Origin of the sequence: Streptomyces sp. NPDC001380 (assembly GCF_042895785.1) — a bacterium.
In the GTDB taxonomy this organism is placed as follows: Bacteria; Actinomycetota; Actinomycetes; order Streptomycetales; family Streptomycetaceae; genus Peterkaempfera.
The window spans coordinates 84427-293536 of record NZ_JBIAWP010000005.1; the positions used below are offsets into that span (position 1 = coordinate 84427).

The window sequence follows — 209110 nt, forward strand, 5'->3', positions numbered from 1 at the left end:
GCACCGTCGACTACCGCGCCGTCGACCACACCTACGCCGGCTCCGTCCCCGGCGCCGAGCTCACCCCCGAGGACCCGCTCGCCGGGATCGACGACCTCGCCCGCCAGGTCCGGCGGTCCGGCATCACCCGCGTGACCGGCGACGTGGTCGTCGACGACCGGCTCTTCACCGCGTACCCGGAGCTCGACCCCGCCCCGGCGCCGCTCATCGTCAACGACGACGTCATCGACCTGCTCACCACGCCGGGCAGCGCCCCCGGCCGCCCCGCCGTCCTCAGCTGGCGCCCGCAGGTGGCGCCGTACCGGGTCACCTCCACCGTGCGGACGGCCGCCGCCGGCACGCCCGCCGACGTCAGCGTCTCCGCCTCGCCCGACGGCACCCGCATCACCCTCTCCGGCACCGTCCCCGCCGGCGGCGCGCCCGTCCTGCGGGTCTCCCCGGTGAAGGACCCGGCCGCCTTCGGCCGCACCGCGTTCGTCGAGGCCCTGCGCCGCGCCGGGGTCTCCGTCGCCGCCCCCGCCACCGGTCCCAACCCGGTCCGCCGGCTGCCGGCCTCGTACGCGGGGGCGCCGCGCGTCGCGGCCCACGTCTCGCCCGTCTACGCCGAGTACGCGAAGCTGATCCTGAAGACCAGCCACAACCTCGGCGCCAATCTGGGCATCTGCCTCATGGCGGCCGCGGCCGGGAAGCACGGCTGCATCGACGGCTTCCCCGTGCTCACCCGGTTCCTGCGCACCGCCGGGGTCGACCCGGCGCAGGTGCAGCTGCTGGACGGCCGGGGCGGCAACCCCGTGGACCGGGCCACGCCCGCCGCCCAGACCCGCATCCTGCGGTACTGGCTGGGGACCCCCGACGCCGACCGGTTCCGCCGGGCACTGCCGCTGCTGGGCGTGGACGGCACCCTCGCCGGCTCGTGCACCGCCTGCCCGGCCCGCGGCAGGGTCTCCGCCAAGACCGGGACCGTCGCCGGCTTCGACGCGGTCAACCAGGGCCTGGCCGTCGGGGCCGAGACGGTCGCGGGCTACCTGGACGCCGGCCGCGGGCGGCGGCACACCTTCTACGTCGGCGTGAACGGGGCGGCCGTCCGGGACATCCAGGGGCTGCTGGCGGTCGCCGACGACCTCGCCCGGATCTCCGCCCTGCTCCAGGAGGACGCCGCCGGGCCCCCTGTCGGCCGCGCCCTGGGCCGGCGGGAGGCGGCCCGGCCCCCGTCCCGGTGGGACGCCGCCGCGCTCCCGTCCCGGCCGGCGACCGCGGTCCGGCTCCCGGCCGGGGCCCGGTCCCGGCTCCCGTCCCGGACGTCCGCCGCCGTCCGCCCCCCGGCCCGGTGAGCTGCGGTGCCGCCCCCGGCCCCACGGACGGCCCGCCGGACGGCCCCCGCGCCGTCCGCGCGGACCCCGCCGTCCGCCCGGGGAGGAGTCGCGCCCCCCGGACCGGGTACGGGAGGACTGTGAGAACCGGTCGGCCGGTCCCGGTCCAGGCGCTCCTGGCCGTGCTGCTCGCCGCCGTGGCGGCGCTGCTCGGCCCGGTCGGTGCTGCACGGGCCGCCACCGGCACCGGTGAGATCGCGGCCGCGCTGCGGCGCGACCCCGTCTACGTCGACCCCGCCGTGCGGGGCAGGCTCTCCGCTGCGGACGCGGCCGCCCTGTCCGCGCGGATCCGGGAGAGCGGCGTCCCCGTCTTCGTCGCCGTACTGCCCGACGACCCGGCGTACGGCGGGAACGCCGTCTTCGACCGGCTGCGCACCGCAGTGGGCCGGCCCGGCGTGTACGCGGTCGCGCTCGGCTCCCGGTTCGGCGCCGCCTCCGACTCCTCGGTGCTGCCCGGCCGCACCGCGCAGCAGCTCGCCGCCCGCAACGTGCGGGAGCACCGCGGGCAGCCCGCCGCCATCCTCGACGGCTTCGTCGCCGACGTCGAGGCGTCCCTGCAGGGCGGCGGCGCCCCGCGCAGCGGCGGGGGAGGCGGCGGAGGGGGCGGCGGGCTGCTGGTCGGCGTGCTGGCCGCGGCCGCCGTCGCGGGCGGCGGACTGCTGCTGGTCCGCAGGGCCTCGCGCCGACGGCGCCGCGAGGAGGAGCGGGCCGCGCTGGAGCAGGTCCGCGGCGCCGTCGACGAGGACATCACCTCCTACGGCGAGACCCTCGACCGGCTCGACTTCGACCCGGCCGCACCCGGCACCGGCCCGGAGATGCTGGACGACTACCGCACCGCCCTGGACGCGTACGAACGGGCCAAGCAGGCGCAGGCCGCGGCCGCCCGCCCGGAGGACGTCAGGGCCGTGACCGAGGCGCTGGAGGAGGGCCGGTTCGCGCTCGCCCGCCTCGACGCCCGCCGCACCGGCCGCCCGCTGCCCGAGCGCCGTCCCCCCTGCTTCTTCGACCCCCGGCACGGCCCCTCCGTGCGGGACGCCGACTGGGCGCCGCCCGGCGGCGCCGTCCGCCCGGTGCCGGTGTGCGCGGCGGACGCCGTCCGGATCGAGGACGGCCTGGAGCCGGTGTCCCGCACGGTGCCCACGGCCGGGGGCCGGGTGCCGTACTGGGAGGCGGGCCCGGCGTACGCGCCGTGGAGCGCGGGCTACTTCGGCGGCTACGGGTCGATGCTGCTGCCGGGCCTGCTGGTCGGCACCGCGCTGGGCGGGAGCCTGGGCCCGTGGGGGTACGGTGACGGCGGCTTCTCGGGCGGCCTCGGCGACGGCGGGGGAGACGGCGGCGACGGCGGCGACTTCGGGGGAGGCTTCGGCGACGGCGGGGGCGGCGGTGACTTCGGGGGCGGCTTCGGCGGCGGTGACGGAGGGGGCGGCGGCTTCTGACCGGACCGCCCGGCGGGGCGCGCCGGTCCGGCGGACCGCCCCCGCCGTCCGGTCCCCGGCCCTCCCGTGCGTGCCCGAACGGGCCGCGCCCGCACGGCGCGGCGAGAGGTGCGGCGCGTGGGGCGGGGCGGGCCCCGGGGCCCCGTCCGGCGGGCCGTACGGCCCCGTCGGCCCGACCGCGTGTGCTGCCGGACACGTGGGCGAGGTAGGGTCGTACTCGGTCGGGGACATCCCAAATCCACCCCGTCGGCTCAACGTCCGGCGTACCTAACGAGGAGATCGGTTCGTGACGATCCGGGTAGGCATCAACGGGTTCGGCCGCATCGGCCGCAACTTCTTCCGTGCGGCTCTGGCCCAGGGCGCGGACATCGAGATCGTCGGTGTCAACGACCTGACCGACAACGCGACCCTGGCGCACCTGCTCAAGTACGACACCATCCTGGGCCGCCTCGACGCCGAGGTCACCCACTCCGGTGACAGCATCACCGTCGGCGGGAAGACCTTCAAGGCGATCGCCGAGCGCGACCCGGCCGCCCTCCCGTGGGGCGAGCTCGGCGCGGACATCGTCATCGAGTCCACCGGCATCTTCACCAAGGCCGAGGCCGCGAAGAAGCACATCGCCGCCGGTGCCAAGAAGGTCATCATCTCGGCGCCCGCCTCCGACGAGGACATCACCATCGTGATGGGCGTCAACGAGGACAAGTACGACGCCGCGAAGCACCACGTCATCTCCAACGCCTCCTGCACCACCAACTGCGTGGCGCCGATGGCGAAGGTGCTGCTGGAGAACTTCGGCATCGTCAAGGGCCTGATGACCACGGTCCACGCGTACACCAACGACCAGGTCATCCTGGACTTCCCGCACAAGGACCTGCGCCGCGCCCGCGCCGCCGCGCAGAACATCATCCCGACCTCCACCGGCGCCGCCAAGGCGACCTCGCTGGTCATCCCGGAGCTCAAGGGCAAGCTGGACGGCATCGCCATGCGCGTCCCGGTCCCGACCGGCTCGGTCACCGACCTGGTGGTCACCCTGGAGCGCGAGGTCACCAAGGACGAGGTCAACGCCGCCTTCCAGAAGGCCGCCGAGGGCCAGCTCAAGGGCATCCTGTCCTACAGCACCGACCCGATCGTCTCCTCGGACATCGTCAACTGGCCGGCCTCCTGCACCTTCGACGCGCCGCTCACCATGGCCCAGGGCAACCAGGTCAAGGTCATCGGCTGGTACGACAACGAGTGGGGCTACTCCAACCGCCTCGTCGACCTGACCGCCTACGTCGGCGGCCGGCTCTGACACCCGCGGGCTGACGCGATGTGAGGGACGGGGCCCGGACGGCGCGCACGGCGCGCGTCCGGGCCCCGTCCCCTGTCCCGCCCGCGCACGCGGGCGCACCGCACCCTCAGCGCACCGCCCGGCGGCCCGCCGCAGCGCCGCCGTCCTCTCCGCACCTCGGCACCGCCATCAGGAGACCCCACCGTGAAGACCCTCGACGACCTGGACGTCGCCGGCAAGCGGGTGTTCGTCCGCGCCGACCTCAACGTCCCGCTCTCCGGTGAGACCATCACCGACGACGGCCGGATCCGCGCCGTCGCCCCCACGATCGCCAAGCTGGCGCAGTCCGGCGCGAAGGTGGTCGTCGCCTCCCACCTGGGCCGCCCCAAGGGCGCCCCGGACCCGCAGTTCTCCCTCGCGCCCGTCGCCCGCCGCCTCGGCGAGCTCCTCGGCCGCGACGTCGTCTTCGCCGCCGACACCGTCGGCGACAGCGCCCGGGCCGCCGTGGCCGCGCTGGCCGACGGCCAGGTGGTGCTGCTGGAGAACCTGCGCTTCAACCCCGGCGAGACCAGCAAGGACGACGCCGAGCGCGGCGCCTTCGCCGACGCCCTCGCCGCCCTGGCCGACCTGTACGTCGGCGACGGCTTCGGCGCCGTGCACCGCAGGCACGCCTCGGTGTACGACCTGCCGGCCCGGCTGCCGCACGCCGCCGGCCAGCTCGTCACCGCCGAGGTCGGCGTCCTCAAGCGCCTCACCGAGGACGTCGCCCGCCCCTACGCGGTGGTGCTCGGCGGCTCCAAGGTCTCCGACAAGATCGGCGTCATCGAGAACCTCCTCGACAAGGCCGACCGCATCCTCGTCGGCGGCGGCATGGTCTTCACCTTCCTCAAGGCCAAGGGGTACGAGGTCGGCTCCAGCCTGCTGCAGGAGGACCAGATCCCGGTCGTGCAGGAGTACCTGGAGCGGGCCGAGAAGGCCGGCGTGGAGTTCGTCCTCCCCGTCGACGTCGCCGTCTCCGCCTCCTTCCCCGACGTCAAGGGCGGCGCCCCGGTCGAGGACTTCGAGGTCGTGCCCGCCGACGCCATGCCCGAGGGCAGGCTGGGCCTGGACATCGGCCCGGAGAGCGGCCGGCTGTTCGCGTCCAAGCTGGCCGACGCCGCGACCGTCTTCTGGAACGGCCCGATGGGCGTCTTCGAGCACCCCGCCTTCGCCGAGGGCACCAAGGCCGTCGCGCAGGGCCTGCTCGACAGCCCGGCGTTCACCGTGGTCGGCGGCGGCGACTCCGCCGCTGCCGTCCGCACCCTGGGCTTCGACGAGAACGCCTTCGGCCACATCTCGACCGGCGGAGGGGCCAGCCTCGAGTACCTCGAGGGCAGGACGCTCCCCGGCCTCGCCGCACTGGAGGACTGAACCACCATGAGCGACACCACCCCCCGCACCCCGCTGATGGCGGGCAACTGGAAGATGAACCTCAACCACCTCGAGGCCATCGCCCACGTCCAGAAGCTCGCCTTCGCCCTCACCGACAAGGACTACGACGCGGTCGAGGTCGCGGTGCTGCCGCCCTTCACGGACCTGCGCTCGGTGCAGACCCTCGTCGACGGCGACAAGCTCCGCATCCGCTACGGCGCCCAGGACGTCTCGGCGCACGACGGCGGCGCCTACACCGGCGAGGTCTCCGGGCCGATGCTGGCGAAGCTGAAGTGCACCTACACGGCGATCGGCCACTCCGAGCGCCGCCAGTACCACGGCGAGGACGAGCCGCTCGTCAACGCCAAGGTCAAGGCCGCCTTCCGCCACGGCATCGTGCCGATCCTCTGCGTCGGCGAGGGCCTGGACGTCCGCAAGGCCGGCAACCAGGTCGCGCACACCCTCGCCCAGGTCGACGGCGCCCTGGAGGGCGTGCCGGCCTCCGACGCCGAGCGCGTCGTCGTCGCGTACGAGCCGGTGTGGGCCATCGGCACCGGCGAGGTCGCCACCCCCGAGGACGCCCAGGAGGTGTGCGGGGCGATCCGCGCCCGCCTGGCCGAGCTCTACGACGCCGACCTGGCGTCGAAGGTCCGCGTCCTGTACGGCGGCTCGGTGAAGGCCTCCAACGCGGCCGGCATCATGGCGCAGCCCGACGTGGACGGCGCCCTGATCGGCGGCGCGGCCCTGGACCCGGACGAGTTCGTCAAGATCGTGCGCTACCGCGAGCAGGCGGTAGGCTGACGGCCCCAGGCTGTCATACCCTGGCCGTGACACTGTGAGGGGCCGGACCGCCACGGCGGTCCGGCCCCTCGCTCCGGAACGAGAGAGTTGGTCCCGCCGTGATCCTCGGCTTCTCGATCGCCCTGATCCTCTTCAGCCTGCTGATGATCCTGCTCGTGCTCCTGCACAAGGGCAAGGGCGGCGGCCTCTCCGACATGTTCGGCGGCGGCATGTCCTCCTCCATCGGCGGCTCCTCCGTCGCCGAGCGGAACCTGGACCGCATCACCATCGTGGTCGGCCTCGGCTGGTTCGCCTCCATCGTCGTGCTCTCGCTGCTGCTGAAGTACAAGTAGCCGACGGCCCGGCTGCGGAGGAGAACTGACGCACCGTCGCCGCCCCGCCTATCCTGGGGGGAGGGCCGGCCCCGTCCGGGGACCGGCTTTCCCGGAGGCGGTGCGGACGTGCTGCCCGCACCTCCGTACACTGGGACGCCCTTGCCGCCGTCCCGCGGCCGCCCGCGCCTCGCGCCGGGCCCGTCGTGCGGGGGAGGGGCGGGAACGCATCGCACCAGCACGCAGGGAGTCAGACCGTGGCAAGTGGCAACGCCATCCGTGGCAGCAGGGTCGGGGCCGGGCCGATGGGTGAGGCGGAGCGCGGCGAGTCCGCCCCGCGGATCCGCATCTCCTTCTGGTGCGCCAACCGGCACGAGACCCGCCCCAGCTTCGCCTCCGACGCGGCGGTCCCCGAGACCTGGGACTGCCCCCGCTGCGGCTTCCCCGCCGGGCAGGACCAGGACAACCCGCCGGCCCCGCCGCGCACCGAGCCGTACAAGACCCACCTCGCCTACGTCCGCGAGCGGCGCAGCGACGCCGACGGCGAGGCGATCCTCGCCGAGGCCCTCGCCAAGCTCCGCGGCGAGATCTGACCCGCCCGCGAGCCGGCGGCGGCCGCCGCGTGCGGACCCGTGCGGCCCGCCCCGGCGGCGCCCGGTCCCTCGGTGTCCGGTCTTTCGGCGCCCGGTCCGGCTGCGCCCGCCCCGGCGGGGCCCGGTCCGCAGCCGCCGGCGCCGCGGGCCGCCACCGCGGACACCTCCCCCCGGGCGTGTCCGGTGCGCCCGCGGCGCCGTCCCTCCTCCTCCCCTCCCGGGGAGGCCCCCGGCCCCGCGGCGTCCCTCACCCCTGGGGCGCCGCCGCGTACGGGTACGGGCCGCCCTGCTGCGCCGGGTAGCCGTAGCCGTACCCCGGCGGCATCGCCTGCGGGTGCATCTGCTGCACCGCGATCTGCGGCACGGCCACCTGCGGGATCCCGGCCTGCGGCAGCGGGACCTGCTGCACCTGCGCCGGGTACGCCTGCCCCGCGGGCAGCCCGGGCACGGCGCCCGCAGGCGGCGCGGGCGGCCCCGCGGGCGCCGTCCCCTGGCCGGCCGGCAGCTGCGCCGCCGCACGGGACGGCGGAAGCGGCGTGCTCGGCCACCCCGGCGCCGCACCCGTCCCGTACAGCACCGCGAGCATCCCGGCCACCAGCCGCTGCTGGTCGTGGACCGGGCGCACCGCCAGCCGCAGGAACCGGGGCCCCATCCCCAGCCGGTCGCCGCACGCGCCGACGGACACGCCGTGCCCGTCGAGGAGCGCCTCGCGCATGCGGGAGCCGTCCACGCCCTCCGGCAGCCGTGTGAGCAGGAAGTTGGCCTGCGAGGGCAGCACCCCGAGCCCCGGCACCGCCTGCAGGTTCCGGAACATCGCCTGCCGGTCGCGGACCACGATCCGCAGGCTCTCGCGGTACTCGGCCATGCGCTCGCGGAGCAGCAGCACCATCGCCTCGGCGAAGGAGTTGAGGTTGCGCGGCGGCAGGGCGCCGCGGATCCGGTGCGCCAGGGCCGGGTTGGCCACCAGGTGGCCCAGCCGCACGCCGGGGAGCCCGGCGTTGCGGCCGAGGCTCCGCAGCACGACCACGTTGGGCCGCAGCACGGCCTGGTCGGCGACCGACGGCTCCTGCTCGGCGTCGGCGAAGTCCACGGCCGACTCGTCCACCACCACGAGGTCCAGGTCGGCGAGGCCGTCCAGCAGCCGCAGCACCTCGCTCCGGGGGAGGTGGGTGCCGTCCGGGTTGTTCGGGTTGCACAGGACGGCGGCCCGGGAGCCGCGCTGCCGCACGAACGCCAGGTAGGCGTCGACGTCCAGCCGGAAGCCGTCCTCCTCGCGGAGCAGGAACATGTCGACCCGCTTCCCGGTCCCCAGCGGCTGGTCGGTCCAGCGGCGCGAGGTGGGGACGGGGACGGCGACGCTCTCGCGCAGCAGCAGGTGGTCGATCCAGGTGACCAGCTCGGTGGAGCCGTTGCCGAGGACGACCGTCTGCGGGTGGAGGCCCAGCGCCGCGCACGCCTCGGCGGTGACGGCCCCCGCGTCGAGGGGGTGGTGGGTCAGGAGGGCGGCCATGCCCTGCCGCAGCCGGTCCATCAGCTCGGGGCCGGGGAAGTACGGGTTGCCGGGCGTGCGGAAGTCGGCCAGGCCGGCGTGCCCGCCGTGCGGGGACGGCGGCGACGGGGACCACGGGGGGCCGGGCGCGCCCTGCTGGGGCGGCGGGACGTCGAGGGCCTGGGACATGGTCCGGGGTACTCCTCCCAGGGGCGGGCGGCGGCGCCCCGCTCCCGTCGGCGGCTGCGGCGGGGCCCCGGGACGGGAACGGCACCGGGGCCCGGCGCTTCCTACGCGCGGGTACCGGGTGCGGTTCAGCCGTGCGTCCCGGCACGCCCCGGCACGCCGGTCCTGCGCCGGACCGGACCGGGGGTGCGGGCGGCGGGCACTGCGGGCGCGGTGCGGTGCGGCGCCCGGAGGGCGGCCCGGCCGGCCGGGCCGACGGCGGCCCGGCAGCGGCCGGGGGCGGCCTCCGGGCACCCGCCGGAGGCGTTAGGAAACGATTCGGGCAAGGGGCGCTACCGAATGGTCACTTCTTCCCCGCCAAAGGGTACGGTTCTGCGCACTGACGCCGCGGCCCGCCGCCGCGGCCGTGCGCGGCTGTCCGGGGGAAGCATGCATCTGCCTTTCAGGGGTCCGACCATCCGTGCCAGGATCCTCCGCCTGGTCCTCGTCCCCGTGGTCGCCCTGCTGGCGCTCTGGACCTTCGCCGTGGTGTCGACCGTCGGCGACCTGCGGGCGCTGATCAAGGTCGAGGGCGTCTACGGCTGGTTCGGAGCCTCCGTGGACCACGTCGTCGGCGAGGTCCAGGTCGAGCGGCGCTACGCCGCCGAGTACCTGGCCTCCGGCGGCAGTGCGGCGTCGCTCGCCCGCCTGACCACCGCCCAGCACAGCTCCGACGAGGCGGTGCGAGGCCTGCGCACGGCCGTCGCCGACCGGGGCCACTGGGGGGACCTCACCGCGGGTCAGAAGGCCTCCCTCACCGCCATGGTCGCCGCGACCGACCGCCTGACCGCCCTGCGCGCCGAGGTGCTCGGCCGGAAGACCACCTGGGACCGTGCGATCGACGGCTACAGTGCCGTCATCGAGCCCGCGGCCGCCGTGGAGTCCGCGCTGACCGCCCTCCAGGCGGGCCACCTCGCCCGCGAGGTGCAGAACCTCTTCGAGCTGGTCCGCGACCGCGAGTTCGTCTCCCGCGCCGACGCCATGGGCTCCGCCGCCGCGGCCGCCGGGCGCTTCACCTCCGCCCAGTACCGGGCCTTCGCCTCCACGGTGGAGGACCGCCGGATCTTCTACCGCACCTACGTCCCGACGCTCCCCGCCGACTCCCGCGCCGCCTTCGACGCCTTCTCCCGCAGCCCCGAGTACGCGGCCCTGGAGCGCGCGGAGGACGCGGTGCTCGCCGGCGGACCGCAGGGGGTCCGCCCCGCCGTGGCCCGCTCCGACTGGCGCCCCACCATGGAGCACGCCCTCGGCCGCTACGAGCACCTGGCGAAGGACGCCGGCCACAACTTCGCCGTCCGCGGCCGGTCCTACGCCGACGGCCAGCTGCTCCACGCCGGGATCGCCGGCGGCCTCGGCCTGCTCGCCGTCGTCCTCTCCGTGTGGTTCTCGGTCCGCACCGGCCGCGGCATCTCCCGCAGCCTGGCCGGCCTGCGCGACGCAGCCGACCTGCTGGCCTCCCGCCAGCTGCCCGACGTGGTGCGCCGGCTGAGCGCCGGCGAGCAGGTCGACGCCGCCGCGGAGGCGCCGCCGCTGCCCTTCGGCGACGACGAGGCGGGCCAGGTCGGACGGGCCCTCAACGAGGCCCGCCACGCGGCGGTGGAGGCCGCCGTCGAGCAGGCCCGGCTCCGCCGCGGCGTCTCCGCGGTCTTCCTCAACATCGCCCGGCGCAGCCAGGCGCTGGTGCACCGCCAGCTCAAGCTGGTCGACGCCCTGGAGCGCCGCACCACCGACCCGGACGAGCTGGAGGCCCTCTTCCGCATCGACCACCTCACCACCCGCATGCGCCGTCACGCCGAGAACCTGATCATCCTCTCCGGCGCGACGCCCGGCCGGATGTGGCGCCGGCCGGTCCCCCTGGTGGACGTGGTCGCCGCGGCCGCCGGCGAGGTGGAGGACTACGCCCGCGTCGTGGTGCCGTCGATGGCCCCCGCGGCCGTCGTCGGGGAGGCCGTCGCCGACGTCGTCCACCTGGTGGCCGAGCTGATGGAGAACGCGACCGCCTTCTCGCCCCCGGACACCCAGGTCACCCTGCGCACAGGATCGGTCGCCCACGGGTTCGTCCTGGAGATCGACGACCGCGGGCTCGGCATGGACGCCCGGGAGATGGCCGAGGCCAACCGCGCGCTCGCCCGGCCCGACGCCGACGTCGACCTCACCCGCACCGAGCGGCTGGGCCTCTTCGTGGTGGGCCGCCTCGCCGGCCGCCACGGCATCGAGGTCACGCTCTGCCGCTCGCCGTACGGGGGGACCACGGCCGTGGTCTTCCTGCCGAAGGCCGTCCTGGCGGACCCCGCCGACCCCGCCGACCCCGCCGACCCCGCCGGCCCGGACGACCCGGCCGCCGCGCCCGTCCCCGCGGACACCGCCGGCCCGGTCCCGGCCGGGGCGGCGGGCGTCGGCCTGGCCGCGGTGCCGTCCCGGCCCCGCACGGACGCGCTCCGCCCCCTGGCGGCCGCGGGGGTGCCCGCCGGGGCCGCACCCGCACCGGCCGCCCGGCCGGTCCGCGCCCTGGCGGCGGTCCCCGCCGTCCCCGCCCGCGCCCGCGGGGCGGCGGAGGAGCCCGCCGCCGCGGAGGCCCCGGCGACGGCACTGCCCCGGCGCGTCCGGGAGGGCGCCGACCCGGCCGGCCGCCCCGGTGCGGCCCCGCACCCCGACCCCGACCCCGGCCCCGGGCCGGAACCGGACCGGGTCCCGGCCGGCACCGCAGGCGCCCCCGCCCCCGCCGCGGGGCTGCCCCGCCGGGTGCGGCAGGCCAACCTCGCCCCCGGCCTGCGCGAGGAGCCCGCCCCGCCGTCCCCCCGCAGCTCCGCCGGGACCGCGACCCCGGAGCAGGTGCGCGCCGTCTTCGGCGCCTTCCAGCACGGACTGGCCCTCGCCCGCGCCGACGACGCCCCGCCGCGCCCCGGCGCGACCGGCGCCCCCGGCACGGCCGCAGCCGACGCCACCGCCGAGGAGGACCACAGATGAGCGCAGCACACCCCGACCGCGGCCTCGACTGGCTGCTGGAGGACCTGGTCACCCGGACCGGCGCCGTCCGGCAGGCCGTCCTGCTCTCCGCCGACGGCCTGGCCACGGCGGCGTCCACGGGCCTCGCCCAGGACGACGTGGAGCACCTCGCGGCCCTCTGCGCCGGCTTCCACAGCCTGGCCAAGGGCGTCGGCACCCAGTTCGAGGCGGGCGCCGTCCGGCAGACCATGGTGGTGCTCGACGACGCGTACCTCTTCGTCGTCCCGGCGGGGAACGGCAGCTGCCTCGCCGTCCTCGCCGACCCGGGCGCCGACGTGGGCCAGCTCGCCTACGAGACGGCGCTCCTGGTCAAGCGGACCGGCCAGCACCTGCAGACCCCGGCGCGGGCCGCCTCCGCCGGGGCGGCCGCCGAACGGACGCCGTGACCGCGGCCCGCGGCGCCGACGGGTCCGGCGCGCACTGGTTCGAGGAGGAGGCCGGGCCGCTGGTCCGCCCCTACACCTTCACCCGGGGCCGCACCCGGCCGGCCCGCGAGCACGAGCTGGAGCTGATGTCCGTGGTCACGCCGGTCCCCGGCGTCGCGGCGCCGGTGCTGGACCACGCCCGCAGCTCGCTGCTCCGCCTGCTCGGCGGCACGCCGCGCCCGGTCGCCGAGCTGGCGGCCGACGCGGACCTCCCGCTGGGGGTGGTCCGGGTGCTGCTCGGCGACCTGCTGGACGCGGGCCTCGTCCGGGTGGCCCCGCCGCCGCTGCGGACCGGCCGCCCGGACGCGGCGCTGCTGCGCGAGGTGGTCGAGGGCCTGCGCCGCCTCTGACCCGGCGGCGCCCGCTCCCTGCCGTCCTCCGGTCCCGTCCGCCTGCACACGGCCGCTCTCCCGCGCCCGCCCGCCCGCACCCGCACCCGGATGTCAGCCGCCGTTGGGGTTCCCGCACACCGCCCGGGGAGCCGGACGGTGTACGAAGGGGGGCCGCGCGTCGCCGGTTCGGCCGCGCGCCGCCGGGCAGGCGGTCCGGGAGGGATCGGGATCGATTAGTTTGTCTTCTGATGTCAGCAGGCCGACCGGGCTGACCAGGGACGACGGCGTCGCTGGCCCGCACACCACGGGCCTGCGCCCCCGCTCCGGCCCGCCCCTGCGCGGTAGAGCCGATGACGAGGAGAAGTGGACGGATGTCCGAGAAGAACACGTACGGCGGCACCCGGCTCGACCGGACGCCCGAGTGGGCCGCCCTGGCGAAGCACCGCGAGGAGCTGGGGGACGCACACCTGCGCCGCCTCTTCGCGGACGACCCCGGGCGCGCCGAGCGGTACACGGTGCAGGTCGGCGACCTGCACCTGGACTACTCCAAGCACCTGGTGACCGACGAGACCCTGGAGCTGCTGCGCGCGCTGGCCCGGGCCCGCGGGGTCGCGGAGCTGCGGGACGCGATGTTCCGCGGCGAGCGCATCAACACCACCGAGGACCGCGCCGTGCTCCACACCGCGCTGCGCGCCCCGCGCGACGCCGTGGTGGAGGTGGACGGCGAGAACGTCGTCCCCGCCGTCCACGAGGTACTGGACCGGATGTCCTCCTTCGCCGACGCCGTGCGCGGCGGCATGTGGGTCGGCCACACCGGACGGCGCATCAGGAACGTCGTCAACATCGGCATCGGGGGCTCCGACCTCGGCCCGGCCATGGCCTACGAGGTGCTGCGCCCCTTCACCGACCGCTCCCTGACGTTCCGCTTCGTCTCGAACGTGGACGGCGCCGACCTCCACGAGGCGGTCCGCGACCTCGACCCGGAGGAGACCCTCTTCATCGTCTCCTCCAAGACCTTCACCACCATCGAGACCATCACCAACGCCACCGCCGCCCGGCAGTGGCTGCTGGACGGCCTCGGCGGCGACGGCAGCGCGGTGGCCATGCACTTCGTGGCGGTCTCGACCAACGCCGACGAGGTGGCGAGGTTCGGCATCGACACCACCAACATGTTCGGGTTCTGGGACTGGGTGGGCGGCCGCTACTCCTACGACTCCGCCATCGGCCTCTCGCTGATGATCGCGATCGGCCCGGAGCGCTTCCGCGAGATGCTCGACGGCTTCCACCTGGTCGACGAGCACTTCCGCACGGCCCCGCCGGAGGCCAACGCCCCGCTGCTCATGGGCCTGCTCGGCGTCTGGTACGGGCAGTTCTTCGACGCGCAGTCGCACGCCGTGCTGCCGTACAGCCACTACCTCTCCCGCTTCACCGCCTACCTCCAGCAGCTGGACATGGAGTCCAACGGCAAGTCGGTGGACCGCGACGGCGAGCCGGTGGCGTGGCAGACCGGCCCGGTGGTCTGGGGCACGCCCGGCACCAACGGCCAGCACGCGTACTACCAGCTGCTCCACCAGGGCACCAGGACGATCCCGGTGGACTTCGTCGGCTTCGCCCGCCCCGTCGCCGAGCTCGGCTCCCTGGGCGGCCAGCACGACCTGCTGATGGCCAACCTCTTCGCCCAGGGCCAGGCCCTGGCGTTCGGGAGGACCGCCGAGGAGGTCGCCGCCGAGGGCGTGCCCGCCGAGCAGGTCCCGCACCGCACCTTCCGCGGCAACCACCCCTCGACCACGGTCCTGGCCGCCGAGCTCAGCCCGTCGGTGCTGGGCCAGCTGGTCGCGCTCTACGAGCACAAGGTGTTCGTCCAGGGCGCGGTCTGGGGCATCGACTCCTTCGACCAGTGGGGCGTGGAGCTGGGCAAGGTGCTCGCCAAGCGCGTCGAGCCCGCCCTGACCGAGGGCGCCGAGGTGCCCGGCCTGGACGCCTCCACCGCGGCCCTCGTCGCCCGCTACCGGTCCCTGCGCGGCCGCTGACGGGCCGCCACCGCCCCTCCCGGGGAGGGGCGGTGGCACACCGGCGGGAGAGCCCCCGGGAGAGAGCCGCCGGGAGGGAACCGCCGGGAGAGAGCCGTCGGGAGAGAGCCGTCGGGAGGGAACCGTCGGGAGGGAACCGCCGGGAGAGCCTCCGGGAGGACGGACGGCCCCGGACCCCGCCTCGCGGCGCGGTCCGGGGCCGTTCCCCGTGCGTCCCCGAGGGGGCGCCCCTCAGGCCGGCGGGTAGAGGTCCGCCGGGATGGCCGAGGCCGCGGCGCGGTCCAGCAGCCACAGGGTGCGGTTCGTCCCGTACGCGCCGGAGGCCGGTGCCTGCACCTCGCCCGGGCCGGACAGGGCCAGCGCCACCGCGTCGGCCTTGTCCTCGCCCGCGGCCAGCACCCACACCTCGTGCGCGGCGCGGATCGCGGGCAGGGTGAGCGAGACCCGGGTCGGCGGCGGCTTGGGCGAGCCGTGCACGCCCACCACCGTCCGGCCGGTCTCCCGCACCCCGGGGTGCTCGGGGAAGAGCGACGCCACGTGGGTGTCCGGCCCCATCCCCAGCAGCAGCACGTCGAACGACGGCACCCCGGCGTGGTCCTCCGGTCCGGCGGCCTTCGCGAGGTCCGCGGCGTACTGCTCCGCGGCGGCCTCGACGTCGTCCCCGGCCGGGCCGTCGGAGGCGGGCATGGCGTGCACCCGCTCCGGGTCCAGCGGCACCCGGTCCAGCAGCGCCTCCCGGGCCTGGACGACGTTGCGCTCCGGGTCGCCCTCGGGCAGGAACCGCTCGTCGCCCCACCACAGGTCCAGCCGCGACCAGTCCACCGCGTCGCGCGCCGGGGAGGCGGCGATCGCGGCGAGCAGGGCGTTGCCGTTGCGGCCGCCCGTCAGCACCACCGAGGCGGTGCCGCGGGCGGCCTGCACGTCCACGATCCGGGTGATCAGCCGGGCCGCGGCGGCCTCGGCCATCAGCTCCTTGTCGCGGTGCACCACGAGCTGCGGCGGGAGGGTCACGACCCGCCCTGCTTCCCGGAGCCGGAGCCGGAGTCGTCCGCCCTGCCCGAGCGCGTGGTGCGCTTCGCGGAGGCCGTCCTCCTGGCCGGGGTGGAGACCTTCGCCGTCACCCGGGAGCGGGACGCGGCCTTGGCGACGGTGGTGGCCGCCTTCGGCTTCGCCGCCTCCTCCTTGCCCTCGGAGGCGTCCCCGGAGGACCCGTCCTTCCCCCCGGCGGCCCGCTCGCTCTCGCCGGGCGCCAGCAGCGTCGCCACGCCGGTGCGGACCGCGGAGGCGTAGATGTCGTCCGGGTCGAGCCGGCGCAGCTCCTCGGCGATCAGCTCGGCGGTCTCCCGCCGCTTGAGCGCCACCTGGCGGTTCGGCTGGTCGGGCATGGAGAGCGTCGCCATCAGGCCGTCGCCGCGGTCGAGGACCACGTCGCCGCCGTCGGTGCGCAGCCGCACCGCGGTGAGGCCGGGGCCGTTGCTGACCACCCGCTCCACCGGGATCTTCAGCCGGCTGGCGAGCCACATCCCGAGCAGCTCGACGCTCGGGTTGTAGGACTCGCCCTCGACGACGGCCGAGGTGACCCAGGCCCGCCGCTGGTCCATGGCGGCCGCGAGCATGCTGCGCCAGGGCGTGATGCGGGTCCAGGCCAGGTCGGTGTCGCCGGGGGCGTAGTGGGCGGCCCGCACGTCGAGGGCCTCCACCGGGGACTCCGCGGTCAGGGCGTCGGTGATCCGCCGCTGGGCGAGCGCGCCCAGCGGGTCGGCCGCCGGGTTCTCCGGGGAGTTCTCCGGCCACCAGACCACCACGGGGGCGTCCGGCAGCAGCAGCGGCAGCACGACGGACTGGGCGTGGTTGGCCAGCTCGCCGTGGAGGCGCAGCAGAACGGTCTCGCCGGTGCCCGCGTCGGAGCCGACCCGGATCTCGGCGTCGAGCCGGGTCTCGGCGCGGGCCCGCGGCGAGCGGCCGGGGCGCTTGATGACCGCGAGGATCCGGGAGGGGTGCTCGCGGGAGGCGTCGCCGGCCGCCTTGAGGGCGTCGTAGGCGCTGCCCTCGTCGGTGACGACGACGAGGGTGAGGACCATGCCGATGGCGGCGGTGCCGATGGAGCGGCGGGCCTCCGTCAGGGCGCTGTTGATCTTGCTGGACGTGGTGTCCGTCAGGTCGGTCTTCATGGCCGGCGCCAGCTCCTGCCGTCTCGTGCGAGCATCTGGTCCGCCTCGGCCGGCCCCCAGGTGCCGGCCGCGTACTCGGCCGGCCTGCCGTGCTTCTCCCAGTACTCCTCGATCGGGTCGAGGATCTTCCAGGAGAGCTCGACCTCCTGGTGGCGGGGGAAGAGGTTGGCGTCGCCGAGCAGCACGTCCAGGATCAGCCGCTCGTACGCCTCGGGGCTGGACTCGGTGAAGGACTCGCCGTAGGCGAAGTCCATGGTGACGTCGCGGACCTCCATCGCGGTGCCCGGCACCTTGGAGCCGAACCGCACCGTGACGCCCTCGTCCGGCTGCACCCGGATGACCAGGGCGTTCTCGCCCAGCTCCTCCGTGGCGTAGGAGTCGAACGGCAGGTAGGGGGCGCGCTGGAAGACCACCGCGATCTCGGTGACGCGGCGGCCCAGCCGCTTGCCGGTCCGCAGGTAGAAGGGGACCCCGGCCCAGCGCCGGGTGTTGACCTCCAGCTTGACCGCGGCGTAGGTGTCGGTCTTGGACGAGGGGTCGATGCCGTCCTCCTCCAGGTACCCGATCACCTCCTCGCCGCCCTGCCAGCCGTGCGTGTACTGGCCGCGCACGGTGTGCTTGCCCAGGTCCTCCGGGAGCCTGACCGCGCCCAGGACCTTGATCTTCTCCGCCACCAGGGCGTCGGCCTCGAAGGAGGCCGGCTCCTCGATGGCGGTGAGGGCGAGCAGCTGCAGCAGGTGGTTCTGGATGACGTCGCGGGCGGAGCCGATGCCGTCGTAGTACCCGGCGCGGCCGCCGATGCCGATGTCCTCCGCCATGGTGATCTGCACGTGGTCGACGTACGACCGGTTCCAGATCGGCTCGAACATCGTGTTGGCGAAGCGCAGCGCCAGGATGTTCTGGACCGTCTCCTTGCCCAGGTAGTGGTCGATCCGGAAGACCTCCTGCGGCGGGAAGACCTCGTGGACGACCTTGTTCAGCTCCTGGGCGGAGGCGAGGTCGTGGCCGAACGGCTTCTCGATGACCGCGCGGCGCCAGGAGCCCTCCGGCGGGTCGGCCAGCCCGTGCTTCTTGAGCTGCTCGACGACCTTGGGGAAGAACTTCGGCGGCACGGACAGGTAGAAGGCGAAGTTGCCGCCCGTGCCCTGCGCCTTGTCCAGGTCCTCGATGGTGGAACGCAGCGTGTCGAACGCCTCGTCGTCGTCGAACTCGCCGGGCACGAACCGCATGCCCTTGGCCAGCTGCTGCCAGACCTCCTCGCGGAAGGGGGTGCGGGCGTGCTCCTTGACGGCGTCGTGGACGACCTGCGCGAAGTCCTCGTCCGCCCAGTCCCGGCGGGCGAAGCCGACCAGGGAGAAGCCCGGGGGCAGCAGCCCCCGGTTCGCCAGGTCGTAGACCGCGGGCATGAGCTTCTTGCGCGACAGGTCGCCGGTGACGCCGAAGATGACCAGACCGGACGGGCCCGCGATGCGGGGGAGTCGCCGGTCCGCGGGGTCCCGCAGCGGGTTGCGCTGCGGGAGCCCGGCTGAATCTGACTTGCTCACTTGGGGTTGCCCCGTTTCGTCAGACGGCTGTGGGGACCGGGGTCACTTGCCGGACTTCTTCGCGAAGTCCTCGAGCGCGGCGGTGATGGTGTCCAGGAGCTCGTTCCAGGACGCCTCGAACTTCTCGACGCCCTCGTCCTCGAGCACCTGCACGACGTCGTCGTAGTCCACGCCGGCCGCCGCGATGGCGTCCATGTCGGCCTTGGCCTGCGCGTAGGCGCCGGTGACGGTGTCACCGGTGACCGTCCCGTGGTCGCCGGTCGCGTCCAGGGTGGCCTGCGGCATGGTGTTGACGGTGCCGGGGGCGACCAGCTCGGTGACGTACAGGGTGTCCGGCAGCGCCGGGTCCTTCACACCGGTGGACGCCCACAGCGGGCGCTGCGGCTTGGCGCCGGCGGCCTCCAGCGCCTTCCAGCGCTCGGAGCCGAACACCTCCTCGTACGCCTGGTAGGCGAGGCGGGCGTTGGCGATCGCGGCCTTGGAGCGCAGCTGCTTCGCCTCGCCGCCGATCTTGTCCAGCCGCTTGTCGATCTCGGTGTCGACGCGGGAGACGAAGAACGACGCCACCGACTCGATGGTGGAGAGGTCGTGGCCGTTCGCCTTCGCCTTCTCCAGGCCGGCGAGGAAGGCGTCCATGACGGCCCGGTAGCGCTCCAGGGAGAAGATCAGCGTGACGTTGACGCTGATCCCCTGGCCCAGGGTCTCCGTGATGGCGGGCAGGCCGGCCCTGGTGGCGGGGATCTTGATGAAGACGTTGGGGCGGTCCACCAGCCACCACAGCTGGCGGGCCTCGGCCAGGGTGGCGTCGGCGCGGTGCGCCAGGCGCGGGTCCACCTCGATGGAGACGCGACCGTCGCGGCCGTTGCTGGCGTCGTACACCGGGCGCAGCACGTCGGCGGCCTCGCGGACGTCCGCCGTCGTGATCATCCGGACGGCCTCCTCCGTGGTGACGCCGCGCACCGCGAGGTCGCGGAGCTGCTCGTCGTAGGAGTCGTCCTTGCCGCCGATGGCCTTCTGGAAGATCGTCGGGTTGGTGGTGACGCCCACCACGTGCTTGTCGCGCACCAGCTCGGCCAGGTTGCCCGTCCTCAGCCGGGTGCGGCTGAGGTCGTCCAGCCAGATGGCCACGCCTTCGTCGCTGAGGCGCTTGAGTGCGTCCGTCATGGTCTGCTTCTTCTTCCTCTTCGTCTTCGTCGGTCTTCGTCGGCGGCGGCCCCGGCGGAGGGTGGTCCCGCCGGGGCCGGGGGCGGGGCCGCGCGTCCCGAGTGCGGTCGGTACGCGGCCCGCGCCCCCGCGGGTTCAGCGGGTCGCCGCGGTGATCGAGTCGTGCGCTGCGGCGACCACGGCCTCGGCCGTCATGCCGAACTGCTCGAACAGGATCTGGTAGTCGGCGGAGGCGCCGTAGTGCTCCAGCGAGACGATGCGGCCGCTGTCGCCCACGATCTCCCGCCAGCCCTGCGCGATGCCGGCCTCCACCGAGACCCGGGCCCTCACGTCGGGCAGCAGCACGGAGTCGCGGTACGACTCGTCCTGCTCGTTGAACCACTCGATCGACGGCATCGACACCACGCGGGTGGGGATGCCGTCGGCCTCCAGCAGGGCGCGGGCCCGGACGGCCGTCTGCAGCTCGGAGCCGGTGCCGATCAGGATCACCTGCGGGCGGCCGGCGGAGGCCTCCTGGAGGACGTACCCGCCCTTCGCGGCGCCCTCGGCGGAGGCGAACTCGCCGCTCTCCCGGTCGAAGGTCGGCACGTTCTGCCGGGTCAGGGCCAGGCCGGTCGGGCCGGGCTTCGAGGCGTGGCGCTCCAGGACGGTCCGCCACACCACCGCGGTCTCGTTGGCGTCGCCGGGGCGGACCACCGAGAGGCCGGGGATGGCGCGCAGCGCGGCCAGGTGCTCGATCGGCTGGTGGGTCGGGCCGTCCTCGCCCAGGCCGATGGAGTCGTGCGTCCACACGTAGGTGACCGGCAGCTTCATCAGCGCCGCGAGGCGCACGGCGGGCCGCATGTAGTCGGAGAACACCAGGAAGGTGCCGCCGAAGACGCGGGTGTTGCCGTGCAGCGCGATGCCGTTCATCGTCGAGCCCATGGCGTGCTCGCGGATGCCGAAGTGCACCGTGCGGCCGTACGGGTCGGCACCCGGCAGCGGGTTGCCCGCGGGCAGGAAGGACGAGCCCTCGTCGATGGTGGTGAGGTTGGACTCCGCCAGGTCGGCCGAGCCGCCCCACAGCTCCGGGACGACCGGGCCGAGCGCCTGCAGCACCTCGCCGGAGGCCTTGCGGGTGGCGACGCCCTTCTCGCTGGCGGGGAAGGACGGGACCGCCTTCTCCCAGCCCTCGGGCAGCCTGCCGGCCGTGATGCGGTCGAACTCCGCCGCCCGCTCCGGGTTGGCCTCGCGCCAGGCGGAGAAGCGCTTCTCCCACGCGGCGTGCGCCTCGCGGCCGCGGTCGGCGACCCTGCGGACGTGGGCCAGCACCTCGTCGGTGACCTCGAAGTCCTTGGACGGGTCGAAGCCCAGCACCCGCTTGGTGGCGGCGACCTCGTCGGCGCCCAGCGCCGAGCCGTGCGCCTTGCCGGTGTTCTGCGCGTTGGGCGCCGGCCAGGCGATGATCGTCCGCATCGCGATCATCGACGGGCGGCCGGTCTCGGCCTTCGCCGCCGCCAGCGCCGCGTGCAGCGCCTCGACGTCGATGTCGCCGTCCTCCTTGGGCGCCACCCGCTGCACGTGCCAGCCGTAGGCCTCGTACCGCTTGAGGACGTCCTCGGAGAAGGCGGTCTCGGTGTCGCCCTCGATCGAGATGTGGTTGTCGTCGTAGAGCGCGACCAGGTTGCCCAGCCTCTGGTGGCCGGCCAGCGAGGACGCCTCGGCGGAGACGCCCTCCTCCAGGTCGCCGTCGGAGACGATCGCCCAGACGGTGTGGTCGAAGGGGGACTCGCCGGCCGCGGCCTGCGGGTCGAACAGGCCGCGCTCGAAGCGGGCGGCCATCGCCATGCCCACCGCGTTGGCGATGCCCTGGCCCAGCGGACCGGTCGTGGTCTCCACGCCCGCGGTGTGGCCGTGCTCGGGGTGGCCGGGGGTCTTGCTGCCCCACGTGCGGAAGGACTTGAGGTCCTCCAGCGTCAGTCCGTAGCCCGACATGTACAGCTGCGTGTACAGCGTCAGGCTCGTGTGTCCGGGGGAGAGGACGAAGCGGTCGCGGCCGGTCCACGCCGGGTCGGTCGGGTCGTGGCGCAGGAAGCGCTGGAAGATCAGGTAGGCCGCCGGGGCCAGGCTCATCGCCGTGCCCGGGTGGCCGTTGCCGACCTTCTGCACCGCGTCCATGGCGAGGACACGGGCCGTGTCCACCGCGCGCCTGTCCAGATCGGTCCACTCGAAAGCGTTAGTCGGCTTGGTGCTCACCCTGGTTCAGGGCTCCTTCCGTCGTTCACTCGACCCCGTGATGCGGACCTCGCCGGCCGGCCGCGACGCTGCGGTCCTGACATCTCGGCGGTCTGTGTCACGGAGGGCTCATCCCGCTTCTACGTGCGAGCCTACCGTTCGGGCTCCTGCCCGCCCCCCGGGCTCCGGCAACCCCGGACGGGGCTCTCGCATTCCCACCCTCCCCCCGTTCTCCCACCCTCTCCCGGATACGACGCGCCCGCCCGGCGAACGGGGGACGGCGGCGCGGCGGCGGGGCGGTGCCGCGGCCGCCCGGGGACGGCTGACACGGGGACCCCCGGCGCGGGCGGCGACCGCACAGCGTCTAAAGTGGCGTGGTACGCGCACGGCGTCCGGGTTGGTCCCGCGCCGGCGAAGTTCCATAGACCAGGGGTGTCCGTGACCGCCGTCGAATCCCGCCCGGCCGGGGTCGTCGGGGCGACCCCCGGGCACCGGCCGTTCGGGGCCCGTGTCGGGGCCTTTGTCGCGCTGACCAAGCCACGCATCATCGAACTGCTGCTGATCTCCACGGTCCCGGTGATGTTCCTCGCCCAGCGCGGCGTGCCCGACCTGCTGCTGGTGGTGAACGTCGTCGTCGGAGGCTTCCTCTCCGCGGGCGGCGCCAACACGCTGAACATGTACATCGACCGGGACATCGACGCCCGGATGCGCCGCACCGAGCAGCGGCCGCTGGTGACCGGGATGGTCTCGCCGCGCGAGGCCCTGGTCTTCGGCGTCACCCTCGCGGCGGTGTCCACGCTCTGGCTGGGCCTCTTCGTCAACTGGCTCTCCTCGGCGCTGGCCCTCGGCGCCCTGCTCTTCTACGTCTTCGCCTACACGCTGGGCCTGAAGCGCCGCACCTCGCAGAACATCGTCTGGGGCGGCATCGCCGGCTGCATGCCGGTCTTCATCGGCTGGGCGGCGGTGACGGGCAGCCTCTCCTGGGCCGCCGTCGTGCTCTTCCTCGTCATCTTCTTCTGGACCCCGCCGCACTACTGGCCGCTCTCCATGAAGGTCCGCGAGGACTACGCCAACGTCGGCGTGCCGATGCTGCCGGTCGTGGCCTCCAACACCGTCGTGGCCCGGCAGATCGTCGTCTACTCCTGGGTGATGGTCGCCGTCTCGATGGCCCTGTGGCCGCTCGGGCACACCGGCTGGCTCTACCCGGCGGCCGCCCTGCTCCTCGGCGCCTTCTGGCTCAAGGAGGCGCACGGCCTGTACCGCAGGGCGAAGGCGGGCGCGGTGGGCGCGGCGCTGAAGGAGATGCGCCTCTTCCACTGGTCCATCACCTATCTGACGCTGCTCTTCGTCGCCGTCGCGGTGGACCCCTTCCTCCGCTGACGCCCGCGGCCCGCACAACGCGCCGGCCCCGCGCTCCGTTCAACGGCCCCGCAGCCCCTCCGACGGGCGGCGGGGCCGCGGCGCGTCCGGGGCGCGCCGCACCCGGGCCGGGCGTGCGTCCCGGGGCGCACCGCGCTCCGGTGCACGCGGCACACGGGGGCGTGCGGCCGCCGGTCGCGCGCCGTCCTGTGCGACGCCGCACACGGTCCACCCGTCGCCCCCGGGGCTACCGGTGGGTAGCATGCGGACATGAGCAGCGAAGAGACCACCGCGGCCCGCGCCGCCTCCCGCGACCAGCGCCGCGCCCGGCGCATCGCCAAGAACATCGCCTCCTTCGCCGGCCGCCACGGCGGGAGCGCCGACGGCGTCGTGGAGTACGTCGGCCGCAACGCCACCCGCATCGTGCTCGTGGGCGCCGACGGGGCCTGGGGCGACCAGGTCGCCCCCCGCTACGAGGTCGCCAAGCAGGCCGCCGAGCTGGCCGGGATCACCCTGCACGACGCCTTCGACGGCGAACTGGCCGCCCGGGTGCGGACCTCCTCCTACGAGTGGTCCCGGATGGCCGGCCTCCAGCTCGGCGGCGGCCGGGCCTGACGGCCCGCGGCCGCACCCCCCTCGGACGACGGGACGGCGACGGGGCGGGGACGGCGACGGGGCGGGGACGACGACGGGGCGGGGACGACGACGGGGCGGCCCCGGCAGGTGCCACACCTGCCGGGGCCGCCCCGTCGCGGTTGCCCCGTCCGGCTCAGCCGGCGGCCACCAGTCCCGAGGAGTCGTCCGCGCCGCCGCCCCGGACCGCGGGGGCCGCACCGCCGGGATGCCCGTCGTCCGCCGGGAGCTCCGGCCGCACCCGCAGCGCGAGCGGGATCCGCAGCGCCGCGATCCACACCAGCGTCGAGCCCAGCAGGTGCGCGCCGACCAGGACCTCCGGGGACCCGGTGAAGAACTGCACGAAGCCCACCGCGCCCTGCGCCAGCAGCACCACCAGCAGGTCCCGGGCGCGCGCCCGGGCCGGCGCCGGGGCCTTGACGGCCCGCAGCGCGAAGAGCATCGCCAGCGACAGGCCCACCGTGACGAACGCGAAGTCGGCGTGGAACTGCGTCACCCGGTCGTAGTCCAGCGGGATCCGCGGCACGTCGCTGGAGTCGCCGGAGTGCTTGCCCGCGCCGGTGACGACGGTGCCCGCCAGCACCAGGCAGGTGGTCGCCGCGACCAGCACGTACGACAGCTGCACCAGCGGGCGGGAGACGGCCGGCCCGGGCTCCCCGTCCCCCTCCCGCGACCGCTCCCACATGAGCAGCGCGACCCAGATCAGCGCCATCGACGCGACCAGGTGCACCGCCACCGAGTACGGGTTCAGGCCGGTGAGGACGGTCACCCCGCCGATCACGGCGTTGCTCAGCACGATCCCGAACTGCGCCCAGCCCAGCCGGGTCAGCCGGCGCCGCCACGGCTTCGCGCAGCGCGCCGCGACGATCGCGGCGCCCACGGCCGCGCACAGCACGTAGGTGAGCAGCCGGTTGGCGAACTCGATCACCCCGTGGACGCCCATCGCCTGCGTGGGCGCCAGGGTCTCCGCGGTGCAGCGGGGCCACGTGGGGCAGCCCAGGCCGGAGGAGGTGAGCCGCACGGCGGCGCCGGTCACGACGATGACCACGCTCATCACCAGCGCCGAGAGGCAGGCCGCTCGCACGACCCTCGCCGTGGGCGTCAGCCGCTCGGCGAGGTAGGACAAGGGGGTACGCACCGTCCCATCGTAGGTCGGCCCCAGGGCCGATCTTGGACGGGCCCCCGTCCCGGGCGCCTACTCCCAGCGGAAGAAGCGGGCCGCCGCCCCCAGCCCCAGCACCGCCCAGACCGCGAGCACCGCCAGGTCGCCGGCCGGCAGGGCCGCGCCGTGCTGGAGGACCGCCCGCAGGCCGTCGGAGAGCGCGCTGATCGGCAGCAGCTCCAGCACGCCGCGCACGGCGGACGGGAACTTCTCCAGCGGCACCACCACGCCGCCGGCCAGCAGCAGCAGGACGAAGACCAGGTTGGCCGCCGCCAGCGTCGCCTCGGCCCGCAGGGTGCCCGCCATCAGCAGGCCCAGGCCCGAGAAGGCCGCGGTGCCCAGCACCAGCAGGGCCGCCACCGCGAACGGGTTCCCGTGCGGCGACCAGCCCAGCGCCAGGGCGACCACCGACAGCAGCGCCACCTGCAGCACCTCGGTGACCAGCACGCAGCCGGTCTTGGCGGTCAGCAGCGCCCAGCGCGGCAGCGGGGAGGCGCCCAGCCGCTTGAGCACCCCGTACCGGCGCTCGAAGCCGGTGGCGATGGCCTGCCCGGTGAAGGCGGTGGACATCACGGCCAGCGCCAGCAGGCCCGGCGCGAGGAAGTCCACCCGCCGGCCCGGACCGGTGGTGTCCACCACGTCCACGGCGCTGAAGAGCACCAGCAGGACGGTGGGGATGACCGCGGTCAGCAGCAGCTGCTCGCCGTTGCGCAGCAGCATCCGCGTCTCCAGCGCGGTCTGGGCCAGCAGCATCCGGCCGACCGGGGCGGCTCCGGGGGCGGGCGTGTACGTGCCCGGGGCGGTGGTGGTCACGAGCGCAGGTCCCGTCCGGTCAGGTCGAGGAAGACGTCCTCGAGCGTCCGCCGCTCCACGGTGAGGCGGTCGGGCATCACGCCGACCTGGGCGCACCAGGCGGCGACGGTGGCCAGCAGCTGCGGGTCCAGCGGGCCCTGCACCCGGTAGCTGCCGGGGGTGAGCTCGGCGGCGGCGGTGCCGTCGGGCAGCGCCTTCAGCAGGGCGCCGAGGTCCAGGCCGGCGCGGCCGCGGAAGCGCAGCGCCTCCTGCTCGGGGCGCCCGTCGCCCGCCCGGCGCAGCTCCTCGGGGCTGCCCTGGGCGAGGACCTTCCCCCGGTCCACGATCGCCACGTCGTCGGCCAGCTCCTCGGCCTCGTCCATGGCGTGGGTGGTGAGGACGACGGTGACGCCGTCGGACCGCAGGTCGCGCACCAGGTCCCAGGTGGCGTGCCGGGCCTGCGGGTCCAGGCCGGCGGTCGGCTCGTCGAGGAAGACCAGCTCGGGGCGGCCCACCACGGCCATGGCGAGCGCGAGGCGCTGCTGCTGGCCGCCGGAGAGCCGCCGGTACGCGGTGCGGCCGCAGGAGCCGAGGCCGAGGCGCTCGACCAGGGCGTCCACGTCGAGGGGGTGCGCGTGCAGCCTCGCGGTGTGCCGCAGCATCTCCACGGCGCGCGCGCCGGGGTACACGCCGCCCGACTGGAGCATCACGCCGACGCGGGGCCGCAGCCGGGCGGCGTCGGCCACCGGGTCCATCCCGAGGACGCGGACCGTGCCCGCGTCCGGCCGGCGGTAGCCCTCGCAGGTCTCGACGGTGGTGGTCTTCCCGGCGCCGTTGGGGCCGAGGACGGCGGTGACGGTGTTCCGGCCGACGGACAGGTCCAGCCCGTCCACGGCGGTCTTCGACCCGTACCGCTTGACCAGACCGGACACCCGGACCGCGGGTTCTGCTTCCATGCCGTCGAGTCTATGGACCCCGCGGCCGCCGCCCGGCCGCCGCCCCCGCCGGGGCGCCGGCCTCCGGGGAACCTCCCGCCGGGCCGGACGGGGTCCCGGGCGGGAGGGCGGCCCGGGGCGTCGCCGCAGGCCAGGTGAGGCTTACCTGCGTGACGGAGTCCACCGGTGCGCGGGGGCGGGGCGGCTTGTCGCCGCGGAAGGAATTACGCAACAATGGTGTTGTGAAAAACATGCGCGAGCACCCGGAGCAGGAGGCGGCCCAGCCGGCCGCCCCCGCAGCGGTGCCCGCGCCCGGCGGCGAGGCCGCCGCCCCGGGCGGCCACCAGGCCACCCGCGACCGGGTCGCCCGCTCCATCCTCGACCACGGCCCCTCCACCGCCGCCGACCTGGCGGACCGCCTCGGCCTCACGGCCGCCGCCGTCCGCCGCCACCTCGACGCGCTCGCCGCCGCCGGCCTGGTCGAGTCCCGCGAGCAGCGGGTCCACGGCCACCGTGGACGCGGCCGCCCCGCGAAGGTCTTCGCGCTCACCGACTGCGGGCGCGACGTCTTCTACCAGGCCTACGACAAGCTCGCCGCGGACGCCCTGCGGTGGATCGCGGAGTCCGCGGGCGGCGGCGCGGCCGGCGCCGAGGCGGTCGCCGCCTTCGCCCGCGCCCGGCTCGGCCGCGACGCCGAGCGCTACGGCGCGGCCCTGGACGGGACCGGCCCCGAGGAGCGCACCGAGGCGCTCGCGCGTGCCCTCAGCGCCGACGGGTACGCTGCCACGGTGCGGCGCATGCCCGCCGCCCCGAAGGCCGCCGCCGGCGCGCAGCTGTGCCAGCACCACTGCCCGGTGGCGCACATCGCCGAGCAGTTCCCCCAGCTGTGCGACGCGGAGACCGAGGTCTTCTCCCGCCTGCTGGGCACCCACGTGCAGCGCCTGGCCACCATCGCCCACGGCGACGGGGTCTGCACCACCCATGTGCCGGCGGCCGGTGCCGCCACCGGAACCGAACGCCGAACCACGACGACAGAGACTGTCTCCGGGAGGAACCCCGTATGACCACGACCGCTCACCCGGAGCTCGAGGGTCTGGGCAACTACGAGTACGGCTGGGCCGACCCCGACGCCGCCGGCGCCGCCGCGAAGCGGGGCCTGAGCGAGGAGGTCGTCCGCGACATCTCCGCGAAGAAGTCCGAGCCGGAGTGGATGCTCAAGCTGCGGCTCAAGGGCCTGCGGCTGTTCGACAAGAAGCCGATGCCGACCTGGGGCTCGGACCTGTCGGGGATCGACTTCGACAACATCAAGTACTTCGTGCGGTCCACCGAGAAGCAGGCCGCGTCCTGGGACGAGCTGCCCGAGGACATCAAGAACACCTACGACAAGCTCGGCATCCCGGAGGCGGAGAAGCAGCGCCTGGTCGCCGGCGTCGCCGCCCAGTACGAGTCCGAGGTCGTCTACCACCAGATCCGCGAGGACCTGGAGCAGCAGGGCGTCATCTTCCTGGACACCGACACCGCGCTCAAGGAGCACCCGGAGCTCTTCCAGGAGTACTTCGGCACGGTGATCCCGGCCGGCGACAACAAGTTCGCCGCGCTGAACACCGCCGTGTGGTCCGGCGGCTCCTTCATCTACGTGCCGAAGGGCGTGCACGTGGAGATCCCGCTCCAGGCCTACTTCCGGATCAACACCGAGAACATGGGCCAGTTCGAGCGGACGCTGATCATCGTCGACGAGGACGCCTACGTCCACTACGTCGAGGGCTGCACCGCGCCGATCTACAAGTCGGACTCGCTGCACTCCGCGGTCGTCGAGATCATCGTCAAGAAGGGCGCCCGCTGCCGCTACACGACCATCCAGAACTGGTCGAACAACGTCTACAACCTGGTCACCAAGCGCGCCGTCGCCTACGAGGGCGCCACCATGGAGTGGGTCGACGGCAACATCGGCTCCAAGGTGACCATGAAGTACCCGGCCGTCTACCTCATGGGCGAGCACGCCAAGGGCGAGACCCTGTCCATCGCCTTCGCGGGCGAGGGCCAGCACCAGGACGCCGGCGCCAAGATGGTCCACATGGCCCCGCGCACCTCCTCGTCCATCGTCTCCAAGTCGGTGGCGCGCGGCGGCGGCCGCACCTCCTACCGCGGCCTGATCGAGATCGGCGAGGGCGCCGAGGGCTCGAAGTCCAACGTCCTCTGCGACGCCCTGCTGGTGGACACGATCTCCCGCTCGGACACCTACCCGTACGTGGACGTCCGCGAGGACGACGTGTCCATGGGCCACGAGGCGACCGTCTCCAAGGTCAGCGAGGACCAGCTCTTCTACCTGATGAGCCGCGGCATGTCGGAGAACGAGGCCATGGCGATGATCGTCCGCGGCTTCGTGGAGCCGATCGCCCGCGAGCTCCCGATGGAGTACGCGCTGGAGCTCAACCGGCTGATCGAGCTGCAGATGGAAGGCTCCGTCGGCTGACGCCGGCCGCAGCGAAGACCCACCCGGACCACCAGGAAGCGAGAGCAGCCTCAGCCATGGCTGATGTCCAGAACACCCCCGGCGCGACGACGGCCGGGTCCATCGAGGTCGGCACGGCCGGCGCCGGCGCGCAGCTCGCCGGCCCCGGCACCGGCCGCGCGACCGCGGCCGCCCAGCCGGTCGACGCCCGCGCGGAGGCCGTCGCCTCCTACGACGTGGCCGACTTCCCGGTGCCCACCGGACGCGAGGAGAACTGGCGGTTCACCCCGCTGCACCGCCTGCGCGGCCTGCACGACGGCACCGCCGAGGCGGGCGGCCGCGTCCGGGTCGAGGTCACCGCGCCCGCGGGCGTCTCCCAGGAGACCGTGGACCGCACCGACCCGCGCGTCGGCAGGACCGGCAAGCCGGTGGACCGGATCGCCGCCCAGGCGTTCTCCTCCTTCGAGAAGGCCTCCGTGCTCTCCGTCCCGAAGGACACCGTGCTCACCGAGCCGGTCCGGATCTCGGTCCACGGCGAGGGCGGCACCGCCTACGGCCACCAGGTCGTCGAGCTCGGCGCGTTCGCCGAGGCCGTCGTCGTCATCGAGCACACCGGCGACGCCGTCCTGGCCGCCAACGTCGAGTACCTGGTCGGCGACGGCGCCAAGCTGACCGTCGTCTCCGTGCAGGACTGGGACGACACCGCCGTGCACGCCGCCCAGCACACCGCGCTGATCGGCCGCGACGCCTCCTTCAAGTCCGTCGTCGTCACCTTCGGCGGCGACCTGGTGCGCCTCCACCCCCGCGTGGTCTACGGCGCCCCCGGCGGCGAGGCCGAGCTGTACGGCCTGTACTTCGCCGACGCCGGCCAGCACCTGGAGCACCGCCTCTTCATCGACCACGACACCCCGCACTGCCGCAGCAACGTCGCCTACAAGGGCGCGCTGCAGGGCGCGGAGTCGCACGCGGTGTGGATCGGCGACGTGCTGATCCGGGCCGCCGCCGAGGGCACCGACACCTACGAGCTCAACCGCAACCTGGTGCTCACCGACGGCGCCCGCGTCGACTCGGTCCCCAACCTGGAGATCGAGACCGGCGAGATCGTCGGCGCCGGCCACGCCTCGGCGACCGGCCGCTTCGACGACGAGCAGCTCTTCTACCTGCAGGCCCGCGGCATCCCCGCCGACGAGGCCCGCCGCCTGGTGGTCCGCGGCTTCTTCGCCGAGCTGGTCCAGCAGATCGGCCTGCCGGACGTCCAGGAGCGCCTGCTGGAGAGGATCGACGCCGAGCTGGAGGCCACGCTCTCATGACCGCCGCTCCCCAGGGCTTCGTCCGCGCCTGCTCCCTCGCCGACCTCGCCGAGGACAGCCCCCGCCGCGTCGAGATCGACGGCGTGCCGGTGGCGCTGGTCCGCACCGGGGGCGAGGTGTTCGCGATCAACGACATCTGCTCCCACGCCAACGTCTCCCTCTCCGAGGGCGAGGTCGAGGACTGCATGATCGAGTGCTGGCTGCACGGCTCCAGCTTCGACCTGCGCACCGGGAAGCCCTCCGGGCTGCCCGCCACCAGGCCCGTCCCGGTGTACCCCGTCACGATCGAAGGGGACGAGGTCCTCGTCTCCGTCACCCAGGAGTCCTGAGTCCCCATGGCCACGCTTGAAATCCGCGACCTGCACGTCTCCGTCGAGGCCGAGAACGGTCCCCGCGAGATCCTCCGCGGTGTCGACCTCACCGTGAAGCAGGGCGAGACGCACGCCATCATGGGCCCCAACGGCTCTGGCAAGTCCACCCTCGCCTACTCCCTCGCCGGGCACCCCAAGTACACCGTCACCAGCGGCAGCGTCACCCTCGACGGCGAGGACGTCCTCGCGATGTCGGTCGACGAGCGCGCCCGCGCCGGCGTCTTCCTCGCCATGCAGTACCCGGTCGAGGTCCCCGGCGTCTCCGTCTCCAACTTCCTGCGCACCGCCGCCACCGCGGTCCGCGGCGAGGCCCCCAAGCTGCGCACCTGGGTGAAGGAGGTCAAGGAGGCCATGGCGGCGCTCCACATGGACCCGGCCTTCGCCGAGCGCAACGTCAACGAGGGCTTCTCCGGCGGCGAGAAGAAGCGCCACGAGATCCTCCAGCTGGAGCTGCTCAAGCCGAGCATCGCGATCCTCGACGAGACCGACTCCGGCCTCGACGTCGACGCCCTGCGGATCGTCTCCGAGGGCATCAACCGGGTCCGCGAGTCCGGCGAGGTCGGCACCCTGCTGGTCACGCACTACACGCGCATCCTGCGCTACATCAAGCCCGACTACGTCCACGTCTTCGCGAACGGCCGCATCGTCGAGTCCGGCGGCGCCGAGCTCGCCGACAAGCTGGAGGACGAGGGCTACGAGGCGTACGTGAAGGGAGGCGCTTCCGAGTGACCCTCCCCGGTCTGCTCGACACCGACGCGATCCGCAAGGACTTCCCGATCCTGCAGCGGCTGCTGCACGACGGGCAGCCCCTGGTGTACCTCGACAACGCCGCGACCTCCCAGAAGCCGCAGCAGGTCCTGGACGCCCTCACCTCCTACTACGAGCGGCACAACGCCAACGTGCACCGCGGCGTGCACGTGCTGGCCGAGGAGGCCACGGCGCTGTACGAGGGCGCCCGCGACAAGGTCGCGGCCTTCGTCAACGCCCCCAGCCGCGACGAGGTGGTCTTCACCAAGAACGCCTCGGAGTCGCTGAACCTGGTCGCCAACATGCTCGGCTGGGCCGACGAGCCCTACCGGGTGGACCGGGACGCCGAGATCGTCATCACCGAGATGGAGCACCACTCCAACATCGTCCCGTGGCAGCTGCTCGCGCAGCGCACCGGCGCGACGCTGAAGTGGTTCGGCCTCACCGACGACGGCCGGCTCGACCTGTCGGACATCGAGCGGGTCATCACGGAGAAGACCAAGGTCGTCTCCTTCGTCCTGGTGTCCAACATCCTCGGCACCGTCAACCCGGTCGAGGCGATCGTCCGCCGCGCCCAGGACGTCGGCGCGATCGTGGTGGTCGACGCCTCGCAGGCCGCCCCGCACATGGTGCTGGACGTCCAGGCGCTCGGCGCCGACTTCGTGGCCTTCACCGGCCACAAGATGCTCGGCCCGACCGGCATCGGCGTGCTGTGGGGCCGCCACGAGCTGCTGGAGGACCTGCCGCCCTTCCTCGGCGGCGGCGAGATGATCGAGACCGTCTCGATGTCCTCCTCCACGTACGCGCCCGCGCCGCACAAGTTCGAGGCCGGCACCCCGCCGATCGCCCAGGCCGTCGGCCTCGGCGCCGCCGTGGACTACCTGAACGGCATCGGCATGGACGCGGTCGCGGCCCACGAGCACGCGATCACCGCGTACGCCGTGGAGCGGCTGCTGGAGGTCCCCGACCTGCGGATCATCGGCCCGGGCACGGCCCAGGACCGCGGCGCGGCCATCTCCTTCACGCTCGGCGACATCCACCCGCACGACGTGGGCCAGGTCCTCGACGAGCAGGGCATCGCCGTCCGGGTCGGCCACCACTGCGCCCGGCCGGTCTGCCTGCGGTACGGAATTCCCGCAACCACGCGGGCGTCGTTCTACCTGTACTCGACACCGGCCGAGGTCGACGCGCTCGTCGAGGGGCTGCACCACGTGCGGCGCTTCTTCGGGGCGGGCTGACAGGGGTAGGAGGACCCGCACACCGTGAAGCTCGATTCGATGTACCAGGAGATCATCCTGGACCACTACCGCAACCCCCACGGCAAGGGGCTGCGGGACGGCGACGCCGAGGTCCACCACGTCAACCCGACGTGCGGCGACGAGATCACCCTGCGGGTGAGGCTCGACGGCCCGGTGGTCGCCGACGTGTCGTACGAGTCGCAGGGCTGCTCCATCAGCCAGGCCAGCGCCTCGGTGCTGAACGACCTGCTGGTCGGGAAGTCCGTCGGCGACGCGCAGCAGGTCCAGGAGGCGTTCCTGGAGCTGATGCAGAGCAAGGGCCAGGGCGAGGGCGACGAGGAGGTGCTGGAGGACGCGGTGGCGTTCGCCGGCGTCTCCAAGTACCCCGCCCGCGTGAAGTGCGCCCTGCTGAGCTGGATGGCCTGGAAGGACGCCACCGCCCAGGCCCTGGCCCAGCGCCCCGAGTGAGTCCGAAGGAGGACGCAGCATGAGCGAGACCGAGAGCACCACCTCGGCACCCGCGGCCTCCCCGGCCGCCGGGACCGAGCCGCAGGGGTCCGAGGCCGCCGCCCCGGCGGCCCCGGCCGCGCCCGCCGAGCAGAACGGCATCGTCGGCACCACCGCCGGCACCGTCTCGGTGGAGGACCTGACCGAGGCCCTGATGGACGTCGTCGACCCCGAGCTGGGCATCGACGTCGTCAACCTGGGCCTGATCTACGGCGTCCACATCGACGAGGCCGACGTGGCCACGATCGACATGACCCTGACGTCGGCGGCCTGCCCGCTCACCGACGTCATCGAGGACCAGGCCAGGAGCGCCACCGACGGCCTGGTGAAGGACCTGCGCATCAACTGGGTCTGGATGCCGCCGTGGGGCCCCGACAAGATCACCGACGACGGCCGCGAGCAGCTCCGCGCCCTCGGCTTCAACGTCTGATCCCCTGGTCCCCGCCGTCCCCCGGCACCCCGCCGCCCCGCCGCCCGCCCCGGGCGGCGGGGCGGCGGCGTGCGGGGGCGGTGCCGGGCCCGTCGGCCGCCGGGGCGGGGTCACCCGTTCGTGACGGACGTGCAACGGGCGGGTCCCAGGTCGGGGCGGGCGTGCCGGGGCCCTGGACGGCGGGGGCCGGCGCCCCGACAGTACGGCTATGACCTCGGACCAGTCCGCGCAGACGCCCGCACCCGACGGCGACCCCTTCGTCAAGCCCGCGCCGCCCTCCGGCTCCGTCCCGCCGCAGCCCTCCGGCGCCCCGTCCGGCCCGCCGCCCCAGGGGCACCCGGCCGGCCCCTGGCAGCCGGGGTACCCGCCGGCCCAGCCCGTGCCCCCCGGCCCGCCGCTGCGCCCCGACGAGGAGCGGATGTGGGCGCTCCTCGGCCACCTCAGCTTCTTCGTGCTCAGCATCCTGGGGCCGGTGGTCATCATGCTGACGATGGGCAAGCGCTCGGAGTTCGTCCGCAGGCAGGCGGCCGAGGCGCTGAACTTCCACCTCATGGTGCTGATCGCCGTGGTGGTGAGCTTCCCGCTGATGCTGGTGCTCGTCGGGTTCCTCACCTTCTTCGCCGCGCTCGCCGCCGGCACGGTCCTCAGCGTGATCGCGGCGCTGCAGGCCCACAACGGGGTCGACTACCGCTACCCCTTCACGTACCGGTTCGTGAAGTGAGCCGGTGGGCCCGGTCGCACCGCCCGCCCGTCCGCGGCACGCCGCGGGCGGGCACGACCCCGCCGCCCGGGCGGGCGGCGGGGTCCATGGGCGGCGGGCGGCGGGCGGCGGGGTCCGCGGGCTGCGGTGCCGGAGGGCCGGACCGGCCTCAGGCCCGGCGGGCCGCCGCCGCCGACAGGGCCAGGCACGCGGCGCAGGCCACCGCGGCGAAGCCGCTGAACGCGGCCTGCAGCCCGACGTGCTGCGCGGCGGCGCCCACCGCCACGATCGGCAGCGAGCTGCCCAGGTAGACGATCACCCAGAAGGCGCTGAGCTGGCTGCCCCGCCGCTCCGGGTCCATCGCGGCGCAGGCCGCCGTGAACAGGGAGCGGAACGCCACACCCTGGCAGGCGCCGCCCACCAGGCTGCCCGCGACCAGCAGGGCGGGGGCGTGCAGCGGCCCGGCCGCCACCACCGTGCCCAGCCCCGCCGCGAGCCCCGCCATGCCCAGCACCGGCACCAGCCGGCCCGGCGCGGCCGGGACCGCCAGCTGGGCGGCGCCCGAGGCGGCCAGCAGCAGCGCGGCGACCACCGCGCCGGTCATCCGGGAGTCGGTGTGCAGCAGCGCCCGGCTGTACCCGGGTGCCAGGCTCAGGTAGACGCCGAAGACCGCGTAGCTGACGAAGCCGGTGCCCGCCGCCAGCAGGAACGTCCGACGTCCGGCCGACGGCAGGGCCAGCGCCCGCGGCCGCAGCGCGGCCCGGGCCGGCCGCCCCTCCGGGGCCGCGGCCCGCCGGTCGGGCGTCTGGTGCCCGGGGCTGCGGGGGTGCAGCAGCGCCAGCGGCACGCACAGGGCCAGCAGGAGCACGGCGTGCGCGAGGAACGGCACGTGGACCGGGTGCTCGCCGTGCGCCAGCGCCGCGCCGACCACCGGGCCGGCGGCCACGCCGCCCGCCGAGCAGGCCAGGGTCAGCCTGGCGGCCAGTCCCGGCCGGTCGGGCAGCAGGTCGGTCAGCGCCGCCCCGGCGGCGCCGGTGGCCATGCCGACGGCGACGCCCTGGACGGCGCGGCCCGCTGCGAGCTGGGTGAAGGTGCCGGCGGTCGCGAAGAGCGCGTCCCCGGCGGCGGAGAGCGCGACGGCGGGCAGCAGCAGCGCCCGGCGGCCCAGGTGGTCCGACCAGTGGCCGACCGCGGCGAGCACGGGCATCAGCGCGAAGACGTACACCGTGAAGAGGAGGGTGGTGTCCAGCGCCGTCAGGGAGAGCCGCTGCTGGAGCAGCGGGTAGACCGGCGTGGCCAGGTTGGCGCCGGTGAGCAGGGCGAGCAGCACGGCGGCCGACAGGCCGACACGGACGCCGCGGGCGGCGTTCCAGCGGCTCACCGCCGAGAGGCGCAGCAGCTCGCGGGGGGCGAGCTCGCGCGGCAGAAGGGAATCCGTCAGCCGGGTTCCGGCCGACCCGAGGTCCACCACGGTCGTGGGTCTCCTGTGGGCCTGGGCTCCGTGACCGGGCCGGCGGGGTGTGCCGACGCGCCCGTGGAGGGCGGCCCCGTGGGTGGGGGGCCGTCCGGCGGGCATCCGGGGGAGCCGGGTTGCGGGTGCGTGGGGCTCCGTCGCCCCGGATGCCTGACGTCGTGCGTGCAGGACCACTGCGAAGGATACGTCCCCGCGACCGGCTTCCGGACGGCCGGGCCCGGTGAGCGGACGGCCGGGCCCGGCCGCCGGATCCGGCGGCGGGGACCCGCCGCCGGACGGCCGGTTCCTGCGGCCGGTTCCTGCGGTCGGACAGTCGGTTCGGCATACCGGTCGCCCCCCGGGGCTCCCCCGGTCGGAGCAGCCGGGTTCCCCCGTACCCCTGAAACCGCCCGTGCGCCGCCCGGCGCCTGCCGCCCCCCGGGCCGTCCGCCGGTGAGAGTCGAGTGCGGCCCCGCCCGGCCGCGACCCCCTCGACCTGCCGGCGGCACGGCGGAAAGGCGCGGCACATGTCCGGGACGACCCGACGGAGACTGCTCGGCGCCGCGGCCGCGACGGCCGCGGGCGCGGCGGCGGCCGTGCTGCCGCCCAGCGTGCGCAAGGCGGTGGCCGCGGGGCCGCTGCCCGGCTCGCTGCGCGACGTCGAGCACGTCGTCCTGCTCATGCAGGAGAACCGCTCCTTCGACCACTACTTCGGCACGCTCGCCGGGGTCCGGGGCTTCGGGGACCCCGCCGCGCTGGTCCTCTCCTCGGGGCGCGACGTCTTCCACCAGCCCGACCCCGGGAGCCCCGACGGCTTCCTGCTCCCCTTCCACCTCGACACCCACCGCACCAGCGCCCAGGCCATCCCCTCCACCGGCCACGCCTGGGAGGTCCAGCACGAGTCCTGGAACTACGGCCGCATGGACCGCTGGGTGCGCGCCCACCGCCGGGCCGACGGCGACAACGGCCCGTTCACCATGGGGTACTACACCCGCGACGACATCCCCTTCCACTACGCGCTCGCGGAGTCCTTCACCGTCTGCGACCACTACTTCTCCTCGGTGATGGGCCCCACCTGGCCCAACCGCCTCTACTGGATGACGGGCACCGTCGACCCCGGCGGCACCCTCGGCGGACCGGTCATCGCCAACAAGGCGCCCGAGCCGTACCGCTGGACCACCTACGCGGAGCGGCTGCAGGCGGCGGGCGTCAGCTGGCGGGTCTACCAGGAGGAGGACAACTACGGCTGCAACCTGCTGACCCGCTTCGCCTCCTTCCGCCGCTCCCGGCCCGGAGACCCCCTGTACGAGCGGGGCCTGGCGGCCCTGCCGGCCGGCTCCTTCGAGGAGGACGCCCTCAACGACCGGCTGCCGGCCGTCTCCTGGATCATCCCGACCAGCTACCAGTGCGAGCACCCCGACTACCTGCCGGCCGCCGGCGCCGACTACATCGCCTCCAAGATCGAGGCGATCGCGGCCAACCCCGAGGTCTGGGCCAAGACCGCCTTCGTCCTCAGCTACGACGAGAACGACGGCCTCTTCGACCACGTCCCCCCGCCCGTGCCCCGCCCGGACACGCCGGACGAGGTCGTCGGCGGCCTGCCGATCGGCGCGGGCTTCCGGGTGCCCTGCGTGGTCGTCTCGCCGTGGACGGTCGGCGGCTGGGTGGCGTCCGAGCCCTTCGACCACACCTCGCAGCTGCGCTTCCTGGAGCGCGTCACGGGCGTGCGGGAGCCCAACATCTCGGACTGGCGCCGGTCCGCCTTCGGCGACCTCACCTCGGTCTTCCGCTTCGACGGCGGCCTGGCCCGGCCGCCCCGGCTGCCGGAGACCGCGGGGCACCTCCTGGCGGCCGAGACCGCCGTCGAGACCCTGCCGCCCCCGTCGTTCCCCCGTGGCGCCCAGCAGCCCCCGCGCCAGGAGCCGGGCCTGCGGCCGCGCCGTCAGGCGCCGCCCCGCTGAGCGCCGCCCCGCCGCCCGGGGCGCGTGCCCCGGGGCGGCTCCCGGAGCGGGGAACCGGGCGGTCCCGCACGCCGGGACCGCCCGTCGGCGCAGTCCCGCGGCACACTTCGGGTGCGGGCCGTGCGTGGCGGCCCGGGCGGTCGCCGGACGGCTAGGCTGGCCCCGGGCCAGGCGGCCGGGCCCCGCGCCCGCGCCGGGCCCGCCCCGACCACCTCACCCGTGCCAGTCCGAGGAGAACGTGCCACCATGGCCGGACGACGCCGCAACACCCCTGACAGCCCGTCGGCGACCGGCCCGGACGCGGAGCCGGTCGGCAGGCTCCCCGCCGACCTGGGCGTCGAGGAGCTGTACGGGGCCCGTCCCGCCGGCGGCTTCGACGACGACCCCGACCCGGACGACGCGCCCGTGTTCGTCCCCCCGGTGCGCCTGCTCCCCGAGGCCGAGCTGGCCGCCGCCGCGATGGCGGTGCCGCTGCTGGAGCGCGCCGTGCGCCTCGCCCGCTGGACCGCCCCCCACCGCCCGGTCGACGAGTTCGGCGAGCCCGGCCCCGGGCTGGAGGCCGAGGCCGCCGCCGCGCTCGGCCTCTCCGCGGGGGAGGGGGCCGCCGGGGACGGCGGGGGCGAGGACGCCGACAGCACGGCCGCCGCCGTCATGCGGGCCTGGTCGCTGGCGGTCGACCTGGACCTGATCGCGGTCGGCGACGCCGGCCCGGGGGAGGGCGAGGGCAGCGTCGCCCGGCCCGGCGAGGAGCTGGAGGCCGTCGAGTCCGGCGACCCGGAGGCCGTGCTGGAGGCGTGGCTGAGCGCCGCCGACGTGGTGCTCGACACCGCCGTCGAGGCCGACGCGCCGTTCCCCGACCCCACCGAGCTGGCCGGCGAGGACGCCGACGAGCTGGACGAGGAGACCGCGGCGGCCGCCCTGGAGGAGTTCGAGGAGGCCCGCGAGGAGGCCCGGGAGCTGCTGGACCAGGCCCTCCAGGTGCTGTACGAGTCGACCGCCTTCGCCGAGGAGGGCGCCGAGACCGTGCCGCTGGGCGTGCTGGCCGCGCTGCTGGTCGTCCCGGACGGCGAGGAGCCCACCGAGGAGATGCTCGGCGACATCACCACCGTGATGGTCGCCCTCGACCCCATGCTGGCCGACCTCGCCGAGATCGGCATGGTCGAGTACCGGCCCATCGACCCGGATCTCTTCGAGGAGCCCGAGGACGGCGAGGGCGAGGCGCAGACGCTGTCCGAGGCGCCCGTCGACGACGAGGAGGCGGCCCGGTTCGGCCTCGTGCGGCTCACCCCGCTCGGCCAGTACGGGGTGCGGCAGTGGCTGCTGGAGGACGGGTACGACGCCCCGCTCGTCGGGGAGCACGCGCAGGGCGACGCCGCCGCCCTGCTGCGCGGCGTCTCGGAGGCGGTCAACGTGCTGCCCGAGGAGGAGATCCGCGAGTGGCTGGCGGGCCGCGACCCGCTGCCCGCCGCCCGCGAGCTGCTGGCGGCCGCGCGAGGCTCCGACACCCTCGGCCCGCTCCGCCGGATGCTCTGCCAGCTGGCCCTCAACCAGCTCGCCGCCGACCCCGGGCCCGCGCTGCGCGAGGTGCTGGACGACCCCGAGCTGGGCGGCTTCGCCCGCGCGTGGCTGGTCGAGCGGGGCGCGACCGACGTCCCCGAGCCGGACCGCGCCATGGCCCTGTGGACCACCGTCGACACCCTCGCCGCCCAGCTGATGGACCCCGACGTCGACCCCGAGCTCCTCGCCGAGCTGGTCGGCGGCCTGCCGCTCGCCCCCGACCCGACCGCCTTCCTCGGCGAGCTGTGGCGGGTCGAGCACCCCTGCACGGCCGAGGTGCTGGACGCCATCGGCGAGCACCACGGGGACAGGCAGGTCGCCAAGGAGGCCCGCAAGGCCGCCTACAAGGCCCGCTCCCGCCGCCCGTAGCGCCCCCCGCAGCACCACACAGCTGCAGCCGCAGCCGCAGCCGCAGCCCGGCCGGAGCCGCACCCGCCCCGGCCGGGCTGCGGCGTGCCCGCCGGCTCCCGTGCGCGGCGGCGCTCCTGACGGCCTTTCCGGCGCCCCCCGCCGCCTCCCCGGCGCTGCCGTCACGCAGCGTCCGCACCGGCGCACGCAAATGGTGCACTCCCGAAGTCGTACCAACGTATCGTGAGGGCGAGGACGCAACGGCGGACCGGCGGAGGCAGGGGGCACGGCGACGTGCAGTACGGCAGGGACGGGTCGGGGGCGGCCGGCGGCCGCGGCGGGCGGCAGCCGGGCGCCGAGGAGGTGGCGGCGGCGCTCGCCTCCTGGCGGCGCGCGGGGCGGCTGCCCTACACGGCGGCCCCCGGGCTGCCGGGGATGCGGCTGCTCGGCGGCTGGCACAGCGTCAACGGCGAACTGCTCTCGTTCACCCTCTGCACGGGCGATCCCTACGCCCCGGGCGGCCCCTACGTCTCCGTGCGCACCGCCCTCACCGGCGACGACCTGCGCGGCGAGGTGCTCAGCGGCCTCGACGAGGTCATCGAGGACGAGCGCGACCGCCTCTTCGACCTGACCGGCCTCGACGAGGGCGACGGACCTCGCCGCGCCCGGCTGGCCGAGCGGACCCTGCTGGTCGACGGCGTGCCCGTCCCCGCCCGCCTGCGGGTGGAGGAGCCCGGTGAGGCCGGCGGCGCGGAGCTGTGGGCCGCCCAGCTGACGCTCCACCGCCCGCGCGGCGAGGTCGGACTGACCGTCACCGCGCGCGGACTGCCCGCCGGTTCCGCCGCCCTGGCCGCCACCGGGGACCTCGGCCCGTACCTGGCCGGACGCGCCCTCCTGCTGGAGGACCAGGAGGCCCGCCGGGCCGCGGCGCGCGACGGAGCCGGCGCCGGGGGAGCGGAGGCCGCCGCGCCGGTGGGCCTGGAGGCCCACCGCCGGCTGGCGTTCGGCTCCATGGAGCGCTCCCGGATCCTGGCCGACCAGCTCAGCTCGGGCCGCGTCCCGCGCACCCCGCGGCGGCTGCGGGCCGACGACGACCGGGACCTGTGGGAGGAGGCCGTCCGCCAGCAGATGCGGCTCGCCTCGGAGAGCCGGCAGGAGGCCGACGAGTCCGTCACCTCGATGGTCAACCACCTCGGGTGGCTCGCGGAGCGGGCCGACTGGGCGATCGGCACCGAGGACGGGCGGCAGGCAGTGGAGGAGACGGTCCGCCACACCGTCTTCGGCAGCGAGGTGCCGAGCCTGCGCGCCCAGCAGGCGTGGAACGCCGTCTGGAGCGACCTGCGGGCCCACGAGTCGGCGCTGGAGGACTGGCTGGCGGCCTGGGAGCGCTGGCGCCGCGCGCGGCGCCGCCGCCACTGACCGGCGCACCGGCCGCCGCCGGCACCGGTCGGAGGCGCCGGTCGGAGGCGTCACCCACCGGCGGCACCGCCGCCACGGACCTCCGCCGGCCGCCCCGGGCCGGGCCCTCCGCCCGGCCCGGGGGCCGCGGGACCCCGGCCCCGCGCCGCGGCCTGTCCTCCCGCCCCGGGGCAGGGGGGGAAAGCAAGCGGGTGCAAAGAGATGGTCAAGCGTCCATCTCGGCGCGCCCCCCGGTTCGCCCTCCGTTCAGCGGGCGGCAGGAGCCTGCTGCGCGTCGGCCGCAGGGGCCGGCCCCGCCCCAGCCAGGGAGTGACACCCATGCCGCTGTCCCGCAGGGACTTCGTCAACCGCTCGGCGCTCACCGGCGCCGGGGTCCTCATCGCCGGCAGCGCCGACGTGCTGGCCACCGCCCCCGGCGCGATCGCCGCCCCGCAGGGCGGCGCCGCCCCCGCCGGCGCCGCCACCGCGCTCGGCTACGGCCCGCTCGTCCCCGACCCGGCCGGCATCCTCGCCCTGCCCGAGGGCTTCAGCTACCGGATCATCACGTACAGCGGGAAGACCCGGCTGGAGACCGGCGAGACCACCCCGTCGAACCACGACGGCACCGCCGCCTTCCCCCGCCCCGGCGGCGGCACCCTGCTGGTCAACAACCACGAGATCAGCGGCACCCTCGCCGCCGCCAAGGCCCCCGTGCCCCACCTGGAGGGCCACGTCTACGACCCGGCGGCGGCCGGCGGCTGCACCGTCGTCGACGTCCACAAGCACGGCGCCCGCGTCTCCGAGCGGGTCGGCATCGCCGGCACCGCCACCAACTGCGCCGGCGGCCGCACCCCCTGGGGCACCTGGCTGACCTGCGAGGAGACCGAGCTCAAGGCCGGCGAGAAGGGCATGACCAAGGACCACGGCTACGTGTTCGAGGTCGACCCGTACGACCGTGACGCCAACCGCGACCCCAGGCCGGTCAAGGCCTTCGGCCGGTACGCCCACGAGGCCGTCGTCGTCGACGAGGGGCGCGGTCACGCCTACCTCACCGAGGACGCCGCCGGCCCCAACGGCCTGCTCTACCGCTGGACCCCGCCGGCCGGCTTCGAGCACGGCCGCGGGAGGCTGCGCACCCTCGCCGACGACGCCGGCGTCCTGGAGGCCTTCAAGGTCTTCGACAGCCGCGGCAAGCACGTCGACGACCTCTCCCGCGCCACCGAGGTCGGCACCGTCTACGGCGTCGACTGGGTGAGGGTGCCCGACCGCGACGCCCGTACCGTCCCCGTCCGCAAGCAGTTCGCGGACGGCGAGGTCACCCGCTCCCGCAAGCTGGAGGGCATGTGGTGGGGCGACGGCGGCTTCTACTTCGTCGCCAGCTTCGCCCGCACCGAGTCCCCGGTGCAGCACGACGGCCAGGTCTGGTTCTACAGCCCGGCCCGCCGCACCATCACCCTCAAGGTCCTGCTCGGCGTCAACGCCGACGTGTGGGCCGACGACGGCAACTACGACGGCCCGGACAACATCACCGTCTCGCCCCACGGCGGCCTGGTCATCGCCGAGGACGGCGAGGGCGTCTCGCACCTGTTCGGCACCCTGCCCGACGGCCGGACCTACCCGGTCGCCCGCAACGAGCTGAACATCGGCACCGCCGAGGCGCCCGAGTACAGCGAGTTCACCGGCGTCACCTTCTCCGCCGACGGCGACACCCTCTTCGCCAACATCCAGACCCCCGGCATCATGCTGGCGATCACCGGCAGGTGGAGCCGCATCAGGAAGCAGGCCGAGGGCCGCGCCTGACCCCTCCCGGCCCGGCGGGCGGCGCCCCCCTGCCGCCGCCCCCCGGGCCGTCCGGGTCCGGCCCCGGGGCGCTACGCGCCGTCCCCCGGGCCGGGCGCCGCGTCCAGCCGCAGCTGGAGCATGGCCAGCAGCCGCTGCTGCGGGCTCGCCAGGTCCAGGCCGGCCAGCTCCTCCGCCCGGCGGACCCGGTACCGCAGCGTGTTGGGGTGGACGTGCAGCCGCTCCGCCGCGGCCCGCACGTCGCCGAAGGCGTCCAGGTACGCCAGGACCGACTCGGCCAGCCGGGTCCCCTGGCGGGCGTCGCGCGCCGTCAGCGCCGACAGCCGCGGGTCGCGCATCGCCGGGCGCTCCGCGAGCAGGTCCAGCACCTCGCCCAGCACCACCTCGGCCCGCACCTCCTCCAGCGACGCCACGGCCGCGCCGACCGTGCCGCGCTCCATCGCCGCCAGCACCCGGTCCGCCTCCCGCCGCGAGCCGTGCGCCCCGCCGAGGTGCGGCGCCACCGGCCCCACCGCCGCCCGCAGCCGCACCCCCAGGTGGCGGCCGGCCGCCTCGGCGATCTCCACCACCCAGCCGCGCACCGTGGCGGGGGAGAGGCCCGCGGGCAGCTCCGGCAGCAGCACGTACACCCGCGACTCGGCGGGGGAGACCAGGGCGCTGTGGTGCCGCGCGGCGGCGTGCACCGAGATCAGGGCGGTCAGCTCGGCCCGGGTGAGCTCCACCGGCGAGGCGTCCGCCCCGGCGGCCTCCGCGCCGGCCCCGTCCGCGTGCAGGGCGAAGCCGACGACCAGCGCCGGGCGGCGGGCGTCCAGGCCCAGGTGGGTGGCGAGCGACTGCGGGCCGGTGGAGCCGTCGAGCAGCCCGGCCAGGAGCGACTGGGTGAGCCGCAGGTCCGCCGAGACCTCCCGGCGGCGGCGCACCAGGTGCAGCGCCGCGACCCGGGCGGCGCCCAGCAGCACCTGCTCGGAGCGCGGGTCCAGCGGCCGTGACCCCTCCTGCACCCAGATGGTGCCCAGCGGCTGCGTGCCCGCCCGGATGCCCACCGCGAGGCGCCGCCGGATGCCCAGCTCCGGGTGCTCCTCGATGGCGATCACCGCGCCGGAGGTCCGCAGGTGCTGGAAGACGCCCCACTCCCGCAGCTTCGACAGGTACGGCTCCGGGCCCTGCCAGCCCAGGATGGACAGCCGCCGCAGGTCGTCCACCTCGTCGGAGGAGCGCGAGTAGGCCAGCACCCGGCTGGAGGTGTCCTCGACGGAGACGATGCCGCCGGTCAGCACCGCCGTGGTCTGCGCCAGCGAGAACAGGTCGCCGCTGGCCTCCCCGCCGCCCGCCCCCGTCTCCTGGCGGCCGCTGCCGATGACCGCGCGGGCCAGCGCGTCCAGGTGCTCCCAGCGGGCCTCGCGGCGCACCGACAGCAGCGCCACCCCGGCCTCGGCGGCCGCCTCGCTGAGCGGTGCCGCCTGGCCGGGCGCGTCCAGCTTCACCGCGACCGCCGCCGCGCCCGCCGCGCCCGCCGCCCGCAGCGCGGGCAGCGCCGCCCGGCCGCGGGCGCCGATGGCGAGGACCAGCTCGCCGGGCAGCGCCTGGGGCGGGTCCTCCGGGTCGAGGATCGCCACGTCCCGCACCTCGACGTCCAGGCCCGCCGGGGCGGCCTGCAGCTCCACCAGGGGCTCGCCCAGCGACATCAGCAGCTGGCGCAGGCTGATGCCCTCCTCCGGCGCCGGGGGAGGGCCCGGCCGCGGCACGGCCGGAGGACCCTGCCGCGGCCCCTGCCCCGGCGCGCCCGGGGTCGGCGTCCGCTCGGCCACCGTGCCCACCCCGCTCCCGTTGCGGCCCGCTTGCGCACGGCCCGCTCGCTGCGGGCCGGCCTTCGTACGGACGGACAAGCCGTCGCCCCCGATGTTAGCCGCGGCGACAACGGTGGGACGCATACCAGCTCCTACCGTGGGCAGGGACGCGAGACCCGCGGCCAGAGGCGATTCGAAGGAGAGCGTGCGCATGGATGCTGTGACCCAGGTCCCCGCGCCGGTGAACGAGCCGGTCCACAGCTACGCCCCCGGCACCCCGGAGCGGGCCCGGCTGGAGGCCGAGCTCAAGCGGCTCGCGGCGGAGCCGGTCGAGCTGACCATGGCCGTCGGCGGCGAGCGCCGCATGGGCGGCGGCGAGCCGATCGACGTCGTGCAGCCGCACAACCACGCCGCACGGCTCGGCACCCTGCGCAACGCCACCCGCGAGGACGCGCAGGCCGCCGTGGACGCCGCCCTCGCCGCGGCCCCCGCCTGGCGCGCGCTCTCCTTCGACGACCGCGCCGCGGTCTTCCTGAGGGCCGCCGACCTGCTGGCCGGCCCGTGGCGCGAGACGATCGCCGCCGCGACCATGCTGGGCCAGTCCAAGACCGCCCAGCAGGCCGAGATCGACAGCCCCTGCGAGCTCGTCGACTTCTGGCGCTTCAACGTGCACTTCGCCCGGCAGATCCTCGCCGAGCAGCCGGTGTCCTCCCCCGGGGTGTGGAACCGCGCCGACCACCGCCCCCTCGAGGGCTTCGTCTACGCGATCACCCCGTTCAACTTCACCGCCATCGCCGGCAACCTGCCCACCGCCCCCGCCCTCATGGGCAACACGGTGGTCTGGAAGCCGTCCCCCACCCAGCAGTTCTCCGCCCACCTGCTCATGCAGCTGCTGGAGGAGGCCGGCCTGCCCGCCGGCGTCATCAACATGGTGACCGGCGACGGCCTGGCCGTCTCCGAGGTCGCCCTCGCCCACCCCGAGCTGGCCGGCATCCACTTCACCGGCTCCACCGCCACCTTCCAGCACCTGTGGCGCACGGTCGGCGAGAACATCGCCGGCTACCGCAGCTACCCGCGCCTGGTCGGCGAGACCGGCGGCAAGGACTTCATCGTCGCCCACCCCTCCGCCGACCCGGCCGTGCTGAGGACCGCGATGGTCCGCGGCGCCTTCGAGTTCCAGGGCCAGAAGTGCTCCGCGGCCTCCCGCGCCTACGTCCCCGCCTCGGTCTGGGAGCGGATCAGGGACGGCCTGCGCGACGAGGTCGAGGGCCTCACCATGGGCGACGTCACCGACCTGTCCCACTTCATGGGCGCCGTCATCGACGCCCGCTCCTTCGCGAAGAACAAGGCCGCCCTGGACCGCGCCCAGGCCGACCCGACGGTCGAGGTCCTCGCCGGCGGCACCTGCGACGACTCGGTCGGCTACTTCGTCCGCCCGACCGTCCTGGTCTGCTCCGACCCGGAGAGCGAGTACTTCCGCGAGGAGTACTTCGGCCCGATCCTCGCCGTCCACGTCTACGAGGACGACCGGTACGAGGAGGTGCTGGACCAGATGGAGTCCGTCGCCCCCTACGCGCTCACCGGCGCCGTCATCGCCCGGGACCGGGCCGCCGTCGCCCACGCCATGGAGAAGCTGCGGTTCGCCGCCGGCAACTTCTACGTCAACGACAAGCCCACGGGCGCCGTCGTCGGCCAGCAGCCCTTCGGCGGCGGCCGCGCCTCCGGCACCAACGACAAGGCCGGCGCCGCCCAGAACCTGCTGCGCTGGACCTCCACCCGCTCCATCAAGGAGACCTTCGTCCCGCCGACGGACTACCGCTACCCCCACATGGGCTGACGGTCCGTCGGGACCCCGGCCCCCGGGCCGGCGTCCCGCCGGGGCGGCCGCCCGTGCGCCCGCCGGACCCGTGTTTGGGTCCGGCGGCGCCGGGCAAGCGCCCCTCGGGTCACCCTGCCGGACCCCGCCCGGTCCGGCCACCGCACGTGCCGCGCACCCCCCCCGCGCGGCACCCGGCGCGCCAGGCGCAGCCGGCCACTCCCCCCCGGCCGGCCCGCGCGGGCGCGTCCGGCGGGCGCGCCGCCCACTCCCCCCGGTGGCGCGTCCGCCCTGTCCCACCCCACACCCCTCCTCGCAGCCGCCTCCCGGCCACCCCGGCGCGGCCCGTGACCCCAGGAGTAACCGTGCTCCGTTCCGCGATCCTCGCCGCCTCCCGCTCCCCGCAGGTGCGCACCGTGGTGGAGAAGCTGCCGCCGACCCGGGCCATCGTGGACCGCTTCGTCGCCGGCGAGCCGCTCGACGCCGCCCTCGCCGCCTGCGGCGAGCTGGCCGCCACCGGGCGCCGCACCACCCTCGACCACCTCGGCGAGGACACCCGCGACGCCGTCCAGGCCGCCGCCACCGCCGAGGCGTACGAGCTGCTGCTGGAGGCCCTGAAGGAGACCGGCCTGGCCGGGAGCGCCGAGGTCTCCGTCAAGCTCTCCGCCGTCGGGCAGTTCCTCCCGCAGGACGGCGAGAAGGTCGCCCTGGAGAACGCGCGCCGCATCTGCGAGGCCGCCGCCGCCGCGGGCACCACGGTCACCCTCGACATGGAGGACCACACCACCACCGACTCCACCCTGGGCATCGCCCGCGAGCTGCGCGCCGACTTCCCGTGGCTGGGCGTCGTCCTCCAGGCCTACCTGCACCGCACCGAGGCCGACTGCCGCGACCTGTCCGGCGCCGGCTCGCGCGTGCGGCTCTGCAAGGGCGCCTACCAGGAGCCCGCCTCGGTCGCCTTCCAGAAGAAGGAGGAGGTCGACCGCAACTACGTCCGCTGCCTCAAGGTCCTCATGGGCGGCGAGGGCTACCCGATGGTCGCCTCCCACGACCCCCGCATGGTGCGGATCGCCGGGCAGCTCGCCGAGTGGAACGGCCGCAAGGCCGACTCCTTCGAGTACCAGATGCTGTACGGCATCCGCCCCGAGGAGCAGCTGCGGCTCGCCCGCTCCGGCGCCACCATGCGCGTCTACCTGCCCTACGGCCAGGAGTGGTACGGCTACTTCATGCGCCGCCTCGCCGAGCGCCCCGCCAACCTGGCGTTCTTCCTGCGCGCCATGGCCACCCGCGGCTGAACCGGCCGTCCCCGCCTCCGGCCGTCCCCCTGCCTCCCCGCGGCGGCCCGTCCCCCGGCGGCCCGATGCCCCGCCGGGCACCGGGCCGCCGGGGGCGCCGGCTCAGGAGACGACGGTCAGCTTGCCCGCGACCCTGGTGCCGGCCCGGTGGTACTTCTGGAAGTACGAGGCCAGCGCCTTGACGTCGGCGGGCTTGAGCTTGATGCAGCCGTTGGACCGGTAGTCGCCGTTGCCGTCCCAGCGCTGGGACTCGACGCGGGAGTTCTGGCCCCCCGTGCGGGTCATCTCGCTGTGGACGAACAGCTCGGTGCGCCAGCGGCCGGTGCCGTTGTGGCAGCGCTTGTCGCTCAGCCGGAACGCCACCCCCTTGATCGCGCTGCCGTTGTAGGCCGTGTACAGCGTGACGTCGTAGGAGCCGTTGGGCAGCCAGCCCCGGTTGCTCGCGCAGTCGTCCTTCACGCCGATCCCCGAGCCGGCGCGCCAGGAGGCGTTGACGACCATCCGCTGCCGGCCCGAGTCCTCCACCCGGTAGACCCGCCAGTACAGCCTGCTGTTCGTCGGGTCGGAGGGGTTCTTGTCGAAGACCATCCGGGTCGTGTAGCCGTAGGGCGCGCGCGGCGACGCCTGGGCGCCCGAGGCGGGCGCGGCCGCCGCGGCGACGGCCAGGCCCGCCAGGGCCGTCGTCGCCGCGCCCAGCCGGAGGGCGGTCCGGCGGCGGTGCTCTGCGTGCATGGTGGTCTCCCCGTTGTCGTGGTGGTGCGGGCCGGCGTGGTGCCGGGCCACGGCTGTGGCGGGACCGAGCCTTCCCGACCGGGGGGGCCGTGTCCTTGACGTTCCGCGCACCGCCCTTGACCTCCCGCGCCCCCCTCCCGGCGGTGCGGACACGATCCGCCGCGGCCCCCCGCGCCCCCGCCTCCCCGTCCCGTCCGCACCGGGCAACCCCGGTGCGGCGGCCCGCGTCCTCCAAGGGGGGAGGGACACGACGACCGGACCGGGGGGAAGCATGACGACGGTGGTGGAGTTCCGGACCGACCGGCTGCCGCGGGCCGAGCGGTTCGACCGGTGGCACGACATGACCGCGGAGGCCCTGATCCCCAACCTCCTCCGCCCCGCCGACGACGGCGACTTCCTGGCCCGCGCCCGCCTGGTCGACCTCGGCGCGGTCCGGGTGACCTCGCTCGCCTACCCGCCGCTGGAGACCCGGCGGACGTCCCGGCTGATCGCCCGGGCGGGGGCGGAGTACTGCCAGGTGATGCTGACCCTGCGCGGCGGCCACCGGATCGTCCAGGCCGGCCGCGACGTCACGGCCGGTGCGGGCGACCTGCTCCTCTACGACTGCGCCCGCCCGTGGGAGGGCTGGGCCGGCGGGCGGCGGGACGCGGTCGAGGGCGTGCTGATGCAGTTCCCGCGCGCCCTGCTGGCCTTCCCCGGGGACCGGTCCGGGCGGCTCCCCTGCCTGCGCGTCCCCGGCGGCGACACCCTCGGCTCCCTGCTCTCCGGGCACCTGGTGCGGCTGGCGTCCGGCGCGGCCGACTGGACGGCGGCCGACGCCGTCCGCCTGGGCACCGTCTCGCTCGACCTGCTCGCCGCCGTCCTCGCCCGGCACCTGCGCACCGGACCCGCGCGGGACCCCGGCTGCCGCGAACGGGTCCTGCGCCTGCGCGTCCACGCCTTCATCGAGGAGCACCTGGGCGACCCCGGGCTCACCCCCGCGGCGGTCGCCGCCGCCCACAACGTCTCCCTCCGCCTCCTGCACCGCCTCTTCCAGCACGAGGAGCTCGGCGTGGCGGCGTGGATCCGCGCCCGCCGGCTCGAACGCTGCCGCCGCGACCTCGCGGACCCCCTGCTGCGCGACCTGCCCGTCCACGCCGTCGCCCGCCGCTGGGGCTTCACCGACGCCGCCCACTTCAGCCGCACCTTCCGCGCCGCCTGCGGCATGACGCCCACCGACTACCGGGAGCTGGCGCGGTCCGCGGGGGCCCCGGGGCCCGCGGGGGCCCCGGCGGCGGACCGGGACCGCCCGGGGAGCACCGGGCGTCCCGCCCCCGGCCGCTGACCCCCGGGGACCCGCCCGGCCCGGCGGGCCGCCGGCCGGCGCCTGCCCACCGGCTCGGGCAGGCACAGCACCGCGACCGCGACCGCCGCCGCCAGCAGCGCCGCCCAGCGCAGGTGCGCCTCCCGCCAGCCGGGGGCGCCCGCCGCCACGAGCAGCGCGGCCCGGTCCGGCAGCACCGCGGCCGCCGCCACCAGCACCAGCAGCCCCCCGGCCGCCGGTGCCCCCGGGACGGCGGCCCCGGCGAACCGCACGGCCGCGCAGGCCGACGCCACCGCGACGGCGGCCAGCGCCGCCGCCTCGACGGTCGCCGCCCCCACCGGTGTGCCGGCGGGGGCGGCCAGCACCGCCGCCGCCCACCACGCGGCCGTCACGGGCAGCACCAGGACCAGCCGCACCCCGTCGCGCAGCGGCCGGGGCACCGGCACCGCGGCGGTGGTGCGCCGAGCCGGGTCGTCCAGGGCGGACGCGGCGCCGAGCGCCCCGGACAGCGCCGCCGCCCGCAGCAGCCAGAGGCCGAGCTGCGGATCCGGGTGGGCCGTCAGCCGGGACGCGAGCACGAGGAGCAGCCCGAGCCCGCCGCCCGCCGCGAGCGGTGCCCGCGGGACCGCCCGCCCGACCGGGACGAACAGCGTCCGGACCACGGTCACCCCCACCGTCGGACGCCGGCGGTCCAGGTGGACCGGACGGTCCGGGCGGTCTGAACGGTCCGGACCGGCGCGGCCGCGTGCGGCCGGGCCGCCGCGCGCGCCGAGGTCTCCGCGGCGGCCGCCCGGGGTCCGGCGGCGGCCGTACGGGTCTGCTCCGCCCCCGGCATCGGCAGCCCCTGGAGCACGGCCCCCGCCACCGCCGCCGCCAGCGACACCCCCGCCACCGTCCGCACGGCCGCCGAGCGCCCGCCCGCGGCCAGCACGGCGGCGGCCCCGGCGAGCACCGCCAGCGAGACCAGGTAGAGCAGGTGCGCACCGGCGGGGCGGCCCGACAGCGGCTGCCGTCCGACGTCCGACACGACCGGCACCAGCCACCGGAGCCACGCCGGGCCGTCGGGGGGCGGCACCAGCACGAAGTCGAAGGTGATCACCGCCACCACCGCGAGCGGCGCCGCGAACGCCGACGCCGTCAGCCGCCCCAGCAGCACGCCCGCCGCCCCCAGCAGCAGCACCGCCGCCGGGCCGGCCGCCAGCTCCGCGGCGGAGGCGTGCCCGGACGCCCCCGGCCGCGACGCCGCCCAGCCGAGGCGCCAGACCGCCAGGAGGGCCGACACCGCCGCCGTCGGGAGCACCGACAGGACGTGGGCGAGGGTGCGCCCCCCGGGCCGCAGCAGCAGCGTCCCGAACCAGCCCTCCGCGCCGTGGCGGCGGGCCCGCAGGACCGCGCTGTTCGCCCCCAGCAGCGCCGCCAGGCCGGCCAGCAGGAGCGGCAGCTGCGTCGAGAGCGCCACGTCCCGCAGGGCGGGGCGGCGGTCCGACGGACCGCCCGGCCACAGCAGCCACGCCGCGTGGCCCAGCAGCGCCGCCGCGACCGCCGGGAACCGCAGCAGCCGCACGGCCTCGATCCGGGCCAGCGCCAGGACGGCTCCGCGCGTGCCGCCGTCCGGAGCGGCGACCGCCCTCCGCGGGGCCGTCACCGCGCTCACGCCGCCACCGCCCCGGCGCCGTCGAGGGCCAGCAGGTAGCCGTCCTCCAGGGTGGGCTCCAGCAGTGCGGCCCCGGCCGGCGGGTCCCCGATGTTGCGGAACTCGCCGCTGCCCGTGCGGAAGCCCGCCAGCGCCCCCGGCGACCTGGCCGCGCTGCTCCACACCCGCCCGCGCGCGGCGGCGGTCAGCTCCGCCGGGGTGCCGTCGAACCGCACCCGGCCCCGGTCCATGACCAGCACCCGCCCGCACAGCATCGCCACGTCCTCCGTCTGATGGGTCGACAGCAGGACCGTGCGGCCCTCGCCGGCCTCCGCGACCAGCTCCCGGAAGCGGATCCGCTGCTCCGGGTCGAGCCCCACCGTCGGCTCGTCCAGCACCAGGAACGCCGGGTCGCCGAGCAGGGCCGCGGCCAGGGCCACCCGCTGCCGCATGCCGCCCGACAGCCTCCGGATCCGGCGTCCCCGCACCTCCGCGAGGCCCACCGCGTCCAGCACCCGCCGCACCTCCGCGTGCCGGGTCCGGCGGTCGGTCAGCTCCTTGAGGACCGCCACGTAGTCGACGAACTCGAAGGCCGTGAAGCCCGCGTGGAAGCCCGGGTCCTGCGGCAGGTACCCCAGGGCCCGGCGGGCCTCCCGGCGCCCCCGGACCGTGCCGGGGTCGTGGCCCAGCACCGACAGCGCCCCGGAGCCGGGCGGGGTCGCGGTCGCCAGGATCCGCAGCAGGGTGGTCTTCCCGGCGCCGTTCGGGCCGAGCAGCCCGGTGACGCCCCGGCCCAGTTCCAGGGAGACGCCGTCCACGGCGCGCACCCCCCGGTGGTGCAGGGCCAGCCCGGAGGCCGTCACGGTCGGCGGTGCGGTCATGTCAGCCTCCCGGCTGTGAGGGGACGGACGGAGTCGTGCACGCGGCCGCTGTCGAAGCGGTCGCGGAGGGCGAACAGCAGGGCCCCGGCGGCCGCGGCCACCGCCGCCGCCGTGAGCTGCCCGGCCGCGGTCAGCGGCAGGGGACGGGCGTCCGACAGCAGCCGCCCCGCCACCAGGAGCGCCACCCAGCCGCCGCCGACCAGCGCCGGCGCGGCCACCGGTCCCAGCCGCGGTGTCAGCGCCAGCCCGGCCGCCGTCAGCGCCAGGGCGGGCAGCAGCCAGCCGAACGCGTCGGGCCCGAAGGAGGGCAGCGCCAGGGCCGCCAGGCCGCTGAGCGGGACGGTCACGGCCAGCACCGCCGCCGTCCGCACCATCAGCAGCCGGAAGGAGTGCAGCGGCGCCACCACCGCCGTCTCGTACATCGGGTCCAGCCGCGGGCCGAAGGAGAGAGCGACGCCGGCCAGCGGCAGCAGCGGCGCCACGCCGAGGAGGAGCAGCGGCTCGCCCGTGCCCCGCACCGCCCGGCCGGCCCCCACCGCGCAGAGCAGCACCACCGCCACCGCGCCCAGCCACGACCGGCGCAGCAGCGGGGTCGCGGCGAGCAGCCGCGCCGTGTGGTCGGCCGCCCCCGCCCGGACCAGCACCCGCTCCAGCGGTCCCGGCCGGGGGGCGTCCAGCTCCGCGTCGAGCCGCGCCCAGCCGAGGTCGGCGACCGCCGGGTCGACGAGGCCGTTCAGCCGGTCCCGGCAGGCCGGGCAGGCCGCCAGGTGCGCGTCCGCCGACCAGAGCCGGGGTGCCTCCAGGGCGCCGCGGGCGTACTCCTCCAGGTCGTCCGCCGGGAGGTGCCAGCGGTCCTGCCGGTCGGCGCTCATGCGATCTCCTCTCGCAGCTGCCTGCGGGCCCGCATGGCCCGGGTCTTGACCGTGCCGTGCGGGATGCCCAGCAGCGCCGCCGCCTCGCGGGTCGTCAGCCCGTCGACGACGGTGGCCTGCAGCACCGCCCGCAGCTCGGGGGAGAGCCGGGCCAGCGAGCCGCCCAGGTCGCCGTGCTCCACCCCGGTGAGCACGCGCTCCTCGGCCGACGGCTCGTCACGGTGGCGCAGCCGGGCCAGGGACTGGCGCAGCCGGCCCCGGGCGCCGTCGCCGCGCAGGGCGTCCACCAGCCGCCGCGAGCCGATCCGCCACAGCCAGCCCGCGGGGTCGCCCTCGCGCCGGTAGCGGGCCGCGCCGCGCCACACGTCGAGGAACGCCTCCTGCACCACGTCGTCGACGAGCGCGGGGTCGGCGCACCGGGCGCGCAGCCGCAGCACCAGCCACGGCGCGTACCGGCGGTAGAACTCCTCGAAGGCGCGGCGGTCGCCGTCCGCGGCCGCGAGCAGCAGCTCGGCGTCGCTCGGGTCCCTGCCGTTCGTCTCGGTCACGCCCCTTCATCGGACGGGACGGTCCGAACGGTTCACGTGCCGTCAGAAACCCTCGGTGTCCAGCGTGAAGGAGAACGGCGCCGGGAGCCCCAGCGGCTTCCCGGAGGGCGCGAGGTGCACCCCGGTGCACTCGTCGCCCTCGGGGAGGGCGACGAGGGTGGTCCGGGAGAGGTCGCGGTCGACCAGCAGGGAGAGGGGGATGCCGGCGCGGGCGTGCCAGTGGCGCTCGGCGGTGCGGTCGCGCTCCGGACGGGCGGAGGTGACCTCGACGACCGGGGCGGCCCCGTCGGGCGGCATCCGGGGCGGAGCGCCGCGGAAGACGTCCGTGTCCGCAGGCGCGAAGGCGGCGTCCGGGACGGCGTGGTCCCGTGGACGGCGCCCTCCGCCGGACAGCCGCAGCCCCTTGTCCCCCGCGGACCTCATCCTCACGGCCGAGTGGAGGACGACCTGTTCGACCACCCTTCCGATGCAGTCCCCGTGGTCCCCGTCCGGCGGCGGTGTCGCGACGATCTCCCCCTCGATCAGCTCGGCACAGGTGCCCTCGGGGGTCTGCAGACCCGGGAAGCGCTCCGGGAGGCTGTCCTCCGCCGCTTCCGGCCCGTGTGCCATCGCGCTCACGGCGCACCCCCTTCCTCTCGCCGCGATCAGGGCAGGAGACCGGTGGGGCCGCCGCGGCCGGGAGCCGGGGCGGCCCCACGCGATCGTGTCACGCCGGGGCGGGGAGTGCCGGGGTCAGAGGGCGGCGGCCGCCGGCTCGACCATCTTGCGGGCGGTCTTGGCGTCGGCGTACTCGCCCAGCGCGGTCATCACCCACTCGCCGGAGAACTGCCGGACCAGCTTGCACATCAGCACGCCGGTGCGGGGCTCGGCGCCGGTGAGGTCGAAGCGGACGAGCTCCTCCCCGGTGGCGGCGTCGGTCAGCCGGCAGTAGGCCTTGGCGACGTCGCTGAACTTCTGGCCGGAGAAGGAGTTCACCGTGAAGACCAGGCCGCAGACCTCGGGCGGCAGGCCGTCCAGGTGGACGGTGATCTGCTCGTCGTCGCCGTCGCCCCTGCCGGTGAGGTTGTCGCCGGAGTGCTGGACCGCCCCGTTGAACACGGACAGCTTCATGAACCAGGCCGTCTCCAGCTTTTTGCGCTGGGCGTCGAAGGCGATGCAGGAGGCGTCCAGGTCGATGCCGCGGCCGCGGTGGGCGGGCTCCCAGCCCAGGCCCATGCGGACGGCGGACAGGAAGGGGCGGCCGTTCTTCTCCAGGGAGACGGAGCCGCCCTTGACCAGGTTGACCCGGCCCTTGTCCAGCGTGACCTTGCCGGGCGCGGGCGGCGCGGGCGCAGCCGCGGGCGGGGTCGGCGGGGCGGGCGCGGCCGGGGGCGTGAGGGTCCAGTCCGCGTCGTGCTCCGACGGCGGGATTGGTGCCGGTGCCGGTGCCGGTGCCGGTGCCGGTGCCGGAGCTGGGTCCGGGACGGCGGGGGCCGCGGCCGGGGCGGCGGGGGCCTGCGCCGCCGGGGCGGCGGTCGGGCCCGGGTCGTCCACGGCGACCCCGAAGTCGGTGGCGATGCCCGCCAGCCCGTCGGCGTACCCCTGGCCCACCGCGCGGACCTTCCACGCGCCGTTCCGCCGGTACACCTCGACCACGACCAGGGCGGTCTCCACGGTCAGCCGCGGCGGGGTGAAGGTGACGAGCTCCTCGCCGGTGTCCGCGTTCCGCACGGTGGCGGTGGGCTCGGTGCCGGCGAAGGTGGCGCCGGCCTCGTCCAGGCTGGCGGTGACGAGCACCTTGTGGATGCCGTCCGGCACGGCCGCGGTGTCCACGGTGATGGCGTCGGGGACGCCCGCCGAGGCGGGCCGGTGGGTCACGCCGGGGCCCTGCGGGGCGTTGAAGAAGACGAAGTCGGCGTCCGAGCGGACCTTGCCGTTCTCGGCGAGCAGCAGCCCGGAGACGTCCAGCCGCTTGGGCGCCGTCACCTCCACCGTCACCCGGGGGGCGGGGAGCGGGGCGTTGCCGCCCTGCGTCAGGGCCGTGGTCAAGGTGGTCCTCCTCGGTGCGTCCGGCACGGGGCGTCCGGCCCGCCGGGCCCGCCTGCGGGGCTCCGGCGGCCGGCGGCCCCGCACACCCTAACGAAGCAGGGCGGGCCCGCGTTTCCGGTCCGCCGGGCGGCCGGGGCGCGCGTGCGGGGCCGGCCCCGGGACCGCCGTCAGCCGAAGCTGCCGCGCACCGCCACCGCGCGCGGCTGGTCCACGCCGAAGGCGGAGGCGAGCCAGGTGTCGCCGGACGGGTCGTGCCGGCCGCCCCGGTGGGCGTACTGCACGGTGAAGGAGTACCGGCCCGGCGGCACCGTCGCGCGGGGCTGCAGCGTGAACCGGTACACCAGCGCGTTCCCGGCCCGCTCGACGGTGGCGGAGACGCCCGGCATGGTCGTCCACGCCCCGCCGTCCTCGGTCCCGCCCGTGCGCTCGACCCGGACCTCGACCTCCAGCGCGGTCACGTTCTCGTCCACCGTCAGCACCAGGGAGTCGCGGGACGCGTAGGGGTCGGCGGTGTCCGCGGACGCGCTGCCGTGCAGCCCCTCGTCGTCGTCGCCGGCGGGGGCGAGCCCCGTCACCGCAGGGGTGCTGTCGGGAGCCTCCCCGCCGGCCGCCGGGGCGGGGGCCGTGCCGCCCGTGAGTCCTCCGGTGCCGGCCGGTGCGGGGGAGCCGGCGCCGGGCACGCCGTCCACCGTCGCCCCGCCGCCCGGGGCCGTCGTCGCGCCGTCCGCATCCGCCGTGCCGTCCGGCGCCGGGGAGCCGTCCGTCCCCGTGCCGCCGGTCCGTGCCGTTCCCGCCGTCGACCACGACGGACGGTTCGCCGAGGGCGCCGGACCGGTCGGGGCGAGGGGGGTGGCGCCCGCGGACGGCGCCCGGCGGACGGAGGCCGTCACCGAGGGGCCGGGCCGGGACGGGGACCGGTCGCGCGAGGCGGCCGACTGCTGCGGACTGCCGCGTCCGGCCAGGGCCGGGGGAGTGCCGGTGCCGTCGGTTGCCGGTGCGCCGGTGTGCGGGGAGCCGCCGTCCGGGGTGGACGACGCGCCGTCGACGTCCGAGACGCGGACGGAGGGCGGCAGGCCGCCCTCCAGGCTGACGATCCAGGTGGTGGCGACGCTGATGCCCACCACGGTCGACATCGCCATCGCCGCGCCGGACACCCGGAAGGCGGGCAGGCCCAGGGGCGTGGCGCGCCGGCGGCGCGACCCGTGGCGTCCGCGTGCTGCGGCCGGTCCGGGGCGCACGCCCCCCGGGTGCTCCGGAACCGGCCGCCCGCCGCGGTGCCGTCCCGCTCCGGCGCGCGGACGCGCCTGGACGGTGTCCTCGTGGGGAACCACCGATCTCCCTCCGTACCGGCCGACGTGGCTGCGCGCCGACTCCGCTCCCCCCGTGACGGGTCGGGACGGGCACACGCCTGCGTCGGCAGAGGCACGAGAGTACCAGCGGGGGCCGATTCTGTGACCGGCCGACTGCGGAACGGGTTCACCGGCTCCGCCGACCCCGCCCCGGGCCTCCGGAAACCCCTGGTGGGAGGGGCCGCCGGGCCCCGCCGGAGGCCCGGTCCGCGGCCGCTCCACGGGCTCGGACCGGGCCCCCGCGGGACCCGGGGCGCCCCGGATCACGCGCGGCCGACCGCGCCCCTCGGACCCCCGGCGCCCCCGCCGTCCGCCGGAGCGTGTGCGCCCCCGCCGTCCGCCGGAGGCGCCGGGGCCGCCAGGTCCGCCGCCCAGGGCGGGTTGGGGCCCGCGACCGAGCAGGTCAGGGCCGCGACCCGGGCGGCGTACCGGCAGGCGTCGGCGACGTCGTCGGCGGTCACCCGGTCCAGCCGGCCGCCGAGCAGGCCGCGCCCGTCCAGCAGGTGCAGCAGTCCGGCGGTGAAGGAGTCGCCCGCCGCGACGGTGTCCACCACGGTGGCGGGTGCGGCGGGCACGGACACCCGCCGGCCGTCCAGGGAGGCGAGCACGCCCCGGGCGCCGAGGGTGACCACGACCAGCCGCACCCCGGCGGCGTGCCAGTCGTCGCAGGCCTGCCCGGGGGCGGTGCCGGGCGCGAGGTGCGCCAGGTCGTCCTCGCTGAGCCGCAGCAGGTCGGCCAGGGCGCACCAGCGCGGCAGCCCGGCCCGGTAGTCGGCGGGCGGCACCAGCAGGGGCCGGACGTTGGGGTCGATCGAGACGGTGGCGCGGTCGCGCAGCCCCTCCAGCCACTCCTCGACCCGGGGGCCGCCGGGCCGCCGGACGAGGGCGAGCGAACCGGTGTGGACGCACGCGGTGCCGTCGAGCGGGGCGGCGGCCAGCTCCTCCGCCGTCCACTGCCAGTCGGCGGTGCCCTCGGCGTGGAAGGACCAGGACGCCTGCCCGGCGGCGTCGAGGTCGGCCACCGCCAGGGTGCTGGGCTCGGCCGCGGCGGGGCTGCCGGCCAGGTCCACGCCGGAGGCCTCCAGCCGGGCGCGGAAGAGCCGGCCGAAGACGTCGTCCGACAGGCGGCCCAGGAAGCGGACCGGCGTCCCGAGCCGGCCCAGGGCGACGGCGGTGTTGGCGGGGCCGCCGCCGGGCAGCACCCGCAGGGACAGGCCGCCCCCCGCGTCCCCGGGGCCGTCCCCGGGGGCGCTTCCCGACCCGCTCCCGGGGACGGGGAAGCCGTCCGCGACGTTCTCGCCGAGGACGGTGATCCGGCGCCGGGCGCCGGCCGGGACGGGGCTCTCGCTGCTGGTCACCGCCCCATGCTGCCAGGGGCGGCCGGGGCCGGGCGATCCCCGGGGCCGGGCCCCGGCCGGTGGACCGGCCGGCCGGCGGGGCGCGGTCGCGGGGGCCGGGACGGCCTGGGCGGTCTCGACGGTCTCCTGCAGGTCGTGCGTGGCCTCCAGGACCGTCCCGGCGGCCGTGCACAGGCAGGCGGCGAGCAGCAGGGCCGCCGCGGTCCGGCGGCGCGCGGGCGCGGGCTGCGGCCCGGGGGAGAGCAGGGCGGCGACCCGCCGCGGCACCGGTCCGGCGTGGGCGGCCGGGGCCAGGCCGGGCCGCCGCGGCCCGCCGGTCCGCGCGGGGGCCGCGGCCGCCAGGGCGGCCCGGCCGACCGCCCGGGCGGTGAGGGCGCGGCTGCCCACGCAGGCGGCCGCGGCCTCGTCGGCCCAGCGCTCCAGGTGGTACGCCAGCGGCTCCCGCAGCAGGCGCAGCGCGGGGTGGACCGCGGCCGCGTACTCGGCGGCGGCGAGGAAGAGGTGGTGGCGCGCCGCGAGGTGGGCCCGCTCGTGCGCGAGCAGTGCGGCGCGCTCGTCGGCGCCGAGCGCCCGCAGCATCCCGGCGGTCACCACGACGCGGCCGGGGCGGCCGGGCAGGGCGTAGGCGTCGGCCCGCTCCTCGGGGAGGACGGCCAGGCCGTCCCCGGCGCCCGCGGCGGCCAGGGCGGCGGTCCGCGCGGCGCGCAGGTCGCGCCGGTGGCGGGCGGCGGCGTGCAGCAGCCGCGCCGTGCCCGCCGCGAGGGCGGCGGCCGCGGGGACGGCGACGTACCCGGCGGCGGGGGAGATGCGCTCCAGCCACGGGAGGGAGAGGTGGCCGAGTGCGGCGACGGGGGGCAGCCGCAGCAGTCCGGCGGCGGCGAGCAGGCCCAGCGAGGCGCCTGCGGCGGCGGCGAGCAGGACGGCGGTGGCCGCCAGCGTCCAGGCCGCGGCGCGCGGCGGCAGCCAGCCGGACAGCCGGCGGGCGGCGGGCACGGCGAGCAGCGGCAGCAGCAGCGGGATCCAGACGGCGACGATCATGCGGGCTCCTCGCGCGCCGGTGTGCCGCCGGTCCCCCCGGAGCCGCCCTCCGGGAGGCCGCCCTCCGGGCTGTCGCCGAGCAGTTCCCGCAGCAGCCGCTCGTCGTCGGCGGAGAGGTCGGAGACGAAGCGGGCCAGGACGGTGGAGCGGTCGGGCTCGCGGTCGAGCTCGGAGCGCATCCGGCGGGCGGCGAGCCCGGCGGTGTCCTGCACGGCGGGGACGTAGGCGTAGGCACGTCCGGCGCGGGTGCGCAGCAGGGTGCCCTTCTCGTGGAGCCGGCCGAGGATCGTCGCGACGGTGGTGCGGGCCAGTCCGCCGCCGAGCGCCTGCTGGACGTCCTGCGGGGTGAGGGGGCGCCCCGCGGCCCAGAGCGCGGCCAGCACCTCGGCCTCCAGCTCGCCGTGGGGGCGGCGGGGGGCGGGCAGCTCGGACATGTCGGCGGTTCCTCCCGGGATCCTCTACCATCGAGAGAACGTCTACATGATTGTAGACGTTCGGGCGGTCCGCAGCACCGCCACGCACCAGTATGGGAGGCCCCGCCCGCAGTGTCCTCATCCCCCGTCTCCGCGCTCCCCGCCCACCTGGCGGTCAACGTGCTCGACGCCTCGTCGCTGCTCTCCGCCTTCGGCGCGCTCGGCATCGCGGTCGTCCTCTTCGCCGAGACCGGCCTGCTGGTCGGCTTCTTCCTCCCCGGCGACTCCCTGCTGTTCACCGCGGGCCTGCTCTGCGTCCCCGGCGGCCACGCCGGCCCCCACCTGCACCTGCCCCAGGTCCTCGCGGCCTCCGTCGCCGGCGCGCTCGCCGGCGCCCAGTGCGGCTACCTCATCGGCCGCCGCGGCGGCCGCGCCCTGCTCGAACGCTCCCGCAACCGGCGGCTGCACGACGGGGCCGTCCGCGCCGAGGAGCTGCTCGCCCGCTACGGACACGCCCGCGCCGTCGTCCTGGCCCGCTTCGTCCCCGTCGTGCGCACCGTCCTCAACCCGCTCGCCGGCGCCCTCGGCGTCCCCGCCCGCACCTTCACCCTCTGGCAGGTCGTGGGCGGCACCGTCTGGACGGTCGGCCTGGTGCTCGCCGGGTACGCCCTCGGCTCCACCGTGCCGAACGTCGACCGCTACCTGCTCCCGCTGGTCGCGCTCGTGGTCGCCGTCTCCCTGCTGCCGCTCGCCCTCGAACTGCTGCGCTCCCGCCGCGCCCGCCAGGCCCGCGAGGAGGCCCGATGACCCCCGCCCCCTCCCTGCTCGCCTTCGACGGCAGCGGCATCGACGGCGGCCTGTACACCGACGTCACCGACGCCGCCCACCGCACCCCGCACTGGCTCGACCACGCGGTCCTGCTCTGGTCCGACTACGGCCTCGCCGTCTTCGCCGTGCTGATGCTCGCCGGCTGGTGGGCCGCCCGCCGCCGGGGTGCCGCCGACACCGCCCGGGCGCTCGCCGTCCCCGTGGCCACGGTCCTCGCGTACGGCGTGAACTCTGTGGTCAAGGCGCTGGTCGCCGAGGACCGGCCCTGCATCTCCCTCCCGCACACCCCCACCCTGGAGGCGTGCCCGGGGGCCGGCGACTGGTCCTTCCCCAGCAACCACACCGTGGTCGCCTTCGCCGCGGCCGCCGCGCTGCTGGTCGTCGACCGCAGGATCGGCGCGGTCGCCGTGCTCGCCGCGGTCGCCATGGGCGCCTCCCGGGTCTGGATCGGCGTCCACTACCCGCACGACGTGCTGGCCGGCGCCCTGGTCGGCGTCACGGTGGCGCTGCCCCTCACCCTGGCCGCCCGCCGTGCCGCGCCCCTGGTCGAGCGGGCCCGCGGCACCGCCCTGGCACCGCTCCTCGGCACCCCCTGATCCCGCGGGCGCCGTCCCGACGCGAGGCGGACGGCGCCCGCGGCCCCGGCCCGCCGTGCTGCACGGACGGGGCCCGCCGTCCGTCAGGAGACCGCCCGCAGACCCGGTCCCTGTGGCAGGGTGGTGCGCCGTGACGCGGGACGAGTTGATGGCGGCCCTAGCCGGGATGCGGCGGGCGCCGGTGAAGGGACGGCGCGCGCCGCACAAGCCGCTGCTGGTGCTCTGGCTGCTGGGCCGGTACGTCGGGACGGGCAGCACGACCGTCACGTATGACGAGGCCGATGTGCCGGTCAGCCGTCTCATCGGCGACTTCGGGCCGCCGGCGCGGACCCGGCAGCGGGCGGCGATGCCTTTCGTCCACCTGGAACGCCGCCTGTGGGACCTCCGCGACGCCCGGGGAGAGCCCATCCCGCCGACTGCCCCGGAGAGCGGCGCCGCGCTGCGCCGCAGCGGCGCCGTCGGCCGGCTGCGACCCGAGGCCGAGCGGCTGCTCGCCGAACGGGGAACCCTGGCGGCAGCCGCCCGGCTCCTGCTGGACCAGCACTTCACCCATGCCTTGGAGGGGCCGGTCTGCGAAGCTGCCGGGCTTGACCTGTCCGCCCTGGAACTGGAGGCCGCCGCCCAGCTCCTGCCGGGGCAGCGCACCCGCCGGTCCCGCCGGTCGGGCTTCGCCGAAGAGGTCCTGCGTGCCTACGCGTACTCCTGCGCCATGTGCGGCTACGACGGGGCGCTCGGCCGTCACCCCGTCGGACTGGAGGCCGCCCACGTCCGCTGGCACAGCCAGGACGGGCCCGACACGCTGGACAACGCCCTGGCTCTCTGCGCCCTCCACCACGCCCTGTTCGACCTGGGCGTACTGGGCCTCACCGAGGACCTGCGCGTCCGCGTCTCCGGCCTCTACACGGCCCGCAGCGAGGCCGGGCGTGCCGTCGACGTCCTCCAGGACCGCCCCCTCGCCCTGCCCCGGCCCGGCCTGCCCCGTACGGCGGAGTCCTTCGTGCGCTGGCACACCGCCCAGGTCTTCAAGCACACGGCAGCCCCGGCGGCCTGATCCGCCCGCGTCCCGCCGCCGGCGGGGCCGGGACGCGGGCTGGCGAGTCCGGCCCGTCAGGTTCCGGACGCCGCCTGCCAGGCGGCCTGCGCGGCCGCCTCCGCCGCCCCGGCGTCGGCCTTCAGGCCGAGGCCGTCCAACGCCGCCGCGAGGGCGCGCAGCGAGGCCAGGACCGTCCCCCGCGAGGCCGCCCGGCCGTAGTGGTTGACCCGCAGCACCTCCCGCGCCAGGGCGCCGCCCGCGCCCTGCACCGGCACCGCCGGGTCGCAGCGCAGCGCCGCCGCGGCCACCTCGCGGGCGTCCACGCCGTCCGGGGTGCGCAGCGTGGTGGCGACGGGGGCCGCGTCCTCGTCGCGGACCACGTAGCAGGAGAGCGTGCCCAGCGCCCGCACACCGGCCCGGACGGCGGCGGCCGCGGCCCGGTGGCGTCCCGTCACCGCGTCCAGGCCCTCGGTGTCGATGCGGTCCAGGGACGCCTCCAGGGCGAGCATCTCCAGCTGCGCGGGGGCGTGCGGCAGGGCGGTGCGCCCGGCGTCCGTCCAGCGCTCCTTCCAGTCCAGCAGCGAGAGGTAGGAGCGGCGGGGCGCCTGCGGGTTGGCGGCGATGCGCTCCCACGCCCGGGGGCTCACCGCGGCGGCGGAGACGCCCGCCGGTCCGCCCATCGCCTTCTGGCCGCCGATCACGCACAGGTCGACGCCCCACGCGTCGGTGAGCAGCGGCTCGGCCGCCACCGACGCCACCGCGTCCAGCATGAGCAGCGCGCCGTGCCCGCGGACGACGGCGCCGATCTCCGCCACCGGATTGGTGTTGCCGGTCGCGGCCTCGGCGTGCACGAGGCTGACGAAGTCGGTCTCCGGCCGCTCCCGCAGCGCCTCGGCGACCTGCTCGGCGGAGACGGCGGTGCGGAACGGCACCGCCAGGTCCACCACCTCGGCGCCGCACGAGCGCAGCCAGCCGCCGAAGGTCTCGCCGTAGGGGCCGGTGACCACGTTGAGGGCGGTGCTCCCGGGCCGCACCGCGCCGCGGATGCACGCCTCCAGCGGCAGCAGCGCCTCGCCCTGGGTGACCACCACGTCGTTGCCGGTCCGCAGCAGGGCGGCGACGCGGTCCTCGATCTCCGCGAAGCGCCGTGCGGTGAGCGGCGGCAGGTCGAGCAGCGGGTGCCCGCCCGGCACGGGCTCCTCGCGGGGGCGGTCGGCGGCCGACGGGGCGGGACCGCCGGCGGACAGGGGGCCGTCGGCGGACAGGGGGCGGTTCGCGGTCACAGCGGGCCTTCCGGTGCGGGGGCGGTGCCGGCGGCGCGTGCGGCCGCGCCGCCGACGGCCAGTCTGCCGGACGCCGCCGCGGGCGGCCCACGGGCCCGCCGTCCGGGGGACCGCAGGGCGTACGGGGAGGGCCGCGTACGCACCGCCGTCCTTGATCCGTATCCTGTACTCGGCCGCCGCCGCCCGGGGCGCAGTCGCACCGCGCCCCCGGTCGCGCACCACGCCGCCCCGACGGGGCGGGCCGGCGGCCCTACCGGGCCAGTACCAGGGGGGAAGCATGTCCGCAGCCGTGTCCCGCCGCCGCCTGCTCAAGCTGGCCGGCGGCGCCGCCGCCGCGCTGGGCGTGGCGGCGGCGGCCGACCGGGACGCCCTCGGCGAGGCCACCGCCGCGCCCGCGCGGAGCGCCGTGCCCGTCCGGGCGGGCGCGTCCGCCGCCTCCCGGGCCGCCACCACCGTGCGGCGGTTCTCCGCCTGGTCCGCCGCGCCCTCGTTCCCGGACGCGTCCGGCCGCTCGGCCACCGGCTTCCACGACGCCCTGGTGCGCATGGTGGTGCGGCCCACGCTCGGGGGCACCCGGCCGCGCATCCGGCTCTCCAACCGGTACGGGGCCGCGCCGCTGCACGTCTCCCACGCCTGGATCTCGGTCCGGGCCGAGGGGCCCGAGGAGGAGCCCGGAACCCGGACCGCGCTCACCTTCGGCGGCCGGACCGGAGTGGTGGTCCCGGCCGGGTCGGACCTGGTCAGCGACGCGGTGGCCGTCCCGTTCGCGGTCGTCCCCGAGGCGGCGCTGCTGGTGACCCTGCAGGTCGCCGGCGCCACCGGCCCCACCACCTGGCACGCCCGCTCCCGGGACGCCGGCTACGTCATGGACGGCCCGGCGCGCCTCGCCCGCGGCGCCCGGCTGCCGCGGACCGCCACGCGCCGCTGGAGCCGGCTCGACGGCTGGTTCTGGCTCTCCGGCCTCGACCTCCTCTCCAGCTCGGCGGCGGGCACCGTCGTCTGCTTCGGCGACTCCATCACCGACGGCCCGCCCACCCCGCGCGCCGGCAGCAGCGTCCGCTGGCCCGACCTGCTCGCCGACCGGATCGCCCGCGCCCGGCCGCGCTCCCCGTACGGCGTCGTCGACCTCGGCATCGCCGGCAACCGGCTGCTCCGGAGCGCCAAGCCGGCGGGGGCGGCGGCCCTGGACCGCTTCGGGACGGACGTCCTGGCCCAGCAGGGCGCCACCGACGTGATCCTGCTGGAGGGCATCAACGACATCGGCGCCGGCACCGACAGCTACGGCCGGCCCGTCACCGCCTCCGAGCTGATCGACGCCCAGCGGCGGCTGATCGGGCAGGCGCGGAGCGCGGGCCTCGCCGTCCACGGCGCCACCCTGCTCCCCTTCGAGGGCGCCAAGTACTACACCCTCCAGGGCGAGCGCGTACGGCAGCAGCTCAACGAGTGGATCAGGACCGGCGGCGCGTACGACAGCGTCGTCGACTTCGACCGCGCCGTGCGGGACCTCGGGCAGCCCACCCGGTACGCCGTCCCGTACGACTCCGGCGACCACCTGCACCCGAGCGACGCCGGGCAGGCCGCCCTCGCCGCGGCCGTCGACCTGCGGGCCCTGCAGACCCCGCGGGTCTGACCGCGTCCGTGCCGGGCCGCCGCCGCACACGGCGGGGCCCGTCCGTATCCTGTGCCCGGCCGCCGCGCGGAACGCGCCGGGCCGGCCGTCCACGGTCCTGAACCCAGGGGGAACAGCCATGCCCGCACCGCTGCCACGGCGGCAGGCGCTGAAGCTGGTCGCGGGCGCCGTCGCGCTGGGGTCGGCCACCGCCCTCGGCCGCTACGCCGCGGCCGGGTCCGACGGTGTCGGGGGCGTCGCCGCCGTCGGGATGCGCAGTGCCTCCCAGGGCGCGGTCACCGGGCCGCTGCGGGTCGGCGCCTGGGCCGCCGCGCCCGTGGAGGGCCGCACCGGTCTGCCGGGGCACGGCTTCGCCCGGGCCACCCTGCGGATGGTGGTGCGCGCCTCCGTCGGCGGGGTCCGGCCCCGCATCCGGCTCTCCAACCGGTACGGCCGCGCGCCGCTGCTGGTCGGCTCCGCCACCCTCGGGGTGCAGCTGCAGGGCGCCGCGACGGTGCCCGGAAGCCTGGCCCGGGTGCTGTTCGGCGGCAGGCCGCAGGCGGTGGTCCCGCCCGGCGGCGAGCTGCTGAGCGACCCGGTGGCGCTGCGCCGGCCCGTCGCCGCCCGCGACGCGCTGCTCGTCAGCCTCCACCTGCCCGGCCCGACCGGGCCCGCCGCCTGGCACCCCCGCTCGCAGGACGCCACGTACCTGGCCGCCGGCGACCGCACGACCGACGGCCGCGGCCGCCACTTCGCCCACCGGGTCAACGGCTGGTACTACCTGACCGGCGTCGACGTGCTGTCGTCCACCGCCACCGGCACGGTCGTCTGCTTCGGCGACTCGATCACCGACGGCGCCGCGCCCGTCGTCGGGCGGGTCGGCGGCCGCTGGCCCGACGTGCTCGCGGCCCGGATCGCCGAGACCCGCCCCGACCGGCCGCTGGGCGTCGTCGACCTCGGCATCGCGGGCAACAAGGTGCTCACCGACGAGCGGAACGACGCCGGGCCCTCCGGGCTCGGCCGCTTCCGCGCGGACGCCCTGGTCCAGCCGGGGCTCACGGACGTCTTCCTGCTGGAGGGCATCAACGACATCGGCTCCCGCCGGGGCGCCGGCGGCGCCCCGCTCACCGCCGCCGAACTCGTCGCCGCCTACCGCACGCTGATCGGGCAGGCGCGCGCGGCCGGCGCGGCGGTGCACGGCTGCACGCTGATGCCCTTCCAGGGGGCCTCCTACTACAGCGACTTCGGGGACGCGGTGCGGCAGGAGGTCAACCGCTGGATCCGCACCGGCGGCGCGTTCGACAGCGTCGTCGACCTCGAACGGACCGTCCGCGACCCGCAGTACCCGGGCCGGTACAACGCCGCCTACGACCTCGGCGACCACCTCCACCCCAACGACGCGGGCTACACGGCGATGGGCGCCGCCGTGGACCTCTCCGCGCTGCGCGGCTGACCCGCCGGGACGCGCTGCGGGGGCGGGCCGCAGGAGCGTGCCGCAGGGGGGCGGCGCGCCGGGGGCCGCCGGCCGTAGGCTGCGGGCATGGGAGAGCGCGCGGTGCTGCACGTCACGGGGCGGGTGCTGGTCGGGCCGGAGGACGTCCGGGACGAGCTGTGGGTGGTGGACGGGCGGGTCACCTTCGACCGCCCCGCCCTCGCCCGCGACGTGCGGACGGTGGCCGGCTGGGCGCTGCCCGGCCTGGTCGACGCCCACTGCCACGTGGGCCTGGACGCCCACGGCGCCGTCGACGAGGCCACCAGCGAGAAGCAGGCGGTGGCAGACCGCGACGCCGGCACCCTGCTGATCCGCGACGCGGGCTCGCCCGCCGACACCCGCTGGATCGACGACCGCGAGGACCTGCCCCGGATCGTGCGCGCCGGCCGGCACATCGCCCGCACCCGCCGCTACATCCGCAACTACGCCCACGAGATCGAGCCGGAGCTGCTCGCCGAGTACACCGCCCGCGAGGCCCGGCGCGGCGACGGCTGGGTGAAGCTGGTCGGCGACTGGATCGACCGCGACCGCGGCGACCTCGCCCCGTGCTGGCCGCGCGAGGCCCTGGAGGCCGCGATCGCCGCCGCCCACGCGCAGGGGGCCCGCGTCACCGCGCACTGCTTCGCCGAGGACTCCCTGCCGGACCTGGTCGCGGCCGGCATCGACTGCGTCGAGCATGCCACCGGCCTCACCGAGGACCTGCTGCCGCTCTTCGCCGCGCGCGGCGTCGCGATCGTGCCCACCCTGGTCAACATCGCCACCTTCCCGCGGCTCGCGGCGGGCGGGGAGGGCAAGTTCCCGGCCTGGGCGGCGCACCTGCGGCGGCTGCACGAGCGCCGGTACGCGACGGTGGGCGCCGCGTACGAGGCGGGGGTGCCGGTGTACGTCGGCACCGACGCGGGCGGGTCGCTGCCGCACGGGCTGGTCGCCGAGGAGGTCGCCGAGCTGGTCCGGGCGGGCCTGCCGCCCGCCGCGGCGCTGTCGGCGGCCAGCTGGGGCGCGCGGGCATGGCTGGGCCGCCCCGGGCTGGAGGAGGGAGCCCCCGCCGACCTGGTGGTGTACGCGGAGGACCCGCGCGCCGACGTGCGGGTGCTGGCCGACCCGCAGGCGGTGGTGCTGCGCGGCCGGGTGGTGTGACCGCCGGCCCGGCCGCCCGCCGGCCCGGCCGCCCGCCGGGCGGGCGGCGTGCCGGGCGGGTGCGGGGCTGCCGGGCGGGTGCGGGACGTGGGGCGCGGGGCCGGACCGGGCCCGTCCTGCCCCGCTGTCGGAGGGGGCCGTTAGGGTGAGCCCATGGCTCCACGTCCGCTGAGTGAGATCGTCGAGGCCGGCTGGGCGAAGGCCCTGGAACCGGTGGCCGGGCGGGTCGCCGCCATGGGGGACTTCCTGCGGGCGGAGATCGCCGCCGGCCGCACCTACCTGCCGCCGGGCCCGGCCGTGCTGCGCGCCTTCCAGCAGCCCTTCGAACAGGTCAGGGTCCTGATTGTGGGTCAGGACCCGTACCCGACCCCCGGCCACGCCGTGGGCCTGTCGTTCTCGGTCGCGCCGGAGGTGCGGCCGCTGCCCGCGAGCCTGGTGAACATCTACCAGGAGTACGGCCGCGACCTGGGTTTCCCGCCGCCGGCCAACGGCGACCTCACCCCCTGGACCCGGCAGGGCGTGCTGCTGCTCAACCGGGCGCTGACCACCGCCCCCCGCAAGCCCGCGGCCCACCGCGGCAAGGGCTGGGAGGAGGTCACCGACCAGGCGATCCGGGCGCTCGCGGCCCGCGGCACGCCGCTGGTGTCGATCCTGTGGGGGCGCGACGCCCGCAACCTGCGCCCCCTGCTCGGGCAGCTGCCCGCGATCGAGTCCGCGCACCCGAGCCCGATGTCGGCGGACCGGGGGTTCTTCGGGTCGAGGCCGTTCAGCCGCGCCAACGAGCTGCTCGTGCAGCAGGGCGCCGAGCCGGTGGACTGGCGGCTGCCGTGACGGCCGCCGCTGCCGCTGCTGCTGCCGGGGCCGAGGGGGCTGAGGGGACCGGAGGGACGGGTGGGGCCGCCGCGGCGGGAGTGCACGTCCGGGGCTGAGTCACCCTTACGGGTGAACTGACCCTCCGCGTCAACACGGTGACGCCTCGTTCGGCAGGATGGGTGAACCCCGGCCGAGGAGCGGTGCCCACCTCCCGCCGGGGTTTCCATCAGCCCTGTGGGGGAGTTTCCTCTTGTCATCCGTGTTCTCCGTCCTGCCCCGGCTCCGGCCGGCCGCGGTCGCCGCGCTGACCGCCGGCCTCGCCGTCGCCGGACTGCCCGCCGACGCGCACGCCGCCGGTGCCGCCGCCGAGGGCCGGGCCACCGCCGCCGTCGCCGACGTCGCCCTGGACGTCAGCCTGCTCCACCGGACCGTCCACGTGCCGGTCGACGCCTCGCTCGGCGAGGTGCGGGCACCCGGGGAGAGCGGCGGCACCGTGCTCACCGCCCGCGTCGACGGCGTGGCCCAGGGCGCCCCGCTCACCCTCCTCAAGGCCGACATCGCCCACTCCCGCGCCGTGGTGGACGCCGACGGCTCCCGCGCCTCGGTCCAGCTGGTCGGCGCCGACGTGCACCTGCCGGGGCTGCCCCTCATCGCGCTGCTGCACGTGGACACCCTGGAGGCCCGCGTCTCCTGCCCGGCCCACGGCGAGCCCACCGCCCGGGTCAACCTGCTCGGCACGGTCCGGGTGCTCGGCCGCACCGTCGAGCTGTCCGCCGGCGGCCCCACCCGCGTCGCCGTGCCCGGCGTCGGCGAGGTGTCGGCCGAGCTGTCCCGCAGGGCGGTCACCTCCGCCGGTGCCGCCGCCACCGCGCTGGAGCTCGACGTGGCGGTCGACCCGGCGGCGCTGGGGGTCGCCAGGGTCGCGGGCCGGGTCACCCTGGGCGTGGCGGCCTGCGGTGCGCCCGCTGCGCCCGGCGGCACGGCGGGCGGCTCCGACGGCACGCCGCCGGCCCCCGCGGTGCCGGAGCCCGCGGACTCCGCGCAGCCGGCCCCGGCGCCGGCGCCGGCGGGGAGCACGCCGCCGGCCGCCGCGCCCCCGGCCGCCGTTCCCGCCGGGGCCGTGTCCGCGGCTCCGCAGGCGGGACCCGCCGACCTGGCCGAGACCGGCAGCAGCGGCTCCCCGCTGCTCCTCGGCGGGGCCGCCCTGTCCACCGCCGCCGGGGCCGCCGCCCTGGTGGCGGCCCGCCGCCGCAGCGCCCGCACCCGCCGGGGCTGACCGGGACCGGTCGGGGTCGGACGCGCCCCGGCCCGGACAGGTCCGGACAGGTCCGGAGGCCCGCCGCCGTGGAGGGGACGGCGGCGGGCCTCCCGCGTCCGGCTGCGGACATGTGTCCGATAACAGGCCCGGGGTGACGCGGCCGGCCGGTTCACCTCGCGTTCACACGAGGGGAACAACCGGGAAACGGCGTCCTGCGAGGCTGCGGGGCGTCCCCGCCACCCATCCCGCAAGGAAGCCCGCCGGTGAGCTACAAGGCCGAGTACATCTGGATCGACGGCACCCAGCCGACCGCCAAGCTGCGCTCCAAGACCAGGATCCTCGCCGACGGCGCCCCCCTGCCGGACTGGGGCTTCGACGGCTCCAGCACCAACCAGGCCGAGGGCCACGCCTCCGACCGCGTCCTCAAGCCGGTCTTCTCCTGCCCCGACCCGATCCGCGGCGGCGACCACAAGCTCGTGCTGTGCGAGGTGTACAACACCGACGGCACCCCGCACGAGAGCAACACCCGCGCCCTGCTGCGCCCGGTCGCCGAGCGGTTCGCCGCCCAGGAGTCCCTCTTCGGCATCGAGCAGGAGTACACCTTCTTCCAGGGCAGCCGCCCGCTCGGCTTCCCCGAGAACGGCTTCCCGGCCCCGCAGGGCGGCTACTACTGCGGCGTCGGCGCCGACGAGATCTTCGGCCGCGAGATCGTCGAGAAGCACCTCGACAACTGCCTCGCCGCCGGCCTCGGCATCTCCGGCATCAACGCCGAGGTCATGCCCGGCCAGTGGGAGTTCCAGGTCGGCCCGCTCTCCCCGCTGGACGTCGCCGACCAGCTGTGGGTGGCCCGCTGGCTGCTCTACCGCACCGCCGAGGAGTTCGGCGTCTCCGCCACCCTCGACGCCAAGCCCGCCCAGGGCGACTGGAACGGCGCCGGCGCCCACACCAACTTCTCCACCCGGGCCATGCGCGAGGGCTACGACGCCATCGTCACCGCCTGCGAGGCGCTCGGCGCCGAGGGCAAGCCGCTGGAGCACGTCAAGCAGTACGGCTTCGGCATCGAGAGCCGCCTGACGGGCCTGCACGAGACGGCCCCGTGGGACGAGTACAGCTACGGCGTCTCCGACCGCGGCGCCTCGGTGCGCATCCCGTGGCAGGTCGAGGTGGAGAAGAAGGGCTACATCGAGGACCGGCGCCCCAACGCCAACGTCGACCCCTACGTCGTCACCCGCCTGATCGTCGGCACCTGCTGCTCCGCCCTGGAGAAGGCCGAGCAGGTCTGACGCCCCCGCAGGACCGGCCGCCCGCGGGCGGCCGTCCGCGGACCCGGATCCGGTGCCCGTCCCGCCGCCGCGCGCGGGACGGGCACCGCCGTGTCCGGGCGCCGTGTCCGGGCGCCGTGTCCGGGCGCCGTGCCCGGGGGCCGTGTCCCCGGCCCGTCGCGCGCCCGGCGGCCCGCGCCCGGCGGCCCGCGCCTGCGCCGCCGCCCTCGGCGCCCTCCGCCGCGCCCCGCCCGCGCCCCCGTGGCCGGGCCCCGCGCCCTCAGCCCTCCCGGCAGCCGGCGAGGGCGGCCAGGAAGGCGTCGGTCGTGTCCGGGTCGCGGACGGCGACCCGCAGGAAGTCCGGGCCGAGACCGGGGAAGGTGTCGCCGCGGCGGACGGCGAAGCCCGCCGCGCGCAGCCGCTCCCGCACGGCGGCGGCGCCGGGCAGCTCCAGCAGGACGAAGGAGGCGGCGGGCTCGCCGTGCACCCGGACGCCCGGCACGGCGGCCAGGCCCGCCAGCAGCCGGGCGCGGTGGACGGCGGTGGTGCGGGCGGCCTCCTCGGCCTCGGCGAGGGCGCGCGGCGTGCAGCACGCCTCGGCGGCGGCCAGCGCGGGGGAGGAGACCGGCCACAGCGGCTGGCTGCGGGCGAGCGCGGCGGCCTGCGGGGCGGCGGCGAGCAGGTAGCCGACCCGCAGCCCGGCCAGGCCCCACGTCTTGGTGAGGCTGCGCAGCACCACCAGGCCGGGCAGGTCCCGGCGGGCGGCCAGGCTCTCCGGTTCGCCCGGGACCGTGTCCGCGAACGCCTCGTCGACCACCAGGACCCGCCCGGGCCGGGCCAGGGCGGCGAGCCCGGCGGCCGGGTGGAGGACGGAGGTCGGGTTGGTGGGGTTGCCCGCCACGACGAGGTCGGCGTCCTCCGGCACGGCGGCCGGGTCCAGCCGGAAGCCGTCCTCCGGCCGCAGCAGCACCCGCTCGACGGCGTGCCCGGCGTCGCGCAGCGCCGCCTCCGGCTCGGTGAACTGGGGGTGGACCACCACGGCCCGGCGCGGCCGCAGGGTGCGGGCGAGCAGCACGAACGCCTCGGCCGCGCCGGAGGTGAGCAGCACCTCCTCCTCCGGCCTGCCGTGCCGGGCGGCGACGGCGGCCCGGGCCGCCGCGCCGTCGGGGTAGGCGGCGAGGCCGCTGAGGGAGGCGGCGATCCGGTCGCGCAGCCAGGGGGGCGGCGTGCCGGCGCGGACGTTGACGGCGAGGTCGACCAGCCCGGCGCCGCGGACCTCGGCGTCGCCGTGGTGCCGCAGGTCCGGGCCGCTCCGCGGCGGGGCGTCAGTGCGCATGCCGGCCGTCCCCGTGCCCGCCGTGCCCGCCGTGCCCGTCGTGGTGGTGGGCGGGGTCGTCCGGGTGGTGGTGGGGCCGCTGGGCGGCGCCGACCTTCTCCTCGAAGCCGGGCATGGCGACCCGGTACACGCAGGTGTCGCAGTTCATCCGCAGGTCGCCGGCGAGGGCCTCGCGGTAGCGCTCCACGACGAGGCCGGCCAGCTCCTCGGCGGCGCCCATCACGGCGGCCCGCCGCACCTCGACGCCGGGGTGCGCCGCCGCCCACGCGGCGGCCTGCCGGTCCACCCGCTCCGGCAGCACCCCCGTGAACAGGAAGTACGGCAGCACCACGACCCGCCGGGCGCCCAGCCGCCGGCACCGCTCCAGCCCCGCGGCCACGTCCGGCGCGGCGAGGGAGACGAACGCGGTCTCCACCCCGGCCAGGCCGCGCCCCTCCCACAGCAGGCGGCCGACCTTGCAGACCTCGGCGTTGGCGTCGGGGTCGGTGGAGCCGCGACCCACCAGCAGCACGGTCGTCGAGGCGCGGTCGGCCGGGTCCAGCACCTCGTCCAGCCGCCGCTCCAGCACGGCCAGCAGCGCCGGGTGCGGGCCGAGCGGCCGGCCGTAGGCGTACGAGGTGCCGGGGTGGCGCTCCCGTTCCCGGGCCAGCGCCGCCGGGATGTCGCCCTTGGCGTGCCCGGCGGCGACGAGGACCAGCGGCACGGCGGCGAACCGCCGGACGCCGTCCGCCGCGAGGGCCGCGACGGCGTCGGCGAGCGGCGGCGGGGACAGCTCGATGAAGCCGCCCCCGACCGGGGTGCCGGGGAGTCGGCCGCGCAGGCCGTCGACGAAGCTGCGGAACGCCTCGGCGCCGGCCTCGTCGCGGGTGCCGTGCCCGACGACGAGCAGCGCGGGGGGCTGGGACGGGGTCACGTCGTGCCTCCAGGGGTGCGGGGGAGTGCGTGGGGGAGGGAGGGGGTCACTGCTGCCAGCGGTAGCCGCGCGGTGTGACCATGCGGCCCGCGACGCGGCGCGTGGCGGTGTTGCCGACGGTGACGACGGTGGTCATGTCGACGGTGGTGACGTCCACGTCGGCGAGGGTGGTGACGGTGTGCCACTCGCCGGGGCGGGAGACCGCGCGGGCGACGCCGACGGGGGTGCCGGGGGCGCGGTGGGCGGCCAGGATCCCCAGGGCGGCGGGCAGCTGCCGGTCGCGGCCGCGGCTGCGCGGGTTGTAGAAGGTGACGACCAGGTCGGACTCGGCGGCCGCCCGCACCCGCCGCTCGATGACCTCCCACGGGGTGTGCAGGTCGGACAGGGAGATCGCGACGTGGTCATGCCCCAGCGGCGCGCCCAGCAGCGCGGCCGCGGCGAGGGCGGCGGTGACGCCGGGCACGCCCACCACGTCGATGTCCTCGCCGGCCTCCGCGAGGGCGGGGGAGGCCATGGCGTACACGCCTGCGTCGCCGCTGCCGACCAGCGCCACGGCCAGGCCCTCCCGGGCGAGGCGGACTGCGGTGCGGGCCCGCTCCTCCTCGGCGCCCAGGCCCGACTCCTCGGTGCGGGTGCCGGGGCGCAGCAGGTCGCGGACCTGGTCGACGTACTGGTCGAGGCCGACGACGACGGAGGCGCGGCGCAGCTCGGCGCGGGCGCGGGGCGTGAGCAGGTCGCGGGCGCCGGGGCCGAGCCCGACCAGGGCGAGCCTGCCGCGCACGGCGCGGCGGGCGACGGCGGCGGTGCACCTGGCCGCCCGGCCGTCGGGGACGGCGCCGGGCACCGACGTCGACAGCCGCTTGGGGACGAGGAGTTCGCCGCCGGGGGCTGAGGCGAGCGCGGCGGCCTCGGCGACGCTGGGGGTGCCGACGGCGGCCAGCGGCGCGGCGGAGGGGTTGGGGACGGGGACGGCCGCCAGCACCCCGGCCGGGTGGGTGGTGAGCGGGACGCCGAGCGTGCGGGCGGCCTCCACGAGGCCGGGCTCGTCCGCCTTGGCGTCCACGGTGGAGAGCTCGGCGACGGAGGCGGCGGACAGTCCGGCGTCGGCCAGGGCCGCCCGGACCAGGGCCAGCACCTCGGCGGCGGGCGCGCCGCGGCTGGCGCCGACGCCGACGACGAGGGAGGCGGGGCGCAGGACGGCCACGGGGGCGGCGGCGCCGCCGTCCGGACCGCCGGCCGCCGGCCGGTCGGAGGCGCCGTCGGGGCCGCCGCCGGTGGCGCGGTCCGGTCCGCCGGTCCGGTCGCTGATCCGCAGGACGGGGGAGCCGGCGGGCGCGTCGGCGCGGACGCACGGCGGCAGGGCGGGCAGCGGCCGGGTGCGGTCGGCGTCCAGGCGGACCGGGGACCCGTCGAGGACGGCCCGGCTGACGGCCGCGACGTCGCCCTCCACGGGCAGGCCCAGGGCGTCGAGGCCGGGGATCCCGGCGGCGTCGGTGGCGGTGGTGACCACCGGCTGCGCGCCCAGGACGTCCGCCACCTCGGCGGCCAGCGCGTTGGCGCCGCCCGCGTGGCCGCCCAGCAGGGCCACCGCGAAGCGCCGGGCCTCGTCGACGCAGACCACGCCGGGGTCCTCGGCCTTGCCGGCGAGCAGCGGGGCGACGAGGCGGACGGTGGCACCGGTGGCCAGGAAGCACACCAGCTGCCCGCACTCGGCGAACGCCCGGCGCACCGCCTCGGCCACCGGCCCGTCGTACACGGCGGTACGGCCGGGCCAGGCGGCGGCCAGGTCGGCGGCGGCGCGGCGGCCGGCGGCGGTGGCGGCGACGATGCCGATCACGGCAGGGGTCCTCCTCGGGTGGGGCGGCGCCCCGGTGGCGGGTCGGTGCGCGGCGCGGTCGGTCGCGGCGCGGTCGCTCGCGGGCGGGTCGGGCACGGCGGGCCCGGGTGGCGCGGGCGGGGTCGGGCCGGTCGCGCCGGGCCCGGGTGGCACGGGCCGGGGTGCGGGCCGGGCGGGCGGGGGCGGCGCCCCCGGTGCGGCACGGGTCACGGCAGGACCCCGCCCTGCCGCCGCGGGGCGCCCGGCCGGTGCCCCCACAGGACGAAGACGGGGTTGGCCGCGGCGAGCCGCACCACGTCGCCGGGCAGCGGCGCGAGCCGGGAGGACTGCAGCAGGACGCCGCCGTCCTCCAGCCCGGCGGCGCGCAGCGCGGCCCGCACGGCGGGGACCCGGTCGACCGCGGCGAGGGTGACGACCACGGTGCGGCGGGCGCGGGCGGCGCAGGCGGCGACGACGGCGGGCAGGCCGGCGCCGCCCCCGCCCACGAAGACCGCGTCGGGGTCGGGGAGCGCGGCCAGCGCCCGCGGCGCCTCGCCGTGCACCACGGAGACGTCCACGCCGTGGGCGCGGGCGTTCGCGGCGATCCGGGCGGCGCCGTCCGCGGTCCGCTCCACCGCGACCGCCGCCGCGCCGAGGCGGGCGCACTCCACGGCCACCGAGCCGCTGCCCGCGCCGACGTCCCACACCAGCGCGCCCGGGTGCGGCCCCAGCCGGGCCAGGGCCAGGGCGCGGACCTCGGCCTTGGTGACCATCGAGTCGCGGTGCTCGAACGCGTCCTCCGGCAGCGCCCACCCGGCCGGCGCGGGCGGCGCCCCCGCGAGGGTCCGCATCCCGCCCGGACCGCCCTCCGGGCCGCTCCCCGGGCCCAGGCAGAGCACCAGGTTGACGCCGGGCCAGGTGCGGGCCGCCGCCTCGGCGGGCGGGACCTCCTCGACCCGCTCGTCCGGGCCGCCGAGGTCGGAGGCGACGACCAGCCGCCGCTCGACGCCCGGGGTGCGCAGCAGCGCCGCGCCGATCTCGGCGGGCCCGGCGCCGGGCGCGGTGAGCACGGCGGCCTTCCGGTGGGCGCGGCAGACGTTGTACGCGGTGTGCGGGGCCCGGCCGTGCGCGCTCACCACCACGGCGTCGTCCCAGGGCAGGCCGAGCCGGGCGAAGGCCGCGGCGACCGAGGGGACGTCGGGCCGCACCTCCAGCCGGCGCGGGCCGAACCGCTCCCCGAGGGCCCGGACGACGCCGAAGAACCCGGGGTCGCCGGAGGCCAGCACCACGACCCGGCCGCCGTCGCGGGCGGCCTCCGCGGCGACGGCGTCCAGGGCGGGGGCCAGCGGGCCGAGGACGACGCGGCGGGCCCCGGCCGGGACCGGCGCGGCCTCCAGGTGGCGGCGGGCGCCGGCCACCAGGGTGGCGGCGGCCAGCAGGGCGGCGTCGCCGGGCGGCAGCGGGTGCGGGCCCCGACCGAGCACCGTGATCGGCGCGGGCCCGTGCGGGGGGACCGGTGGACCCTCCGGGGGGGCCGGCGGGGTGTGCGGGGTCATGCGGGGGCGTCCCTCCTCTCCGAGGGTGCGGCGGGCGTCAGGGGGGAGGGGCGGTCAGCCGTCGGACGGCGGCGGGGCGCCCGTGCCCCCGGCGCGCAGCGCGCGCCGCGCCCGCCGGTCGGCCCGGCGGAAGGTGTGGAAGTGCCCGGGGTGGTAGAGGTGCGAGCGGGTGCCCTCGGCGGCGAGGGCCGGACCCACCAGGAACAGGGTGTGCTTCCACAGCCGGTGCGCCTTGACGGTGGCCTCCAGGGTGCCGACCGTGCAGTGCGCCACCAGCTCCTCGGGCCAGGTCACCTGGTGGGCGACCACCACGGGGGTGTCCTCGGCGTACCCGCCCTCCCGCAGCTCGGCCGCCAGCTGCCCGCTGCGGGCCGCCGACAGGAAGACGGCCATGGTGGTGCCGTGCCGGGCGAACTCCCGCACCTCCTCGCCGGGCGGCATCGGGGTCCTCCCGCCGCCGAGCCGGGTGAGGACGACCGACTGGGCGACCTCCGGGACCGTCAGCTCCCGCTGCACGGCCGCCGCCGCCGCCGAGAAGGACGACACGCCGGGCACGACCTCCGTCTCCAGGCCCAGCGCCCGGCACCGCTCCAGCTGCTCCTGGACGGCGCCCCACAGCGACGGGTCGCCGGAGTGGATCCGGGCCACCCGCAGGCCGTCGCGGGCGGCCTCCCCGTACACGGCGAGGACGTCCTCCATGGGCACCAGCGAGGAGTCCACGATCCGGGCGTCCCCGCGGGCGTGCTCCAGCACCTCCTCCTGCACCAGGCTCGCCGCCCACACCACCACGTCGGCCGCGGCGATCGCCCGGGCGGCCCGGAAGGTCAGCAGGTCCGCGGCGCCCGGCCCGGCGCCCACGAAGACCACCTTCCCGCCGGTCCGTCCGGCCGCCGCCCCCGCCGTCCCGTCCTGCGCGCTCACAGCTTCCCTCCCCGGGTGCCGCGGCGGGCGGGGCAGATCAGGGTGGAGAGGTACGGCTGCGGGCCGGAGCCGAGCTCGGCGGCCGGGCGGATCGACTCGCCCGGCAGTCCGAGCGAGGACCCCCACACGGCGCCGTCCGTGCGCCCGGTCTCCCGCAGCACCGCCGCCACCTCGTCCGCGACCCGGCCGAACTTGTAGGCCACCACCGTGCCGGTCCCCGCCAGGGCCTGCCGCAGCACGGCGGCGCCCGCGGTGACCGGCACCAGCGTCAGCGGCTCGGCGCCCTCGGCCAGGACGGTGCCGCTGCGCGCGGCGAGGTCCTGCATGGCGGTGATCCCGGGGACGGTCTCCACGACCGTGCCGGGCACGGCCTGCCGCACCGTCAGGGCCAGGTAGGTGAAGGTGGAGTAGACGCCGGGGTCGCCGAGGGTGGCGAAGGCGACGGTGCCGCCGTCCCCGGCGGCGCGCAGCAGGGCGGCGACGCGCTCCCCGGCGGCGTCCCAGGCCGCCTTGCGGCGGGCGCGGTCCTCGCGCTCGTTCAGGGCGAAGACCACCCGGACGACCTTCTCCGGGCCGGTGTGGTGGAGCACGGTGGCCTCGGCGCGGCCCGCGCCGCCGCCGTCCATGACCGGCACCACCACGTACCGGGCCTCGCGCAGCACGCGCACGCCCTTGACGGTGACCAGCTCCGGGTCGCCCGGCCCCATGCCCACCCCGACCAGGCGGGGGCTCACCGGCGCGGGCCGGCGGGGGAGGGGGCGGCGGGCCGCCGTGCCGCGGGGAGGGGCCCCGCGGGGAGGGGGGAGCCCGGGGTGCGTCCGGGCGCGGGGGGCCGCTGCGCGGCGGCATGCGGAACACGCATGGCGGAGTCCTCACTCGGGGTCCTCGCCCCGGTCGACGTGACGGCGGCCGGAGTCTCCTGGCTACCGGATCGACGCACCCCCGGGCCTTCCAGCCGCGCGTTCGCGGCCGTGGCCGGCTCCCGCGGACGGGCTGCGGGGTCGGGGGCACTCCCCGGTGACAGTGGCGGGACCGCGCCGGATTCGCACCGGACTTCCTCGTCATTGCCGCCGTGTGTGGCCCGGGAATCCCATCACGCCCCGCCCGCCCGGTCAACAGCGCCCCCGCCGCCCGCACCGCGGCCCGCCGCGCCGCCCGGCCGGGCGCGTGACGTGCGGCACACCGGGGTCCGCCGGGCGGGGGCGCCCGCGATCCGCACCGGGGCCGCCGGGCGGCGCGGAAGCCCAGCGTGCGCGGGGTCCCGGGGGTACGGGGGGTTGACGGGCGGCCGGGCCGCACGGGTGAATCCGGTGACCCGTCCGGGTGTCCCGTTCCTCCCGGTCGGAACCCGGATGCCCCCGCGGGCGTCCTCCCCTCAGGCGCGGCCCCGAACCGGTACGTCGAAGGACGGCGGGGGCCTCCGCCGGAAGGGCCTGTGGGGATGGAGCTGACGAGCGGGGCGTTCCTCGCGCTCATCACGGCGGTGCTGGTGCTGCTCACCGCGCTGGTCCTGGCCACGTGGAACCGGATGCCGGGACCGCGGGCCGTCCGCCACGGCGGCAGACTCGGCCTGCTCCTGCTCAACCAGGCCGCGGCCGTCCTCGTCGCCCTGGTGTGGCTGAACAACACCTACGCCTTCTACGAGAACTGGGACGACCTCCTCGGCAACAACGGCAACCAGGTCGCCCTCGGCCCGGACGGCGGCGGCCGGCCCCTGCCCGCCTCCCTCGCCGGACGGCCGGGCGGGCCGCGCCCGGTCCTGACCTTCGGCCCGTTCACCCGCGACGTGATGGCGGCGACGGCGGTCGGGCCGCGCTCCCGCCTGCGCGGCGAGCTGTACGTGTGGCTGCCGCCGCAGTACCGCGAGCCCGCCTACCGGAACACGGCCTTCCCGGTCGTCGAGCTGCTGCCCGGCCAGCCCGGATCGCCGCGCACCTGGTTCGGGGCCATGGCCGCCGACCGCACGCTCGCCGGCCTGATCGCCGCCCAGCGGGCCCACCCGTTCATCCTCGTCTCGGCCACCATGAACTACACCGGCACCAAGGACACCGGGTGCGTGGACGTCCCGCACGGGCCCAGGGTCGACACCTGGCTGTCGAAGGACGTCCCCTGGCTGGTCGAGCACAGCCTGCGCGCCGCCCACGGCCCCCGGCACTGGGCCGTGATGGGGTACTCCGCGGGCGCCTACTGCGCGGTCGACCTCACCGTCAAGCACCCCGGCGTCTTCCACGCCGCGGTCAGCCTCTCCGGCTACAACGCCCCCGAGTCGCCCTTCGTCGTCCGCGACCCGGCGCTGCGCGCCGCCAACAGCCCGCTGCTGCGCCTGCGGCGCATGGCCGTGCAGCCCGACATCGCCCTGCTGATGGCGGGCAGCCTCCAGGACGGCCGGACGGTCGCCGACGCCCGCGCGCTGCTGGCGCAGCTGTCCCTCCCCGCCCACGGGACCACGCTCACCGTCGCCCGCGGCGGCCACAACACCTCGGTGTGGCAGGCGATGCTGCCCACCGCCCTGGAGTGGCTGACCCGCAACACGGCCGGTCCCGTGCCCGTCACGGGCGGCCCCGCCGCGCCGCCGCCGCTGCACGCCCGGCCGCTGCGCAAGGAGGTCCACGCGGCCCCCGCCCCCGGCCAGGTCACCACGGCGCCGCCCCCCGCCGCCGCCCCCCGCCGCCACTGAGGCGGGCGCGGCGGCCCGCCCGGCGGCGCGGGCCGGCCCCTCGGCGGGGACGGACCGGTCCGCCGCCCTGCCGCGGGCCCTCAGCCGGGCCCGTGCGCCGGGCGGGCCGCCGCGTGCCGGGCCAGCCGCAGCGCCGCGCCGGGCACCCCCGCCCAGTGCAGGTGGAGGTAGGAGGCGTGCACCGAGGGCCCGGCGAACCCCTCGGTGGACGGCCCGGACCGGGTCCGCCACCCCCAGGCGGGGGAGGGCCCGGCCGCCGGCGTGCAGACCGTGCGGTGGAACTCGTGCCCCCGCACCCGCGCCCCCGCCTCCGCCAGCGGCCCGTCGCCCAGCGCCACCGCCTCCCGGTAGCCCAGCACCAGCCTCCCGCCCATCCGCGCCTCGGCGTCCAGCACGCCGCACATCGGCATCCCGTCCAGCGACCGGGCGAGGTACAGCAGCCCCGCGCACTCCGCCGCCACCGGCGCCCCCGACGCGGCCAGCGCCGCCACGGCCCGTCGCAGCGGCGCGTTGGCCGACAGCTCCGCCGCGTACACCTCGGGGAAGCCCCCGCCGACCACCAGGCCCGCGGTGCCCTCCGGCAGCGCCTCGTCGCGCAGCGGGTCCACGGGCACCACCTCCGCCCCGGCGGCGGCCAGCAGCTCCGCGTTCTCCGCGTACGAGAACGAGAACGCCGCGCCCCCGGCCAGCGCGATCCGGGGCCGCCCGGCGACCGGGCCGCCCGCCGCCGCGGTCTCCGCCGCCGGGTCCCAGGGCGCGTCGGGCAGCGGCGGGGCGGACCGGGCCAGCGCCAGCACCGCGTCCAGGTCCACCCCGGCGGCGACCAGGGCGCCCATGTCCCGCACCGCGCGCACCGCCTCCGCGTCCCGCTCGGCGGCCGGGACCAGCCCGAGGTGCCGCGAGGGCGTCGCCACCGCGCCGCTGCGCCGCACCGCGCCCAGCACCGGCACCCCCGAGCCCTCCTCCAGGGCCTCCCGCAGCAGCTCCTCGTGCCGGTCGGAGGCCACCCGGTTGAGGACCACGCCGCCGAGGCGCACCTCCGGGTCCCAGGAGGCGAAGCCGTGCACCAGCGCCGCCACCGACCGGCTCTGCGCGGAGGCGTCCACCACCAGCACCACCGGGGCCCGCAGCAGCTTGGCGACGTGCGCGGTGGAGGCCAGCTCGCCGTGGCCCGCCGCGCCGTCGAAGAGCCCCATCACCCCTTCGACCACGGCGATGTCGGCCCCGGCGGCGCCGTGCAGGAGCAGCGGGGCGATCCGCTCCGGCCCGCACAGGAAGGCGTCCAGGTTGCGGCCGGGCCGCCCGGTGGCCAGGGCGTGGTAGCCGGGGTCGATGTAGTCCGGGCCGGCCTTGTGCGGGGAGACGGCCAGGCCGCGCGCGGCGAGCGCGGCCATCAGGCCGGTGGCGACGGTGGTCTTGCCCGCCCCGGAGGACGGGGCGGCGACGACGATGCGGGGGACGTCCACGGCTCCGCGGTCACCACTCGATGCCGGGCTGGCCCTTGCGGCCCGCGTCCATGGGGTGCCTGACCTTCGCCATCTCGGTGACCAGGTCGGCGGCGTCCAGCAGCGCCTGCGGGGCGTGCCGGCCGGTGACGACGACGTGCTGTGAGCCCGGACGGCCGTGCAGCACGCGGACCACCTCCTCGGTGTCGATCCACCCCCAGTGCAGGGGGTAGGTGAACTCGTCCAGCACGTACAGCCGGTAGGTCTGCGCGGCCAGGTCCCGCCGGACCTGCGCCCAGCCCTCCCGGGCGGCCTCCTCGCTCGACCCCGGGTCGCGCTGCACCCAGGACCAGCCCTCGCCCATCTTGTGCCACGCGACCGGGCCGCCCTCGCCGGAGGCGCCGAGGACACGCAGGGCGCGCTCCTCGCCCACCCGCCACTTGGCGGACTTGACGAACTGGAACACCCCGATGGGCCATCCCTGGTTCCAGGCGCGCAGCGCCAGGCCGAACGCGGCGGTGGACTTGCCCTTGCCGGGTCCGGTGTGGACGGCGAGGACGGGGAGGGTGCGGCGCTGACGGGTCGTCATCCCGTCGTCGGGCACGGCGGACGGCTGTCCCTGCGGCATCGTCTCAGGCCGCCTTCCTGCTCGGAGGGGTGGGGAGCCCGGGCAGCCCGGGCCGGCCGGGGGCGGCGGGCCGGCCGGGGGCGGCGGGCAGTCCGGCGGAGGCGGCGCGGGCCGAGCGGACCAGGGCGGCCACGCCCTCGGCCCGCAGCTCCTCCAGGGCCACGACGGGCGCACCCAGGGCTGCGGCGACCACCGGTGCCAGCCCGAGCCGCACCGGCCCGGACTCGCAGTCCAGCACCACGGCCGCGGTGCCCTGCGCCGCCAGCAGCCCGGCGGCCCGGAGGGCGTCGCCCAGCGGGTCGGCGCCGCCGGTGGCACGGCCGTCGGTGACCACGACCAGCAGCGGGCGCCGCCGCGGGTCGCGCAGCCGCTCCAGCCGCAGCACCTCGCGGGCGCGCAGCAGCCCGGCCGCCAGCGGGGTGCGGCCGCCGGTCGGCAGCGACTCCAGCCGCGCCGCACCCGCCTCCACCGACGAGGTCGGCGGCAGCGCCAGCTCGGCCCCGGAGCCCCGGAAGACCACCAGGCCGACCTTGTCGCGGCGCTGGTAGGCGTCGGTCAGGAGGGAGAGCACGGCGCCCCTGACGGCGGCCGTCCGCTGCCGGGCCGCCATGGAGCCGGAGGCGTCCAGGACGAAGAGGACGAGGTTGGACTCCCGGCTTTCGCGCACCGGCTCCCGCAGGTCGCCGCGGCGCAGCACCAGGGCCGTGCCGGTGCGGCCCCGGGCGCGCTGGTGCGGGGCGGCGGCCCGCAGCGTCGCGTCCAGGTGCAGGCCGGCGAGCGGCCCGGCGGGCCGCCGGGCCCGCACCGTGCGGCCGCCGCCGGTCTCGGCGCGGGAGCGGCGGCCCTGCGCGCCCCGGCCCAGGCCGGGCACGCGCAGCACCCGGGTGCGGTAGGGCTCCCCGGCGGGGGCGGGGGACGCCTCCCGCGGGGCGGGGCCCGGGCTCCGCCCGCCCTCGGCGGGGGTGCCGGCCCCGGCGGAGGCGCCGCCGTCGGCGGAGGCCCCGGCCGGGGGCTCCGCGGGCGCGCCGTCCTGCGGGCCGCCGTCCCGCTCCCCGCCGTCAGGCCCGCCGTCCGACCCGCCTCCCGGCCCGTCCGGTCCGCCTCCCGGCCCGTCCGGTCCGCCGGGCCCGTCGGGGTCCGGGTCCGGCTCGTCGTCCCCGTCGGCGTGCTGCCGCAGGGTCTCGTCGAGCCTCTCCTCGTCCAGCCCCGGCGCGTCGAAGGGGTTGCGGCGGCGCCGGTGCGGGAGCGCCAGCCGGGCGGCGGTGCGGACGTCCTCGGCGGCCACCCGCGCGCGGCCCGCCCAGGCGGCCAGCGCGACCGCGGTGCGGGCCGTCACGATGTCGGCCCGCAGCCCGTCGACCTCGAAGGCCGCGCACACGGCCGTGACCTGGCGCAGCGCCGCGTCGGTCAGCACCACCCGCGGCAGCAGCTCCCGGGCGGCGGTGATCCGCCCGGCCAGGGCCCGCTCCTCCTGCTCCCAGCGGGCGGCGAACCCCTCCGGGTCGGCGTCGTACGCCAGCCGCCGCCGCACCACCTCGGCCCGCTCGGCCGGGTCGCGGGTGGCGGCCACCTCCACGGTGAGGCCGAAGCGGTCCAGCAGCTGCGGCCGCAGCTCGCCCTCCTCCGGGTTCATCGTGCCGACCGGCAGGAAGCGCGCCGCGTGCTGGACGGAGACGCCCTCCCGCTCCACGTGGGAGCGGCCCATGGCGGCCGCGTCCAGCAGCAGGTCCACGACGTGGTCCTGGAGCAGGTTGACCTCGTCGACGTAGAGGACGCCGCGGTGGGCCGCGGCCAGCAGGCCCGGCTCGTACGCCTTCACGCCGTCGGCCAGCGCCCGCTCCAGGTCGAGCGAGCCGACGATGCGGTCCTCGGAGACGCCGACCGGCAGCTCCACCAGGGGCGTCGGGCGCACCTCGGCGGCCGCCCCCGGGCCGTGCGGCCCGTCCGGGCACCGCGGGTCCGGCGCCGCCGGGTCGCAGGCGAACCGGCAGCCCGCCACGACGGCGACCGGCGGCAGCAGCGCGGCCAGCGCCCGCACCGCCGTCGACTTGGCCGTGCCCTTCTCGCCGCGCACCAGTACGCCGCCGACGGCCGGGGACACCGCGTTGAGCAGCAGCGCCAGCCGCAGGTCGTCCAGGCCGGCGATCGCGGTGAACGGGTACCTCGCGTGGCTCATCGGTCGTCCCCCTCCAGGTCGCCCTCGAGTTCGAGGTAGGTCGCGCGGAGCCGGTCCAGGGTCCCCGGGTCGGGCTCGGCCCACAGCCGCCGCTCGGCGGCCTCCAGCAGGCGCTCGGCGATGCCGCGCAGCGCCCACGGGTTGGACCGCTCCATGAAGTCCCGGTTGGCCGGGTCGAAGACGTATGCGGCGGCGAGCCGCTCGTACATCCAGTCGTCGACCACGCCCGCCGTGGCGTCGTAGCCGAAGAGGTAGTCGACGGTGGCGGCCATCTCGAAGGCGCCCTTGTAGCCGTGGCGGCGCATGGCGCCCATCCACCGCGGGTTGACCACCCGGGCGCGGAAGACCCGGCGGGTCTCCTCGCCCAGGGTGCGGGTGCGCACCTGGTCGGGCAGGGCGCTGTCGCCGACGTACGCCTCCGGGGAGGAGCCGGTCAGGTGGCGGACCACGGCCACCATGCCGCCGTGGTACTGGAAGTAGTCGTCGGCGTCCACGAGGTCGTGCTCGCGCGTGTCCACGTTCTTCGCCGCCACCGCGATCCGGCGGAACGCCCGCTCCATGTCGCCGCGCGCCGCCCGTCCGTCCAGGCCGCGCCCGTAGGCGTAGCCGCCCCACACCGCGTACACCTCCGCCAGATCGGCGTCGGACCGCCAGTTGCGGGCGTCGACGAGCGGCAGCAGGCCCGCGCCGTACGCGCCCGGCTTGGAGCCGAAGATGCGGGCGGTGGCGCGGCGCCGGTCGCCGTGGGCGGCGGTGTCCTCGTCGGCGTGGGCCCGGACGAAGTTGCGGTCGGCGGGCTCGTCCAGCTCGGCCACGGCCCGCACCGCGTCGTCGACCAGCGCCACCACGTGCGGGAAGGCGTCCCGGAAGAACCCGGAGATGCGGACGGTGACGTCGATGCGGGGCCGCCCCAGCTCCTCCGCGGGGACGACCTCGAAGCCGGTGACCCGCCGCGAGGCGTCGTCCCAGACCGGCCGGCAGCCCAGCAGGGCCAGGATCTCGGCGATGTCGTCGCCCTGGGTGCGCATGCAGGAGGTGCCCCACACGGTCAGGCCCACCGACCGCGGGACGTGGCCGGTGTCGCGGACGTGCCGCTCCACCAGCGAGTCCGCGAGCGCCTGCCCGACCTCCCAGGCCAGCCGGGAGGGGATGGCCTTCGGGTCCACGGAGTAGAAGTTGCGGCCGGTCGGCAGCACGTTGACCAGGCCGCGGGTCGGCGAGCCGGACGGCCCGGCGGGGACGTACCCGCCGCGCAGCGCCCGCAGCACGTGGGCGATCTCGTCGGTGGTGCGCTCCAGCCGGGGCACCACCTCGGCGGCGGCGAACTCCAGCACCCGCACCGCGTCCGGCACCGTGCGCCCCAGGACCTCCCCGACCAGTCCGGCGGCGGCCTCCGGCGCCCACCCGCGCTCCTCCATGCCCTCGGCGAGGCGGCGGCACAGGTGCTCCAGCAGGTCGACCGTGTCGGCGGCGGTCCGGGCCGGGCCGTCGGCCAGCCGGACCAGCCCCGCCGGGACCTCCACCGCCGCGCCCGGCGCGGCCAGCAGCGCCCGCTCGTCCAGGCCGAACTCCGCCGCCAGCGCCGCCCGCAGGCCCGGCAGCGCGTCGGCCCGGCCGCCCCACACCTGGGAGGCGCGCAGCACGGCCAGCACCAGGTTGACCCGGGCCGCGCCCACCGGGCCGCCGCCCAGCACGTGCAGGCCGTCGCGGATCTGCACGTCCTTGACCTCGCACAGGTAGCCGTCGACGTGCATGACGAACGCGTCGAAGGCGTCGTCGTCCGGCTGCTCGTCCACGTGCAGGTCGTGGTGGAGCTCGGCGGCCTTCACCAGGGCCCAGACCTGCGCCCGCACCGCGGGCGCCTTCGCCGGGTCCAGGTCGCTGACCAGCGCGTACTCGTCGAGCAGCTGCTCCAGCTTCGCCAGGTCGCCGTAGGTGTCGGCGCGGGCCATCGGCGGCACCAGGTGGTCGACGACGACGGCGTGGCCGCGCCGCTTGGCCTGGGTGCCCTCGCCGGGGTCGTTGACGATGAACGGGTAGACCAGCGGCAGGTCGCCGAGGGCCGCGTCCGGGGCGCAGCCGGCGGACAGGCCGAGGCCCTTGCCGGGGAGCCACTCCAGGGTGCCGTGCTTCCCCAGGTGGACGACGGCGTCGGCGCCGAAGGAGCGGTCCAGCCAGCGGTAGGCCGCCAGGTAGTGGTGGGAGGGCGGCAGGTCGGGGTCGTGGTAGATCGCGACCGGGTTCTCGCCGAAGCCGCGCGGCGGCTGGATCATGACGACGACGTTGCCGAACCGCAGGGAGGCGAGCACGATCTCGTCGCCGTCCACGTACAGGGAGCCCGGCGGCTCGCCCCAGTGCTCCCGCACGGCCTCCCGCAGCCCCGGCTCCAGCGCCCCGAACCACTCCCGGTAGTCGGCGAGCGGCACCCGGGCGGTCGCGGCCCGCAGCTGCTCCTCCGTCAGCCACTCCACGTCGTGCCCGCCCGCCGCGATCAGACGGTGGATCAGCCCGTCGCCGTCGTCCGGGTACCCGTCGACCGTGTACCCGGCCGCGCGCAGCGCGTCCAGCAGCCGCACCGCCGAGGCGGGGGTGTCCAGGCCGACGGCGTTGCCGACCCGGGAGTGCTTCGTGGGGTAGGCGGTGAACATCAGGCAGATCCGCTTGTCCGCGTTCGCCCGGTGCCGCAGCGCGGCCTGCCGCACGGCGATCCCGGCGAGCCGCGCGGACCGCTCCGGGTCGGCCGCGTACACCGGGACGCCGTCCTCGCCGGCTTCCTTGAAGGAGAACGGCACGCCCACGATCCGGCCGTCGAACTCCGGGATCGCCACCTGCATCGCCGCGTCCATCGGCGACAGCGCCGCGTCGGACGCCTCCCACGCGGCCCGGCTCCCGGTCAGGCACAGGCCCTGCACGACGGGCACGTCCAGCTCCGCGAGCGCCCCCACGTCCCACGCCTCGTCCGCGCCGCCCGCCGACGCGTCCGACGCCACGGTGCCGCCCGCCGCGAGCACGGTCGCCACCAGCGCGTCGCATCGGCCGAGCAGGCCGTACAGGCCGGGGTCGGCGCTCCGCAGCGACCCGCAGAAGACCGGCAGCGCCTCGCCGCCCGCCGCCTCCACCGCGTCGCAGAGCACGTCGACGAAGGCGGTGTTGCCGGACAGCTCGTGCGCCCGGTAGAAGAGCACGCCCACCGTGGGCCGCCCCTCCCGCGGCCGCTCCCCCCGCCCCTCCTGCCCTTCCCGCCCCTCCTGCCCTTCCCGCCCCTTCCGGTCCCCCTCCGCACCGGCGCGGACGTGCACGCCGTACTGCGGCATGGGCTGCGGCGGCGCGAAGCCCTCGCCCGTCAGCAGGACCGTGTCGGAGAGGAACCGGGCCAGCTCGGCGAGGTTGCCCGGCCCGCCCTCCACCAGGTACGCGAGCGCCTCGGCCACCACGCCCGCCGGGAGCGACGACAGGGCCATCAGCTCGGCGTCGGGCACCGACTCGCCGCCCAGCAGCACGGCGGGCACGCCGGAGGCGGCGACGGCGGCCAGCCCCTCCTCCCAGGCGCGGCGGCCGCCGAGCAGCCGGACGACCGCCACGTCGGCGCCGTCGAGCAGCGCCGGCAGGTCGGCCTCCGGGTCCGTCCGGACCGGGTTGCCGAGCCGGTACGGGGCGCCGGAGGCGCGGGCCGCCAGCAGGTCGGTGTCCGCGGTGGACAGCAGCAGCACGGTGGCGCCAGGCACGGCGGCCTCCCCAGGGTCTCGGGTCGCAGCGGGATCAGCGGTGCCGGCCGTGTCGGCGGTGCGGCCGGGCCGGGCGGTGCGGGCGGGTCCGGCGGTGCGGGCGGTGCGGGCGGTGCCGCCGTGGCCGGCGGCGGGGGCGGGGCGGTCGGGCCCGGTGCTCACGGGGCGCCCGGCGGCACGAAGGGCGGCGCCACGGCGGGCAGCCCCTCCTCGACGATCCGCCACAGCGCGTCCGTGTCGGCGTGCTCCTCGACCAGGTCGCCGAGCCGGTCCAGCCGCGCCTCGCGGGCGGCGGCGAAGCAGGTGTCCGGGGCGGGGGTGAAGGCGCGGCCCGCCATGCGCGCCACGTCCCGCAGGAAGGCGCGGCGGAAGCCGTCGTTCTCCAGTGCGCCGTGCCAGGTCGTCCCCCACACCGACCCGGCCCGGCAGCCGTCGAGGAACGGCTCGCCGCCCTCCACCGCGACCACGCCGTGGTGGATCTCGTACGCCTCCACCCGCTCCCCGTACGCCTCGCCGACCGGCCGGCCCAGCGTCTTCTCCCGGGCGAACGCCACCCGCGCCGGCAGCAGCCCCAGCCCCGGCACCTCCCCGGCCCGCGACTCCACCGTGTCCGTGATCAGCCGCCCCAGCATCTGGAAGCCGCCGCAGACGCCCAGCACGGGCAGCCCGGACCGCGCCCGCTCCGCGACGGCGCCGGCCAGGCCCCGCTCGCGCAGCCAGGCCAGGTCGGCCACCGTCGCCCGGGTGCCGGGCAGCACCACCAGGTCCGCGTCGGCCACCTCCTCCGGCCGTGACGCCCAGCGCACCAGCACGCCGGGCTCCTGCGCCAGCGCGTCCAGGTCGGTGAAGTTCGACAGCCGCGGCAGGCGCACCACGGCGACCCGCAGCACCTCCGCCCCGTACGGGCCGGGGGTGCCGACGGCGCCGCGGTCGGCGGCCCGCTCCAGGTCGAGGGAGTCCTCGGCGTCCAGGTGCAGGCCGGACAGCATCGGCAGCACGCCGAGGACCGGACGGGACGTCAGCCCTTCCAGCATCTCCAGCCCCGGCTGCAGCAGGCGGACGTCGCCGCGGAACCGGTTGACGATCCAGCCCGCCACGTGCCGCTGGTCCTCGGCGGAGAGCAGCGCCAGCGTCCCGTACAGGGAGGCGAAGACCCCGCCGCGGTCGATGTCGCCGACGACCACCACCGGCAGCCCGGCGGCGGTGGCCAGGCCCATGTTGGCGATGTCGCGGTCGCGCAGGTTGACCTCGGCAGGGGAGCCGGCCCCCTCGCAGACGACCACGTCGAAGCGGCGCCGCAGGTCGGCCAGGCACGCCAGGGCCTGCTCCAGCAGCAGCGGCTTGCGCTCCCGGTAGTCCAGCGCGCCCACCTCGGCGACCGGGCGGCCCAGCAGCACCACCTGGCTGCGGCCGTCGCCGCCGGGTTTGAGCAGCACCGGGTTCATCGCCGCCTCGGGCTCCACCCGGGCGGCGGCGGCCTGCATCGCCTGGGCGCGGCCGATCTCGGCGCCGTCGGCGGTCACGAAGGAGTTCAGCGACATGTTCTGCGCCTTGAACGGCGCCACCCGCACCCCCTGCCGGACCAGCCAGCGGCAGATCCCGGCCGTCACCACGCTCTTGCCCGCGTCGGAGGCCGTCCCCGCGACCAGCAGCGCCCCGCTCACGCCCGCCTCCCCGCGAGCGCCCCCGCCGTCCACCGGGCGGCGGCGACCGTGCCCAGGGCCAGCAGCCCCACCCGGCGCGACAGGCGGCAGGCCCGTTCGACGTCGGCGGGCGCCGGCGGCCGCAGCTCCGCGCCGAGCACCGGGCGGTGCTCCACCCGGCTCCCGTACGCGAGGGTGCCGCCGAGCCGCACCCCGAGCGCGCCCGCGAACGCGGCCTCGGCCTGGCCCGCGTTGGGGCTCGGGTGCGCCGAGCCGTCGCGCCGCCACACCCGCCACGCCCGGCGCGGCTGCGGCGCCGCGGCGACCGCCAGCAGCGCGGTCAGCCGCGCGCCGGGCCACCCGGCGGCGTCGTCGAGGCGGGCGGAGGCCCAGCCGAAGCGCAGGTGGCGCGGTGAGCGGTGGCCGACCATGGCGTCCAGGGTGTTGACCGCGCGGAAGGCCAGCAGGCCGGGGGTGCCCGCCAGCGCGCCCCAGACGAGCGCGTTGACGACGGCGTCCGCGGTGTTCTCGGCGACCGACTCCACCACGGCGCGGGCCAGCTGGTCGCGGTCCAGGTGCCGCGGGTCGCGACCGCACAGGTGCGGCAGCCGGGCCCGGGCGGCCGCGAGGTCGCCGGCCTCCAGGGCGGCGGCCACCGTGCGGGCCTCGCGGACCAGGGAGGCGCCTCCCAGCACGGTCCAGGTCGCGGCGGCGGCCAGCAGCGCCCGGCCCGCCGGGCGGGGGCCCAGGGCGCGGTCGGCGGCGGCGGCCCCGGCGGCGACCGCCCCGGTGCACAGGGCGGTGAAGACGGTGCCGGCGCCCCGGTGGTCGCGCCACAGGCGGCGCTCCAGGGCTGCGGCGGCCGAGCCGAAGGCGGCGACGGGATGGCCGCGGCGGGGGTCGGCGAGCAGCGCGTCCGCGGCGTACCCGGCGGCCGCGCCCACCGCCCAGGCGGTGTGCGGGCGCACCCCGGTCAGCCGAGGCGCGCGGAGGTCGGCTTCGGGGGGAGGGGCGGGGGAGCTGACTGCATGGCGTGCGTGTCCTCACTCGGGGTCCGCGCCCCGGGTCGACGAGACGGGGGCGAGAGTCTCCTGGCTCCCGGATCGACGCACCCCCGGGCCTTCCAGCGGCCGTTCCCGGCTGCCGTGGCCATCGGTCGAGGGCGCTCCCCGGTGACAGTGGCGGGACCGCGCCGGATTCGCACCGGCTTCCTCTCCATGCCTCCGTTGGTGGCGCAAGGATCCCACCACGGGCCCGGTCGCAGCGTCAACACGGCCCGGGGGAGGGGCGGGTCGCACGCTGCGGCCGGGCCCGTGGTGGGGCGCCGCGCCGTGCGGGGTCCGGGTGAGGGAGGGTCAGGCGGCCTGCCGGGCGGTCGCCGGGCCGGGCAGCGGCCCGGGGACGGCGCGGAGCACCGGCCGCCCGGCGGGCCGCGCCGAATCCGCCGAGGCCGCCGTGCGCACCGGCTCGGGCGCCCGGACGGAGGGGGCCTCGACGGAGGAGGTCCTGAGGGAGGGCGCCTCGACGGAGGACGGGCCGCCGGCGGGCGCCGCCTCGCGCGGCGCGCCGGCGGCGGGGGCGAACGTCCGGTCCTCGAGCCAGGACATGCCCAGCAGAAGGAGCATCAGCAGGGGAGGGACGAGCAGTCCGAGGATGATGATCATGGGTACCGCCTGGGCTCGGGGAGCGTACGGCCGCCGCGTACCTGCGCCGCCGTCGGCCGTCGGCCGCTCCGGGAGCCCCACGCCCCGCAGCGCGGCCTTCTCTGCGGCTTGCCGCCCGCCGCCCCCGCAAACCCCTCCGGACGGCGGGTCCCGCCGGGCGCCCCGCCCCGGGGTCCGGGGTTTCGCCGGGCGGGAGGCGGGGGCAGGCGAGCGGGGCGGGGGACGGAAGCGAGGAGTGGATGCGGTGAACAAGGCGAAGGTGGTCTACAAGCCGGTCGGCGTCGTGGTCGGCATGGCCGGCGGCGCCCTGGCGACGGCGGTGTTCAGCCGGATCTGGGGGCGGGTGGGGTCCGGCGACGAGGCCCCCCAGCCGCTGCAGCGCGACCGCGGCTGGGGCGAGGTGCTGCTCGCCGCGGCGCTCCAGGGGGCCGTCTTCGGCCTCGTGCGGGCCGTCGTCGAGCGCGGCGGCGCCGAGGGCTGGAGCCGGGTCACCGGCAGCTGGCCGGGGGACTGAGCGGCGGGCCCGTGAGGGCCCTGCACGCGGGCGTGCCCCGGTGGACGGGCCGGAGGGCGTACCCGGGGGACGACCCGACCGATCGAGCGGAGGAGTGAGGGCATGGCGGCGACCCCGGACGAGGGCGTGGGGGGCAGAGGGCGTGCAGGCGGACACCCGGTCGGTGCGGCCGGGACGGACGGCGCGGGCGGGACGGACGGGACGGACGGGACGGACGGGGCCGGCCTCGGCCCGTCGCGTACGGACAAGGCCCGGACGGACAAGGCCCGGACGGGGCGCTCCTCCGCGGACGAGGCCCGCGGCGCCCGGCCCGGCCCCACGGAGCGGCAGGAGGAGGACGTGCCCCGGGTCGGCCCGTCCCCGGCCGTGCAGGAGGCGGCACCCGACGAGCTGACCGCCCTGCGCGCCCGCTCCTGGTGGGCCGTGATGCGGCGCACCCTCAAGGAGTTCACCGAGGACGAGCTGGCCGACCGCGCCGCCGCCCTCACCTACTACGGCGTCCTCGCGGTCTTCCCCGGCCTGCTGGTGCTGGTGTCGCTGCTCGGGGTGGTCGGCGAGTCCGCGACCCGGAGCATCCTGGACAACGTCCAGCAGCTGGCCCCCGGCGCCGCCCGCGACATCCTGAGGAACGCCGTCACGCAGCTGGGCGGCACCGCCGGGACCGGCGGCGTGCTCGCGGTCGTCGGCCTGGCCGGAGCCTTCTGGTCGGCCTCCGGCTACGTCGCCGCCTTCATCCGCGCGTCCAACGCGGTCTACGACATCCCCGAGGGCCGACCGGTCTGGAAGATCCTCCCGATCCGCCTCGCGGTCACCTTCGTCCTCATGGTGATGCTCTGCGTGAGCGCGGTCATCGTCGTCTTCACCGGCTCGCTGGCGGACCGGGCGGGCCAGGCGCTCGGCATCGGCTCGGCCGGCGTCACCGCCTGGTCGATCGCCAAGTGGCCGGTGCTGGTGCTGCTGGTCGTGCTGATGGTGGCCCTGCTGTACTGGGCCGCCCCCAACGCCCGGCAGCCGGGCTTCCGCTGGATCTCGCCCGGCGGCTTCATCGCGGTGGCGCTGTGGCTGCTGGCCTCGGCGGGCTTCGCGCTGTACGTCGCCAACTTCGGCTCGTACAACAAGACCTACGGCACCCTGGCCGGTGTGATCGTCTTCCTGGTGTGGCTGTGGATCTCCAACCTGGCGATCCTGCTGGGCCTGGAGTTCGACGCCGAGACGGCGCGGCAGCGCGCCGTGCTGGGCGGCCTGCCGGTGGACGAGGAGCCGTACGTCGAGCCGCGCGACACCCGGAAGTTCCCCCGCGAGGCCGCGCGGCGCCCGACGGCGTGACGCCGCCGGTGCCGCCCGCGGCGTGACGCCGGGGCGGCACCGGGAGCGCACCGCGCGGGCCACCGACTCCCGCCGGGCGGGCCGGCACCGGCCCCCGCCCGGCGGGACCGCCGTGTCCGGACCCGTCCGGACCCGTCCGGACCCGGCGGAGGAGCCCCGGCCCCGTTCCGTCCCGCGCCGTCCCCCGGGGTGGCCGGGCGGACCGCCGCCCGGCATGCTGTGCGGCATGGACACGACCTGGATGCTGTACGGGGCCAACGGCTACACCGGCCGCCTCATCGCGCACCTCGCCGCCGCCCGCGGGCAGCGCCCGGTCCTCGCCGGGCGGTCCGCGGCCCCCGTCGCCGCCCTCGCCGCCGAACTCGGCCTGGAGCACCGGGCCTTCGACCTCGCCGACGCCGGGGCCGTGCGCGCCGCCCTCCACGGCGTCGGCGCGGTCGCCCACTGCGCCGGGCCGTTCTCCACGACCGCCGCGCCCATGGTCGACGCCTGCCTGGCGACCGGCACCCACTACCTGGACATCACCGGCGAGATCGACGTCTTCGAGCGGATCCACGCCCGCGACGCCGAGGCCCGCGCTGCAGGAACGGTTCTGCTGCCCGGCGCCGGCTTCGACGTGGTGCCCACCGACTGCCTCGCCGCCCTGGTCGCCGCCGAGGTCCCGGGCGCCGACCGCCTGGACCTCGCCATCATGCCCGGCCGCAACCTCAGCCCCGGCACCGCCAAGACCGCCCTGGAGGGCCTCGCCCTCGGCGGCCGCGCCCGCGTGGGCGGCCGCATCGTGCCCGTACCGGCCGGCTGGCGCACCCTGAGCGCCGGCTTCCCCTCCGGCCCGCGCACCGTCACCTCCATCCCCTGGGGCGACGTCTCCACCGCGTACCACTCCACCGGTGTCCCCGGCGTCACCACCTACACCGTCCTGCCCGGCGGCGCCGCCGTGCGCGGCCTCCAGGCCCTCGCCGGGCCGCTGCTGCGCCGCCCCGCCGTCCGCCGCGCCGCCGGACGGGTGATCGACCGGCTGGTCCCCGGCGCGGACGCCGCCCGCCGCGCCGGGGCCCGCGCCGAGGTGTGGGCGCGGGCCACCGCACCCTCCGGCGCGTCCGCCACCGCCGCACTGACCTGCCCGGACCCCTACGACCTCACCGCCGACAGCGTCGTGCGCGCCGTGGCCCGCCTCCTCGCCGACGAGGTGAAGCCGGGCGCCCACACCCCCTCCACCGCCTTCGGCCCCCGCTACGTCGCCGACCTCGACGGCGTCGTCCTCACCGGGCCCGCCCGGACGGCCTGACCCCGCCCGGACGGCCCGACCCGGCGCGGACGGTCCCGGCCCCCGGTGCCGCCCGCCTCAGTGCCGCCCGCCTCCGTGCCGCCCGCCCCCGGTGCCGCCCGCCCCCGGTGCCGCCCGCCTCAGTGCCGCCCGCCTCCGTGCCGCCCGCCTCAGCGCCGCCCGGCGACCAGGTCGGCGGCGCGGGCCAGCGGCGAGGTCGAGGGCCGGCCGTCGGCCTCCTGCCGGTCGGCGGCGTGGTACGCGGCGTACAGGCCGTGCACGCCCAGCCAGCGCAGCGGCTCGGGCTCCCAGCGGCGCACGGTGTGGCCGACCCAGGGCAGCCGGGTCAGCTCGGTGTCCTCGCCCAGGACCAGGTCGCGCAGGGTGCGCCCGGCCAGGTTGGCGGTGGCGACGCCGCTGCCGACGTACCCGCCGGCCCAGCCGAGGCCGGAGGCGCGGTCCAGCTCCACCGTCGAGCACCAGTCGCGCGGCACCCCCAGCACGCCCGCCCACGCCTGCTCGATCCGGGCGTCCGCCGCCGCGGGGAAGAACCGGGCCAGGATCCGGCGGAGCTGCCGCACGGTCCGCTCCTGCGTGCCGCCGTCGGCGTCCGTGCGGGAGCCGAACCGGTACGGCACGCCGCGCCCGCCGAGCGCGATCCGGTCGTCCGCCGTGCGCTGCGCGTACATGTAGGCGTGGGCGAGGTCGCCCAGGGTCTCGCGGCCCTCCCAGCCGACCTCCGCCCAGAACGAGGCGGGGAGCGGCTCGGTGGCGACCATGGCGGAGTTCATGGGCAGCCAGGTGCGCCGCTCGCCGTGCAGCCCGGCCGTGAAGCCCTCGGTGGCCCGCAGCACGAACCGCGCCGACACCGTCCCGTGCGGGGTGACCGCCCGGGCCGGGGCGCCGCCCGCCGCGGGCCGGATCCCCGTCACCGGCGTCCCCTCGTGGATCCGCACGCCCAGCGCCTCCACGGCCGCCGCCAGCCCCCGGACGAGCTTGGCGGGCTGGATCCGGGCGCCGTGCGGCGTCCAGGTGCCGCCGAGCGTGCCCGCCACGCGGATCCGGGCCGCCGTCGCCTCCGCGGTGAGGAGCAGCCGCTCCGTGTCCCCGAAGGCCCGCTCCTCCTCGACGAGGGCCGCCAGCCGGGCCAGCTGCGCCGGGGTGCGGGCCACCTCCAGGACGCCGCCCTCGGCCACGTCCGCGTCGATGCCCTCCGCGGCGGCGGCCCGGACGACCTCCCGCACGGTCCCGTCCATGGCCCGCTGCATGGCCTGCGCCCGCTCGTGCCCGTACCGGCGTGCGAAGGCGCCGCGGCCGGCGAAGCCGTTGTACAGCCAGCCGCCGTTGCGGCCGGAGGCGCCGTATCCGCAGAAGCGGCGCTCCAGCACGGTGATCCGCAGCCCGGGGTCGGCCTTCTTGAGGTAGTACGCCGTCCACAGCCCGGTGAAGCCGCCGCCGACCACGCAGACGTCGGCGTCGGCCGGGCCCGGCAGGGCGGGCCGCGGCTCGGGGAGCCCGGCCGCGGAGTACCAGAAGGAGACCCCGCCGTTGCGGAGCGGACCGGAGCCGGTGGGGACCACGGGTACCTGCCTTGCCTCGAGCTGCCTGCGTGCCCGCCGCGCGTCCGTGCGCGCCGGTGCCGGGAGGCTATCCCCGCCCCGGGGGCCGGACAACGGACACAGTGGCAGGCATGCGGGAGCGCGCCCTGCACACCGTCGGCCCGCCGCCCGCCGCCCGCCGCCCGCCGCCCGCCGCCCGCCGCCCGCCGCCCGCCGCCCGCCGCCCGCCGCCCGCCGCCCGCCGCCCGCCGCCCGCCCGCTTTCCGCCCGCCGCCCGCAGGCCTCCCGCCCCGGCCCGCCGTTCGTCCGGAAGAACCCGCACCGATGGCCGGGCCCCGCCGCGGGTAGTGGACTGACGACAAGAGGAGTCGGCGAGGCACGAGACCGGGGAGCGACATGCGATGGGGAACCCTGGCGGCCGTGGCGGCCGCCACCGCGGTGGGCGCCGGAGCGGCCGCGCTGGCCGCCGGGCGCGTGGTGTCCGACCTGGCGGTCCGCCCCCGCGGGCCGGGCGCCGGGACCGGGGGGCTGCGGGTGCACTCCACCGCGGCCGGCCGGGTGGCGCTGACCCGCGCGACCGAGACCGCCCGGCGGGGCACGTACGGCCTGGAGTGGCCGGGCGGCCACGCCGTGGTCGGGGAGGTGCTGGAGACCACCCCGCAGACGGTCGTGCGCCGCCTGGAGCGGGTCGACGGCACCCCGCCCGTCCCGGGCGAGCGCGTCGCCCTCACCCCGCGGGTCCTCACCGGAGACCCCCGCACCGCCCTCGGCCTGGACTTCACCGAGGCGTGGGTGCGCGGCGAGCTGGGCCCGATGCCCGCCTGGTACCTGCCCGGCGTGCGCGACCTGTGGGTGGTCGCCGTGCACGGCCCCGGCGCCGACCGGCAGCAGGTGCTGCCCGTCCTGCCGCTGCTGCACTCCTTCAAGCTCCCGGTGCTCGCGGTCACCTACCGCAACGACGAGGGCGCCCCGCGCTCGCCCGACGGCATCGGGCACTTCGGCGAGACCGAGTGGCGCGACGTGGAGGCGGCCATCCGGCTGGCCCTGCAGGCCGGTGCCGCCCACGTCCTGCTCTACGGCTGGTCGCTCGGCGCCACCATGTGCCTGCAGGCGGCGGACCGCTCCTCCTGGCGCGACGCGGTGCGCGGCCTGGTCCTCGACTCCCCGGTCCTGGACTGGCACGCCACCGTCCGCGGCCAGGCCGTCCGGCGCGGCGTGCCCTCGCCCCTCGCCGAGCTCGGCGTGCGCGCCGCCGCCGGGCGCTCGGGCGTGGACCTCGACGCGTTCGCCCGGCTGGGCCGCGGCGAGGGCCTGGAGGTGCCCGCCCTGGTCCTGCACGGCCCGGACGACACCGCGGCGCCGCTGCGGGCCGCCCAGCGGCTGGCCGACGCCCGCGATGACCTGGTCACCCTGCACACCGTGCCGGGCGCCGAGCACGCCGTCCTGTGGAACGCCGACCCGCGCGGGTACGAGGAGGCCCTGCGCCGGTTCCTCACCCCGCTCGTGTAGCGGCGGCCCGGCCCGTCCCGCGCGCCCGTACGGTTCCCCCGTCCGCCGGATCTGCCCGTCCGGCCCGCCCGTCCTGCCCGCACGGTCCGCCCGGCCGGGCCGTCCGCAGGCGCGACACCGCCCAGGAGTGGTTGATATGTCCCTGTACGTCATCCTTTGCCCATCGGGACACCGCCCCCCGGCGGCGGTGCGACGCGGGCGATGTGACAGAAGGCGTGTCCACGGGGAAGACTGCACGGCGTGACGTCTCGGAACCCGCGCGACCGTGATGCTTCGCTTCCCCCAGCACGCCGGCCCGAACGCCCCGCCGCGGAACCCGCGGGGGGACCGGCCGCCGGCGACCGGGCCGCCGTCCGCCCCGGTGCGGCCGGCGACGGACCGGCCCGGCCGGCCGCGTCCCCCGCCCCCGCCGGGCGCCCCGGCGCGTCCGCCCCCGGACGCCGCACCGGCGCCACCGTCACCCGCCTCCCCGGCGCCGCCGGGCCCCGCCGCCCCGTCGCCGGACCCCCGGACCGGCCCGGGCGCCAGGCCCCCGCCCGCCGCCCCGGGGGCCGCACCCGCGCCCCCGTCCCCGAGGGCTTCCCGGTGCCCGCCGAACTCGCCCCCCTGGCCCGCCGGATACTGGCCGACGCCGTCCGCGTCGCCCGCTGGGCCGGCGAGCCGGGCCGCGTCGGCAAGCGCGGCGAGCTGCTGCCCGAGGACGCCCGCGCCGCCGGCCGCGCCCTGGCGATGACCGTCGGCGCCGCCGCCAAGGCCTGGGGCCAGGCCCTGCTCACCGGCCTCGTCGAACTCCGCGACGGCGGCGCCGGCCCCGGCTGGCGCCTCCACGCCTGGGAGCACGACGACGAGGCCGTGGTCCGCGGCTGGGCCGCGCTCTTCGACGCCTGGACCCTGCTGGCCCCGGTGCCGCCCGCCGCCCTGCGCGGCGTCTTCGCGGTCCTCGCCGGGCAGGCCGTCGACCAGGCGCCGCAGCTGCTCTCCTTCCTCCACCTGGTGGACGGGCCGGTGCCCGACGGCGAGCTCATGGAGCTGCTGCGCCGGGGCCTGGACGAGCGCCGCCACGGCGCCGGCGCCGGCCTGGCCGCCCTCTCCCCGGTGCCGCACGCCGCCTCCGCCGTCTCCGCCGTGCGCGGCAGCGGGCCGCGCACCGCCGACGGTCCGGAGGCCGACAGCCCGCCCCCCGCGCCGTCCGACGTCGCCGCCGTCCTGGAGTGGATGCTCGACGGGCTGCTCGCGGTCGGCGCGGTCGTCCGCGAACCCGGCGCCGACGAGCCGTCCGTGCGGCTCTCCCCGCTCGGCCACTGGGCCGTGCGGGCGAAGCTGGAGGAGATCTGCACGGTCGCGCAGACCGCCGCCGGGCACATCGAGCAGAGCGCCCGGGAGCTCCTCACCGCCTGCTCCCGCTACTCGCCCGGCCCGGCCCGCGCCGAGTACCGGGCCTGGGTCGCGGCCCGTCCCGCCGACCGTGCCGTCTCCGAGCTGCTGGAGGCCGCCCGCGGCGACGACGCCCTGCTGCGCGGCCTCGCCTTCGAGGCGCTGCGGGTGGCGGGCGGCACCGCCGAGCAGGCCGTGCGGGCCGCCGCGGAGGAGCCGGTGCTGCGCCCGTACGCCCTGCTGTGGCTCGCCGAGCAGTCGGACGAGGGCGGCGTGGTCCCCGCCGACGTGCTCAGCCGCGAGGACGCCGCCTGGCTGTGGGTGGACACCGGCGCTGCCGTGCTGGACCACGCCGACACGGCGCTGCTCGCCGGGCACGTGGAGGCCGCCGCGGCCGGCGACCCGGTGCGGCTCTTCGCCCGGGCCCGCCAGTCCGGGCACCCGCGGGCCGCGTCGGTGCTGACCGCCGTCGCCGCCACCCACCCCGACCCGGCGGTCGCCCGCGCCGCCCGCCGCTCCGCCTTCAGCGTGCACGACGGCGGCGCCTGACCGCCCGGACCCCCCAGGCCGCCCGGGGCGCCCGGACCGCCCGGGACAACCGACCGCCGGGACCGCCCGGCGGCCGGGCCGGGCAGGTCCGCCCGGCCCGGCCGCCCCCGCGGTGCCCGCCGGGGCCGCCCGGCCGCGCGCCGGCCCCGCGCAGCCGCACCCCGCCGGTCCGCGGTCCCGTCCCTCGCTGGTCCCGTCCGCCGGGGCCCCGTCCGTCAGGGGCCGGCCTGCCGGGGCCCCGACGGCCGCACCCGCCGTTCCGCGTGATCACCCGCTGGGCGGGTTCCGGAACCCGGCCCGGCGGGAAACCATGGCAGGGACCCCCGAACCGGCGAAGGGACACCGGGTGCCATGGATGCCGTGGACGAGGAGCTCCGCCCGCGCGACCGGGCCGCCCGGGCCGAGGAGGCGCGGCAGACCGCCGCGCGGCTGCACGCCGAGGGTGCCGGCGGGGTGCTGCTGACCTGGGTCGACAACGCGGGTGTCACCCGGGTCAAGGGCGTCCCCACCCTCCGGCTGGAGCACGCGGCCGCCTGGGGCGTCGGCGCCTCCCCGGTCTTCGACGTCTTCCTCGTCGACGACTCCGCCACCTCGGGGCGCTTCCTCGGCGGCCCCGTCGGCGACCTGCGGCTCCTCCCCGACCTCGACCGCGCCGTGCCGCTCGCCGCCCAGCCCGGCTGGGCCTGGGCGCCCGTCGACCGGTACGACCAGGACGGCACCCCGCACCCCGGCTGCCAGCGCCTCTTCGCCCGCCGCATGGCGGAGCGGGCACGGGCCCGCGGCCTGGAGCTCCGCTGCGCCTTCGAGGTCGAGTGGGTCGCCGCCCTCGCCGGCGCGCCCGACGAGGACCCGGTGCCCCCCGTCCCCGGCGCCGCCTACGGCATGGACCGGGTCATCGGCCTCTCCGACTGCCTGCGGGACCTGCTGCGGGCCCTGGACGAGCAGGGCGTCGCCGTCCACCAGCTCCACCCCGAGTACGCCGCCGGCCAGTACGAGCTGTCGGTGGCCGCGGAGGACCCGGTGGCCGCCGCCGACACCTGCGTGCTGGTCCGGCAGACCGTGCGGGCCGTCTCCGCCCGGCACGGCCTGCGGGTCTCCTTCGCCCCCGCGGTGGAGGCCGGCCGGGTCGGCAACGGCGGCCACCTGCACCTCTCGCCCTGGCGCGGCGGCGTGAACCTCTGCCACGGCGGCCCCGGGCCGTACGGGCTCACCGCCGAGGGGGAGGCGTTCCTCGCCGGGGTCCTCGCCGAGCTGCCCGCCCTCACCGCGGTCGGCGCACCCGGCCCGGCGAGCCCGCTGCGGCTGGTCCCCGACCGCTGGGCGGGCGCCTACCGCTGCTGGGGCCGGGAGAACCGCGAGGCCGCGCTGCGCCTGGTCACCGGCTCGGCGGGCGAGGAGGCGGAGGCGGCCAACGCCGAGGTGAAGTGCTTCGACGGCTCGGCCAACCCCTACCTCGCGGTCGGCGCGGTGGTCGCCGCCGGCCTCGCCGGGGCCGATGCCGGGCTCACCCTGCCGCCGGAGGTCCGCGGCGACCCGGCCGCACCGCCGGAACCGGGGGCCGGACCGGCCCCCGAACGCCTGCCGCAGACCGCGGCCGAGGCGCTCGCCCGCTTCGAGGACTCCGCCGTGCTGCGGGAGGCCATGGGCGAGGTCCTGCACGACACCTTCCGCGCGGTCCGGCAGGCCGAGGCCCGCCTCTTCGCCGGCGCCGCCCCCGAGCAGGTCGCCGCCGCCACCCGCTGGCGGTACTGACCGGTGGCCGCCGCCGGGCACGCCCTCGTCGACCACCACTGCCACAGCGTGCTCGGCCGCGACCTCGACGCGGGCGCCTTCGCCGCGCTGATCACCGAGTCCGACCGCCCGGCCGCCCCCGGCACCTCCTTCCTCGACAGCCAGCTCGGCTTCGCCGTCCGCCGCCACTGCGCCCCCGTCCTCGGCCTGGAGCCGCACTGCCCGCCCGGGGAGTACCTGGCCCGCCGCCGCGACCTGGGCGCGCCCGAGGCCGTCCGCCGCCTGCTGCGCGCCGCCGGCCTGGAGGCCCTGCTGGTCGACACCGGGCTGGAGGCCATCCCCGGCGCCGGGCCGCTGCTGCCGCTGCCCGACCTCGCGGCGGCGGCCGGCGCCGCCGTCCGCGAGGTGGTGCGGCTGGAGTCCGTCGCGGAGCGCGTGGCCGCCGGGCGGGTCTCCGCCCGCTCCTACCCGGACGACTGCGTCCGTGCCCTCGCCGAGGCGGTCCGCGACCGCGACGCGGTGGCCGTGAAGTCCGTCCTCGCCTACCGCCACGGCCTCGACGTCGACCCCCGTCCGCCGTCCGCCGCCGAGACGGCCCGCGCCGCGGGGGAGTGGCTGGCCCGCCTGGACCGGCACGGCGGCCCGCCCCGGCTCACCCACCCCGTCCTGCTGCGCCACCTGCTGTGGGCGGCGGTCGAGCTGCGGCTGCCCCTCCAGCTGCACACCGGCTTCGGCGACCCCGACCTGACCCTGCACCGCGCCGACCCGTCGCTGCTCACCGGCTTCGTCCGGGCGGCCGAGCCGTACGGGGTGCCGCTGGTGCTGCTGCACGCCTACCCGTACCACCGCCAGGCGGCGCACCTGGCCGCGGTGTACCCGCACGTGTACGCGGACGTCGGCCTCGCCCTCGCCCACACCGGCGCGCGGGCCGGCGCCGTGCTGGCGGAGGTCCTGGAGACGGTGCCCTTCGGCAAGGTGCTCTTCTCCACCGACGCCTACGGCCTGCCCGAGCTGTACCTGGTCGGGGCCGCGCTCTTCCGCGGGGCGCTGGCGTCCCTGCTGGACGGTTGGACCGCGGACGGCTCCTGGTGCGCCGCCGACGCCGACCGGGTGGCCGCGATGGTCTCCGCGGGCAACGCCCGGCGCCTCTACGGCCTCCGCGCGCCCTGACCGGTGCGCCGCCCCTCCCGCCTTGTGGGGGTCCGCGCCCCGCGGGATGCTGGGGGCGGGGGACAGCCGGCAGGGGAGAGGGGCACCAGGGAGACGGGCACCAGGGGGACAGGGGGCCGGGCACCGACGCGGAGGTGCGGGATGACTGTCGACATGACCACGGTGGACCAGGCCCGGCTGGAGGAGCTGCTCGGCAGGGTGGTCGCGGACCTGGGCGCGGTCGGCGCCGGGACCCTGGTGGTGCTGGGGGAGCGGCTCGGCCTCTTCCGGGCCCTGGCCGACGGCGGCCCCGCCACCCCGGCGGAGCTGGCGCGGCGCACCGGCACGGTGGAGCGGAACGTCCGGGAGTGGCTCGCGGCGATGGCCGCGAGCGGCTACGTGGCGCACGACGGCGGCGTCTTCCGGCTCGACCCGGAGCAGGAGGCGGCCTTCGCCGACGAGCAGGGGCCGGCCTTCGTCGCCGGCGGCTTCCAGCTGCTGACGGCCGCCGCGCGCCCCGACACCCGCGGGCTGCTGGAGCGGGCCTTCCGGGACGGCCGCGGCCTCGACTGGGGGGAGCACCACCCCGACCTGTTCGCGGGCACCGCCCGGTTCTTCCGGCCCGGGTACGCCGCGCACCTCGTGCAGGACTGGCTGCCCGCCCTGGAGGGCGTGGTGGAGCGCCTGGAGGCGGGCGGCGCGGTCGCCGACGTCGGCTGCGGCCTGGGCCTGTCCACGCTCCTCATGGCGCAGGCGTTCCCCGCCGCCCGCCTCACCGGGTTCGACTCCCACGCCCCGTCGGTGGACGAGGCCCGCAGGCAGGCCGCCGCGGCCGGCCTGGGCGACCGGGTCGCCTTCCGGCCGGCGGCGGCCCTGGACTTCGACGGCGGCCCCTACGACCTGGTGGCGTACTTCGACTGCCTGCACGACATGGGCGACCCGGTGGGCGCGCTGCGCCACGCCCGGGGGCGGCTGGCCCCCGGCGGCACGGTGATGCTGGTCGAGCCGTACGCGGAGGACACGCTGGAGGAGAACCTGAACCCGCTCGGCCGCCTCATGTACACGGCCTCCACGCTGATCTGCACCCCGGTGTCGCAGGCCCAGGAGGTCGGCCTGGCGCTGGGTGCGCAGGCGGGCGAGACGGCCACCCGGGCGGTCGCGGAGGAGGCCGGGTTCCGCCGGTTCCGGCGCGCCGCCGGGACGCCGACCAACCTGGTGTACGAGGTCCGGGTCTGAGCCGGGGCGCCGGCCGGGAACGCCGGAGGGGCCCGGTCCGCGGCGGACCGGGCCCCTCCGGGGCGTCTGCCGTGCTCAGCCGAGGCGGGACTCCGCGCGGCGGGCCCGCACGTCGCACACCTTCTGGTTGACCTTGCGGCGGATGACCAGCAGCGGCGCCATGGCCGCCAGGCCGATCTGCGCGGTGGCGCCCACGTGCAGCAGCACGTCGCCGCCGGGGACCCCGGCCGCCCAGGCGCCCAGGCAGCCGATGGAGACCACGATCCAGCAGAGCGTCGCGGTGGCGAGCAGGCCCTGCGGCTTCGGGTACTCGATGCGGCTGACCATGAGGTACGCCACGCCGAAGATCGCGATCATCGCGGGGATGAACGGCGGGTCCAGCAGCACGATGGCGATCACCGTCATGGCGCCCATCGGGCACGGCATGCCCTGGAAGACGCCCGGCCGCATCTTGACCGCCGAGAAGCGGGCGAGGCGCAGCACCACGGCCAGCAGCACGGTCAGCGCGATGAACGCCGACACCCGCTGGTCGCCGTCGGGCGACACCATGCCCCACACCGCGACGAAGTACGCCGGCGCGATGCCGAAGCTGGTGAGGTCCGCGAGGTTGTCCAGCTCGGCGCCCAGCGCGGAGCTGCGCAGCTTCCGCGCGACCAGTCCGTCGAACAGGTCGCACATCGAGCCGAGCAGCAGCAGCGTGACCGCCATGGCGGCGCTGTGCCGGTTGGTGGGCGCGGAGCCGTCCCCGGTGATGTGCGGGATCAGCACGCCGGTGGTCATGGAGTAGATCGCCAGGAAGCCGCAGACGGCGTTGCCCAGCGTGAGGAAGTCCGCGGTGGAGAGCGTCTGCGGCGAGCGGGGCGCCCGCAGTTCGCGGTCGCGCGCCCAGCGGCGGCGGCGGATCGCCGTCTCGGCGTCCTCTTCCAGGCCCAGTGTCTCAGGATCAGTCACGGTCAAGGCGTGTCACCCCGGCAGTCGTCTTCTGGCCGACCTCGACGCCGACCTCGACGCCGGCCGGCAGGTACGTGTCGACGCGCGAGCCGAAGCGGATCAGGCCGACCCGCTCCCCCTGCTCGACCTTGGCGCCGGGCTCCAGGTAGGGGACGATGCGGCGGGCGACGGCGCCCGCGATCTGCACCATCTCGATGTCGCCGAGCTCGGTGTCGAAGTGCCACACCACGCGCTCGTTGCGGTCGCTGTCCTTGTTGAACGCCGGCACGTAGCCGCCGGGGACGTGGTCGACGGAGGTGACCGTGCCGGGCAGCGGGGCGCGGTTCACGTGGACGTTGAGCGGGCTCATGAAGATCGCCACGCGGGTGCGGCCGTCCGGCCAGGCGTCGATGGACTGCACCACGCCGTCGGCAGGGGAGATCACGCGTCCGGCGCCGATCTCGCGCTCGGGGTCGCGGAAGAACCACAGCATGCCCGCGCTCAGCGCGGACAGCGGCACCGCCGCCAGGGCCCAGCGGCCGCTGCGCCGGGTGAGGGCGGCGGTGGCGGCGGCGGAGGCCACGGTGGGGAGGAGCCAGGGCGAGGCGCCGCGCGCGAGGGTCACGCGGGGACGCCGGGCGTTCTCCGGGGAGCCGTGGGCATCGCGGTCCGCTGCGGAGGGCTGGGGGGACGGGCTGTAGGGCATCGAAGACCTTTGTCGCGGGGGGCACCGCGGGGACGAGTGGTACGGGGGACGGCAGCTGTCCCGGTGGATGCTATCGGCAGCAGGTGGTGGGTGGGCAAGCGCCGGAATACGGATCCCGCCTGCCCCTCGCTGCGCTACCCCTGCTCTGTGTACGACCGTAGCGGGTGCCCCGCCGGTTCCCCAAGTGGGAGGTGAAAGGGCGTGAGGCGCGTCTCAGGGGTGTTCCGGCGGGTGTGCGGGGGTGTGGCGGCGGCCGCAGGGCGCGGGCACCGCGCCGGGAGCCCCGGCGGTGCGACGTGCGCTCCTGCGGCCGCCGCGGCCCCCTCCCGCCGGTGCCGGGAGGGGGGCCGTCCGGCCGGGACCCGCACGTCCCGGCCGGCTCTTCCGGTGGCTGGAAATCTTCGCAATCAGGCTTAATTCGACCGGTCGGCGGTCAGCCGACCGCCGACCGCGGCACCCCGGTGGCGCGCCTGCGGCGCCCGGGGCCGCCCGGGTGTCAGTCGGCGATGCGGTACTCCTCCAGCAGCCGGCGGCCCACGATCATCTTCTGGATCTCCGCAGTGCCTTCACCGATCAGCAGCATCGGGGCCTCCCGGTACAGCCGCTCGATCTCGTACTCCTTGGAGAAGCCGTAGCCGCCGTGGATGCGGAAGGCGTCCTCCACGACCTCCTTGCAGTACTCGGAGGCCAGGTACTTCGCCATGCCGGCCTCCAGGTCGTTGCGCTCCCCGGAGTCCTTCTTGCGGGCTGCCATCACCATCATCTGGTGGGCCGCCTCGACCTTGGTCGCCATCTCGGCCAGCTTGAACTGGATCGCCTGGTGCTGGGCGATCTGCTTGCCGAAGGTGTGGCGCTGCTGCGCGTACCGGATGCCCAGCTCGAAGGCGCGGCGTGCCACGCCGCACCCGCGGGCGGCGACGTTGACCCGGCCCACCTCGACGCCGTCCATCATCTGGTAGAAGCCGCGGCCGGTGGTCCCGCCGAGCACCCGGTCGGCGGGGACGCGGACGTCCTCCAGCACCAGCTCGGTGGTGTCGACGCCCTTGTAGCCCATCTTCTCGATCTTGCCCGGCACGGTGAGGCCGGGGACCTTGGGGTTGGGGCCGAAGCCCGGCTCCTTCTCGATCAGGAAGGTGGTCATGTTGCGGTGCGGGGCGTCGTGGCCCTCGTCGCTGCGGCACAGCACCGCGACCAGGGTGGAGGTGCCGCCGTTGGTCAGCCACATCTTCTGGCCGTTGATGACGTAGTCGTCGCCGTCCCTGACCGCCTTCGTCCGGATCGCGGAGACGTCCGAGCCCAGGCCCGGCTCCGACATCGAGAAGGCGCCGCGGACCTCGCCGGCCGCCATCCGGGGCAGGAAGTGGTCCTTCTGCTCCTGGGTGCCGTGCGCGTTGATCATGTGCGCGACGATGAAGTGGGTGTTGACGATGCCGGACACCGACATCCAGCCGCGGGCGATCTCCTCCACCACCAGGGCGTAGGTCAGCAGCGACTCCCCGAGGCCCCCGTACTCCTCGGGGATGGTGAGGCCGAAGAGGCCGAGCTGCTTCATGCCCTCGACGATCTCGGCCGGGTACTCGTCCCGGTGCTCCAGCTCGGTGGCGACCGGGATGATCTCCTTGTCGACGAAGTCCCGCACCGTGGCGAGGATGTCCCGCTGGATCTCGGTGAGGCCGTCGGTCTGTGCGAGGCGTCCCATGGCGCGGCTCCGAATCACGTGAAGAGGGTGGTGAGGGGGCGGGGGCCCCGCGGGCGTGGTCTCCGCGGGGCCCCCGGGGTCCGGCGGCGGGCGGCCGATGACGGCGGCCGCCCCTGCCGGGGCTCGGGCGGCCCGGAGTGGCTCCGGGCGGCGTCGGACGGCCTAGGCGCGGGGCTCCGGCTCGCGGAGCTCCGGGCGGCCGGGCTGCTCGCCGCCGCGCGCCGCGGTGTACTTCTCCGTCGGCACCATCACCTTGCGGCGGAAGACGCAGACCAGCGTGCCGTCCTGCTTGTATCCCCTGGTCTCCACGTGCACGATGCCGCGGTCGTCCTTGGACTTCGACGGCCACTTGTCGAGCACGGTCGTCTCGCCGTAGACCGTGTCGCCGTGGAAGGTCGGCGCCACGTGCCGCAGCGACTCGATCTCCAGGTTGGCGATGGCCTTGCCCGAGACGTCGGGGACCGACATGCCGAGCAGCAGGGAGTAGACGTAGTTGCCCACCACCACGTTCCGGCCGAAGTCGGTGGTCCGCTCCGCGTAGTTCGCGTCCATGTGGAGCGGGTGGTGGTTCATGGTGAGGAGGCAGAAGAGGTGGTCGTCGTACTCGGTGACCGTCTTGCCGGGCCAGTGCCGGTAGACGGCCCCGACCTCGAACTCCTCGTAGGTGCGTCCGAACTGCATGGTGGTGTCCTCGGGGGTGGGAGGGCCGGGGTCAGGACTGCGGGGGCTCGAACTTGGACGTCCGCTGCATGCCCGCGGCACGGCCCTTGCCCGCGATGACCAGGGCCATCTTGCGGGACGCCTCGTCGATCATCTCGTCGCCGAGCATGGCCGAGCCCTTGGCGCCGCCGGCCTCCGAGGTGCACCAGTCGTAGGCGTCCAGGATCAGCTCGGCGTGGTCGTAGTCGTCCTGCGTCGGCGAGAAGACCTCGTTCGCCGCGGCGACCTGGTCCGGGTGGAGCACCCACTTGCCGTCGAAGCCGAGGGCGGCGGCGCGCTGCGCGACCGCCCGGTAGCCCTCCTGGTTGCGGATCTGCAGGTAGGGGCCGTCGATCGCCTGCAGGTCGTGGGTGCGGGCCGCCATGAGGATGCGCATCAGGATGTAGTGGTAGGCGTCGGCCGGGTAGCCGGGCGGCTGCTCGCCGACGACCAGCGACTTCATGTTGATGGAGGCCATGAAGTCGGCCGGGCCGAAGATGATCGTCTCCAGGCGGGGCGAGGAGGCGGCGATCTCGTCGACGTTCACCAGGCCCTTGGCGTTCTCGATCTGGGCCTCGATGCCGATCCGGCCGACCTCGAAGCCCATCGTCTTCTCGATCTGGGTGAGGAGCAGGTCCAGCGCCTTCACCTGGGTGGCGTCCTGCACCTTGGGGAGCATGATGCAGTCCAGGTTGGGGCCGGCGCCCTCGACGACGGTGACCACGTCGCGGTAGGTCCAGTGGGTCGTCCAGTCGTTGACCCGCACGACGCGGGTCTTGCCGCTCCAGTCGCCGTTGTTCAGGGCGTCGACGACGGTGTGGCGGGCGCTCTCCTTGACCAGCGGCGCGCAGGCGTCCTCGAGGTCCAGGAAGACCTGGTCGGCGGGCAGGCCCTGCGCCTTCTCCAGGAAGCGCGGGTTGCTGCCGGGCACGGCCAGGCAGGAGCGGCGGGGGCGCAGGCGGTTGACAGCGGTCATGGGGTTCGGTTCGTCCTTCCCGGAGGGTGGGGTCGTCAGCGGGCGGCGGGTGCGGGGTCCGCCGCCTCCCGCCAGGGCCGGAGCCGGTTGGCGAGGCGGATCTCGTCGACGATGCGGCCGATGATGGTGGTGATGGAGAAGTCCTTCGGGGTGAACACCGCGGCCACCCCGGCGGCCCTCAGCGCCTCGCCGTCCGCTGCCGGGATGATCCCACCGGCGATCACCGGCACGTCCTCCACCCCGGCCCGGCGCAGCCGCCGCAGCACGTCGGGGACGAGCTCGGCGTGCGCGCCCGACAGGATCGACAGTCCCACGCAGTGGACGTCCTCCGCGACCGCGGCGGCCACGATCTGCTCGGGGGTCAGCCGGATGCCCTGGTAGACCACCTCGAAGCCGGCGTCGCGGGCGCGGACCGCGATCTGCTCGGCGCCGTTGGAGTGGCCGTCCAGGCCCGGCTTGCCGACCAGCATCCGCAGCTTGCCCGCGCCCAGCTCCTCGGCGGTGGCCGCCACGGCCTCGCGCACGGCGGCCAGCTCGCCGCCCGGCTCGGCGGCGACCGCCACCGGGGCGCCGCCGACACCGGTGGGCGCCCGGTACTCGCCGAAGACGTCCCGCAGGGCGAAGGACCACTCGCCGGTGGTGACCCCGGCGCGGGCGCACTCCAGGGTCGCCGCCATGAGGTTGACGCCCTCGGCCGCCGCGTCGGCCTTCAGCCGCTCCAGGGACGCCTTGACGGCGGCCTCGTCGCGCTGCCCGCGCCAGGCCTCCAGCGAGGCCAGCACGGCCCGCTCGGCGGCCGGGTCGACCTGCTGGATCGCGGCGTCGAGGTCGGCGGTGAGCGGGTTGGGCTCGGTGGTCTCGAAGCAGTTGACGCCGACCACCCTGTCCTCGCCGGACTCGATGCGGGCCCGGCGGGCGGCGTGCGAGGCCACCAGCTGCGCCTTGAGGTAGCCGGACTCGACCGCCGGGATCACGCCGCCCATCCCCAGCACCTTGGCGATCTCCGCCTCGGCGCCGGCGAGCAGCTCGGCGGTCTTGGCCTCGACGACGTGCGAGCCGTCGAAGAGGTCGCCGTACTCCAGCAGGTCCGACTCGTAGGCGAGCACCTGCTGGATGCGCAGCGACCACTGCTGGTCCCAGGGCCGGGGCAGGCCGAGTGCCTCGTTCCAGGCCGGCAGCTGCACCGCCCTGGCCCTGGCGTCCTTGGAGAGGGTGACGGCCAGCATCTCCATGACGATCCGCTGGACGTTGTTCTCCGGCTGGGCCTCGGTCAGGCCCAGCGAGTTGACCTGCACGCCGTACCGGAAGCGGCGCTGCCTCGGGTCGGCGATGCCGTACCGCTCGCGGGTCACCGTGTCCCAGAGGCGGGCGAAGGCCCGCATCTTGCACATCTCCTCGACGAAGCGGACGCCCGCGTTGACGAAGAAGGAGATGCGGGCGACCACCTCGCCCATCCGCTCCTGCGGCACCTGGCCGGAGTCGCGGACGGCGTCCAGGACCGAGACCGCCGTGCACATCGCGTACGCGATCTCCTGCACCGGGGTCGCCCCGGCCTCCTGCAGGTGGTAGCTGCAGATGTTGATCGGGTTCCACTTGGGGATGTGCGCGACCGTGTAGGCGATCATGTCGGTGGTGAGCCGCACCGACGGGCCGGGCGGGAAGACGTGCGTCCCGCGCGACAGGTACTCCTTGACGATGTCGTTCTGGGTGGTGCCGGTGAGCAGGGCGATGTCCGCGCCCTGCTCCTCGGCGACCACCTGGTACAGCGCCAGCAGCCACATGGCCGTGGCGTTGATCGTCATGGAGGTGTTGGTCTTCTCCAGCGGGATGCCGTCGAAGAGGGCGCGCATGTCGCCCAGGTGCCCGACCGGGACGCCGACCCGGCCGACCTCGCCGCGGGCGAGGACGTGGTCGGCGTCGTACCCGGTCTGCGTGGGCAGGTCGAAGGCCACCGACAGGCCGGTCTGGCCCTTGGCGAGGTTGCGGCGGTAGAGCGCGTTGGACTCCTTCGCGGAGGAGTGCCCCGCGTAGGTCCGCATCAGCCACGGCCGGTCCCGCTGCGGCCGGGGCTGCTGCCCGTTCGACTCGGTCATGTCGGCGGCCCCCGCTCAGACGTTCCGGAAGCGGTTGATGGCGGGCAGGTGCTTCTCGCGCAGCTCCGCGTCGCGCACGCCCAGGCCCTCCTGCGGGGCCAGGCAGAGCACGCCGACCTTGCCCTGGTGGACGTTGCGGTGCACGTCCAGCGCCGCCTGGCCGGTCTCGTCCAGGGAGTACACCTTGGAGACGGTCGGGTGGATCTTCCCCTTGGCGATCAGGCGGTTGGCCTCCCACGCCTCGCGGTAGTTGGCGAAGTGCGAGCCGACGATGCGCTTGAGCGACATCCACAGGTAGCGGTTGTCGTACTGGTGCATGTAGCCGGAGGTGGAGGCGCAGGTGACGACGGTGCCGCCCTTGCGGGTGACGTAGACCGAGGCGCCGAAGGTCTCGCGGCCGGGGTGCTCGAAGACGATGTCGACGTCCTCGCCGCCCGTCAGCTCGCGGATGCGGGCGCCGAGGCGCTTCCACTCCTTGGGGTCCTGGGTGTGCTCGTCCTTCCAGAACCGGTAGGCCTCGGCGCTGCGGTCGATGATCGCCTCGGCGCCCATGGCGCGGCAGATGTCGGCCTTCTGGTCGTTGGAGACCACGCAGATCGGGGTGGCGCCGCCGGCCAGGGCGTACTGGGTGGCGTAGCTGCCGAGGCCGCCGCTGGCGCCCCAGATGAGGACGTTGTCGCCCTGCTTCATGCCGGCGCCGTTGCGCGAGACCAGCTGGCGGTAGGCGGTGGAGTTGACCAGGCCCGGGGAGGCGGCCTCCTCCCAGCTGAGGTGCTTCGGCTTGGGCATGAGCTGGTTGGTCTTCACCAGGGCGATCTCGGCGAGGCCGCCGAAGTTGGTCTCGAAGCCCCAGATGCGCTGCTCGGGGTCGAGCATGGTGTCGTTGTGGCCGTCGGCGCTCTCCAGCTCCACCGACAGGCAGTGGGCGACGACCTCGTCGCCGGGCTTCCAGGCGTTGACGCCGGGTCCGGTCCGCAGCACCACGCCGGCCAGGTCGGAGCCCAGGATGTGGTACGGCAGGTCGTGACGGGCCGTCAGGGGGGAGAGCTTCCCGTACCGGCGCAGGAAGGAGAAGGTGGAGACCGGCTCGTAGATCGAGCTCCACACCGTGTTGTAGTTGACCGCGCTGGCCATGACGGCGACCAGGGCCTCGCCCGGGCCGAGTTCGGGGACCGCGACCTCGTCCACGTGCAGGGACTTGCGCGGGTCCTTGTCCCGGCTGTCGAGGCCGTCGAACATCTCCTCCTCGTCCTTGTGGAGCGTCACCGCCCGGTAGGACTCCGGCAGCGGCAGTGCGGCGAAGTCCGCGGCCGTGGTGCCGGGGTTGAGGATCGCGTCGAGGATTTCCTTCAAGGCTGCCTCCGAAGGCGTACCTGCGTGAGGGCGCAGGGCGTCTGGGGGAGCCGGGAGCGGACACCGGCTTGTTCGTGGTCGGGGTGGAGCTGTCGTCCCCGGGTTGCGGGGACGGCGTCCGGGAACGGCGCGCCGAGGTGGGGAGCCGCGGCGCCGCGACCGGTGGACTCACCGTACTGGCACGCTGTGCCACTCGTAAAGACACCGCGTGCCATCAGTTTCGTCCAGCGTCACCCCGCGGACACGCCCCCGCAACACGGGCCCCGGACACCCCCGCCGCACGCACGCGCAGGGGCCCGTCCCGCGGTTGCGGAACGGGCCCCTGGTGCGGCTCCGACCTGGTCTTTCAGTGGGACTGTACGTCCTGGCGCCCCTCGGCCGGGCGGCCGAGCGCGGTCCGGACGGCGTCCAGCACCTGCTCCAGCGGGGCGTCCGTGCGCGCCACTGTGATGAGCACCTCACCCCCGGGCGTGGCACTGACCGTGCTCCCCACCGCGTGTTCCAGTGCCGCCTGGGACTCCTGCATGGCACTGGGTGCCAGCGGGGTCCCCCGGCGGCGGGCGGCCGCCGGGGCCTGCGCCCAGAAGGTCTCCCGGATCACGTCGAAGGCGTGGTCCAGCTGCGCCTCCACGTCGCCCCGGCCGCCGGCCCGCAGCCAGCGCCGCAGCACGTGGTTGTGGGCCGCGACCACCGCCGCCGCCGACACCTCGGCCAGCATCGGGTCGTCGTCCCCGCCGCGCTCCCACGTCGGCGACAGCTCGGCCGCCGCGTCGAAGCGGCCCAGCAGGTAGCGGGTGAAGAGCCGCTCGTAGCGGGCCACCACCGCGATCTCCCGCTCCCGCAGCGTCGGCACCTGGCGGATCAGCCGGTAGCGGGCCACCGACACCGCCGGCGTGGAGGCGTACATCCGCAGCACCTCCTTGATCCCGCGGCACACCACGTCCAGCGGGTGCTCCTCGGGGTCGGCGCTGGCCAGCAGGTCGGCCACCCGGACCAAGGTGTCGTCGTGGTCCGGGAAGATCGCCTCCTCCTTGGACCGGAAGTAGCGGAAGAAGGTCCGCCGCGCCACACCGGCTGCGGCGGCGATCTGGTCGACCGTCGTCTCCTCGTACCCCTGGTTCGCGAACAGCTCCATCGCCGCGCCCGCCAGGTCCTGCCGCATCTGCTGCCGCTGGGCGGTCGCCCGGCGCCCGCCCGTCGCGTGGCCGCCGGTCCCGTGGCCGCCCCCGGCGGCCCCGCCACCACCCGTCTCCTGCTGCCCCGCGGCACGCTCCCGATCCATGTGTGGAACGCTACACGCCCCGGCGCGCCCGGCGTCCGGCCCCGTGGGCCGCCCGGCGTCCCGTCCGGCGGCCGGAACCCGCTGGTCGGGCCGGACGGCCGGCCGCGGCCACCGGGACGCCACCGCCCCGGCGCCGACGGGCGGCCGGCCGCCCCCGGTGCCGGTCACCGGCGCGCGTGGTCGCGGAACCCGCGGCCGGTCTTGCGGCCCAGGCAGCCCGCCGCCACCAGGTGCTCCAGCAGCGGCGCCGGCGCCAGGCCCGGCTCGCGGAACTCCTGGTGCAGGACCTTCTCGATGGTCAGCGACACGTCGAGGCCCACCACGTCCAGCAGCTCGAACGGCCCCATCGGGTAGCCGCAGCCCAGCTTCATCGCGGTGTCGATGTCGTCGACCGTCGCGTAGTGCTCCTCCAGCATCCGCACCGCGTCGTTCAGGTACGGGAAGAGCAGGGCGTTGACGATGAACCCGGCCCGGTCGCCGCACTCCACCGCGTGCTTGCGGACCTTCCCGCACACCTCCAGCACGGTCGCGGTGACGTCGTCGGCGGTCAGCACCGTGGAGACCACCTCCACCAGCTTCATCGCCGGGGCCGGGTTGAAGAAGTGCATGCCGACCACGTCCTGCGGCCGGGAGGTGGCGGTGGCGCACTCCACCACCGGCAGGCTGGAGGTGGTGGTGGCCAGCACCGCGCCCGGCCGGCAGATCTTGTCCAGCGAGGCGAAGAGCTCCCGCTTGACCGCCAGGTCCTCCGCGACGGCCTCCAGCACCAGGTCCACCGCGTCCAGGTCGGTGAGCAGCCCGGTGGGGACCACCCGGCCGAGCGCCGCGTCGCGGGCCGCCTCGTCCAGGCGGCCCTTGGCCACCGAGCGGTCCAGCGACCGCGCCAGGGCGGCCTTCGCCCGGTCCGCCTTCTCCTGGCTGCGCGCCACCAGCACCACGTCGTACCCGGCCTTGGCGAACACCTCGGCGATGCCCGTCGCCATCGTCCCCGAGCCGCAGACGCCGACCGACCGCACCCCGCGGCCCGGCACGCGCGCCGCGGCGGCCGGCGAGGACCCCGCCGCCAGGTGGGAGGAGCCGGGCGCCTCGTAGATGTAGAAGCCGCGGCCGGTCTTGCGGCCCAGCAGCCCCGCCGCCGCCAGCTGGCCCAGGATCGGCGCGGGCGCGTGCAGCCGGTCGTGGGACTGCGCGTACATCGCCTCCAGCACCGTGCGGGCCGTGTCGATCCCGATCAGGTCCAGCAGCGCCAGCGGGCCCATCGGCAGGCCGCAGCCCAGCCGCATCGCCGCGTCGATGTCCTCGCGGGTGGCGTAGCGGGACTCGTACATCGCGGCGGCCTGGTTGAGGTACGCGAAGAGCAGCCCGTTGACGATGAACCCGGCCCGGTCGCCCGCCGCCACCGGCGTCTTCCCCAGGTCCCGGGCGAACTCCGCGACCTCCTCGGCGACCTGCGGCGAGGTCAGCACCGTGCGGACCACCTCCACCAGCTTCATGGAGTGCACCGGGTTGAAGAAGTGCAGGCCCAGCACCCGCTCCGGGCGGGCCGTCGCCGAGGCGATCCGGGTCACCGACAGCGCGGTCGTCCCGGTCGCCAGCACCGTCCCCGGCGGGCAGACCCGGTCCAGCTCGGCGAAGACCTCCCGCTTCAGCTCCAGGTCCTCCGGCACCTCCTCCACCACCAGGTCGGCGGCGGCGGCGTCCGCCAGCCGGTCGGTGTACGCGATGCGCCCCAGCAGCGCGGTGCGCTCCTCCGCGGTGATCCGCTCGCGGGCCACCGCGCGGGCCGTGGACTCCTCGATGCGGGTCCGGGCGGCCTCGGCGGCGGCGCCGTCCAGCTCGATGCCGACGACCCGGCGGCCGCTGCGGGCCGCCGCCACGGCGATGCCGGCACCCATGGTGCCCAGGCCGACGACGGCGACGGTGGGGAAGGGACGGTCCATGTCCTGGCTCCTCGGGGTGGCCCCGCGCGGCGCGCTCCCCGGCACGGGGAGGCGGGTCGCGGGCGACGGGGGAAGGGGAGGGTGACGGCTGCCGCACCCCACCGGGAGGCCGTTCCGCTCCGGCCGGAACCCGGTGGTGACGTGGTGCGGGGGCGGTGCTGTCGTCCCGCCGCAGGAAGCCCGCGAACAGGCGGGGCCGGGGGCGGGGCCCCCGGTGGACCGCGGAGGCGGTGACGGGAGCAGGCACGCCGACCCGCCCTGGGCCGCGCGGTGGCGCGGCGGACGGGACCCCGCCGGTGCGGCTCCCGAGGCCCGGCGGTGGTGCTCCCGCCACTGTAGCCCCGGTTACCGTCCGGTAGGAAGGGGTGCGCGGCGATCCGCGGCGGGCCGCAGCGCACCTCTCGGCCCCGTCCCCCGGCCCGGTTCCGAACCCGGGGGCGGGGCCGGGGACGGCCGTCCCCCTGCCCCGCCCCCGCCGGGCTGGGACCATGCGGGGACCGCCCGTACCGTCCGAGCAGGGAGGCCGTCCCCCGGTGACCGCAGCCCCGACCTCAGCCCCGACCGCAGCCCCGACCGTGACCGCCGTGAGCAGCGGTGCCGGGCACGCCTTCAGCAAGCCGTCCCGCGACCGCATCCGGCTGCTCGCCGGGCTCGGCGTGGAGGGCGACGCCCACCTCGGCACCACCGTGCAGCACCGCTCCCGGGTCGCCCGGGACCCCTCGCAGCCCAACCTCCGCCAGGTCCACCTCCTCCACGCCGAGCTCCACGCCGAGCTGCGGGAGGCCGGTTTCGACGTGCCGCCCGGCGGGATGGGCGAGAACGTCACCACCCGCGGCGTCGACCTGCTCGCCCTGCCCGCCGGCACCCGGCTGCGCCTCGGCGCGGACGCCGTCGTCGAGGTCACCGGCCTGCGCAACCCCTGCCCGCAGATCGACGGCTACCGGCCGGGGCTGCTCAGGGCCGTCCTCGGCCGCGACGAGCGGGGCCGCCCGGTCCGCCGGGCCGGTGTGATGGCCGTCGTCCTCGCCGGGGGCGAGGTCCGCCCCGGCGACCCCGTCGCCGTCGAGCTCCCGCCGGAGCCCCACCGGCCCCTCGCGCCGGTCTGAGCCGTCGCCGGTCCGAGCCGTCGCCGGTCCGCGGCGGCCCGGCCCCCGCGGCCCGCCGCGTCAGCCGCCGGCGGCCCCGGCGAACTCCTCACGGCCTGGCGCCGAGCTCCGCCGTCCCCTGCTCCGTCGTCCTCCTCTCCGTCGCCCCCTCCTCCGGGGGTGCGGCCCGCCGCCGCCCTCCGCCGAGGAGGGCGTGGAAGGCGAGTCCGGCCAGCAGCCCCCACAGGGCGGACCCGGCGCCGAGGGGGGCGACGCCGGAGGCGGTCACCACCAGCGCGGCCACCGAGGCGTCCCGCACCGCCGGGTCCGCGACGGCGGCCCGGAGCGCCGAGCCCAGGGTGCCCAGCAGGGCCAGGCCCGCGACGGTCTCGACGAGCAGCGGCGGCGAGGAGGCCGCCAGCGACACGGTCACCCCGGCGCCGAGGCCGAGCAGCAGGTGGACGGCGCCGCCGGTGACGGACGCGATCCAGCGCCGGTCCGGGTCCGGGTGGGCGTCGGGCCCGGCGGCGAGTGCGGCGGTGATGGCGGCCAGGTTGACGGCGTGCGCGCCGAAGGGCGCGCCGGCCATGGTGGCGAGCCCGGTCGTGGCGAGGACCGGCCGCAGCGGCGCCCGGTAGCCGAAGGAGGCGAGCATGCTCACCCCGGCGATGTTCTGCGAGGCCATGGTGACGACGAAGAGCGGGACCGCGATGCCGGCCACGGCGCCCGCGGAGAGGGCGGGCGCCGTCGCCGTGAGGGAGGGGAGCAGCGGTGTCCCGTGCGCCGGGTGGTGCCGGGTGAGCAGGAGGACCGCGGCGCAGGCGGCCAGGGCACCCGGTACGGCCCAGCGGCGGGCGAGGCGGTGCAGGACGGCCCAGACGGCGACCACCGGGCCCGCCGCGGCGGGCAGTTCCACGACGGCCCGGACCGGTGCCAGGCAGAGCGGCAGCAGCACCCCGGCGAGCATGGCGGAGGCCAGCGGGGCGGGGATCGCCTCCAGCAGCCGCGTGAAGCGCCGCGACAGCCCGGCCAGGAGCAGCAGCAGGCCGGTGACGAGGAAGGCGCCCAGGGCCTCGCGGTAGCCGTGCTGCCGGTGGCCCGACGCGGCCAGCAGGGCGGCGCCCGGCGTGGACCAGGCGATGCTGAGCGGCATCCGGTACCGCAGGCCGAGGACGATCGCGGTGGCGCCCATCGCCAGGCAGAGCGCCAGCAGGCCGGACGCCGCCTGCTCCTCGTCGGCGCCGACGGCCCGCAGCCCGGCGAGCACCACGGCGAACGAGCTCGCGAAGCCCACCACGGCGAGGACGGTGCCCGCGAGGACGGGCTGCAGGACGCGTTCCACTCCGCACCCCTCCTTCGTTCCGTAAACGGAACGGAAGTCTAGGCGCACCGTTCCGGAAACGGAACGCCATCCCGGATACTGGTCCCGTGGAGGAGAACCCTGAGCCCTTCGCCGCCCAGGTCGGCCGCCGCGTCCGGCGGCTGCGCGCCGAACGCGGCCTGTCCCTGTCGGAGCTGGCCCTGCGTGCGGGCGTCGGCAAGGCCACCCTCTCCGGACTGGAGGCGGGCACCCGCAACCCGACCATCGAGACCCTCTACGCGGTCACGGCCCAGCTGCACGTCCCGCTCGCCGCCGTCCTCACGGGGCCCGGCGGCCCCGGCGGCCCCGGCGACGCCCCGGAGCCCCCCGCCCCCGTCCACGGCGCGGCCGTCTCCGCCGTCCTGCTGGAGACCTTCGCCGACGGCCCGGTCACCACCGAGCTGTACCGGCTGCGCATCCGCCCCGGCCGCGTGCAGACCTCGCCCGCCCACCCGCTCGGCGCCACCGAGCACCTCACCGTCTTCTCCGGCACGGCCCGCGTCGGCCCGGCCGGCGCGCCCGTCACGGTCCCGCCCGGCGGACACGCGCACTGGGTCTCGGACGTGCCGCACGTCTACGAGGCCCTGGGCGGCGAGGAGGTCGCCGCCTCCCTGCTGATCCGCCACCACGCCCCGCCCGCGGACGGCCCGGCCGGCCCCGGCGGCCCGGACGGTCCGGCCGGCCCCGGCGGCCCGGACGGTCCGACCGGCTCCGGCGGTCCGGCCCGGCCCGGCGGCCCGGCGGGGGAGGAGCGGGGCCGGTGAGGCACGTGTTCTCCCTCGGGCTCCCCTTCCGGGCCCCCCTCCACCCCGGCAGCCTCTTCGGCCACCTGGCGGCCACCGCCGTCCCCGGCGTGGAGGAGTGGCGCGACGGCGCCTACCGGCGGACGCTGCGGCTGCCGGGCGGCCCGGCCGTCGCCGCGCTCCGCCCGGAGCCCGGCCGTGTCGGCTGCCGGCTCCTCCTGGCCGACCCCCGCGACCTGCCCGCCGCGGCCGCCCTGTGCCGCCGGCTCCTCGACCTGGAGGCCGACCCCGCGGCCGTGGACGGCCTCCTGCTCCGGGACGGCGTCCTGGCCCCGGTCGTGCGCGCGGCCCCGGGCCGCCGCGTGCCCGGCGCGGTGGACGGCGCCGAACTCGCCGTCCGCACGGTCCTCGGGCAGCAGGTCTCCACGGCGGCGGCGCGCACCCACGCGGGCCGCCTCGCGGACCGGTACGGAGAGCCGGTGGAGGACCCGGAGGGCGGGCTCACCCGCCTGTTCCCCGCGCCCGCGGCGCTGGCCGCCCTGGACCCGGAGCACCTCGCGCTGCCGCGTGCCCGGCGCGCCACGCTGGCCGCCCTGGCGGAGGCCCTGGCCGGGGGGCGGCTGGACCTGTCGCCGGGGGCCGACCGGCGGCAGGCCCGGCAGCAGCTCGCCGACCTGCCCGGCGTGGGACCGTGGACGGTGGAGACCGTCGCGATGCGGGCGCTCGGCGACCCGGACGCGTTCCTCCCCGGCGACCTCGGCGTCCGGCAGGCGGCCGTCCGGCTCGGCCTCCCCGCCACGCCCGCGGCCCTCGCGGAGCGGGCCGAGGCCTGGCGGCCGTGGCGGGCCTACGCCGTGCAGTATTTGTGGGCGACCGGCGGCCACGCGGCCACCCGCCTCCCCGGGCCCGCGCCGGACGGGGCGGCGCCCGCCGCCCGGCCCGCCCCGGAAGGGCGCCGCGACCGGCGCGGGCGCGGGGCGTCCGCGGAGTGACGCGCCGCCGGGACGGCGGTGCCCGCGCCGGTGCGTCCGGCGCGCGCCCCGGGCCTGCACCGGCGGGCGGGGGCCGGGGGCCGGGGCGCGGCCGGCGGTGCCGCACCGCCGGGGATCCGGCGGTGCGTCAGGACACCACGTCGCGCGGCGTGCGGCCCTCCAGCCAGGCGGCGGCGTTGCCGATCGCCGCCAGGGCGATGCGGACCAGCGTCTCGCGGGTCACGCCGGCGATGTGCGGGGTGAGGACGGTGTTCGGCGCCCGCAGCAGCCGGTGGCCGGCGGCGGGCGGCTCGGGGTCGAAGACGTCCAGCCCGGCCCCGGCGAGGCGGCCCGCCTCCAGGGCGTCGGCCAGTGCCTCCTGGTCCACCAGCGCCCCGCGGGAGGTGTTCACCAGGAACGCGGTGGGCCTGAGCATCGCCAGCCGCCCCGCGTCCAGCAGGTGCCGGGTCCCGGGGGTCAGCGGCAGGTGGAGGGAGACGTAGTCGGCGCTGCGCAGCAGCTCCTCCAGCCCCACCCGCCGGGCGCCGTACCGCTGCTCGGCCTCCGGCCGGGCGGTGCGGCCCGTGTACAGCACGGTCATGTCGAAGGCGGCGGCCCGGCGGGCGACCTGCTGCCCGATCTCCCCGAAGCCGACCAGGCCGAGGGTTCTGCCGGTCAGTTCGGTGAGGGCGGGCTGCAGCCGGCGGGCGGCCCACTCGCCGGCCGCCAGGGCGGTGTGCGCGGGGACGACCTGCTTGGCCAGGGCCAGCATCAGCGCGAAGGTGTGCTCGGCCACGTCGTGGTGCTCGGCGCCGCTGGAGCCGATGGTCGCCACCGTGACGCCGCGGCTGCGGGCGGCCGCCACGTCCACGTAGTCGAAGCCGTGGCTGGCGCACTGGACGAACTCCAGCCCCGGCGCGGCCGCGAGGTCCTCCGCCGTGACCGGCGCCAGCGCGGTGAGCAGCACGCGGGCGCGGGCCAGCGCCGCCGGGTCCTCGCCGGCGGACTCCACCACGGTGACCTCCGCCCGGTCGGCGAGGGCCGCGGCGAGCCCGGCGCCGACCTCCCGGCCGCCGAGGTGGGCGGGGACGACGGCCAGCAGGTCCGTGCGGTCGGTCATCGGATGCTCCTTCAGGCGCCGTGCCGGACCAGCACGTCGCGGGTCAGCTCCGCCGGCCGGGTGTGGCCGGAGAGCGCCATGGTCAGGTCGAACTCGGCGAGCAGGCTGCGCAGCACGTGGGTGACGCCCGCCTCGCCGTCCAGGCCCAGCCCGTAGGCGTACGGGCGGCCCAGCAGCACGCCCCGCGCGCCGAGCGCCAGGGCCTTGAGCACGTCGTCGCCGGTGCGCACGCCGCTGTCGAAGAGCACGGTCAGCCGGTCGCCGACCGCGTCCGCGACGCCCGGCAGCGCGTCGGCGGCGCCGACGGCGCCGTTGACCTGCCGCCCGCCGTGGTTGGAGACGACGACGCCGTCCATCCCGGCGTCGGCCGCGCGGCGGGCGTCGTCGGGGTGGAGGACGCCCTTGAGGACGATCGGGCCCTCCCAGTGCTCGCGCAGGAAGCCCAGGTCCTCCCAGGTCTTGCCGGGGTCGGCGAACATCTGCGCCCAGTGCAGCACGGCGGCCCGCGGGTCCTCCTCGACCGGCTTGGCCAGCCCGGCGCGGAAGGCGGGGTCGGAGAAGTAGTTGGCGGTGCCGACGCCGTGCAGGAACGGCAGGTACGCCCGGTCCAGGTCGCGCGGCCGCCACGCCAGCAGCCAGGTGTCCAGGGTGACGACCAGCGCCGTGTACCCGGCGGCCTTCGCCCGGGCGAGGAAGGAGCGGCACACGTCGCGGTCCTTCGGCCAGTACAGCTGGAACCAGCGCTCGGCGCCCTCGCCCATCGCCTCCGCGACCTGCTCCAGGGTGGTGCTCGCGGCGGAGGAGAGGGTGAACGGCAGGCCCAGGGCGGCCGCGGCCCGCGCCGCCGCCGACTCGGCGTCCGGGTGCATGATCGACAGGACGCCGACCGGGGCCAGCGCCACGGGGGCGGGCAGCCGCCGCCCGAACAGCTCCACGCCCATGTCGCGCTCGCGCACGTCGCGCAGCATCCGGGGCACGATCGCCCAGCGGTCCAGCGCCTCCCGGTTGGCCCGCTCGGTGCGGCCGCTGCCGGCGCTCCCGGCGACGTAGCCCACCGGGCCGGGGGCGAGGCGCGCCGCGGCCAGCTCCTCCAGCCGGGTCAGGTCGGTGGGCAGCCGGGGGACGGTGCCGTCCATCCCGTTCAGGTAGACCTCGAACTGGAACGCCGACCAGTCCCGTCCCTGCATGGCGCCCGCCCTCCGCTCGCTCCGGCCGCCGGACCGTCCCGGCCGCCGGACCATGATCCCCGCACCGGGATCCTCGTACGGGCCGCCCGCCCGGGTCCAGGGGGCGGCTCAGCGCCGACGGTCCCGCTTGTCACCGGGTGACAAACCGGTGCGGCGCCGTGGCGGCCCGCGGCGGCGCCGGGACGGCCCCTCCGGGTGTCAGCCGCGGACGTGCTGGAGCCAGGCCGGGCGCCCCGCCAGGGTGGCGGCGGTGCGGCGGGCCTCGGCGGCGCGCAGCTGCTCGGGGGTGGCGAAGCCGTCGGGCAGCCACAGCTCCGAGGCGGCGGCGCGGGCGGCCAGGTGGGCGACGTACGCCTCGCGCAGCTCCTCCGCCGAGCCGAAGCCGGGCTCGCCGGCCAGCCACTCCTCCGGCACCAGGGCCACGACCTCGCGCAGCAGCTCCTCGGTGACGAGCGGTGCCAGCGCCGCGTCGGCGGCCGCCACGTCCGGGCCGAAGACGCCGAGGGCGTGGTCGGCCAGGGAGTAGCGGCGGGTGACGGCGGCCGCGGCGTCGGCCCAGCGGTGCTGGAAGACCAGCGCCGCGCCGTGGTCGATCAGCCAGAGCGAGCCGTGCCAGACCATGAGGTTGGGGTTGCGCCAGGTGCGGTCGACGTTGGCGGTCAGGGCGTCCAGCCAGACGACGCGCCCCGCCTCGGCCGGGTCGACCCGCAGGGCCTCGGGGGCGAAGTCGCGGGCGCCGGGGAGGAAGTCCATGCCGAGGTTGAGGCCGGCGCTGGCGCGCAGGATGTCCTGCACCTCCTGGTCCGGCTCGTGGGCGGCCACCGCGGGGTCGAAGCGCACCCGCACCAGGTCGGGCACGCGCAGGCCGAGCCGCCGCGCCAGCTCCCCGACGACCACCTCGGCCACCAGCGCCTTGCGGCCCTGGGCGGCGCCCGCGTACTTGACCACGTAGGTGCCCAGGTCGTCGGTCTCGGTCACCCCGGGCACCGAGCCGCCCGCGCGCAGCGGCTCCAGGTAGCGCAGGGCGGTCACCTCGTTCAGCACCCGGCCAGCCTAACCGGGGTCCGCTACAGCAGGGTGAGCTGCACCGGTCCCGCGGCGGCGGCCGGCCCCGCGGCGGCCGGGGGGATCCGCCGCGGGCCGCCGGGCCCGGCCGGGCCGCAGCCGTACGCGGCGGCGATCTCGTGGACGGCCCGGGTGATCCGCCGCTGGTACCAGCGCGGCGCATAGGCGGAGTCGCCGTACAGGGCCTCGTACCGGGGGAGCAGCCCGGGGTGGTGGCGCCGCAGCCAGGCCGTGTACCACTCGCGGGCGCCCGGCCGCAGGTGCAGCACCAGCGGCGTGACGGAGACCGCGCCGGCCTCGGCCACCGCCCGCACGGTGGCCCGGAGCTGCTCGGGGGAGTCGCTGAGGTAGGGGAGCACCGGGGCCATCAGCACCCCGCAGGGGACGCCCGCGTCGGTGAGCGTGCGGCAGGCCTCCAGCCGCTTCTGCGGGGAGGGTGTGCCGGGCTCCGCGCCGCGCCACAGCTCCCGGTCGGTGAAGCCGACCGAGACGTTGACGGAGACGTCGGTGACGGCCGCGGCCTGCCGCAGCAGCTCCAGGTCGCGCAGGACCAGGGAGCCCTTGGTGAGGACGGAGAAGGGGTTGGCCCGGTCGCGCAGCGCCTCCAGGATGCCGGGCATCAGCCGGTAGCGGCCCTCGGCCCGCTGGTAGCAGTCGACGTCGGTGCCCAGGGCGACGTGCTCGCCGCGCCAGCGCGGGGAGGCCAGCTCGCGGCGGAGCAGTTCGGCGGCGTTGACCTTGACCACGACCTGGGTGTCGAAGTCGCGCCCCGCGTCCAGGCCGAGGTGCTCGTGGGTGCGGCGGGCGAAGCAGTACACGCAGGCGTGGGTGCAGCCCCGGTACGGGTTGACCGTCCACTCGAACGGCATCCGCGACGCGCCGGGCACCCGGTTGAGGATCGAGCGGGCCCGCACCTCGTGGAAGGTGACGCCGCGGAACTCGGGCGTGTCGAACCGCCGGACGACCGTGCCGGCGCCGAAGAGGGCGGCCGGTCCGGCGGGGGCGGGGCCGTCGGCCGGGGGGTCGCTCCGCAGGTCGTCCCAGCGCATCGTGCGGTCCTCCTCGCCGGTTGCGGTGCCCAGGGGACCAGATTAGAACAGATATTCGAAGATCGGTTGTGGTTGGCTGTCCACCGGGCGGCCGCCGCGGCCGCCCGGGACGCGTCCCGCGCGCAACGACGAGCCATGAGGAGCAGCCAGATGTCGCAGGTGTACGCCGTCACGGAGCGGGTGGTGGAGGCCTCGCCCGAGCGGGTCTACGAGGCCCTGGCCGACTACGGGCAGGTCCGGCCCCGGCTGCTGCCCGCCCAGTACAGCGAGTACGAGGTGCGCCGGGGCGGCACCGGCGCCGGCACGCAGGTGCACTGGAGGCTCCAGGCCACCGAGAAGCGGGTGCGCGACTGCCTCCTCACCGTCTCCGAGCCCTCCCCGGGGCGCCTGGTGGAGACCGACGCCAACTCCAGCATGGTGGTCACCTGGACGGTCACCCCGGCGGGTGAGGGCCGGGCCAAGGTCGTCGTGGAGACGACCTGGCAGGGCGCGGGCGGCATCGGCGGCTTCTTCGAGCGCACCTTCGCGCCCAAGGGCCTCAACCGCATCCACGGCGAGGTGCTGGACCGCCTCGCCGCCGAGGTCCGCTGACGGCCCGCGCGGCCGCGGACGCGGCGGCGCCCCCGTCCCGGTTCCGGCCGGGGACGGGGGCGCCGCCGCTGTGCGGGGCCGCCGGGGTCAGACCACGAGGCCCAGCAGCAGGATGAGGACGATCGCGACCACGGAGATCACGGTCTCCATCGCCGACCAGGACTTGAAGGTCTGGCCGACGCTCATCCCGAAGTACTCCTTCACCAGCCAGAAGCCGGCGTCGTTGACGTGGGAGAGGAAGAGGGAGCCCGCGCCGACGGCGAGCACCAGCAGCGCCGCGTGGGTGGAGCTCATCTCCGCCGCCAGCGGGGCGACGATGCCGGCCGCGGTGACGGTGGCGACGGTGGCCGAGCCGGTGGCCAGGCGGATGCCGACCGCGACGAGCCAGCCGAGCAGCAGCGCGGAGATGTGCCAGGAGTCCGACCAGTCGGCGATCACGTTGCCGATGCCCACGTCGACGAGGGTCTGCTTGAAGCCGCCGCCGGCGCCCACGATGAAGACGATGCCGGCGATCGGGGCCAGCGAGCGCTCGATGGTGGTCGAGATGCGGGCCTTGGTGAAGCCGGCCGCCCGGCCGAGGGTGACCATGCCGAGCAGCACGGCCGCGAGCAGCGCGACGAGCGGGGAGCCGGCGAAGTCGAAGATCCGCTGGGCCATGGCGTCGGGGTTGTCGACCACCACGTCGCACAGGGCCTTGGCGAGCATCAGCACCACGGGCAGCAGGATGGTGGCCAGCGTGGCGCCGAAGCTCGGCACCCGCACGCCGTCGCGCTCGCGGGCCGCCTGGTCCTCGTCGGAGGTGATGTTCCGCTCGGGGATCTCCAGCGGGCCGACCCAGCGCTCGGCCACCCGGGCGAAGAGCGGACCGGCGACGACCACGGTGGGGACGGCGACCAGCAGGCCGAGGGCCAGGGTGGTGCCGAGGTCGGCGTGCAGGGCGTCGATGGCCACCAGCGGGCCCGGGTGCGGCGGGACCAGGCCGTGCAGCACGGACAGGCCGGCCAGGGCGGGTATGCCGACGCGCATGAGCGGCAGGTTGCCGCGGCGGGCGACCAGCAGCACGATCGGGATCAGCAGGACGACGCCGACCTCGAAGAAGAGCGGCAGGCCGAGCACGGCGGCGACCAGCGCCATCGCCCAGGGCAGCGACCGCGGCCCGGAGCGGGACAGGATCGTGTCGGCGATCCGGTCGGCGCCCCCGGAGTCGGCCAGCAGCTTGCCCAGCATGGCCCCCAGGGCGATCAGCACGCCGACGCCGGCGACGGTGGTGCCCAGGCCGGTGGTGAAGCTGGCGGTCAGCTTGTCGAACGGCACGCCGGCGACCGCGGCGAGCACCCCGGAACCCAGGGTGAGGGCCAGGAAGGGGTGCATCTTCAGCCGGGTGATCAGCAGCACGATGACCGCGATGCCGACCAGCATGGCGGCGACGAGTCTGCCCGAGCTGCTGCTGTGGGGCAGGGTCTCCTGGGCCGCGGCCAGCAGGGAGGCCGCCCCGGGAGTGGCGAGGGAGAGGGTCACGCGAGGTCTCCATTGACGGGCCGGGGCACGGCGGCCACGGCCATCTCGACGAGGTGTTCCGTGCCCGGTCCGGCGTCGAGCGAGGCGCCGCGCTCGTCCGGTCCGAGGGGTTCCAGCGCCGCCAGCTGGGAGTCCAGCAGGGACGCGGGCATGAAGTGGCCGCTGCGGTGGCCGATGCGGTCCGCGACGAGCGCGCGGTCCGCGGTCAGGTGCAGGAAGAACACGCCGGGCGACGCCGCCCGCAGGGTGTCGCGGTAGCGCCGCTTCAGCGCCGAGCAGGTCACCACGCCGCCCGTGCCCGCGGTGTCGCGGTCGTGCAGCCAGCGGCCGATGGACTCCAGCCACGGCTGCCGGTCCGCGTCGTCCAGCGGCACGCCGGCCGACATCTTGGCGACGTTGGCGGCCGGGTGGAAGTCGTCCGCCTCGGCGAAGGGGACGTCCAGCCGCTCGGCGAGCAGGCGGGCGACGGTGGTCTTGCCGACCCCTGACACGCCCATCACGACGATGCAGGAAGGGTGGTTCTCGGCGTTGAGACCCATGGTGGTGCTCCTGACGGTGTCCGACCGGTGCGGGACTGTCCCGCGGGGCCGCTGCCCCGTGCCCGGCTGCACGGAACTATGACGCCAAAGATATGACTTATTCAAGGCGTCGAGACGTAATCGTCATATGAATGTGGTCTCAGCCGCCCTCTAGGCTGGTCGGGTGGACACCTTCAACGGCACGGGCGACGGCACGGGAGGCGGCGCCGGGCAGGGGCTGCACGGCCGCCTCCTCGCCGAGCTCGGCCCCGCCATCGCCTCCGGCACGATCCCCGGGGGCGCCGTGCTGCGCATGGAGGAGCTGGAGGTCCGGTACGGCGTCTCGCGCACCGTCGTGCGGGAGGCCGTCCGGGTCCTGGAGGCCATGGGCATGGTCGCCTCCCGCCGCCGGGTGGGGATCACGGTGCAGCCCCGCTCCGCCTGGGACGTCTTCGACCCCCTGGTGATCCGCTGGCGGCTGGCCGGCCCCGAGCGCCCCGCCCAGCTGCGCTCGCTGGGCGCCCTGCGCGCGGCCGTCGAGCCCGCCGCCGCCGCCCTCGCCGCCGACCGGGCCACCGACGACCAGCGCCGCCGGCTGAGCGCCCTGGCGGTGGAGCTCACCGTCACGGCCCGCGCCGGCGGCCTCGCGGTCTTCCTCGGGCACGACATCGCCTTCCACCGGCTGGTGCTGGAGGCGTCCGGCAACGAGATGTTCGCGCACCTGGGCGAGGTGGTGGCCGCCGTCCTCACCGGCCGCACCGAGCACCACCTGATGCCGCACCACCCGCAGCCGTACGCCGTCGCCCGGCACCGCGAGGTGGCGGAGGCGGTCTGCGCGGGCGACGCGGTGCGGGCCGAGCGGGCGATGCGGGACATCGTCACCGGGGCCATGGAGGAGCTGGAGTCCACCCTGGGCTGACCGTGGCCCGGAGCGGCGCCCCCGCGGGCCCCGCGCCGCGGGCCCCGCCCGGCCGCCCCGGCCCCCGCCCGGCCGTCCTCGGTCGTGGCCGGCCGTCCTCGGTCGTGGCCGGCCGGCCACGGCCGAGGACCGTGCGCCCCGTTCACCCGGTCGGGCGCCGGTCGGGGCGCGGACACGGGCGCGGGCCTCCCCGTGCGGGTGAAACCGCGGCGCCCCGGGGCGGCCGAAAGCGGCATCCGCGCCGGTCGCGGCGGTAAGCCCGACGATACGACCGGTTCGGGGAGCGTGCCGCCGGCTGCCATCATCCACGGCATGTCCGTGATGGAGGCCGCACCCCAGGCGCCGGCGGTCCGCCCGCCCGAGACCGCCGCCGAGACGATGACGCCCCGTCAGGTGCGCCTGGTCTTCGCCGGCCTGATGCTCGCCCTGCTGCTGGCCGCCCTCGACCAGACCATCGTCGCCACCGCCCTGCCGCGGATCGTCGGCGAACTCCACGGCCTGGACCGCATGTCGTGGGTGGTCACCGCCTACCTGCTGGCCTCCACCGTCGTCCTGCCCCTCTACGGCAAGCTCGGCGACCTCTTCGGCCGGGCGCGGGTCTTCCGGTTCGCCATCGCCGTCTTCGTCGCCGGCTCCGCCCTCGCCGGCTGGTGCGGCACCATCGACCAGCTCATCGCCTTCCGCGCCGTCCAGGGCGTCGGCGGCGGCGGCCTCATGATCGGCGTCCAGGCGATCATCGCCGACATCGTGCCCCCGCGGGACCGCGGCCGGTACATGGGCCTGATCGGTGCCGTCTTCGGCATCTCCTCCGTGGCCGGGCCGCTGCTGGGCGGCTGGTTCACCGACGGGCCCGGCTGGCGCTGGTGCTTCTGGGTCAACATCCCGATCGGGGCGGTGGCCCTGCTCGTCGCCCTGGTCGGACTGCGGGGCCTGGCCCGGCCCGCCCGCCGGCCCCGGCTCGACGTGGCCGGGGCGCTGCTGCTGGCCGCCGCCTCCACCTGCCTGGTCCTCGCCACGAGCTGGGGCGGCACCGAGTACGGCTGGACCGACCCGGTGATCCTCGGCCTCGGCGGCGCCACCCTCGGCTGCCTGGCGCTCTTCGTCCTCGCCGAGCGCGCCGCTGCCGAGCCCGTCATCCCCATGCGCCTCTTCCGCGACCCCGTCTTCACCGTCGCCGGGGGCATCGGGGTGGTGGTCGGCGTGGCGCTGTTCGGCGCCGCCAGCTACCTGCCCAGCTTCCTGCAGATGGTGGACGGCGCCAGCGCCACCCGCTCCGGGCTGCTGATGCTCCCGATGATGGGCGGCATCGTGCTCGCCTCCATCGGCTCCGGCCAGCTGATCAGCCGCACCGGCCGCTACAAGGCCTACCCGGTCCTCGGCGGCGCGCTCTCCACGGCCGGCATGGCCCTGCTGGGCCTGCTGCTGCGCGAGGACACCCCGTACGCGGTCACCGCCGGGGCCATGGCCGTCCTCGGCCTCGGGGTCGGCCTGTCGCTGCCCGTCCTGGTGCTGGCCGTGCAGAACTCCGTTCCCCCGCGCCAGATCGGCACCGCGACCTCCGCCAACAACTACCTGCGGCAGATCGGCGGCTCGGTCGGCGCGGCGGTCTTCGGCTCGCTCTTCCACGCCCGGCTCACCGACCGCCTCGCGCACGCCCTGCCCGCCGCCGGGTCCGGCGGCCCCGCGCTGCCCGACACCGACTCCATCACCCCGGAGCTGGTCCGGGCCCTGCCGGCGCCGCTGCACCACGCGTACGTCGCCGCGTACGCCGACGCCATGCCGCGGATCTTCCTGTACCTGGTGCCCGTCCTGGCGCTGGGCCTCGTCCTCGCCTTCCTGCTGAAGGAGAAACCCTTGGCCATGCAGCCGGCCCCCGGTTCCGCCGTGCCGTCCCAGGCCGCCGAGCCCGCCCCCGCCGCCCCGGCCGCCGACCACGGCACCGTCCGCGAAGCCGGTGGGCACACCGGCCGTGACACCGCCGGGGACACCGTGCGGGCGGCCGTCCGGGCCGCGACCGCCCTCTCCGGCGCCGACCGCGCCGCGCCCGACGCGGGGCACCCCTCGCCGGGCGTGCCGCTGCGCGGCACCGTCCGCGAGCCGGACCGGTCCGCCGTGCCCGGCGCCGTCCTCACCCTGATCGACCGGGACGGCCGCCAGGCCGCCCGCGCCGTCGGCCGCCCCGACGGCGGATGGGCCATGGCCGCCCCCCGCCCCGGCCACTACGTGCTGATCGCCGCCGCGTCCGGGCACCAGCCGCAGGCCGTCACGGTCGCCGTGGGCAGCCGTCCCGTCGACCTGGACGTGGTGCTCGGCGGCACCGGCCGCCTCGGCGGCGCGGTCCGCAGCACCGAGGGCGCCCCGGTGGCGGGCGCCGCCGTGGTCCTCACCGACCCGCGCGGCGAGGTCGTCGCCACCGGCCACACCGACGACGACGGCGCGTACCACTTCCGCGACCTGGCGGCCGGCGACTACACCCTGGCCGTCAGCGCCCGCGCCCACCGGCCCGCCGCGCTGGCCGTCGCGGTCGCCCCCAGCGGCGAGACCCGCCAGGACGTGGCCCTCGCCGGCAGCGGGACCCTGCGCGGCACCGTCCGCACCTCCGGCGGCCACCCCGTCGCCGACGCCCGGGTGACGCTGCTGGACCCCGCGGGCACGGTCGTCGCCGCGGTCACCACCGGGGCCGACGGCTCCTTCCGCTTCGGCGACCTCCAGCCGGGCGAGTACACCGTGATCGCCAGCGGCTACCCGCCGGTGGCCACCGCGCTGCGCCTGGAGGACGGCGACACCGAGCGCGACCTCCACCTCTCCCACCGCCCGGACTGACCCGCGCCGGCCGGCCGGGCCGCCCCGGCGCGCCGTGCCCCGCCGCCCGCCGCCGCGTCCGGCCCCCCGGCGCGCCCGCCGGTCCCCCGTGCGGGTGACGGCGCACCGCTCCGGAGGCGGGCGAACCTAGCCTGGCGGACGTGGACGTGACGATCCTTCATGTGTCCCAGCCCGTGGACGGCGGGGTCGCCCGGGTGACGGTGGACCTGGTGCGGAGCCAGGCCGCCGAGGGGCACCGCGTGGCCGTGGCCTGCCCGCCCGGCGGGCGGCTGGCCGAGCAGGCGGCGCGGGCCGGCGCCCGGGTGCTGCCCTGGCCCGCGCGGCGCGCCCCCGGGCCCTCGGTCCCGGCCGAGGCCCGGCGGCTGGGCCGGATCGTCGACCGGGCCCGCCCCGACCTCCTCCACCTGCACAGCGCCAAGGCCGGCCTCGCCGGGCGCCTGGCCGTGCGCGGCCGCGTCCCGACGGTCTTCCAGCCGCACGCCTGGTCCTTCGCCGCCGCCACCGGGCCGGTCGCCGCCGCGGCCGTGCGCTGGGAGCGCCTGGGCGCCCGCTGGGCCGACGCGGTGCTCTGCGTCAGCGAGCGGGAGCGCGGCGAGGGGCTGGCGGCCGGGATCCGGGCCCGCCGCTGGGAGGTGGTCCCCAACGGTGTGGACCTGGACCGCCACACCGCCGCCGGCGAGGCCGACCGCCGCCTGGCCCGGCGGGCCCTCGGCCTGGACCCGCTCGCCCCGCTCGCCGTCTGCGTCGGCCGCCTGTGCCGGCAGAAGGGCCAGGACCTGCTGCTGGCGGCCTGGCCGCGGGTGCTGGGCCGGGTGCCGGACGCGCGGCTCGCCCTGGTCGGCGACGGCCCCGACCGGCCGGCCCTGGAGGCGCGTGCGGCGCTGCTGCCCGCGGGCGCGCCGGTCCTGTTCGCCGGGGACGTGCCCGACCCGCGCCCCTGGTGCGCGGCGGCCGACCTGGTGGTGCTGCCCTCCCGCTGGGAGGGGATGGCGCTGGCGCCGCTGGAGGCCATGGCGGCGGCCCGCCCGGTGCTGCTGACCGACGTGCCCGGCGCCGCCGAGTGCCTGCCGGCGTGGGAGCTGCCGGGGGCCCTGGTGCCCCCGGAGGACCCGCCGGCGCTGGCGGACGCGCTGGCGTCGGCGCTCGGCGACCGCGCCGGGTGCGCCCGCCGCGGCGGGCCGGTCCGCGGCCACGTCGCGGCCCGGCACGACGTGGCGCGGACGGCGGCCGGGGTCGGCGCCCTCTACCGCGAGCTGCTGGCGGGCGGCGGCTCGTCCGCCCGGCCCGTCCCGCCTGCCCCGTCCGGGTGAACCTCCGTCAGGCCCCGGGCCCGTCCCGCACCTGATCGGACGGCGTTCCGGGCGGCCGCGGCCCGCCCGGCCGCCCGCCGCCCGCCGCCCGTGTCCCGGCGGCCCGTGTCCCGGCCGCCGTCCTGATCGTTTCTCCAGTGCCCGCCTCCGCGAGGGGTGCGCGCGCCCCTCCTGGAGGGCGCGCACGCCCTCCAGGGAGGCGGGCGACGTCCGGCCGGGGCGTGCAGCCGTCCGGCGGCGCCCCCGCGCGCCGCCAGGGGAGGGGCGCGGGTCGGCGGCCCTCCGGGCGGCGGCGCCGGAGGCCGCCGGGGCGCCGGACCCCGCCGCGCCCGGATCCCCGGGAGCGTGCACCGGATGAATGGCAGCCGGGTGAAAGGGCAAGTCAACTGACCGCCTGTCCAAAAATCGTCGGTAATGTCTGGAATGTCTGGCTCTGCCGGTACCCGTCCCGCGGCTGCGGCCCGGCGGACGGGGACCGACCGGGGCGGCGGGTCCCACCCGGGCCGCCCCGGCGGACCGGAGCGACCCGGACCAGGGCACACAGCAGGGGAGTACGTGCGCGGATGAGCATTGAGAACGAGAGCGCGCCCCGTTCCGGACGGCTCGCACCGTTCGGCGGCGCCGCCCCCCGGCTCGGCGCCCCGCCCCCCTCCGTGCCCGCCCCGGCCCCCGCGCCCGCCACCGCCCCGGCCCCCGTCCGCCGCCGCAGCCTCACCGACCGGGCCGAGGCCGCCCTCCCCGCCGTCCTGCTCGCCGCCGACGCCGCGGCGGCCTGCATCGCCGTGCTCGCCGCCCACGGCCGCCCCTGGACCCCCGCCGACCTGCTGCCCGAGACCGGCGCCCTGCTGTCCGCGCTGCTCCTGCTCAACGGCTCCGGCGGACTCCACCGCAGCCGCCTGTCGCCCTCCGTCCTCGACGAGCTGCCCGCCCTCGCCGGCCGGGCGGCCGTCGCCGCCGCCCTCGCGGCGACCCTCGCCGGCTGCCTCGGCCGCACGTGGCCGCCGCTCGACACCGCCACCGGACTGCTGCGGCTGCTGGCCGCGTACACCGTCCTCGTCGTCCTCGCCCGCGCCGCCGCCCACGCCGCCCTGCTGCGGATCCGCCGCCGCGATCCGCGGCCGGTCCTGGTCGTCGGCGCCGGACGGCTGGGGCGGCAGGTCGCCGCGACCCTCCTGGAGCACCCCCGGTACGGCATGCGGCCCGTCGGCCACCTGGACACCGCCCCCGTGCCGCTGCCCGACGGGCTCCCCGTGCCCGTGCTCGGCGGGTGCGAGGTGCTGGAGCGGGAGGTCCGGCGCCGCGGGGTGCGGCACCTGGTGGTCGCCGCCGAGGACGCCGACGCCGGAGCCGCCGCCGCGATCCGCGCCGCGGCCCGCCTCGGCTGCGACCTGTGGCTGGTGCCGGGACTGCGCGAGTACGGCGCCCTGCTGCACGGCCACCGCAGGCCCGCCCAGGGCGACCACCTGTGGGGCTTCCCCTGCCTGCGGCTCGGCCGGCCCGGCCGCCAGCCCGTGCGGCGGGCCGCCAAGCGCGCCCTGGACGTCGCCGCCGCCGCCGTCCTGCTCGTGCTGGCCGCGCCGCTGCTGGCCCTGTGCGCCCTCGCCGTCCGGCTCGACGACGGTCCCGGGGTCCTCTTCCGCCAGCAGCGGGTGGGGCTCGGCGGGCGGGCGTTCACCCTCCTGAAGTTCCGCACCCTGCGCCCGGCCGACGAGCACGAGTCCGCGACCCGCTGGAACATCGCCCAGGACCACCGCGTCGGCCGCGTCGGCCGCCTCCTGCGCCGCACCTCCCTCGACGAGCTGCCCCAGCTGTGGAACGTGCTGCGCGGCGAGATGAGCCTGGTCGGGCCGCGCCCCGAACGGCCGTACTTCGTCATGCGCTTCACCCAGGCCCACCCCGAGTACGCCGACCGGCACCGCGTCCCGTCCGGCCTCACCGGCCTCGCCCAGGTCCACGGGCTGCGCGGCGACACCTCCATCGAGGACCGCACCCGCTTCGACAACCACTACATCGAGAGCTGGAGCCTGTGGCAGGACGTCAAGATCCTGCTGCGCACGGCCGCCTCGCTGATCCGCCCGGACGGGAGCTGACCGCCGTGCAGGCCGCCGCCACCGCACCCGCGCCGCCCCGGGGCCTCCCGGAGCCGCCCCCCGCGTGCGCCCCCTCCGCGCACACCCCCTCGGCGCACGCCTCCTCCTCGCCCGCACCCACCGCGCCCGCACCCGCTCCCGGCCCCCTCCGGGACCTGGCCCTCGACCTGCTGCGCCGTCCCGCCCTGGCCGCCGCCGCGACCGTCCTGCTCGTCTGCCTCCCCGCCCCCGGCGGGGAGCAGGACGTCGCCGCCGCCGTCCACGTCACCGCCGCCGACGTCGCCTCCCTCGTCCTGGTCGCGCTCACCGCCGTCCCGCTGCTGTGCGGCCGGTCCCGCACCGCGCCGCCCCCGCTCGCCTGCCTGCTCCTCGGAGGCGTGGCGGCCGCCGCGGCCGCCGCCACCGCCGCGGCCCTCGACCCCGCCGCCGCGCTCACCGGCTTCGTCCGCCTGGTCCAGGTCTTCGTCCTCGTCCCCGCCGCCGTGCTGCTGGCGCTGCGCGACCGGCGCGACCTCCACCTCGTCCTCGGGGCCCTCGTCACCGCCGCGCTGGCCGAGGGCGCCGTCGGCGTCCACCAGTACCTGACGGGCACCGGCGCCTCCTACGCGGGGCGGCCCGTCCGTGCAGTGGGCACCTTCGGCGCCCTCGACGTCATGGCGATGTCCGGCGTGGTCTCCCTCGGCCTGCTGGCCGCCCTCGGCCTCGCCCTCGGCCTGCGCGGCACGCCCGGCCGCCGGTGGCCCCGCCGCGCCCTGTACGCGGCCGCGGCGCTGCTGACGCTGCCGCTGGCGTTCTCCTTCAGCCGCGGCAGCTGGATCGCCTGCGCCGCCGCCGTCGCCGTCGTGCTGCTCCGCACCGACGCCCGCCTCGCCCTGCGCGCCGCCGCGTCCGCGGCGGCCGCCGCCACCGTGCTGCTGGGCGTGTCCGGCGGCGTCGGCGGCGGGCAGGACGGCGTCGGGGCGCGGCTGGCCAGCATCGCCACCGTCTCCGCCGCCCCCGACCAGTCCGTGAGCGACCGCTACGACCTGTGGACCACCGCCGGGCGCATCTGGCTCGACCACCCCGTCACCGGGACCGGCCCCAAGGGATTCCCGCAGGAGCGCGACGGCCACGCCCCGCTGCGGCTCTCCTCCGGCAGCGACACCGAGGACGCCGCGTCCGGCTTCCGGCGCGAGCCGCTGCTCTCCCCCCACAACATGTACCTGCTGGTGCTGAGCGAGCAGGGCCTGCTCGGCCTCCTCGCCCACGCCGCGCTCTGCCTGGTGCTGCTCGTGCGCTGCCTGCGCCGGACCGGCGGCGGCGTGCGCGGCGCCGCCGGTCCGGCCGCCACCGGGCTGCTGGTCTGGCAGCTCGTGGACTTCCTGTACGCGGACATCGGCGGCACCACCACGGTCCTCACCTCGGTCGTGCTCGGCCTCGCCGCCCGGTGGGCGCTGCCCGCGGCGCCCGGACCGGCGGGGGAGGACGCCCTCCGGTGACCGCCCGTCCGAACCCGCCCGCGTCCTCCCTCCCCGTCCCGGCCGCCGCCGGGACGGCCCCGGAGGAAGCCCCGGTCCCGGCGCCGGCCCCGGCCCCCGTCCCCGGGCCGGCCCCCGTCCCGGCGGCCGCCCCCGCGCCGGAGGACGCCGCACCGCCCGCCGTCCCGGCCGCCCCCGCCGCCCCCGGCGCGCCGCCCGCCGCCGCGGGCCCGCCCGCACCTGCCGCCGACCCGGCCGCGTCCGCAGTCCCGGATCCGGCCGCGCCGACCGCCGGCGCGTCCTTCGTCGCCCGCGCCTTCGGTGTCACCGCGCTGCTGACCGCCGCCGGCTCGCTGCTGGGGATGCTGCGCGACCTGCTCCTCGCCCGCTACTTCGGCGCCGACGAGGGCACCGACGCGTTCCTCGTCTCCTGGACCGTGCCCGAGACCGCGTCCCCGCTGCTCATCGAGGACGCCATGGCCTTCCTCATGGTCCCCGCCTTCAGCCTCGCGCTGGCCGCCCGCGGCGACCGCGCCGCCCGCCCCGGCGCACCCGACCCGGTCCGCGCCCTGGTCGCCGCCACCCTGCCCCGCCTCTGCCTCGCCCTGACCGCCCTCTCCGGGGCGGTCGCCGTCGGCGCCCCCCAGCTCGTCCACCTGCTCGCCCCCGGCCTGCCCGACCCCGCGCTCGCCGTCCGCTGCACGCGGATCACCGCGCTCACCGTGCTGCCCTTCGGCGTCACCGGCTACCTCAGCGCCGCCCTGCGGGCCCACCACCGCTTCACCGCCCCCGCTGCGGTCACCGTCGTCTACAACCTCGGCATCCTCGGCCTCCTGGCCGCCTGCCACGGGCGGTTCGGCGTCACCGCGGCCGCCGCCGGCGTGGCCCTCGGCAGCGTGCTGATGACCGCCCTGCTGCTGCCGCCCTTCCTCCGCCGGCTGCGCGGCACAAGCACCGGCACCGGCACCGGCACCGGCCCGGCGCCCGGGATCCCGGCGGCCCGTGCCGCCGGCCGCCCGGCGGGGTCGCTCTCCCTCAGCCCGCTGGTGCTGCTGCCCGTCGTCGCCTTCTCCCTCGCGCGGCAGTCCCAGGTGTTCGTCGAGCGGTACCTCGGCTCCGAGCTGCCGCCCGGCACCATCTCGCACCTCAACTACGCGGCCAAGATCGCCCAGCTGGCCATGACCGCCTCCCTGCTGATCTGCACCGTCACCTTCCCGCTCGTCGCCCGCGCGGTCGCCGACGGCGACCTGCGGGCCGCCCGCGACCGGGTCGAGAAGGACCTCGGCCTCGTCGGCGCCGTCGTCCTGTGCGGCACGGCCTTCCTGCTGGCCTGCGCGCCCGACGTCGTGGCGGTCGTCTTCCAGCGCGGCGCCTTCGGCCCGCAGGACACCGCCGCCACCGCCGGCGTGATGCGCGTGTACAGCCTCGGCCTGCTCGCCCAGGCCATGACCGGCGCCCTGGTCCGGCCGTTCTTCTCCACCCGGCCCGCCGTCCGGATCGCCGGCACGCCCGAGCCGCCAGGCGCGGCCCGGCCGCGCCTGGACTGGTACCCGGTCGCCGCCATGCTGCTCGGACTGGTCGTCACGGCGGGCGTCGGCGCCGCCGCCGCGTCCCGGGCCGGGGCGCCCGGCGTGGCCGCCGCCGACGCGGCGGGCATCGCGGTCACCGCCGCCCTCCTCCTGCACGGGCTGCGGCTGCGGGGCATCCCGCTGCGCCTGCGCGCCGTGCTTGCCGGGCAGGCCCGGCTGGCCGCCGCCGCCGCGGCCGCCGCGGCCGCCGGCACCGCCGCCGCCTCCCTCGCCGGGCCCCGCCCGGTGCCCGCCGTCCTGCTGGGCGGCGCCGCCGTCGCCGCCGTCTTCACCGCCACCGCCGCCGCGCTCGGCGCGCCCGAGCTGCGCACCCCGCTGCGCGCCGCCGGGCGCGTCCTGCGAACCGCCGCCGAGAGGGGCCGCCGCCATGGCCGCTGAACCCGCCGCACCCGCCGCACCCGGCGTGCCGCCCGCTCCCGGGCCCGCCGTCCCACCGCCCGCGTCCGCGCCCGCCACCGCCGCGGGACCGCGCCCCCCGCTCGCCGCGCCGCCGGGGACGCCGTGGACGCTGATGTACCACTCCGTCGCCCCCTACGAGGAGGACCCCTACCTCCTCACCGTGGCCCCCGAGCGGTTCGCCGCCCAGATGCGCTGGCTGCACGCCCGCGGCCTGCGCGGCGTCGGCGTCGGCGAACTGCTGCGGGCGGCGGCGGACGGCCGCGCCCGCGGCCTGGTCGGCCTCACCTTCGACGACGGCTACGCCGACCTCCTCGACCACGTCGTGCCCGTCCTGCGCGCCCGCGGCTTCACCGCCACCGTCTACGTCGTCGCCGGCCGTCTCGGCGGCGACAACGCCTGGGACCCCGACGGCCCCCGCAAGCCCCTGCTCACGGCGGACCAGGTCCGTGAGGCCGCCGCGGCCGGGGTCGAGATCGGCTCCCACGGCCTGCTCCACACCGACCTGACCGGCCTCGGCGACGACGCGCTCGCCGACGAGACCGCCCGCAGCCGCGAGCTCCTGGAGGACGTCGCCGGCGTCCCCGTCACCGGCTTCTGCTACCCCTACGGCGCCGTGGACGCGCGGGCCGCCGCCGCCGTCCGCGCCGTCGGCTACGACCACGCCTGCGCCATCGCCCACGGACCGCTCACCGGCCGGCACGCCCTGCCGCGCACGTACGTCGGCGACCGCGACGGACCGCTGCGCCTGCACGCCAAACGGGCCCGGCACCTGCTGCGCGACCTGCGCGGCGCGGCCGGCCGCCTCCGCCCGGAGGGCGGCGCCCGGTGAGGGTCCTCCACGTCATCACGGGACTGCGGGCCGGCGGCGCCGAGCAGCAGCTGCGGCTGCTGCTGCGCCACCTGCCCGGGCACCACCGGTGCGAGGTCGCGGTGCTCACCGCCCCCGGCGCGGTCGCCGACGGCATCCGCGCCGACGGCACGCCCGTCCACCACCTCGGCATGCGCGGCAACCGGGACGCGGCCGTGCTGCCCCGCCTCACCGTGCTGGTCCGCCGCGGCCGCTTCGACGTCGTGCACACGCATCTCTACCGGGCCTGCCTGTACGGGCGCCTCGCCGCCCGCCTCGCCGGGGTGCGGGCCGTGGTCGCCACCGAGCACTCCCTGCTGGACGGGTGCATCGAGAGCCGCCCCGCCACCCGGGGCGTCCGGGCCCTGTACCTGGCCGCCGAACGGCTCGGCAGCACCACCGTCGCCGTCTCCGACGACGTCCGCGACCGGCTCGCCGCCTGGGGCGTGCCGCCGCACCGGCTGGAGGTGCTGCCCAACGGCGTCGACGCCGCCCGCCACGTCCGCCCGGACGCCGCCCGCGCCGCACTGCGGCGGACGCTCCGCGACCGGCTCGGCCTGCCGCAGGAGGCCCACGTGGTCGGCGCGGTCGGCCGGCTCGTCCCCGGCAAGCGCTTCGACGTGCTGGTCGACGCCCTGGCCCTGCTCGCCGCCCGCCGTCCGGCCGGCGCCGCCGCCCCGGGCCGCGAGCCGTGGCTGCTGCTCGTCGGCGACGGGCCGGGACGCGCCGCCCTGGAGGCCCGCGCCCACGCCGCCGGCGTGGCCCGGCGCACCGTGTTCGCCGGGGAGCGCGACGACGTGCCCGACCTGCTCACCGCCGTGGACGTGCTGGCCGCGCCCTCCGACGCCGAGACCTTCGGGCTGGCCGTCCTGGAGGGCCTCGCCGCCGGACTGCCCGTCCGGTACGGCAGCTGCCCCGCCCTGGACCGGCTGCCGCCCGGCGCCGCCCCCGGCGCGCGGCGGCTGCCCCCCGACCCGGCGGCGTACGCGGACGCCCTCGCCGCCCCCGCGGGCCACCGCCCGCCGCCGCTGCCCCAGCCGCCGGCGGTGCACCACTACGACATCGCCCGCACCGCCGCCGGGCTCGGCGCCCTGTACGACCGGGTCGGCGCCCCGCGCCGCCCGGCACCCGCGCCGGTCCGCCGCTGAACCGCCCCGCCGCTGAGCCGGCCCGCTCCCGAACCGGCCCGCCCACCCACCCCGACCCTGCCGACCCCCCACCCGACGAGGACCCCACATGACCGCCGAACCCCGCGACCCCGCCGGCCGCCCCGCCCGCCGCTGGTGGCCCGTCCTGCTCGCCGTGCCGCTCGGCGCCGCCGCCGGCGGCACCTACGCGATGGCCGCGCCCCCCTCCTACAGCGCCAGCGCCTACGTCCTGGTGGTGCCGCAGAACGCCACCGACTCCGCCGCGGCGGTGAACTACGCCCAGGCGTACGGCCGCCTCGTGACGCAGCCCCAGGTGCTCTACGGCGCCGCCGCCGAGATCGGCACCACGAGCGCCGCCCTCGCGGACCAGGTGGGCGGCACCACCTCCCCGGACGCCCCGGTGATCGAGGTCCGGGGCACCGCGCCGAGCCCGCAGGCCGCCGCCGGGTCCGCCAACGCCGTGGCCCGCTCCCTGGTCCGGTTCGGCAACGGCACCACGGGGGAGACCCGGGTGAAGCTCGTCGACTTCGCCCCGGCGGCCTCGCCCACGGAGCCCTCCTCGCCCGCGGCGCCGATCGACGTCGCGGTGGGCGCGGCGGCCGGACTGCTCCTCGGCGGGCTGGTGATGGCGGCCCGTCAGGGCGCGGGCTCCGTGGCCGCCACCGCGCCGGCCGGGGCCGCGCCCGCGGCCGTGCCCGTCCCGCGGCCGGAGGCTGCGGCACCGGAGTCCGCGGTGCCGGCGGCCGGGTCCGCCGCCGGGCCGGCCGGGGAGGCGGCGCCCCCGGCCGCCGTCCGGGCGGCGGGAGAGCCCGCCGCGCAGGTGTCCGCCGCGGTGGACGGGGCGAGGACCCCGGCCGCCGGGCCGACGACCGGGAGGACGACCGGGAGGACGGCGGGGAGGACGGCCGGGAGGGCGGTCGCCGCGAAGCCGGAGCCCGCGCCGTCCGAGCCCGCGAAGGGCCCGGCCCCGAAATCCCGCCCCGCGAAGACGTCCGCCGCGAAGCCCGCCGTGAAGTCCGCCGCCGAGACGCCGGCTGCCGCGAAGTCCGCCGCCGTGAAGCCCGCCGCCGAGAGGCCCGCGAAGCCCCGGGTCCCGAAGCGGCTCTCCACGGGCACCCCCGTCGCCCAGCCGGCCCTCTCCGGGACGCCCGCCGCCAAGCCGGTCCTCGGGAAGGACGCCGCGCCCGGGGCCGGCACCGCCCCCGCCCCCCTCCCCGTCCCCGACGGGCAGCAGGCGCCCCCGTCCCCGGCCGCCGACGGCCCCTCCGCGACCCGCACCCGCGCCGCCGGGGCGGCCGCCCGCACCCGGAGCCGCGCGTGACCGAGGACGCCACGGCCCTGCTCCCCGGCCGCACCCCCGCCCCGGCCGGCGCCGTCCGCCCGCGCCCCGCGGACGCCGCGCCGCCGGACGGCACGCCCGCCACCCGCTGGACCGCCGAGGTGCGCCGCGACGACGGCGCCCTCGACGAGCTGGCCGCCGAGTGGGACGCCCTGGCGGCCCGCTGCCGCACCGCGACCTCCTTCCAGTCCGCCGCCTGGCTGTCGTCCTGGTGGCGCGCCTACGGCCGCCCCGGCCGGCTGCGCCTGCTGCTGGTCCGCCGCGACGGGCGCCTGGCCGCCGCGGCCGCCCTGACGGTCCGCCGGACGCCGTACCGGGTGCTGGTCCCGGTGGGGGCCGGGGTGAGCGACTACAACGACGTGCTGCTGGACGACGCCTGCGCCGACCGCGCCGCCGCCGAGCTCGCCGCCGCCCTGCGCGCCCGCTTCCCCCGCACCGTCACCGACCTGCGCGAGCTGCGGCCCGACGGCGCCGCCCAGCGGCTGCTTGCTCACTGGCCGGGCCGGGTCCGCCGCCTGCCCGACTCGGTCTGCCAGCACCTGCCCGCCCTGCCCATGGAGGAGCTGCTGCGCCGCCTGCCGGGCCGCACCGCCCAGCGCAACCGGGTCAAGCAGCGCCGGATCGCGGAGGCGGGGGTGGAGGTCCGCGAGGTCCCCGCGGACGGGGCGCCCGCCGCCGTCGACGCCATGCTCCGCCTGCACGAGCTCCAGTGGCGCGGGCGCGGCGCCACCCCGGAGCACCTCGGCGAGCGCTTCGGCGGCCACCTGCGGGAGGCCGTCCGGGGCATGGTCGCGGCCGGGCGCGCCTCCGTCCAGGAGTACCGCCTGGACGGCGAGCTGGTCGCCGTCAACCTCCTGCTGCTGTCGCCCGCCGTCGCGGGCCTCTACATGTACGGGGCCCACCCGAGCCTGCGGCAGCGCCTGGACATCGCGGGCCTGCTCTTCGGCGAGTCCCTGGCCCGCACCCTGCGGGACGGCGTGCCGGTGCTCAGCCTGCTGCGCGGCACCGAACCGTACAAGCAGCGCTGGCGCCCGGACCTGGACCGCAACGAGCGCCTGGTCCTGGGCGGCCGCCTCGCGCCCGCCGCCGCGCTCCACGCGGGTGCGGTGCGGCTGCGCTGCGCCGCCGCCCGGGCGGCCCGCACCCGCCTGCCGTGGCTGGAGGCGCTCCGCACCCGGTTGCGGGAGCTGCGCGCCCCCCGCCGGGGGGACGGGGCGGCTCAGGGCCGCGGGCCGGGGGAGTCCTCCGGGGAAGCCGCCGACGACGCCCCCGGCCGCGCCGACAGCAGCTCGCGGTAGACCTCGCTGGAGCGGGGGTTCTCACCGCACTGCCAGAAGCCGTGCGGGCAGTAGTCGGTGGCGGTCTGGTAGAGGGTGTCGTGGGTGCGGATCCACCCCACCATGCGGCGGACGAACTCCGGGTCGTCCCCGTGGCGGAAGAGCCCCCACTCCGGGTAGGACACCGGCTTGCGGTGGGCCGCGGCGAACTCCACCTGCCGGCGCAGCCCGTACGGCTGCGCCACGTAGTCGTCGAAGGTGTCGCCGGGGTCCTGGTCGTAGCTGTCCATGCCGATCACGTCGACCACGTCGTCGCCCGGGTAGCAGTGCGTCCACGGCACCGCGTCCAGGCCGCGGCTCGGCGCGAAGTCGAAGCGGAACCGCTGCCCGGGCACCGAGCGCATCACCCCCACGACGCGCCGCCAGTAGCCCCGCCACGCCTCGGGGTCGGGCCCGCAGCGGTGGGTGTAGGTGGTGCCGTTCATCTCCCAGCCGAGCACGAGGACGGTGTCGCCCGCGCCCAGGTCCACCAGCCTGCGGGCCAGCGTCAGGAAGTGCCCGTCGAACTCCCCGTCCGCGCCGCGGTGGATCAGGTCCCGGACCTCGGCGTCGCCGACGCCGTCCTCGTTCCCGGCCTGCAGGGGCACGTTGAGCACCAGCATCCGGTCCGGATCGGCCTGCCGCCACCGGCTCCACAGGGCGAGCGCGGGGGTGTCGCCCTCGATGTCGGACCAGTCGTTGCCCGCCAGGTAGGTGTGGCCCACCCGGACGTCGGCGCCGTGCAGCCACTGCGCCAGCGGCCCGATGGACCGGACGCCGTCCTCCCAGGAGCCCAGGAAGGCGCCGAAGGGGACGTCGTGGTCGGGCACCGCCGTGAGGTCGGGGCCGTCGGAGGAGGGCAGGCCGTCGGCGGACACGGCCGGGTCGGCGGCCTGCGGCCCCGGGGCGCGGTCCGCCACGAGGGCGAGGGGCACCGCGGCGGCGGCGAGCAGCAGCAGGGCGGCGGCGACCCGCTCCGGACGGCCGGAGGGCGTCCGGAGCGCGGCCCGCCGCCACGGGGACGGGCGTCCGGACGGCCGGCTGCCGGGCGGGCCGTCCTCGGGCGCGCGGTCCCCGGGCGGGTGCCCCGGGAGCGGCCGGTCCGGGACGGGGCGGTCCGGGACGGGGCGGCCCGGGAGCAGACGGCCCAGCGGCATCGGGACTCCTCGGTGACGGGTGCTGCGGACCGGCGCCGGGCGCCGCGGACCGCCCTCACGACCCTAACCGCCGTACCGGACAGAGGGCGTGATTTCCCCTCACGGGGGACATCCGGCGACACCTTCGCGTGAACCGCCGCACCCGGCCGTCACCCGCCGCCCCCTGCCGCGCCCCTCCGGCTCCACCGGATGTACGGCCCCGGTGAACCGGGCCCCGGCCGCGCTGCCCGTCCCGCCCCCGGCGGTTACGGTGGCCGGGAGCGAGCAGCCACGACCGAGGGGACCGCGGCATGACCGAGACCGTCCGCCCGACCGGGACCGTCCGCCCGACCGGGGCCGCCCCGGCGGCCCGGCCCGCCGCCGACGGCGCGCCGACGTGCGAGGAGGCCGTCCGCTTCACCTCCGAGCTGATCCGCATCGACACCAGCAACCGGGGCGGCGGCGACTGCCGGGAGCGCCCCGCCGCCGAGTACGTCGCGGGCCTCCTCGCCGAGGCCGGGCTCGACCCCCTGCTGCTGGAGTCCGCCCCCGGCCGGGCCAACGTGGTCGCCCGCGTCCCGGGCGCCGAGCCGGGCCTGCCCGCCCTGCTGGTCCACGGCCACCTGGACGTCGTCCCCGCCGAGGCCGCCGACTGGAGCGTCCCGCCCTTCTCCGGCGAGGTCCGCGACGGCGAGGTGTGGGGGCGCGGCGCCGTCGACATGAAGGGCACGGTCGCGGTGACGGCCGCCGTCGTCCGCGCCTGGGCCCGCGAGGGCCGCCGCCCCCGCCGCGACGTGGTGCTGGCCTTCACCGCCGACGAGGAGGACAGCGCCGCCGCCGGCTCCGCCTGGCTGGCCGGGCACCACGCCCACCTCTTCGAGGGCTGCACGGAGGGGATCGGCGAGTCCGGCGGCTACACCGTCCACACCGCGGCCGGGCAGCGCCTCTACCCGGTGGCGGCGGGGGAGCGCGGCACCGCCTGGCTGCGGCTCACCGCCACCGGTCGCGCCGGGCACGGCTCCAAGCCCAACGGTTCCAACGCCGTCACCCGGCTCTCCGCCGCCATGGCCCGGATCGGCACCCACCGCTGGCCGCTGCGCCTCACCCCCACGGTGCGGGCCGCCCTGCTCGCCCTCGCCGAGGCCACCGGGACCCCGCTCGACCCCGCCTGCCTGGACGACCCGTCGGGCGCGGGGGTGGACGCCTTCGTGGCCCGCCTCGACCCGGAGGCCGCCGCCCTGGTCGCCGGCACCCTGCGCAACAGCGCCGCGCCCACCGTCCTCCAGGCCGGCTGCAAGGTGAACGTCATCCCCGGCTCCGCCACCGGCGCCGTCGACGGACGGGTGCTGCCCGGCGGCGAGGAGGAGTTCCGCGCCGTCCTCGACGAGCTCACCGGGCCCGACGTGGAGTGGGCCTTCCAGCACCGGGAGGTCCCGCTCCAGGCGCCCGTCGACGCCCCCCTCCTCGCCGCCATGCGCGACGCGCTGCTCGCCCACGACCCGGGCGCCCACGTGGTGCCGTACTCCATGTCGGGCGGCACCGACGCCAAGCAGTTCTCCCGGCTGGGCGTCACCGGCTACGGCTTCTCCCCGCTGCGGCTGCCGCCCGGCTTCGACTACCACGGCATGTACCACGGCGTGGACGAGCGGGTGCCGGTGGACGCCCTGCACTTCGGCGTCCGCGTCCTCGACCGGTTCCTGACCACCGCGGGCTGACCCCGCGCCCGGACCGCCGCCGCACCGCACCGCACTCCCGCACCGCCCCCGCACCGCCGTCCGGCGGCCCGCGGCCCGGACCGCACCGGCGCCGTCCCGCCGCCGGTGGCACGATGGCCCCCACACCCGGACCCCCACGGCAGGAGCCCATGACCGCCCCCCTCCGCCCGCTCGCCCGCCCCCGCCGCCTCGTCCCCGGCGACCGGGTGGCCGTCGTCGCCCCCAGCGGGCCCGTCCCCGCCGACCGCCTGGCGCTGGGCTGCGGCCTCCTGCGCTCCTGGGGCCTGGAGGTCGAGGTGGCCCCGCACACCACCGACGTCGCCCCCGGCCGCCCCTACCTGGCGGGCACCGACGCCGACCGTGCCCGCGACCTGGAGCGCGCCTGGCTCGACCCCGGCACGGCCGCGGTGGTCTGCGCCCGCGGCGGCTACGGCGCCCAGCGCATGGTGGACCTGCTGGACTGGGACGCCCTGCGTGCCGCCCCGCCCAAGGCGTTCGTGGGCTACAGCGACGTCACCGCCCTGCACGAGGCCTTCGCCGTCCGCCTCGGCCTGGCCACCCTGCACGGGCCGATGGCCGCCGCGCTCACCTTCGTCAAGGACGGGCCCACCGCCGAGGGGCTGCGCCGCGCCCTCATGGAGCCGGAGTCGGCGCTGGTCCTCACCTCGCCCACCGCCGCGACCCTCGTGCCCGGACGCGCCCGCGGCGTCACCGCGGGCGGCTGCGCCAGCCTGCTGGCGGCCGAGCGCGGCACCCCGCACGCCCGCCCGTCCTTCGCGGGGGCGGTCCTGCTGCTGGAGGACGTCGGCGAGGAGCCGTACCGGCTGGACCGGATCCTCACCCAGCTGCTGCGCTCCGGCGTGTTCGACGGCGTCGCGGGCGTCGCCCTCGGCTCCTGGCAGGACTGCGGGCCCGCCGAGGCGGTCCGCGCCCTGATGCTGGACCGCCTGGGGCCGCTCGGCGTCCCCGTCGTCGAGGAGCTGGGCTTCGGCCACGGCCCGTCCACCCTCACCGTGCCGCTCGGCGTGCCCGCGGTCCTGGACGCCGACGCCGCCACCCTCACCCTGGAGGCGCCCGGCCTCGTCTAGCGGGCCGGGAGGACAGGAGGCCGGGAGACCAGGGCGCCGGCGGGCCGGGGGAACGGCTGGCAAGAGGAGCGGCAGTCAGGTCAGGAGGCCGCCGCGGGGGCGCGGGGCAGCCGCTGCCGCGTCCCCGGCACCTCCGCCACGGGGTCGCCCCGCCGCTCCGCCCGCTCCAGCACGTCCGGCGCAGTGAACCGCAGCTCCTCCGCCTCCCGGCAGGCCTCCACCTCGTCCCACGCCAGGGGCGTGGAGACGGTCGGCAGGGCGCGGGCGCGCAGCGAGTAGGGGGCGACGGTGGTCCTGGCCGCGTTGTTCCGGGCCCAGTCCACGAACACCCGGCCGCCGCGCAGCGAGCGGTCCGTCCGCGACACCGCCAGCCCCGGGTGCCTGCGCTCCAGCAGCTCGGCGACGGCCCGCGCGTACGCCTCCGTACGGCCGGCGGCGGCCTCCGCGACGGTCACGTACAGCTGGAGCCCCTTGGAGCCGGACCTCTTGGGCCAGGCCCGCAGGCCGTCCGCGGCGAGCACCTCCCGGAGCAGCTCCGCGACCCGGCAGCACGCCACGACGTCGGCCGGCGCGCCCGGGTCGAGGTCGAGGACGACCAGGTCGGGGCGGTGGACCCCGCCGCGCGGCCCGACCCGCCACTGCGGGACGTGCACCTCCAGCGCCGCCGGGTTCGCCGCCCACAGCCGGGTGGCGGCGTCGTCCGCCACCACGTACTCCACCTCGGCGCGCCCCCGGGTGCTGTCCGGGGAGGGGAGCCGCACGGCCCGGACCCGCGCCGGGGTGCCGCGCGGCGCGTTCTTGGCGGAGAAGACCTCCCCGCCGACCCCGGCCGGGTACCGGCGGAACGACGCGGGCCGCCCGCGCACGCGGGGCAGCATCAGCGGCGCCACCGCCGCCAGGTGCTCCGCCGCCGCGCCCTTGGTGAAGCCCGCCTCCGGGTGCAGCACCCGGCCCGGGTGGGTCACCGCCACCGTCCGCCCGTCCGCGCACAGCTCCAGCGGGTCCGGGCCGCCGTCCCGTCCCACGGCGGGCTCAGCGGCCGCCGAAGGTGTCGCAGCGGGCCATGTCGCCGGTGGTGTAGCCGGTGGTGAACCACTGCTGCCGCTGCGCCGAGGAGCCGTGCGTCCAGGTGTCCGGGGTGACGCGGCCCTGGTAGCGCTGCTGGATGCGGTCGTCGCCGACCGCCGCCGCCGCGTCGAGCCCGTCGGCGATGTCGGCCCGGGTGATGCCGCTGATCAGCGGCCGCCCGGTGGAGGGCTGCGGGGTGTCCTCGGCGTGCTTCGCCCACACCCCGGCGTAGCAGTCGGCCTGCAGCTCCAGCCGGACCGAGGCGCTGTCGGCGCCCTGCCGGTCGCCGCCGACCCGGTCCATGGTGCCCAGCAGGTCCTGCACGTGGTGGCCGTACTCGTGGGCCACGACGTACGCCTGGGCGAACGGGCCGCCGTTCGCGCCGAAGCGGCTGTGCAGCTCGTCGAAGAAGCCGAGGTCCAGGTAGACCTTGCGGTCGCCCGGGCAGTAGAAGGGGCCCACGTCGGAGCCGGCCGTGCCGCACGCGGTGTTGACGCTGCCGGTGAAGAACACCGTCGGCGCGGGGCTGTAGCGGTAGCCGCGCCGGTTCAGCTCGCCGGTCCAGAAGGTCTGGACGCTGTTGACGACGGCGACGATGCGGCAGTCCTCGCGCCGCTCGGCGTCGGCGCCGGTGCGGCAGGTCTGCGACAGCTCCCCCGCCGTCGTCGGCTGCGCGGGGCCGCCCGGGGAGCCGCCGGTCAGCCCCAGCTGGTCCGGCCCGACGCCGAGCAGCAGGGCGAGCAGCAGCCCGACGATCCCCACCACGCCGCCGCCCACGGCGACCCGCCCGCCGGACATCCCGCGCCGGTCCTCCACTTGGGAGGTGTCCAGTCCCGCCTGGTCGTCGAACTGCATCCTGCACCGCCTCGTCAGCGGCCCGCACCGGTGCGGGCGTTCCTCCCGCCCCGTCTACCCCGGGCCGCCCGCCGCGATCCCCGGCCGTTCGCCGGGCGTTCCCCGGACCGGCCGCCGCAGGCCGCCGGAATCCGCCTGACGGAACTCCGGGGCGCCGGTACGCTCCGCCCGTGCCCCGCATACCGCTGCGCCGCCCGTCCCTGCCGCGCCCACGGCCGCGCGGCCTGCCCCCCCGGGCGGCCCTGCCCCCGGCCGCCGTCCTGCTGGTGCTGCTCGCCGGGGCCGCCGCCCACGCCCACCGGCCCGCCCCCTACGGCGACCGGATCGCCGCCCCCGGGGCCGCCGGGGTCCTCCCCGCCGGCTCCGCGGGTGCGTCCGCCGGCGGCCCGGGCCCGGACGGCCCGGCCGCGGGCCGTCTGGCCGTCGACGGGCTGGACCTGCGGATCGGCCCCGGCCTGGAGGCGTACGACGCCCGTACCGGCCGGCACCTGTGGTCCTACCGCCGCCGGGGCGCCGCCGCCCTGCACGCCGTGCGGTCCGGCGGCGACGCCGTGGTGGTCTGGGACGACGGCCTGCTCACGGCGGTGCGGCCCGCCGGCCACCGGGTGCGCTGGCACCGCGCCGTGCCCGGCCTCGCCGCGTGGCTCCGCGGCGGCCCCGGCGGCTCCCCCGGTCCCGGCGGCACGCCGGCCGCGGTGGGCCGGGCCCGGACCGTCCTGCAGCCGGTGGACGGCCCCGAACCGTGGCTCGGCGTCTTCACCCCCGCGCTGGCCATGGGCTTCCGCGACCGCGACGGCGACCTGCGCTGGATCCTCGCCCCGCCGCGCGGCTGCGCCTTCGCCCCCGACCGGGCCGCCCGCACCGACGCCGCCGCCGTGGTCGCCCGGCCGTGCACGGGCACCGGCGACGGCGGCCGGGCCCGGACGGTGGAGGTGGCCGGCTACGGCATCGGCGGCCGCCTCTGGAGGTTCACGGCGGGCCCGCAGGCGCGTCCCGACCGGCTCGACGGCCGGCGGGTCGCGGTGTGGGACGGCCCGGTCCTCGGCGTGCGGGTGGTCGACGCCGTGCGCGGCGCCCCGGTACCGGCCTGCGGCGACCCCGCCCTGCGGCTCGCCGCCGAGGCCCCGGCGGAGCGCTGCCCGGCCGGACGACCCCCGGGGGCCTCCCCGGCCGACCGGTAGACTGGCCCGCATGGCTGTTCTCTCCGGGCATTAGCGGCGCGCGGCCCGCACCCCGTCCCCCCAGGCCCGCCGTCCGTCCGGTCCCCGCCGAGCCGCGCCCCCGTGCGCGCCCGGGGCCGATCCGCTTGCAGGAGTCACCACCGCCATGATCGCCGCCAACGCCCTCGAACTGCGCGCGGGCGCCCGCGTCCTCATCGAGTCCGCCTCCTTCCGGGTGGGCCCCGGCGACCGCATCGGCCTCGTCGGCCGCAACGGCGCCGGCAAGACCACCCTCACCAAGGTCCTCGCCGGCGAGGGCATCCCCGCCGCCGGCACCGTCACCCGCTCCGGCCAGGTCGGCTACCTGCCGCAGGACCCCCGCACCGGCGACCTCGACGTGCTCGCCCGCGACCGCGTCCTCTCCGCCCGCGGTCTGGACGCGGTGCTGCGCAACATGCGCATCGCCGAGGAGAAGATCGCCACCGGCAAGGGCGCCACCCGGGACAACGCGATGAAGAAGTACTCGCGCCTGGAGACGGAGTTCCTCACCAAGGGCGGCTACGCCGCCGAGGCGGAGGCCGCCACCATCGCGGCCAGCCTCGGCCTGCCCGACCGGGTGCTCGGCCAGCCGCTGCACACCCTCTCCGGCGGCCAGCGCCGCCGGGTGGAGCTGGCCCGGATCCTCTTCTCCGACTCCGACGTCCTGCTGCTCGACGAGCCCACCAACCACCTCGACGCCGACTCGATCATGTGGCTGCGGGACTTCCTGAAGACCTACCGCGGCGGCTTCGTCGTGATCTCCCACGACATCAACCTCGTGGAGACCGTCGTCAACAAGGTCTTCTACCTGGACGCCAACCGCTCCTGCATCGACGTCTACAACATGGGCTGGCGCCAGTACCAGCAGCAGCGCGAGGCCGACGAGAAGCGCCGCAGGCGCGAGCGCGCCAACGCGGAGAAGAAGGCCGCGGCCCTCAACTCCCAGGCCGACAAGATGCGCGCCAAGGCCACCAAGACCGTTGCGGCGCAGAACATGGCCCGCCGCGCCGAGAAGCTGCTCGCCGGGCTGGAGCAGGTCCGGCAGAGCGACCGCGTCGCCAAGCTGCGCTTCCCCGAGCCCGCGCCCTGCGGCAAGACCCCGCTGACCGCCGAGGACCTCTCCAAGTCCTACGGCTCGCTGGAGATCTTCACCGGCGTCGACCTGGCCATCGACCGCGGCTCCCGGGTCGTCGTCCTCGGCCTCAACGGCGCCGGCAAGACCACCCTGCTGCGGATGCTGGCGGGCGTGGAGCAGCCCGACACCGGCGAGGTCCGCCCCGGCCACGGCCTCAAGCTCGGCTACTACGCCCAGGAGCACGAGACCCTGGACCCGGACCGCACCGTCCTGGAGAACATGCGCTCCGCCGCGCCCGACATGGACCTGGTGGAGATCCGCAAGATCCTCGGCTCGTTCCTCTTCTCCGGCGACGACGTGGACAAGCCCGCCGGGGTGCTCTCCGGCGGCGAGAAGACCCGCCTGGCGCTGGCCACCCTGGTCGTCTCCAGTGCCAACGTCCTGCTGCTGGACGAGCCCACCAACAACCTCGACCCGGCCAGCCGCGAGGAGATCCTGGGCGCGCTGCACTCCTTCACCGGCGCCGTGGTGCTGGTCACCCACGACGAGGGGGCCGTGGACGCCCTCCAGCCCGAGCGCATCATCCTGCTGCCCGACGGCGTCGAGGACCTGTGGAGCGCGGACTACGCCGACCTGGTCTCGCTGGCCTGAGCCCGGCGCAGGTCCTTCGTCCGGCGCAGCGGAGCGCATATCCGGGGGTGTCGGTGCCTTCTTTCGGGGGTACCGGCACCCCCGGTGGTTATTTCGCTTCCGTTTTACTGGTAAAAGCGCGTTGATCAGCAATTTCTCCGCCGCGGCACACCCCTTCGGGGGCGTGCGGGGCAAGGGTGGGCGCCCTTGTGGGAGACGGCCACCACCGGTCGTGCGCACTTTCCCGGTATCGACCTTGCGGAATGGGTGGCCAGGATGCCCCCCATGGGTGATCATGGGAATCCGACCGAGCACTGCTACGAGGAGGCACGGGTGGCCGAGACTCTGAAAAAGGGCAGCCGGGTGACCGGTGCCGCGCGTGAGAAGCTCGCGGCCGAGTTGAAGAAGAAGTACGACTCCGGGGCGAGCATTCGCGCGCTCGCGGAGGAGACCGGCCGCTCCTACGGCTTCGTGCACCGCATGCTCAGTGAGTCCGGGGTGACCCTTCGGGGCCGGGGCGGTGCCACGCGCGGCAAGGCCAGGACGGCGGCGGTCGCGGGCTCCTGACGGACCCGACGCACCTCCGCCGCACCGGCGCGGACGCCCCGGACCGGCCGGGTCCGTCGCACCGGTGACCGAACTGCACTGCACCGCACCGCCGACCGGTACGCACCACGGCCCGGCGTGCGGCGCGACCCGTACCGCGCCACGGCGCCGTCCGTCCACGGGGCGGCCGTCCGCGGCACGGTCCCCGTCCGCCGCACGGACCTCTCCCCGGGCGGACCGGCGGCGGTGCGGCGCCCGCCCGGCCCGATCCGCACGGCGCCCGGCCGCCCGACGCCCTGCCCTCCGTGCGCCCCGTCCCGGTGGTTACTCTTCGGTAGCGTCCCCTTCCGGGGACGGACGCGACCATGGAGGCTGCCGTGACCATCCCCGCCGACCGAACCGCCGCCACCTCCGGAGCCGTGACCGGCGCGCAGGACCATGCGCAGGAGTGGGAGCAGGCGGGCGTGCGCCTCCTGGTGGAGGACGCCCTCGCCACCGTCACCCTCTGCCACCCGCAGCGCCGCAACGCCCAGACCCCCGCCATGTGGCGGGCGCTGGCGGCCGTCGGCCGCTCCCTGCCCGGCACGGTCCGGGTCGCCGTGCTCCGGGCCGAGGGCGTCTCCTTCTCCGCCGGGCTCGACCGCGCCATGTTCACCCCCGAGGGCATCCCCGGCGAGCCGAACCTGCTCGCGCTGGCCCACGCCGACGACGCCGACCTCGACGCGACCATCGCCGGCTACCAGGAGGCGTTCACCTGGTGGCGCCGCCCCGACCTGGTGACCGTGGCCGCCGTCCAGGGCCACGCGGTCGGTGCGGGATTCCAGCTCGCCCTCGCCTGCGACCTGCGCGTGGTCGCCGACGACGTGCAGTTCGCCATGAAGGAGACCTCGCTCGGCCTCGTCCCCGACCTGGCCGGCACCAAGCCGCTCACCGACCTCGTCGGCTACGCCCGGGCCCTGGAGATCTGCGCCACCGGCCGCTGGGTCGGCGCCGACGAGGCCGTCCGCACCGGCCTGGCCAACCTCGCGGTGCCCGCCGCCGACCTGGACGCCGCCGCCCGCGACCTGGCCGCGGCCCTGCTGGCCGCGCCCCGCGACGCGGTGATCGAGACCAAGGCGCTGCTCCGGGGCGCGGCCGGCCGCGACCACGACGCGCAGCGGGCCGCCGAGCGGGCCGCCCAGGCCCGGCGCATGCGCGACCTGGCCGGCCTGGGCGACTGACGGCCGCGCCCCCGGGCGTGCGGCGCCCGCCGCACGCCCGGGGGGACCGGACCCCCGCGGCACCGGCCGCCCGTCACCGGCCCCGCACGGCCACGGGCGCCGTACCGCCCCAGGTCCCGTACGGTCACAGGCCCTGTACGGTCACAGGCCCTGTACGGTCACAGGCCCCGCATCGCGCCGCCGTCCACCGGCACCATCACGCCCGTGAGGTAGGACGCCGCGGGTGACAGCAGGAACGCCGCGACCCTGCCGAACTCCTCCGGCGTCCCGTAGCGGCGCAGCGGGATGGCCGCGCTGTTGCGCTCCCGCTGGGCCTGCGGGTCCCCGCCCAGGGCGTCCAGCTCCCGCACCCGGTCGGTGTCGATCCGGGCCGGCAGCAGCCCCACCACGCGGATGCCGCGCGGTCCCAGCTCGTCGGCCATGGTTTTGGCGGCCATGGCCAGCCCCGGCCGCAGGCCGTTGGAGACCCCCAGGCCGCCGATGGGCTGCCGGACGGACGAGGACAGCACGAAGCCGATCACGCCGCCCTCCTCCAGCGCGGCCGCCGCCGACCGGGCCAGCCGCAGCGCCCCGAGGAAGACCGACTCGAAGGCGTCCCGCCACTGGTCGTCGTCGATCGCGGTGACCGCGCCCGCGGGCGGCCCGCCGACGCTGACCAGCACGCCGTCCAGCCGCCCGAACCGGGCCTGGGCGGCGGCGACCAGCCGCTCCGGGGTGCTGCTGTCGGCGTTGTCCGCCACCACCCCGAGGGCGCCGGGCGACCCGCCCAGCTCGGTGACGGCCTTGTCCACCGCCTCCTGCCCGCGGCCGGTGACCACGACCCGCGCGCCCTCGGCCACCAGCTGGCGGGCGGCGGCCAGCCCCAGGCCCCGGGTGGAGCCGGTCACGATGAAGACTCTGTCCCGCAGTCCAAGATCCATGGACCCATAGTGCCCCCCGCCGCCCGGCGGGCGCCGCCCCGCCGCACCGCGAGCCGTGCCGGAGCCGCACCGCGGGCCCGGCCGGGGGCCCGCGCGGCCCCGGGCACGGCGCGGGGCCGTGCGGGAGGTCAGGTGCCCGCACGGCCCCACAGCGACACTTCCCCGGGTGCGGCGCCGCTATCCCCCTCCGCGCCATCCCCCTCCGCCCGCGGCGGGTCCGCCCGCCGGACCGCACCGGGTCGGGCCCGCTCCGGCCGCCCCCGGTCTACTCCCCGGACGCCGACGCCCGGGCGGCCGGCTCCGGCTGCCCGGACCGTCCGCCCTCCCCGCCGCCGGCGCTCCCGGCCCGGGCGGCGTCCTCGGCGGCCGTGCCTCCGCGGTCGGTGCGGTCGGCCCCCTCCGGGCTGCCGGCACCGGACCCGGTCCCCTCGGGGTCCGGGCCGCCCCCGGGGGCGCCCTCCGCGTCCGCGTCCGCCGCCTGCGCGCGCAGGTCCGCCGCCTCCCGCCGCGCCAGCACCACCCAGCCCACCGGGACCGTCGCGGCGAAGAGCCACCACTGCACCGCGTACGCCATGTGCGGGCCGATGTCGGAGTGGTTCGGCTCGGGCAGCAGCTGGGCGTGGGCGCGCGGCTCGGGCGAGGTCGAGACCAGCTCGACGTAGCCGCCGAGCACCCGCTCGCCGGTCCGCCCGGCCTGCTGCCCGCTGTTGATCAGCATGTGCTGGCGGGCGGGCAGCCCGCCCCGGTCGCGGATGCCGCTGGTGCCCGGCGTCTCGTCGGCGCGGAGCCGCCCGGTGACGGTGACCGTCCCCGAGGGGGCGGCCGGCACCTTCGGGTAGGCGGTGGCGTCGTCCCCGGAGTCCACCCATCCGCGGTTGACCAGCACGGTGCCGCCGTCCGCCGTCACCAGCGGGGTCACCACGAAGTAGCCGATGGTGTCGCCGCCCGCGTCGGTGCGCTGGCGCACCACGAACTCGTGCGCGGCGTCGTAGCGCCCGGTGGCGCTGACCGTGCGCCAGACGAGGTCGCCGGGCACCCGGCGGCCCGGCCCGGTCAGCGACCCGATCGGTACCGGCCGCGCCGCCAGATTGCCGGCGATCAGGGCGTTGCGGGCCACCCGGGCCTCGTGGCGGTGCAGCTGCCAGAAGCCCAGCCGGACCATCACCGGCATGAGCACCAGCGCCAGCAGCGTGAGGGCCAGCCACCGCCGGGAGAGCAGAAAACGGTACACACCGGAACGGTACCCCTGCCGCCGCGGCCCGCCCCCGCCGGGGCGGTCCGCCCCCGCCCCGCGGGGCTCAGCGCTCCGCGCCGCCCGCTCCGCGGTCCGCCCCCGCCCCGCGGGGCTCAGCGCTCCGCGCCGCCCGCTCCGCGGTCCGCCCCCGGCCCGGGGGCCGTGCCGTGCGGCGCCACGTCCCGCAGCAGCTGCAGGAACCCCTGCTCGTCCAGGACCGGCGTGCCCAGCTCCCGGGCCCGGCGGGCCTTGCCGCTCCAGCTGCCGGGCTCGTTGGTGACCAGCAGGCTGGTCAGCCTGCTGACCGACGAGGCGACGTGCAGCCCGGCCTCCACGGCCCGGTCCTCCAGCAGCTCGCGGTCGGTGGCGGTGTCGCCGGTGAACGCCACCCGCATCCCCTGGACCAGCGGCCCGCCGTCCTGCCAGCGCCCCGGGTTCGGGTACGGGCAGGCCGTGCGGCGGCGCGAGGGCCGGTACGGGCCCCAGGAGGACCCGCCGCCGCGCACCCCCGGCGCCGGCCGCCCGGCGGCCGGCCGGTCCTCGGACTCCACCGGCGCCACGCACGCGGTCAGCGGCAGCGCCAGGCCCGCCGCGGCCGCCAGGTGCAGGCTGGGCCGGAAGGCCTCGGCCAGGACGCGGGCGTCGTCCAGCGCGTGGTGGGCCCGCTGCTGGGCCACGCCGAAGTGCGCGGCGAGCGACTCCAGCTTGTGGTTGGGCAGCGGCAGCCGCAGGTCGCGGGAGAGGACGATGGTGCAGAGCCGCTGCTCGACCGGGGCCGTGAGGCCCGCGCGGAGGAACTCGCGGGCGATCATGTTCCAGTCGAAGAGCGCGTTGTGCGCGACCAGCACCCGCCCGGCCAGCCGGGCGCCCAGCTCCTCCGCCACCTCGGGGAAGGTCGGGGCGCCCTCCAGCGCCTCGCTGGTGAGGCCGTGGATCCACACCGGACCGGGGTCGCGCTCGGGGTTGACGGGGCTGTACCAGTGGTCGACCACCGCGCCGCGGGCGTCCAGCCGGTACACGGCGGCGGAGACGATCCGGTCGCTGCGGCCCAGTCCGGTGGTCTCCACGTCGACGACCGCGTACCCCTCGGGGTACGCGTCGGGCCAGGAGGACTGCGGGTCGGCGAAGGGGGCGGCCCAGGCGGCGCCCCCGCCCCGGGGCTGGATCGCGTGCATGGGGGACCACTTTAGGGGCAGCCGCCGACAGGTGCCGGGGCGGCACCGGTGTCCGCTGCCGCCCCCCTTGGCCGGGAGTGCCCGTTCCGGCCTCCTCCGGGCCTTCCGTGCCCGGATGTCCGCCGCCTCCTCCCCGCCCTCCGACGACCGGCCGCGGCGCCGGTCACCCCCGGTGGCGGCGCGCGTCCGCCCGGGCCGCAGCCGATCGTGTCCGAGGCCTGTCACCGGATGGTCCACGGCTCTACGATGCGGCGGATGCACAAAGGAGTGCAAAGGAGTGGCGTGCGTCACGTGACGCAGCGTCACCCCGTGGCTGCGCCGCGCCCTCCGACGGGCGGTCACCACCCGCCGCCCCGCGCTCCGCCGCACCGCTCAGGACGACCCGCCCAGGACGACGTCAGGAGAGACCGAGTGGACACCACCCCGCAGCCGGACGCCCCGCCGCCCGGCGACCCCGGGACCTTCGCGCGCATCGAGGAGGGGGAGGAGTTCCGCGGCCTGCGCCGCTCCTTCCGCGGCTTCGCCTTCCCCCTCACCGCGGCCTTCGTGGCCTGGTACCTGCTCTACGTGCTGCTCTCCGGCTACGCCCCCGGCCTCATGGGCGCCACCGTGGCCGGCCACGTCAACGTCGCGCTGGTGATGGGGCTGCTCCAGTTCGCCACCACCTTCGCCATCGCCTGGCTCTACGCCCGCCACGCGGCCCGCCGGCTGGACCCGGCCGCCGCGGCCCTGCGCGGGCACGCCGGGGGCGGCACCGCCGCCGTCCCGGCCCCCGCCGCCTCCCCGTCCGCCGCGCCGCAGGAGGGTGCTGCCGAATGACCGCCCACGCCGTCACCGCACCGGCCCTGCTCGCCTCCGCGGCGACCCAGCACCGCGGCCTGACCGTCGCCCTCTTCACCGTCTTCGTCCTGGTCACCCTCGGCATCACCGTGTGGGCCGGCCGGCAGACCAGGGACGCCACCGACTTCTACGCCGGCGGCCGATCCTTCACCGGGTTCCAGAACGGCCTGGCCATCTCCGGCGACTACATGTCCGCCGCGTCCTTCCTCGGCATCGCCGGCGCCATCGCCCTCTTCGGCTACGACGGCTTCCTCTACTCCGTGGGCTTCCTCGTCGCCTGGCTGGTCGCCCTGCTGCTGGTCGCCGAGCCGCTGCGCAACTCCGGCCGGTACACCATGGCCGACGTCCTCGCCTTCCGGATGCGGCAGCGCCCGGTGCGCACCGCCGCGGGCATCTCCACCATCGTCGTCTCCGTCTTCTACCTGCTGGCCCAGATGGTCGGCGCCGGCTCGCTGGTCGCCCTCCTGCTCGGCGTCACCGGGGACGCCCCCAAGCAGTGGACGATCGTCGCCGTCGGCGCGCTGATGGTCCTCTACGTCACCGTCGGCGGCATGAAGGGCACCACCTGGGTGCAGATCGTCAAGGCGGTGCTGCTGATCGCGGGCACGCTGCTGCTCACGGTCCTGGTGCTGGCCAAGTACCACTTCAACCCGTCCGCGCTGCTCGGCGCGGCCTCCGAGGCCAGCGGCAAGGGCTCGGCGTTCCTGGAGCCGGGCCTCAAGTACGGGGCGACCGGCACCACCAAGCTGGACTTCCTCAGCCTGGCCCTGGCCCTCGTGCTCGGCACCGCGGGCCTGCCGCACATCCTGGTCCGCTTCTACACCGTGCCGACCGCCCGCGCCGCCCGCACCTCCGTCCTGTGGGCCATCGGCATCATCGGCGGCTTCTACCTGATGACCCTCGCGCTGGGCTTCGGCGCCGCCGCCCTCGTCGGCCCGGACGCCATCAAGGCGTCCAACCCGGCGGGCAACACCGCGGCCCCCCTGCTCGCCCAGGAGGTCGGCGGCGGCGCCGGGTCCACCGGCGGCGCGGTCCTGCTCGCGGTGATCTCGGCGGTGGCCTTCGCCACCATCCTGGCCGTCGTCGCCGGCCTCACCCTCGCCTCCTCGGCGTCCTTCGCCCACGACCTGTGGGCCAACGTCGTCCGCCGCGGCCGGGCGGGGGAGAAGGAGGAGGTCGGCGTCGCCAGGATCGCCGCCGTCGTCATCGGGGCGGTCGCCATCCTGCTCGCCATCTTCGCCGACAAGCTCAACGCCGCCGCCCTGGTCGCCCTGGCCTTCGCGGTGGCGGCCTCCGCGAACCTCCCCACCCTCCTCTACAGCCTCTTCTGGAAGCGGTTCACCACCGCCGGCGCCGTCTGCTCCGTCTACGGCGGCCTGGCCGTCTCGGTGCTGCTCGTCGTCTTCTCCCCGGTGGTCTCGGGCCGGCCCACCTCGCTGGTCCCCGGTGCCGACTTCGCCTGGTTCCCGCTGGAGAACCCCGGCCTGGTCTCCATCCCCGCCGGCTTCCTCCTGGGCTGGCTCGGCACCCTGCTCTCGAAGGAGACCGCCGACCCCGCCAAGTACGCGGAACTGGAGGTGCGCTCCCTCACCGGCCTCGGCGCCCACTGACACCGCTTCCGGCCGCCTCCCTGCCCCGCCGTCCGGCCTCCTCGCTGTCGGACGCGGCGACTAAGCTGGGCGCAAGGGACAGGGAGGTGGCCACCGTTCTCATCGACTCCTTCGGCCGCAAGGCCGTCGACCTGCGGGTCTCGCTCACCGACCGCTGCAACCTGCGCTGCACGTACTGCATGCCCGAGGAGGGCCTGCAGTGGCTGGCCAAGCCGCAGCTGCTGACCGACGACGAGATCGTCCGGCTCGTCCGGATCGCCGTCACCGGCCTGGGCGTCACCGAGGTCCGCTTCACCGGCGGCGAACCCCTGCTGCGGCCCGGCCTGGTGTCCGTCGTGGAGCGGTGCGCGGCCCTGGAGCCCCGGCCCGAGCTCTCCCTCACCACCAACGGCATCGGCCTGGCCCGCACCGCCGCCGCCCTGGCCGACGCCGGGCTCGACCGGGTCAACGTCTCCCTCGACACCCTCGACCCCGGGGTCTTCCGCACCCTGACCCGCCGCGACCGCCACCGCGACGTGCTCGACGGCCTCGCCGCCGCCGAGAAGGCCGGCCTCACCCCGGTCAAGGTCAACAGCGTGCTCATGCGCGGCGTCAACGACCACGAGGCCCCCGACCTGCTCGCCCACTGCCTGGAGCAGGGCTACGAACTGCGCTTCATCGAGCAGATGCCGCTCGACGCCCAGCACGGCTGGGACCGCTCCTCGATGGTCACCGCCGAGGAGATCCTGGAGCGCCTCTCCGCCCGCTTCACCCTCACCCCCGAGCCCGGGGCGCTGCGCGGTGCGGCACCCGCCGAGCGGTGGACCGTGGACGGCGGGCCGGGGACCGTCGGCGTGATCGCCTCGGTCACGCGTCCCTTCTGCCGGGCCTGCGACCGTACCCGGCTCACCGCCGACGGCCAGGTCCGCACCTGCCTCTTCGCCCGCGAGGAGACCGACCTGCGCGGCGCCCTGCGCGGCGGCGGCTCCGACGCGGAGATCGCGGAGCTGTGGCGGGCCGCCATGTGGGGCAAGAAGGCCGGCGCGGGGATCGACGACCCCGGCTTCCTCCAGCCCGACCGCCCGATGTCGGCCATCGGCGGCTGACCGGTCCGGGCCGCCGGGCCCCTGCCGGGCCCGGAACCCGCGCCCCCGTCCGGCCGTCCGGGGGAGGCCGCCTCCGGGCCCGCGCCCCGGCTACGGCCGCGGGGCCGCGTCCTCCCCGTGCCAGTCGGCGAGCGGCACCACGTCCTTGAGGAAGCCCCGGACGCCCAGGAACTGCGACAGGTGCTCGCGGTGCTCCCCGCAGGCCAGCCACGTCTTGCGGCGGTCCGGGGTGTGCAGCTTCGGGTTGTTCCAGGCCAGCACCCACACCGCCTCCGCCCGGCAGCCCTTGGCCGAGCAGACCGGGGCGCCGTCCGCGGTCCCTGCCGCCGACGGGGCGGTTCCGAGGAGGGACGGGGGCTGCTGCGGGGTGCTCATCGGGCGCTTCCTGACGGTGCCGGGGGAGGGAGGGGGCGTGCCGCCAGTCTGCCATCCGCTCCGCCCGCCCGGGGCCGAGGGGCCGGTGCGCCGGTCCGCGTCCGCCCGGGCCCCCGGACCCCACCGCCCCTGACCGGCGCGTACGGGCGGTCGTGCCGCACCGGGGAGCACCGGGCCCGGACATGGCGACGCCGGGCAGCCACGGGGGGAGCTGCCCGGCGTCGGTCCATCGCTCCGACGGGGGATGCGGAGCGTGTGAGCAGTATGGCACGCGCGGCACCCGCCGGAACCGCGGAACCCCCCGATTGATTTGAGCTTCTCCTGAGGTTTCCCATGCGGTGCCCTTCCGGGCAGAACGGGCCGCCGGACCGGGCAGGTGCTCAGTCCTGCCCGCGCCGGGTCTCCCGGCGCACCTCCTCGGCCTCGCCGACCAGCGTCACCGGCTCCCGGGGCTGCTCCGCGTCCTGCTCCCCGGCGGCCTCGGGGGCCCCGAGCATCGGCCTCGGCTGCGCCCCGACGAAGCTGTCGGGCAGCCCGGGGGCGTTCTCCCGCCCGGCGTTGGCGATCACCACCGCGACGTACGGCAGGAGTGCGCCGCCCACCAGGGCCACCCACGCCAGCGGGCGCTCCACGTTCCACAGCACCACCGCGAGGATCACGCACAGCGTGCGGATCGACATGGAGATGATGTAGCGGCGCTGCCGCCCCCGCACGTCCTCGCTGAGCCCGGTCCGTGCCCCGGTGATCCGGATGGCCTCGCCGTGCCCGCTGCTCTTGCCCATCACCCTCGCCACCCCATCTCCACGCCGGACCTCCGGGATCGCCGGGCCTCCGGTGTCGTCGGGTCCCCTACAACGGTACGCCGCGTTCCGGACGGGGACGACGGCCCCCCGGCGCGGTTGCGACATCCGGGGAGTAGGAGTTCGGCGCGAGGGCAGATGCCGGATGCACCCGGCAGGGGTCCGGGTCAGCAGCGAGAGGGAGAGAGAGCGCATGTCCTTCGTATGGGCCATCATCGCGGGCCTCATCATCGGTGTCATCGCCAAGCTCGTCCTGCCCGGCCGGCAGCCGATCCCGATCTGGCTGACCATCATCCTCGGCATCGTCGGCGCCCTGGTGGGCAACGCCCTCGCCACCGCCTTCGGCGTCCGCGACACCGGCGGCTTCGACTGGATCCGCCACATCCTCCAGGTCGGCGTCGCCGCCCTGCTGATCGCCGTCGTCACCCCCATGTGGGGCCGTCGGCGGGTGTGACCGCCCGGACCGCAGCGCTCCACAGCGGTCCACAGCGGTGCGGCCGGGCGGATCTCCGCCCGGCCGCACCGCTGTGCGCGGGCCCGTGCCGCAGCTGCGGCACGGGCCCGCGCCGTCCCCGGCCGCCCTGTCCTCCCCGGCCGCCCCGCCGTCCTCAGCCGGGGGAGAGGTACTGCGGCGGGACCGCCGCCGCCAGCCACACCCCGTTGGCGCTCACCCGGAAGACGTGGCCGGCGGCGGCCATCGCCGCCGCGTCCACCACCAGCACCACCGGCCTGCCGCGCCGGGAGCCGACCCGGACCGCGGTCGCCCGGTCGGCCGACAGGTGCACGTCCTGCCGGGACATGGGGCGCAGCCCCTCCCGGAGGACCGCCCCCAGGGTGCGCCCGGTGGTCCCGTGGTAGAGCACCGGCGGCGGGTCGGCGGGCGGCAGCCCGAGGTCCACCGCGACCGAGTGCCCCTGGCTGGCCCGGATGCGCAGGCCGTCCTCCGAGTAGGCGAAGCGGCGCTTGTCGTTGGAGGCCACGACGTGGTCGAGCTGATCCCGGGTGAGCGGCCGCCCGTGCCGGGCGAGGGCGGCCAGCAGCACCTCGACCTCCACCCACCCGGCGGGGTCCAGCTCGACGCCGGCCGCCGCCGGGTCGTGCCGCAGCACCCTGCTCAGGAACTTCGACGCCCTGACCGTGGTCCGCTCGTCCACGCCGTTTCCCCCTCGTCCTCTCCGCCCGCGCCGCTCGCCCGTCCCCCTCGGTGCCGGGCCCCTCAGGATGCCTGGCTGACCGAGCTCATGTTGAAGTCGCGCACCCGCAGCGGCGGCATGGCGGCCCGGGTGAACCAGTCGCCCCACTCGCGCGGCAGGCACCGCTCGGTGCGGCCCGCCTCGGCGACCCGGCCCAGCAGGTCCACCGGCGACTCGTTGAACCGGAAGTTGTTCACCGCGCCGACCACCTCGCCGCCCTCCACCAGGTACACGCCGTCCCGGGTGAGGCCGGTGAGCAGCAGCGTCGCCGGGTCCACCTCGCGGATGTACCACAGGCAGGTGAGCAGCAGCCCGCGCTCGGTGCGGGCGGCCATCTCCTCCAGCGTCGGCCCGTCGGCCCCGCCGCCCGCCTCCAGCACGAGGTTGTCCACGGAGGGGGCCACCGGGAGGCCGGTCAGCCCGGCCGTGTGGCGGGTCGTCAGCAGGTTCGCCAGCTCCCCGTCGCGGATCCAGTCGGTCGCCGCGAGCGGCAGCCCGTTGTCGAACGCCGACTGGTTGCCGCCGGAGGAGTGCGCGACCACGAACGGCGCCGCCTCCAGGCCCGGCTCCGCCGGGTCCGACCGCAGCGTCAGCGGCAGCGCCGACAGCCGTTCGCCCACCCGGGTGCCGCCGCCGGGCCGGCTGAAGACGGTGCGGCCCTCGGCCGCGTCCCGCCCGCCGAGCGACCAGCCCAGGTAGACCATCAGGTCGGCGACGGCCGACGGGGGCAGCAGCGTCTCGTACCGCCCGGCGGGCAGGTCGATCCGCCGCTTGCCCCACTCCAGGCGCCGCCGGAGGTCCTCCTCCATGGCGCCCGGGTCGACGTCGCGGAAGTCCCGGGTGGCCGCGCCCGCCCAGGCGGAGCCCGACAGGTCGGCGGTCTTGGCGTTCAGCTCCACGGTGCCGGTCGGCTGGTCGTGGCGCAGCCGCAGGCCGGTGGAGGTCCCCAGGTAGGTGGAGGCCATCTCGTGCCGGGCGAACCCGTACAGCAGCCGCCCGCCGTCGCGGCAGCGGGCGAACGCCTCGCCGAGCGCGGGCGCGAAGTCGCCGAAGACGCCGATGCCGGTCTCCGCGGGGGCCTCGGTGAAGGCCGCGTCGGTGCGGCCGCCCGCGACCAGCGGCTGCGCGTCCTCGGCCGGGCCCGCCTCGCGGGCGGCGGCCTCGGCGGCCCGGACCAGCGCCTCCAGCTCGTCGGCGGTCACCGCCTCCCGGGAGACCACGCCGGAGGCGGTGCCCTCGGCGCCGTCCACGGTGGCGATCACGGTGAGGGTGCGGCTGCGGGTGACGCCGTTGGTGGTGAGCGCGTTGCCCGCCCAGCGCAGGTTGGCGGAGGACTCCTCGTCGGCGATGACGACGCAGCCGTCGGCGCGGGAGAGCTCCAGCGCCCGCTCGACGACCTCGTGCGGCGCGGTGCCGTGGGTGGACTGCATCAGCGACCCGCCTCCTGCTGGGTGTTGAGCACGTTGACGTTGCGGAAGAGCGCCGACGGGCAGCCGTGGCTGACCGCGGCCGTCTGGCCCGGCTGGGCCTTGCCGCAGTTGAAGGCGCCGCCGAGGACGTAGGTCTGCGGGCCGCCGACGGCCTCCATGGACCCCCAGAAGTCGGTGGTCGTCGCCTGGTAGGCCACGTCCTTGACCTGGCCCGCGAGCCGCCCGTTCCGGATGCGGTAGAACCGCTGGCCGGTGAACTGGAAGTTGTAGCGCTGCATGTCGATCGACCACGAGCGGTCGCCGACGACGTAGACGCCGTCCTCCACCGCGGCGATCAGCCCCTCGGTGTCCGGGCCGTCCGCCGCGGGCTGCAGCGAGACGTTGGCCATCCGCTGCACCGGCACGTGCGAGGGCGAGTCGGCGAAGGCGCAGCCGTTGGACCGGCCCATGCCCTTGAGCCGGGCCATGCGGCGGTCCAGCTGGTAGCCGACGAGCACGCCGTCCTTCACCAGGTCCCAGGACTGCGTCTCCACGCCCTCGTCGTCCCAGCCGATGGTGGCCAGGCCGTGCTCGGCGGTGCGGTCGCCGGTGACGTGCATGACCTCGGAGCCGTACCGCAGGCTCCCCAGCCGGTCGAAGGTCGCGAAGGAGGTGCCCGCGTACGCGGCCTCGTAGCCCAGCGCCCGGTCCAGCTCGGTGGCGTGGCCGATCGACTCGTGGATGGTCAGCCACAGGTTGGAGGGGTCGACCACCAGGTCGTAGCGCCCGGCCTCCACGCTCGGCGCCCTCATCTTCTCGGCCAGCAGCCCCGGGATCTCCGCGAGCTCGCGGTCCCAGTCCCAGCCGGTGCCGCGCAGGTACTCCCAGCCGCGCCCGGCCGGCGGCGCCAGGGTGCGCATCGAGTCGAACGCGCCCGTCCGCTCGTCCACCGCCACGGCCTCCAGCTCCGGGTGCAGCCGGACGCGCTGCTGGGTGGTGACCGTGCCCGCGGTGTCCGCGTAGAACTTGTTCTCCTGGACGGTCAGCAGCGACGCGTCCACGTGGGAGACCCCGTCCGCCGCCAGCAGCCGCCGGCTCCAGTCGGCGAGCAGCGCGGTCTTCTCCGCGTCCGGCACCTCGAAGGGGTCGACCTCGTACGAGGAGACCCACACCCCGTCCCGGTGCACCGGCTCCTCGGCCAGCTCCACCGGGTCGCCGCCGCCCGCCGCCGCGCCGATCCGCGCCGACAGCCGGGCCACCTCCACCGCCTGCTCCGCCACCCGGGCCGCGGCCGCGGGCGTCAGGTCCACCCCGGCCGCGAAGCCCCAGGCGCCGTCCAGCACCACCCGCACGGCGAAGCCGAGCTGGAGGCTGTCCGACGACCCCGCCGGGCGGGCGTCGCGCAGTCTCCAGGAGGCGTTGCGGATCCGCTCCAGGCGGAAGTCGGCGTGGCTCGCGCCCAGCTCCGACGCCCGGCTCAGGGCGGCGTCCGCGAGGGAGCGCAGCGGAAGGGCGAGGAAGAGCGGGTCGACGGCCCGCTCGCGGGCCGTGGGGGGTGTCTCCGGCATGGGGCTCCCTGTCCGGGTCGGTGGTGTCCGGGCCGACGGTGTCGCGCCGCCGCCCCGGGGTGCGCCCGGACGGCGGCGTGCGGGCGCCCCGGCACAGGAGCGCCCGCACGGCATCATCGCGTGTCCACCCGTTTGCTGCCAGCGTGTTTCCCGGCGCGCCGCCGCGGCCCCGTCCGTGCACGGACCGAGGTCCGCCCCCGCGCCGCCGGACCCGGCCCCGGCCCCGGCGGTCCGGGGCGGGGGAGCGCCGTCAGCCGGCGCGGCGCCTGCGCCAGGCCGCCGCCAGGACGCACACCACCGTCAGCTCGGCCGCGGCGAACGCCACGGCCCCGAAGGCGGTCATCGCCCGGTCGTGCCCGGCGACGCCGACCGAGAACAGCGCCACCCCCAGCAGGAACGCCAGCCCCGCCCCGATCACGACCGTGCCCAGCCAGACGTCCCGGGCGGCCGCCCGGACCCTGCTGCGGCGGTCGCCGAAGGAGGCCAGCAGGCGCGCCAGCACCGGGTCGCGCTCGCTCAGGTGCCGCTCGATGTCGGCGAGGACCCGCCTGTCGTGCATGGAGAGACCCATGGGCCACCTCCCTGTTCGGCGCCGTGTGCGGCCCCGTCGCAGGCCCTCCGAGGAACCGGCGGCGGCTCTCGTGCCGCACCCCTCCTCCATCGTCCCACGGTCCGTCCCGCCGGGCCCGTCAGGACCTCCCGTCCGCCCGGCCCGCCCGGCCCGCCTGCCCCTCCCGTCCCGCCCGTCCCGCCCGTCCCCTCAGTCCGCCTCGGGGGAGCCGGTGATCCGCAGCTTCCGCTGGACCCGCTGGTAGAAGGTGGTCCGGCCGAGCCGCACCACCCGCGAGGCCCCCGGCAGCACGGTGACGCCGACGCTGTCGCCGGGCCCCACCCGCCCCACCACGCGCCCGTCGGCCTCCACGGCGAGCTCCCCGCTGCGCGGCAGCACGTCCAGCTCCAGCTTCTCGCCGCCCGACAGGTACAGGGCCCGGTTGAACGCCGAGTGCGGTGCCACCGGCGTCACCAGCACCCCCTCGGCGCCGGGCGAGACGATCGGCCCGCCCGCCGAGAAGCTGTACGCCGTCGAACCGGTGGGCGTCGCCACGATCACCGCGTCCGCCGCGTAGCTCACGAAGGCGTGCCCGTCGACCCGGATGCCGACCGCCGCCGAGCGGTCCCCGGGCACCCGCACCAGGGCGATGTCGTTGAAGGCCAGCTCCTCGCATCCGCCGCCGACCGCCCGGACGCCCGAGCGCTCCTCCACGGTGAAGCGGCGCTCGTCGATCGCGCACAGCGCCTCCGGCACCTCCGGGATGTCCACCTCCGCGAGGAAGCCCAGCCGGCCGACGTTGACGCCCAGGACCGGCGTGCCGACGCCCGCCGCCAGCCGCATCGCCCGCAGCATGGTGCCGTCCCCGCCCAGGCTGAGCACCAGGTCCGCCCGCCGGACGAGCTGCCCGGCCTCCACGGCCACCGCCGCCCCGTCCAGCCGCGCCGCCTCCCCGGGCGAGGCCAGGACCGTCCCGCCGCGCGACCGGGTCCACTCCACGATCGTCGCGACCGTCTCCGCGCACTCCCGCTCCGGGTGCAGTACCAGGCCCACCGTGTTGACCAGTCCCATGCCGCCGGCTCCCGCGCTCGCTCCGACCCGTCCACCCTCCAGTCACGCACACCCGGCCCCCGGCCACAAGGCGCCCCCGCGGGCGCCGGGGTCCGCCGGCCGGGCCCCGCGGCGGGCGGCGCGCGGTAGCGTGGTCCGCCGGAGGCGGATTCCTGCCGAACACGCCCCGCACGCAACGCCGTTGACGTCCGGGACCGGGCCGAGGTGCGGAGGTGCGGATGACGGGGCGGGAGCTGTCGCCGGCGGACCACACCAGGAAGGAGGTCCGCGAGGTCCTCCAGCGGCTCGTCTGCGACCGGGGGTGGACGCTGCGCAGGGGCGGGCACTGGGGCGTCCTGCACTGCTCCTGCAGTCCGCTCTGCACCCGGGTCCTGGTGCCGGGGACGCCCCGGAGCGCGAGCACCGCGGCCCGCCGGATCGCGCAGGCCGCGGCCCGCTGCCCGAAGCCCGAGGACGACCCCAGCCGTCCCCCGAGAGGCGGCGTTGTCGTTTGACAACGGCGGGCCGCTGGGCGAAGCTGCGGCGGGGGACGGCGGACCCCGGTGCCCCGGTCCGGGCGGCACCGTCCGGGAGAGCGGGGCGTATGGAGTTCGAGTTCACCTTCGTCGTCGACGGCGTCACGCCGGACGACGAGGCGGCCGCGACGATCCTCGTCGAGCGGTTCGACGGGCTGCTCGCCGAGCACCGCGGCCGGTGCCTGCTCACCGTCTCCGCCGAGGCCGGCACCGCCCTGGAGGCCGCGCACGCCCTCGTGACCGGTCTGCGCCGCGCCCTGCCCGGCCTGCGCGTGCTGCGGCTCGACCCCGAGCTCGTCGGAATCTCCGACATCGCGGAGCGCTGCGGGCGCAGCCGCCAGAACGTCGCCCAGTGGGTCGCCGGGGAGCGCCGGGCCGCGGCCGAGGCGCCCTTCCCCGAGCCCGAGGGCACGGCCGGGCACTCCCTCGTCTGGCGCTGGGCCGAGGTCAACGCCTGGCTGGCGCGGGTCGGCGCCGACGACGGCATGGTGCGCGCCAGCCGCGACGAGGCGCTGCTCATCGACCTCTCGCTGCGGTTCTGGCAGGAGCCGGAGGGCCCGCACGCGGCGCCCGGGCAGACCCTGGAGATCACCGTGGTCGCGGACGGCGACGAGCACCGCGAGGACCGCGAGTACGTCCGCACCCACCTGGACCGGATGATCGCCGAACGGCCTGAGGTGCTGAGCCACCTCGCGGGGCTGCCCCGGGGCGACGCCGGCCGGCTCGTCGTCGTCTGCGCGGTGCCCTTCGACCGGCTGGACAGCGTGGTGCGGCTGCTCGGCCCGCACACCGCCTCCGGCGCCCTGGCCGTGCGCACGGGCGACTCCGAGCTCCACCTCACCGCGCTCTCGGCCGTCCCGCTCCCGGGCACCGTGCCGATCGACCGGCTCGGCCTCGGCGAGGGGGCCACCGTCGCCGACCTGGTCCTGCTCCAGCGCAACGGGTCGGTCGCCCCGCCCACCTCGCTGGCCCTGCCCGTCGGCTGACCGGCCGCTGCCGCGGGGCGCCCGGCACGCGCCGTCGGCCGGTCCGGGGGCGGAGGGGAGGGTCCGGGCGGAGGAGGCTCCGGCGGCGCGGGTCCGGGCGGCGGACGGCCCGGGCGGCGGGCTCAGGCGGCGGCCGGTACGGGGAGGGGGCCGTCGGGGAGGGGCTGCTCGGTCCAGATGACCTTGCCGCGGGGGGTGTAGCGGGTGCCCCAGCGCTGGGTCAGGCGGGCCACCAGGAAGAGCCCGCGGCCGCCCTCGTCGCCGGAGTCGGCCCGGCGCAGCCGGGGGGAGGTGCTGCTCCCGTCGGCGACCTCGCAGACCAGGGCGCTGTCGCGGAGCAGCCGCAGCCGGATGGGCCCGGTGGCGTGGCGGATGGCGTTGGTGACCAGTTCGCTGAGGACCAGCTCGGTGGTGAAGGCGAGGTCGTCCAGCCCCCACGCGGCGAGCTGCCGCAGCGCCGTGGCCCGCATGGCGGAGACCGCGGCCGGGGCGGCCGGGATCTCCCACTCGGCGACCTGCGCCGGCCCGAAGGCGCGGGTGCGGGCGACGAGCAGCGCGACGTCGTCGTGCGGGTCGGTGGCGGGCAGGGCGTCGAGCACCGCGTCCCTGGTCTGCCGGGCGGTGGGGCCGGCGTGGCGCAGCGCCCCGCGCAGCCGCTCCAGCCCGAGGACGGGGTCGTGTGCGCCGCCCTGCAGCAGGCCGTCGGTGTAGAGGACCAGCCGGCTCCCCTCGGGCAGGTCCAGCTCGGCGGTCTCGAAGGGCATCCCGCCCAGGCCGAGCGGTGGCCCGGCGGGGAGCTCGGGGAAGTCGACCGTGCCGTCGGGGGCCACCAGCGCGGGGAGGGGGTGGCCGGCGCGGGCCAGGGTGCAGCGCCGCGCGACCGGGTCGTAGACCGCGTACAGGCAGGTCGCGCCGATGACGCCGTCGCCCCCGCCGCCCCCGTCGCCGCCCCCCGCCTCCTCATCGAGGCGGCCGACCAGGTCGTCGAGGTGGGTGAGGAGCTCGTCGGGCGGCAGGTCGAGGGCGGAGAAGTTGTGGACGGCGGTGCGCAGCCGGCCCATGGTGGCGGCGGCGTGCAGGCCGTGCCCGACGACGTCGCCGACGACCAGGGCCACCCGGCCGCCGGACAGCGGGATCGTGTCGAACCAGTCCCCGCCGACGGCGGCGTGGGAGGGCAGGTAGGAGTGGGCGACCTCCACGGCGTTGTGCCCGGGGAGCCGGTGCGGCAGCAGGCTGTGCTGCAGGGCCAGGGCGGTGGCGTGCTCCCGGGTGTACCGGCGGGCGTTGTCGATGCAGACGGCGGCACGCGCCACGAACTCCTCGGCCAGGGAGAGGTCGTCGTCCTCGAAGGGCTCGGGCCTGCGGAGCCGGTAGAAGCTCGCCACGCCCAGCACCACGCCGCGGGCGCGCAGCGGGACGGACATCAGGGAGTGCACCCCGAACCCCAGGATCCGCCCCGACTCCTCGGGGCGCTGGGCGGTCCACCCGGAGGACTCGGCCAGCCGGGGCTCCAGCACCGCCCGCCGTCCGGTGTAGGCGCGCGCCTGCGGGCTGTCGGGGATGAACCGCACCAGCTCGCCGACGGCGTAGAAGGGGCAGTCGCCGGCGAGGCCGACCGCCGCCGTGCGGCGCAGCTCGGCGTCCGGTCCGGCCGGAGCGGGCTCCTCGCCCTCCAGGACGCAGTCCGGCAGGTCCACCGTGACGTGGTCGGCGAGGCCCGGCACGGCGACCCGGGCCAGCTCCTCGGCGGTGCGCCGCAGGTCGAGGGTGGTGCCGATGCGCACCCCGGCCTCGTACAGCAGGTCCAGCCGCCGGCGGGCGGCGACGGCGAGGCTGCCGACCCCGGGCTCGCCCACGAGCAGCAGCCACCGGCCGGCCGCACCGCCGGTGCCCGTGCCGTCCGTCCCCGTGCCGTCCGTCGCCGTGCCGTCCGTGGCCGCACCGCCCGTGCCCGTACTGCCCGTGCCCGTGCGGGTGACCGCCCCGCCCGTGCCGGGGGTCCCACCGCGGCCCCCGGAGCCGTTCGCGGAGCTGTTCGCAGCGCCGCCCGCGACCGCCGGTCCGGTCCCCGCGGCCGGGGCGGGGGAGACGCTGGCCTCCACGGCCACGCCCGCGATCCCGCCGGGGCCGCTCACCGGCCGGGAGTACAGCACGGCCGCGCCGCCGCCCGTGAGCGGCACCTCGACCGCCCCCCGCCCGGGCGCCGAGATCAGCCGGGTGGCCTGCTCGCGGAGCCGTACCAGGTCCCCGGAGCCGACCGCCGCGTCCGGGGTGAGGAGCGTCGCGGGCCCGGGGTCCGCCGGCCGTACGCGGCTCCCGGCCCGGGCGTACGCCCGCAGCAGGGCCTCCTCCCGCTCCCGGTACCGGGCGAGCAGCCGGCCCTCGATGTCGGCCGCGATCCGGCGGACGAGCACCTCCATCTGCGGGTTGGCGTCGTCCTGCCGGCAGGTGATGTCCACGGCGCCCTCGATGCGGCCGCTGACGGGGTCGCGGATCGGGGCGGCCGCGCAGGCGTACGGGCGCAGCCGCTCGGCGAAGTGCTCCGCGCCCAGCACCAGGCACGGCCGCCGCTCCACGAGGGCGGTGCCGCAGGCGTTGGTGCCGACGTCGGACTCGGCGTAGCTGAAGCCCGGTACGACCAGCAGGTCCTCGAGGACCGCGCGCAGGGAGGGGTCGCCCACCCGGCAGTGCAGCACGGTGGCGTCCGCGTCGGTGAGGGCCACCGCCACACGGCTGTCGGCGATGGTCGACTCGAAGCGGTCCAGGACGGGCGCGGCCGCGCGCAGCAGCCGCTCGGCGGCCGCCGGGTCGCCGCGGAAGGGGAGTTCGGACCAGTCGGGCAGGAGGCCAAGGGAGCGGCACCGGCGCCAGGATTCGAGGATCGGGGGGCGAACGTACGTCGTCAGGGGCTCTCCGGCGAGGAACCTGTCGTAGGTGTCGACGGTGAGCCGGGCGGTACCCCCCAGGACGTCCGCCATCCGGATCACTTCCCTCAGGGCGGATCGGGCCGTGTGCAGCAGGCCATCTTCAGGATAGGCCATAGGGGGACAAGTCCCCCTGCCGGGCCACCCCTGCCGGGCCACCCCTGTCGTGCCGCCTCCACGCGTGCCGTCCGACCCGTGCCGTCCGACCCGTGCCGGCCGCGGCCGGGCGGGCGCACCCCCGGCCCCCGCTCCCGCACCGCGCGGTGGAGGGCCGGTCCGGCCCGGGGCCGGTTTTCCGGTTGGCGGACGGTCCGCGGTCGGGCAGACTGCCCGGCGATGGACATGATCGTTGACACGGCGGGCGGGCGGGTGCGCGGGTTCGAGGCCGCCGAGGGGGTGGCGGCCTGGCTCGGCGTGCCGTACGCCGCGCCGCCCTTCGGGGAGGCGCGGTTCCGGGAGCCGCAGCCGGCCGAGCCCTGGCACGGCGTCCGGGACTGCCTGCGGTTCGGTCCGACCGCCCCCCAGTCCGCCGAGCTGCCCGGCATGCCCCCCTGGTCGCCCGGCGACCAGGACGTGCTCACCCTCAACGTGTGGGCCCCCCTCGTCCGTGAAGGGGACGTCCGTGAGGGCGGCGCCCGTGGAGGCGGCGTCCGGGGCGGGGAGCGGCGGGGCGGTGCGCTGCCGGTCCTGATGTGGATCCACGGCGGCGCGTACACCTTCGGCTCCTCCTCGCAGCCCGACCACGACGGCACCGCCCTCGCCCGCGCCGGGCTGGTCGTGGTGACCTGCAACTACCGGGTGGGCTTCGAGGGGTTCGGCCACGTCCCCGGGCACCCGCACAACCGCGGGCTGCTCGACCAGGCCGCGGCGCTGCGCTGGGTCCGCGACAACGCCGCCTCCTTCGGCGGCGACCCGGGGAACGTCACCGTGGCCGGGCAGTCCGCCGGCGGCGGCGCGGTGCTCTGCCTGACCGTGATGGAGCAGGCCCGCGGCCTGTTCCGCCGCGCGGTCGCGCACAGCGTCCCCGACAGCTACGAGCCCGTCGCGACCGCCGCCGCCGTCACCGCGCGGATCGCCGCGGCGGCCGGGGTGGCGCCCACCGCCGAGGGCCTCCGCTCCGCACCGCCCGAGGCCCTGGTCGCGGCCGCCGACCGGGTCGCCGCCCACCGGGACCGGACCCCGGACGGCGCCCAGGACGGCGCACCGGACGGCGTACCCGGCCCGGAACGCACCGACGTGCTCTTCGGCCCGGTCGTGGACGGGGACGTCCTGCCCGCCGCGCCCCTCGACGCGCCCCCCGACCCGGCCCTGGACCTGCTGCTCTGCCACACCACCGAGGAGTGGTGGCTCTTCGACGCGGTGGGGCAGGCCCTCCCGGCCGCCACGGAGGCGGACCTCGCCGCGACGGCGGCGGCGCTCGGCCTCCCCCGGGAACTCGCCGACGGGTACCGGGCGCTGATGCCGGACGCCCCGGTCGCCGACGTCTCCCTGGCCCTCACCGGCGACGCGGTCTTCTCCGAGCACACCTGCCGCCTCGCCGAGCACCACGCCCGGGGCGGCGGCCGGGCGTACCTCGCCCGCTTCGACCGGCGCCGCGACACCCCCCGCGGGCGGGTCCGGGCCTGGCACGCCGCCGACGTGCCGTTCGCCTTCGGCACCCTGGACCGGCCCGAGCTCGCCTTCCTGGTCGGCGGCCCGCCCGACGACGCCGACCGGGCGCTCTCCGACCGCATGGTGCGGTCCTGGGCGGCCTTCGCCGCCGACGGCGACCCCGGCTGGCCGCCGCTGACCGCCGACGGAGGACCCGTGCACGTCTGGTCCGTACCGCAGGACGCCCTCGTCCCCGGCGCCGGGACGCCCGTGCGGGCCCTGTGGCGGACGGCCGTCCCCGGCCCGACCCGCTCCTCGCGCCTGCCGGACCCGCAGGGCTGACCGGACCCGCAGAACCAACCGGACCGGGGGCCGACCGGACCGGGCGCGGCCGGGCCGCAGCGGACCCGGCAGCCCGACGGCCCCGCCGCCCGGCGCCCCCCGCGCCCCGGCGGTCCGCAGGTCTCAGCTGCCCGCGCCGCCCCCGGCCGTGCGGACGGCCCAGCCGGTCACCAGCGCGGTCACCCGCGGGTCCAGCGGCAGGCGTGCCTCCCGCCGGTAGGCGCGCAGCGACGGCGGGCCGGACCGGGCGCGCAGGGTGTGGGTGACGTCGGGGAGCCGGCGGGTCTCCACCGGCCCCCGCACCAGTCCGGCGATCACCGCGAGGTCGTCCGGGTCCACCTGGAGGTCCTTCTCCCCGGTGACCGCGAGCACCGGCACGCGGACCCGGGCCAGGTCCGCCGCCGGACCGTACGCCAGGTACTCGCGCACCCAGCGGGCGTTGAGGCGGACCCCGCCGATCCGGGCCGTGTCGCCGGTGGTGGCCCTCACCCGTGCGTGGTTGGCCGCGACCCTGGCCTCCAGGTCCGTCCGCAGGAGCCGCAGGACCGCCCGCACCGGGGCGGGCAGTGTCGGCGCGATCCGCCGGGCCTGCCACCGCAGCACCTCCTCGCCCGGCCGGGCCGCCCCGCAGAGCAGGCCGAGGCCCGCCACGTCCGCGCCGCGGCCGGCGAGCGCCGTCGCCAGGACGGCGCCCTCGCTGTGGCCGAGCAGCAGCAGCCGTCCGGCGTCCGCCTCCCCGCGGGCGGCCAGGGCGGCGAGGGCGGCCTGCGCGTCGTCGACGTTGTCGTACAGCCCGGCGCGGCGCCAGTCCCCGGGGCCGGCGCCCACGCCCCGCTTGTCGTAGCGGAGCGAGGCCAGGCCGGCGCCGGCCAGGGCGTGCGCGAGCAGGCGGGTCACGCCGAGCGGCATCCGGCGGTGGTCGGAGTCGCGGTCGACCGGCCCCGAGCCGGGCAGCAGCAGGACGGCCGGGTGAGGTCCGGGGCCGTCGGGGAGGGCGAGCGTGCCGGAGAGCCGCCGGCCGCCGCAGGCGAAGGGGAGCGGGAGCTCGCGCACCCCCGTCACCGGCCGAGGGCGGCCGCGAGGGCCGCCGCGTCGTCGGTGCCGAGCAGCAGCTCGTCCCAGGGCTGCCCGGTGAGCCGCACCCGCAGGGCGGGCTGCCCGCGCCGGACGGAGACCAGGGCCTTGCGGCCGCGGCCGCGCCAGGTCCCCAGCCTGCGCACGCCGGGCACCCCGAGCCCCGGGGCCCGCAGCCCGCGGGCCGCCGCGAGGCTGTCGGCCGCGGGCACGGCCTCCGCGCCGGCGACGGCGGCCGGCGGCACGCGCACGTCGCGTACCAGGCCGAGGGCCTTCTCCCACGCGGTGAAGCGGACGTCGAGCCCGGTTGCGGTGAGGCGCACGGTGGTCATGGATCGATTCTTATCATTATCGAGAATGAAGTCAATTGTGAGAGCATGGGACCCGGAGGTGGACGAGACGATGGCTTCGGCGGACCTTCTGCTGCACCCGGTGCGGCTCCGCATCGTCCAGGCGCTGCTCGGCGGCAGGGAGATGACCACGGCCGACATCCGGGCGGAGGTCACGGGCGTGCCCCCGGCGACGCTCTACCGGCAGATCGCCGCGCTCGCCGACGGCGGCGTGCTGGAGGTGGCCGCCGCGCGGAAGGTGCGGGGCGCCGTCGAGCGGACCTACCGGCTGCGCACCGAGGCCGCGTCCGTCGGCCCCGAGGAGGCCGCCGGGATGACCCGCGAGACGCACGCGCGGGCCTTCCTCACCTTCGTCTCCGGCCTCCTCGCCGACTTCGACCGCTACCTCGCCGCCGCCGGGCCCGAGCCCGGCGCCGAACCCGGCGCCGCCGGTGTCGACCTCGCCCGCGACATGGCCGGCTACCGCCAGGCGGCGCTGTACCTCACCGACGAGGAGCTGGCGGACCTCCTCGCCGACCTGCGCGCCGTCCTGGAGCCCCGGCTGGCCCTGCGGCCGGGCGGCGACCGGGTCCGACGCCTGCTCACCACCGTCCTCATGCCCGCCCCCGAGGGGCCCCGGCCGCGCTGACGGCCCCCCCGCCGGAGCCCCGCCGCCGCTGCCCGGACTGTGGGGAACCCACAGTTCGACGCCGTACGAGCTGTGGGAGGCGGAGGCACGTGAGGCCCCGGCGGCCGGATAGCGTCACAATGCGCGCCCTCGCCGCGCCCGTCCCGCCGCCTCGGGGGGACACCCGGCCGGGGCATCCGGCCGGTCCGCCCGGCCGGCCCCGTACGACCAGGAAAGCCCCGTACGACCAGGAAAGAGGTGGACCGTTGAGCCGCTCGGTTCTCGTCACCGGAGGAAACCGGGGCATCGGCCTCGCGATCGCCCTAGCCTTCGCGGAGGCCGGCGACAAGGTCGCCGTCACCAGCCGGTCCGGTGAGGTCCCCGAGGCGCTCGCCGGGTACGACGTGCTCGCCGTGAAGTGCGACATCACCGACTCCCGGCAGGTCGAGGACGCCTTCAAGGAGATCGAGGAGAGGCACGGCCGGGTCGAGGTGCTGGTCGCCAACGCCGGCATCACCCGGGACACCCTGCTGCTGCGCATGTCGGAGGAGGACTTCACCTCCGTCCTGGACACCAACCTCACCGGCACCTTCCGCGTCGTCAAGCACGCGGCCAAGGGCATGCTGCGCCTGCGGAAGGGGCGGATCGTCCTGATCTCCTCCGTCGTCGGCCTGCTGGGCTCCCCGGGCCAGGCCAACTACGCCGCCTCCAAGGCCGGACTGGTCGGCTTCGCCCGCTCCCTCGCGCGCGAGCTGGGCTCGCGCAACATCACCGTCAACGTCGTCGCCCCGGGCTTCGTCGACACCGACATGACCGCGGTGCTCGACGAGGAGCGCCGCGCGGAGATCCTCGCGGGCGTGCCCCTCGGCCGCTACGCCGCGCCCGCCGAGATCGCCTCCGCGGTGCGCTTCCTCTCCTCGGACGACGCCGCGTACATCACCGGAGCCGTCGTTCCCGTCGACGGCGGATTGGGCATGGGTCACTGATCACCATGAGCGGACTTCTCAACGGCAAGCGGATCCTGGTCACGGGCGTCCTGCTCGAGTCCTCCATCGCCTTCCACACGGCCAGGCTGGCGCAGGAGCAGGGCGCGGAGATCGTCCTCACCGGCTTCGGCCGGATGAGCCTGGTCGAGCGGATCGCCAACCGGCTGCCCAAGCCGGCCCCCGTGATCGAGCTCGACGTGCAGAACACCGAGCAGCTGGACAGCCTCGCGGACCGGGTGCGCGAGCACCTGCCCTCCCTCGACGGCGTGGTGCACTCCATCGGCTTCGCGCCGCAGGACGCACTGGGCGGCAACTTCCTGAACACCCCGTGGGAGTCGGTCGGCACCGCCGTCCACGTCTCGGCGTACTCGCTGAAGTCGCTCACCATGGCCTGCCTGCCGCTCATGGAGAACGGCGGCTCGGTGGTGGGCATGGACTTCGACGCCACCGTCGCCTGGCCGCAGTACGACTGGATGGGCGTCGCCAAGGCCGCCCTGGAGTCGACCTCCCGCTACCTGGCGCGCGACCTGGGCGAGCGCAACGTCCGGGTGAACCTCGTCTCGGCCGGCCCCATCAAGTCGATGGCCGCCAAGTCGATCCCCGGCTTCGAGGAGCTGGCCTCCGTCTGGGAGACCCGCGCCCCCCTCTCCTGGGACCTCAGCGACCCGGAGCCCGCCGCGCGCGGCGTCGTGGCGCTGCTGTCCGACTGGTTCCCCAAGACCACCGGCGAGATCGTCCACGTCGACGGCGGCCTGCACGCCATCGGCGCCTGACGCCCCGCCCCCGACCGCAGCCCGGCGGCCCCGCCCCCCCACCGGGGCGGCGCCGCCGGGCCGCGGCGCGTTTTGGGTCGGACGCGCCGTCCGGTCCGCCGGCGGCCCCGGACTACGCTGGGAGCGCCCGTCGCCGTCCGGAAGGGGGTCCGCCGTGGAGCACGAGGCCGCCGTCGACCCCGGACCGCCGGAGGAGCAGGCCCGCCCCCTCGCCGGGGCGGCCCCGTCCGAGCCGGTCGAGCACGTCGACGCGCACGACCGCCCGCTCGGCGTGGTGGACCGGGCCGAGGCGGCCCGGCGCGGACTGCTGCACCGCCTGGCGACCACCGTCTGCCGCGACCCGGCCGGCCGGTACCTGGTGTACCGGCGGCCCCCCTCCGCCCCCCGCTTCGCCGGGCTGTACGACGTGATGGTCGGCGGCGCCGTCGCCGTGGGGGAGGGGTACGCCGAGGCCGCCGCCCGGGAGCTGGCCGAGGAGCTCGGCGTCCTGGTGCCCGTCCGCCCGGTCGCCCGGTTCCTGGTGCGCGGCGCCCTGTGCCCGTACTGGCTCGGCCTGCACGAGGCCGTGATCACCACCGGGGTCCGACCGGACCCGGCCGAGGTCGCCTGGTGCGGCTGGATGACCGCCGTCGAGCTGGAGCGGCACACCGCCGCGCACCCGTACGTCCCCGACGGGCTGCTGGCGCTCGCCCGCTACCGGGCCGCCGCCGGGGCGCCCTGACCGCACGCCCGGCCGGTCGCCGGGCCGGACGCGCCCGCCCGGCCCGTTCACCCGTACGGCGGTACGCCGCCGCGCGGATCCCCGCCTCCCGTGCACACGATGGTGGGACACGTGGCCACCCACAGCCGGCTCCCGCGGCCGGCGGGAAGCGGGCAGCGATGGCTGGACGCATACGCGTCTCCGGGCTGGCCGGCGAACTCGCGGCCGAGTTCGCCGGGACGATGGTGCTGCTGCTCTTCGGAGCGGGCGTGGTGGCCCAGGTGGTCGCCGGCGGCGGCCTGACGAACCCGCCCGGCGGCCTCGGCAACCACGACAGCATCGCCTGGGCGTGGGGTCTCGGCGTCACCCTCGGCGTCTACGTGGCCGCCCGGCTCAGCGGCGCCCACCTCAACCCCGCCGTCACCCTCTCCCTGGCCGCCTTCAAGGGCTTCCCCTGGCACAAGGTGGCCCCGTACGCCCTGGCCCAGACGCTCGGGGCGTTCGTCGCGGCCCTGCTGGTGCGGTGGAACTACACCGAGGTGCTGGGCCGGTTCGACCCGGGGCACACCTTCAAGACGCAGATCGTCTTCTCCACCCTCCCCGGCAACGGCTCCACCACCTTCGGCGTGCACGAGTGGGGGGCCTTCCGCGACCAGGTGATGGGCACCGCGATCCTGCTGATCCTGGTCCTCGCGGTGACCGACCTCCTCAACACCCCGCCCGGCGCCAATCTGGCCCCGTTCGTCATCGGCCTCATCGTCGTCGCCATCGGCATGGGCTGGGGCACCAACGCCGGGTACGCGATCAACCCGGCCCGCGACTTCGGACCGCGGCTCGCCAGCTACCTCACGGGCTACCGCACGGCGTGGCGGGACCAGTGGGGGAACCTCTACTTCTGGGTGCCCATCGTCGCCCCGCTGATCGGCGGCCTGGTCGGGGCGGCCTTCTACCAGTGGGTCGTCGGGCGCTTCCTGCCCGAGGTCGAACCCGAGCCCCCCGGCCAGGTGCCCCTGCCCGACCGGCACTGAACCCGCCGGCACCGAACCCGGCGGCACCGAACCCGCCGGCACTGAACCCGCCGGCACCGAACCCACCGGCACCGGACCCACCGGGACCGGACCCACCGGGACCGGACCGGCCGGGGCAGCGAGCCCCGCAGGATCCCGTGAGACCCGGCGACAGCCCGGCTAGAGCCCGGAGAAAGGCGGCACCCATGGCGGACTTCGTCGGCGCGGTGGACCAGGGGACCACCAGCAGCCGCTTCATGATCTTCGACCACGACGGCAACGAGGTGGCCAAGCACCAGCTGGAGCACACCCAGATCCTGCCGCGCCCCGGCTGGGTCGAGCACGACCCGGTGGAGATCTGGGAGCGGACCAACGTCGCCATCCAGAACGCCGTCCGCTCGGCGGGCATCGCCGCCGCCGACCTCGCCGCCATCGGCATCACCAACCAGCGCGAGACCACCGTCGTGTGGGACCCGCGCAACGGCCAGCCCTACGGCAACGCCATCGTCTGGCAGGACACCCGCACCGACCGCATCGCCACCGCCCTGGAGCGCGACGGCCACGGCGACCTCATCCGCCGCCGGGCCGGCCTGCCGCCCGCCACCTACTTCTCCGGCGGCAAGATCAAGTGGATGCTGGAGAACGTCGACGGCCTGCGCGAGGCCGCCGAGAAGGGCCACGCCCTCTTCGGCACCACCGACTGCTGGGTGCTGTGGAACCTCACCGGCGGCCCCAACGGCGGCATCCACGCCACCGACGTCACCAACGCCAGCCGCACCATGCTCATGGACCTGGAGACCCTCGACTGGGACGACGAGCTCCTGGAGATCTTCGGCATCCCCCGCGCCATGCTGCCGGCGATCAACGCCTCCTCCCACCCCGAGGCGTACGGGCAGACCCGCACCACCCGCCCGCTGCGCTCCGCCGTCCCCATCACCGGCGTCCTCGGCGACCAGCAGGCCGCCACCGTCGGCCAGGTCTGCTTCGACGTCGGCCAGGCCAAGAACACCTACGGCACCGGCAACTTCCTGCTGCTCAACACCGGCACCGAGCCGGTCCGCTCGCAGCACGGCCTGATCACCACCGTCGCCTACCGCTTCGGCGACGCCCCGGCCGTGTACGCGCTGGAGGGCTCCATCGCTGTCACCGGCTCCGCCGTGCAGTGGCTGCGCGACCAGATGCGGACCATCACCGACGCCGCCGAGAGCGAGCGCCTCGCCCGCACCGTGGAGGACAGCGGCGGCGTCTACTTCGTGCCCGCCTTCTCCGGCCTGTTCGCCCCGTACTGGCGCTCCGACGCCCGCGGCGCCATCGTCGGCCTCGCCCGCTACCACACCAACGGCCACCTGGCCCGCGCCACCCTGGAGGCCATCTGCTACCAGAGCCGCGACGTGGTCGAGGCCATGGAGCAGGACTCCGGCGTCCACCTGGACGTCCTCAGGGTCGACGGCGGCGTCACCGCCAACGACCTGTGCATGCAGACCCAGGCCGACGTCCTCGGCGTCCCCGTCAGCCGGCCCGTGGTCGCCGAGACCACCGCGCTGGGCGCCGCCTACGCGGCCGGACTCGCCACCGGCTTCTGGCGCGACACCGACGAACTGCGCGAGCACTGGCACGAGTCGAAGCGGTGGGAGCCGCAGTGGAGCGACGAGCGGCGCGAGGAGGGCTACGCGGGCTGGAAGAAGGCCGTGCAGCGCACCCTGGACTGGGTGGAGGTCGAGTGACGCCCGGCCCCCGCCCGCACCGCCCGCCCGCACCGCCCGCCCGGGCCGGACGCCCGCACCCCGCCACTGCGGCGGCCCGCGCGCCCGCCCGCACCGGCACCCGCCGCACGAACGCCCCCACGAGCGACCCCACGAGGAGCTGACCCATGGTGAAGCCGGTGGCACTCTCGCCCCAGACCCGCGCCGACGCGCTCGCACGCCTCGGCGAACGCGAACTCGACATCCTCGTCGTCGGCGGCGGCGTGGTCGGCGCCGGAGCCGCCCTCGACGCCGCCACCCGGGGCCTGAGCACGGGCCTGGTCGAGGCCCGGGACTGGGCGTCGGGCACCTCCAGCCGCTCCAGCAAGCTCATCCACGGCGGCCTGCGCTACCTGGAGATGCTCGACTTCCGCCTGGTCGCCGAGGCCCTGCGCGAGCGCGGCCTGCTCATCCAGCACCTCGCCCCCCACCTGGTGCGGCCCGTCCCCTTCCTCTACCCCCTGCAGCACCGCGTCTGGGAGCGCCCCTACGTCGGCTCCGGCGTCCTGCTGTACGACACCATGGGCACCACCTCGGGCACCGCCCGCGGACTGCCCCACCACCGCCACCTCACCCGCCGCGGGGCCCTGCGGGAGGCCCCCGCGCTGCGCTCCGACGCCCTGGTCGGCGCCGTCCAGTACTGGGACGCGCAGGTCGACGACGCCCGCCACACCATGCTCATCGCCCGCACCGCCGCCGCCTACGGCGCGCTGATCGCCAACCGCGCCCGGGTCTCCCGCTTCCTGCGGCAGGGCGAGCGGGTGGTCGGCGCGGTCGTCACCGACCTGGAGACCGGGACCGAGCACGAGGTCCGGGCGAAGCAGGTGATCAACGCCACCGGCGTGTGGACCGACGACACCCAGGGCATGGCCGGCACCCGCGGCCAGTTCCACGTCCGCGCCTCCAAGGGCATCCACCTGCTGGTGCCGCGGGACCGCATCAACTCCCGGACCGGGCTGATCCTGCGGACCGAGAAGAGCGTCCTGTTCGTCATCCCCTGGGGCCGGCACTGGATCATCGGCACGACGGACACCGACTGGGACCTCGACAAGTTCCACCCCGCGGCCAGCGCCAAGGACGTGCGGTACCTGCTCGACCGGGTCAACACGGTCCTGGTCACCCCGCTCACCCCCGAGGACGTCGAGGGCGTCTACGCCGGCCTGCGGCCGCTGCTGTCCGGCGAGGCCGCCGAGACCAGCAAGCTCTCCCGCGAGCACCTGGTCGCCCACCCCGTGCCCGGCCTGGTCGTCATCGCCGGGGGCAAGTACACGACCTACCGGGTGATGGCCAAGGACGCCGTGGACGAGGCCGTGCGCGGCCTGGACGAGAAGGTGCCGGAGTGCACCACCCGCAGCGTGCCGCTGCTCGGCGCCGACGGCTTCCAGGCGCTGTGGAACGCCCGCCAGAACCTCGCCCGCGAGTCCGGCCTGCACGTGGCCCGCCTCGAGCACCTCCTGCACCGCCACGGCTCCCTCGTCCACGAGGTGCTGGACCTGGTCGCCGCCGACCCCTCCCTCGGCGACCCGCTGCCCAGCTCCGACGACTACCTGCGGGCCGAGGCCGTCTACGCGGTCACCCACGAGGGGGCCCGGCACCTGGACGACGTCCTCGCCCGCCGCACCCGCATCTCCATCGAGTCCTGGGACCGCGGCGTGGACGCGGCCCGGCCCGTCGCGGAGCTCATGGCCGGGCACCTCGGCTGGGACGCGGCGCAGGTGGAGCGGGAGGTCGACCACTACCTCAAGCGGGTGGAGGCCGAGCGCGAGGCGCAGGAGCAGCCCGACGACCACACCGCCGACGCGGCGCGCCTCGGCGCCCCGGAGATCGTGCCGCTCGCCTGACCGGCCCCTCCCGGCAGCCCCCGCCGGGCCGCCCCGCCCGACCGGTCCGGCACGGACCCTCCCGCCCGTGCCGGACCGCCGCACGCCGCCGCAGGCCGGTCCACGCCGCCGTGCGGTACCGCCCGGCGGCCGCCCCGGCTAGGGTGCGGCCAGCGGCGCGCGACCCGCGCCGTCCCCGCACCCCACTCCTCACGGAGGCGAACCCGGTGACCACCGCCACCGACGCCCTCACCGCCCTCGCGTCCCGCGCCGCCGCCCTGGACGCCGCCGACCCGCTGGCCGCCCTGCGCGACCGGTTCCTGCTGCCCGAGGGCGTCGTCTACCTCGACGGCAACTCCCTCGGCGCCCTCCCCGCCGCCGTCCCGGCCGCCCTGGAGGACGCCGTCCGGCGCCAGTGGGGCACCGACCTCATCCGGTCCTGGAACGACAACGGCTGGTGGCAGGCCCCCCAGCGGGTCGGCGACGCCGTCGGCCGCCTCCTCGGCGCCGCCCCCGGCCAGGTGCTGGCGGGGGAGTCCACCAGCGTCCAGCTGTTCAACGCCCTCACCGCCGCCGCCCGGCTGCGCCCCGGCCGGCCCCTGCTGCTGACCGACCCGGACCAGTTCCCCACCGACCAGTACATCGCCGACTCCGTCGGCCGCCTGCTCGGCCTGGAGGTGCGCCGCGTCCCCGCCCGGGAGCTGGCCGCCGCCCTGGCCGCCGACGGCGACCGGGTCGCCGTCACCGTGTACGGCCCGGTCGACTACCGCACCGGCGAGCTGTACGACGTCGCGGCCCTCACCGCCGCCGCCCACCGGGCGGGCGCGCTCGCCCTGTGGGACCTGTGCCACGCCGCCGGCTGCCTGCCGCTGGAGCTGGACGCCCACGGGGTCGACCTCGCCGTCGGCTGCGGCTACAAGTACCTCTCCGGCGGCCCCGGCGCCCCGGCCTTCCTGTACGTCGCCCACCGGCACCAGGACGCCTTCGACCAGCCGCTCACCGGCTGGAACGGCCACGCCGAGCCCTTCGCCATGGAGGGCTCCTACCGGCCCGCCCCCGGCATCGGCCGCGCCCGCGTCGGCACCCCGCCGATGCTGTCGCTGCTGGCGCTGGAGGCGGCGCTCACCGCGTTCGACGGCGTGGACACGGTGCAGGTGCGGGCCAAGAGCGTCTCGCTGACGGAGTTCCTCCTGGAGTGCGCGGACCGGCTGCTGGACGGCCTCGGCTTCACCGTCGCCACCCCGCGCGAGGCCGACCGCCGCGGCAGCCAGGTCTCGCTGCGCCACCCCGACGCGTACCCGCTGGTGCAGGCCCTGGCCGCGCGGGGTGTCATCGGCGACATGCGGGCGCCGGACCTGGTGCGCCTCGGCGTCAACGCGCTGTACGTCTCGCACGCCGACGTGCTCGCGGCGGTGCGGGAGCTGCGGGAGGCCGCGGTCTCGGGTGAGTACCGCGACGAGCGGTTCCGGCGGCGGGCCGCGGTGACCTGACCGGCCCGCCCCGCCGGCCGGGCCGGCGGGCCCCGGCCTCAGCCCGCCTCGACGCGGCAGGACCGGACGGCGTCGGCGGCCTCGGCCGACGCCGCCTCCGGGTCGCCGCGGCGGACGGCGGCCACGATCCTGCCGTGGTCGACGTACCGGTCGGCGGAGAGGACCGGGCCGACGTCGCGGCGCAGGTACGCGCGCAGGACCTCGCCGAGGTCCGCGTAGAGCGCGGCCAGCACCTCGTTGTGGGCGGCGGCCACCACGGCCTGGTGGAAGGCGGCGTCGGCCTGCACGAACGCCTCGGGGTCGCCGGAGCGCCAGCCCTCCTCCCGCCGCCGCAGCGCGGTGTCCAGCAGGTCCAGGTCGCGCTCGGTGCGGCGGCGCGCGGCCAGCCCGGCGGCCGACGCCTCCAGCGCCTCCCGCAGCTCGGCCACCCGGTCCGGGTCCGCCTCGGAGAACCGCCGGTGCATCACCCCCGCGAGCTCGCTGGTGGCCAGCACGTAGGTGCCCGAGCCCTGCCGGATGTCCAGCAGTCCGTTGTGCGCCAGGGCCCGGACGGCCTCGCGGACGGTGTTGCGGGCCACGCCCAGCTGCTCCACCAGTTCGGCCTCGGTCGGGATGCGCGAGCCGACCGGCCACTCGCCGGAGGTGATCTGGGCGCGCAGCTGGGCGATCACCTGGTCGGACAGCGGTGTGCGCCGGGCGGACGACAGCACCATGGGACTCCCTCCGGGGGGGCGGGCCTTCCCGCCGGTCCCCACATCATCCATCAGCCGCTCGGGCGGCCAAGTCATCCCATCATTCTATGATGGGGTTATGTCGACCGCCGCAGACCGCACCACCGACGGGCCCGGCCCCGCCCGCACCGGCCCCGCACCCGCCCCGCAGGACCGCCTCGCCGACCCCCGTGCCGCGGGCGCCCCCGCCCCCGGCGCCCGTGCCCGGGACGACCGGCACCGGGGCGCCCCGGCCCCCGCCGTCGGGCCCCGGGGCGGCCGTCGGCTGCGCCTGCTGCTCGTCGCCGCCGTGGTCGCCGCCGCCTTCAACCTCCGCCCCGCCGTCACCAGCCTCGGCCCCCTGCTGGAGCGGGTCCGCGCCGACCTCGGCATGAGCGCCACCCTGGCCGGACTGCTCACCGCCGTCCCCTCGCTCTGCTTCGCCGTCTTCGGCCTCGCCGCCCCGGGCCTCGCCCGCCGCATCGGCCCGGCGGCCGTCCTGGCGGCGGGCATGGGCGCCGTCACCGCCGGACTGGCGGCCCGCGCCCTCGCCGGCGGCACGGCCGTCTTCCTCCTGCTCAGCGCGGTCGCCCTGGCCGGCATCGCGGTCACCAACGTGCTGATGCCGGTGGTCGTCAAGCGGTACTTCCCCGACCGGGTCGGACCCATGATGGGCCTCTACTCCATGGCGCTGTCGGCCGGCACCGCCGTGGCCGCCGCCGTCACCGTGCCCCTCACCTCCGCCCTCGGCGGAGGCTGGCGGGCCGGCCTCGGGGTGTGGGCGGCCGTCGCCGCCGTCGCCCTCGCGCTGTGGCTCGCGGCCGCGGCCGCCGACCGCCGCGGGCCCGCCGCCCCGGGGGCCCCGGCCGCCGGACGCGGCCTGCGGCTGCGGCGCAGCCGCACCGCGTGGGCGCTCGCCGTCTTCTTCGGCCTGCAGTCCACCGGTGCGTACGCCACCATGGGCTGGCTGCCGCAGATCTACCAGGACGCCGGCATCTCCGCCGGGACGTCGGGCGTGCTGCTCGCCGTGACCATGGTGGTCGGCGTCCCGGTCTCCTTCCTCCTGCCCTCGCTGGCGGCCTCCCGCCCCGACCAGCGGCTCTTCGTCGTCCTCCTCGGCTCCTGCGGCCTCGCCGGGTACGCCGGCCTCGCCCTGGCGCCGGCCGCCGCGCCCTGGCTGTGGGCCGCCCTGGCCGGCCTGTCGAACTGCGCCTTCCCGCTCGCCCTCACCATGATCGGCCTGCGGGCCCGCAGCGCCGCCGGGGTCGCCGGGCTGTCCGCCTTCGCCCAGAGCCTCGGCTACCTCATCTCCATCCCCGGGCCGGTCCTGGTCGGCGCCCTCTACCAGTCCACCGGCGGCTGGCACGCGCCCGTCGGGCTGCTCGCCGCGCTGATGCTGCCGCAGATGGCGGTCGGCCTGCGGGCCGCCCGCGCCCGCCACGTCGAGGACGAGGTCCCCGCCTGACCCGCCGCGCCGGGGCGGCGCCCCACACGCCGTCCCGGCGCGGGGCCCGACACGCCGCCCCGGTGCGGGTGCCGGGCCCGTGCAGTGCGACACTCGGACCATGCCCGTGCTCGAACCGAACCCCACCGACGGCCAGCGCAAGCTCCTGCTGATGTTCGCGGCCATCGCCGGCATCCTGATCCTGGTGGCCGTGATCGCCACCATCGCCTCCCGCATGGGCTGACACCCACGGGTGGCGCGGGCCCGAGCACCGCGCCGACCCCGGCGATTTCTGGAAAGCTGAGCGCATGAGCGTCGACACGCCCCGCAGGATCATCGTCCTCCGGCACGCGAAGGCCGACTGGCCGTCGGTGCCCGACCACGAGCGGCCCCTGGCCGACCGCGGCCGGAGGGACGCCCCCGCCGCCGGTCGCTGGCTGGCCGGCGCGGGGATCAACCCCGGACTCGTCCTCTGCTCCACCGCGCTGCGCACCCGCGAGACCTGGAAGCTCGTCGCCCACGAGCTGCCCAAGCGGTCCCGGCGCACGGTCTACGAGGACCGCCTGTACGAGGCCAGCCCCGGCGAGATCGTCGCCGTCCTCCAGGAGACCCCCGACGAGGTCTCCGACCTGCTGCTGGTCGGCCACAACCCCGGCGTGCAGGGCCTCACCGAGGTGCTGGCCGGCGACGCGGCCGAGGGCGACGCCCTGGTGCGGCTGCGCCGCGGCGGCTTCCCCACCGCGGCGGTCGCGGTGCTGTCCCACACCGGCTCCTGGAAGACGGTCGAGCCCGGCTCGGCCCGCCTCGTCGCCTTCCACGCCCCGCAGGACGACTGACCGCCCGCATCCCCGGGAACGGCGGCGGCCCCCCGCCCGCGCGGTGAGCCGCGGGCGGGGGGCCGCCGGTGCGTGACGTGCGGGGAGCCGGGTCAGCCGTCCACGGCGTCGGCCGCCTCGACCTCCTCGCGGGTGATGCCCAGCAGGTAGAGCACGGTGTCCAGGAACGGCACGTTCACGGCGGTGTCGGCCGCCCGCCGCACCACCGGCTTGGCGTTGAAGGCGACGCCCAGGCCGGCCGCGTTCAGCATGTCCAGGTCGTTGGCGCCGTCGCCGATCGCGACCGTCTGCTCCAGCGGCACCTGCGCCTCCTCGGCGAAGCGCGCCAGCATCCGCGCCTTCCCGGCCCGGTCGACGATCCCGCCCACCACCCGGCCGGTGAACCGGCCGTCCGCCACCTCCAGGGTGTTCGCGGCGGCGAAGTCCAGCCCGAGGCGCTCCACCAGGTCGTCGGTGACCTGCGTGAAGCCGCCGGAGACGATCCCGACCTGGTAGCCGAGCCGCTTGAGGGTCCGGATCAGGGTGCGGGCGCCCGGGGTCAGCCGCACCTCCGCGCGGACCTTCTCCACCACCCCGGCGTCCAGGCCCGCCAGCAGCGCGACCCGCGCCCGCAGCGACTCGGCGAAGTCCAGCTCGCCGCGCATCGCCGCCGCCGTCACCGCGGCGACCTCCTCCTCGCAGCCCGCGTGGGCGGCGAAGAGCTCGATCACCTCGTCCTGGATGAGCGTGGAGTCCACGTCCATCACCACCAGCCGCTTGGCGCGCCGGTGCAGCCCGGCCCGGACCACGGCCACGTCCACCTTCTGCACGGCGGCCTCGGCCGCCAGCGCGGTGCGCAGCTCCTCGGTGGGCACGCCGGACACCGCCAGCTCCACGGCCGTCACCGGGTACTTGGCCAGGCGGAACACCCGGTCGATGTTCCCGTCGAGGTCGGTGATGCGGGAGGTGAGCGCGGCGACGGCCCCGGCGGTCAGCGGGTGGCCCAGCACGGTGACGTGGGAGCGGCCCTCGCGGCGCGGCCGGTTGTCGCCGGTGCCGGAGATGATCTCGGCCTGCAGCCTGCGGTCCTCCGCCCAGCGGTGCACCGTCGAACGCAGCTCGCCCTCCGCGCCGGGGGAGCCGCCGGACGGCGGGGTGACCAGGGCGCAGAGCGTGATCCGCCCCCGGGTCACGACCTGCTCGATGTCGATGACGTCGACGCCGAAGCCGGCGAGCGTCGAGAAGAGGCCCGTGGTGATGCCGGGCCGGTCCTTGCCGAACACCTTGACCAGCAGGGTCCGGGGCTGCGGCGCCGGTTCGGGGAGGGGCTCAGCGGCCGGGAGCGATGCGTTCATGGTGCTCACCACGCTACCGGGCGCGCATCGTGCGCCCCGCTCCCCGTCCGCTCCGTGGACGCCCCCGGCGCGCCCCGCCGCGCGGGTGGGTCACCCCTGCGGGTCGCGGCCCGGCGGGTGCGGCGGCGGAGGGGGCGCGGCGGTGGGGCCGTCGGCGTAGGGGTTGAAACCGCCGTCCGCCAGATACGGGTTGTGCGGGTGCGCGTCCGGCGCGCGGTGCTCGGGCAGGCCCCCGTACGCGGCCGCCCCGCCCCCGCCCCCGCTCCCGCCGGGAGCCGTCCCGTCCGCGGGCGTCTGCGGGACCGGACCGGCCGGCGGCACGGCCTGCCCACCGCCCGCCTGCCCGCCGTCCGCCTGCCCGCCGCCCGGTGCGGTGGCCGCGCCCGGTGCCGCCGCCGGACGCCTCGCCGCGGCGAACCGGTCCACCAGCAGCCACCCGGCGAACCCGGCCACGGCCCCCCACACCAGCCCGTACAGCGCCGCCAGGGGCAGGCTGCCCCCCAGCGACGCCTTGGCGCCGAACGCGTCGAAGCCCAGCACCGACAGGCTCGCGTCCACCGAGACCTCCGACAGCGCCAGCCCCGCCGGCACCGCCACCGCCAGGCCCAGACCCAGCCGCAGCGCCGCCGCCGCGGCCTCCCGCAGCGGCGCCGGGGGCGGCGGCTCCCCGACCCGCCCGCCGGGGCCCCGCCCCCCGGGGACCGGTCCGGCGACCGGGGTCCGCACGGCGGCCAGCACCCCCGCGAGCAGGAGCAGCAGCCCGATCGCCACCGGCAGCACCCACAGCGACCCGTCCAGCTCCCGCAGCCGTCCCAGGGTGACGTCCTGGGCCGTCCCGGCGCTCAGCAGCCGGTCCAGCGGGGCCGGGACGACGTGCGCCAGCGCGCCGGTGGCCTGGCCGGTGAGCGTCATCCCCAGCGCCACCGGCACGGCCAGGCCGATGCCGTTGGGCGTGGCCAGCAGCGCGCCGCCCGCGGCGGTGGCGGGGCTCGACCCCTCGGTCAGGGGGAGCACCACGGCGGTCCCGACCCCGGCCACCACCGCGACCAGCAGCACTGTCCCCAGGGCGGAGGCCACCGGCCGCACCGTGCGGTGCAGCGCCTCCCACCCGCGCGGCAGCGGCGTGCGGCGGGAGACGGCGAGCGCCAGCACCAGGACCGCGAGCACCCACAGCAGTCCGGCGAGCAGGGTGGGGCCGGTCCGCACCGAGTAGCCGACGGTGGCGGTGGGCTTCGCGATGCCGCCGACGATGCCGCCGAGCTTCCCGGGGTCCAGCAGCCCGCCGAGCCCGCCGTCGTCCCCGCCGCCGCTCCCCCCGCCCGCGCCGGTGAGCCTCCCGACGTCCAGCGTCGTGGTGTCGTCGCCCGCCCAGCACAGCAGCCCGAGCACGGCGAGGAAGCAGACCACCGTGACGACGGCCCGGTACGCCAGCTCCCACGGCGGCACCTCCGCCCGCCGCCGCAGCGGCTGCACGAACAGCCGGCCCAGCACCGCGGCGCCCACGAGGGCGACGCCCAGCGGCATCACGTCCAGCGCGGTGTGCGCCCCCGCGACCCCGCCCGCGCCGAACACCCCGGCCGAGCCGACGGGGGTCACCGAGCCGCCGGCGCCCAACGCCACCACGGCCGCGGTCATCGGGCCCAGGCGGGCGTACCCGTCGGCGCCCAGCAGGTGCAGCCCCAGCGCCGCGGTGCCCGCCATGGCCGTGAACGCCCAGCCCACGGCGGCCGCGGCCTGCACGGCCCACCGCACCCCGGCACTCCTGCCCATCGTGCCCCCGCTCCTCCGTCACCGGTGCCCCGCGACCCGCGGCGGCCGCCGCCGCAGGCCCCCTCCAGCGCACCGCCGCAGCGGTGCGCCGTCAACGTTGCCACACGGTCACAGTGTCCGCTCCGGGTTCGTCGCACGGTGATCGAGCTGGAATGATTCCCCCCGTCATACGCCATCCCTAGAATCCCCGCAGAGGGAACACCCGGGGGACTACGTGAGTGGGGCAGGCTGAAAGTGCCGCAACTCGTTCTTGAATTCAACGGGCGGAGCCGGACCCTGGAGTCCGGCCGCACGTACGCGCTCGGACGCGACCCGCAGTCGGACGTGGCGTTCGACGACGCGCGGGTCTCCTGGCGCCACGCCACCATCTCCCACGACGGCGGCAGTTGGCTGCTGGACGACCACGGCAGCACCAACGGCACCTACGTCGACGGCCGCCGCACCGCCCGCGCGCTGCTCGTGCCGGGCACCGTGGTCTGCCTCGGCAACGCCGAGAACGGGCCCCGCCTCTCCTTCACCGCGGTGCCGGGAGCGGTCGGCGTCGGTGCGGGGGAGTGGCAGGACGCGGGCGGCCACCGCCCGGCGCAGCCGCCCGCCGCCTGGGGACAGCAGGTCGGCGCGGGCCCGGCGGCGCAGCCCGGCTGGGGCGCGCCCCAGCAGGGAACGCCCGGCATGCCGCACCAGCAGGGCGCGGCGGCCTTCCAGGGGGGCGCACCGGTGCACGGCGGCGTGCCGCCGCAGGGCGGCGCGCCCTCCGGCCCGGGCGCGCAGGACACGGGGGTCACCCCGGTCTACGGCGACCGCAACCCCACCATGATCCGCAACCTTGCGCACGGCATGCGCACCGTGCGGATCGGCCGCTCGCTCGACAACGACCTGGTCGTCTCCGACCTCGGCGTCTCCCGCCACCACGCCGAGCTGCGGCAGCTCGCCGACGGCCGGTACGAGATCGTCGACCTGGACAGCCACAACGGCACCTACGTCAACGGCCAGCCCGTCCAGCGCCACGTGATGGGCCCCGAGGACATCCTCGGCGTCGGCCACTCCGTCTTCCGGCTGGTCGGGGACCAGCTGGAGGAGTTCGTCGACACCGGCGAGGTCTCCTTCTCCGCCCGCCACCTCACCGTCGAGGTCGACCACAAGGGCGCGAAGAAGGTCCTGCTCAACGACGTCTCCTTCGGCGTCCCGGAGAAGTCGCTGGTCGCCGTCATCGGCCCCTCCGGCTCCGGCAAGTCGACCCTGCTGCGCGCCCTCACCGGCTACCGCCCCGCCGACCGCGGCGACGTGCTGTACGACGGCCGCAACCTCTACAAGCAGTTCGCCGAGCTGCGCCAGCGCATCGGGCTCGTCCCGCAGGACGACATCCTGCACAAGGAGCTCACCGTCCGCACCGCGCTCAAGTACGCGGCCCGGCTGCGGTTCCCCGGCGACACCCAGGAGGCCGAGCGCGCCGCCCGGGTCGACGAGGTGCTGTACGAGCTGCGCCTGGACAAGCGCGCCGACAACCGGATCACCGCCCTCTCCGGCGGCCAGCGCAAGCGCGTCTCGGTGGCGCTGGAGCTGCTGACCAAGCCGTCGCTGATCTTCCTGGACGAGCCCACCTCCGGCCTGGACCCGGGCATGGACCGCGAGGTCATGCAGATGCTGCGCGGCCTCGCCGACGACGGCCGCACCGTCCTGGTCGTCACGCACTCCGTCGCGGAGCTGGCCCTGTGCGACCGGCTGCTGGTGATGGCGCCGGGCGGCTCGGTGGCGTACTTCGGGCCGCCGGACGAGGCGCTCCACTTCTTCGGCTACGAGGGCTGGGCCGACGTCTTCCAGGCGTTCGAGAACTACCCCGACCACGACTGGGCCGGCCGCTACCGCGGCTCGGTGCACTACCAGATGTACTCGGCCGACGTGGAGGCCGTGGCCCCGCAGTCCGCGCCGATCGTGCAGGAGCAGTCGCGGCCGCCGAAGCCGCAGAGCTGGGGCTCCCAGCTGGCGACCCTCACCCGCCGCTACCTGTCGGTGATCGCCGCCGACCGCGGCTTCCTGGCGCTGTGCGCGATCCTGCCCGTGGTGATGGGCGCGGTCAGCCTCGCGATCCCCGCGAAGTTCGGCCTGCTGCCCGCCAACCCGCCGGTGAAGGACGGCCAGCCGCAGTTCAACGTGGACGCCGCGACCGTGCTGCTCATCGTGGCCGTGGGCACGGTGTTCACCGGTGCCGCCAACTCGGTCCGCGAGCTGGTCAAGGAGCGGGTCATCTACGAGCGCGAACGCGCCACCGGCCTGTCCCGCTCCGCGTACGTCATGTCCAAGATCCTCACCCTGGGCGCGCTCACCGCCGTCCAGTCCGTCGTGCTGGCCCTGATCGGCCTCGGCACCCGCGACCTGCCCGCCGGGGGCGTGGTCCTCGGGGGCAGCCCGCTGGCCGAGATGACCCTGGCGGTGGTGCTCCTCGGCCTCACCAGCATGATGCTCGGCCTGGTGATCTCCTCCCTGGTGAAGACCTCGGAGAAGACGATGCCGCTGCTCGTCCTCGTCGCCATCGTCAACGTGGTCTTCTGCGGCGCGCTCTTCCCGCTCTTCGGCGCGCCCGGCCTGGAGCAGCTGGCCTGGCTCGCCCCCGCCCGCTGGGCGGTCGGCGCGCTCGGCGCCTCGGTCAGCCTGGGCGCGATCTCCCCGCCGCCGGACGGCAAGGACGGGAGCACCGACCCCCTGTGGGACCACGACCTCGCGTCGTGGGCCCTGTCCACGGGCGCGCTGGTCGTGCTCGGCCTGGTCTGCGCCTTCCTCGTGGTCCGGCTGCTGCGCCGCCACGAGCCCGAGGTGATGCGCTCGCGCTGACCCGCGGTCCGGGCGGCCGCGTCCGCACGGACCGGCACGTCACGTCACGACACGGCCCGGCCCGTGCGGCGAGGCCCCACGGCACGGCGGCACGGCGGAGGGCGGCACCCCGGTCGGGGTGCCGCCCTCCTGTGCCTCCCGGGGCGGGATCAGTACCAGTTGTGGGCCTGCCAGAAGCTCCAGGCGCCGCAGGGGCTGCCGTACCGGGAGTTCATGTAGTCCAGGCCCCACCTGATCTGGGTGGCGGGGTTGGTGCGCCAGTCGGTGCCGGCGGAGGCCATCTTGGAGCCGGGCAGCGCCTGGACGAGGCCGTAGGCGCCGGAGGAGGCGTTGGTGGCGCTCGGGTTCCAGCCGCTCTCGCGGGAGACGATCTGCGAGAAGCACGCGAACTGGCCGGCGTCGCCGATGATCTGCCGGGCGACCTGCTGCGGGCTGCCGCCGAGGACCGGGCGCTGCTCGGAACGGCTCGCGGCCGCCCGCCGGGCGGCAGCCCGGCGCTCCGCGGCGCGCTCCGCGGCCCGCTCGGCGGCGGCGCGGGCCTCGGCCCGGTCGTTGGCCGCGGCCTGCACGTGGGCGCGGTGGGCGGCGGCCCGCTTCGCGGCGGCCCTGCGGGCCGCGGCGCGCTCGGCCGCCCGCTCGGCGGCGGCGCGGGCCTCGGCCCGGTCGTTGGCCACCGCCTGCACATGGGCCCGGTGGGCGGCGGCCGCCGCCGCGCGCTTCGCGGCGCGTGCCTGCGCACGGGCCTCGGCGTCGGCCTTCGCCGCCAGGTGCGCGCGGTGCTCGCTGCGGCCGGCCGCCCGGTCGGCGCCGCCGGTCCTGGCCTCTGCCTGCCGGCGGGCGTCGGCGTCCTTGCGGGCGCTGTCGGCGCCGGCCGCCGGGGAGGCGGCGGTGGCGGTGGAGGCCTCGGCGGCGGAGGCGGTGTCCGGGCCGTGCTGCGGGACGACCAGCGCCAGGGCGGTGGCGGCGGCGACGGCTCCGGTGGAGGCGCCGACGGCCAGGAGGTTGCGTCGGGACGGCGTGCGGGACATGCGGCAGGTCCTCTTCGGTAGGGTCCGGCCGCCCGGGGAGGGGCACGGGGTGCCCGCGTCCGGGTCGGCGGCCGGCGCACCAGGAGGGGATCCGTCGGTGCGTGCGGAAGGCGCTGGGGGTGCCACAGCGCCAGGCGACCCGGTCATTCTTGGCAGGCCGTCCCGGACCGGGCAAACAGGTCTCCTACGATGCCCGGTAGGAGGTCGGCGTCCCGGACGCGGGCCGGTCCGCGGCCCTCCCCGGTGTTCCCGGCCCTGCGAAAACGGGGGAGACCGGCCCTCCGGGCCGTCGTTCGGCGGGGTGGGGGAGGCTGCCGGGGCGGATCCGCAGGCGGCGGCCGCCCGGAGGCATCGTGGGGCTTTTGATGCGGTATGCACGGTTTTTCGCCCTACTATCGCGTGTCGTACGGGATCCGGTGCCTGTGGGGGGCCTCACAGCGCCGCCCCGGCCGTGCGGCCCTGTGATCCGAGGCCCTCACGCTCCGCGTCCGCGCCCCCGTCCGCACCCCGCCCGGGTCTCCCCGCCGCGCGCGGGACCGCATCCCGGCGGGGGCCCGCCGCGCAGCCCGGGCCCACCGTCCTGGGTCCGCGGTCCCGGCCCGCCCGCCCCCGCGGCCCGACGCCCGGCGGTACCGTGGCCGCATGCCGACCCCGCCCCCCGCCGACCCCGGGCCCCCGCCGCCCGTGCAGCACTGCGGCTGCCCGCCCGCGGACCCCTGCCTGGCCGGCATCGAGGCCGTCAGCGGCGCCGTCCTGGCGATGAGCCGCCGCCTGGAGGTCGGCGAGGTGCTGCGGCGCATCACCGCCTCCGCCCGCAGCCTCCTCGGCGCCCGGTACGCGGCGCTGGGGGTGCCCGACGACCACGGCGGCTTCGCCCAGTTCGTGGTGGACGGCGTGAGCGAGGAGCAGTGGCGCGCCATCGGTCCGCTGCCCCGGCAGCACGGCGTCCTGGCCGCGATGCTGCACGAGGCCGTCCCGCAGCGGCTCGCCGACGTGCGCCGCGACCCCCGCTTCGAGGGCTGGCCCGACGCCCACCCCGAGATGTCCGACTTCCTCGGCGTGCCCATCACCGACGGCGACGAGACCGTCGGCGCGCTCTTCCTCGCCGACAAGCAGGGGCCGCACGGCTTCACCGACCACGACGAGGAGCTGGCCCGCATCCTCGCCGCCCACGCCGCCCTCGCCCTGACCAACGCCTGCCTGTACGAGCGCAGCCGCGAACTCACCCTGGCCGGCGAGCGCGCCCGCATCGCCCACGAGCTGCACGACGCCGTCTCGCAGAAGCTCTTCTCGCTGCGGCTCACCGCCCAGGCCGCCGCCGCCCTGGTCGACCGCGACCCGGCCCGCGCCCGCGGCGAGCTGGCCGAGGTGGCCCGCCTCGCCGCCGAGGCCGCCGACGAGCTGCGCGCCGTGGTCGTCGAGCTGCGCCCCGCCGCGCTGGACGAGGACGGGCTGCTCCCCACCCTCGCCTCCCACGTGGAGGTGCTGAACCGGGCCCACGCCGCCCGGGTCGCCTTCACCGCCGACGGCGTGCGGGCGCTGCCCGCCGCCCAGGAGGAGGCCCTGCTGCGGGTCGCCCAGGAGGCGCTGCACAACGCGCTGCGCCACTCCGGGGCCGCCTCCGTCTCCGTGGAGCTGCGCGGCACGCCGTCCCGCGGCGCCGTGCTGCGGGTGGTGGACGACGGCCGGGGCTTCGACCCGGCCTCCGTGCGCCGGGCGGGGCGCCGGCTCGGCCTGGTGTCGATGCGCGACCGGGCCGCCGGCGTCGGCGGCTCGCTGACCGTGGAGTCGGCCCCCGGCAAGGGGACCGCCGTGGAGATGGAGGTGCCCGGTGGCTGACGGGAACGGCGGGCGCCCCCGCATCCGGGTGCTGCTGGTCGACGACCACCAGGTGGTCCGGCGCGGCCTGCGCACCTTCCTGGAGGTGCAGGACGACATCGAGGTGGTGGGGGAGGCCGCGGACGGCGCCGAGGGCGTCGCCCGCGCCGAGGAGCTGGCGCCCGACGTGGTGCTGATGGACGTCAAGATGCCCGGCACCGACGGCATCGAGGCGCTGCGGATCCTGCGCGAGCGCGGACTGCCCGCCCGGGTGCTGGTCGTCACCAGCTTCGCCGAGCACCGCACGGTCGTCCCCGCCCTCCGGGCCGGCGCGGCGGGATACGTGTACAAGGACGTCGACCCGGACGCGCTCGCCGGGGCCATCCGCGCCGTGCACGCCGGCCACGTGCTGCTCCAGCCCGAGCTGGCCGGGGCGCTGCTCGCCGACACCGGCCCGCGGGTGCCGCAGGGCCGCGGCGGCACGCTGACCGACCGGGAGCAGGAGGTGCTCGGCCACATCGCCGACGGCCGGTCCAACCGGGAGATCGCCCGCGCGCTGCACCTGTCCGAGAAGACGGTGAAGACGCACGTCTCCAACATCCTCATGAAGCTGGACCTCGCCGACCGCACCCAGGCCGCCCTCTGGGCGGTGCGCAACGGCGCCGCCGACGGCCCGTGACGTGCGCCCGGACCCGTCCCGACCCTTCCCCTACCGATGGGTAACATGGCGCGCATGACCGTCACCGACACCGCAGCGCTCCCCCGGGACACCGAGTTCGACCGGGGCACCGCCGTCACCGGCCACCCCGACCTGCCCGGCGCCTACCGCGCCGACCTCGACGGCGGCTGGCGCATCGGCGGCGGCATCAACGGCGGCCTGCTGCTCGCCACCGCCGCCCGCGCCCTCTCCCGCGAGCTCGGCGGCGACTCCGGCCACGCCGACCCCTACTCCATCAGCGCCTACTACCTCTCCGCCTCGCGCCCCGGCCCCGCCACCCTGCGCACCGAGGTCGTCCGCCGCGGCCGCTCCGTCTCCACCGGCCAGGTCTCCCTGAGCCAGCAGGGCCCGGACGGCACCGAGACCGAGCGGCTGCGCGCCCTCGCCACCTACGGCGACCTCGACGCGCTGCCCGGCGACGTCCGCACCTCCGCCGCCCCGCCCGTCATGCCGCCGCCGGAGCAGTGCATCGGCACCGACCAGGCCCCGCCGGACTTCCTCGCCCAGGCCGACCTGCTGCACCGCCTCGACCTGCGCCTCGACCCGGCCTGCGTCGGCTGGGCCCTCGGCGCCCCCTCCGGCAACGGGCTCATCCGCGGCTGGCTGCGCCTCGCCGACGGCCGCGAGCCCGACCCGCTCATGCTGCTCCTCGCCGCCGACGCGCTGCCGCCGGTCACCTTCGACCTGGGCCTGTACGGCTGGACCCCGACCCTGGAGCTCACCGTCCACGTCCGCGCCAAGCCCGCCCCCGGCTGGCTGATGATCAGCCACGCCACCCGCAACCTCGCCGGCGGCTACCTGGAGGAGGACGCCGAGGTCTGGGACTCCGCCGGCCGCCTGGTGGCCCAGTCCCGCCAGCTCGCCGCCGCCCCGCGCCCGCAGCAGTAGCCCCCGGCCCGCCGCCGGCCGCCCGCCGCGGGCCCCTGCCCGGGGCGCGGCGGGCCGCCCGGCCGCCCGCCCGCAGGGGCGGGCTCACGGGCCCGCCGCTCACGGGCCCGCCGCTCACGGGCCCGCCGCTCACGGGCCCGCCGCCCACGGGCCCGGGGTCCTGCCCGTCCCGGCGCTCAGCGCGGCCCGTCGTCCCCGCGCTCGTCCACCGCCGCGTTGTACGCCGCCACCTGCGCCCGGCGCGCGGTGCGCTCCAGCGGGCGCAGCACGCCGGCGCGCGCCGCCATCTCCCCGGCGCTCACCGCTGCCCCGTGCCCGCCCGCCGCGATCGCCAGCAGCGCCGCGATCCGCTGCGCCGACTCCAGCACGCGCACGGCCCGCGGCGGGTAGCCGGGCGCCAGCAGTTCGCGGTGCCCGCGGCGCCGGTACGCCTCCAGGGCGCGCAGCGCCTCCGGCCCGGCCCCGGCCACGTCCAGCCGGGCCAGGACCGCGGTCGCCTCCCGCAGGCCCTCGGCCAGCTCCCGCTCGGCCTCCCGGAGCGTCGGCACGTCCGCCGGCGGCGCCTCCCGCACGGGTGAGCAGTGCCACAGCACGGTGGCGGACCGGTCGCCGGGCGGCCCGAACCACGCCACCTCCGGGACCAGGCCCAGCGCCGGTCCGCCGACGGTGAGCACGGCCTCCCCGGCCTCCAGCGCCCGCGCGTTGAACTCCGGGGGGCCGGTCAGGCCCAGCGGGTGCCCCGGCGCCGGCAGCGCCAGGCGGAAGCCGGTGGCGCCCAGCGCCCGCAGCCGGCCCAGCGCCCAGGTCAGCGCGTGCCGGTCGCCGTCCGCGTCGCCGGGGAGCCCGGCGACGCGGTGGGCCTCGTCGCGGCCGGTGACGGCCGCGGCGGCGTCGTCCGGCGGCGCGAACCCGCCCAGCAGGGCGTTGCCCCATGCGGTCAGCCGTCCGGCGCGGGTCTCCCCGTGCGGGTCCTGGAGGTCCTCGGGGCCCCGGGCCCCGGCGGGAGTGTCGAGCATCCGACCAGCCTACGGACAGGGCCGCCGTCCGCGTGGCGTAGGTTTGGTCCGTGCTCCGCGCGGCGCGCGCGGCGAAGTCGACACGAGTGGACCGCTCCCCTCCGGATCCGCCCCCCGGATCCGCCGGCGGAGGGCCGCATGCGAATTGGGGAAGGCGTACGCATGAGCGACGTTCTCGAGCTGGTGGACGTGTCCGTGGTCCGCGACGGCCGTCCACTGGTGGACCAGGTGTCCTGGGCGGTGGCCGAGGGTGAGCGCTGGGTCGTCCTCGGGCCCAACGGCGCGGGCAAGACCACCCTCCTCCAGGTGGCGTCCAGCTACCTCTTCCCCAGCACCGGCACCGTCCAGATCCTCGGCGAGAAGCTCGGCTCGGTCGACGTCTTCGAGCTGCGCCCCCGCATCGGCACCGCCGGCGCCTCCATGATCGACAAGCTGCCGCGCCGCCAGACCGTCCTGGAGACCGTCCTCACCGCCGCCTACGGCATGACCGCCCGCTGGCGCGAGCAGTACGACACCACCGACGAGACCCGCGCCCTCGCCCTCCTGGACCGCCTCGGCATGGCGGACTTCCGCGACCGCCGCTTCGGCACCCTCTCCGAGGGCGAGCGCAAGCGGACCCTGATCGCCCGCGCCCTGATGACCGACCCCGAGCTGCTGCTCCTCGACGAGCCCGCCGCCGGCCTCGACCTCGGCGGCCGCGAGGACCTGGTCCGCCGCCTCGGCGCCCTCGCGCAGGACCGGTACGCGCCGTCCATGGTGATGGTCACCCACCACGTCGAGGAGATCGCCCCCGGCTTCACCCACGTCCTGATGATCCGCCAGGGGAAGGTGCTGGCGGCCGGTCCGATCGACACCGAGCTCAACGCCCGCAACCTCTCCCTCTGCTTCGGCCTGCCGCTCACCCTGGAGCGCCGCGGCGACCGCTGGACCGCCCAGGGCCTGCCGCTCGCCTGACCCGCGCACCCCGCACCCCCACCCGCACCGCCGCCGGCCGCCCCCCTTCCGGGAGGCGGCCGGTTCGCGCCCATCGACCTGCGGAAACCGTTCCCCGCAGGTCCGTTGCTCCCTAGGATGGGTGCGTGGACAGCTGGGTGTGGTGGCTTCTGGCCGCCGTGGGTCTGGGTATTCCGCTGGTGGTCACGGCGATGCCGGAGTTCGGCATGTTCGCGGTGGGCGCCCTCGCCGCCGCGGGCGCGTCCGGCCTCGGCGCGTCCGTGGTGCTCCAGTTCGTCGTCTTCGTCGCGGTCTCCGTCGGCCTCCTCGTGGTGGTGCGGCCGATCGCCTACCGGCACCTGCAGCAGGGGCCGCCGGTGCGGATGGGCATCGACGCGCTCAAGGGCGCCAGCGCCGTCGTCCAGGAGCGGGTCGACGGCCAGGGCGGGCGGATCAAGCTCAACGGCGAGATCTGGTCGGCCCGGGCGCTCAACCCCGGCACCGTCTACGAGCCCGGCCAGCAGGTGGATGTCGTAGAGATCGAGGGCGCCACCGCCCTCGTCGTATAGGAGAGCGCGTTGGAACCCGTCCTCATCGTCCTGGTCATCCTGGTGGTGCTGTCGTTCATCGCACTGATCAAGACGATCCAGGTCATCCCGCAGGCCAGCGCCGCGATCGTGGAGCGCTTCGGCCGCTACACCCGCACGCTCAACGCCGGCCTCAACATCGTGGTGCCGTTCATCGACACCATCCGCAACCGCATCGACCTGCGCGAGCAGGTCGTCCCCTTCCCGCCGCAGCCGGTGATCACCCAGGACAACCTGGTCGTCAACATCGACACCGTCATCTACTACCAGGTCACCGACCCGCGCGCCGCCACCTACGAGGTCGCCAGCTACATCCAGGCCATCGAGCAGCTCACCGTCACCACACTGCGCAACATCATCGGCGGCATGGACCTGGAGCGCACCCTGACGTCCCGTGAGGAGATCAACGCGGCGCTGCGCGGCGTCCTCGACGAGGCCACCGGCAAATGGGGCATCCGCGTCAACCGCGTCGAGCTCAAGGCCATCGAGCCCCCCACCTCCATCCAGGACTCGATGGAGAAGCAGATGCGCGCCGACCGCGACAAGCGCGCCGCCATCCTCACCGCCGAGGGCACCAAGCAGGCCGCGATCCTCACCGCCGAGGGCCAGAAGCAGGCCGAGGTCCTCAAGGCCGAGGGCGAGGCCCAGGCCGCCGTGCTGCGCGCCGACGGCGAGGCGGCCGCCATCCGCACCGTCTTCGAGTCCATCCACGCGGGCAACCCCGACCAGAAGCTGCTCGCCTACCAGTACCTGCAGACCCTCCCCAAGCTCGCCGAGGGCGACTCCAACAAGCTCTGGATCATCCCCAGCGAGGTCGGCGAGGCGCTCAAGGGCCTCGGCGGCGCCTTCGCGGGCTTCGCCGGCGGACCGGCCGGCAACGGCCACCAGCCCGCCGGCCCCACCCCGCCCGCCGACCTCGACAAGGGCGCCGCCCGGCCCCGCGTCGACCCGGCCCGCCGCCAGTACCCGCCGATCGACCCCGAGTGACCGCGGCCGCCGCGACGCCGCCGTCCTGACGCCGCACCGCCCGGGGGCGGGGAACGGGACCCCCGTTCCCCGCCCCCGCCGTGTCCGCCCCCAGCCGCCGCCCCGGAGGGCCGCCCCGGAGGGCCGCCCGCACCCCGCCGCGGGCCGCCCGGGACCGGTCGTGCATGATCGGACCACCGTGACGGTCCGGCAGCGAAGGGAACGGCGATGACACCCTGGGAGGCGGCCGCGGTCCTCGCCGCCGGCGTGGGAGCGGGCACCATCAACACCATCGTCGGCTCCGGCACCCTCATCACCTTCCCCGTCCTCCTCGCCGTCGGCCTCCCCCCGGTCACCGCCAACGTCTCCAACTCCCTCGGCCTCGTCCCCGGCTCGCTCAGCGGCGCCATCGGCTACCGCCGCGAACTCGCCGGGCAGCGCGGCCGGCTGCTGCGGCTCGGGGCCGCCGCGCTCCTCGGCGGGCTCACCGGCGCCGTCCTGCTGGTGCTCCTCCCCGCGAGCGCCTTCGACGCGATCGTCCCCGTGCTGATCGTCCTCGCCCTCGTCCTCGTGGTCCTCCAGCCCCGCCTCGCCAGGGCCGTCGCCGCCCGCCGCCGGGAGACGGGCCGCACCGCGCACCCCGACGCCGGACCGCTGCTCGTCGCGGGCATCTTCGCCACCGGGATCTACGGCGGCTACTTCGGGGCCGCCCAGGGCGTGCTGATGCTCGCCCTCATGGGCACCCTCCTCGACGAGGACCTCCAGCGGACCAACGCGGTCAAGAACGTCCTCGCCCTCCTCGTCAACGGCGTCGCCGCGCTCTTCTTCCTCTTCGTCGCCGACTTCGACTGGACCGCCGTGCTGCTGGTCGCCGCGGGCGCCGTCGTCGGCGGCCAGATCGGCGCCCGCGTCGGCCGCCGCCTGCCGCCCGCCGCCCTGCGCGGCGTCATCGTCGCCGTCGGCCTCGCCGCCGTCGCCAAGCTGCTGCTCACCTGAGGCCGCAGCCGGGTCCGCAGCGGGGGACCTGCGCCGCCCGGCGGGCCCACGCCCGGCCGCCCCGGCTCGACGCCCGGGCCGGAGTCTGCGAGGGTCGGACCCGAGCACCGCACCCCCACCCGGAGGCCCCCCGTGCCCGCAGCGCCCCTGCTCGCCGAGTCCGAGATCACCCGGCTCCTCGCCTCCCTGCCCGACTGGACCCGTGACGGCGGCACCCTCCGCCGCACCGCCGAGACCTCGGGCTTCCCCGCCGCGATCCGCGTCGTCGACGCCGTCGCCGAGCAGGCCGAGGCGATGGACCACCACCCCGACATCGACATCCGCTGGCGCACCCTGCACTTCGCCCTCAGCACCCACTCCGCGGGCGGCCTCACGGCGCTCGACTTCGCCCTCGCCGCCCGCATCGACCAGGCCCTCGCCGTCCACGGCTGAGCGGCCGCCCCTGCGACCCGGACGGCCCCGCCGCCGTCCATGAGATGCTGGCCGACGGATCATCCAGGCGGGACGGACGGAACTTCATGGCTCAGGAACCCTCCGGCAGCGGCGGACAGCAGCCCTCGGAGTACGAGTACGGGCAGCAGTGGCACACCGGCCAGGCTTCCTCCGCCGAGGGCGGCATACCCGGCGGCCACCAGGCGTACGGAGACGGCGCGCAGGCGTGGGGCGACCCGGCGCAGGCGTACCAGGGCTACTACGGCGGCCACGCGCAGCAGCCCCACGACCAGGCCCACGGGCAGCAGCCGTACGGGACGCAGCCGTACGACCCCGGGCCGTACGGGCAGCAGTCCCAGGGCTGGACCGGGTACGACCCGGCCGGGTACGCGCAGCAGCCCTACGAGCAGTACGGCGGGTCCTACGGCGGCCACGGCGACGGGGTGTATGCGGGCGACCAGCCCTACGCCGACCCCGCCGACCCCGCCGGCCCGTACGGCACCCCCGACCCCGCCTACGGCGGCAGCGCGCAGGGCCACCAGGACGGCCGGACCCCCGGATCCCACGACCCCGGTGCCGCGGGCGCCGACGGCGAGGCCACGCAGCAGTGGCAGGCGCTGCCCGGCCAGGGCGCGCCCTTCCCGCCGCCGCCCGCCGGCCCTCCGGCCGGCCCCGCACCCGAGCCGCCGTCAGGCGCCCCCCGCGGCACCCGCGGCAGCACCGGCGACGGCCCCCGCGACGACGCGGACGACGACGCCGGCGGCACCCCCCGCCCGGCCCTCGCCGACCGCCTCCGCGCCGCCCTCACCGGCGGCACGGACGGCCCCGACCGCCGCACCCTCGCCGTCCGCGCCGCCGTCGGCGCGGGCGCCCTCGCGGTCCTCGTCGCGGCCGGCGTGTACGTCGCGGGCGGCGACGACCCCGGCAGCCCCGCCGCCTCCGGCGGCACCGCCCCCGCCCCGGCCGGCTTCTCCGTCGACCACACCAGGGCGTGGGCCGCCCCGGCCGCCCCCGCGGGGGCCGACGACGCCCTCCAGGGCTCCTGGCTGCTCCCCGGGGCCGTGGTGCGCGGCGACGGAAGCGGCGTCCGCGCCTACGACCCCGCCTCCGGCAGGCAGCTCTGGACCCTCCAGCCCCCGAAGCCGGGCGCGGTGCCCTGCGGCATGTCGCCCACGGCCGCCGCCGGGACCGGCGCCGTCCTGTGGACCCCCAGGGCCGGCGGGAGGAACTGCACCCTGCTCTCCGCCGTGGACACCGCCACCGGCCGTCAGAAGTGGACCAGGACCCTCTCGGACACCAAGGACTCCTACGGGGCCCGCGTCATGGTGAACGACACCCGCGTCGTCGCCGTCGGCGACTCCGAGGCCGTCGGCTACGAGGCGTCCAGCGGCAAGGAGAAGTGGAGCAACGCCGGCCGCGGCAAGTTCTGCACCCTGTCCGGCACCGGCTCCGGCAGCACCGTCCTGCTGCACAGCAGCTGCGCCGACAGCAGTCCCAAGGAGCAGGCCGTGACCCTCGACGCGGGCAGCGGCCGCCTCGTCTGGTGGCGCGGCCTCGGCAGCCCCAGGACCGTCTCCGTCCTGTCCGCCGAACCCGCGGTCGTCCTCACCACCGGGGACAAGGAGTCCGACGACAAGGTCCGCTCCTGGGACGGCAAGGGGAACCCGGGCGCCGAGATCCCGGTGGCCCAGGCCGGCGGCGCCCGCCTCGACGTCGGCCACGGCTCCCTCGATGCAGCGCCCGGCGTCTTCTTCAGCGGCACCACCCTGGCCACCGCCCTCGTCCCCGCCGACGGCAGCACGCCCGCCAACGGCTCCCTCACCGCCGTGGACCTGAAGAGCGGCAGGACGCTGTGGCGGACCACCGCCAAGGAGAAGGGCAAGGTCCAGCCGGTCGGCATCGACGGCGGCGCCCTGGTCGTCTCCACCGAGGAGCGCACCGACCAGCCCGCCCACCTGAGCCGCTTCGCCCTCGCCGGCGGCGGCGAGTCCGCGGGCGGCGGCTTCCCCAAGGGCACCGGCTCCCTGCTCACCGCGGGGCGGCTGCTGAGCGCCGACGGCACGGTCGTCGCCGTGCCCGCCTTCACCTCGACCTACGGCACCTCCGCCACCGCCTACCGGGCCCGCGGCTGACCCCTCGGCCGGTCGCTCCCGGGCCGGTCGCTCCCGGGCCGGTCGCCCCTCGGCCGGTCGCTCCCGGGCCGGTCGCCCCTCGGCCGGGCCCGCGGCGGCGCGCCGCCGCCGCGGAGGGCCGTGCGTGCACGAGGGCGGCGGAACCCTCCCCGGCAGGGTTCCGCCGCCCGGTCCGTACCGGGCCGCCCCGCCCGGGCCGCGTCCGGCCCCGGACCGTCAGGCCCGGCACCGTCAGGCCCGGGCCGCGTCCGGCCCCGCTGCCGAGCCCCGCTCAGGCCGGCTGCGGCAGCCAGGCCGCGAGGTCGCCCGCGTCCGCCCGGCGCAGCCCCAGCGCCAGCATCAGCGCCGCCTCCGGCGTCGGCTCGAACGGCCTGCGCAGCAGCGCCATCCCGGCCTGCTCCGGCGTCCGGTCCGCCTTGCGCTGGTTGTCCTCGGCGCAGGCCGCCACCGTGTTCAGCCAGCTGTCCGCACCCCCGCGGGACCGCGGCACCAGGTGGTCCACGGTCGTCGCCCGCCGGCCGCAGTACGCGCACCGGTGCTGGTCCCGCACCAGGACGCCCCGCCGCGACCACGCGGCCCGTTGTCGGAACGGCACCCGCACGTACCGGGTGAGCCGCACCACCCGCGGCAGCGGCACCTCGACGTCCGCACCCCGCACCACCCGCATCGGGTGCGCCTGCTCCACCACGGCCTTGCCCTGCAGGACGAGCACCACGGCACGCTGCAGCGACACCGTCGTCAGCGGCTCGTAGCCCGCGTTCAGCACCAGCGTGTTCCGCATCGCGGACACCTCCCCGGCCCCTCGCTCCCGCCCCCGCGGCGGCAGGGCTCCACTGTGGATCGGCGGCGGCCGGTGCAACAACGCAATTTCGACAGCCGCCCCCTGCCCCTCCGCTCCTCCCCTCCTCCCCGCCCCGCCGGCAGGGGACGGGAACGGCGCGGCCGCGCACCCCGCCCGGGGGTGCGCGGCCGCGCCGCTCGTGCTCCGCGCCCGCCGGCCGCAGCCGGCGGGGTGCTACTTGTTCTCGTACTCCGTCAGCAGGTTGGCCCGTGCCAGCGTGTGGAAGCGCAGGTTGAAGCCGACCACCGCCGGCGTCGCCTCCGCGTCCGGCCCGAGCTTCTCCGTGTCCACCGCGTAGACCGTGAAGAGGTACCGGTGCGGCCCGTCGCCGGGCGGCGGCGCTGCTCCGCCGAAGTCCCGGGTGCCGTAGTCGTTGCGCACCTGGACCGCGCCCTCCGGCAGCCCGGCGAAACCGCCCGTGCCGGCGCCCGTGGGCAGCTCGGTCACGGACGCGGGGATGTCGAAGACCGTCCAGTGCCAGAAGCCGCTCCCGGTCGGCGCGTCCGGGTCGTAGCAGGTCACCGCGAAGCTGCGGGTGTCCGCCGGGAAGCCCTCCCAGCGCAGGTGGGGCGAGGTGTTGCCGCCCGACTGCACCTGGGCCTCCGGCAGCACCCCGCCGTCCCGGATGTCGTCGCTCGACACCGTGAAGGACGGCACCGGCGGGTGGAAGTCGTGCGGAAGGGGCCGCCTGTTGGCCTCGGTCACGTCCAGAACCTCCTCAAGGGGGATCTTGGTCGTCTTCCACCCTAGCCGCGGTCGCACACCCGCCTGCGGCACACCCGCCGGCGGCACACCCGCCGGCCGCGGCCGGCGGTGCGCCGGGCCGACGGGACATCGGGCTCAGAACCAGCCGCGCCGGCCGCCCACCGAGTGGATCCACTGGTGCAGGTAGTCCGCCCAGTCCGTCGAACCGACGGCGGCGTGCTGCACCGTGAACGACCGGAAGGTGTCGCTGCCCTCGGTGAACAGTCCGCCCCGCTTGTCCATCTCCAGCACCACGTCCACCGCCGTCTCGTCGGCGACGAACGACAGCTCCACCTGGTTCAGCCCCGGGTACTGCGGCGGCGCGAAGAACTCGATCTCCTGGTAGAACGGCAGCCGCTGCCGGGTGTTGCGGATGTGCCCGCGCTCCAGGTCCGCCCCCTTGAAGCGGAAGCCGAGCCGCACGAAGGCGTCCAGGATCGCCTGCTGCACCGGCAGGGGGTGCACGTCGACCGGGTCCAGGTCGCCTGCGTCCACCGCCCGGTCGATCGCCAGCTCCGTGGTCACGCCGACCGCCATGCCGTGCAGCCGCTGGCCCGCCACCGCCGTCACCGGCGTCTCGAAGGGCACGTGCAGCGCGAACGGCACGGTGTGCACCGCGCCCTCCTTGAGCTCGAAGCCCTCGCCGATCCGCTGGCGGTGGAACTCCACGTCCTGCTTGTACTCGGAGTCCTGGGTCTCCACCTCGACCCGGGCCTGCAGCCCAAGGGTCAGGCCCTCGATGCGCTGGTCGACCTTGCCGCCCTGGATCCGCACCTCGCCGTGGACGACACCGCCCGGCACCACGTTCGGGTCGTGCAGCACCGTCTCCACCGAGGCGCCGCCGGCGCCGAGGGCGGCCAGCATCCGCTTGAAGCCCATCGCAATCCTCTCCTGGTCGCGGGCCGCACAGCGGGCGGCCCACCGGGTCCCGCCCGGCCCTGCCTGGTCGCACCCCGGCCGGTCGTGCCGTGCCCGGTCGTGCCTGGTCCGGTCCTCACCGGGAGACGAACACGCCCCCGGCACGGTTCCGGCTCGGTCATACCTTGGCAAAGTCCCGGCCGCGCCACCAAGCCCGACGTGTCCGAACCGCCCGGGGGACCCGGACCGCCCGACGCGTCCGGACCCGGAAGCCCCCCTCGGCCCCCGAGGCGCCGGCACCCGTGAGGTGCCCCGCCCCCGGCGTATCCGGACCCCCGGCGTGCCCGGACCGCCGGCCGTCCCCGCCCCCTCGCCGGACTACCCTCGGTCCCATGCCGAGCACGGACCCCCAGCGCGCCCCGCTCCGCCGGGACTTCTTCGACCGGCCCGTCCTGGAGGTGGCCCCCGACCTGCTCGGCCGCGTCCTCGTCCGCAACACGCCCGACGGCCCCGTCGAACTGCGCCTCACCGAGGTTGAGGCCTACGACGGCCCGAACGACCCCGGCTCCCACGCCTACCGGGGCCGCACCGCCCGCAACGCCGTCATGTTCGGCGAACCCGGCCACGTCTACGTCTACTTCACCTACGGCATGCACTTCTGCATGAACCTGGTCTGCGGCCCCGAGGGCACCCCCTCCGGCGTCCTGCTCCGGGCCGGGGAGGTGACCGCCGGCACCGCGTCCGCCCGCACCCGCCGCCCGACCGCCCGCCGCGACGCCGAACTGGCCCGGGGCCCCGCTCGCCTCGCCCTCGCCCTGGGCGTCGACCGCGCCCTCGACGGCGCCGACGCCTGCCCCCCGGACGGCGCCCCCTCGCCCTTCCTCGTCCTCACCGGCACCCCGCCCCCGCCCGGCCTCGTCGCCACCGGCCCCCGCACGGGGGTCTCCGGCGACGGCGCCCACGCCCCCTGGCGGTACTGGATCGACGGCGACCCCACGGTCAGTCCGTACCGGCGCCACGCCCCCCGCCGCCGCGCGGCGCGCTGAACGGCGCGGCCGACCGGGAGGAATCCCGGTGGCGCCGACCGCGTAGTCTCGGACACGCTGGACAGCGTCGGCGCCCCGAGCGGGGCGCCGGCCACGTGACCGAAGGAGACACGAGACCGTGACGGACATCGTCGACGAGCTGCGGTGGCGGGGCCTGATCGCCCTCTCCACCGACGAGGACGCACTGCGCAAGGCGTTCGCGGACGGCCCGGTCACGGTCTATTGCGGCTTCGACCCGACCGCGCCCAGCCTCCACCTCGGCAACCTGGTGCAGATCCTCACGCTCAAGCGCCTCCAGCAGGCCGGGCACCGGCCGCTGGGCCTGGTCGGCGGCGCCACCGGACTCATCGGCGACCCCAAGCCCACCGCCGAGCGCACCCTCAACGACCCCGAGGTGGTGGCCGACTGGGTGGGCCGGCTCCGCGCCCAGATCGAGAAGTTCCTCGACTTCGAGGGGCCGAGCGCCGCGCGGATGGTCAACAACCTGGACTGGACGTCGGGCATGTCGGCGATCCACCTGCTCCGCGACGTCGGCAAGTACTTCCGGGTCAACAAGATGATCGCCAAGGAGGCCGTCGCCCGGCGGCTCAACTCCGACGCGGGCATCAGCTACACCGAGTTCAGCTACCAGGTCCTCCAGGGCATGGACTACCTCGAGCTGTTCCGCCGCTACGGCTGCACCCTCCAGACCGGCGGCAGCGACCAGTGGGGCAACCTCACCGCGGGCGTCGACCTCATCCACAAGGCCGAGGGCACGTCCGTGCACGCCCTCGCCACGCCGCTGATCGTCAAGGCGGACGGCACGAAGTTCGGCAAGACCGAGACCGGCACGGTCTGGCTCGACCCCGAGCTCACCTCGCCCTACGCCTTCTACCAGTTCTGGTTGAACGCCGACGACCGCGACGTCTCCACCTTCCTGCGGATCTTCAGCTTCCGCTCGCGGGAGGAGATCGATGAACTGGAGCGCCTCACCCAGGAGCGCCCCGCCGCCCGGGCCGCCCAGCGCGCCCTGGCGGAGGAGCTCACCACGATGCTCCACGGCGCCGACCAGCTGGAGCGGGCGGTCGCCGCCTCCAAGGCGCTCTTCGGACAGGGCGACCTCGCCGACCTCGACGCGCCCACCATGGCCGCCGCGGTCGCCGAGCTCCCCCACAAGGCCCAGGTCTCCGAACTCGGCGAACTGGTCGACCTGTTCGTCGCCACGGGCCTCTCCGCCAGCCGCTCGGCCGCGCGTCGGACGGTCAAGGAGGGCGGTGCCTACCTGAACAACGCCAAGGTGACCGAGGAGGAGGCCGTCGCCACCCGCGCCGACCTCCTGCACGGCCGCTGGCTGCTGCTGCGCCGCGGCAAGCGCAACCTGGCCGCAGTCGAGCTCGTGTCCTGAAACGACCTGCTCTGACCAGGCACTTCATCACGGAGGGTGCGGATCCGGCCGGATCCGCACCCTCCGTGTTTGACGACCGGCCCCCGGACGCCTAACGTAGGACGAGTCGCCTGATTCGGACGGCATACGGGCAGAGCCTCAGGCCGGCCCGCGCCGAGCCGGAGCGACCATCCACTGCAGCATCACCCAACGATCAGGATTCGCCTCGGACATTCGTGTCCGCAGGGCGGGTGCGAGAACGGCCGGGAAAATGCGCTAACGTAGTGGGGGTCGCGGAAAAGAAATTCGGCGACAAACCCCGCCGGCGGGGGTCAGGGAAGCGGAGAGAGACACTCCGCGGGTCTGATAAGCTGGAGACACGGAAGAACGAAGCGCCCGGAGGGGCCCG

At 77.0% G+C, this 209110-nt stretch carries 173 protein-coding genes, 2 pseudogenes and 2 riboswitches (1 of these 177 cut by a window edge); of the genes and pseudogenes, 97 read left to right on the top strand and 78 right to left on the bottom strand.

The window, feature by feature from the left end; all coding sequences use genetic code 11:
- The 7 genes from dacB to ACFY07_RS08545 all read left to right on the top strand — a co-directional run.
- Nucleotides 1–1331, top strand: the 3' portion of a protein-coding gene (gene dacB / locus ACFY07_RS08515) for a D-alanyl-D-alanine carboxypeptidase/D-alanyl-D-alanine-endopeptidase (protein WP_390867970.1). Its footprint begins 487 nt before the window's first position; the window shows 1331 of its 1818 coding nt (coding positions 488–1818); the start codon falls outside the window, past its left edge; the stop codon is at nucleotides 1329–1331.
- A 119-nt stretch (nucleotides 1332–1450) separates the two neighbouring features.
- Nucleotides 1451–2806, top strand: a complete 1356-nt coding sequence (locus ACFY07_RS08520) for a hypothetical protein (protein ID WP_390867971.1) — start codon at nucleotides 1451–1453, stop codon at nucleotides 2804–2806.
- A 286-nt stretch (nucleotides 2807–3092) separates the two neighbouring features.
- Nucleotides 3093–4097 (top strand): type I glyceraldehyde-3-phosphate dehydrogenase, encoded by a 1005-nt coding sequence (gene gap / locus ACFY07_RS08525; protein ID WP_390867972.1) that lies wholly within the window; start codon nucleotides 3093–3095, stop codon nucleotides 4095–4097.
- A 183-nt stretch (nucleotides 4098–4280) separates the two neighbouring features.
- Complete coding sequence (locus tag ACFY07_RS08530) at nucleotides 4281–5486, top strand: phosphoglycerate kinase (RefSeq protein WP_390867973.1); 1206 nt, start codon at nucleotides 4281–4283, stop codon at nucleotides 5484–5486.
- Between the two features lie 6 nt (nucleotides 5487–5492).
- Entirely contained in the window at nucleotides 5493–6287 is a 795-nt protein-coding gene (tpiA, locus tag ACFY07_RS08535) for a triose-phosphate isomerase (protein ID WP_390867974.1), read from the top strand.
- A 98-nt stretch (nucleotides 6288–6385) separates the two neighbouring features.
- Nucleotides 6386–6619, top strand: coding sequence for a preprotein translocase subunit SecG (gene secG / locus ACFY07_RS08540; RefSeq protein ID WP_390867975.1), 234 nt, complete (start codon nucleotides 6386–6388; stop codon nucleotides 6617–6619).
- A gap of 284 nt (nucleotides 6620–6903) precedes the next feature.
- Nucleotides 6904–7191, top strand: coding sequence for an RNA polymerase-binding protein RbpA (locus ACFY07_RS08545; protein ID WP_230651620.1), 288 nt, complete (start codon nucleotides 6904–6906; stop codon nucleotides 7189–7191).
- A 247-nt stretch (nucleotides 7192–7438) separates the two neighbouring features.
- Here ACFY07_RS08545 and ACFY07_RS08550 read toward each other — a convergent pair whose 3' ends face one another.
- The gene (locus ACFY07_RS08550) at nucleotides 7439–8869 is read right to left on the bottom strand and encodes a pyridoxal phosphate-dependent aminotransferase (RefSeq protein WP_390867976.1); all 1431 of its coding nucleotides are present in this window, start codon (nucleotides 8867–8869) and stop codon (nucleotides 7439–7441) included.
- Nucleotides 8870–9295: 426 nt separating this feature from the next.
- Here ACFY07_RS08550 and ACFY07_RS08555 point away from each other — a divergent pair, with 426 nt between their 5' ends.
- From ACFY07_RS08555 to pgi, 4 genes are all read left to right on the top strand, one after another.
- Complete coding sequence (locus tag ACFY07_RS08555) at nucleotides 9296–11872, top strand: nitrate- and nitrite sensing domain-containing protein (RefSeq protein WP_390867977.1); 2577 nt, start codon at nucleotides 9296–9298, stop codon at nucleotides 11870–11872.
- On the top strand, nucleotides 11869–12297 hold the full coding sequence (locus tag ACFY07_RS08560; RefSeq protein ID WP_390867978.1) for a roadblock/LC7 domain-containing protein: 429 nt from the start codon (nucleotides 11869–11871) through the stop codon (nucleotides 12295–12297). Before ACFY07_RS08555 ends, ACFY07_RS08560 begins: the two co-directional genes overlap by 4 nt.
- Nucleotides 12294–12686: a DUF742 domain-containing protein gene (locus tag ACFY07_RS08565; RefSeq protein ID WP_390867979.1), complete on the top strand. Its 393-nt coding sequence runs from the start codon at nucleotides 12294–12296 to the stop codon at nucleotides 12684–12686. The genes ACFY07_RS08560 and ACFY07_RS08565 overlap by 4 nt, the downstream gene beginning before the upstream one ends.
- A 353-nt stretch (nucleotides 12687–13039) precedes the next feature.
- Nucleotides 13040–14698: a glucose-6-phosphate isomerase gene (gene pgi, locus ACFY07_RS08570; RefSeq protein ID WP_390867980.1), complete on the top strand. Its 1659-nt coding sequence runs from the start codon at nucleotides 13040–13042 to the stop codon at nucleotides 14696–14698.
- Between the two features lie 231 nt (nucleotides 14699–14929).
- On the opposite strand, the gene pgl is transcribed toward pgi, so the two are convergent.
- The 5 genes from pgl to tkt form a co-directional block, all read right to left on the bottom strand.
- Complete coding sequence (gene pgl, locus ACFY07_RS08575; protein ID WP_390867981.1) at nucleotides 14930–15709, bottom strand: 6-phosphogluconolactonase; 780 nt, start codon at nucleotides 15707–15709, stop codon at nucleotides 14930–14932.
- Nucleotides 15706–16869, bottom strand: a complete 1164-nt coding sequence (opcA, locus tag ACFY07_RS08580; RefSeq protein ID WP_390867982.1) for a glucose-6-phosphate dehydrogenase assembly protein OpcA — start codon at nucleotides 16867–16869, stop codon at nucleotides 15706–15708. Before opcA ends, pgl begins: the two co-directional genes overlap by 4 nt.
- Nucleotides 16866–18413: a glucose-6-phosphate dehydrogenase gene (gene zwf / locus ACFY07_RS08585; protein ID WP_390867983.1), complete on the bottom strand. Its 1548-nt coding sequence runs from the start codon at nucleotides 18411–18413 to the stop codon at nucleotides 16866–16868. Before zwf ends, opcA begins: the two co-directional genes overlap by 4 nt.
- Before the next feature lie 42 nt (nucleotides 18414–18455).
- Complete coding sequence (gene tal / locus ACFY07_RS08590; RefSeq protein ID WP_390867984.1) at nucleotides 18456–19577, bottom strand: transaldolase; 1122 nt, start codon at nucleotides 19575–19577, stop codon at nucleotides 18456–18458.
- Between the two features lie 135 nt (nucleotides 19578–19712).
- A complete protein-coding gene (gene tkt / locus ACFY07_RS08595; protein WP_390867985.1) occupies nucleotides 19713–21812 on the bottom strand; it encodes a transketolase in 2100 nt (699 codons plus the stop codon).
- 411 nt (nucleotides 21813–22223) lie between these two features.
- Between tkt and ACFY07_RS08600 the strand changes: the two genes are divergently transcribed.
- Together ACFY07_RS08600 and ACFY07_RS08605 are read left to right on the top strand one after the other, a co-directional pair.
- A complete protein-coding gene (locus ACFY07_RS08600; RefSeq protein ID WP_390867986.1) occupies nucleotides 22224–23171 on the top strand; it encodes a heme o synthase in 948 nt (315 codons plus the stop codon).
- 249 nt (nucleotides 23172–23420) lie between these two features.
- Nucleotides 23421–23765, top strand: a complete 345-nt coding sequence (locus ACFY07_RS08605; protein WP_230651197.1) for a hypothetical protein — start codon at nucleotides 23421–23423, stop codon at nucleotides 23763–23765.
- Nucleotides 23766–23919: 154 nt separating this feature from the next.
- Here the strand turns inward: ACFY07_RS08605 and ACFY07_RS08610 are convergent, their stop codons facing one another.
- Genes ACFY07_RS08610 through ACFY07_RS08620 form a run of 3 tightly spaced genes read right to left on the bottom strand, consistent with a single transcriptional unit; the run spans nucleotide 23920 to nucleotide 26693 of the window.
- Nucleotides 23920–24921, bottom strand: a complete 1002-nt coding sequence (locus ACFY07_RS08610; RefSeq protein WP_390867987.1) for a heme A synthase — start codon at nucleotides 24919–24921, stop codon at nucleotides 23920–23922.
- 57 nt (nucleotides 24922–24978) lie between these two features.
- Nucleotides 24979–25698, bottom strand: coding sequence for an ABC transporter permease (locus tag ACFY07_RS08615; RefSeq protein WP_230651622.1), 720 nt, complete (start codon nucleotides 25696–25698; stop codon nucleotides 24979–24981).
- A 56-nt stretch (nucleotides 25699–25754) separates the two neighbouring features.
- Entirely contained in the window at nucleotides 25755–26693 is a 939-nt protein-coding gene (locus ACFY07_RS08620) for an ABC transporter ATP-binding protein (protein ID WP_390867988.1), read from the bottom strand.
- Nucleotides 26694–26923: 230 nt separating this feature from the next.
- On the opposite strand from ACFY07_RS08620, the gene ACFY07_RS08625 reads away from it, so the two are divergent.
- From ACFY07_RS08625 to ACFY07_RS08665, 9 genes are all read left to right on the top strand, one after another.
- Complete coding sequence (locus tag ACFY07_RS08625; RefSeq protein ID WP_230651206.1) at nucleotides 26924–27736, top strand: metalloregulator ArsR/SmtB family transcription factor; 813 nt, start codon at nucleotides 26924–26926, stop codon at nucleotides 27734–27736.
- Nucleotides 27733–29145: a Fe-S cluster assembly protein SufB gene (gene sufB, locus ACFY07_RS08630; RefSeq protein WP_390867989.1), complete on the top strand. Its 1413-nt coding sequence runs from the start codon at nucleotides 27733–27735 to the stop codon at nucleotides 29143–29145. Before ACFY07_RS08625 ends, sufB begins: the two co-directional genes overlap by 4 nt.
- A gap of 56 nt (nucleotides 29146–29201) precedes the next feature.
- The gene (sufD, locus tag ACFY07_RS08635; protein WP_390867990.1) at nucleotides 29202–30434 is read left to right on the top strand and encodes a Fe-S cluster assembly protein SufD; all 1233 of its coding nucleotides are present in this window, start codon (nucleotides 29202–29204) and stop codon (nucleotides 30432–30434) included.
- Nucleotides 30431–30763, top strand: coding sequence for a bifunctional 3-phenylpropionate/cinnamic acid dioxygenase ferredoxin subunit (locus tag ACFY07_RS08640; RefSeq protein WP_230651216.1), 333 nt, complete (start codon nucleotides 30431–30433; stop codon nucleotides 30761–30763). Before sufD ends, ACFY07_RS08640 begins: the two co-directional genes overlap by 4 nt.
- A gap of 6 nt (nucleotides 30764–30769) precedes the next feature.
- The gene (gene sufC, locus ACFY07_RS08645) at nucleotides 30770–31534 is read left to right on the top strand and encodes a Fe-S cluster assembly ATPase SufC (RefSeq protein ID WP_230651219.1); all 765 of its coding nucleotides are present in this window, start codon (nucleotides 30770–30772) and stop codon (nucleotides 31532–31534) included.
- Complete coding sequence (locus ACFY07_RS08650; RefSeq protein WP_390867991.1) at nucleotides 31531–32790, top strand: cysteine desulfurase; 1260 nt, start codon at nucleotides 31531–31533, stop codon at nucleotides 32788–32790. Before sufC ends, ACFY07_RS08650 begins: the two co-directional genes overlap by 4 nt.
- Nucleotides 32791–32814: 24 nt before the next feature.
- On the top strand, nucleotides 32815–33258 hold the full coding sequence (gene sufU, locus ACFY07_RS08655) for a Fe-S cluster assembly sulfur transfer protein SufU (protein ID WP_230651224.1): 444 nt from the start codon (nucleotides 32815–32817) through the stop codon (nucleotides 33256–33258).
- Between the two features lie 19 nt (nucleotides 33259–33277).
- A complete protein-coding gene (locus ACFY07_RS08660) occupies nucleotides 33278–33727 on the top strand; it encodes a metal-sulfur cluster assembly factor (RefSeq protein WP_390867992.1) in 450 nt (149 codons plus the stop codon).
- 208 nt (nucleotides 33728–33935) lie between these two features.
- Complete coding sequence (locus ACFY07_RS08665; RefSeq protein ID WP_390867993.1) at nucleotides 33936–34448, top strand: DUF4870 domain-containing protein; 513 nt, start codon at nucleotides 33936–33938, stop codon at nucleotides 34446–34448.
- Nucleotides 34449–34596: 148 nt separating this feature from the next.
- On the opposite strand, the gene ACFY07_RS08670 is transcribed toward ACFY07_RS08665, so the two are convergent.
- Nucleotides 34597–35898: an MFS transporter gene (locus ACFY07_RS08670; RefSeq protein ID WP_390867994.1), complete on the bottom strand. Its 1302-nt coding sequence runs from the start codon at nucleotides 35896–35898 to the stop codon at nucleotides 34597–34599.
- A 509-nt stretch (nucleotides 35899–36407) separates the two neighbouring features.
- Here ACFY07_RS08670 and ACFY07_RS08675 point away from each other — a divergent pair.
- The 4 genes from ACFY07_RS08675 to ACFY07_RS08690 all read left to right on the top strand — a co-directional run bounded on the left by ACFY07_RS08675 (nucleotide 36408) and on the right by ACFY07_RS08690 (nucleotide 42944).
- Entirely contained in the window at nucleotides 36408–37841 is a 1434-nt protein-coding gene (locus ACFY07_RS08675) for an alkaline phosphatase family protein (RefSeq protein WP_390867995.1), read from the top strand.
- A gap of 246 nt (nucleotides 37842–38087) precedes the next feature.
- Nucleotides 38088–39767 (top strand): hypothetical protein, encoded by a 1680-nt coding sequence (locus tag ACFY07_RS08680; RefSeq protein ID WP_390867996.1) that lies wholly within the window; start codon nucleotides 38088–38090, stop codon nucleotides 39765–39767.
- A gap of 273 nt (nucleotides 39768–40040) precedes the next feature.
- The gene (locus ACFY07_RS08685) at nucleotides 40041–41165 is read left to right on the top strand and encodes a hypothetical protein (RefSeq protein WP_390867997.1); all 1125 of its coding nucleotides are present in this window, start codon (nucleotides 40041–40043) and stop codon (nucleotides 41163–41165) included.
- A 318-nt stretch (nucleotides 41166–41483) separates the two neighbouring features.
- Nucleotides 41484–42944, top strand: coding sequence for an alkaline phosphatase PhoX (locus ACFY07_RS08690; RefSeq protein ID WP_230651240.1), 1461 nt, complete (start codon nucleotides 41484–41486; stop codon nucleotides 42942–42944).
- Between the two features lie 71 nt (nucleotides 42945–43015).
- On the opposite strand, the gene ACFY07_RS08695 is transcribed toward ACFY07_RS08690, so the two are convergent.
- Nucleotides 43016–44689: a PucR family transcriptional regulator gene (locus ACFY07_RS08695; RefSeq protein WP_390867998.1), complete on the bottom strand. Its 1674-nt coding sequence runs from the start codon at nucleotides 44687–44689 to the stop codon at nucleotides 43016–43018.
- A gap of 253 nt (nucleotides 44690–44942) precedes the next feature.
- Here ACFY07_RS08695 and pruA point away from each other — a divergent pair, with 253 nt between their 5' ends.
- Nucleotides 44943–46568: an L-glutamate gamma-semialdehyde dehydrogenase gene (gene pruA, locus ACFY07_RS08700; RefSeq protein ID WP_390867999.1), complete on the top strand. Its 1626-nt coding sequence runs from the start codon at nucleotides 44943–44945 to the stop codon at nucleotides 46566–46568.
- A 344-nt stretch (nucleotides 46569–46912) separates the two neighbouring features.
- Nucleotides 46913–47842, top strand: a complete 930-nt coding sequence (locus ACFY07_RS08705; protein WP_230651247.1) for a proline dehydrogenase family protein — start codon at nucleotides 46913–46915, stop codon at nucleotides 47840–47842.
- Nucleotides 47843–47944: 102 nt separating this feature from the next.
- Here the strand turns inward: ACFY07_RS08705 and ACFY07_RS08710 are convergent, their stop codons facing one another.
- Nucleotides 47945–48574: a hypothetical protein gene (locus ACFY07_RS08710; RefSeq protein WP_390868000.1), complete on the bottom strand. Its 630-nt coding sequence runs from the start codon at nucleotides 48572–48574 to the stop codon at nucleotides 47945–47947.
- 271 nt (nucleotides 48575–48845) lie between these two features.
- Between ACFY07_RS08710 and ACFY07_RS08715 the strand changes: the two genes are divergently transcribed.
- On the top strand, nucleotides 48846–49898 hold the full coding sequence (locus ACFY07_RS08715; RefSeq protein ID WP_390868001.1) for a helix-turn-helix domain-containing protein: 1053 nt from the start codon (nucleotides 48846–48848) through the stop codon (nucleotides 49896–49898).
- Here the strand turns inward: ACFY07_RS08715 and ACFY07_RS08720 are convergent.
- The 11 genes and pseudogenes from ACFY07_RS08720 to ACFY07_RS08770 form a co-directional block, all read right to left on the bottom strand.
- Nucleotides 49793–50545, bottom strand: a complete 753-nt coding sequence (locus tag ACFY07_RS08720) for an ABC transporter (protein WP_390868002.1) — start codon at nucleotides 50543–50545, stop codon at nucleotides 49793–49795. The two genes, ACFY07_RS08715 and ACFY07_RS08720, sit on opposite strands and share 106 nt — an antisense overlap.
- Complete coding sequence (locus ACFY07_RS08725; protein ID WP_390868003.1) at nucleotides 50542–51531, bottom strand: hypothetical protein; 990 nt, start codon at nucleotides 51529–51531, stop codon at nucleotides 50542–50544. Before ACFY07_RS08725 ends, ACFY07_RS08720 begins: the two co-directional genes overlap by 4 nt.
- Complete coding sequence (locus ACFY07_RS08730; protein WP_390868004.1) at nucleotides 51528–52391, bottom strand: ABC transporter ATP-binding protein; 864 nt, start codon at nucleotides 52389–52391, stop codon at nucleotides 51528–51530. Before ACFY07_RS08730 ends, ACFY07_RS08725 begins: the two co-directional genes overlap by 4 nt.
- Nucleotides 52388–53263, bottom strand: coding sequence for a zf-HC2 domain-containing protein (locus ACFY07_RS08735; RefSeq protein WP_390868005.1), 876 nt, complete (start codon nucleotides 53261–53263; stop codon nucleotides 52388–52390). Before ACFY07_RS08735 ends, ACFY07_RS08730 begins: the two co-directional genes overlap by 4 nt.
- Nucleotides 53260–53811 (bottom strand): RNA polymerase sigma factor, encoded by a 552-nt coding sequence (locus tag ACFY07_RS08740; RefSeq protein WP_390868006.1) that lies wholly within the window; start codon nucleotides 53809–53811, stop codon nucleotides 53260–53262. The genes ACFY07_RS08735 and ACFY07_RS08740 overlap by 4 nt, the downstream gene beginning before the upstream one ends.
- Nucleotides 53812–53853: 42 nt before the next feature.
- Nucleotides 53854–54420: a Uma2 family endonuclease gene (locus ACFY07_RS08745; protein WP_390868113.1), complete on the bottom strand. Its 567-nt coding sequence runs from the start codon at nucleotides 54418–54420 to the stop codon at nucleotides 53854–53856.
- Nucleotides 54421–54543: 123 nt separating this feature from the next.
- Complete coding sequence (locus tag ACFY07_RS08750; protein ID WP_390868114.1) at nucleotides 54544–55827, bottom strand: TerD family protein; 1284 nt, start codon at nucleotides 55825–55827, stop codon at nucleotides 54544–54546.
- 179 nt (nucleotides 55828–56006) lie between these two features.
- Entirely contained in the window at nucleotides 56007–56978 is a 972-nt protein-coding gene (locus ACFY07_RS08755) for a hypothetical protein (RefSeq protein ID WP_390868007.1), read from the bottom strand.
- A 473-nt stretch (nucleotides 56979–57451) separates the two neighbouring features.
- On the bottom strand, nucleotides 57452–58546 hold the full coding sequence (locus ACFY07_RS08760; RefSeq protein WP_390868115.1) for a carbohydrate kinase: 1095 nt from the start codon (nucleotides 58544–58546) through the stop codon (nucleotides 57452–57454).
- Between the two features lie 495 nt (nucleotides 58547–59041).
- Nucleotides 59042–59584 (bottom strand): annotated as a pseudogene (locus tag ACFY07_RS08765) (M48 family metalloprotease); the annotation flags it as partial.
- Nucleotides 59581–60018 (bottom strand): BlaI/MecI/CopY family transcriptional regulator, encoded by a 438-nt coding sequence (locus ACFY07_RS08770; protein ID WP_390868008.1) that lies wholly within the window; start codon nucleotides 60016–60018, stop codon nucleotides 59581–59583. The pseudogene ACFY07_RS08765 and the gene ACFY07_RS08770, both read right to left, overlap by 4 nt.
- 111 nt (nucleotides 60019–60129) lie before the next feature.
- Between ACFY07_RS08770 and ACFY07_RS08775 the strand changes: the two genes are divergently transcribed.
- The 3 genes from ACFY07_RS08775 to ACFY07_RS08785 all read left to right on the top strand — a co-directional run bounded on the left by ACFY07_RS08775 (nucleotide 60130) and on the right by ACFY07_RS08785 (nucleotide 62472).
- Nucleotides 60130–60804 carry a DedA family protein gene (locus tag ACFY07_RS08775; protein WP_390868009.1) on the top strand — a complete coding sequence of 225 codons (675 nt, stop codon included), beginning with the start codon at nucleotides 60130–60132 and terminating at the stop codon, nucleotides 60802–60804.
- Nucleotides 60801–61421 (top strand): phosphatase PAP2 family protein, encoded by a 621-nt coding sequence (locus tag ACFY07_RS08780; RefSeq protein ID WP_390868010.1) that lies wholly within the window; start codon nucleotides 60801–60803, stop codon nucleotides 61419–61421. Before ACFY07_RS08775 ends, ACFY07_RS08780 begins: the two co-directional genes overlap by 4 nt.
- 130 nt (nucleotides 61422–61551) lie before the next feature.
- Entirely contained in the window at nucleotides 61552–62472 is a 921-nt protein-coding gene (locus ACFY07_RS08785) for a phosphorothioated DNA-binding restriction endonuclease (RefSeq protein ID WP_390868011.1), read from the top strand.
- Nucleotides 62473–62528: 56 nt separating this feature from the next.
- On the opposite strand, the gene ACFY07_RS08790 is transcribed toward ACFY07_RS08785, so the two are convergent.
- A complete protein-coding gene (locus ACFY07_RS08790) occupies nucleotides 62529–63647 on the bottom strand; it encodes a pyridoxal-phosphate-dependent aminotransferase family protein (RefSeq protein WP_390868116.1) in 1119 nt (372 codons plus the stop codon).
- Nucleotides 63648–64014: 367 nt separating this feature from the next.
- Between ACFY07_RS08790 and ACFY07_RS08795 the strand changes: the two genes are divergently transcribed.
- The 6 genes from ACFY07_RS08795 to glnII all read left to right on the top strand — a co-directional run bounded on the left by ACFY07_RS08795 (nucleotide 64015) and on the right by glnII (nucleotide 71329).
- Nucleotides 64015–65367, top strand: a complete 1353-nt coding sequence (locus ACFY07_RS08795) for a GDSL-type esterase/lipase family protein (protein WP_390868012.1) — start codon at nucleotides 64015–64017, stop codon at nucleotides 65365–65367.
- Nucleotides 65368–65485: 118 nt separating this feature from the next.
- Nucleotides 65486–66799, top strand: coding sequence for an SGNH/GDSL hydrolase family protein (locus ACFY07_RS08800; protein WP_390868013.1), 1314 nt, complete (start codon nucleotides 65486–65488; stop codon nucleotides 66797–66799).
- Between the two features lie 87 nt (nucleotides 66800–66886).
- The gene (locus ACFY07_RS08805) at nucleotides 66887–67975 is read left to right on the top strand and encodes an amidohydrolase family protein (RefSeq protein WP_390868014.1); all 1089 of its coding nucleotides are present in this window, start codon (nucleotides 66887–66889) and stop codon (nucleotides 67973–67975) included.
- Between the two features lie 153 nt (nucleotides 67976–68128).
- A complete protein-coding gene (locus ACFY07_RS08810) occupies nucleotides 68129–68806 on the top strand; it encodes a uracil-DNA glycosylase (protein WP_390868015.1) in 678 nt (225 codons plus the stop codon).
- A gap of 241 nt (nucleotides 68807–69047) precedes the next feature.
- Complete coding sequence (locus tag ACFY07_RS08815) at nucleotides 69048–70064, top strand: SCO1860 family LAETG-anchored protein (RefSeq protein ID WP_390868117.1); 1017 nt, start codon at nucleotides 69048–69050, stop codon at nucleotides 70062–70064.
- A 245-nt stretch (nucleotides 70065–70309) separates the two neighbouring features.
- Entirely contained in the window at nucleotides 70310–71329 is a 1020-nt protein-coding gene (gene glnII / locus ACFY07_RS08820) for a glutamine synthetase (RefSeq protein ID WP_230651299.1), read from the top strand.
- Between the two features lie 259 nt (nucleotides 71330–71588).
- On the opposite strand, the gene cobC is transcribed toward glnII, so the two are convergent.
- From cobC to cobI, 6 genes are all read right to left on the bottom strand, one after another.
- Nucleotides 71589–72644, bottom strand: coding sequence for an Rv2231c family pyridoxal phosphate-dependent protein CobC (gene cobC / locus ACFY07_RS08825; protein WP_390868017.1), 1056 nt, complete (start codon nucleotides 72642–72644; stop codon nucleotides 71589–71591).
- A complete protein-coding gene (locus ACFY07_RS08830) occupies nucleotides 72634–73557 on the bottom strand; it encodes a sirohydrochlorin chelatase (RefSeq protein WP_390868018.1) in 924 nt (307 codons plus the stop codon). The genes cobC and ACFY07_RS08830 overlap by 11 nt, the downstream gene beginning before the upstream one ends.
- Nucleotides 73558–73603: 46 nt before the next feature.
- Complete coding sequence (gene cobJ, locus ACFY07_RS08835) at nucleotides 73604–75394, bottom strand: precorrin-3B C(17)-methyltransferase (RefSeq protein WP_390868019.1); 1791 nt, start codon at nucleotides 75392–75394, stop codon at nucleotides 73604–73606.
- A gap of 206 nt (nucleotides 75395–75600) precedes the next feature.
- Entirely contained in the window at nucleotides 75601–76929 is a 1329-nt protein-coding gene (gene cbiE, locus ACFY07_RS08840; protein WP_390868020.1) for a precorrin-6y C5,15-methyltransferase (decarboxylating) subunit CbiE, read from the bottom strand.
- Between the two features lie 54 nt (nucleotides 76930–76983).
- Complete coding sequence (gene cobM, locus ACFY07_RS08845; protein ID WP_390868021.1) at nucleotides 76984–77850, bottom strand: precorrin-4 C(11)-methyltransferase; 867 nt, start codon at nucleotides 77848–77850, stop codon at nucleotides 76984–76986.
- Entirely contained in the window at nucleotides 77847–78584 is a 738-nt protein-coding gene (gene cobI, locus ACFY07_RS08850; protein ID WP_390868022.1) for a precorrin-2 C(20)-methyltransferase, read from the bottom strand. Before cobI ends, cobM begins: the two co-directional genes overlap by 4 nt.
- Nucleotides 78585–78762: 178 nt before the next feature.
- A riboswitch (cobalamin riboswitch) is annotated at nucleotides 78763–78912 on the bottom strand.
- Nucleotides 78913–79291: 379 nt separating this feature from the next.
- Between cobI and ACFY07_RS08855 the strand changes: the two genes are divergently transcribed.
- A complete protein-coding gene (locus ACFY07_RS08855) occupies nucleotides 79292–80527 on the top strand; it encodes an alpha/beta hydrolase (RefSeq protein WP_390868023.1) in 1236 nt (411 codons plus the stop codon).
- Between the two features lie 80 nt (nucleotides 80528–80607).
- Here ACFY07_RS08855 and ACFY07_RS08860 read toward each other — a convergent pair whose 3' ends face one another.
- The 7 genes from ACFY07_RS08860 to ACFY07_RS08890 all read right to left on the bottom strand — a co-directional run bounded on the left by ACFY07_RS08860 (nucleotide 80608) and on the right by ACFY07_RS08890 (nucleotide 91808).
- Nucleotides 80608–81993, bottom strand: coding sequence for a cobyrinate a,c-diamide synthase (locus ACFY07_RS08860; RefSeq protein ID WP_390868024.1), 1386 nt, complete (start codon nucleotides 81991–81993; stop codon nucleotides 80608–80610).
- 10 nt (nucleotides 81994–82003) lie between these two features.
- Nucleotides 82004–82600 carry a cob(I)yrinic acid a,c-diamide adenosyltransferase gene (gene cobO / locus ACFY07_RS08865; protein WP_230651324.1) on the bottom strand — a complete coding sequence of 199 codons (597 nt, stop codon included), beginning with the start codon at nucleotides 82598–82600 and terminating at the stop codon, nucleotides 82004–82006.
- A gap of 4 nt (nucleotides 82601–82604) precedes the next feature.
- Complete coding sequence (locus ACFY07_RS08870) at nucleotides 82605–84776, bottom strand: putative cobaltochelatase (RefSeq protein WP_390868025.1); 2172 nt, start codon at nucleotides 84774–84776, stop codon at nucleotides 82605–82607.
- Entirely contained in the window at nucleotides 84773–88501 is a 3729-nt protein-coding gene (gene cobN, locus ACFY07_RS08875) for a cobaltochelatase subunit CobN (protein WP_390868026.1), read from the bottom strand. Before cobN ends, ACFY07_RS08870 begins: the two co-directional genes overlap by 4 nt.
- Nucleotides 88502–88659: 158 nt before the next feature.
- Complete coding sequence (locus tag ACFY07_RS08880; RefSeq protein WP_390868027.1) at nucleotides 88660–90165, bottom strand: cobyric acid synthase; 1506 nt, start codon at nucleotides 90163–90165, stop codon at nucleotides 88660–88662.
- Nucleotides 90162–91112, bottom strand: coding sequence for a cobalamin biosynthesis protein (locus ACFY07_RS08885; protein ID WP_390868028.1), 951 nt, complete (start codon nucleotides 91110–91112; stop codon nucleotides 90162–90164). The genes ACFY07_RS08880 and ACFY07_RS08885 overlap by 4 nt, the downstream gene beginning before the upstream one ends.
- Nucleotides 91113–91228: 116 nt before the next feature.
- Nucleotides 91229–91359, bottom strand: a riboswitch (cobalamin riboswitch).
- 140 nt (nucleotides 91360–91499) lie between these two features.
- Complete coding sequence (locus tag ACFY07_RS08890) at nucleotides 91500–91808, bottom strand: hypothetical protein (RefSeq protein ID WP_390868029.1); 309 nt, start codon at nucleotides 91806–91808, stop codon at nucleotides 91500–91502.
- A gap of 244 nt (nucleotides 91809–92052) precedes the next feature.
- On the opposite strand from ACFY07_RS08890, the gene ACFY07_RS08895 reads away from it, so the two are divergent.
- The 3 genes from ACFY07_RS08895 to ACFY07_RS08905 all read left to right on the top strand — a co-directional run bounded on the left by ACFY07_RS08895 (nucleotide 92053) and on the right by ACFY07_RS08905 (nucleotide 94936).
- On the top strand, nucleotides 92053–92322 hold the full coding sequence (locus ACFY07_RS08895) for a DUF4235 domain-containing protein (protein WP_390868030.1): 270 nt from the start codon (nucleotides 92053–92055) through the stop codon (nucleotides 92320–92322).
- A 102-nt stretch (nucleotides 92323–92424) separates the two neighbouring features.
- A complete protein-coding gene (locus tag ACFY07_RS08900) occupies nucleotides 92425–93648 on the top strand; it encodes a YihY/virulence factor BrkB family protein (protein WP_390868031.1) in 1224 nt (407 codons plus the stop codon).
- Nucleotides 93649–93874: 226 nt separating this feature from the next.
- Nucleotides 93875–94936 carry a saccharopine dehydrogenase family protein gene (locus ACFY07_RS08905; RefSeq protein ID WP_390868032.1) on the top strand — a complete coding sequence of 354 codons (1062 nt, stop codon included), beginning with the start codon at nucleotides 93875–93877 and terminating at the stop codon, nucleotides 94934–94936.
- 149 nt (nucleotides 94937–95085) lie between these two features.
- Here ACFY07_RS08905 and ACFY07_RS08910 read toward each other — a convergent pair whose 3' ends face one another.
- Nucleotides 95086–96495 carry an NAD(P)/FAD-dependent oxidoreductase gene (locus tag ACFY07_RS08910; protein WP_390868033.1) on the bottom strand — a complete coding sequence of 470 codons (1410 nt, stop codon included), beginning with the start codon at nucleotides 96493–96495 and terminating at the stop codon, nucleotides 95086–95088.
- A gap of 375 nt (nucleotides 96496–96870) precedes the next feature.
- Between ACFY07_RS08910 and ACFY07_RS08915 the strand changes: the two genes are divergently transcribed.
- From ACFY07_RS08915 to ACFY07_RS08935, 5 genes are all read left to right on the top strand, one after another.
- Entirely contained in the window at nucleotides 96871–97983 is a 1113-nt protein-coding gene (locus ACFY07_RS08915) for an alpha/beta hydrolase (protein WP_390868034.1), read from the top strand.
- Nucleotides 97984–98568: 585 nt separating this feature from the next.
- Nucleotides 98569–99906, top strand: a complete 1338-nt coding sequence (locus tag ACFY07_RS08920; protein WP_390868035.1) for a hypothetical protein — start codon at nucleotides 98569–98571, stop codon at nucleotides 99904–99906.
- A 351-nt stretch (nucleotides 99907–100257) separates the two neighbouring features.
- The gene (locus ACFY07_RS08925; RefSeq protein ID WP_390868036.1) at nucleotides 100258–101658 is read left to right on the top strand and encodes a glutamine synthetase; all 1401 of its coding nucleotides are present in this window, start codon (nucleotides 100258–100260) and stop codon (nucleotides 101656–101658) included.
- Nucleotides 101659–101661: 3 nt separating this feature from the next.
- The gene (locus tag ACFY07_RS08930; RefSeq protein WP_390868037.1) at nucleotides 101662–102807 is read left to right on the top strand and encodes an amidohydrolase family protein; all 1146 of its coding nucleotides are present in this window, start codon (nucleotides 101662–101664) and stop codon (nucleotides 102805–102807) included.
- Between the two features lie 141 nt (nucleotides 102808–102948).
- The gene (locus tag ACFY07_RS08935; protein WP_390868038.1) at nucleotides 102949–104022 is read left to right on the top strand and encodes a methyltransferase; all 1074 of its coding nucleotides are present in this window, start codon (nucleotides 102949–102951) and stop codon (nucleotides 104020–104022) included.
- Between the two features lie 75 nt (nucleotides 104023–104097).
- Here the strand turns inward: ACFY07_RS08935 and ACFY07_RS08940 are convergent, their stop codons facing one another.
- The 9 genes from ACFY07_RS08940 to ACFY07_RS08980 form a co-directional block, all read right to left on the bottom strand.
- Complete coding sequence (locus ACFY07_RS08940; RefSeq protein ID WP_374228156.1) at nucleotides 104098–104979, bottom strand: phosphatidylcholine/phosphatidylserine synthase; 882 nt, start codon at nucleotides 104977–104979, stop codon at nucleotides 104098–104100.
- Nucleotides 104966–105658 (bottom strand): phosphatidylserine decarboxylase, encoded by a 693-nt coding sequence (locus ACFY07_RS08945; RefSeq protein WP_390868039.1) that lies wholly within the window; start codon nucleotides 105656–105658, stop codon nucleotides 104966–104968. Before ACFY07_RS08945 ends, ACFY07_RS08940 begins: the two co-directional genes overlap by 14 nt.
- Nucleotides 105659–106154: 496 nt before the next feature.
- Complete coding sequence (locus ACFY07_RS08950; protein ID WP_390868040.1) at nucleotides 106155–107357, bottom strand: acyl-CoA dehydrogenase family protein; 1203 nt, start codon at nucleotides 107355–107357, stop codon at nucleotides 106155–106157.
- Nucleotides 107358–107519: 162 nt separating this feature from the next.
- A complete protein-coding gene (locus tag ACFY07_RS08955; RefSeq protein ID WP_390868041.1) occupies nucleotides 107520–108038 on the bottom strand; it encodes a MaoC family dehydratase in 519 nt (172 codons plus the stop codon).
- 31 nt (nucleotides 108039–108069) lie between these two features.
- On the bottom strand, nucleotides 108070–109032 hold the full coding sequence (locus tag ACFY07_RS08960; RefSeq protein ID WP_390868042.1) for an HpcH/HpaI aldolase/citrate lyase family protein: 963 nt from the start codon (nucleotides 109030–109032) through the stop codon (nucleotides 108070–108072).
- Between the two features lie 35 nt (nucleotides 109033–109067).
- Entirely contained in the window at nucleotides 109068–111125 is a 2058-nt protein-coding gene (locus tag ACFY07_RS08965; protein WP_390868043.1) for a protein meaA, read from the bottom strand.
- A gap of 15 nt (nucleotides 111126–111140) precedes the next feature.
- A complete protein-coding gene (gene ccrA / locus ACFY07_RS08970; RefSeq protein WP_390868044.1) occupies nucleotides 111141–112478 on the bottom strand; it encodes a crotonyl-CoA carboxylase/reductase in 1338 nt (445 codons plus the stop codon).
- 346 nt (nucleotides 112479–112824) lie between these two features.
- A complete protein-coding gene (locus tag ACFY07_RS08975) occupies nucleotides 112825–113760 on the bottom strand; it encodes a TetR family transcriptional regulator (protein ID WP_390868045.1) in 936 nt (311 codons plus the stop codon).
- A gap of 164 nt (nucleotides 113761–113924) precedes the next feature.
- The gene (locus tag ACFY07_RS08980) at nucleotides 113925–115700 is read right to left on the bottom strand and encodes a 3-hydroxyacyl-CoA dehydrogenase family protein (RefSeq protein ID WP_390868046.1); all 1776 of its coding nucleotides are present in this window, start codon (nucleotides 115698–115700) and stop codon (nucleotides 113925–113927) included.
- A 575-nt stretch (nucleotides 115701–116275) separates the two neighbouring features.
- Between ACFY07_RS08980 and ACFY07_RS08985 the strand changes: the two genes are divergently transcribed.
- On the top strand, nucleotides 116276–116806 hold the full coding sequence (locus tag ACFY07_RS08985) for an MOSC domain-containing protein (RefSeq protein WP_390868118.1): 531 nt from the start codon (nucleotides 116276–116278) through the stop codon (nucleotides 116804–116806).
- An 88-nt stretch (nucleotides 116807–116894) separates the two neighbouring features.
- Here the strand turns inward: ACFY07_RS08985 and ACFY07_RS08990 are convergent, their stop codons facing one another.
- Entirely contained in the window at nucleotides 116895–118127 is a 1233-nt protein-coding gene (locus tag ACFY07_RS08990) for a benzoate/H(+) symporter BenE family transporter (RefSeq protein WP_390868047.1), read from the bottom strand.
- An 86-nt stretch (nucleotides 118128–118213) separates the two neighbouring features.
- Here ACFY07_RS08990 and ACFY07_RS08995 point away from each other — a divergent pair, with 86 nt between their 5' ends.
- The gene (locus ACFY07_RS08995) at nucleotides 118214–118909 is read left to right on the top strand and encodes a helix-turn-helix domain-containing protein (RefSeq protein WP_390868049.1); all 696 of its coding nucleotides are present in this window, start codon (nucleotides 118214–118216) and stop codon (nucleotides 118907–118909) included.
- A pseudogene (locus tag ACFY07_RS09000) lies at nucleotides 118852–119790 on the top strand (DNA-3-methyladenine glycosylase family protein); the annotation flags it as partial. The gene ACFY07_RS08995 and the pseudogene ACFY07_RS09000, both read left to right, overlap by 58 nt.
- Before the next feature lie 217 nt (nucleotides 119791–120007).
- On the opposite strand, the gene ACFY07_RS09005 reads toward ACFY07_RS09000, so the two are convergent.
- The 4 genes from ACFY07_RS09005 to ACFY07_RS09020 all read right to left on the bottom strand — a co-directional run bounded on the left by ACFY07_RS09005 (nucleotide 120008) and on the right by ACFY07_RS09020 (nucleotide 124280).
- Nucleotides 120008–120979: a 2-hydroxyacid dehydrogenase gene (locus tag ACFY07_RS09005; RefSeq protein WP_390868050.1), complete on the bottom strand. Its 972-nt coding sequence runs from the start codon at nucleotides 120977–120979 to the stop codon at nucleotides 120008–120010.
- 11 nt (nucleotides 120980–120990) lie between these two features.
- The gene (locus ACFY07_RS09010) at nucleotides 120991–122166 is read right to left on the bottom strand and encodes a lactate 2-monooxygenase (RefSeq protein WP_390868051.1); all 1176 of its coding nucleotides are present in this window, start codon (nucleotides 122164–122166) and stop codon (nucleotides 120991–120993) included.
- Nucleotides 122167–122364: 198 nt separating this feature from the next.
- A complete protein-coding gene (locus ACFY07_RS09015) occupies nucleotides 122365–123210 on the bottom strand; it encodes a HipA family kinase (RefSeq protein ID WP_390868052.1) in 846 nt (281 codons plus the stop codon).
- A gap of 23 nt (nucleotides 123211–123233) precedes the next feature.
- Nucleotides 123234–124280 (bottom strand): Rv2578c family radical SAM protein, encoded by a 1047-nt coding sequence (locus ACFY07_RS09020; RefSeq protein ID WP_390868053.1) that lies wholly within the window; start codon nucleotides 124278–124280, stop codon nucleotides 123234–123236.
- A 150-nt stretch (nucleotides 124281–124430) separates the two neighbouring features.
- Here ACFY07_RS09020 and ACFY07_RS09025 point away from each other — a divergent pair, with 150 nt between their 5' ends.
- The gene (locus ACFY07_RS09025) at nucleotides 124431–124871 is read left to right on the top strand and encodes an SRPBCC family protein (protein WP_390868054.1); all 441 of its coding nucleotides are present in this window, start codon (nucleotides 124431–124433) and stop codon (nucleotides 124869–124871) included.
- A gap of 87 nt (nucleotides 124872–124958) precedes the next feature.
- Here the strand turns inward: ACFY07_RS09025 and ACFY07_RS09030 are convergent, their stop codons facing one another.
- Nucleotides 124959–126389, bottom strand: a complete 1431-nt coding sequence (locus ACFY07_RS09030) for a gluconate:H+ symporter (RefSeq protein ID WP_390868055.1) — start codon at nucleotides 126387–126389, stop codon at nucleotides 124959–124961.
- Nucleotides 126386–126928 (bottom strand): gluconokinase, encoded by a 543-nt coding sequence (locus tag ACFY07_RS09035; protein WP_230651408.1) that lies wholly within the window; start codon nucleotides 126926–126928, stop codon nucleotides 126386–126388. The genes ACFY07_RS09030 and ACFY07_RS09035 overlap by 4 nt, the downstream gene beginning before the upstream one ends.
- A 163-nt stretch (nucleotides 126929–127091) precedes the next feature.
- Between ACFY07_RS09035 and ACFY07_RS09040 the strand changes: the two genes are divergently transcribed.
- The 10 genes from ACFY07_RS09040 to ACFY07_RS09085 all read left to right on the top strand — a co-directional run bounded on the left by ACFY07_RS09040 (nucleotide 127092) and on the right by ACFY07_RS09085 (nucleotide 142126).
- Entirely contained in the window at nucleotides 127092–127826 is a 735-nt protein-coding gene (locus tag ACFY07_RS09040) for a FadR/GntR family transcriptional regulator (RefSeq protein WP_390868056.1), read from the top strand.
- A gap of 312 nt (nucleotides 127827–128138) precedes the next feature.
- Nucleotides 128139–130649: an MFS transporter gene (locus ACFY07_RS09045; RefSeq protein WP_390868057.1), complete on the top strand. Its 2511-nt coding sequence runs from the start codon at nucleotides 128139–128141 to the stop codon at nucleotides 130647–130649.
- 146 nt (nucleotides 130650–130795) lie between these two features.
- Nucleotides 130796–131959, top strand: a complete 1164-nt coding sequence (locus tag ACFY07_RS09050) for a glycosyltransferase (protein ID WP_390868119.1) — start codon at nucleotides 130796–130798, stop codon at nucleotides 131957–131959.
- 563 nt (nucleotides 131960–132522) lie between these two features.
- Entirely contained in the window at nucleotides 132523–134049 is a 1527-nt protein-coding gene (locus ACFY07_RS09055) for an exopolysaccharide biosynthesis polyprenyl glycosylphosphotransferase (protein ID WP_390868058.1), read from the top strand.
- A 5-nt stretch (nucleotides 134050–134054) separates the two neighbouring features.
- A complete protein-coding gene (locus tag ACFY07_RS09060; RefSeq protein WP_390868059.1) occupies nucleotides 134055–135527 on the top strand; it encodes an O-antigen ligase family protein in 1473 nt (490 codons plus the stop codon).
- A complete protein-coding gene (locus ACFY07_RS09065) occupies nucleotides 135524–137473 on the top strand; it encodes a lipid II flippase MurJ (protein ID WP_390868060.1) in 1950 nt (649 codons plus the stop codon). The genes ACFY07_RS09060 and ACFY07_RS09065 overlap by 4 nt, the downstream gene beginning before the upstream one ends.
- A gap of 133 nt (nucleotides 137474–137606) precedes the next feature.
- Nucleotides 137607–138323, top strand: a complete 717-nt coding sequence (locus ACFY07_RS09070; protein ID WP_390868120.1) for a polysaccharide deacetylase family protein — start codon at nucleotides 137607–137609, stop codon at nucleotides 138321–138323.
- Nucleotides 138320–139489: a glycosyltransferase gene (locus tag ACFY07_RS09075; RefSeq protein ID WP_390868061.1), complete on the top strand. Its 1170-nt coding sequence runs from the start codon at nucleotides 138320–138322 to the stop codon at nucleotides 139487–139489. The genes ACFY07_RS09070 and ACFY07_RS09075 overlap by 4 nt, the downstream gene beginning before the upstream one ends.
- Before the next feature lie 88 nt (nucleotides 139490–139577).
- Entirely contained in the window at nucleotides 139578–140810 is a 1233-nt protein-coding gene (locus tag ACFY07_RS09080; protein ID WP_390868062.1) for a Wzz/FepE/Etk N-terminal domain-containing protein, read from the top strand.
- The gene (locus ACFY07_RS09085) at nucleotides 140807–142126 is read left to right on the top strand and encodes a GNAT family N-acetyltransferase (RefSeq protein ID WP_390868063.1); all 1320 of its coding nucleotides are present in this window, start codon (nucleotides 140807–140809) and stop codon (nucleotides 142124–142126) included. The genes ACFY07_RS09080 and ACFY07_RS09085 overlap by 4 nt, the downstream gene beginning before the upstream one ends.
- Here the strand turns inward: ACFY07_RS09085 and ACFY07_RS09090 are convergent.
- Nucleotides 142048–143301 (bottom strand): glycoside hydrolase family 26 protein, encoded by a 1254-nt coding sequence (locus tag ACFY07_RS09090; protein WP_390868064.1) that lies wholly within the window; start codon nucleotides 143299–143301, stop codon nucleotides 142048–142050. The genes ACFY07_RS09085 and ACFY07_RS09090 overlap by 79 nt on opposite strands.
- A 290-nt stretch (nucleotides 143302–143591) precedes the next feature.
- On the opposite strand from ACFY07_RS09090, the gene ACFY07_RS09095 reads away from it, so the two are divergent.
- Both ACFY07_RS09095 and ACFY07_RS09100 read left to right on the top strand, forming a co-directional pair.
- Complete coding sequence (locus tag ACFY07_RS09095; RefSeq protein WP_390868065.1) at nucleotides 143592–144995, top strand: M20/M25/M40 family metallo-hydrolase; 1404 nt, start codon at nucleotides 143592–143594, stop codon at nucleotides 144993–144995.
- A 149-nt stretch (nucleotides 144996–145144) separates the two neighbouring features.
- Nucleotides 145145–146083: an LD-carboxypeptidase gene (locus ACFY07_RS09100; protein WP_390868066.1), complete on the top strand. Its 939-nt coding sequence runs from the start codon at nucleotides 145145–145147 to the stop codon at nucleotides 146081–146083.
- A gap of 80 nt (nucleotides 146084–146163) precedes the next feature.
- On the opposite strand, the gene ligD is transcribed toward ACFY07_RS09100, so the two are convergent.
- Entirely contained in the window at nucleotides 146164–147108 is a 945-nt protein-coding gene (gene ligD / locus ACFY07_RS09105) for a non-homologous end-joining DNA ligase (RefSeq protein WP_390868067.1), read from the bottom strand.
- 7 nt (nucleotides 147109–147115) lie between these two features.
- A complete protein-coding gene (locus tag ACFY07_RS09110) occupies nucleotides 147116–148006 on the bottom strand; it encodes a neutral zinc metallopeptidase (protein ID WP_390868068.1) in 891 nt (296 codons plus the stop codon).
- A 170-nt stretch (nucleotides 148007–148176) separates the two neighbouring features.
- Between ACFY07_RS09110 and ACFY07_RS09115 the strand changes: the two genes are divergently transcribed.
- From ACFY07_RS09115 to ACFY07_RS09130, 4 genes are all read left to right on the top strand, one after another.
- A complete protein-coding gene (locus ACFY07_RS09115; protein WP_390868069.1) occupies nucleotides 148177–149187 on the top strand; it encodes a hypothetical protein in 1011 nt (336 codons plus the stop codon).
- A 145-nt stretch (nucleotides 149188–149332) separates the two neighbouring features.
- Entirely contained in the window at nucleotides 149333–150931 is a 1599-nt protein-coding gene (locus tag ACFY07_RS09120) for an ABC-F family ATP-binding cassette domain-containing protein (RefSeq protein WP_230651443.1), read from the top strand.
- A 312-nt stretch (nucleotides 150932–151243) separates the two neighbouring features.
- Nucleotides 151244–151477, top strand: a complete 234-nt coding sequence (locus ACFY07_RS09125) for a helix-turn-helix domain-containing protein (RefSeq protein WP_230651658.1) — start codon at nucleotides 151244–151246, stop codon at nucleotides 151475–151477.
- Between the two features lie 398 nt (nucleotides 151478–151875).
- Entirely contained in the window at nucleotides 151876–152676 is an 801-nt protein-coding gene (locus ACFY07_RS09130) for an enoyl-CoA hydratase/isomerase family protein (RefSeq protein WP_390868121.1), read from the top strand.
- Nucleotides 152677–152834: 158 nt separating this feature from the next.
- Here ACFY07_RS09130 and ACFY07_RS09135 read toward each other — a convergent pair whose 3' ends face one another.
- The 3 genes from ACFY07_RS09135 to ACFY07_RS09145 form a co-directional block, all read right to left on the bottom strand.
- Nucleotides 152835–153596 carry an SDR family oxidoreductase gene (locus tag ACFY07_RS09135; RefSeq protein WP_390868070.1) on the bottom strand — a complete coding sequence of 254 codons (762 nt, stop codon included), beginning with the start codon at nucleotides 153594–153596 and terminating at the stop codon, nucleotides 152835–152837.
- Between the two features lie 265 nt (nucleotides 153597–153861).
- Nucleotides 153862–154827, bottom strand: coding sequence for an SURF1 family protein (locus ACFY07_RS09140; protein ID WP_390868071.1), 966 nt, complete (start codon nucleotides 154825–154827; stop codon nucleotides 153862–153864).
- A gap of 116 nt (nucleotides 154828–154943) precedes the next feature.
- On the bottom strand, nucleotides 154944–156005 hold the full coding sequence (locus tag ACFY07_RS09145) for a DEDDh family exonuclease (RefSeq protein WP_390868072.1): 1062 nt from the start codon (nucleotides 156003–156005) through the stop codon (nucleotides 154944–154946).
- Nucleotides 156006–156416: 411 nt separating this feature from the next.
- Here ACFY07_RS09145 and ACFY07_RS09150 point away from each other — a divergent pair, with 411 nt between their 5' ends.
- The 3 genes from ACFY07_RS09150 (at nucleotide 156417) to moaA (ending at nucleotide 159540) form a co-directional block, all read left to right on the top strand.
- Nucleotides 156417–156824, top strand: coding sequence for a DUF485 domain-containing protein (locus tag ACFY07_RS09150; RefSeq protein WP_390868073.1), 408 nt, complete (start codon nucleotides 156417–156419; stop codon nucleotides 156822–156824).
- Nucleotides 156821–158455 (top strand): cation acetate symporter, encoded by a 1635-nt coding sequence (locus tag ACFY07_RS09155; protein ID WP_390868074.1) that lies wholly within the window; start codon nucleotides 156821–156823, stop codon nucleotides 158453–158455. Before ACFY07_RS09150 ends, ACFY07_RS09155 begins: the two co-directional genes overlap by 4 nt.
- Nucleotides 158456–158541: 86 nt before the next feature.
- The gene (moaA, locus tag ACFY07_RS09160) at nucleotides 158542–159540 is read left to right on the top strand and encodes a GTP 3',8-cyclase MoaA (protein ID WP_390868075.1); all 999 of its coding nucleotides are present in this window, start codon (nucleotides 158542–158544) and stop codon (nucleotides 159538–159540) included.
- Between the two features lie 90 nt (nucleotides 159541–159630).
- Here moaA and ACFY07_RS09165 read toward each other — a convergent pair whose 3' ends face one another.
- Complete coding sequence (locus ACFY07_RS09165) at nucleotides 159631–159915, bottom strand: hypothetical protein (RefSeq protein WP_230651465.1); 285 nt, start codon at nucleotides 159913–159915, stop codon at nucleotides 159631–159633.
- A gap of 380 nt (nucleotides 159916–160295) precedes the next feature.
- Nucleotides 160296–160697: a DUF3099 domain-containing protein gene (locus tag ACFY07_RS09170; protein ID WP_390868122.1), complete on the bottom strand. Its 402-nt coding sequence runs from the start codon at nucleotides 160695–160697 to the stop codon at nucleotides 160296–160298.
- Between the two features lie 211 nt (nucleotides 160698–160908).
- Between ACFY07_RS09170 and ACFY07_RS09175 the strand changes: the two genes are divergently transcribed.
- Nucleotides 160909–161169 carry a GlsB/YeaQ/YmgE family stress response membrane protein gene (locus ACFY07_RS09175; protein WP_230651468.1) on the top strand — a complete coding sequence of 87 codons (261 nt, stop codon included), beginning with the start codon at nucleotides 160909–160911 and terminating at the stop codon, nucleotides 161167–161169.
- A 154-nt stretch (nucleotides 161170–161323) separates the two neighbouring features.
- Here the strand turns inward: ACFY07_RS09175 and ACFY07_RS09180 are convergent, their stop codons facing one another.
- The 5 genes from ACFY07_RS09180 to ACFY07_RS09200 form a co-directional block, all read right to left on the bottom strand.
- Entirely contained in the window at nucleotides 161324–161869 is a 546-nt protein-coding gene (locus ACFY07_RS09180) for an RNA 2'-phosphotransferase (protein ID WP_390868076.1), read from the bottom strand.
- A gap of 62 nt (nucleotides 161870–161931) precedes the next feature.
- Nucleotides 161932–163338 carry a metallopeptidase TldD-related protein gene (locus ACFY07_RS09185; RefSeq protein WP_390868077.1) on the bottom strand — a complete coding sequence of 469 codons (1407 nt, stop codon included), beginning with the start codon at nucleotides 163336–163338 and terminating at the stop codon, nucleotides 161932–161934.
- On the bottom strand, nucleotides 163338–164885 hold the full coding sequence (locus ACFY07_RS09190) for a TldD/PmbA family protein (protein WP_390868078.1): 1548 nt from the start codon (nucleotides 164883–164885) through the stop codon (nucleotides 163338–163340). Before ACFY07_RS09190 ends, ACFY07_RS09185 begins: the two co-directional genes overlap by 1 nt.
- Nucleotides 164886–165135: 250 nt before the next feature.
- Complete coding sequence (locus ACFY07_RS09195; RefSeq protein ID WP_390868079.1) at nucleotides 165136–165456, bottom strand: DUF3040 domain-containing protein; 321 nt, start codon at nucleotides 165454–165456, stop codon at nucleotides 165136–165138.
- A 189-nt stretch (nucleotides 165457–165645) separates the two neighbouring features.
- Nucleotides 165646–166506, bottom strand: a complete 861-nt coding sequence (locus ACFY07_RS09200; RefSeq protein ID WP_390868080.1) for an NAD(+)/NADH kinase — start codon at nucleotides 166504–166506, stop codon at nucleotides 165646–165648.
- A 218-nt stretch (nucleotides 166507–166724) separates the two neighbouring features.
- Between ACFY07_RS09200 and ACFY07_RS09205 the strand changes: the two genes are divergently transcribed.
- Nucleotides 166725–167000 carry a hypothetical protein gene (locus ACFY07_RS09205; protein WP_390868081.1) on the top strand — a complete coding sequence of 92 codons (276 nt, stop codon included), beginning with the start codon at nucleotides 166725–166727 and terminating at the stop codon, nucleotides 166998–167000.
- Between the two features lie 89 nt (nucleotides 167001–167089).
- On the top strand, nucleotides 167090–168007 hold the full coding sequence (locus ACFY07_RS09210) for a helix-turn-helix transcriptional regulator (RefSeq protein WP_390868082.1): 918 nt from the start codon (nucleotides 167090–167092) through the stop codon (nucleotides 168005–168007).
- Nucleotides 168008–168129: 122 nt separating this feature from the next.
- Here ACFY07_RS09210 and ACFY07_RS09215 read toward each other — a convergent pair whose 3' ends face one another.
- Nucleotides 168130–170985: a SpoIIE family protein phosphatase gene (locus tag ACFY07_RS09215; RefSeq protein WP_390868083.1), complete on the bottom strand. Its 2856-nt coding sequence runs from the start codon at nucleotides 170983–170985 to the stop codon at nucleotides 168130–168132.
- A 282-nt stretch (nucleotides 170986–171267) separates the two neighbouring features.
- Between ACFY07_RS09215 and ACFY07_RS09220 the strand changes: the two genes are divergently transcribed.
- The gene (locus tag ACFY07_RS09220; protein WP_390868084.1) at nucleotides 171268–172863 is read left to right on the top strand and encodes a carboxylesterase/lipase family protein; all 1596 of its coding nucleotides are present in this window, start codon (nucleotides 171268–171270) and stop codon (nucleotides 172861–172863) included.
- A 123-nt stretch (nucleotides 172864–172986) separates the two neighbouring features.
- Here the strand turns inward: ACFY07_RS09220 and ACFY07_RS09225 are convergent, their stop codons facing one another.
- Both ACFY07_RS09225 and ACFY07_RS09230 read right to left on the bottom strand, forming a co-directional pair.
- Nucleotides 172987–173916, bottom strand: coding sequence for an alpha/beta hydrolase family protein (locus ACFY07_RS09225; protein WP_390868085.1), 930 nt, complete (start codon nucleotides 173914–173916; stop codon nucleotides 172987–172989).
- A 5-nt stretch (nucleotides 173917–173921) separates the two neighbouring features.
- Entirely contained in the window at nucleotides 173922–174269 is a 348-nt protein-coding gene (locus tag ACFY07_RS09230) for a hypothetical protein (protein ID WP_390868086.1), read from the bottom strand.
- A gap of 37 nt (nucleotides 174270–174306) precedes the next feature.
- On the opposite strand from ACFY07_RS09230, the gene ACFY07_RS09235 reads away from it, so the two are divergent.
- The 8 genes from ACFY07_RS09235 to kynU all read left to right on the top strand — a co-directional run bounded on the left by ACFY07_RS09235 (nucleotide 174307) and on the right by kynU (nucleotide 183412).
- Nucleotides 174307–174915: a helix-turn-helix domain-containing protein gene (locus tag ACFY07_RS09235; RefSeq protein WP_390868087.1), complete on the top strand. Its 609-nt coding sequence runs from the start codon at nucleotides 174307–174309 to the stop codon at nucleotides 174913–174915.
- Between the two features lie 245 nt (nucleotides 174916–175160).
- Entirely contained in the window at nucleotides 175161–175880 is a 720-nt protein-coding gene (gene fabG / locus ACFY07_RS09240; protein WP_390868088.1) for a 3-oxoacyl-[acyl-carrier-protein] reductase, read from the top strand.
- 5 nt (nucleotides 175881–175885) lie between these two features.
- Entirely contained in the window at nucleotides 175886–176653 is a 768-nt protein-coding gene (gene fabI / locus ACFY07_RS09245; RefSeq protein WP_230651509.1) for an enoyl-ACP reductase FabI, read from the top strand.
- 154 nt (nucleotides 176654–176807) lie between these two features.
- Nucleotides 176808–177374 (top strand): NUDIX domain-containing protein, encoded by a 567-nt coding sequence (locus tag ACFY07_RS09250; RefSeq protein ID WP_390868089.1) that lies wholly within the window; start codon nucleotides 176808–176810, stop codon nucleotides 177372–177374.
- Between the two features lie 158 nt (nucleotides 177375–177532).
- Nucleotides 177533–178381 (top strand): MIP/aquaporin family protein, encoded by an 849-nt coding sequence (locus ACFY07_RS09255; RefSeq protein ID WP_390868090.1) that lies wholly within the window; start codon nucleotides 177533–177535, stop codon nucleotides 178379–178381.
- Between the two features lie 185 nt (nucleotides 178382–178566).
- A complete protein-coding gene (glpK, locus tag ACFY07_RS09260) occupies nucleotides 178567–180084 on the top strand; it encodes a glycerol kinase GlpK (RefSeq protein ID WP_390868092.1) in 1518 nt (505 codons plus the stop codon).
- A 146-nt stretch (nucleotides 180085–180230) separates the two neighbouring features.
- Entirely contained in the window at nucleotides 180231–181943 is a 1713-nt protein-coding gene (locus ACFY07_RS09265) for a glycerol-3-phosphate dehydrogenase/oxidase (protein WP_390868093.1), read from the top strand.
- A 206-nt stretch (nucleotides 181944–182149) separates the two neighbouring features.
- On the top strand, nucleotides 182150–183412 hold the full coding sequence (gene kynU / locus ACFY07_RS09270) for a kynureninase (RefSeq protein WP_390868094.1): 1263 nt from the start codon (nucleotides 182150–182152) through the stop codon (nucleotides 183410–183412).
- 38 nt (nucleotides 183413–183450) lie between these two features.
- Here the strand turns inward: kynU and ACFY07_RS09275 are convergent, their stop codons facing one another.
- Entirely contained in the window at nucleotides 183451–184125 is a 675-nt protein-coding gene (locus ACFY07_RS09275; protein WP_390868123.1) for a FadR/GntR family transcriptional regulator, read from the bottom strand.
- A gap of 97 nt (nucleotides 184126–184222) precedes the next feature.
- On the opposite strand from ACFY07_RS09275, the gene ACFY07_RS09280 reads away from it, so the two are divergent.
- The 3 genes from ACFY07_RS09280 to ACFY07_RS09290 all read left to right on the top strand — a co-directional run bounded on the left by ACFY07_RS09280 (nucleotide 184223) and on the right by ACFY07_RS09290 (nucleotide 186402).
- Complete coding sequence (locus tag ACFY07_RS09280) at nucleotides 184223–185587, top strand: MFS transporter (protein WP_390868095.1); 1365 nt, start codon at nucleotides 184223–184225, stop codon at nucleotides 185585–185587.
- A 100-nt stretch (nucleotides 185588–185687) separates the two neighbouring features.
- The gene (locus tag ACFY07_RS09285) at nucleotides 185688–185810 is read left to right on the top strand and encodes an SGM_5486 family transporter-associated protein (protein ID WP_255744193.1); all 123 of its coding nucleotides are present in this window, start codon (nucleotides 185688–185690) and stop codon (nucleotides 185808–185810) included.
- A 64-nt stretch (nucleotides 185811–185874) separates the two neighbouring features.
- Nucleotides 185875–186402, top strand: coding sequence for a histidine phosphatase family protein (locus tag ACFY07_RS09290; protein ID WP_230651536.1), 528 nt, complete (start codon nucleotides 185875–185877; stop codon nucleotides 186400–186402).
- Between the two features lie 92 nt (nucleotides 186403–186494).
- Here the strand turns inward: ACFY07_RS09290 and serB are convergent, their stop codons facing one another.
- Both serB and ACFY07_RS09300 read right to left on the bottom strand, forming a co-directional pair.
- Nucleotides 186495–187736, bottom strand: a complete 1242-nt coding sequence (gene serB / locus ACFY07_RS09295; protein ID WP_390868096.1) for a phosphoserine phosphatase SerB — start codon at nucleotides 187734–187736, stop codon at nucleotides 186495–186497.
- Nucleotides 187737–187826: 90 nt separating this feature from the next.
- Complete coding sequence (locus tag ACFY07_RS09300; RefSeq protein ID WP_390868097.1) at nucleotides 187827–189506, bottom strand: streptophobe family protein; 1680 nt, start codon at nucleotides 189504–189506, stop codon at nucleotides 187827–187829.
- A gap of 234 nt (nucleotides 189507–189740) precedes the next feature.
- Between ACFY07_RS09300 and ACFY07_RS09305 the strand changes: the two genes are divergently transcribed.
- Nucleotides 189741–192335: an FHA domain-containing protein gene (locus tag ACFY07_RS09305; RefSeq protein ID WP_390868098.1), complete on the top strand. Its 2595-nt coding sequence runs from the start codon at nucleotides 189741–189743 to the stop codon at nucleotides 192333–192335.
- Nucleotides 192336–192484: 149 nt separating this feature from the next.
- Here ACFY07_RS09305 and ACFY07_RS09310 read toward each other — a convergent pair whose 3' ends face one another.
- On the bottom strand, nucleotides 192485–193363 hold the full coding sequence (locus ACFY07_RS09310; protein ID WP_390868099.1) for a transglycosylase SLT domain-containing protein: 879 nt from the start codon (nucleotides 193361–193363) through the stop codon (nucleotides 192485–192487).
- A 759-nt stretch (nucleotides 193364–194122) separates the two neighbouring features.
- On the opposite strand from ACFY07_RS09310, the gene ACFY07_RS09315 reads away from it, so the two are divergent.
- From ACFY07_RS09315 to ACFY07_RS09325, 3 genes are read left to right on the top strand one after another with little or no spacing between them, the layout of a single operon-like run.
- Nucleotides 194123–195202, top strand: a complete 1080-nt coding sequence (locus ACFY07_RS09315) for a GAF domain-containing sensor histidine kinase (RefSeq protein ID WP_390868124.1) — start codon at nucleotides 194123–194125, stop codon at nucleotides 195200–195202.
- Nucleotides 195195–195860: a response regulator gene (locus ACFY07_RS09320; protein ID WP_390868100.1), complete on the top strand. Its 666-nt coding sequence runs from the start codon at nucleotides 195195–195197 to the stop codon at nucleotides 195858–195860. Before ACFY07_RS09315 ends, ACFY07_RS09320 begins: the two co-directional genes overlap by 8 nt.
- Nucleotides 195861–195914: 54 nt before the next feature.
- A complete protein-coding gene (locus ACFY07_RS09325; protein ID WP_390868101.1) occupies nucleotides 195915–196787 on the top strand; it encodes a thioesterase family protein in 873 nt (290 codons plus the stop codon).
- A 176-nt stretch (nucleotides 196788–196963) separates the two neighbouring features.
- On the opposite strand, the gene ACFY07_RS09330 is transcribed toward ACFY07_RS09325, so the two are convergent.
- Nucleotides 196964–197803 carry a hypothetical protein gene (locus tag ACFY07_RS09330; protein ID WP_390868102.1) on the bottom strand — a complete coding sequence of 280 codons (840 nt, stop codon included), beginning with the start codon at nucleotides 197801–197803 and terminating at the stop codon, nucleotides 196964–196966.
- 162 nt (nucleotides 197804–197965) lie between these two features.
- On the opposite strand from ACFY07_RS09330, the gene ACFY07_RS09335 reads away from it, so the two are divergent.
- The 6 genes from ACFY07_RS09335 to ACFY07_RS09360 all read left to right on the top strand — a co-directional run bounded on the left by ACFY07_RS09335 (nucleotide 197966) and on the right by ACFY07_RS09360 (nucleotide 203849).
- Entirely contained in the window at nucleotides 197966–198757 is a 792-nt protein-coding gene (locus ACFY07_RS09335; protein WP_390868103.1) for an ABC transporter ATP-binding protein, read from the top strand.
- Between the two features lie 125 nt (nucleotides 198758–198882).
- Nucleotides 198883–199305, top strand: coding sequence for an NfeD family protein (locus tag ACFY07_RS09340; protein WP_230651561.1), 423 nt, complete (start codon nucleotides 198883–198885; stop codon nucleotides 199303–199305).
- Nucleotides 199306–199314: 9 nt separating this feature from the next.
- Entirely contained in the window at nucleotides 199315–200310 is a 996-nt protein-coding gene (locus ACFY07_RS09345) for an SPFH domain-containing protein (RefSeq protein ID WP_230651564.1), read from the top strand.
- 207 nt (nucleotides 200311–200517) lie between these two features.
- Complete coding sequence (locus ACFY07_RS09350; protein ID WP_230651567.1) at nucleotides 200518–201285, top strand: sulfite exporter TauE/SafE family protein; 768 nt, start codon at nucleotides 200518–200520, stop codon at nucleotides 201283–201285.
- A 132-nt stretch (nucleotides 201286–201417) separates the two neighbouring features.
- Entirely contained in the window at nucleotides 201418–201717 is a 300-nt protein-coding gene (locus ACFY07_RS09355; protein ID WP_230651569.1) for a 4a-hydroxytetrahydrobiopterin dehydratase, read from the top strand.
- An 86-nt stretch (nucleotides 201718–201803) separates the two neighbouring features.
- Entirely contained in the window at nucleotides 201804–203849 is a 2046-nt protein-coding gene (locus ACFY07_RS09360; RefSeq protein ID WP_390868104.1) for a PQQ-binding-like beta-propeller repeat protein, read from the top strand.
- A gap of 271 nt (nucleotides 203850–204120) precedes the next feature.
- On the opposite strand, the gene ACFY07_RS09365 is transcribed toward ACFY07_RS09360, so the two are convergent.
- The 3 genes from ACFY07_RS09365 to ACFY07_RS09375 form a co-directional block, all read right to left on the bottom strand.
- On the bottom strand, nucleotides 204121–204630 hold the full coding sequence (locus ACFY07_RS09365; RefSeq protein WP_390868105.1) for an HNH endonuclease: 510 nt from the start codon (nucleotides 204628–204630) through the stop codon (nucleotides 204121–204123).
- A 234-nt stretch (nucleotides 204631–204864) separates the two neighbouring features.
- Nucleotides 204865–205395 (bottom strand): YbhB/YbcL family Raf kinase inhibitor-like protein, encoded by a 531-nt coding sequence (locus tag ACFY07_RS09370; RefSeq protein WP_390868106.1) that lies wholly within the window; start codon nucleotides 205393–205395, stop codon nucleotides 204865–204867.
- 135 nt (nucleotides 205396–205530) lie between these two features.
- A complete protein-coding gene (locus tag ACFY07_RS09375; RefSeq protein ID WP_390868107.1) occupies nucleotides 205531–206313 on the bottom strand; it encodes a sporulation protein in 783 nt (260 codons plus the stop codon).
- Nucleotides 206314–206684: 371 nt separating this feature from the next.
- On the opposite strand from ACFY07_RS09375, the gene ACFY07_RS09380 reads away from it, so the two are divergent.
- Nucleotides 206685–207338, top strand: coding sequence for a DNA-3-methyladenine glycosylase (locus tag ACFY07_RS09380; protein ID WP_390868108.1), 654 nt, complete (start codon nucleotides 206685–206687; stop codon nucleotides 207336–207338).
- Between the two features lie 118 nt (nucleotides 207339–207456).
- Nucleotides 207457–208722: a tyrosine--tRNA ligase gene (gene tyrS / locus ACFY07_RS09385; protein ID WP_390868109.1), complete on the top strand. Its 1266-nt coding sequence runs from the start codon at nucleotides 207457–207459 to the stop codon at nucleotides 208720–208722.
- Nucleotides 208723–209110: the final 388 nt, after the last annotated feature.

Excerpts from the sequence above, each read along its gene's own strand:
- ACFY07_RS09315 (WP_390868124.1), top strand. The coding sequence starts at position 194,123 with ATGAGCCGCCGCCTGGAGGTCGGCGAGGTGCTGCGGCGCATCACCGCC.
- ACFY07_RS08950 (WP_390868040.1), bottom strand. The coding sequence starts at position 107,357 with ATGGGACGCCTCGCACAGACCGACGGCCTCACCGAGATCCAGCGGGAC.
- ACFY07_RS09285 (WP_255744193.1), top strand. The coding sequence starts at position 185,688 with ATGCCCGTGCTCGAACCGAACCCCACCGACGGCCAGCGCAAGCTCCTG.
- ACFY07_RS09195 (WP_390868079.1), bottom strand. The coding sequence starts at position 165,456 with ATGGGTCTCTCCATGCACGACAGGCGGGTCCTCGCCGACATCGAGCGG.
- ACFY07_RS08795 (WP_390868012.1), top strand. The coding sequence starts at position 64,015 with ATGTCCGCAGCCGTGTCCCGCCGCCGCCTGCTCAAGCTGGCCGGCGGC.
- ACFY07_RS09360 (WP_390868104.1), top strand. The coding sequence starts at position 201,804 with ATGGCTCAGGAACCCTCCGGCAGCGGCGGACAGCAGCCCTCGGAGTAC.
- ACFY07_RS09300 (WP_390868097.1), bottom strand. The coding sequence starts at position 189,506 with ATGGGCAGGAGTGCCGGGGTGCGGTGGGCCGTGCAGGCCGCGGCCGCC.
- ACFY07_RS08605 (WP_230651197.1), top strand. The coding sequence starts at position 23,421 with ATGAGCAGCGAAGAGACCACCGCGGCCCGCGCCGCCTCCCGCGACCAG.
- ACFY07_RS09145 (WP_390868072.1), bottom strand. The coding sequence starts at position 156,005 with ATGCACGCGATCCAGCCCCGGGGCGGGGGCGCCGCCTGGGCCGCCCCC.
- cobO (WP_230651324.1), bottom strand. The coding sequence starts at position 82,600 with ATGCCGCAGGGACAGCCGTCCGCCGTGCCCGACGACGGGATGACGACC.
- pgi (WP_390867980.1), top strand. The coding sequence starts at position 13,040 with ATGTCCGAGAAGAACACGTACGGCGGCACCCGGCTCGACCGGACGCCC.
- ACFY07_RS09005 (WP_390868050.1), bottom strand. The coding sequence starts at position 120,979 with ATGACCGACCGCACGGACCTGCTGGCCGTCGTCCCCGCCCACCTCGGC.
- ACFY07_RS08855 (WP_390868023.1), top strand. The coding sequence starts at position 79,292 with ATGGAGCTGACGAGCGGGGCGTTCCTCGCGCTCATCACGGCGGTGCTG.
- cbiE (WP_390868020.1), bottom strand. The coding sequence starts at position 76,929 with ATGACCCCGCACACCCCGCCGGCCCCCCCGGAGGGTCCACCGGTCCCC.
- ACFY07_RS09335 (WP_390868103.1), top strand. The coding sequence starts at position 197,966 with ATGAGCGACGTTCTCGAGCTGGTGGACGTGTCCGTGGTCCGCGACGGC.
- ACFY07_RS08555 (WP_390867977.1), top strand. The coding sequence starts at position 9,296 with ATGCATCTGCCTTTCAGGGGTCCGACCATCCGTGCCAGGATCCTCCGC.
- ACFY07_RS09135 (WP_390868070.1), bottom strand. The coding sequence starts at position 153,596 with ATGGATCTTGGACTGCGGGACAGAGTCTTCATCGTGACCGGCTCCACC.
- ACFY07_RS08905 (WP_390868032.1), top strand. The coding sequence starts at position 93,875 with ATGGACACGACCTGGATGCTGTACGGGGCCAACGGCTACACCGGCCGC.
- ACFY07_RS09375 (WP_390868107.1), bottom strand. The coding sequence starts at position 206,313 with ATGGGCTTCAAGCGGATGCTGGCCGCCCTCGGCGCCGGCGGCGCCTCG.
- ACFY07_RS09035 (WP_230651408.1), bottom strand. The coding sequence starts at position 126,928 with ATGGGTCTCAACGCCGAGAACCACCCTTCCTGCATCGTCGTGATGGGC.
- ACFY07_RS09175 (WP_230651468.1), top strand. The coding sequence starts at position 160,909 with ATGTCCTTCGTATGGGCCATCATCGCGGGCCTCATCATCGGTGTCATC.
- pruA (WP_390867999.1), top strand. The coding sequence starts at position 44,943 with ATGGATGCTGTGACCCAGGTCCCCGCGCCGGTGAACGAGCCGGTCCAC.
- ACFY07_RS09190 (WP_390868078.1), bottom strand. The coding sequence starts at position 164,885 with ATGCCGGAGACACCCCCCACGGCCCGCGAGCGGGCCGTCGACCCGCTC.
- ACFY07_RS09330 (WP_390868102.1), bottom strand. The coding sequence starts at position 197,803 with ATGCTCGACACTCCCGCCGGGGCCCGGGGCCCCGAGGACCTCCAGGAC.
- ACFY07_RS09220 (WP_390868084.1), top strand. The coding sequence starts at position 171,268 with ATGGACATGATCGTTGACACGGCGGGCGGGCGGGTGCGCGGGTTCGAG.
- ACFY07_RS08965 (WP_390868043.1), bottom strand. The coding sequence starts at position 111,125 with ATGACCGAGTCGAACGGGCAGCAGCCCCGGCCGCAGCGGGACCGGCCG.
- ACFY07_RS09155 (WP_390868074.1), top strand. The coding sequence starts at position 156,821 with ATGACCGCCCACGCCGTCACCGCACCGGCCCTGCTCGCCTCCGCGGCG.
- ACFY07_RS08550 (WP_390867976.1), bottom strand. The coding sequence starts at position 8,869 with ATGTCCCAGGCCCTCGACGTCCCGCCGCCCCAGCAGGGCGCGCCCGGC.
- ACFY07_RS08870 (WP_390868025.1), bottom strand. The coding sequence starts at position 84,776 with ATGAGCCACGCGAGGTACCCGTTCACCGCGATCGCCGGCCTGGACGAC.
- ACFY07_RS08690 (WP_230651240.1), top strand. The coding sequence starts at position 41,484 with ATGCCGCTGTCCCGCAGGGACTTCGTCAACCGCTCGGCGCTCACCGGC.
- ACFY07_RS09230 (WP_390868086.1), bottom strand. The coding sequence starts at position 174,269 with ATGACCACCGTGCGCCTCACCGCAACCGGGCTCGACGTCCGCTTCACC.
- ACFY07_RS08960 (WP_390868042.1), bottom strand. The coding sequence starts at position 109,032 with ATGACCGCTGTCAACCGCCTGCGCCCCCGCCGCTCCTGCCTGGCCGTG.
- ACFY07_RS08780 (WP_390868010.1), top strand. The coding sequence starts at position 60,801 with ATGACCCCCGCCCCCTCCCTGCTCGCCTTCGACGGCAGCGGCATCGAC.
- ACFY07_RS08955 (WP_390868041.1), bottom strand. The coding sequence starts at position 108,038 with ATGCAGTTCGGACGCACCTACGAGGAGTTCGAGGTCGGGGCCGTCTAC.
- ACFY07_RS09215 (WP_390868083.1), bottom strand. The coding sequence starts at position 170,985 with ATGGCGGACGTCCTGGGGGGTACCGCCCGGCTCACCGTCGACACCTAC.
- ACFY07_RS09120 (WP_230651443.1), top strand. The coding sequence starts at position 149,333 with ATGATCGCCGCCAACGCCCTCGAACTGCGCGCGGGCGCCCGCGTCCTC.
- ACFY07_RS09185 (WP_390868077.1), bottom strand. The coding sequence starts at position 163,338 with ATGCAGTCCACCCACGGCACCGCGCCGCACGAGGTCGTCGAGCGGGCG.
- ACFY07_RS09170 (WP_390868122.1), bottom strand. The coding sequence starts at position 160,697 with ATGGGCAAGAGCAGCGGGCACGGCGAGGCCATCCGGATCACCGGGGCA.
- ACFY07_RS08710 (WP_390868000.1), bottom strand. The coding sequence starts at position 48,574 with ATGCACGCAGAGCACCGCCGCCGGACCGCCCTCCGGCTGGGCGCGGCG.
- ACFY07_RS09020 (WP_390868053.1), bottom strand. The coding sequence starts at position 124,280 with ATGCGCTGGGACGACCTGCGGAGCGACCCCCCGGCCGACGGCCCCGCC.
- ACFY07_RS09110 (WP_390868068.1), bottom strand. The coding sequence starts at position 148,006 with ATGCAGTTCGACGACCAGGCGGGACTGGACACCTCCCAAGTGGAGGAC.
- opcA (WP_390867982.1), bottom strand. The coding sequence starts at position 16,869 with ATGAAGACCGACCTGACGGACACCACGTCCAGCAAGATCAACAGCGCC.
- ACFY07_RS08545 (WP_230651620.1), top strand. The coding sequence starts at position 6,904 with ATGGGTGAGGCGGAGCGCGGCGAGTCCGCCCCGCGGATCCGCATCTCC.
- ACFY07_RS08715 (WP_390868001.1), top strand. The coding sequence starts at position 48,846 with ATGACGACGGTGGTGGAGTTCCGGACCGACCGGCTGCCGCGGGCCGAG.
- ACFY07_RS09290 (WP_230651536.1), top strand. The coding sequence starts at position 185,875 with ATGAGCGTCGACACGCCCCGCAGGATCATCGTCCTCCGGCACGCGAAG.
- ACFY07_RS08805 (WP_390868014.1), top strand. The coding sequence starts at position 66,887 with ATGGGAGAGCGCGCGGTGCTGCACGTCACGGGGCGGGTGCTGGTCGGG.
- ACFY07_RS09350 (WP_230651567.1), top strand. The coding sequence starts at position 200,518 with ATGACACCCTGGGAGGCGGCCGCGGTCCTCGCCGCCGGCGTGGGAGCG.
- ACFY07_RS09100 (WP_390868066.1), top strand. The coding sequence starts at position 145,145 with ATGACCGCCCCCCTCCGCCCGCTCGCCCGCCCCCGCCGCCTCGTCCCC.
- ACFY07_RS08755 (WP_390868007.1), bottom strand. The coding sequence starts at position 56,978 with ATGGCGATGTCGACCGTGGTGGGCATCAGCGTCGCCACCACCTGGATC.
- ACFY07_RS08925 (WP_390868036.1), top strand. The coding sequence starts at position 100,258 with ATGGATGCCGTGGACGAGGAGCTCCGCCCGCGCGACCGGGCCGCCCGG.
- ACFY07_RS08615 (WP_230651622.1), bottom strand. The coding sequence starts at position 25,698 with ATGCTGCTGGCCCAGACCGCGCTGGAGACGCGGATGCTGCTGCGCAAC.
- ACFY07_RS08620 (WP_390867988.1), bottom strand. The coding sequence starts at position 26,693 with ATGGAAGCAGAACCCGCGGTCCGGGTGTCCGGTCTGGTCAAGCGGTAC.
- sufD (WP_390867990.1), top strand. The coding sequence starts at position 29,202 with ATGGCTGATGTCCAGAACACCCCCGGCGCGACGACGGCCGGGTCCATC.
- sufB (WP_390867989.1), top strand. The coding sequence starts at position 27,733 with ATGACCACGACCGCTCACCCGGAGCTCGAGGGTCTGGGCAACTACGAG.
- ACFY07_RS09090 (WP_390868064.1), bottom strand. The coding sequence starts at position 143,301 with ATGCCGCTGGGCCGTCTGCTCCCGGGCCGCCCCGTCCCGGACCGCCCC.
- ACFY07_RS09045 (WP_390868057.1), top strand. The coding sequence starts at position 128,139 with ATGTCCGTGATGGAGGCCGCACCCCAGGCGCCGGCGGTCCGCCCGCCC.
- ACFY07_RS08640 (WP_230651216.1), top strand. The coding sequence starts at position 30,431 with ATGACCGCCGCTCCCCAGGGCTTCGTCCGCGCCTGCTCCCTCGCCGAC.
- ACFY07_RS08735 (WP_390868005.1), bottom strand. The coding sequence starts at position 53,263 with ATGAGCGCCGACCGGCAGGACCGCTGGCACCTCCCGGCGGACGACCTG.
- ACFY07_RS08945 (WP_390868039.1), bottom strand. The coding sequence starts at position 105,658 with ATGCCCTACAGCCCGTCCCCCCAGCCCTCCGCAGCGGACCGCGATGCC.
- ACFY07_RS08975 (WP_390868045.1), bottom strand. The coding sequence starts at position 113,760 with ATGGATCGGGAGCGTGCCGCGGGGCAGCAGGAGACGGGTGGTGGCGGG.
- ACFY07_RS08560 (WP_390867978.1), top strand. The coding sequence starts at position 11,869 with ATGAGCGCAGCACACCCCGACCGCGGCCTCGACTGGCTGCTGGAGGAC.
- ACFY07_RS09275 (WP_390868123.1), bottom strand. The coding sequence starts at position 184,125 with ATGGTGCTGTCGTCCGCCCGGCGCACACCGCTGTCCGACCAGGTGATC.
- cobC (WP_390868017.1), bottom strand. The coding sequence starts at position 72,644 with ATGCGCACTGACGCCCCGCCGCGGAGCGGCCCGGACCTGCGGCACCAC.
- ACFY07_RS08770 (WP_390868008.1), bottom strand. The coding sequence starts at position 60,018 with ATGTCCGAGCTGCCCGCCCCCCGCCGCCCCCACGGCGAGCTGGAGGCC.
- ACFY07_RS08745 (WP_390868113.1), bottom strand. The coding sequence starts at position 54,420 with ATGGCACACGGGCCGGAAGCGGCGGAGGACAGCCTCCCGGAGCGCTTC.
- ACFY07_RS08675 (WP_390867995.1), top strand. The coding sequence starts at position 36,408 with ATGTCCGGGACGACCCGACGGAGACTGCTCGGCGCCGCGGCCGCGACG.
- ACFY07_RS09265 (WP_390868093.1), top strand. The coding sequence starts at position 180,231 with ATGGTGAAGCCGGTGGCACTCTCGCCCCAGACCCGCGCCGACGCGCTC.
- fabI (WP_230651509.1), top strand. The coding sequence starts at position 175,886 with ATGAGCGGACTTCTCAACGGCAAGCGGATCCTGGTCACGGGCGTCCTG.
- ACFY07_RS08890 (WP_390868029.1), bottom strand. The coding sequence starts at position 91,808 with ATGATCATCATCCTCGGACTGCTCGTCCCTCCCCTGCTGATGCTCCTT.
- ACFY07_RS08665 (WP_390867993.1), top strand. The coding sequence starts at position 33,936 with ATGACCTCGGACCAGTCCGCGCAGACGCCCGCACCCGACGGCGACCCC.
- ACFY07_RS09025 (WP_390868054.1), top strand. The coding sequence starts at position 124,431 with ATGTCGCAGGTGTACGCCGTCACGGAGCGGGTGGTGGAGGCCTCGCCC.
- sufC (WP_230651219.1), top strand. The coding sequence starts at position 30,770 with ATGGCCACGCTTGAAATCCGCGACCTGCACGTCTCCGTCGAGGCCGAG.
- ACFY07_RS09070 (WP_390868120.1), top strand. The coding sequence starts at position 137,607 with ATGTACCACTCCGTCGCCCCCTACGAGGAGGACCCCTACCTCCTCACC.
- ACFY07_RS09325 (WP_390868101.1), top strand. The coding sequence starts at position 195,915 with ATGACCGTCACCGACACCGCAGCGCTCCCCCGGGACACCGAGTTCGAC.
- ACFY07_RS08915 (WP_390868034.1), top strand. The coding sequence starts at position 96,871 with ATGCGATGGGGAACCCTGGCGGCCGTGGCGGCCGCCACCGCGGTGGGC.
- serB (WP_390868096.1), bottom strand. The coding sequence starts at position 187,736 with ATGAACGCATCGCTCCCGGCCGCTGAGCCCCTCCCCGAACCGGCGCCG.
- ACFY07_RS08730 (WP_390868004.1), bottom strand. The coding sequence starts at position 52,391 with ATGACCGCACCGCCGACCGTGACGGCCTCCGGGCTGGCCCTGCACCAC.
- ACFY07_RS09205 (WP_390868081.1), top strand. The coding sequence starts at position 166,725 with ATGACGGGGCGGGAGCTGTCGCCGGCGGACCACACCAGGAAGGAGGTC.
- ACFY07_RS09210 (WP_390868082.1), top strand. The coding sequence starts at position 167,090 with ATGGAGTTCGAGTTCACCTTCGTCGTCGACGGCGTCACGCCGGACGAC.
- ACFY07_RS09380 (WP_390868108.1), top strand. The coding sequence starts at position 206,685 with ATGCCGAGCACGGACCCCCAGCGCGCCCCGCTCCGCCGGGACTTCTTC.
- ACFY07_RS08680 (WP_390867996.1), top strand. The coding sequence starts at position 38,088 with ATGGCCGGACGACGCCGCAACACCCCTGACAGCCCGTCGGCGACCGGC.
- ACFY07_RS09200 (WP_390868080.1), bottom strand. The coding sequence starts at position 166,506 with ATGGGACTGGTCAACACGGTGGGCCTGGTACTGCACCCGGAGCGGGAG.
- ACFY07_RS09165 (WP_230651465.1), bottom strand. The coding sequence starts at position 159,915 with ATGAGCACCCCGCAGCAGCCCCCGTCCCTCCTCGGAACCGCCCCGTCG.
- ACFY07_RS09080 (WP_390868062.1), top strand. The coding sequence starts at position 139,578 with ATGACCGCCGAACCCCGCGACCCCGCCGGCCGCCCCGCCCGCCGCTGG.
- tal (WP_390867984.1), bottom strand. The coding sequence starts at position 19,577 with ATGACGGACGCACTCAAGCGCCTCAGCGACGAAGGCGTGGCCATCTGG.
- ACFY07_RS09365 (WP_390868105.1), bottom strand. The coding sequence starts at position 204,630 with ATGCGGAACACGCTGGTGCTGAACGCGGGCTACGAGCCGCTGACGACG.
- glpK (WP_390868092.1), top strand. The coding sequence starts at position 178,567 with ATGGCGGACTTCGTCGGCGCGGTGGACCAGGGGACCACCAGCAGCCGC.
- ACFY07_RS08900 (WP_390868031.1), top strand. The coding sequence starts at position 92,425 with ATGGCGGCGACCCCGGACGAGGGCGTGGGGGGCAGAGGGCGTGCAGGC.
- ACFY07_RS09255 (WP_390868090.1), top strand. The coding sequence starts at position 177,533 with ATGGCTGGACGCATACGCGTCTCCGGGCTGGCCGGCGAACTCGCGGCC.
- ACFY07_RS08625 (WP_230651206.1), top strand. The coding sequence starts at position 26,924 with ATGCGCGAGCACCCGGAGCAGGAGGCGGCCCAGCCGGCCGCCCCCGCA.
- tpiA (WP_390867974.1), top strand. The coding sequence starts at position 5,493 with ATGAGCGACACCACCCCCCGCACCCCGCTGATGGCGGGCAACTGGAAG.
- ACFY07_RS08660 (WP_390867992.1), top strand. The coding sequence starts at position 33,278 with ATGAGCGAGACCGAGAGCACCACCTCGGCACCCGCGGCCTCCCCGGCC.
- ACFY07_RS08935 (WP_390868038.1), top strand. The coding sequence starts at position 102,949 with ATGACTGTCGACATGACCACGGTGGACCAGGCCCGGCTGGAGGAGCTG.
- ACFY07_RS09055 (WP_390868058.1), top strand. The coding sequence starts at position 132,523 with ATGAGCATTGAGAACGAGAGCGCGCCCCGTTCCGGACGGCTCGCACCG.
- ACFY07_RS08800 (WP_390868013.1), top strand. The coding sequence starts at position 65,486 with ATGCCCGCACCGCTGCCACGGCGGCAGGCGCTGAAGCTGGTCGCGGGC.
- ACFY07_RS09280 (WP_390868095.1), top strand. The coding sequence starts at position 184,223 with ATGTCGACCGCCGCAGACCGCACCACCGACGGGCCCGGCCCCGCCCGC.
- ACFY07_RS09095 (WP_390868065.1), top strand. The coding sequence starts at position 143,592 with ATGACCGAGACCGTCCGCCCGACCGGGACCGTCCGCCCGACCGGGGCC.
- ACFY07_RS09010 (WP_390868051.1), bottom strand. The coding sequence starts at position 122,166 with ATGCAGGGACGGGACTGGTCGGCGTTCCAGTTCGAGGTCTACCTGAAC.
- ACFY07_RS08980 (WP_390868046.1), bottom strand. The coding sequence starts at position 115,700 with ATGGACCGTCCCTTCCCCACCGTCGCCGTCGTCGGCCTGGGCACCATG.
- ACFY07_RS08810 (WP_390868015.1), top strand. The coding sequence starts at position 68,129 with ATGGCTCCACGTCCGCTGAGTGAGATCGTCGAGGCCGGCTGGGCGAAG.
- ACFY07_RS09310 (WP_390868099.1), bottom strand. The coding sequence starts at position 193,363 with ATGTCCCGCACGCCGTCCCGACGCAACCTCCTGGCCGTCGGCGCCTCC.